The sequence below is a fragment of the Burkholderia sp. THE68 genome, from assembly GCF_009938265.1.
Lineage (GTDB): Bacteria > Pseudomonadota > Gammaproteobacteria > Burkholderiales > Burkholderiaceae > Caballeronia.
On record NZ_AP022319.1, the window covers coordinates 1,204,234 to 1,432,021 of the forward strand.

209 protein-coding genes and 1 pseudogene (2 of these 210 running past the window's edge) are annotated in these 227,788 nt (G+C 63.2%); 110 read left to right on the forward strand and 100 right to left on the reverse strand.

What is annotated here, in order from left to right:
* A protein-coding gene (locus BTHE68_RS33945; protein WP_162070630.1) for an aldose 1-epimerase crosses the window boundary here: on the forward strand, positions 1 to 425 show its 3' portion. Its footprint begins 508 nt before the window's first position; 425 of the gene's 933 nt are visible here — the last part of the coding sequence; its start codon lies off the left edge, out of view; the stop codon is at positions 423 to 425.
* Between the two features lie 51 nt (positions 426 to 476).
* Here the strand turns inward: BTHE68_RS33945 and BTHE68_RS33950 are convergent, their stop codons facing one another.
* Together BTHE68_RS33950 and BTHE68_RS33955 are read right to left on the reverse strand one after the other, a co-directional pair.
* Positions 477 to 788, reverse strand: coding sequence for a hypothetical protein (locus BTHE68_RS33950; RefSeq protein WP_232078205.1), 312 nt, complete (start codon positions 786 to 788; stop codon positions 477 to 479).
* A gap of 257 nt (positions 789 to 1,045) precedes the next feature.
* Positions 1,046 to 1,348, reverse strand: coding sequence for a hypothetical protein (locus tag BTHE68_RS33955; RefSeq protein WP_225936432.1), 303 nt, complete (start codon positions 1,346 to 1,348; stop codon positions 1,046 to 1,048).
* Between the two features lie 189 nt (positions 1,349 to 1,537).
* Here BTHE68_RS33955 and BTHE68_RS33960 point away from each other — a divergent pair, with 189 nt between their 5' ends.
* Together BTHE68_RS33960 and BTHE68_RS33965 are read left to right on the forward strand one after the other, a co-directional pair.
* Positions 1,538 to 2,749, forward strand: a complete 1,212-nt coding sequence (locus tag BTHE68_RS33960) for a putative DNA modification/repair radical SAM protein (RefSeq protein ID WP_162070631.1) — start codon at positions 1,538 to 1,540, stop codon at positions 2,747 to 2,749.
* Positions 2,749 to 4,164, forward strand: a complete 1,416-nt coding sequence (locus BTHE68_RS33965) for a UdgX family uracil-DNA binding protein (protein ID WP_162070632.1) — start codon at positions 2,749 to 2,751, stop codon at positions 4,162 to 4,164. The genes BTHE68_RS33960 and BTHE68_RS33965 overlap by 1 nt, the downstream gene beginning before the upstream one ends.
* A 2-nt stretch (positions 4,165 to 4,166) precedes the next feature.
* Here BTHE68_RS33965 and BTHE68_RS33970 read toward each other — a convergent pair whose 3' ends face one another.
* Positions 4,167 to 4,955, reverse strand: a complete 789-nt coding sequence (locus BTHE68_RS33970; protein WP_162070633.1) for an SDR family NAD(P)-dependent oxidoreductase — start codon at positions 4,953 to 4,955, stop codon at positions 4,167 to 4,169.
* 323 nt (positions 4,956 to 5,278) lie between these two features.
* On the opposite strand from BTHE68_RS33970, the gene BTHE68_RS33975 reads away from it, so the two are divergent.
* The 4 genes from BTHE68_RS33975 (at position 5,279) to BTHE68_RS33990 (ending at position 11,657) form a co-directional block, all read left to right on the forward strand.
* The gene (locus tag BTHE68_RS33975; RefSeq protein ID WP_162070634.1) at positions 5,279 to 6,088 is read left to right on the forward strand and encodes a DUF4410 domain-containing protein; all 810 of its coding nucleotides are present in this window, start codon (positions 5,279 to 5,281) and stop codon (positions 6,086 to 6,088) included.
* A 77-nt stretch (positions 6,089 to 6,165) separates the two neighbouring features.
* Entirely contained in the window at positions 6,166 to 7,437 is a 1,272-nt protein-coding gene (cls, locus tag BTHE68_RS33980) for a cardiolipin synthase (protein ID WP_162070635.1), read from the forward strand.
* A gap of 107 nt (positions 7,438 to 7,544) precedes the next feature.
* Positions 7,545 to 9,614, forward strand: a complete 2,070-nt coding sequence (locus tag BTHE68_RS33985) for a putative bifunctional diguanylate cyclase/phosphodiesterase (protein ID WP_162070636.1) — start codon at positions 7,545 to 7,547, stop codon at positions 9,612 to 9,614.
* 102 nt (positions 9,615 to 9,716) lie between these two features.
* Positions 9,717 to 11,657 (forward strand): tetratricopeptide repeat protein, encoded by a 1,941-nt coding sequence (locus BTHE68_RS33990; RefSeq protein ID WP_162070637.1) that lies wholly within the window; start codon positions 9,717 to 9,719, stop codon positions 11,655 to 11,657.
* 48 nt (positions 11,658 to 11,705) lie between these two features.
* On the opposite strand, the gene BTHE68_RS33995 is transcribed toward BTHE68_RS33990, so the two are convergent.
* A complete protein-coding gene (locus BTHE68_RS33995; RefSeq protein ID WP_162070638.1) occupies positions 11,706 to 13,247 on the reverse strand; it encodes a DHA2 family efflux MFS transporter permease subunit in 1,542 nt (513 codons plus the stop codon).
* A 119-nt stretch (positions 13,248 to 13,366) separates the two neighbouring features.
* On the opposite strand from BTHE68_RS33995, the gene BTHE68_RS34000 reads away from it, so the two are divergent.
* Together BTHE68_RS34000 and BTHE68_RS34005 are read left to right on the forward strand one after the other, a co-directional pair.
* A complete protein-coding gene (locus BTHE68_RS34000) occupies positions 13,367 to 13,810 on the forward strand; it encodes a MarR family winged helix-turn-helix transcriptional regulator (protein ID WP_162070639.1) in 444 nt (147 codons plus the stop codon).
* Positions 13,811 to 13,941: 131 nt separating this feature from the next.
* Positions 13,942 to 14,226: a DUF4148 domain-containing protein gene (locus BTHE68_RS34005; protein WP_162070640.1), complete on the forward strand. Its 285-nt coding sequence runs from the start codon at positions 13,942 to 13,944 to the stop codon at positions 14,224 to 14,226.
* Positions 14,227 to 14,521: 295 nt separating this feature from the next.
* Here the strand turns inward: BTHE68_RS34005 and BTHE68_RS34010 are convergent, their stop codons facing one another.
* From BTHE68_RS34010 to BTHE68_RS34040, 7 genes are all read right to left on the reverse strand, one after another.
* Positions 14,522 to 15,394, reverse strand: coding sequence for an EAL domain-containing protein (locus BTHE68_RS34010; protein WP_162070641.1), 873 nt, complete (start codon positions 15,392 to 15,394; stop codon positions 14,522 to 14,524).
* Between the two features lie 303 nt (positions 15,395 to 15,697).
* Positions 15,698 to 16,666, reverse strand: a complete 969-nt coding sequence (locus BTHE68_RS34015) for a Csu type fimbrial protein (RefSeq protein WP_162070642.1) — start codon at positions 16,664 to 16,666, stop codon at positions 15,698 to 15,700.
* Entirely contained in the window at positions 16,663 to 19,101 is a 2,439-nt protein-coding gene (locus BTHE68_RS34020) for a fimbria/pilus outer membrane usher protein (RefSeq protein ID WP_162070643.1), read from the reverse strand. Before BTHE68_RS34020 ends, BTHE68_RS34015 begins: the two co-directional genes overlap by 4 nt.
* A 52-nt stretch (positions 19,102 to 19,153) precedes the next feature.
* Entirely contained in the window at positions 19,154 to 19,861 is a 708-nt protein-coding gene (locus tag BTHE68_RS34025; RefSeq protein ID WP_232078207.1) for a fimbrial biogenesis chaperone, read from the reverse strand.
* A gap of 77 nt (positions 19,862 to 19,938) precedes the next feature.
* Positions 19,939 to 20,448, reverse strand: coding sequence for a Csu type fimbrial protein (locus tag BTHE68_RS34030; protein ID WP_225936429.1), 510 nt, complete (start codon positions 20,446 to 20,448; stop codon positions 19,939 to 19,941).
* A 167-nt stretch (positions 20,449 to 20,615) separates the two neighbouring features.
* A complete protein-coding gene (locus BTHE68_RS34035) occupies positions 20,616 to 20,894 on the reverse strand; it encodes a hypothetical protein (RefSeq protein ID WP_162070645.1) in 279 nt (92 codons plus the stop codon).
* Between the two features lie 87 nt (positions 20,895 to 20,981).
* On the reverse strand, positions 20,982 to 22,103 hold the full coding sequence (locus BTHE68_RS34040) for an ABC transporter ATP-binding protein (protein ID WP_162070646.1): 1,122 nt from the start codon (positions 22,101 to 22,103) through the stop codon (positions 20,982 to 20,984).
* Between the two features lie 178 nt (positions 22,104 to 22,281).
* Here BTHE68_RS34040 and BTHE68_RS34045 point away from each other — a divergent pair, with 178 nt between their 5' ends.
* Genes BTHE68_RS34045 through BTHE68_RS34075 form a run of 7 tightly spaced genes read left to right on the forward strand, consistent with a single transcriptional unit; the run spans position 22,282 to position 29,436 of the window.
* A complete protein-coding gene (locus BTHE68_RS34045; protein WP_162070647.1) occupies positions 22,282 to 23,652 on the forward strand; it encodes an ABC transporter substrate-binding protein in 1,371 nt (456 codons plus the stop codon).
* Between the two features lie 24 nt (positions 23,653 to 23,676).
* Complete coding sequence (locus BTHE68_RS34050; RefSeq protein WP_232078208.1) at positions 23,677 to 24,606, forward strand: carbohydrate ABC transporter permease; 930 nt, start codon at positions 23,677 to 23,679, stop codon at positions 24,604 to 24,606.
* A gap of 11 nt (positions 24,607 to 24,617) precedes the next feature.
* Complete coding sequence (locus BTHE68_RS34055; RefSeq protein WP_174258157.1) at positions 24,618 to 25,469, forward strand: carbohydrate ABC transporter permease; 852 nt, start codon at positions 24,618 to 24,620, stop codon at positions 25,467 to 25,469.
* Positions 25,470 to 25,501: 32 nt separating this feature from the next.
* A complete protein-coding gene (locus BTHE68_RS34060; RefSeq protein ID WP_162070648.1) occupies positions 25,502 to 26,482 on the forward strand; it encodes a sugar-binding transcriptional regulator in 981 nt (326 codons plus the stop codon).
* A 22-nt stretch (positions 26,483 to 26,504) separates the two neighbouring features.
* The gene (locus BTHE68_RS34065; RefSeq protein WP_162070979.1) at positions 26,505 to 27,251 is read left to right on the forward strand and encodes an SDR family oxidoreductase; all 747 of its coding nucleotides are present in this window, start codon (positions 26,505 to 26,507) and stop codon (positions 27,249 to 27,251) included.
* Positions 27,252 to 27,287: 36 nt separating this feature from the next.
* On the forward strand, positions 27,288 to 28,325 hold the full coding sequence (locus tag BTHE68_RS34070) for an NAD(P)-dependent alcohol dehydrogenase (RefSeq protein WP_162070649.1): 1,038 nt from the start codon (positions 27,288 to 27,290) through the stop codon (positions 28,323 to 28,325).
* A 37-nt stretch (positions 28,326 to 28,362) separates the two neighbouring features.
* Complete coding sequence (locus BTHE68_RS34075) at positions 28,363 to 29,436, forward strand: alcohol dehydrogenase catalytic domain-containing protein (protein ID WP_162070650.1); 1,074 nt, start codon at positions 28,363 to 28,365, stop codon at positions 29,434 to 29,436.
* A gap of 18 nt (positions 29,437 to 29,454) precedes the next feature.
* Here BTHE68_RS34075 and BTHE68_RS34080 read toward each other — a convergent pair whose 3' ends face one another.
* The 4 genes from BTHE68_RS34080 to BTHE68_RS34095 are packed head-to-tail and all read right to left on the reverse strand — an operon-like array spanning position 29,455 to position 33,367.
* Positions 29,455 to 29,820, reverse strand: coding sequence for a VOC family protein (locus tag BTHE68_RS34080; protein WP_162070651.1), 366 nt, complete (start codon positions 29,818 to 29,820; stop codon positions 29,455 to 29,457).
* Between the two features lie 52 nt (positions 29,821 to 29,872).
* On the reverse strand, positions 29,873 to 30,952 hold the full coding sequence (locus BTHE68_RS34085; protein WP_162070652.1) for an ABC transporter substrate-binding protein: 1,080 nt from the start codon (positions 30,950 to 30,952) through the stop codon (positions 29,873 to 29,875).
* A 23-nt stretch (positions 30,953 to 30,975) separates the two neighbouring features.
* The gene (locus BTHE68_RS34090; protein ID WP_162070653.1) at positions 30,976 to 32,001 is read right to left on the reverse strand and encodes an aldo/keto reductase; all 1,026 of its coding nucleotides are present in this window, start codon (positions 31,999 to 32,001) and stop codon (positions 30,976 to 30,978) included.
* A gap of 22 nt (positions 32,002 to 32,023) precedes the next feature.
* Positions 32,024 to 33,367, reverse strand: a complete 1,344-nt coding sequence (locus BTHE68_RS34095) for a Rieske 2Fe-2S domain-containing protein (RefSeq protein WP_162070654.1) — start codon at positions 33,365 to 33,367, stop codon at positions 32,024 to 32,026.
* A 134-nt stretch (positions 33,368 to 33,501) separates the two neighbouring features.
* Between BTHE68_RS34095 and BTHE68_RS34100 the strand changes: the two genes are divergently transcribed.
* Positions 33,502 to 34,299, forward strand: a complete 798-nt coding sequence (locus tag BTHE68_RS34100) for an IclR family transcriptional regulator (RefSeq protein WP_162070655.1) — start codon at positions 33,502 to 33,504, stop codon at positions 34,297 to 34,299.
* Between the two features lie 42 nt (positions 34,300 to 34,341).
* Positions 34,342 to 35,307, forward strand: coding sequence for a PDR/VanB family oxidoreductase (locus BTHE68_RS34105; RefSeq protein ID WP_162070656.1), 966 nt, complete (start codon positions 34,342 to 34,344; stop codon positions 35,305 to 35,307).
* Between the two features lie 620 nt (positions 35,308 to 35,927).
* Here BTHE68_RS34105 and BTHE68_RS34110 read toward each other — a convergent pair.
* From BTHE68_RS34110 to BTHE68_RS34125, 4 genes are all read right to left on the reverse strand, one after another.
* Positions 35,928 to 37,211 carry an MFS transporter gene (locus BTHE68_RS34110; protein ID WP_162070657.1) on the reverse strand — a complete coding sequence of 428 codons (1,284 nt, stop codon included), beginning with the start codon at positions 37,209 to 37,211 and terminating at the stop codon, positions 35,928 to 35,930.
* A gap of 46 nt (positions 37,212 to 37,257) precedes the next feature.
* Positions 37,258 to 37,641 (reverse strand): hypothetical protein, encoded by a 384-nt coding sequence (locus tag BTHE68_RS34115; RefSeq protein ID WP_232078210.1) that lies wholly within the window; start codon positions 37,639 to 37,641, stop codon positions 37,258 to 37,260.
* Between the two features lie 107 nt (positions 37,642 to 37,748).
* Positions 37,749 to 38,885 (reverse strand): zinc-dependent alcohol dehydrogenase, encoded by a 1,137-nt coding sequence (locus BTHE68_RS34120; protein WP_162070659.1) that lies wholly within the window; start codon positions 38,883 to 38,885, stop codon positions 37,749 to 37,751.
* 5 nt (positions 38,886 to 38,890) lie between these two features.
* Positions 38,891 to 40,177: an aromatic ring-hydroxylating dioxygenase subunit alpha gene (locus BTHE68_RS34125; RefSeq protein ID WP_162070660.1), complete on the reverse strand. Its 1,287-nt coding sequence runs from the start codon at positions 40,175 to 40,177 to the stop codon at positions 38,891 to 38,893.
* Between the two features lie 147 nt (positions 40,178 to 40,324).
* On the opposite strand from BTHE68_RS34125, the gene BTHE68_RS34130 reads away from it, so the two are divergent.
* Positions 40,325 to 40,651 carry a non-heme iron oxygenase ferredoxin subunit gene (locus BTHE68_RS34130; RefSeq protein WP_162070661.1) on the forward strand — a complete coding sequence of 109 codons (327 nt, stop codon included), beginning with the start codon at positions 40,325 to 40,327 and terminating at the stop codon, positions 40,649 to 40,651.
* A gap of 21 nt (positions 40,652 to 40,672) precedes the next feature.
* Here BTHE68_RS34130 and BTHE68_RS34135 read toward each other — a convergent pair whose 3' ends face one another.
* From BTHE68_RS34135 to BTHE68_RS34160, 6 genes are all read right to left on the reverse strand, one after another.
* Positions 40,673 to 41,590, reverse strand: coding sequence for a CobW family GTP-binding protein (locus BTHE68_RS34135; RefSeq protein ID WP_162070662.1), 918 nt, complete (start codon positions 41,588 to 41,590; stop codon positions 40,673 to 40,675).
* 13 nt (positions 41,591 to 41,603) lie between these two features.
* Positions 41,604 to 42,314: a class II aldolase/adducin family protein gene (locus BTHE68_RS34140; protein WP_162070663.1), complete on the reverse strand. Its 711-nt coding sequence runs from the start codon at positions 42,312 to 42,314 to the stop codon at positions 41,604 to 41,606.
* 25 nt (positions 42,315 to 42,339) lie between these two features.
* Positions 42,340 to 43,173, reverse strand: coding sequence for an ABC transporter permease (locus BTHE68_RS34145; protein ID WP_162070664.1), 834 nt, complete (start codon positions 43,171 to 43,173; stop codon positions 42,340 to 42,342).
* Complete coding sequence (locus BTHE68_RS34150; protein WP_162070665.1) at positions 43,170 to 43,994, reverse strand: ABC transporter ATP-binding protein; 825 nt, start codon at positions 43,992 to 43,994, stop codon at positions 43,170 to 43,172. The genes BTHE68_RS34145 and BTHE68_RS34150 overlap by 4 nt, the downstream gene beginning before the upstream one ends.
* Positions 43,995 to 44,003: 9 nt before the next feature.
* Positions 44,004 to 45,044 carry an ABC transporter substrate-binding protein gene (locus BTHE68_RS34155; RefSeq protein WP_162070666.1) on the reverse strand — a complete coding sequence of 347 codons (1,041 nt, stop codon included), beginning with the start codon at positions 45,042 to 45,044 and terminating at the stop codon, positions 44,004 to 44,006.
* Positions 45,045 to 45,141: 97 nt separating this feature from the next.
* Positions 45,142 to 46,278, reverse strand: coding sequence for a porin (locus BTHE68_RS34160; RefSeq protein ID WP_162070667.1), 1,137 nt, complete (start codon positions 46,276 to 46,278; stop codon positions 45,142 to 45,144).
* A 438-nt stretch (positions 46,279 to 46,716) separates the two neighbouring features.
* Here BTHE68_RS34160 and BTHE68_RS34165 point away from each other — a divergent pair, with 438 nt between their 5' ends.
* The 3 genes from BTHE68_RS34165 to BTHE68_RS34175 are packed head-to-tail and all read left to right on the forward strand — an operon-like array spanning position 46,717 to position 49,619.
* Positions 46,717 to 47,532, forward strand: a complete 816-nt coding sequence (locus BTHE68_RS34165) for an IclR family transcriptional regulator (RefSeq protein ID WP_162070668.1) — start codon at positions 46,717 to 46,719, stop codon at positions 47,530 to 47,532.
* 26 nt (positions 47,533 to 47,558) lie between these two features.
* Entirely contained in the window at positions 47,559 to 48,599 is a 1,041-nt protein-coding gene (locus tag BTHE68_RS34170; RefSeq protein ID WP_162070669.1) for a 2Fe-2S iron-sulfur cluster-binding protein, read from the forward strand.
* 27 nt (positions 48,600 to 48,626) lie between these two features.
* The gene (locus BTHE68_RS34175; protein ID WP_162070670.1) at positions 48,627 to 49,619 is read left to right on the forward strand and encodes an ABC transporter substrate-binding protein; all 993 of its coding nucleotides are present in this window, start codon (positions 48,627 to 48,629) and stop codon (positions 49,617 to 49,619) included.
* 46 nt (positions 49,620 to 49,665) lie between these two features.
* On the opposite strand, the gene BTHE68_RS34180 is transcribed toward BTHE68_RS34175, so the two are convergent.
* The 4 genes from BTHE68_RS34180 to BTHE68_RS34195 form a co-directional block, all read right to left on the reverse strand.
* Positions 49,666 to 50,790 carry a VIT1/CCC1 transporter family protein gene (locus tag BTHE68_RS34180; protein ID WP_162070671.1) on the reverse strand — a complete coding sequence of 375 codons (1,125 nt, stop codon included), beginning with the start codon at positions 50,788 to 50,790 and terminating at the stop codon, positions 49,666 to 49,668.
* Between the two features lie 129 nt (positions 50,791 to 50,919).
* A complete protein-coding gene (locus tag BTHE68_RS34185; RefSeq protein ID WP_232078211.1) occupies positions 50,920 to 51,894 on the reverse strand; it encodes a PDR/VanB family oxidoreductase in 975 nt (324 codons plus the stop codon).
* A 69-nt stretch (positions 51,895 to 51,963) separates the two neighbouring features.
* Positions 51,964 to 53,127 (reverse strand): Gfo/Idh/MocA family oxidoreductase, encoded by a 1,164-nt coding sequence (locus tag BTHE68_RS34190; RefSeq protein WP_162070673.1) that lies wholly within the window; start codon positions 53,125 to 53,127, stop codon positions 51,964 to 51,966.
* A complete protein-coding gene (locus BTHE68_RS34195; protein ID WP_162070674.1) occupies positions 53,124 to 53,678 on the reverse strand; it encodes a MarR family winged helix-turn-helix transcriptional regulator in 555 nt (184 codons plus the stop codon). The genes BTHE68_RS34190 and BTHE68_RS34195 overlap by 4 nt, the downstream gene beginning before the upstream one ends.
* 302 nt (positions 53,679 to 53,980) lie before the next feature.
* Between BTHE68_RS34195 and BTHE68_RS34200 the strand changes: the two genes are divergently transcribed.
* From BTHE68_RS34200 to BTHE68_RS34230, 7 genes are all read left to right on the forward strand, one after another.
* Positions 53,981 to 55,219: an aromatic ring-hydroxylating dioxygenase subunit alpha gene (locus BTHE68_RS34200; RefSeq protein ID WP_162070675.1), complete on the forward strand. Its 1,239-nt coding sequence runs from the start codon at positions 53,981 to 53,983 to the stop codon at positions 55,217 to 55,219.
* A 257-nt stretch (positions 55,220 to 55,476) separates the two neighbouring features.
* Complete coding sequence (locus BTHE68_RS34205; protein ID WP_162070676.1) at positions 55,477 to 57,684, forward strand: tripartite tricarboxylate transporter permease; 2,208 nt, start codon at positions 55,477 to 55,479, stop codon at positions 57,682 to 57,684.
* Positions 57,685 to 57,754: 70 nt separating this feature from the next.
* Entirely contained in the window at positions 57,755 to 58,819 is a 1,065-nt protein-coding gene (locus BTHE68_RS34210; protein ID WP_162070677.1) for a Bug family tripartite tricarboxylate transporter substrate binding protein, read from the forward strand.
* Positions 58,820 to 58,863: 44 nt separating this feature from the next.
* Positions 58,864 to 59,577 (forward strand): class II aldolase/adducin family protein, encoded by a 714-nt coding sequence (locus BTHE68_RS34215; protein WP_162070678.1) that lies wholly within the window; start codon positions 58,864 to 58,866, stop codon positions 59,575 to 59,577.
* A gap of 64 nt (positions 59,578 to 59,641) precedes the next feature.
* Positions 59,642 to 60,628 (forward strand): ABC transporter substrate-binding protein, encoded by a 987-nt coding sequence (locus BTHE68_RS34220; RefSeq protein WP_162070980.1) that lies wholly within the window; start codon positions 59,642 to 59,644, stop codon positions 60,626 to 60,628.
* Between the two features lie 6 nt (positions 60,629 to 60,634).
* Complete coding sequence (locus BTHE68_RS34225) at positions 60,635 to 61,246, forward strand: chromate transporter (RefSeq protein WP_162070679.1); 612 nt, start codon at positions 60,635 to 60,637, stop codon at positions 61,244 to 61,246.
* A gap of 4 nt (positions 61,247 to 61,250) precedes the next feature.
* The gene (locus BTHE68_RS34230; RefSeq protein WP_162070680.1) at positions 61,251 to 61,778 is read left to right on the forward strand and encodes a chromate transporter; all 528 of its coding nucleotides are present in this window, start codon (positions 61,251 to 61,253) and stop codon (positions 61,776 to 61,778) included.
* A 4-nt stretch (positions 61,779 to 61,782) separates the two neighbouring features.
* Here BTHE68_RS34230 and BTHE68_RS34235 read toward each other — a convergent pair whose 3' ends face one another.
* Positions 61,783 to 62,787: a zinc-dependent alcohol dehydrogenase family protein gene (locus tag BTHE68_RS34235; RefSeq protein WP_162070681.1), complete on the reverse strand. Its 1,005-nt coding sequence runs from the start codon at positions 62,785 to 62,787 to the stop codon at positions 61,783 to 61,785.
* Positions 62,788 to 62,888: 101 nt separating this feature from the next.
* Here BTHE68_RS34235 and BTHE68_RS34240 point away from each other — a divergent pair, with 101 nt between their 5' ends.
* The 4 genes from BTHE68_RS34240 (at position 62,889) to BTHE68_RS34255 (ending at position 67,938) form a co-directional block, all read left to right on the forward strand.
* Positions 62,889 to 63,764: a LysR family transcriptional regulator gene (locus BTHE68_RS34240; RefSeq protein WP_162070682.1), complete on the forward strand. Its 876-nt coding sequence runs from the start codon at positions 62,889 to 62,891 to the stop codon at positions 63,762 to 63,764.
* 203 nt (positions 63,765 to 63,967) lie between these two features.
* On the forward strand, positions 63,968 to 64,423 hold the full coding sequence (locus BTHE68_RS34245; RefSeq protein WP_162070683.1) for a (2Fe-2S)-binding protein: 456 nt from the start codon (positions 63,968 to 63,970) through the stop codon (positions 64,421 to 64,423).
* 1 nt (position 64,424) lies between these two features.
* Positions 64,425 to 66,659 carry a xanthine dehydrogenase family protein molybdopterin-binding subunit gene (locus BTHE68_RS34250; RefSeq protein WP_162070684.1) on the forward strand — a complete coding sequence of 745 codons (2,235 nt, stop codon included), beginning with the start codon at positions 64,425 to 64,427 and terminating at the stop codon, positions 66,657 to 66,659.
* Positions 66,660 to 66,669: 10 nt separating this feature from the next.
* On the forward strand, positions 66,670 to 67,938 hold the full coding sequence (locus tag BTHE68_RS34255) for a cytochrome c (protein WP_162070685.1): 1,269 nt from the start codon (positions 66,670 to 66,672) through the stop codon (positions 67,936 to 67,938).
* Positions 67,939 to 67,948: 10 nt separating this feature from the next.
* Here the strand turns inward: BTHE68_RS34255 and BTHE68_RS34260 are convergent, their stop codons facing one another.
* Positions 67,949 to 68,218 (reverse strand): DUF1488 family protein, encoded by a 270-nt coding sequence (locus BTHE68_RS34260; protein ID WP_162070686.1) that lies wholly within the window; start codon positions 68,216 to 68,218, stop codon positions 67,949 to 67,951.
* Positions 68,219 to 68,658: 440 nt separating this feature from the next.
* On the opposite strand from BTHE68_RS34260, the gene BTHE68_RS34265 reads away from it, so the two are divergent.
* Positions 68,659 to 69,081, forward strand: coding sequence for a DUF3331 domain-containing protein (locus BTHE68_RS34265; protein WP_162070687.1), 423 nt, complete (start codon positions 68,659 to 68,661; stop codon positions 69,079 to 69,081).
* A 383-nt stretch (positions 69,082 to 69,464) separates the two neighbouring features.
* Entirely contained in the window at positions 69,465 to 69,971 is a 507-nt protein-coding gene (locus BTHE68_RS34270; RefSeq protein WP_162070688.1) for an H-NS histone family protein, read from the forward strand.
* A gap of 19 nt (positions 69,972 to 69,990) precedes the next feature.
* Here the strand turns inward: BTHE68_RS34270 and BTHE68_RS34275 are convergent, their stop codons facing one another.
* From BTHE68_RS34275 to BTHE68_RS34290, 4 genes and pseudogenes are all read right to left on the reverse strand, one after another.
* The gene (locus tag BTHE68_RS34275) at positions 69,991 to 71,445 is read right to left on the reverse strand and encodes an amidase (protein ID WP_162070689.1); all 1,455 of its coding nucleotides are present in this window, start codon (positions 71,443 to 71,445) and stop codon (positions 69,991 to 69,993) included.
* Between the two features lie 24 nt (positions 71,446 to 71,469).
* Positions 71,470 to 72,429, reverse strand: a complete 960-nt coding sequence (locus tag BTHE68_RS34280; protein ID WP_162070690.1) for an LLM class oxidoreductase — start codon at positions 72,427 to 72,429, stop codon at positions 71,470 to 71,472.
* A 4-nt stretch (positions 72,430 to 72,433) separates the two neighbouring features.
* A pseudogene (gene mnmC2 / locus BTHE68_RS34285) lies at positions 72,434 to 73,144 on the reverse strand (tRNA (5-methylaminomethyl-2-thiouridine)(34)-methyltransferase MnmC2); the annotation flags it as partial.
* Positions 73,145 to 73,147: 3 nt separating this feature from the next.
* Complete coding sequence (locus BTHE68_RS34290; protein ID WP_162070692.1) at positions 73,148 to 73,855, reverse strand: YceH family protein; 708 nt, start codon at positions 73,853 to 73,855, stop codon at positions 73,148 to 73,150.
* 398 nt (positions 73,856 to 74,253) lie between these two features.
* On the opposite strand from BTHE68_RS34290, the gene BTHE68_RS34295 reads away from it, so the two are divergent.
* The gene (locus BTHE68_RS34295) at positions 74,254 to 75,726 is read left to right on the forward strand and encodes a circularly permuted type 2 ATP-grasp protein (RefSeq protein ID WP_061173388.1); all 1,473 of its coding nucleotides are present in this window, start codon (positions 74,254 to 74,256) and stop codon (positions 75,724 to 75,726) included.
* Between the two features lie 60 nt (positions 75,727 to 75,786).
* The gene (locus BTHE68_RS34300; protein WP_162070693.1) at positions 75,787 to 76,827 is read left to right on the forward strand and encodes an alpha-E domain-containing protein; all 1,041 of its coding nucleotides are present in this window, start codon (positions 75,787 to 75,789) and stop codon (positions 76,825 to 76,827) included.
* Between the two features lie 10 nt (positions 76,828 to 76,837).
* Here the strand turns inward: BTHE68_RS34300 and BTHE68_RS34305 are convergent, their stop codons facing one another.
* The gene (locus BTHE68_RS34305) at positions 76,838 to 77,908 is read right to left on the reverse strand and encodes a zinc-binding metallopeptidase family protein (RefSeq protein WP_162070694.1); all 1,071 of its coding nucleotides are present in this window, start codon (positions 77,906 to 77,908) and stop codon (positions 76,838 to 76,840) included.
* A 172-nt stretch (positions 77,909 to 78,080) separates the two neighbouring features.
* On the opposite strand from BTHE68_RS34305, the gene BTHE68_RS34310 reads away from it, so the two are divergent.
* The 4 genes from BTHE68_RS34310 (at position 78,081) to BTHE68_RS34325 (ending at position 86,161) form a co-directional block, all read left to right on the forward strand.
* Positions 78,081 to 81,518 (forward strand): transglutaminase family protein, encoded by a 3,438-nt coding sequence (locus BTHE68_RS34310; RefSeq protein WP_162070695.1) that lies wholly within the window; start codon positions 78,081 to 78,083, stop codon positions 81,516 to 81,518.
* Positions 81,519 to 81,554: 36 nt separating this feature from the next.
* Positions 81,555 to 84,164 carry a circularly permuted type 2 ATP-grasp protein gene (locus tag BTHE68_RS34315; protein WP_162070696.1) on the forward strand — a complete coding sequence of 870 codons (2,610 nt, stop codon included), beginning with the start codon at positions 81,555 to 81,557 and terminating at the stop codon, positions 84,162 to 84,164.
* On the forward strand, positions 84,161 to 85,057 hold the full coding sequence (locus BTHE68_RS34320; protein ID WP_162070697.1) for a transglutaminase family protein: 897 nt from the start codon (positions 84,161 to 84,163) through the stop codon (positions 85,055 to 85,057). Before BTHE68_RS34315 ends, BTHE68_RS34320 begins: the two co-directional genes overlap by 4 nt.
* A gap of 126 nt (positions 85,058 to 85,183) precedes the next feature.
* Positions 85,184 to 86,161, forward strand: coding sequence for an aldo/keto reductase (locus BTHE68_RS34325; RefSeq protein ID WP_162070698.1), 978 nt, complete (start codon positions 85,184 to 85,186; stop codon positions 86,159 to 86,161).
* Between the two features lie 39 nt (positions 86,162 to 86,200).
* Here BTHE68_RS34325 and BTHE68_RS34330 read toward each other — a convergent pair whose 3' ends face one another.
* The 3 genes from BTHE68_RS34330 to BTHE68_RS34340 form a co-directional block, all read right to left on the reverse strand.
* A complete protein-coding gene (locus BTHE68_RS34330) occupies positions 86,201 to 87,757 on the reverse strand; it encodes a phospholipase D family protein (protein ID WP_162070699.1) in 1,557 nt (518 codons plus the stop codon).
* A 13-nt stretch (positions 87,758 to 87,770) separates the two neighbouring features.
* Positions 87,771 to 89,111, reverse strand: coding sequence for a TAXI family TRAP transporter solute-binding subunit (locus BTHE68_RS34335; protein WP_502710617.1), 1,341 nt, complete (start codon positions 89,109 to 89,111; stop codon positions 87,771 to 87,773).
* A 150-nt stretch (positions 89,112 to 89,261) separates the two neighbouring features.
* The gene (locus tag BTHE68_RS34340; RefSeq protein WP_162070701.1) at positions 89,262 to 90,281 is read right to left on the reverse strand and encodes a hypothetical protein; all 1,020 of its coding nucleotides are present in this window, start codon (positions 90,279 to 90,281) and stop codon (positions 89,262 to 89,264) included.
* A gap of 247 nt (positions 90,282 to 90,528) precedes the next feature.
* Here BTHE68_RS34340 and BTHE68_RS34345 point away from each other — a divergent pair, with 247 nt between their 5' ends.
* Positions 90,529 to 91,482: a D-2-hydroxyacid dehydrogenase family protein gene (locus BTHE68_RS34345; RefSeq protein WP_162070702.1), complete on the forward strand. Its 954-nt coding sequence runs from the start codon at positions 90,529 to 90,531 to the stop codon at positions 91,480 to 91,482.
* Between the two features lie 9 nt (positions 91,483 to 91,491).
* On the opposite strand, the gene BTHE68_RS34350 is transcribed toward BTHE68_RS34345, so the two are convergent.
* Together BTHE68_RS34350 and BTHE68_RS34355 are read right to left on the reverse strand one after the other, a co-directional pair.
* On the reverse strand, positions 91,492 to 92,046 hold the full coding sequence (locus tag BTHE68_RS34350) for a TetR/AcrR family transcriptional regulator (RefSeq protein ID WP_162070703.1): 555 nt from the start codon (positions 92,044 to 92,046) through the stop codon (positions 91,492 to 91,494).
* 65 nt (positions 92,047 to 92,111) lie between these two features.
* The gene (locus BTHE68_RS34355; protein ID WP_162070704.1) at positions 92,112 to 92,537 is read right to left on the reverse strand and encodes a hypothetical protein; all 426 of its coding nucleotides are present in this window, start codon (positions 92,535 to 92,537) and stop codon (positions 92,112 to 92,114) included.
* A gap of 101 nt (positions 92,538 to 92,638) precedes the next feature.
* Here BTHE68_RS34355 and BTHE68_RS34360 point away from each other — a divergent pair, with 101 nt between their 5' ends.
* Positions 92,639 to 93,787, forward strand: a complete 1,149-nt coding sequence (locus BTHE68_RS34360) for a peptidyl-alpha-hydroxyglycine alpha-amidating lyase family protein (RefSeq protein WP_162070705.1) — start codon at positions 92,639 to 92,641, stop codon at positions 93,785 to 93,787.
* 7 nt (positions 93,788 to 93,794) lie between these two features.
* Here the strand turns inward: BTHE68_RS34360 and BTHE68_RS34365 are convergent, their stop codons facing one another.
* The gene (locus BTHE68_RS34365) at positions 93,795 to 95,768 is read right to left on the reverse strand and encodes an MFS transporter (RefSeq protein WP_162070706.1); all 1,974 of its coding nucleotides are present in this window, start codon (positions 95,766 to 95,768) and stop codon (positions 93,795 to 93,797) included.
* 166 nt (positions 95,769 to 95,934) lie between these two features.
* Positions 95,935 to 96,858, reverse strand: coding sequence for a DNA-3-methyladenine glycosylase family protein (locus BTHE68_RS34370; protein ID WP_162070707.1), 924 nt, complete (start codon positions 96,856 to 96,858; stop codon positions 95,935 to 95,937).
* 155 nt (positions 96,859 to 97,013) lie between these two features.
* Here BTHE68_RS34370 and BTHE68_RS36685 point away from each other — a divergent pair, with 155 nt between their 5' ends.
* Complete coding sequence (locus BTHE68_RS36685; RefSeq protein WP_174258142.1) at positions 97,014 to 97,181, forward strand: hypothetical protein; 168 nt, start codon at positions 97,014 to 97,016, stop codon at positions 97,179 to 97,181.
* 14 nt (positions 97,182 to 97,195) lie between these two features.
* Here BTHE68_RS36685 and BTHE68_RS34375 read toward each other — a convergent pair whose 3' ends face one another.
* Positions 97,196 to 97,519: a hypothetical protein gene (locus BTHE68_RS34375; protein ID WP_232078213.1), complete on the reverse strand. Its 324-nt coding sequence runs from the start codon at positions 97,517 to 97,519 to the stop codon at positions 97,196 to 97,198.
* A 115-nt stretch (positions 97,520 to 97,634) separates the two neighbouring features.
* The gene (locus tag BTHE68_RS34380; protein ID WP_162070708.1) at positions 97,635 to 98,399 is read right to left on the reverse strand and encodes a GntR family transcriptional regulator; all 765 of its coding nucleotides are present in this window, start codon (positions 98,397 to 98,399) and stop codon (positions 97,635 to 97,637) included.
* Positions 98,400 to 98,563: 164 nt separating this feature from the next.
* On the opposite strand from BTHE68_RS34380, the gene BTHE68_RS34385 reads away from it, so the two are divergent.
* The 7 genes from BTHE68_RS34385 to BTHE68_RS34415 all read left to right on the forward strand — a co-directional run bounded on the left by BTHE68_RS34385 (position 98,564) and on the right by BTHE68_RS34415 (position 108,472).
* Positions 98,564 to 99,784 carry a pyridoxal-phosphate-dependent aminotransferase family protein gene (locus BTHE68_RS34385; protein ID WP_162070709.1) on the forward strand — a complete coding sequence of 407 codons (1,221 nt, stop codon included), beginning with the start codon at positions 98,564 to 98,566 and terminating at the stop codon, positions 99,782 to 99,784.
* Positions 99,781 to 100,545 carry a fumarylacetoacetate hydrolase family protein gene (locus BTHE68_RS34390; protein ID WP_162070710.1) on the forward strand — a complete coding sequence of 255 codons (765 nt, stop codon included), beginning with the start codon at positions 99,781 to 99,783 and terminating at the stop codon, positions 100,543 to 100,545. Before BTHE68_RS34385 ends, BTHE68_RS34390 begins: the two co-directional genes overlap by 4 nt.
* 10 nt (positions 100,546 to 100,555) lie before the next feature.
* Positions 100,556 to 103,594 carry an FAD-binding and (Fe-S)-binding domain-containing protein gene (locus BTHE68_RS34395; protein WP_162070711.1) on the forward strand — a complete coding sequence of 1,013 codons (3,039 nt, stop codon included), beginning with the start codon at positions 100,556 to 100,558 and terminating at the stop codon, positions 103,592 to 103,594.
* 255 nt (positions 103,595 to 103,849) lie between these two features.
* Positions 103,850 to 105,139, forward strand: a complete 1,290-nt coding sequence (locus tag BTHE68_RS34400) for an MFS transporter (protein ID WP_162070712.1) — start codon at positions 103,850 to 103,852, stop codon at positions 105,137 to 105,139.
* 58 nt (positions 105,140 to 105,197) lie between these two features.
* On the forward strand, positions 105,198 to 106,007 hold the full coding sequence (locus BTHE68_RS34405; RefSeq protein WP_174258143.1) for an enoyl-CoA hydratase-related protein: 810 nt from the start codon (positions 105,198 to 105,200) through the stop codon (positions 106,005 to 106,007).
* 1 nt (position 106,008) lies between these two features.
* Positions 106,009 to 107,247 (forward strand): CaiB/BaiF CoA transferase family protein, encoded by a 1,239-nt coding sequence (locus tag BTHE68_RS34410; RefSeq protein ID WP_225936426.1) that lies wholly within the window; start codon positions 106,009 to 106,011, stop codon positions 107,245 to 107,247.
* Positions 107,248 to 107,323: 76 nt separating this feature from the next.
* Positions 107,324 to 108,472, forward strand: coding sequence for a DSD1 family PLP-dependent enzyme (locus BTHE68_RS34415; RefSeq protein ID WP_162070714.1), 1,149 nt, complete (start codon positions 107,324 to 107,326; stop codon positions 108,470 to 108,472).
* Here the strand turns inward: BTHE68_RS34415 and BTHE68_RS34420 are convergent.
* From BTHE68_RS34420 to BTHE68_RS34450, 7 genes are all read right to left on the reverse strand, one after another.
* Positions 108,469 to 109,518, reverse strand: a complete 1,050-nt coding sequence (locus tag BTHE68_RS34420; RefSeq protein WP_162070715.1) for an FUSC family protein — start codon at positions 109,516 to 109,518, stop codon at positions 108,469 to 108,471. The two genes, BTHE68_RS34415 and BTHE68_RS34420, sit on opposite strands and share 4 nt — an antisense overlap.
* Positions 109,519 to 109,734: 216 nt before the next feature.
* On the reverse strand, positions 109,735 to 109,920 hold the full coding sequence (locus BTHE68_RS34425; RefSeq protein ID WP_162070716.1) for a hypothetical protein: 186 nt from the start codon (positions 109,918 to 109,920) through the stop codon (positions 109,735 to 109,737).
* 125 nt (positions 109,921 to 110,045) lie between these two features.
* The gene (locus BTHE68_RS34430) at positions 110,046 to 111,263 is read right to left on the reverse strand and encodes a c-type cytochrome (RefSeq protein ID WP_162070717.1); all 1,218 of its coding nucleotides are present in this window, start codon (positions 111,261 to 111,263) and stop codon (positions 110,046 to 110,048) included.
* Between the two features lie 74 nt (positions 111,264 to 111,337).
* On the reverse strand, positions 111,338 to 113,077 hold the full coding sequence (locus tag BTHE68_RS34435; RefSeq protein ID WP_162070718.1) for a methanol/ethanol family PQQ-dependent dehydrogenase: 1,740 nt from the start codon (positions 113,075 to 113,077) through the stop codon (positions 111,338 to 111,340).
* Positions 113,078 to 113,318: 241 nt separating this feature from the next.
* Positions 113,319 to 113,588 (reverse strand): pyrroloquinoline quinone biosynthesis peptide chaperone PqqD, encoded by a 270-nt coding sequence (gene pqqD, locus BTHE68_RS34440; RefSeq protein WP_162070719.1) that lies wholly within the window; start codon positions 113,586 to 113,588, stop codon positions 113,319 to 113,321.
* 65 nt (positions 113,589 to 113,653) lie between these two features.
* Positions 113,654 to 113,728, reverse strand: coding sequence for a pyrroloquinoline quinone precursor peptide PqqA (gene pqqA / locus BTHE68_RS34445; protein WP_008347847.1), 75 nt, complete (start codon positions 113,726 to 113,728; stop codon positions 113,654 to 113,656).
* A 194-nt stretch (positions 113,729 to 113,922) separates the two neighbouring features.
* Positions 113,923 to 115,878 (reverse strand): sigma-54-dependent Fis family transcriptional regulator, encoded by a 1,956-nt coding sequence (locus BTHE68_RS34450; RefSeq protein ID WP_162070720.1) that lies wholly within the window; start codon positions 115,876 to 115,878, stop codon positions 113,923 to 113,925.
* A gap of 333 nt (positions 115,879 to 116,211) precedes the next feature.
* On the opposite strand from BTHE68_RS34450, the gene BTHE68_RS34455 reads away from it, so the two are divergent.
* Complete coding sequence (locus BTHE68_RS34455) at positions 116,212 to 116,406, forward strand: hypothetical protein (protein WP_162070721.1); 195 nt, start codon at positions 116,212 to 116,214, stop codon at positions 116,404 to 116,406.
* 119 nt (positions 116,407 to 116,525) lie between these two features.
* On the opposite strand, the gene BTHE68_RS34460 is transcribed toward BTHE68_RS34455, so the two are convergent.
* From BTHE68_RS34460 to BTHE68_RS34470, 3 genes are all read right to left on the reverse strand, one after another.
* Positions 116,526 to 117,170: a LysE family translocator gene (locus BTHE68_RS34460; RefSeq protein ID WP_162070722.1), complete on the reverse strand. Its 645-nt coding sequence runs from the start codon at positions 117,168 to 117,170 to the stop codon at positions 116,526 to 116,528.
* Positions 117,171 to 117,271: 101 nt separating this feature from the next.
* A complete protein-coding gene (locus tag BTHE68_RS34465) occupies positions 117,272 to 118,852 on the reverse strand; it encodes a sensor domain-containing diguanylate cyclase (protein WP_225936425.1) in 1,581 nt (526 codons plus the stop codon).
* Positions 118,853 to 118,997: 145 nt separating this feature from the next.
* Positions 118,998 to 119,834, reverse strand: a complete 837-nt coding sequence (locus BTHE68_RS34470) for a FadR/GntR family transcriptional regulator (RefSeq protein WP_162070984.1) — start codon at positions 119,832 to 119,834, stop codon at positions 118,998 to 119,000.
* Positions 119,835 to 120,048: 214 nt separating this feature from the next.
* Between BTHE68_RS34470 and BTHE68_RS34475 the strand changes: the two genes are divergently transcribed.
* From BTHE68_RS34475 to BTHE68_RS34505, 7 genes are all read left to right on the forward strand, one after another.
* Positions 120,049 to 121,257: an ABC transporter substrate-binding protein gene (locus BTHE68_RS34475; protein ID WP_162070723.1), complete on the forward strand. Its 1,209-nt coding sequence runs from the start codon at positions 120,049 to 120,051 to the stop codon at positions 121,255 to 121,257.
* An 84-nt stretch (positions 121,258 to 121,341) separates the two neighbouring features.
* Positions 121,342 to 122,202 carry a branched-chain amino acid ABC transporter permease gene (locus BTHE68_RS34480; protein WP_162070724.1) on the forward strand — a complete coding sequence of 287 codons (861 nt, stop codon included), beginning with the start codon at positions 121,342 to 121,344 and terminating at the stop codon, positions 122,200 to 122,202.
* Between the two features lie 29 nt (positions 122,203 to 122,231).
* The gene (locus BTHE68_RS34485) at positions 122,232 to 123,221 is read left to right on the forward strand and encodes a branched-chain amino acid ABC transporter permease (protein WP_502710625.1); all 990 of its coding nucleotides are present in this window, start codon (positions 122,232 to 122,234) and stop codon (positions 123,219 to 123,221) included.
* Positions 123,218 to 123,985 carry an ABC transporter ATP-binding protein gene (locus BTHE68_RS34490; RefSeq protein ID WP_162070726.1) on the forward strand — a complete coding sequence of 256 codons (768 nt, stop codon included), beginning with the start codon at positions 123,218 to 123,220 and terminating at the stop codon, positions 123,983 to 123,985. The genes BTHE68_RS34485 and BTHE68_RS34490 overlap by 4 nt, the downstream gene beginning before the upstream one ends.
* Positions 123,982 to 124,683 (forward strand): ABC transporter ATP-binding protein, encoded by a 702-nt coding sequence (locus BTHE68_RS34495; protein WP_162070727.1) that lies wholly within the window; start codon positions 123,982 to 123,984, stop codon positions 124,681 to 124,683. Before BTHE68_RS34490 ends, BTHE68_RS34495 begins: the two co-directional genes overlap by 4 nt.
* Positions 124,684 to 124,719: 36 nt before the next feature.
* Positions 124,720 to 125,967, forward strand: a complete 1,248-nt coding sequence (locus BTHE68_RS34500; protein ID WP_162070728.1) for a Zn-dependent hydrolase — start codon at positions 124,720 to 124,722, stop codon at positions 125,965 to 125,967.
* Positions 125,964 to 127,445, forward strand: coding sequence for a M81 family metallopeptidase (locus BTHE68_RS34505; protein ID WP_162070729.1), 1,482 nt, complete (start codon positions 125,964 to 125,966; stop codon positions 127,443 to 127,445). Before BTHE68_RS34500 ends, BTHE68_RS34505 begins: the two co-directional genes overlap by 4 nt.
* Positions 127,446 to 127,469: 24 nt before the next feature.
* Here BTHE68_RS34505 and BTHE68_RS34510 read toward each other — a convergent pair whose 3' ends face one another.
* Positions 127,470 to 128,291 carry a hypothetical protein gene (locus BTHE68_RS34510; protein WP_232078216.1) on the reverse strand — a complete coding sequence of 274 codons (822 nt, stop codon included), beginning with the start codon at positions 128,289 to 128,291 and terminating at the stop codon, positions 127,470 to 127,472.
* A 171-nt stretch (positions 128,292 to 128,462) separates the two neighbouring features.
* Here BTHE68_RS34510 and BTHE68_RS34515 point away from each other — a divergent pair, with 171 nt between their 5' ends.
* From BTHE68_RS34515 to BTHE68_RS34525, 3 genes are read left to right on the forward strand one after another with little or no spacing between them, the layout of a single operon-like run.
* Positions 128,463 to 128,921 (forward strand): Hcp family type VI secretion system effector, encoded by a 459-nt coding sequence (locus BTHE68_RS34515; protein WP_162070731.1) that lies wholly within the window; start codon positions 128,463 to 128,465, stop codon positions 128,919 to 128,921.
* Complete coding sequence (locus BTHE68_RS34520) at positions 128,921 to 129,367, forward strand: DUF3592 domain-containing protein (RefSeq protein WP_162070732.1); 447 nt, start codon at positions 128,921 to 128,923, stop codon at positions 129,365 to 129,367. Before BTHE68_RS34515 ends, BTHE68_RS34520 begins: the two co-directional genes overlap by 1 nt.
* Positions 129,345 to 129,908, forward strand: a complete 564-nt coding sequence (locus BTHE68_RS34525) for a hypothetical protein (protein ID WP_162070733.1) — start codon at positions 129,345 to 129,347, stop codon at positions 129,906 to 129,908. Before BTHE68_RS34520 ends, BTHE68_RS34525 begins: the two co-directional genes overlap by 23 nt.
* 93 nt (positions 129,909 to 130,001) lie before the next feature.
* On the opposite strand, the gene BTHE68_RS34530 is transcribed toward BTHE68_RS34525, so the two are convergent.
* Entirely contained in the window at positions 130,002 to 131,087 is a 1,086-nt protein-coding gene (locus BTHE68_RS34530) for a tartrate dehydrogenase (RefSeq protein WP_162070734.1), read from the reverse strand.
* Between the two features lie 273 nt (positions 131,088 to 131,360).
* On the opposite strand from BTHE68_RS34530, the gene BTHE68_RS34535 reads away from it, so the two are divergent.
* The 8 genes from BTHE68_RS34535 to BTHE68_RS34570 all read left to right on the forward strand — a co-directional run bounded on the left by BTHE68_RS34535 (position 131,361) and on the right by BTHE68_RS34570 (position 139,114).
* Entirely contained in the window at positions 131,361 to 132,515 is a 1,155-nt protein-coding gene (locus BTHE68_RS34535) for an efflux RND transporter periplasmic adaptor subunit (protein ID WP_353622671.1), read from the forward strand.
* Position 132,516: 1 nt separating this feature from the next.
* Positions 132,517 to 133,209: an ABC transporter ATP-binding protein gene (locus tag BTHE68_RS34540; RefSeq protein ID WP_162070736.1), complete on the forward strand. Its 693-nt coding sequence runs from the start codon at positions 132,517 to 132,519 to the stop codon at positions 133,207 to 133,209.
* A gap of 6 nt (positions 133,210 to 133,215) precedes the next feature.
* Positions 133,216 to 134,370, forward strand: coding sequence for an ABC transporter permease (locus BTHE68_RS34545; protein WP_162070737.1), 1,155 nt, complete (start codon positions 133,216 to 133,218; stop codon positions 134,368 to 134,370).
* A gap of 9 nt (positions 134,371 to 134,379) precedes the next feature.
* On the forward strand, positions 134,380 to 135,546 hold the full coding sequence (locus BTHE68_RS34550; RefSeq protein WP_162070738.1) for an ABC transporter permease: 1,167 nt from the start codon (positions 134,380 to 134,382) through the stop codon (positions 135,544 to 135,546).
* Positions 135,547 to 135,647: 101 nt separating this feature from the next.
* Entirely contained in the window at positions 135,648 to 136,040 is a 393-nt protein-coding gene (locus BTHE68_RS34555; protein ID WP_162070739.1) for a tautomerase family protein, read from the forward strand.
* A 28-nt stretch (positions 136,041 to 136,068) separates the two neighbouring features.
* Entirely contained in the window at positions 136,069 to 136,440 is a 372-nt protein-coding gene (locus BTHE68_RS34560) for a GFA family protein (protein WP_162070740.1), read from the forward strand.
* Positions 136,441 to 136,517: 77 nt separating this feature from the next.
* Positions 136,518 to 137,987 (forward strand): alkaline phosphatase family protein, encoded by a 1,470-nt coding sequence (locus BTHE68_RS34565; RefSeq protein ID WP_162070741.1) that lies wholly within the window; start codon positions 136,518 to 136,520, stop codon positions 137,985 to 137,987.
* Between the two features lie 143 nt (positions 137,988 to 138,130).
* On the forward strand, positions 138,131 to 139,114 hold the full coding sequence (locus BTHE68_RS34570; RefSeq protein WP_162070742.1) for a SphA family protein: 984 nt from the start codon (positions 138,131 to 138,133) through the stop codon (positions 139,112 to 139,114).
* Positions 139,115 to 139,116: 2 nt separating this feature from the next.
* Here the strand turns inward: BTHE68_RS34570 and BTHE68_RS34575 are convergent, their stop codons facing one another.
* The 4 genes from BTHE68_RS34575 to BTHE68_RS34590 all read right to left on the reverse strand — a co-directional run bounded on the left by BTHE68_RS34575 (position 139,117) and on the right by BTHE68_RS34590 (position 145,625).
* Entirely contained in the window at positions 139,117 to 141,732 is a 2,616-nt protein-coding gene (locus tag BTHE68_RS34575; protein ID WP_162070743.1) for a fused MFS/spermidine synthase, read from the reverse strand.
* An 81-nt stretch (positions 141,733 to 141,813) separates the two neighbouring features.
* Positions 141,814 to 143,481, reverse strand: a complete 1,668-nt coding sequence (locus BTHE68_RS34580) for an arylsulfatase (protein WP_232078220.1) — start codon at positions 143,479 to 143,481, stop codon at positions 141,814 to 141,816.
* Between the two features lie 19 nt (positions 143,482 to 143,500).
* Positions 143,501 to 144,577, reverse strand: a complete 1,077-nt coding sequence (locus tag BTHE68_RS34585) for an HAD family hydrolase (RefSeq protein WP_162070744.1) — start codon at positions 144,575 to 144,577, stop codon at positions 143,501 to 143,503.
* Positions 144,543 to 145,625 (reverse strand): formylglycine-generating enzyme family protein, encoded by a 1,083-nt coding sequence (locus tag BTHE68_RS34590; RefSeq protein ID WP_232078360.1) that lies wholly within the window; start codon positions 145,623 to 145,625, stop codon positions 144,543 to 144,545. Before BTHE68_RS34590 ends, BTHE68_RS34585 begins: the two co-directional genes overlap by 35 nt.
* Positions 145,626 to 145,990: 365 nt before the next feature.
* Here BTHE68_RS34590 and BTHE68_RS34595 point away from each other — a divergent pair, with 365 nt between their 5' ends.
* From BTHE68_RS34595 to BTHE68_RS34645, 11 genes are all read left to right on the forward strand, one after another.
* Complete coding sequence (locus tag BTHE68_RS34595) at positions 145,991 to 146,950, forward strand: AAA family ATPase (RefSeq protein ID WP_162070746.1); 960 nt, start codon at positions 145,991 to 145,993, stop codon at positions 146,948 to 146,950.
* Positions 146,951 to 146,968: 18 nt separating this feature from the next.
* Positions 146,969 to 147,931, forward strand: a complete 963-nt coding sequence (locus tag BTHE68_RS34600; protein ID WP_162070747.1) for a DUF58 domain-containing protein — start codon at positions 146,969 to 146,971, stop codon at positions 147,929 to 147,931.
* 8 nt (positions 147,932 to 147,939) lie between these two features.
* A complete protein-coding gene (locus tag BTHE68_RS34605) occupies positions 147,940 to 148,428 on the forward strand; it encodes a DUF4381 domain-containing protein (RefSeq protein ID WP_232078223.1) in 489 nt (162 codons plus the stop codon).
* Positions 148,415 to 149,434, forward strand: coding sequence for a vWA domain-containing protein (locus BTHE68_RS34610; RefSeq protein WP_162070749.1), 1,020 nt, complete (start codon positions 148,415 to 148,417; stop codon positions 149,432 to 149,434). The genes BTHE68_RS34605 and BTHE68_RS34610 overlap by 14 nt, the downstream gene beginning before the upstream one ends.
* Position 149,435: 1 nt before the next feature.
* Positions 149,436 to 151,016 carry a vWA domain-containing protein gene (locus tag BTHE68_RS34615; RefSeq protein WP_162070750.1) on the forward strand — a complete coding sequence of 527 codons (1,581 nt, stop codon included), beginning with the start codon at positions 149,436 to 149,438 and terminating at the stop codon, positions 151,014 to 151,016.
* A complete protein-coding gene (locus BTHE68_RS34620; protein WP_162070751.1) occupies positions 151,013 to 152,326 on the forward strand; it encodes a BatD family protein in 1,314 nt (437 codons plus the stop codon). Before BTHE68_RS34615 ends, BTHE68_RS34620 begins: the two co-directional genes overlap by 4 nt.
* Before the next feature lie 16 nt (positions 152,327 to 152,342).
* On the forward strand, positions 152,343 to 153,428 hold the full coding sequence (locus BTHE68_RS34625; RefSeq protein ID WP_162070752.1) for a linear amide C-N hydrolase: 1,086 nt from the start codon (positions 152,343 to 152,345) through the stop codon (positions 153,426 to 153,428).
* A 75-nt stretch (positions 153,429 to 153,503) separates the two neighbouring features.
* Complete coding sequence (locus tag BTHE68_RS34630; RefSeq protein ID WP_162070753.1) at positions 153,504 to 154,199, forward strand: DUF3348 domain-containing protein; 696 nt, start codon at positions 153,504 to 153,506, stop codon at positions 154,197 to 154,199.
* 10 nt (positions 154,200 to 154,209) lie between these two features.
* On the forward strand, positions 154,210 to 156,456 hold the full coding sequence (locus BTHE68_RS34635; protein WP_162070754.1) for a DUF802 domain-containing protein: 2,247 nt from the start codon (positions 154,210 to 154,212) through the stop codon (positions 156,454 to 156,456).
* On the forward strand, positions 156,453 to 157,100 hold the full coding sequence (locus BTHE68_RS34640) for an OmpA family protein (RefSeq protein WP_162070755.1): 648 nt from the start codon (positions 156,453 to 156,455) through the stop codon (positions 157,098 to 157,100). The genes BTHE68_RS34635 and BTHE68_RS34640 overlap by 4 nt, the downstream gene beginning before the upstream one ends.
* The gene (locus BTHE68_RS34645) at positions 157,093 to 157,668 is read left to right on the forward strand and encodes a DUF2894 domain-containing protein (RefSeq protein WP_232078226.1); all 576 of its coding nucleotides are present in this window, start codon (positions 157,093 to 157,095) and stop codon (positions 157,666 to 157,668) included. The genes BTHE68_RS34640 and BTHE68_RS34645 overlap by 8 nt, the downstream gene beginning before the upstream one ends.
* A 39-nt stretch (positions 157,669 to 157,707) precedes the next feature.
* Here BTHE68_RS34645 and BTHE68_RS34650 read toward each other — a convergent pair whose 3' ends face one another.
* The 8 genes from BTHE68_RS34650 to BTHE68_RS36690 form a co-directional block, all read right to left on the reverse strand.
* Positions 157,708 to 158,691 carry a transketolase family protein gene (locus tag BTHE68_RS34650; protein ID WP_162070756.1) on the reverse strand — a complete coding sequence of 328 codons (984 nt, stop codon included), beginning with the start codon at positions 158,689 to 158,691 and terminating at the stop codon, positions 157,708 to 157,710.
* Positions 158,688 to 159,530, reverse strand: coding sequence for a transketolase (locus BTHE68_RS34655; RefSeq protein WP_162070757.1), 843 nt, complete (start codon positions 159,528 to 159,530; stop codon positions 158,688 to 158,690). Before BTHE68_RS34655 ends, BTHE68_RS34650 begins: the two co-directional genes overlap by 4 nt.
* A gap of 27 nt (positions 159,531 to 159,557) precedes the next feature.
* Positions 159,558 to 160,886, reverse strand: a complete 1,329-nt coding sequence (locus BTHE68_RS34660; RefSeq protein ID WP_162070758.1) for an MFS transporter — start codon at positions 160,884 to 160,886, stop codon at positions 159,558 to 159,560.
* Between the two features lie 56 nt (positions 160,887 to 160,942).
* Positions 160,943 to 161,692 (reverse strand): SDR family NAD(P)-dependent oxidoreductase, encoded by a 750-nt coding sequence (locus BTHE68_RS34665; protein WP_162070759.1) that lies wholly within the window; start codon positions 161,690 to 161,692, stop codon positions 160,943 to 160,945.
* Between the two features lie 93 nt (positions 161,693 to 161,785).
* Complete coding sequence (locus BTHE68_RS34670) at positions 161,786 to 162,679, reverse strand: LysR substrate-binding domain-containing protein (RefSeq protein WP_162070760.1); 894 nt, start codon at positions 162,677 to 162,679, stop codon at positions 161,786 to 161,788.
* A gap of 6 nt (positions 162,680 to 162,685) precedes the next feature.
* Positions 162,686 to 163,273 (reverse strand): peroxidase-related enzyme, encoded by a 588-nt coding sequence (locus BTHE68_RS34675; RefSeq protein ID WP_162070761.1) that lies wholly within the window; start codon positions 163,271 to 163,273, stop codon positions 162,686 to 162,688.
* 48 nt (positions 163,274 to 163,321) lie between these two features.
* Positions 163,322 to 165,931, reverse strand: coding sequence for a PAS domain-containing hybrid sensor histidine kinase/response regulator (locus BTHE68_RS34680; RefSeq protein WP_162070762.1), 2,610 nt, complete (start codon positions 165,929 to 165,931; stop codon positions 163,322 to 163,324).
* Between the two features lie 139 nt (positions 165,932 to 166,070).
* Complete coding sequence (locus BTHE68_RS36690) at positions 166,071 to 166,247, reverse strand: hypothetical protein (protein WP_174258144.1); 177 nt, start codon at positions 166,245 to 166,247, stop codon at positions 166,071 to 166,073.
* A gap of 169 nt (positions 166,248 to 166,416) precedes the next feature.
* Here BTHE68_RS36690 and BTHE68_RS34685 point away from each other — a divergent pair, with 169 nt between their 5' ends.
* Complete coding sequence (locus BTHE68_RS34685; RefSeq protein WP_232078228.1) at positions 166,417 to 167,535, forward strand: aldose epimerase family protein; 1,119 nt, start codon at positions 166,417 to 166,419, stop codon at positions 167,533 to 167,535.
* 9 nt (positions 167,536 to 167,544) lie between these two features.
* On the opposite strand, the gene BTHE68_RS34690 is transcribed toward BTHE68_RS34685, so the two are convergent.
* Positions 167,545 to 168,921: a GntT/GntP/DsdX family permease gene (locus tag BTHE68_RS34690; protein ID WP_162070764.1), complete on the reverse strand. Its 1,377-nt coding sequence runs from the start codon at positions 168,919 to 168,921 to the stop codon at positions 167,545 to 167,547.
* A 257-nt stretch (positions 168,922 to 169,178) separates the two neighbouring features.
* Here BTHE68_RS34690 and BTHE68_RS34695 point away from each other — a divergent pair, with 257 nt between their 5' ends.
* From BTHE68_RS34695 to BTHE68_RS34715, 5 genes are all read left to right on the forward strand, one after another.
* Entirely contained in the window at positions 169,179 to 170,060 is an 882-nt protein-coding gene (locus BTHE68_RS34695) for an RNA polymerase sigma-70 factor (RefSeq protein ID WP_162070765.1), read from the forward strand.
* 154 nt (positions 170,061 to 170,214) lie between these two features.
* Positions 170,215 to 170,694, forward strand: a complete 480-nt coding sequence (locus BTHE68_RS34700; protein ID WP_162070766.1) for a carboxymuconolactone decarboxylase family protein — start codon at positions 170,215 to 170,217, stop codon at positions 170,692 to 170,694.
* A gap of 38 nt (positions 170,695 to 170,732) precedes the next feature.
* Complete coding sequence (locus BTHE68_RS34705) at positions 170,733 to 171,140, forward strand: cupin domain-containing protein (protein WP_162070767.1); 408 nt, start codon at positions 170,733 to 170,735, stop codon at positions 171,138 to 171,140.
* Between the two features lie 75 nt (positions 171,141 to 171,215).
* Positions 171,216 to 172,223 carry a LysR family transcriptional regulator gene (locus BTHE68_RS34710; protein ID WP_162070768.1) on the forward strand — a complete coding sequence of 336 codons (1,008 nt, stop codon included), beginning with the start codon at positions 171,216 to 171,218 and terminating at the stop codon, positions 172,221 to 172,223.
* A gap of 166 nt (positions 172,224 to 172,389) precedes the next feature.
* Entirely contained in the window at positions 172,390 to 172,908 is a 519-nt protein-coding gene (locus BTHE68_RS34715; protein WP_162070769.1) for an Ohr family peroxiredoxin, read from the forward strand.
* Between the two features lie 12 nt (positions 172,909 to 172,920).
* Here BTHE68_RS34715 and BTHE68_RS34720 read toward each other — a convergent pair whose 3' ends face one another.
* The 4 genes from BTHE68_RS34720 to BTHE68_RS34735 form a co-directional block, all read right to left on the reverse strand.
* Entirely contained in the window at positions 172,921 to 174,303 is a 1,383-nt protein-coding gene (locus BTHE68_RS34720; RefSeq protein ID WP_162070770.1) for an MFS transporter, read from the reverse strand.
* Between the two features lie 74 nt (positions 174,304 to 174,377).
* Complete coding sequence (locus tag BTHE68_RS34725) at positions 174,378 to 174,713, reverse strand: NIPSNAP family protein (protein WP_162070771.1); 336 nt, start codon at positions 174,711 to 174,713, stop codon at positions 174,378 to 174,380.
* Complete coding sequence (locus BTHE68_RS34730) at positions 174,710 to 176,455, reverse strand: FAD-dependent oxidoreductase (protein WP_162070772.1); 1,746 nt, start codon at positions 176,453 to 176,455, stop codon at positions 174,710 to 174,712. Before BTHE68_RS34730 ends, BTHE68_RS34725 begins: the two co-directional genes overlap by 4 nt.
* Before the next feature lie 23 nt (positions 176,456 to 176,478).
* Entirely contained in the window at positions 176,479 to 177,318 is an 840-nt protein-coding gene (locus BTHE68_RS34735) for an SDR family NAD(P)-dependent oxidoreductase (RefSeq protein WP_162070773.1), read from the reverse strand.
* A 136-nt stretch (positions 177,319 to 177,454) separates the two neighbouring features.
* Between BTHE68_RS34735 and BTHE68_RS34740 the strand changes: the two genes are divergently transcribed.
* Both BTHE68_RS34740 and treA read left to right on the forward strand, forming a co-directional pair.
* Complete coding sequence (locus BTHE68_RS34740) at positions 177,455 to 178,348, forward strand: helix-turn-helix domain-containing protein (RefSeq protein ID WP_162070774.1); 894 nt, start codon at positions 177,455 to 177,457, stop codon at positions 178,346 to 178,348.
* Positions 178,349 to 178,470: 122 nt separating this feature from the next.
* The gene (gene treA, locus BTHE68_RS34745; protein ID WP_162070775.1) at positions 178,471 to 180,120 is read left to right on the forward strand and encodes an alpha,alpha-trehalase TreA; all 1,650 of its coding nucleotides are present in this window, start codon (positions 178,471 to 178,473) and stop codon (positions 180,118 to 180,120) included.
* 62 nt (positions 180,121 to 180,182) lie between these two features.
* Here treA and BTHE68_RS34750 read toward each other — a convergent pair whose 3' ends face one another.
* Together BTHE68_RS34750 and BTHE68_RS34755 are read right to left on the reverse strand one after the other, a co-directional pair.
* Positions 180,183 to 180,419 (reverse strand): tautomerase family protein, encoded by a 237-nt coding sequence (locus BTHE68_RS34750; RefSeq protein WP_162070776.1) that lies wholly within the window; start codon positions 180,417 to 180,419, stop codon positions 180,183 to 180,185.
* A 69-nt stretch (positions 180,420 to 180,488) separates the two neighbouring features.
* Complete coding sequence (locus tag BTHE68_RS34755) at positions 180,489 to 181,199, reverse strand: SDR family NAD(P)-dependent oxidoreductase (protein ID WP_162070777.1); 711 nt, start codon at positions 181,197 to 181,199, stop codon at positions 180,489 to 180,491.
* A 170-nt stretch (positions 181,200 to 181,369) separates the two neighbouring features.
* Here BTHE68_RS34755 and BTHE68_RS34760 point away from each other — a divergent pair, with 170 nt between their 5' ends.
* Positions 181,370 to 182,092 (forward strand): haloacid dehalogenase type II, encoded by a 723-nt coding sequence (locus BTHE68_RS34760; RefSeq protein ID WP_162070778.1) that lies wholly within the window; start codon positions 181,370 to 181,372, stop codon positions 182,090 to 182,092.
* Between the two features lie 29 nt (positions 182,093 to 182,121).
* Here BTHE68_RS34760 and BTHE68_RS34765 read toward each other — a convergent pair whose 3' ends face one another.
* The gene (locus BTHE68_RS34765) at positions 182,122 to 182,415 is read right to left on the reverse strand and encodes a DUF1330 domain-containing protein (RefSeq protein WP_162070779.1); all 294 of its coding nucleotides are present in this window, start codon (positions 182,413 to 182,415) and stop codon (positions 182,122 to 182,124) included.
* Between the two features lie 260 nt (positions 182,416 to 182,675).
* Here BTHE68_RS34765 and BTHE68_RS34770 point away from each other — a divergent pair, with 260 nt between their 5' ends.
* Positions 182,676 to 182,975: a DUF4148 domain-containing protein gene (locus BTHE68_RS34770; protein WP_162070780.1), complete on the forward strand. Its 300-nt coding sequence runs from the start codon at positions 182,676 to 182,678 to the stop codon at positions 182,973 to 182,975.
* 6 nt (positions 182,976 to 182,981) lie between these two features.
* Here the strand turns inward: BTHE68_RS34770 and BTHE68_RS34775 are convergent, their stop codons facing one another.
* The 3 genes from BTHE68_RS34775 to BTHE68_RS34785 form a co-directional block, all read right to left on the reverse strand.
* The gene (locus BTHE68_RS34775) at positions 182,982 to 183,863 is read right to left on the reverse strand and encodes an isocitrate lyase/PEP mutase family protein (protein ID WP_162070781.1); all 882 of its coding nucleotides are present in this window, start codon (positions 183,861 to 183,863) and stop codon (positions 182,982 to 182,984) included.
* An 85-nt stretch (positions 183,864 to 183,948) separates the two neighbouring features.
* A complete protein-coding gene (locus BTHE68_RS34780; protein ID WP_162070782.1) occupies positions 183,949 to 184,818 on the reverse strand; it encodes an amidohydrolase family protein in 870 nt (289 codons plus the stop codon).
* A 6-nt stretch (positions 184,819 to 184,824) separates the two neighbouring features.
* Positions 184,825 to 186,084 (reverse strand): MFS transporter, encoded by a 1,260-nt coding sequence (locus tag BTHE68_RS34785; RefSeq protein ID WP_162070783.1) that lies wholly within the window; start codon positions 186,082 to 186,084, stop codon positions 184,825 to 184,827.
* Between the two features lie 130 nt (positions 186,085 to 186,214).
* On the opposite strand from BTHE68_RS34785, the gene BTHE68_RS34790 reads away from it, so the two are divergent.
* The 3 genes from BTHE68_RS34790 (at position 186,215) to BTHE68_RS34800 (ending at position 189,684) form a co-directional block, all read left to right on the forward strand.
* Complete coding sequence (locus tag BTHE68_RS34790) at positions 186,215 to 187,096, forward strand: LysR family transcriptional regulator (RefSeq protein ID WP_162070784.1); 882 nt, start codon at positions 186,215 to 186,217, stop codon at positions 187,094 to 187,096.
* A 42-nt stretch (positions 187,097 to 187,138) separates the two neighbouring features.
* Complete coding sequence (locus BTHE68_RS34795; RefSeq protein ID WP_162070785.1) at positions 187,139 to 188,317, forward strand: alpha/beta fold hydrolase; 1,179 nt, start codon at positions 187,139 to 187,141, stop codon at positions 188,315 to 188,317.
* Between the two features lie 170 nt (positions 188,318 to 188,487).
* Complete coding sequence (locus tag BTHE68_RS34800; protein WP_162070786.1) at positions 188,488 to 189,684, forward strand: acyltransferase family protein; 1,197 nt, start codon at positions 188,488 to 188,490, stop codon at positions 189,682 to 189,684.
* Here the strand turns inward: BTHE68_RS34800 and BTHE68_RS34805 are convergent.
* Both BTHE68_RS34805 and BTHE68_RS34810 read right to left on the reverse strand, forming a co-directional pair.
* Positions 189,663 to 191,027 (reverse strand): MATE family efflux transporter, encoded by a 1,365-nt coding sequence (locus tag BTHE68_RS34805; protein ID WP_162070787.1) that lies wholly within the window; start codon positions 191,025 to 191,027, stop codon positions 189,663 to 189,665. The two genes, BTHE68_RS34800 and BTHE68_RS34805, sit on opposite strands and share 22 nt — an antisense overlap.
* A 340-nt stretch (positions 191,028 to 191,367) precedes the next feature.
* A complete protein-coding gene (locus tag BTHE68_RS34810; protein ID WP_162070788.1) occupies positions 191,368 to 192,741 on the reverse strand; it encodes a sigma-54 dependent transcriptional regulator in 1,374 nt (457 codons plus the stop codon).
* Between the two features lie 410 nt (positions 192,742 to 193,151).
* Between BTHE68_RS34810 and BTHE68_RS34815 the strand changes: the two genes are divergently transcribed.
* Entirely contained in the window at positions 193,152 to 194,063 is a 912-nt protein-coding gene (locus BTHE68_RS34815; protein WP_162070789.1) for a response regulator, read from the forward strand.
* A gap of 14 nt (positions 194,064 to 194,077) precedes the next feature.
* Here the strand turns inward: BTHE68_RS34815 and BTHE68_RS34820 are convergent, their stop codons facing one another.
* Positions 194,078 to 198,022, reverse strand: coding sequence for a response regulator (locus BTHE68_RS34820; RefSeq protein ID WP_232078230.1), 3,945 nt, complete (start codon positions 198,020 to 198,022; stop codon positions 194,078 to 194,080).
* A 393-nt stretch (positions 198,023 to 198,415) separates the two neighbouring features.
* Between BTHE68_RS34820 and BTHE68_RS34825 the strand changes: the two genes are divergently transcribed.
* Positions 198,416 to 198,589, forward strand: a complete 174-nt coding sequence (locus tag BTHE68_RS34825; protein WP_162070790.1) for a DUF3563 family protein — start codon at positions 198,416 to 198,418, stop codon at positions 198,587 to 198,589.
* Positions 198,590 to 198,614: 25 nt separating this feature from the next.
* On the forward strand, positions 198,615 to 199,448 hold the full coding sequence (locus BTHE68_RS34830; protein ID WP_162070791.1) for an alpha/beta fold hydrolase: 834 nt from the start codon (positions 198,615 to 198,617) through the stop codon (positions 199,446 to 199,448).
* Here BTHE68_RS34830 and BTHE68_RS34835 read toward each other — a convergent pair.
* Positions 199,437 to 200,084 (reverse strand): VC0807 family protein, encoded by a 648-nt coding sequence (locus BTHE68_RS34835; protein WP_162070792.1) that lies wholly within the window; start codon positions 200,082 to 200,084, stop codon positions 199,437 to 199,439. The genes BTHE68_RS34830 and BTHE68_RS34835 overlap by 12 nt on opposite strands.
* A gap of 145 nt (positions 200,085 to 200,229) precedes the next feature.
* Positions 200,230 to 200,553, reverse strand: a complete 324-nt coding sequence (locus BTHE68_RS34840) for a hypothetical protein (protein ID WP_162070793.1) — start codon at positions 200,551 to 200,553, stop codon at positions 200,230 to 200,232.
* A 221-nt stretch (positions 200,554 to 200,774) separates the two neighbouring features.
* Here BTHE68_RS34840 and BTHE68_RS34845 point away from each other — a divergent pair, with 221 nt between their 5' ends.
* Together BTHE68_RS34845 and ppk2 are read left to right on the forward strand one after the other, a co-directional pair.
* Positions 200,775 to 200,996: an HP1242/YdcH family protein gene (locus BTHE68_RS34845; protein WP_162070794.1), complete on the forward strand. Its 222-nt coding sequence runs from the start codon at positions 200,775 to 200,777 to the stop codon at positions 200,994 to 200,996.
* Between the two features lie 51 nt (positions 200,997 to 201,047).
* The gene (ppk2, locus tag BTHE68_RS34850; protein ID WP_502710618.1) at positions 201,048 to 202,103 is read left to right on the forward strand and encodes a polyphosphate kinase 2; all 1,056 of its coding nucleotides are present in this window, start codon (positions 201,048 to 201,050) and stop codon (positions 202,101 to 202,103) included.
* Here ppk2 and BTHE68_RS34855 read toward each other — a convergent pair.
* Entirely contained in the window at positions 202,100 to 202,990 is an 891-nt protein-coding gene (locus tag BTHE68_RS34855) for a LysR substrate-binding domain-containing protein (RefSeq protein WP_162070795.1), read from the reverse strand. The two genes, ppk2 and BTHE68_RS34855, sit on opposite strands and share 4 nt — an antisense overlap.
* Positions 202,991 to 203,072: 82 nt before the next feature.
* Between BTHE68_RS34855 and BTHE68_RS34860 the strand changes: the two genes are divergently transcribed.
* Positions 203,073 to 203,840 carry a sulfite exporter TauE/SafE family protein gene (locus tag BTHE68_RS34860; RefSeq protein WP_162070796.1) on the forward strand — a complete coding sequence of 256 codons (768 nt, stop codon included), beginning with the start codon at positions 203,073 to 203,075 and terminating at the stop codon, positions 203,838 to 203,840.
* 299 nt (positions 203,841 to 204,139) lie between these two features.
* Here BTHE68_RS34860 and BTHE68_RS34865 read toward each other — a convergent pair whose 3' ends face one another.
* Together BTHE68_RS34865 and BTHE68_RS34870 are read right to left on the reverse strand one after the other, a co-directional pair.
* Positions 204,140 to 204,490 carry a hypothetical protein gene (locus BTHE68_RS34865; protein WP_225936419.1) on the reverse strand — a complete coding sequence of 117 codons (351 nt, stop codon included), beginning with the start codon at positions 204,488 to 204,490 and terminating at the stop codon, positions 204,140 to 204,142.
* Positions 204,491 to 204,852: 362 nt separating this feature from the next.
* Positions 204,853 to 205,056, reverse strand: coding sequence for a cold-shock protein (locus BTHE68_RS34870; protein ID WP_008347993.1), 204 nt, complete (start codon positions 205,054 to 205,056; stop codon positions 204,853 to 204,855).
* A gap of 247 nt (positions 205,057 to 205,303) precedes the next feature.
* On the opposite strand from BTHE68_RS34870, the gene BTHE68_RS34875 reads away from it, so the two are divergent.
* The gene (locus BTHE68_RS34875; RefSeq protein ID WP_162070798.1) at positions 205,304 to 206,092 is read left to right on the forward strand and encodes an aldolase; all 789 of its coding nucleotides are present in this window, start codon (positions 205,304 to 205,306) and stop codon (positions 206,090 to 206,092) included.
* On the opposite strand, the gene BTHE68_RS34880 is transcribed toward BTHE68_RS34875, so the two are convergent.
* From BTHE68_RS34880 to BTHE68_RS34900, 5 genes are all read right to left on the reverse strand, one after another.
* Positions 206,093 to 207,367 (reverse strand): ABC transporter permease, encoded by a 1,275-nt coding sequence (locus tag BTHE68_RS34880; protein ID WP_162070799.1) that lies wholly within the window; start codon positions 207,365 to 207,367, stop codon positions 206,093 to 206,095.
* A 23-nt stretch (positions 207,368 to 207,390) separates the two neighbouring features.
* Positions 207,391 to 208,908, reverse strand: coding sequence for a sugar ABC transporter ATP-binding protein (locus BTHE68_RS34885; protein ID WP_162070800.1), 1,518 nt, complete (start codon positions 208,906 to 208,908; stop codon positions 207,391 to 207,393).
* Between the two features lie 17 nt (positions 208,909 to 208,925).
* Positions 208,926 to 209,900, reverse strand: coding sequence for a substrate-binding domain-containing protein (locus tag BTHE68_RS34890; RefSeq protein ID WP_162070801.1), 975 nt, complete (start codon positions 209,898 to 209,900; stop codon positions 208,926 to 208,928).
* Positions 209,901 to 210,000: 100 nt separating this feature from the next.
* Positions 210,001 to 211,059: a LacI family DNA-binding transcriptional regulator gene (locus tag BTHE68_RS34895; RefSeq protein WP_162070802.1), complete on the reverse strand. Its 1,059-nt coding sequence runs from the start codon at positions 211,057 to 211,059 to the stop codon at positions 210,001 to 210,003.
* Positions 211,060 to 211,155: 96 nt separating this feature from the next.
* Positions 211,156 to 211,740, reverse strand: a complete 585-nt coding sequence (locus BTHE68_RS34900) for a DUF1349 domain-containing protein (protein WP_162070803.1) — start codon at positions 211,738 to 211,740, stop codon at positions 211,156 to 211,158.
* A 144-nt stretch (positions 211,741 to 211,884) separates the two neighbouring features.
* Here BTHE68_RS34900 and BTHE68_RS34905 point away from each other — a divergent pair, with 144 nt between their 5' ends.
* Entirely contained in the window at positions 211,885 to 213,255 is a 1,371-nt protein-coding gene (locus BTHE68_RS34905) for an HdeD family acid-resistance protein (RefSeq protein WP_162070804.1), read from the forward strand.
* A gap of 45 nt (positions 213,256 to 213,300) precedes the next feature.
* Here the strand turns inward: BTHE68_RS34905 and BTHE68_RS37090 are convergent, their stop codons facing one another.
* Positions 213,301 to 213,558, reverse strand: a complete 258-nt coding sequence (locus tag BTHE68_RS37090; RefSeq protein WP_162070805.1) for a hypothetical protein — start codon at positions 213,556 to 213,558, stop codon at positions 213,301 to 213,303.
* Positions 213,559 to 213,597: 39 nt separating this feature from the next.
* Entirely contained in the window at positions 213,598 to 214,437 is an 840-nt protein-coding gene (locus BTHE68_RS34915; RefSeq protein WP_162070806.1) for an NAD(P)H-binding protein, read from the reverse strand.
* A gap of 113 nt (positions 214,438 to 214,550) precedes the next feature.
* Here BTHE68_RS34915 and BTHE68_RS34920 point away from each other — a divergent pair, with 113 nt between their 5' ends.
* Positions 214,551 to 215,183, forward strand: a complete 633-nt coding sequence (locus BTHE68_RS34920; RefSeq protein ID WP_162070807.1) for a TetR/AcrR family transcriptional regulator — start codon at positions 214,551 to 214,553, stop codon at positions 215,181 to 215,183.
* Between the two features lie 13 nt (positions 215,184 to 215,196).
* Here the strand turns inward: BTHE68_RS34920 and BTHE68_RS34925 are convergent, their stop codons facing one another.
* From BTHE68_RS34925 to BTHE68_RS34935, 3 genes are all read right to left on the reverse strand, one after another.
* Positions 215,197 to 216,279: a glycosyltransferase family 2 protein gene (locus BTHE68_RS34925; protein ID WP_162070808.1), complete on the reverse strand. Its 1,083-nt coding sequence runs from the start codon at positions 216,277 to 216,279 to the stop codon at positions 215,197 to 215,199.
* A 353-nt stretch (positions 216,280 to 216,632) separates the two neighbouring features.
* Positions 216,633 to 216,905 carry a DUF4148 domain-containing protein gene (locus tag BTHE68_RS34930; protein ID WP_162070988.1) on the reverse strand — a complete coding sequence of 91 codons (273 nt, stop codon included), beginning with the start codon at positions 216,903 to 216,905 and terminating at the stop codon, positions 216,633 to 216,635.
* 79 nt (positions 216,906 to 216,984) lie between these two features.
* Positions 216,985 to 218,037: a LacI family DNA-binding transcriptional regulator gene (locus BTHE68_RS34935; RefSeq protein WP_162070809.1), complete on the reverse strand. Its 1,053-nt coding sequence runs from the start codon at positions 218,035 to 218,037 to the stop codon at positions 216,985 to 216,987.
* Positions 218,038 to 218,182: 145 nt separating this feature from the next.
* Here BTHE68_RS34935 and BTHE68_RS34940 point away from each other — a divergent pair, with 145 nt between their 5' ends.
* From BTHE68_RS34940 to BTHE68_RS34950, 3 genes are read left to right on the forward strand one after another with little or no spacing between them, the layout of a single operon-like run.
* Positions 218,183 to 219,262: a fatty acid desaturase family protein gene (locus BTHE68_RS34940; protein ID WP_162070810.1), complete on the forward strand. Its 1,080-nt coding sequence runs from the start codon at positions 218,183 to 218,185 to the stop codon at positions 219,260 to 219,262.
* A 24-nt stretch (positions 219,263 to 219,286) separates the two neighbouring features.
* The gene (locus BTHE68_RS34945) at positions 219,287 to 219,595 is read left to right on the forward strand and encodes a non-heme iron oxygenase ferredoxin subunit (protein ID WP_162070811.1); all 309 of its coding nucleotides are present in this window, start codon (positions 219,287 to 219,289) and stop codon (positions 219,593 to 219,595) included.
* Between the two features lie 20 nt (positions 219,596 to 219,615).
* Entirely contained in the window at positions 219,616 to 220,425 is an 810-nt protein-coding gene (locus BTHE68_RS34950) for an SDR family oxidoreductase (protein ID WP_162070812.1), read from the forward strand.
* Position 220,426: 1 nt separating this feature from the next.
* Here BTHE68_RS34950 and BTHE68_RS34955 read toward each other — a convergent pair whose 3' ends face one another.
* A complete protein-coding gene (locus tag BTHE68_RS34955; RefSeq protein WP_162070813.1) occupies positions 220,427 to 222,382 on the reverse strand; it encodes a methyl-accepting chemotaxis protein in 1,956 nt (651 codons plus the stop codon).
* A 419-nt stretch (positions 222,383 to 222,801) separates the two neighbouring features.
* Here BTHE68_RS34955 and BTHE68_RS34960 point away from each other — a divergent pair, with 419 nt between their 5' ends.
* A complete protein-coding gene (locus BTHE68_RS34960) occupies positions 222,802 to 224,091 on the forward strand; it encodes an MFS transporter (protein ID WP_162070814.1) in 1,290 nt (429 codons plus the stop codon).
* Positions 224,092 to 224,167: 76 nt separating this feature from the next.
* On the opposite strand, the gene BTHE68_RS34965 is transcribed toward BTHE68_RS34960, so the two are convergent.
* Positions 224,168 to 225,157: a LacI family DNA-binding transcriptional regulator gene (locus BTHE68_RS34965; RefSeq protein ID WP_162070815.1), complete on the reverse strand. Its 990-nt coding sequence runs from the start codon at positions 225,155 to 225,157 to the stop codon at positions 224,168 to 224,170.
* A gap of 199 nt (positions 225,158 to 225,356) precedes the next feature.
* On the opposite strand from BTHE68_RS34965, the gene BTHE68_RS34970 reads away from it, so the two are divergent.
* From BTHE68_RS34970 to BTHE68_RS34980, 3 genes are all read left to right on the forward strand, one after another.
* The gene (locus BTHE68_RS34970; RefSeq protein ID WP_162070816.1) at positions 225,357 to 226,187 is read left to right on the forward strand and encodes an NAD-dependent epimerase/dehydratase family protein; all 831 of its coding nucleotides are present in this window, start codon (positions 225,357 to 225,359) and stop codon (positions 226,185 to 226,187) included.
* Positions 226,184 to 227,092 carry an SMP-30/gluconolactonase/LRE family protein gene (locus BTHE68_RS34975; RefSeq protein WP_162070817.1) on the forward strand — a complete coding sequence of 303 codons (909 nt, stop codon included), beginning with the start codon at positions 226,184 to 226,186 and terminating at the stop codon, positions 227,090 to 227,092. Before BTHE68_RS34970 ends, BTHE68_RS34975 begins: the two co-directional genes overlap by 4 nt.
* A 209-nt stretch (positions 227,093 to 227,301) precedes the next feature.
* A protein-coding gene (locus tag BTHE68_RS34980; RefSeq protein ID WP_162070818.1) for an MFS transporter crosses the window boundary here: on the forward strand, positions 227,302 to 227,788 show its 5' portion. 863 nt of this gene lie beyond the right edge of the window; 487 of the gene's 1,350 nt are visible here — the first part of the coding sequence; the start codon lies at positions 227,302 to 227,304; its stop codon lies off the right edge, out of view.

Here is a 227,788-nt window from a genome sequence, read left to right on the forward strand (position 1 = left end):
ACCCCTACTATCCGCGCACGCGAAACACGCGCGTGCATGCGCGCGTCGCCGCGATGTGGCACAGCACGCCGGATCTGCTGCCGACGCACGCGGGTCCGCATCCGTGCATCGATGCGATGGCGTCCAGCGATGGCATGTCCGCCGATGCGTTCGATCTCGACAATAACTTCGCCGGCTGGTCGCGCACGGCGACGATCGCGTGGCCCGACGAAGGCCGCGCGATCACGTTGAGCGCCAACGCGCCGTTCGATCACATGGTGGTGTACGCGCCCTCTGCGCATCCCGGGCTGCTTTGCGTGGAGCCGGTGAGCAACGTGGCGGACTGGGTGAATCTGGATGTGGCGCGCGCGCTGAAGGGCGGCGAGGTGCTGGAGCCGGGCGAGTCGGTCAGCGCGACGTTCGCGTGGACGACCCGCATCGGGTAATGCGTCACGAACGGCGCTTGCGCACGCCCGCGACGCAAAGCCTTTGACCGATCATTGACCGAAGAAGATGTCGCAGCGCGGTGCGTCGCCGCAGCCGCCCTGACGGCGGCCGCTCGCGGATGCGCTCGCGCCTGCCGACATGCCGCCGTATGCCGATTCATCGGCTTGCGGCGCGGGCATCGCAGCAGTCTGCGACTGATCGGGCGTGGCCTGCGACATATACATCGGGCGCATCGTCTGTACGGTTTGCTGCGCGTCCGCGGGCATGCCCTGAGCGTGCGCCGCGCCGATGCTGCCGACCGTGGTCACGAGCGCGCACGCAGCCATCATCGCGAAGAATTGCGGTTTGGTTTTCGCCTTCATGTTCCAGCTCCTTGAAACGAATGCACAAGCAGCCGGGAACACGATTCTCGGACTCCTTGCAGCTTTGTCGATGGACGGGATCGAGCGCAGCGGCAAAACGGCCGAAACGAGTACTCGCCCGGCGCGATGGATAGCGCTCAGGCACTACAGTACGGTGATGAAGGAGCGGGAGAAATCCCTATCTGGCAGGGATACTTCGGAGGGGATCGAAAAGCGCGCGCGGGCTTTCGCAAAGCCCGCGCGCGCTGACAACGACGTCAATACGTCTTGGCCGCGCCGCCGCCCGACGTGCCCGAATCGGAACCGCCCGAGCTGCTCTTCTTGTTCTTGTGCATCTTGTTGCTTTGCGACGAGCCCATCGTATTCGCGCCCGATGCGCCCGATGTCGAGCCCGTCACGCCGTTGGCGTTCGGCGTACTCATGCCGGTGCCGCCTTGTCCGGCTCCGTTGCCGCCCGCTGAACCGCCGCCTGCTCCACCGCCTGCGCCCTGCGCGAACGCCGCGCCCGACAGACTCAGAATCATGGCCGAAACAAGCAGGCTTCTCTTTGCGTTCTTCATGGTGTCCTCCCGTTGATCGATAGTCTCGATGCGTGCCGCCTCGCGAAATGCTGGCCGCCGCCGTCTTTCTTGCGCAATCGCCATGCCGTGGGAGAGCGACCGGGCAGGCGCGAAGTGTGCGCAATAACAAAACGTTTGACTTAGCGACTCACCGTGAATACTGTATAAACATACAGTACAATCGTAAAGATGGATCTCTCCGAAAAGCTCGAAATCCTCGCCGACGCCGCCAAGTACGACGCGTCATGCGCGAGCGGCGGCTCGCCGAAACGCGAGTCGCGCGGCATCGACGGCCTTGGCGCCAGCACCGGTTCGGGCATCTGCCACAGCTTCACGCCCGACGGCCGGTGCGTCTCGCTGCTCAAGATTCTTTTGACGAACTTTTGTCTCTACGACTGCCGTTACTGCATCAACCGCCGCTCCAGCAACGTGCCGCGCGCCCGCTTCACGCCCGAGGAAGTCGTGAATCTCACGCTGGATTTTTATCGCCGCAATTACATCGACGGCCTGTTTCTCAGTTCCGGCGTGATTCGTTCGTCGAACTACACGATGGAACAGCTCGTTCTCGTCGCGAAATTGCTGCGCGAAAAGCACCAGTTTCGCGGCTATATCCATCTGAAGACGATTCCCGATGCCGATCCCGGTCTCATCGCGCAGGCTGGCCGCTACGCCGACCGTCTGAGCGTGAACATAGAATTGCCGACGGAAATCAGCCTCGAACGTCTCGCGCCGGAAAAAAGCGGCCGCACGATCAAGCTGGCGATGGGCAACATCCGGGTCGCGCGCGAGGAATCCGAAGCGGAACCGCGCGCGCCGAAATTCGCGCCGGCGGGGCAGAGCACGCAGATGATCGTCGGCGCCGATGAAACCGACGACCGCACCATCCTCGGCACCGCTGAAACGCTCTACGGCTCCTATCAACTGAAGCGCGTTTATTACTCGGCCTTCAGCCCGATTCCCGACAGCCCCTCGGGCGTGCCGTCGAAGGCGCCGCCGCTCTTGCGCGAACATCGCCTGTATCAGGCGGATTTTCTGATGCGCGGCTACGGTTTCGCCGCGTCGGAACTGCTCGGCGATGCCGGCAATCTGCCGCTCGACGTCGATCCGAAACTCGCCTGGGCGCTCGCGAATCGGGACCGCTTTCCGGTCGATCTGAACGTCGCGCCCGCGCGCACGATCGCGCGTGTGCCGGGCATCGGCATGCGCAACGCCAAGCGCATTGTCGAATTGCGGCGCGCGCGGCGCGTGCGTTATCAGGATCTCGTGCGGCTGCGCTGCAGCATGGACAAGGTGAAGCCGTTCGTCGTCGTGGCGGATTATCGGCCGCCGCTGTCCGAAGCGCCGTCGGACAATCTGCGGCGCGCGCTCGCGACGGAGCCGGTGCAGCTGTCGCTCCTCTGATGCACCTCATCGCCATCGACGACGATTTCGACGCCTGGCGCGCCGCCGCGCTCGACGCGCTCGCGCAAGGACTCGCGCCCGAATCGGTCGACTGGCGCACGTCGCAGGTCGAGCCCGCCTTGTTCGATGAAGCCGCGCCATCGGCGAAGGTGGCGGAAGCGCCGCAAATCCGCGTATCGCGGGAACTCGCATCGCTGCTGAAAGACGCCGCGCATTTTCGCGACGCGCGCCGCTGGGGCTTTCTCTATCGCGTGCTGTGGCGCTGGTCGCGGGGCGATCGCGCGGTTGCATCGGCCGCCGATGAAGACGGCGCGCGCCTCTACAAAATGGCCAAGGCGGTGCGACGCGCGCAGCACGACATGATCGCGTACGTGCGCTTTCGCCAGCGCGACGCCTCGCTCGGCGCGCCCGAGTATGTCGCCTGGTACGAGCCCGATCACGACGTGCTCGCCTGGGGCGCGGACCATTTCGCGGCGCGCATGGGACGCTCGACCTGGCTGATCGCGACGCCCGATGGCGCGGCGATGTTCGACGGCGCGCGCCTGAAACTGGAGCGCCGCCGCGCGCTCGCATCGGAACACGCGGTCGATACGCCCGACGCCGCCGAAGCGCTCTGGATGACCTATTACCGCAGCATCTTCAACCCGGCGCGGCTGAACGAATCCGCGCTCGAACAACACATGCCGGTGCGTTTCTGGAAGGGGCTGCCGGAAGGCGCGCTGATTCCGAAGCTCGTCAGCGATGCGCGCGGCGGGGCGCGGCGCGTCGCGCAGGCGAAGAGCGTCGGCGCGCTCGGCGGCAAGGCGGTGCAGGTGGAAGCGGAGGAGGCCCAGCCCGAACGCGACGCCCCCACGTCACTCGACACCTGCCGCCGCTGCGATCTGTGGCGCAACGCGACGCAGGCGGTGCGTGGCGCGGGTCCGGCGGATGCCCGCATCATGCTGCTCGGCGAACAGCCCGGCGATCAGGAGGATCTGAAGGGCGAGCCGTTCGTCGGCCCGGCGGGGCAATTGCTCGACGACGCCATGCGACAGGCCGGCGTGCCGCGCGAGCAGGTGTATCTGACCAACGCGGTGAAGCATTTCAAGTGGGAGCCGCGCGGCAAGCGGCGGCTGCACAAGACGCCGGCGCAGCAGGAAGTCGAAGCGTGCTCGTACTGGCTCGAACAGGAACTGCATGACGTCGGCGCGCGCGTGATCGTCACGCTCGGCGCGACCGCGCTCGCGGCGCTGTTCGGCCGTCGCGCGACGTTATCGGCGCATGTCGGGCGCGTCGTGCCGTATCGCGACAAGTTTGTCGTCGCGACGTATCACCCTTCGTACGCGCTGCGGCAGAACGACGAAGCCGCGCGGGATCGAACCGTCGCGGCGATCGTCGAGGCGCTCGGGCGAGCGCGCGAACTCATCGGCGGATAGCTTCAGAAGGCCGCGCGAATCACGCCGCCGTCCGCGCGCAACGCCGCGCCGTTGGTCGCCGAGGACAACTCCGAGCACACGAAAGCCACCATGCTGGCGATTTCCTCGGGCGTGATGAAGCGCTTGAGAATCGAGGTCGGGCGCGCTTCCTCGAAGAACTGCTGCTCGAACTCGTGAAAGCTTTTTCCGCCAGAGAGCTTCTCGACGAACTCGGTGACGCCCTCGGAACTCGTCGGACCCGGCAACACCGAATTGACCGTGACGCCCGTGCCCGTGCAGGTCTCCGCGAGGCCGCGCGCGAGCGAAATCTGCGCCGATTTCGTCATGCCGTAGTGAATCATCTCGACGGGAATCTGCACGCCGCTCTCGCTGCTGATGAACACCACACGGCCCCAGTTCTTCTCCTTCATCTTCGGCAGATAGGCGCGCGAGAGCCGCACGCCCGACATCACGTTGGCATTGAAAAAGCGCAGCCATTCGTCGTCGGGAATCTCTTCGAACGGCTTCGGATCGAAGATGCCCATGTTGTTCACGAGGATATCGACGTGCGGGAAGCGCTGCACGAGCGCGTCGACCTGCGCGGCATCGGAGACGTCGCCGGCAAAGCCTTCGGCCTGCGCGCCCGGCGCGAGTTCGCGCAGTTTCGCGAGCGCGGTATCGACCGACCCCTGCGAGCGGCCGTTGACGATCACGCGCGCGCCCTCGCGCGCCAGCGCCACCGCGATGGCGTGACCAATGCCCTTGGTCGAGCCGGACACCAGCGCGAGCTTGTTACCGATCTTCAGATCCATCTCTGCTCCTTGGCAAGTTTGCGGAGTGCGCCGACGACCTGCGCGACGCGTGCCGGACATGGTAACCACAAGCGGCGTGTTCTGCAGCCGGCCTGCCGCGCCGCGAAATCACCCGCTGAAGCCTTGTCCCACGGGCCTTCCGCGCCCGTGAAATCGCGCGACATAAATGCTCGATGGCCTGCCGCGCGGCCATCCTCCATAGTTGCGTCTGCGTGATCGGGAACCCAGCGAGACCCGAACAACAACGAGAACCGACAGCCGACTCACGCATCCACGAATTCGACCATTCACGATTCCCGGCGCGGCCGGTACGGAGATGCAACATGTCCAGCTCGATCAAATTCTCGTCGTTCAGTTCGATCATCAACAAGGCGCGCGGCGCGGCGCTCGCCGGACTCGTCGTCGGCACGGCGCTGCTGGCGGGCTGCGCGAGCAACCCCGCACAGGCCGCCAGCCAGTTCAACCAGTACGGCGGCCAGTCCGTGCAGACCGTCGCGGCCGCGCCCGCCCTGCGCCCGGACACGATCTACGTCTACGCTTTCGCCAGCGACGCCAGCGAAGTCAAGCTCGACAATCACGGCATGATCTCGAAGATCGGCGCGGCGATGTCCGGTGACTCGCAGGCGCAGAAGCAAGCGCAGGACGCCGTCGCGGCGCGCGAGGAAGTCGCGAACGAGATCGTCGCCAAACTTCAGTCGATGGGCCTCCCCGCCGTCCGCGCCGACGTGCCGCCGCCGGAAGACCGGAGCGTGCTGGTCGTCCAGGGCAACTTCGATACGATCGATGCGGGCAATCGCCGCCGCCGCATGCTGATCGGCCTCGGCGCGGGCGAAAGCAAGGTCGGCGCGACCGTGCAGCTCGTCTTCAAGCCCGCGCATGGCGCGCCGCAGCTGCTCGAACAGTTCGACGCCAAGGCCGACAGCGGCCATGCGCCGGGCGTCGCGGAAATGGCGGGCGTCGGCGCGGCGGCGGGGCATGTGGCGAGTTCGCTCGCGGTATCGGGCGGACTGCACGCGGTATCGGAGACGAAGCACGCGGGCGTGTCGTCAGACGAGAAGCGCCTCGGCGACTCCATCGCCAAGCAGATTGCGAAGCTCGGCCAGACGCAGGGCTGGATGCCGGCGAAAAGCTGAGCCAGCATGACGCCGCGCGGTCCGGAACGTGCTTACACTGGCGATTCCGGACGAATGTTCGCCCCGCGAGGCCGCGCATGCCAACGATTGCCCTGATTGTCCTGACCGTTGTCGTGACGCTCGTCGTCGTGCTGATCATCGCGAATCTGACGAGCGGCGAGAAGAAGATCGAGCACAAGATCGAACGGCTGTACCCAAGCGACGACCCGCAGTTCGTCCGCTCGATGGGTCTGCTGCTCGGGCCACCCGTGGTCGGCGGCAACCGCTTCGAAGTGCTTCTGAACGGCGACGAGATTTTTCCGTCGATGCTGGCGGGCATCCGCTCGGCGCGGGAGACGATCACCTTCGAAACGTTCATCTACTGGTCGGGCGCGATCGGCGAGGAGGTCGCCCAGGCACTGTCCGATCAGGCGCGCGCGGGCGTCGCGGTGCATGTGCTGCTCGACTGGGTCGGCACCTCGAAAATGGACAAGCGCTATTTGCGCATGCTGCGTGAGGCGGGCGCGGAAGTCGTCCAGTATCACAAGCCGCACTGGAGCGGGCTCGGGCGCATGAACGACCGCACGCACCGCAAGCTGCTCGTGATCGACGGGCGCATCGGCTTCACGGGCGGCGTCGGGATCGCCGAGGAATGGACCGGGCACGCGCAGGACGAGAAGCACTGGCGCGACACGCATTTTCGCGTCGAAGGCGCGGCGGTCGGGCAGATGCAGGCGGTCTTCATGGACAACTGGATCAAGGCGACCGGCAACGTGCTGCACGGCCCGCGCTATTTTCCGAAGATCGAACCCGCGGGCGACGGTCTCGCGCACATGTTCAGCAGCTCGCCCTCGGGCGGCAGCGACGATATGCAGTTGATGTACCTCATGGCGATCACCGCCGCGACGCATTCCATCCATTTGTCGAGCGCGTACTTCGTGCCCGACAAGCTGACGATCAACGCGATCGTCGAAGCGGCGAAGCGCGGCGTGGCCGTGCACATCATCACGCCGGGCAAGCGCATCGACACGCACACGGTGCGCGAGGCGTCGCGCGCGTGCTGGGGCGATCTGCTCGCGGCGGGCGTCGAAATCTACGAGTATCAGCCGACGATGTTCCACTGCAAGCTCATCGTCGTCGACGAATATCTCGTGTCGGTCGGTTCCACCAATTTCGACAGCCGCTCGTTCAAGCTGAACGACGAGGCCAACCTCAACATCTACGACCGGGATTTCGCGCGCCGCCAGACCGCGATTTTCGCCGACGACGTCGCCCACGCGAAACGCATCACGCTCGACGACTGGCGCCGTCGTCCGCTCACCGAAAAGCTGCTGGAACGCATCGTCGCGCTGCTCGATTCGCAACTTTGACGCGCGGGCGGCGCGCGTTGCGAGTATTTCTCATTTGGAGTCTAAAGATTGCCGGACCCCGGCCGATAAGACGCTCACGCAAATAAGTCTTCGGCTAACTGGCACTTATGCACGGCACCTACAACTTCTGGCTGGTTGCGGCATCGCTGGTTGTCGCGACGCTCGCTTCCTTTACCGCGCTCGATATTTCGGGGCGCATCACTATGCTCGCGCATTCGCGCACTCGGCACATCTGGCTGGCGGGGGGCGCGGCGTCGATGGGCATCGGCATCTGGTCGATGCATTTCATCGGCGTGCTCGCCTTCGAGCTGCCGATTCCACTCGGCTATGACTTCAAGATCACCGCCGGGTCGCTCGGTATCGCGGTGCTCGTATCGTTTTTCGCGCTCCATGTCATCACAAGCAAGCGGCTGACGGCACGCCGGCTCGTCGCGAGCAGCGTGCTGATGGGCGCGGGCATCGCCGCGATGCATTACACCGGCGACGCCGCGATGCGGATGCGGCCCGCGATCCAGTACGATCCGCGCCTGTTCGCCGCGTCGATCGCGATTGCCGTGGTCGCGTCGGGCGCGGCGCTGTGGATCGCGCATACGCTGTCGGACGCGAAGCAGATGAACGTGCTCGCGAAGCGCCTGGTGTCGGCGCTGGTGATGGGCATTGCGATCACCGGCATGCATTACACCGGCAACGCGGCGGCGAACTTTCTGCCGGGCTCGATCTGCGGCGCGGCGAACGACGTCGACGCGAACTGGCTTGCCACGACCGTCGTGCTGTTCACGCTGGCGATCCTGATCATCACGCTCGTGCTGTCGCGCTTCGACGCGCGCACGGCGTTGCTGGCCGGTTCCGTCTCGCGGCTGAACGGCCAGATCGTGCGGATGGCGACCTTCGACACGCTCACGGATCTGCCGAACCGCCGCACGATGAACGAGCGCATCGAGCGCGCGATCAGAAGCGCGAGGCACAGCGACAGCCGCTTTGCGATCCTCTTCATGGACCTCGACGGCTTCAAGACGATCAACGATTCGCTCGGCCATACGGTCGGCGACGAAGTACTGAAGGCGTTTGCGCGACGCCTGCAGGAATGCGTGCGCGGCGGCGATACGGTGGCGCGTCTGGGCGGCGACGAGTTCGTCGTGATGCTGGAAAACATGCATGCGCCGACCGATGCGCAGACGCTGGCCGAGCGCATCCTCGAAGCGATGAAAAGGGGTTTGCTCGTGGCCAATCATCCGTTGCAGGTGATGCCGAGCATCGGCATCGCGCTGTATCCGCAGGATGGCGACAGCGTCGAGTCGCTGCTCAAGCACGCCGACGTCGCGATGTACGAGGCGAAGCGCGGCGGGCGCAGCACGTATCGCTTCTTCGAGGCGAGCATGAACGAGGCGGCGGTGCGGACCTTGCAGATTCAACAGGCGCTGCACGAGGCGTTGAACGGTGGCCATTTCTATCTGCTGTTCCAGCCGAAGTTTCGCGGAAAGAGCGGCGAGCTGGCGGGCGCGGAGGCGTTGATCCGGCTGGACCATCCGGACATCGGCACGCTGACGCCGCTCGAATTCATTCCGATCGCGGAGCGTTCCGGGCAGATCGTGCCGATCGGCTACTGGGTCGTGCGCGAGACGTGCCAGCATCTTTCGCGCTGGCGTGCGGAGGGGCGGCCGCCGGTGAAGGTGGCGATCAATCTGTCGCCGCGGCAGATGAACGAGGCGGATCTGGTCGCGAACATCCTCAAGATCATGCATGAGGAAAGCGTGCCGAGCGAGCAGATCATGTTCGAGATCACCGAGACGGTGGCGATGCAGGACGCGCCGCGCACCATCGAGATGATTCGTGCGTTTCAGGAAAATGGCTTCGAGATCGCAATCGACGATTTCGGCACGGGCTATTCGAGTCTGGCGTATTTGCAGCGCTTTCGCGCGAAGCAGTTGAAGATCGACAGATTCTTCACGAACGGGCTCGATGAAAACGGGCAGGAAGGGCGGGCGATCGTGTCGGCGATCATCGCGCTCGCGCATTCGCTCGATATGGATGTGGTCGCGGAAGGCGTGGAGACGGGTTCGCAACTCGACAGGCTGCAGGACATGATGTGCGATGAGATGCAGGGGTTCTTGCTGGCGATGCCTTTGTCGGCGGATGCGTTCGGGGTGATGCTGGAGCGGGGGGAGGTCACAGTCTGAAGCGGGCGTGCGCCGGATCCGTTGCGTGGAACGGAACACTTTTCGACAAGTCTCCGGCACTCGGCATCGATAATCGGACTTCCTCGAACTAGTGTTTTCTCTATGTCTCTCTTTGACAGTACGCTCGAAGCGCATCGCGCGGGCCGCACGCAGGAAGCCGAATCTGGCTATCGCGCCGTGCTCGCGGAGAACCCGCGCCATGCCGACTCGTTGCATTTGCTTGGATTGATTTGCCGTGAGAGCGGCGCCCTCGATAAAGCCGAGGACCTGATCCGTCAGGCTGTTGCGCTGGACGAGCAGGCACTGTATGCCGCAAGTCTCGGCAGCGTCCTGCGGGAGCAGGGTCGCAAGCAGCAGGCCGAATCCATCTTCCTGCGCGCGATCGAACTCGATGCGCTCGACCCGGCCGCGCATTACAACCTGGCCATTGTGCTGCTCGATCTCGGGCGCGCCGGCGAAGCCGAAACGGCGCTTCGTCACGTCCTTACGCTCGACGCGCGCTTTCCCGGCGTGCATCGCAACCTTGGGCGAGCGATGCACATGCTCGAGCGCTACGAAGATGCACACGCGTTCTACCGGCATGCGATCGAACTCGATCCGGCCGATATCCGCGCTCATTCAGCTCGCGCCGCGGCGCTGACACTCGCCGGCCGGCTGGACGAAGCAAACGCGGCTTGCGATGAAGCCGTGAGGCTCGATCCTGCGTACGGCGAGGCGCACTTGAATCGCGGCGCCGTGCTGCTCGGACAGGATCGCCTGGAAGAGGCCGAAGCGGCGTTGCGTACGGCGCTGAGCCTGGATGCCCATCGAGCGCCCGCGCACTACAACCTCGGTACGACGTTGATGGAAGCAGGCCGGCTCGCGGAAGCGGAAGCATCGCTGCGGCGGGCGCTGGATCTCGATCCGGCCTTCGTAGACGCCTGGCACAACCTCGGCCGTGTGTTGCACCGCCTGAAGCGTATGGACGAGGCTGAATCGGCTTATCGAAGCGGACTGAGGCTGCGGCCATCCGATCCCGATCTCGAAGCGAATCTGGCGCTCGTGTTGCTCGCCAAGGGTCAGTTGGCCGAAGGCTGGATGCTTTACGAGTCGCGCTTTTCCATGCGTCGTGCGGATACGCACCAGCGAGAGCCGGGCCTCGCCTATCCGCAGTGGAAAGGTGAAACGTTGCAGGGCAAATCGATCGTCATATTGTCGGAGCAGGGTCTGGGGGACACGCTACAGTTCTGCCGATATCTGCCGCTCCTGAAAGCGAAGGGTGTCAAGCGGCTGACCGTGGTCTGCGAGCCGGCGCTCGCTCGGCTAGTCGAAGGCATCGAGGAAGTCGACGCGTGCATCCGCAGCAGCGATTTGCACGGCCTGCCGAAGCAGGATTTCTGGTGCTTCATGATGAGCCTGCCGCTGCGGTTCCACACGACGCTCGAGACGGTACCTGCGCTGGTTCCTTATCTGCATGCACCCGCCAGTCTCGTCGAAACCTGGAAGATGCGCCTGCCCAGCGCGAGGCCGAGAATCGGCCTCGTCTGGGCGGGCGAAAGCCGGTCTGGCGTGAAGCTCGCCGCTGCGGTCGACAGGCGCCGCTCGATTCACGCGCGCCAGCTCGTGCCGCTTCTGCAGGTTCCCGGCGCGACATTCGTCAGCCTGCAACTGGGCGCGACGACGCGGCCGCAAATCAGCGAGATCCCGGAAACGCTGCGTCCCTTCGATCCGATGAGCGATGTGACCGATTTCGCCGATACCGCCGCGATCATCGAGAATCTCGATCTCGTGATTGCGGTCGATACGTCCACTGCGCACCTGGCCGGCGCGCTGAACAGGCCGGTGTGGGTGCTGTCGCGCTTCGACCAGTGCTGGCGGTGGCTTACCGGACGCGACGACACGCCTTGGTATCCGTCGATGCGTCTCTTCCGTCAGACGCAGGCGGGCGACTGGGACCGTGTGATCGGGCGCATCGCGGACGAACTCAAAGCGTTCGTCGCCCCTGCTGCGAAACCGAAGCACAAAGAAACTGTCGGGCGTCCCGCCCGCAAGAAGCGCAAGTAGCCGGCACACGCACCGGCGCGGCTATCGTGTCTATCGCGATGGCCGCGCTCAATCCATCGCCGCATGCGGGACGGCTTCATCCGCAGCCGCCTTGCGTGCGGGCCGGATCAGCAGCAACAGCGGCACCACCAGCAGGGTCGCCACGAACATCAGCTTGAAGTCGTTGAGATACGCGATCATCGACGCCTGCTGCGTGATGGTCTGATTCAGCATCGCCATGTCCTGCATCGAGCCGCTCGACAGCACCGACTGCATCGCCGGATTGAACGGCGTCACCTGCGCGGCGAGGTCCGCGTGCGCGACCTGCGTGTTGCGGGTCATCAGCGTCTGCACGACCGAAATGCCGATACTGCTGCCGATATTGCGCATGAGGCTGTAGGTGGCGGTGCCGTCGGCGCGCAGTTCGGGCGTGAGCGTCGAGAACGTCAGCGCCGACAGCGGCACGAACACGAGCCCCAGTCCGAAGCCCTGAATCACGCCCGGCCACACGATATCCGAGGCCGACAGCACGATCGTGTACTGCATCATCTGCCAGAGCGCGAGCGCCGAAATCAGGAACCCCGACAGCAACAGCAAGCGCGCATCGATGTGCTTCAGGAGCCGTCCGGCAATGAGCATCGCGATCATCGTGCCCGCGCCGCTCGGCGCCGTGACGAGACCCGTCGTCGCGACCGGATAGTTCATCAGGTTCTGCAGCATCGGCGGCAGGAGCGCGCGCGTCGCGTACATCACCGCGCCGATCACGAAGATGAAGCAGGTGCCCGTCGCGAAGTTGCGATCCTTCAGCAACTGGTATTTGAAGAACGAACGCTGGCCCGCCGTCGCCGTGTGCGCGATGAAAAACACGAAGGCGAGCGCCGCGAGCAAAGCCTCGATGCGGATCTCCATCGAGCCGAACCAGTCGAGCTGTTCACCGCGATCGAGCATCGCCTGGAACGCGCCGATCGCAAGGCCGAGCGTCGCGAAGCCGAAGGCGTCGAATTTCACGGCGCGCCGGGCGGCCTGCGCGGGCAGAAAGGTCGATACGCCGAACAGCGCGAACGCGCCGATCGGCACGTTGATAAAAAATACCCAGCGCCAGTTGTAGCTGTCGGTGAGCCAGCCGCCGAGCGTCGGACCGAGAATCGGCCCGACCATCACGCCCATGCCCCAGACGGCCATCGCCTGGCCCTGTTTCTCGCGCGGGTTGATGTCGAGCAAAATAGATTGCGACAGCGGCACGAGCGACGCCCCGAAAACGCCCTGCAACAGCCGCGAACCGACGATCTGCGCGAGCGTCTCCGACAGCCCGCACAACGCCGACGCCACCGTGAAGCCCGCAATCGATATGCACAGCAGCCGCTTCACGCTCAACCGGTCCGAAAGCCAGCCGGTGAGGGGCGTCGCGATCGCCGCCGCGACGATATACGAGGTCAGCACCCACGTGATCTCGTCCTGCGACGCCGACAGGCTGCCCTGCATATGCGGCAGCGCCACGTTCGCGATGGTGCTGTCGAGCGTCTGGATCAGCGTCGCGAGCATGATCGCGACGGTCAGCATGCCGCGGTTCAGAGGTGCCGCGGCGCTTTCCGTGGAGACTTCGGAGGACATGGACTGAGCCGCGGGGCGGCGGCTTTGTAAGTAAGGTTATGATAAGCAGGCTTATTATACGGCGCATTTCTGCCGATGAACGTGTGCACGCGTCGAAAGCTCTTACCTATAATCGCGCGATGGAAACCCAACTCGACAAACGCTTCGGCTTTCTGGTCGCGGACGTGGATCGCCTGTGCGGCAACCGGTTCGACGTACTGGCGAAGTCATCGCTCAATCTCACGCGCGCGCAGTGCCGCGTGCTCGCGTATCTCTCGCATTACGGCGAGGTGAACCAGGCGCGGCTCGCGGGGCTGCTCGAAGTCGCACCGATTTCCGCCGGACGGCTGCTCGACCGGATGGAGGAGGGCGGCTGGATCGAGCGCCGCCCGAACCCCGACGACCGCCGCGAACGGCAGGTGAGCATGACCGCGAAGGCGGAAAAGGCGCTTGACCGCGCGCGGCGCGTCGGCGATGAAATCACGTCGGAGGCGCTCGCCGGATTCAGCCGCCAGGAAAGCGAACAGTTGATCGCGCTCTTGCAGCGCGTGCGCGGGAATCTGAGCCGCATCGTCGACCGGTGAACGGGCGGGAAATCGCTCGCGGCCGGTTTTGGCGCGCCATGCTGATGTGCCGCGCGAGGATCGCGGATTGCTGACGCGATCCTCGCAGGCGTCGTTGTCAACTGTCGTCATCCATCTGGAGAAGATCGATCATGAACAAACGCATACCGTTGGCCGCCATCGCCATGTCCGTCGCCGCGCTCGTCGCGATGCCCGTCGCGCAGGCGCAGGACACGGCGGCATCCACGCCGAAGCAGGTCAAGAAAGCCGAACGCAAGGCGGCGCGCGCGAAGAAGAACGCCGAATTGAAAGAACTGGAGAAGAACGGCTATAACCCGGCCGGCGAGCAGACCAACTATCCGCAGAATCTGCAGAACGCGCAGGCGAAGATCAACGCGCAGAAGGCGGGCAAGCCCGCGCCCGCTTCGGCGCCGTAACGGGCGCCGAGCGCGTCGCGCGCTCAATCGAGCTGATACGACAACGTCGCGTTGATCCGCGGACTGCGCGACGTACGCTCGACCGGCGGATCGCCCAGCGCTTTCGCGACCGGCAGATCGATGCTGTAGTGCTGCGCATCGGACCCACGAAAGCCGATTCTCTTCGACGACGTTTTTCGCGCAGCCGTCGCGCAATTTGCTCGACGATGCGTCCTTTCCGGTGCCGTCCGGGGCGCTCTGGAAATCCTGGCTTTACGAGGGCTGCCAGAAGCACTTCACTCCTTGAATCAAGCAATCAAGCCGCATCGGCAAGCCTGATATCCCTCCGCGCCGGCCTGCGCCGCGCCGCCGCACTTGCGAGCCGCGCACCGGGCACGTTGTCGATGCCGAACACCGGCCGCGCCAGAAAGAATCCCTGCGCGAGCACATGCGGCCATTGCGCGATCCATTGCGCCTGCGCGGCCGTCTCCACGCCTTCGACGACGATCGCCACCTTCAACCGCGTCAGAAGCGCAAGCACCGACGAAAACACGATGCGCGCGTTCGGACAACGGGGCGCTTCGGACAGCAGTTCCTTCGCGATCTTCACCGTCCCGAAATCGATCGGCCCGAGCGCGGCGAGACACGAGTAACCCGTGCCGAAATCGTCCATCGCGACACTCACGCCCTTGTTCCTCAACCGTCGCACCACCTTCGGCATCGACGGCATGCGCGTCAGATCCTCGCTCTCCAGCAATTCGAGCTGGATGCAATCCGGCGCGACGCCATGCGTGCGACAGATCGATTCCAGTCGCTCGGCGAAGCCCGGCAACGCCGCAACCGATGGCGGCACGTTCACCGCCACCGCGTAATGTACGCCGCCGCGCGCGCGCCATGCCGCGATCTCGGACGCCACCGCGTCCAGCACGAACCACGTCAGTTCGCGCATGATCTCGGCATCCTTGAACGCCTCGCTGAATGCGCCTGGCAGCAATACGCCGTACTCCGGATGACGCCAGCGAATCAGCGCTTCCATTTGGGTCAGCTCGCCGCTGTCGACTCGGTAGATTCCCTGATAGGCGATGCAGAACTCTCCGGCCTTCAGGCCCTGGAGCACGCGATGCCTGAATGCATGAGCTGAGTTCGGCGCGGCGTTCGCGACAGGCGAGCCGTGTGTCGTTCTTTTCATGCTGTAACCATCCCCTCCAGTTGGTCGTGCATGCGGTCGCACGAGTCGTGCCAGACGCAATATGGGTGCGCAACGAAGCATGCGTTAAGGCCAGAAGCCCGCAGCGCCAACGTTTGCGCCCCGTCGCACTTTGTCACGATTGCGCCATAACGCACCGCGACACGCCGGCAGTTACGTAACGAAACCGTGACGCGTTACGGTTATGTGGGGTGGCGCACATAAGGCAGGAGTGCGTTGTTATGCCGTTTGCAGTATGTGCATGTCGATTCTGGAACATTTGTAATCCCGACTAGTGTCGATACTTCAATACGTGATCGTCGCGACGATCGTATCCATATAGTTACCCGCGCTCGGCGTCGCTTGCGGCAGGACGCGCGCGTAGACAGTGATTGCCTGGCTCGCGCCGGTGCCGGTGCCGGCCACGGTGGCGGTGCCGCCGGTGCCATCGCCCCAGGGGGTCGTGAACGCGGCGTTCTGGTAAAGCTGATAGCGCACCTGCTCGCTGCCGCCGGCCTTCGTCATGCGCCGGTCCGCGACGCTCGCGCCGCTGCCGCTGCCCGCCGAAAGCGCAATGGAGTACGGATCATCGCTGGTGCATGCGACGCTCAGCGTGCCGCTCGCCGATAGCGCGCTGTTCAGCACGCCTGCCGTGCCGAAGTTGATATTGGTCGCGGCGAGCGTGCAATCGTTGATCACGGTCGCCGATACCGTGAACGAAAGCGGATTCGAATTCGCGGTGAGCGTCGAGCATGAGGGCGCAGATAACAAGTACTGCTGATACGTCATTTCGGCCTGCGTCGCACCGGAAAACGTCGACGTATAGACGCCCGCGACAAGCGATGTCTGTCCCGCAGGCATGCGCGCATAGAACGGAATCGTGCGGCTGCCCGACGCGATGCCGAGCGCGAGCGTGAGCGGAATGTCGACCGCGACGGCGCCATAGCTCGCCGAATGGCGCGAGCCCCACACGGTGCTGCCGGTCGTATCGGCGTAGAGGTTGTATTGCAGCGTGTTCGCGCCGTTCGCGGCGAGACGCGGCGCATACGACGCGCCGGCTGTGCCCGTACCGATGTTGATGCACGCGCGCACCGGCAAATTCAGCACGAAACCGGTGCACGTCACCGTGACGGACCCCGATACGCTCGCGCTCGAGGAAGTCGCGGGCGCGATCGAGCCGAAGTTGATGCTCGATATCGACACCGTGCAGACCTGCGCGCGAACGGGCGCGATCGACAGCAGCATCAGTGCGATGAAAAGCGCGAGGCGTGTCATCGCGATACGTCTCCGCAGGTGAACGGCCCGAGCGTCGGCAGGCCGTGGCCTTGCGCCTCGTAAGGCACGCTCGCTTCGCAGTGCTTGCCGGCCACGGACGCATCGAGCATGTTCGAGCGAGCGAGATCGTCGATGAAGGCGAGGCCGTCGTACCCCACCACATAGTGCTTGCCCGTTTCGCGATGCGTAAGCTCCGTGCCCGCCGGCAAGGGCTTGCCGCCCGCATCGACGAGTTGCAGTTGCGCGCCCGTGAAGCCGCGCAGCGGAAAACGCGCAAGCACGCCGGCGCGCGCCTGCGGCGCGAGATTGAGCTGCGTCGTGCCGACGGCGGTATCGGCGGGCAGGTCCAGCGGATCGATCGCGAGATGGTTCGCCTGATACGCGACGAGATCCGGCACGAGCAGATGCCCCGCGCCATTGGTCTTGCCGATCTCGCGGTTCTCGTGCAGCACGGGCACGTTCGCGACGCCATCGGTGGAGACGAGCGCGAAGGCATCGTCGATGCGGCGGCCCGCGAGCACGTCGCCCGCCATCAGCACGAGCGAGCCCGACGCGTCGAGCTCGCCGTACACGCGCGAGTCCACGTTTGCGACGGTCGCGAGCAGATCGCCGTAGCGACCGCGATACGCGCCTTGCGCAAGCGACTGCTGGATGCCGTTCTGGCGCGCGGTCTGCACTTGCCAGCCGAAGCCGCCGCCGTAGTCGGCGGTCTTCGTGACGGCGGCGCCGAAGAGCGGCTTGCCGTGATCGGCGCCCGCATCGACGCTCGCATTGAGCGCGCCGCCGAGCGCAAAACTCAGTGCGACGAACACGCCGGTGTTATGCGTGTCGCCGAAGTCGTGATACACGCTCGCGGAAAGCGACGTGCCGTGCGGCAGCGTCGTCGTGTAAGCGAGCGAGCCGATGCGCGAATCGCCGTAATACGGATCGTCGAGCCCGACGAAGCTCGCGCTCGCGGTGCTGGTCGAACCGAACACGCGCAGCGGCGCGGCAAGCGTCGCGCGATAGGTCGAGCGCGGCACGGGCGTGCCTTCGGCGGAGGCGAGGTCGCTGTAATGCGCGCTCGCCTTTTGGGCTTGCAGATCGATGGAAAGCTCCAGCGTGCGCCATTGCCATCCCGCCGAGACCTGCATGCCGCCGCCGCCTTTGGCCGGCTGCACGACGATGGGCGTCGCTTCGTTCGCGAAGCCGTCGAAGAAGCCGGGCGGATACGCATAGACCTGCGCGGTGTTCGCGCCGCCGTTGCCCGCGCTGCCCGCGAGCGAGACGTTGAACACGCCCGCCTGCCCGATACCGAACAACATGCCGATGCCCGCGTTGTACACGCCGCGTGTCGCTTCGCCGTGGGCTTCGAAGGTGAACGTATCGGTGACGCCGCGCCGCAGCGACGCGGAAATCGACGGATCGCCCGCATAGTCGAACGAGCGCAATGCATACGCACGCCGCACGAAACCGGCTTCGACGGAAAAATCGGTGAGGCCGCGCGCGAGCAGGCGCGCATCGATGTAGAGCGGCACGGTGGTCATCACGCTGCGCCCGAGCACGTCGCGGCTCACGATGACGGCTTCGCCCGCGCCGTTGATGGCCGGCACGGCGTTGATGACGAACGGCCCCGACGGTGCATTGCCGCTGAACTGACGCACGTTGTTCACATAGAGATCGACGGCGCTCGGCACCGCCGCCGAACCGGCGAGCGCGGGCACCGGATACGTGATCAGATCGGGGCGCAGGCCGAAATCGCGCGACACCTGCGCGCCGCCCATGCGTACCGGCCGCGTCCACGTGAGCGACGACGAGATCGTGTCGCCCAGACGCGTCGTCACGAGCGATGCGGTGTCCGAATGCGTCCACGACGTATCGAGCCGCACGTAGCGGCGTCGATCCGCATACCAGTACGCGGTGCCGGTGTTGTCGAGCACGCCGCCGGGATAGAAGAAGCGTTGCTCGCTGTAGAGGCCGTATTGCGTCGGCGAGTTGGTCTGCACGCTCGCTTCGTAGTTGATGACGAGGCCCGTGCCCGTCGCGGTCGTCGGCGGGCGCGCGGGCGTGTTGGCGAGCGAGGCGGGCAGGCGGCGCGCGTCGCTCGCGTCGAAATCGATGCGCTGCCGCTCCGGCCGATACGTATAGCGCAGGCCCGGCACGAAACCGAGCGCGATGCGGCCTTGCGCGTCAGGCTGCAGATCGTCGGTTCTGAGGCCGATGTCGCGCAGTTCGTCGGCGCTCGCGTAGATCATCGTGTCGGTCACGAAGAATTGCGCGATCTTCTGCGTCGACGTGCCGTTGATCGCGACTTCGAGATACAACGCGCCCTGAGCGTTCGATACGGCATTGCCCGCGACCGGCAGCGCGGCTTTCGATACGGCGGCGAGCATCGCGGACATGTCATCGGCTCGCGTCTGCGCGCACATCGACGCGAGCACGCAGAGCGGCGCCATCCAGCGTGTGCGGGAACGTCGACGACGACGAACGTGGCATCGCATCCACGGCTCAGCGATCAGTCGGCGGCCCGCCGACGCTCACGCGCACCGTCACCGGCTCGCCGTTGACGAGCGCATGCACCGTCGCCGAGGTGACGTTCGCGGGCGCGTTGGGCACGGGCCAGCGGCGTGTCGCGCGCGGCAGCGCATAGCCGAGCAGGCCCGCGGACACGGGTGTCGACTGGCCGTTCCCCCAGTCGAGGCGCACGCGGCTCAGTTGCACGTGGAGATCGGTGCGGTTCGACGCGCGCAGCATCAGCGGGGCGCCGTCCTGCGCATCGTTTCGTTCGAGCGTCAGGGCGAGCGGCGGCGCGCGCTCATCGGATGCGCCCACGAACACCGGCACCGAATAGCGCAATTGCATGCGTACGCCCGTCGCCGACGCGCCTTGCCCGTTGGGAATCTCGTCGATCAGCAGGCGGTAGGTCTCCTCGCGCTCGAGCGGCGCGTTGCTCACCCGCAGGATGCGGATCGTCTGATCGCCGTTGGGCGCGATGCGTACGATCGGCGGACTCGCGACGATCGCCGCCGTGCGTTCCAGATGGTCTTCGTCGAGCGACTGCGTCCACGCGAACACGCGCACCTGCGCATTGAGCGGCACGGCGCCGTCGTTGTGCAGCGTGAGCGCGGCGGCGGGTTTGTCGGCGGACAGATCGAGCCGGATCGGCGACACCTGCAACGCCGCCGCCGACGCGACATGCGTCATCGACAGCCCCATGACCGACGCGAAAACGCAAGCGACAGCGCGCCTCCCGAGCCGTCGCGCGGCCCGTTCAAACTGCGGATCGCGCATGCCTAGAAAGTAATGGTCGCGGTGACAGTCGACGTATACGTGCCGGCGGCGGGCGTGTTCTGCGGCGCGACGCGGCCATAGACCGTCAAAGTCTGCGCGGCGCCCGTGCCGGTGCCCGATTGCGTATCCGTGCCGACCGTCTGCCCCCAGACGAGCGTGCGCGCGGCATCCCGATAGAGCTGGTAGCCGACCGTCGGCGCGGGCGTGCCGGTGCCCGAAAGCAGGCGGTTCGGAATGGTCGAGCCGGTGACCGAGCCCGCGTCCAGGCCGACGTTATATGCGGCGCCATTGGAGCAGGTGACCGAAAGCGTCGTGGTCTGGTCGATGTTCGCCGCGATGACGCCCGAATTGCCGAAGTTCAGCGGATTGGCCGCGATCTGGCAATCGTTCTGCAGCGTGAGGGACACCGTGAAAGTGGTGGTGCGGGTGGCCGCGCCGACGCCAGATGGAATGAGCGGCCCGGTGGCCAGCGCGAGTGATACGAATGAAACCGCGATCGACTGACGACGCATTCTTCACCTCGTTATTTTTTTAGGTGTCCGTGCTCGCCAACGTTTGCTTCATCTCCGTCGCTGCGCTGGCGTCTCGGTGGACGCTTTCATTTTTGTTTATTCCTCAGACATAAGACGTGAGAGATTGTAACGATGGGAGGTAATTTCGACCGCATCGAAACGGTCGTTCAGAACGCGATTTCGACGATCGACGGATTTCCTTTGCGCCTTACATCGGCTACCTGAAAGCTCGCGAAGTATTCGCCGGTCAGAATGCGGTACTGTCCGCCCGCCGAGCACGCGACCGCTGGCTGATGCGCGTTGGTGTCGAGCGTGCAGACATCGAAGATGGTGAGCGTGACGGGCAACTCGACGCTGCCGATGGCGGCGCGCGTCGACGATGACGAGCCGATGACGAGCGCGAGCACGATGGCCCACGCCGCGAGCGAGCGAATGGGGAATGCCATGGGGTTCACGGAATGCGGACGAAAGTCTGCGGCGCGCGGATGCGCTGCTTATCCTCGTTTACGGCAGTTTTCCCGTGAACTTGATCGTCAGGCGGTCGCCGTCTGCGCGACCGGCCGCATGCGTTCCAGCGCGCTGCCGTCTTCGCGGAACAGATGAACGTGCCGGATGCTGAAGCCCGCGTTCAGCCGCTGTCCTTCCACCGCTGTCGATTCGCCCGAACCCTTCACCTGAATCACGAGTTCGTTCGGCAAACGCAAATGCAGCAGCGTCTCGCCGCCGAGATGCTCGATCACCATGACTTCGCCGGTGAGACCGCTGTCGATATCGCCGCCGCTCGCTTCGATGAAATGCTCGGGCCGGATGCCGAGCGTGAGCGTCTCGCCCGCCTTCACCGACGATCCCGCGAACGGCAGCGTGAGCGTCTCGCCGCCGGGCAGCTCGATGGTGACGCCCGCCGCATCGACGCGCATCACCCGCACGTCCATGAAGTTCATCTTCGGCGAGCCGATGAAGCCCGCGACGAAACGGTTATGCGGCGTGCGATACAGCTCCAGCGGCGAACCGATCTGCTCGACGCGCCCGTGATTCAGCACGACGATGCGATCGGCCATGGTCATGGCTTCGGTCTGATCGTGCGTGACGTAGATCATCGTCGCGTTGAGTTGCTTGTGCAGCTTGATGAGTTCGAGGCGCATCTGCACGCGCAAGGCGGCATCGAGATTGGAGAGCGGTTCGTCGAAGAGAAAGACTTTCGGCTCGCGCACGATCGAGCGGCCGATGGCGACGCGCTGACGCTGTCCGCCCGACAGCGCGCGCGGACGCCGTTCGAGCAACTGACCGATCTGCAGAATCTCCGCCGCGCGATGCACGCGCTCCTTGATCTGCGCTTCGGGCAGCTTGAGCATGCGCAGCCCGAACGCGATGTTCTCGTACACCGACATGTGCGGATAGAGCGCATACGACTGAAACACCATCGCGACGCCGCGTTGCGATGGTTCGAGATCGGTGACGTCCTCGCCGCCGATCAGGACCTGGCCTGAATCGCTGCGTTCGAGTCCGGCGATGGTGCGCAGCAAGGTGGATTTTCCGCACCCCGAAGGACCGACGAAAACCATGAACTCGCGATCGGTCACTTCGATGTCGATGCCCTTCAACACCTCCACGCCCGCAAAGGTCTTGCGGATCTGCTGCAAATGAACTGCGCTCATACGTGTCTCCTGTGTGCTGCTGCGGCAGCGCAGCATCGGGATGCATCGTCGAATTTGTTCTTGACAACCTGTTCGCGCCAAAATATACAATTGTAAAACCGAAATTACAAGTGAAACGAAGGACGAGGCAGACGAATCCGCAAGCCGTACCCGCTCGATAAAAACCAAGGAGACAGGCATGAAGAAGCGCTTCATCCCGGCCACGCAACTCGGCCCGATCAAACACGTCGCCGCGGTCGCGCTATTGGCGGCGAGCGCGGCGTTCGCCGCCTCGAATGCGCAGGCCTGGACTCTGAAGGAAGCGGCGCAGCCATATTCGGGCACCACGATCAAGGCCATCTTTCTGGATCGGCCGGGCTACAAGGCGGCGCAGCAACTGATCCCGCAGTTCGAGAAAGAGACGGGCATCAAGGTGCGCTGGGACGTGATCCCGTACGAGAACACGCGCGAGAAGGAAGTGCTCAACTTCGTCGGCGGCGGCGATCAGGACATCGTGCTCGTCGACGTGGTGTGGATCGGTGAATTCGCGAGCAACAAATGGCTCGTGCCGATCAAGAAGTTCACCGACGACCCCAAGCTCGCGGACCCGAACCTTAACCTCAAGGGCTTCTTCCCGATCCTGCTCGATTCGTTCGGCACATGGGACAAGGTCGCCTACGGCCTGCCGTTCGATAACTATTCGGGCCTCATGTTCTACAACAAGTGCATGCTGAAGGACGCAGGCTTCGACGAGCCGCCGAAGACCTGGGACGAACTCCTCACCACCTACGCGCCGAAGCTCACGAAGGGCGACAAGTTCGCGTTCGCGCTGCAATCGCGGCGCGGCGAAACGCAATCGGCGGATAGCTTCATGCGCGTGCTGTGGCCGAACGGCGGCTCGCTGCTCGACGCGAAGTTCAAGTCGAACCTGATGTCGCCGCAATCGCAGGCGGGCCTGGAATATCGGCAGAAGCTGATGAAGTACATGCCGCCGGGCATCGTCGATTTCGATCATGCGGAAGCGGTGAATGCGCTCGCGCAAGGTCAGGTCGCGATGATCACCGAATGGTCCGCGTTTTATCCGACGCTTACCGATCCCAGCAAGTCGAAGCTCGGTAACTGTCTCGCGATCACCACCGAGCCCAAAGGCCCTGCTGGTCTGAAGCCCGCGCTCGGCGGCTTCTCGCTCGCGGTGAACGCGAAGTCGAATGCGAAGAAGCAGGCGGCGTCGTGGCTCTTTATTCAATGGATCACGTCCGAAGCCATGGCGAAGCCTTACCTCGAAGCGGGCGGCGTGCCGGCGCGCATGGCTATCTATCAGGACAAGGCCGTGCAGGACAAGTATCCGTTCGTCAAGCCGATGGTCGAATCGTGGCAAGGCGGCGTGCCGGATTATCGTCCGCGCTTCCCCGAATGGCCGGCGGTGTCGGAAGTCATCGGAGAATGGGGCAGCAAGATGATGCTCGGTCAGGTGACGGTGAAGGAGGGCGCGCAGACCATCGGTCAGAAGACCGAGGACATCCTGAAGAAAGCGGGCTATTACGACGGCAAGAAGCCCTTGCTGAAGTAAGTTCAAGGAACCGGAGGCGATCGAATGGCATCACCCGCACTGCACGCGCGAGGACCGCGCAAGCCCGCGCGTTACTTCGGCATCCTGCCGCGTTCGCCCGCCTTCTGGTTCCTGATTCCCGCGATCGCCGCGCTCGCGATCATCGGCGTCTATCCACTGCTGCTCGCGCTCTACAACTCGTTTCATCAGTACAAGCTCGCGGATCTCGCCTCGGGCACGCCATGGGTCGGCGTCGACAACTACATCGCGACGCTGACCGATCCGACCTTCTGGGAAGCACTCGGGCGCACCGCGCTGTTCCTGTGCCTCACGTTGCCGATCGAAGTCGCGCTCGGCCTGTTCGCCGCGCTTCTGCTGCATCGCACGGACTTGCGCTGGATGCGCGCGGTCGCACGTGTGAGCCTCGTGATCCCAATGGCCACGACGTATGCGGTGGTGGGCCTCATCGGGCGTCTGCTCTTCAACCGGCAGTTCGGTGTGGCGAACTATCTGACGGGCTTGCTCGGCATTCCGCCGCAAGACTGGCTCGCGGACCCGACGCTCGCGTTCGTCTCCGTGATGATCATGGATGTCTGGCAGTGGACGCCGTTCTGCGCGCTGATCCTGCTGGCCGGACTCTCGATGGTGCCTAAGGAAGCGGAAGAGGCCGCGCGCCTCGAAACGCCCAAGTGGAGCATGATCCTCTGGCATCTCCAGCGGCCTTACCTGCTGCCGGGCCTGACTGCCATTCTCATTCTCCGTTCCGCCGACATGCTCAAGATGTTCGACGCCGTCTTCACGATGACGCGCGGCGGGCCCGGTGCCGCGACGGAGTTCATCAGCGTCTATATCCAGCGCGTGGGCTTTCGTCTCTTCGATCAGGGCCTGGCATCCGCGCAGGCGATCATCCTGCTCATCCTGACGATCGTGTTGTCACGTCTTTATATCCGTTTCGTGTATCGGGAGGCCGCGTGAGTTCACCGACTTTGCAGACCACGCAACGCGCGAAGCGTGCGCGCGCGGCAAGAAAGCGCGCCACCGTATGGCATTTTCTCGGCCTCGTCGTTGTGTTCATGTCGTCCGTGTTTCCGTTCTACTGGATGGTCACGACGAGCCTGAAAAGCCAGGCCGACGCGCTCGCGTATCCGCCGAAATGGCTGTTCTCGCCGACGTTCCATCACTACTCGGCGGCGCTGTTCGAGCATGACGTCGCTGGCAGTCTCCTGAACTCGCTGATCATCGCGAGCAGCACGACGGTGCTCGCGATCCTGCTCGGCGCGCCCGCGGCGTACGCGCTCGCGCGCTATGAATTCCGCGGCAAGGAAGACCTGTGGTTCTGGTTCATCTCGAACCGCATGGTGAGCCCGGTCGTGCTCGCGGTGCCGTTCTTCCTGATCGCGACGAAGCTCGATCTCGTCGATACCCATATCGTGCTGATCCTGCTCTATCTGACGTTCTCGCTGCCGATCGTCGTATGGATCTGCACGGACCAGTTCCGCAACATTCCCGTGGAACTCGACGAAGCCGCGCGGCTCGATGGCGCATCGCCCTGGCGCGTGTTCTGGCGCATCAACCTGCCGCTCGCGATGCCGGGCATCGTGGTGTCGGCGATCTTCGCGTTCATCTTCTCGTGGAACGATCTGCTCTATGCGCTCGTGCTGACGCGCAGCGACGCGATCACATCACCCGTCGCCGCGACGAGCTACATGAGCGGCTATGAGTTGCCGTGGGGCGAAATCATGGCGACGGGCACGCTGATCGTGCTGCCGATGGTGATCTTCGCATTGCTCGTCTCGGGCCGACTGGTGCAAGGCCTGACGATGGGCGCGGTGAAATAGAATCGCGTCCTTTCAATGAACAACGAAACGACATGAGCAAGAGCGCACCGCCCATCGCCATCGCCGAAGTGGACGATTCCATCGACTCGGAAGAAGAGTTGCAGGCGCGCGTCGCGTGGCACTACTACGTCGGCAATCTGACGCAGCAGGAGATCGCGCAGCGCATCGGCAGCAACCGGGTGCGCGTGAACCGGCTGCTTGCGGCGAGCCGCGAATCCGGCCTCGTGCAGATCACGATCAACAGCAAGATCGCGCCGTGCGTCGCACTGGAGGAGGCGCTCGCGAAGCGCTTCGGCCTCGAATGCGCGGTGGTCGTGCCGAGCGGTGCGAACAACGAAGCGAACAACGCGGCGCTCGGCATCGGCGCGGCCGCGTACTTCGCCAAGCAGATCGTTGCAGGGCAAACCATCGGCCTGGGCTGGGGCCGCACGATCCGCGCCGTGCTGCGCGCGATGCCGCAGCGCACTTATGGCGCGGTGTCGGCGGTGTCGTTGCAGGGCGGCCTGTCGCATTGCCCGAGCATCAACACGTTCGATATCGTGTCGGACTTCGCGAACATCTGCCGCGCCGATGGTTATCTCTTCGCCGCGCCGATCTACGTGAGCAGTCAGAAAGCGCGCGACGTGATCCTCCAGGAAGACACCGTGCGCGAGACCTATGAACTCGCGCGCAATGCCGACCTCGCATTGCTCACCTGCGGCGATCTGACGGAATCGCTCGTGGTGACCTACGGCATCGACAACCCCGAGCAGTTGCGCACGCTGCAAAAGGCGGGCGCCGTCGGCGACATGCTCGGTCATTTCATGGATGAGGACGGCGAGCTGATCGACCATCCGCTGAACCGCCGCACCGTGGCGATCACGCTGGACGATCTGCGCAAGATCAAGCGCGTGATTCTCGTGAGCGGCGGCAAGAAGAAGTTTCATGTGACGCGCGCGGCGTTGCGCGGGCGCTATCCGTCCGTGCTCGTGACCGATGAAGACACCGCGCGACGTCTCTGCGAGGAGCCTTGAAAAGGCCTTGAAAGATGACACCATGACGACCATCGACAGAAACCGCGAGTTCGCGGGCAAGACCGTGCTCGTCACGGGCGCGGGCAAGGGCATTGGCCATGCGACGGTTCATCTGCTGATCGAACGCGGCGCGCGCGTGATCGCGCTGAGCCGCAGCGCCGCCGATCTCGACGCGTTGAAGAACGAGACGGGTTGCGAAATCATCGCCGTCGATCTCGCCGACGCCAACGCGGCGCGCGAGGCCGCGCGCGCCGTGCAGCCCGTCGATCTGCTCGTGAACAACGCGGGCATTGCCGTGCTGGAGCCGTTTCTCAACACGACCATCGAAGCCTTCGATCTGACCATGAACGTGAATCTGCGCGCCACGATGATCGTCGCGCAGGAGTGCGCGAAAAGCATGATCGCGCGCGGCGCGGGTGGATCGATCGTCAACGTATCGAGCCTGTCGGCGAATGTGGGCTTTGCGCTGCACGCGGCGTATTGCGCATCGAAAGGCGGACTCGACGCGCTGACGCGCGTGATGGCCAACGAACTCGGCCCGCACGGCATTCGCGTGAACGCCGTGCTCCCGACCGTCACGATGACGCCGATGGGCGAACGCGCCTGGAGCGATCCCGCCAAATCCGCACCGATGCTGGCGCGCATTCCGATGAACCGTTTTGTTCAGCCGGTGGAAGTGGCGCGCACGATCGCCTATCTACTCAGCGACGATTCGAGCATGGTGAGCGGAGTGAGCCTGCTGGTCGACGGCGGATTCCAGTCCTGCTGATACTGATAGCGCATATTTTCTGTCAAAGGAACGACGATGGAAGCACTGGTTCTAGAGGAAGCAAAACGCATCAGCCTGCGTCCGTTCAGCCTGCCGCAGGTCGTGGGCCCGCGCGACGTGCGTATCAGGATTCATACGGTCGGCATTTGCGGCAGCGACATTCACTACTATCAGCACGGCCGCATCGGGCCCTTCGTCGTGAACGAGCCGATGGTGCTGGGGCACGAGGCATCGGGCACGGTCGTCGAAGTCGGCGAGGACGTGAAGCATCTGAAGGCGGGCGATCGCGTGTGCATGGAGCCGGGCGTGCCGGACATGGAGTCGCGCGCGTCGCGCGAGGGTCTCTATAACCTCGATCCCAAAGTGCGCTTCTGGGCGACGCCGCCGGTGCATGGCTGCCTCGCGCCTTTTGTCGTGCATCCGGCCGCGTTCACGTACAAGCTGCCGGACAACGTGAGCTTTGCGGAAGGCGCGATCGTCGAGCCATTGTCGATCGGCTTGCAGGCCGCCAAGAAAGCGGCGATCAAGCCGGGCGATGTGGCCGTGGTGCTCGGCGCGGGGACGATCGGCATGATGTGCGCGCTCGCCGCGCTCGCGGGCGGATGCAGCCGTGCCATCGTGTGCGATCTCGTGCCGGAGAAGCTCGATCTGATCGGCGGCGTGCGGGGCGTCACGGCGGTGAACATCCGTGAGCAGCGCGCGCTCGATGTGGTGCATGAACTCACGGACGGCTGGGGCGCGGACATCGTGTTCGAGGCGAGCGGCAACGAGAAGGCGTTCGAAGGCATCGTCGATCTGTTGTGTCCGGGCGGCTGCCTCGTGCTCGTCGGCATGCCGCAGCGGGCGATTCCGCTCGATGTCGTCGCGGTGCAGATCAAGGAAGCGCGCATCGAATCGGTATTTCGCTATGCAAACATTTTTCCGCGCGCGATTCAGTTGATCGCCTCTGGCAGGCTCGACGTAAAACCGTTCATCTCGCGGACCTTCCCGTTTGCGGAAGGCATCAGGGCGTTCGAGGAAGCGGCGAGCGGCGTGCCGACCGACGTGAAGGTGCAGATCGTCCTGGAAGCATGAGTTCGCCATTCATCATATAACGACACGGAGATACGTCATGGCCGATTCAGAGATGACGGCGATCGTATGCCGCGCACCGAAAGACTATCGGGTGGAGCGCGTGCAGCGTCCGAGCGCCGCGAGAAACGAACTCGTGATTCGCATCGCCGCATGCGGCATCTGCGCGAGCGACTGCAAATGCTGGTCGGGCGCGAAGATGTTCTGGGGCGGTCCCAACCCGTGGGTGAAGGCGCCGGTCATTCCGGGACATGAGTTCTTCGGTTATGTCGAAGAACTGGGCGAAGGCGCGCAAGAGCACTTCGGCGTGCGGAAGGGCGATCGCGTGATCGCCGAGCAGATCGTGCCCTGCGCGAAATGCCGCTATTGCAAGTCCGGCGAATACTGGATGTGCGAAGTGCACAATATCTTCGGCTTTCAGCGCGAAGTGGCCGATGGCGGCATGGCCGAGTACATGCGCTTTCCGCCGACGGCGATCGTCCACAAGATTCCCGATGGCATCTCGCTCGAAGACGCGGCGATCATCGAGCCGCTCGCCTGCGCGATCCATACGGTGAATCGCGGCGATATCCAGTTGAATGACGTCGTCGTGATCGCGGGGGCCGGGCCGCTCGGCCTGATGATGACGCAGGTCGCGCATCTGAAGACGCCGAAGAAACTCGTCGTGATCGATCTCGTCGAAGAGCGGCTCGCGCTGGCGCACGAATACGGTGCGGACATCACGATCAACCCGAAGACCGACGACGCGCTGGAGACGATCCGCTCGATCACTGACCGCTACGGCTGCGACGTGTATATCGAAACGACCGGCGTGCCGGCGGGCGTGTCACAAGGGCTGGAACTGATTCGCAAGCTCGGACGCTTCGTCGAGTTCTCGGTGTTCGGCGCCGATACGACTGTCGACTGGTCGATCATCGGCGACCGCAAGGAACTCGACGTGCGCGGCGCGCATCTCGGGCCGTATTGTTATCCGATCGCGATCGATTTGCTCGCGCGCGGCCTCGTCACATCGAAGGGCATCGTCACGCACGGCTTCACGCTGGAAGAGTGGGACGAGGCTATCGCGGTCGCGAATTCGCTCGACTCGATCAAGGTGCTGCTCAAGCCGAAATGATTGCGTTCGAAATCCGCGTCAGAAGGGCACTTCGCCCACGTGCCACAGCACGCCCGAAGGATCGAACACGAAGCCGACCTTCATTCCCCAGCTTTGTATCGCGGGCGCGCGAGCGGGGTTGACGGGAAAGCGCTCGCCCAGCGCCTCGGGATTCGTCTCGAGCCACCAGGCGTCGACATCGCGTACGAGCATTTGCAGCATGCAGTTTTCCGCGAATTCCTTCACATAGAAGTTCTGCAGGATGAAGCTGACGCTGCCGGACTTCAGCATCGCGATGTTGTCGTCCTGATGCGTGATGCGAAAGCCCAGTGCTTCGTAGAAGCGTTTGGACAGATCGAAATCCTTGGCAGGAACGAAAGGGCGCAGGGCGAGGAGTTGGTTCATCGTAAAGAATCAGCGTGACGGAAGCCACAGTGTACCGTCCCGCCGATTCATTTCACGAGCCCGATGCGTGCAGGAAGATCTGATTGAACGTCCTGTTCCATTGGCCTCGTTCCTGCATCGTCATGGCCGGATCGACGAGCGCGACGTTGACGCCCTGCATCGGCGAAGCGACATTGCGATTCGTCGGCACATAGTCGCGCGACACGAGAATGCGCTGCGCATCGACCGATAACAGATAGTCATAGAGCAGCAGCGCGGCGGCCGGATGCGGCGCGTGCGTCAAGAGCGCGACGCCGTTCGCGCGGGCCGCCGCCGGCTGCAACACGAACCAGTCGATCGGCGCGCCACGGCGCTTCGCCTGCGCGGGCATGTAGTTGTAGACCTCCAGCGCGAGCGGCACTTCGCCCGCCACCACGAGATTGTTCAGCAACGAATTACCCGTGCGGGCCGCGACGCCGTTCGTATCGACCAGCGTGCGGAAGAACTCGATGCCCTTGTCGCGGCCCATCTGCGTCGCGACTGTCGCGAACCAGTCGGCGCTTTTCGCTTCGATGCCGAGCTTGCCCTTCCAGTGCGAAGCGAGCAGATCGTCGTAGGTCTTCGGCAGATCGGCGGGTTTGATGAGCCGCATGTTGTACGCCTGCACCCAGACCGAGAGCATCGTCGATGCCCATTGCCGATGCTCGGGCACGACATGCGGCGCAAGTTCCGCGAGCACGGGCGATGAAACCGGCGCGAGCAGTTTCTCGCGCCGCAGCGCATCGAGATACGACGAACCGGTGTGCACCGCATCGACGATATAACGATGCCCCTGCGATTCCGCGACGATGCGTTGCACCACTTGCTCGTCGCCCGCGCGCCAGACATTGACCTTGATGCCATAGCGCGATTCGAAAGGATCGATGAGCGGCGCGACATCGGGCTGCGCGATCGACGTATAGAAGTTCAGTTCGCCTTCTTCCTTCGCGGCAGCGAGAATCTTTTCGGCGCGATCCGGACCTTCGTATGACGCCAGCGCGAGATTCGGCTGCGGCTGCGATTCTTTCGCGCAGGCCGCGAGCGGAAGTCCGGCCGCGCCGAGCGCGAAGGTGGCGCCGGCAAGCCGCATCACGTCTCTTCTCGTCATTGTCATGGGGACGCGTACCTCCTTCTTCGTCATGATGACGCCGTTTCCGCGAAATTGCTTTGCCATACGCGTTCGAGCCGGGCGTTGAGCGCGTCGGGAAACGGGCCCATGCCGGAAACCGCGCATAGCTCTTTGAGTTGCTCCATCGAGGAGAATCCGCCGAGCGCGGTCGTCACGCCGGGATGCGCGAGCACGAAACGAAAGGCGGCCTGCGCGAGCGATATGCCCGATTCGCGCGCGAGGAAACTCACGCGCGCGGCGCGCTCGCGCATCGTCCCGGCATCGGCGGCGTTGCCGGACACATCGCGCGCGAGCGGATGATGTCCCTCGCCCGCGATGCTCTGATCGGACAGAAAGCCGCGTGCGAGCACGCTGTAGATCGCGGCGCCCGCGCCGGCCCGGTACGCATCGTCGAGTACGGCGCCGCCGTCCTTGTCGACGGCAAGGTTGGCGGGCAGCACCATGCCCGCGCTCGGATTGAGCAGCGTGTAGGGCACGTTGAGCAGGCTGAACATGCCGGTTGCGAGCAGCTCGCGCACGTAAGGCGCATCGTTGCCGCGACAGACGAAGCCGGCATATCGCACCTTGCCCGCATCGATGACACGCCTCACACCTTCGAGCACGCCGCGTGGCGCGAAGAAATGCTGCACGCCCAGCGTGTGATAGTCGCGGCCAACTGGCGCGCGCATTCCGCACACGGGCGCGTTGTGAACCTGCAGCACGTCGAGATGATCGACGCCCAGTTCTTCCAGACTCGATTCGACAGAGCGCACGACATGTTCGGCGATATCGTCGAGATTCTCCGCGCGTATCTCGACCTTCGAGTTGAGCAGCGGCCGCGCGCGAAGCGTGCGCAGCACGCGGCCCAGATTTGCTTCAGCGCCGATGTAATCGGGCGCGACATCGAAGTAATTGATGCCCGCTTCGAGCGCCGCCTCGACGATGCGCAACTGCTCCTCGAAACTGCCGCGTACCATGAGGCCTGCATTGCCGCCGCAGCCGAAACCGATCTCGGACACCTTCAGATCCGTGCGCCCGATGCTTCTGTATTTCATCGCAAGCCTCTCTCGCGCTCGATCAGGTCGTGCTCGCGCTGGCTTCGCGCGCGGCGATTTCCGCTTCCTCGATGCGGCGATGCAGATCCTTCACGTCTTCGATGATCGGGCCGTAGCGATCCGCATCGTCATTGAAGAAGCCGCGATGATAGAGCTTGCGAAAGTTATGCTTGAGCAGCGGCTTGCTGTAGTCCGGCGCCTCGCCCGAGCCATAGATGATCTCCGGCGATTCGTCGCGCCAGAAGTTGATCGGTTCGAGCCCTTCCTCGACGCGTCGAATCTGCTCGTCGAGCTGCCTGCGCAACAGCACGATGGGAATGTCGGTGCGGCCGAGCAGTTCCTTCGAGCGATCGGTGATTGCGCCTTGTGCGTCCCATACGAGCGCGTCCTGCGCCAGTACGTAATCGAGGATCGGCTTGCCGTTCTCGTCGTGACGCGGCGGCTCGTACCACGGCACGCTGTCCTGCTTCGGCGCGTCGACACCCGGCGGCGCGGCATAGACCTGATAACAGATGTGATACGTGTGCTCGTCGTCGATCGGCACGCGAATCTGATACTCGCTGCGCGGCGCGCCGGTCTTGCCCGTCTGCGTGAAGAACGGAAAGATCACGGTCGAATGTTCGCGCGTGTAGTCTTCGTCCGCGCCCAGCTCCTTCGAATAGCGCACGCCTTTCGAAATGCCATGCTGGCTCGGATTCGCATACAGTTCCTTGATGCCGATGCCGGTCTTCAGCCGCGTATGCAAGGTATGCTCGGCACGCGCGGAGGCTTCTTCGTAACGTCCCTGCTTTTCCAGCACGTACTGGAACATATGACCGTGCGCCCAGGCGCTGTGCGTCGGATCGCCAGTGTTCTCGTGGCATTGCAGCCAGTTGCAGTCGATCTTCATGATGGCGATCTGGCGGATCGCGTTCGGCCATACGAAGAGGTCCCAGCGCGGCAGCGCGGGCGCGGGAAGCGGCCCGAGATATGCGAACACGAGTCCGCCCAGTTCCTGCACCGGATAGGCTTTCAGCTTCTGCTTGATCTCACCGCGCGGCGTGGCTTCCATCGGCCGCTCGACGCACTTGCCGTCTTCGTTGAAGAGCCAGCCGTGATACGGGCAGCGCAGACCGCAGTTATCGGGAATACCGAACTTCAAATCGACGTTGCGATGCAGACAACGATCGCCGATCAAACCGAGCGTGCCGCTTTTGTCCTTGTAGAGCACGAGATCTTCACCGAGCACGCGCACCTTGTGCACCGGGTTTTCGTCGTCGAGTTGCGAATATGGCGCGATCGGAATCCAGTAGCGCCGCATCAGTTCGCCGCCCGGCGTGCCCGGGCCGACGCGCGTGAGTCTTTCGTTCATCGCTGCACTCAGCATGTTCCGTCTCCGTGTTCAGGTGAATGCAGATTAGGGTTCGCCGTGCGTTCTGACAAGCGGCACAAATTCTGTTGGACAGAACCTCTTCCGCGGGCTATAAATTTCGTCATGAACGAATGTGAGGAGACGATGCGATGAACCTCGATCACCCGGCGCAGGCGGCGCATGCCGACGCGTCATTCGATGAAGCGAACGAGATCGACGACAAGCGTCCGCGCGTCGAAGCGGTCGAGCGTTCGCTTGCGATTCTTCAATGCTTTCGCCTGCCGGGCGAGGCGCTGTCGCTTGCGTTGCTCGCGCAGCGCTCGGGCTTTTACAAGAGCACGATCCTGCGGCTGTGCGCGTCGCTCGTGCACATGCGCTTCCTCGATCGCGACGCGAGCGGTCATTTCACCCTGGGTCCGGAATTGCGCCGTCTCGGCGCGTTGAGCCAGGCCGACGTGAGTCTCGAAGATCTGGTGCGTCCCGCGCTGCAGAAGCTGTCGACTTTCACGCGCGAGACTGCGTCGTTCTATGTGCGCGACGGTGACGAGCGCATCTGTCTCTATCGCGTGAATTCGTCGCGTTCGGCGCGGCATCATCTGGACGAGGGTTCGCGTCATCCGTTGAAAGGCGGTGCGGCGGGCCGTGTGTTGTGGGCGTTCGATCCGCAATCGCGCGGCGAGGAAGCGAGCATGCCGGTGCGCGCGCGCGGCTGGGTCGTATCGAAGGGAGACCGCGATCCCGATCTCGCCGCGGTCGCGGTGCCGCTTCTGAACGAGCGCGGCGAACTGCTCGGCGCGCTGACGGTATCGGGCCTGCTCACGCGCTTCACGACCGATCAGGTGAAGGTGTTCCGCAAGATGCTGCTCGATACTGCCGCTGCGCTCAAGCCGCGCTTGCCGATGAAGAGCGTGCTCGCCAGCGTCGCGCATCGCGCCGGACAGGATTGATCTCGCGGCGCGACGACGCCGCACGTATGGAGGAGTGGTTTCATGTCTTTGCAGATGAACGCAGCCGATGCGCCGATGAACATGCGCGTGACGGCCATCCGTTACGCCGCCGACGATATCAACGTCTACGAAATCCGCCGTCCCGACAACGCGGCATTGCCGCGCGCGGAGCCGGGCGCGCATATCGACGTGCATATGCCGAGCGGGCTCATGCGGCAGTATTCGCTCGTGACCGCGGATGGCGATGAGCGCGCGTACCTCATCGGTATCAAGCGCGATCGCGCGAGCCGAGGCGGGTCGCGATTCATGCACGAGCAATTGCGCGTCGGGCAGATGCTCGATATCGGCGGGCCGCGCAATAACTTTCCTCTGTGCGAGACGGCTTCGCATACCGTGTTGATCGCGGGGGGGATCGGCATTACGCCGATCTGGTGCATGGCGCAGCGTCTGATGCGATTGAACCGGTCGTTCGAGTTGCATTACGCGTGTCGTGAGCGGTCTGAAGCGGCATTTCTCGATACCTTGACTGCGTTGCCGCAAGCGCGGTTGCATTTCGATTCTGAGCAGGAAGGTCGCGTGCTTGATATGCCGGGTATCGTTGCTCGTGCGCCCGAAGGCTCGCATTTCTATTGCTGTGGGCCGCAGCCGATGCTGAAGGGCTATGAAGACGCTACCGCTTCGATCGATCAGGAACGCGTGCATGTCGAATACTTCGCGCCACGGGCGGTTGCTGCTTGTGATGGCGGGTTTGTCGTGCAGTTGCATCGCACGGGGCAGCAGTTCGAGGTGCCTGCTGGCAAGACAATTCTGCAGGTTTTGCGCGAAAGCGGGGTTGCGGCGCCTTATTCCTGCGAAGAAGGGATTTGTGGGGCATGTCAGGTGGATGTGGTGGAAGGGACGCCGGATCATCGGGATAGTGTGCTCACTGAGCGTGAGCAGGCTTCTTCGCGGACTATGTTGATTTGTTGCTCTGGGTCGAAGAGTGGGAGGCTTGTGATTGATTTTTGATTTTTTTTTGTCGCCGGATCCCGTTAGCTTGTCGGTCTATTGGCGTTGCCCCTGTGCGGGGCGGCAGTCACTTTCTTTGCTGCTGCAAAGAAAGTAACCAAAGAAAGCAGCTCGAGCCGCCCGCGGTCACACGCAATTTGGGTAGTCTTCTCCTCGCTCGTGGCGTCTGTAGCGAGTGCCCTCGTAGGCCACCTCGGGCTTGGACCGCGCACGGTCTGCCGAGCGAGGACTTTTAAGGCGCTGGTTCAGCACGAAAGAGTTCCGGCACAGCGCTACGCGCTGCCGTTCGGTGTGCAAGGGAAAACCGACGAGAAAAGAGAAACGCAGAAGCACACGCAAACCCGATGGACCGGTCGGCCGCGCAGCGGGCCGGAGCCATTTGGTGCTGAACCAGTCTGTTCCGTGGTGCGATGTGACAGACCGTGCGCGGTCCAAGCCGGATGTGGCCTATGAGGGCACTCGCTACTGAGCCCACCGCATCTGTCAAGCATGGCCAAACTGCGTGTGACCGCGGGCCGTGCCCTAGCTGCTTTCTTTGGTTACTTTCTTTGCAGCAGCAAAGAAAGTGACCCCCGCCCCGGGGAGGGGCAGTGCCAATACACCGACAACAATTCAGGATTTCACGAAATTTCAGCAGAAGACTTATCGATCCCGATACCCGAAGAAGCAGTATCCAAACCCTTCCGAGGATCCCCTTGCTCAGGATAAACATAAGGCCCTAACCTGATAATAGAAATCACCGACAAGGCAACGAGCCCCGAAAACACCCACAACGCCAGATGATAAGACCGCGTGAGGTCATAACAGAGGCCGGAAAGAAAAATCATGATCCCCGCTCCCCATCCCCAGCAAGCCCACATACCCCCACACACGCGCCCGAAGAGGCGCAAATCGAAGTAACGGCTCACGATGAACGTGATGATGTCCGCCTCGGCCCCAATGCTGACACCGATCATCGCCGATGCCACCATCGCCGCATTCCCCGTCGCGCCTGCCGCGAGAATAAGCACCCCGCACAGCGTCAGACCAAACGACATCGCCGCGACATGAGGCGCGTGGACGCGGTCCATCAGATAGCCCGCGAACAAGCGCCCAACCGCCGACGCCAGTCCCGCAACAGAAAGCATCGTCCCTGCGGCGCGTACCGTTTCGCCGCGATCGGTCATCATCGGCACGAGTTGCGATAGCAAGGCAAGCAACACGCCCGACATGCAGAAGATCGCGATGCCCAGCAAGCGAAACGTGCGGTCATGACGAAAGATAGTCCAGAGCGAAGGCAGATCGGCACACGCTTCCCGCGCGCGGCGCGCGATCGCTTCGTCGACGCCGGGCGGCATCTTCACGAGAAAGTAGAGCGCGGGAATCGATAACACCGCCATCAACGCGGCCACGCCGAGATAACCCGTGCGCCAGCCGAAATGACGCAGCAGATAGCCCGCATATTGCGGCATCAGCATCGCGCCGATAGCCGTGCCACCAACCGTCAATCCAAGCGCCAGTCCACGCCGATGATCGAAGCGCGCACACACGACCTTCGCGTACGGCAACGCATTGCTGCCCGGCGCGAAGAAGCCGACCGTCACGAACACCAGACAGAAAAGCGCGAGCGAAACCGGTATCACGCCGACGAGCGCAATCGATCCTGCGAACAGCAGCAGAAACAGCATCGTCGGGCGCCGCACGCCGAAGCGGTCGATGAGCGAGCCGAGCACGATCGTGCCCGGCCCCATCGCGAACTCGAAGATGGTGAGGCCAAGCGAGACCTGCGCGCGGCTCCAGCCGTTCTCGGCGGCGATCGCCTTGATGAAGGTGCCGAACATGAACGCCGATATCACGCCCGCGCCGACAGACAGGCAGATCGCGCCACCGAGGACGGTCCACCATCGATTGATGTCTTGCTTCACAGCCTTGTCTCCTGCATGTCCACGCGTGCGTGAACGAATGCGTTGTTCATGCGCCGAGCGCGGCGAGCAGATCGTCCAGATAGCCCGCGCTTACCGGCAGGATCAGCATCGTGCAATGAGGACGCAACAGATCGGCCGTGTCGGCGCGTGCGAGTTCATCGCGAGAAGGGCCGACCACGCCCGACACTGTCACGCCGCGATTGCGATACGCCTTCGCCGCCACCGCGCCCGCTTGCGCATCGTCGCCTTCGCGGCCCGCGATCACCACGAGGTCCGGCGCGCCGAGCCACGCATTGAACGCGGACGTGTTCGCATCGACGCTGCGCAGGATGCTCGCGGCATCGGCGCCTTCGGTCTGCAATAACGCGGCAAGCCCGCTGGCGCGCACGAACTGCACATCGGCTCGCGCGCGCTCGGCGCATCTTCTCACTTCCGCATCGTCATCCGTAAGAGCAATGACCCTGATGCGACGCGGCGCGGAATTCGGAGCGCGTACTCTGAAGCGCGCTTCCGAGGGCGCGTGATGATCGGATGTCGTCACTTCCATGGATCGATCGTCATGTGAATCGCGCCTTCCACGCCTTCGCCCTGCAAGGTACGCAATGCGAGATCGGTGTCGTCGAGGCCGAAGGTGTGCGTGCTCATGCGCGTGACATCGTGACGATTCGCGGCGATGAGTTGCAGCGCGAGTTCGACCGACTGATAGCTATGCCCGCGCATGCCCTTCACCGTGAGAAAGCGCGCAATGATCATGTCGCTGTTGAACTCGGGAATCGGCACGCGCTTCTGGCCGCCGAGCACGACCGTGCCACGCTTGCGCGCAAGCTGGATCGCAGACGTGACCGTCGACGGACCACCCGATGCGCAATCGATGACGAGGTCCGCCATCGCGCCGCCGGTCAGCTCGGCGACGCGTTCGAGCACGTCTTCCTGATCGACTTCTATCGTGTGATCCGCGCCGAGACGCTTCGCGAGTTCGAGCCGCTCGCGATCTGTTTTCGTCGATAGTCCCGTCACGATGATCTTTGCCGCGCCGGCTTCACGCGCCGCGACGACGCACGACAAACCTTGCTGTCCCGGCCCCTGGATCACGACCGCCTGACCCGGTCCCGCGCCGCCTTGCAGATAAGCCCACTCGATGCCGTTGCCAAGCGGAAGCGCAAGCGCGGCATGCTTCGGCGCGACGCTCGAAGGCACGCGATGAAACACCGTATTCAACTGAAGGTATTGATACTGGCTGAAGCCGCCCCAGAAACCCGGCGCGGTGCGCAGACCCGTTGCGCCGTAGCGCAGGCCATTGAGACGCCAGTCGGTTGCATCGCAAAGCCGGAACTCGTTGGAGAGACAGTACTCGCAATGGCCGCACGGAACGTACTCTTCCAGCGCGACGTAATCGCCTTCCTTCAGGCCCCAGCGGGCGCGCGCGAGTTCGCCCGCTTCCTCGATATGCCCGACCGTCTCGTGCCCGAGAATGAGCGGTCCGCGACTTTGCGGCAATTGCCGATAGTACGGGCCGTCGCTGCCGCACACGCCCGTGATCGCGACACGCAGCAGTCCCGTCGATGCCGTGACAGCAGGCCGCTCGAACGTCTGGATCTGCGTGCGTGATGGCTCGACTGCAACTGCTGCCTTGAACGTACGCGAGGGTTCGCTATGTCGATGTGCTTCGTTCATGCTCGTCAGATGGTGGTGTGAGCCTTGCCCGCTTCGGCGTGAAGCGCATCGTGCGCGCCTTCCTTGAACGGCTTGTCGCGATGCAGGACGATCGCGACCGAGCGCACTTTCTGCGCTTCCGGATCGCGTCCGGGCGGCTCGACGCCTTTCTCGGCGAGCGCACGCGCTGCCTTCATCAAACGGTGACGCACCATGATGATGCCGTTGTCCGTCGATACGAGATTCTCGCGCGTGCGGTCCTGAATCGGTCCCATGCTTTCCTGCAGCGACGCGTCCTGCATCGCAATGCCTTCCACGCCGCTATACGTGATGCCCGCCTTTTGCGCGGCACGATCCATCAGATAGTTATTGGTCTTGTTCTGCAGCGGAATATACGTGCCCGGGATGTAGCGCACGTGAATGCCCTTGCCGTCTTTCATCGCCTGCACTTCGTTCTCGGTGAGATCGCGCGTCGGATGGTAGTCGAAGCTCCAGGCCCAGCAGTTTTCATCGTCGATCGGCACCCAGAAGTGACCGTGCACCGGATGATCGCCACGCGGCGGAACCATCGTGAAGCAGGGCATGACCCACGGCGTGATGCGCCAGTAGTACTGGTCGTCCTCGGCATTGCGGCGTGCGCCGATGAAAAGACCGCCGTCCGATTCCACCACTTCGAACACCGGGCTCAGATCGGAAAGGTTGTACTGATTGCCGCGTGAACCCTTGAACAGCGGGTCCGTGTTGAGGCTCCCGCTGTGCAGGAACGAGACGTGGCTCGAATCGACGCCGCCTTCGAGCGCCTGCAGCCAGTTGCATTCCTGCAGACGCTTGCTCGTGAACGACTGGCTCGCCGGCACGGTCGAGAACTCGAACGCGGGCAGCGGCGGCTGTTCGTCCTGCGGACCCATGTAGACCCAGATCACGCCGCCTTGCTCGACGAGCGGATACGACTTCAGCTTGATCTTGTTGCAGTAGCCGCTCGCAGCGGGCTCCGACGGCACGTCGATGCATTGGCCGGTCACGTCGTATTTCCAGCCGTGATACGGGCAGCGAATGCCGCCTTGCTCGTTGCGGCCGAACCAGAGCGAAACGCCGCGATGCGCGCAGAACTCGTCGATGAGACCGAGCTTGCCTTCCGAATCGCGGAACGCGAGCATGCGCTCGGAAAGAAGCTGCAGACGCACCGGCTCGCCGCCCGGCTCCGCGAGTTCCTCGGAAAGCAGCGCGGGCAGCCAGAAGCGCCGGAACAGTTCGCCCATCGGAGTGGCGGGGCCGGTCTGCGTGACCAGATCGTTTTGCTCTTTTCTCAACATGATGCCTGCCTCAAGGTTTGCGTCCGTCTCTGGACGCGTTCTTTCGAAGTCGTTCTCGCGTGTTCCATATAAAGGAACGCTGTTCATCAAACAGGAACAAAGTTATCATTTGACCCATTCCATGTCAAACGGAGAAGGAGAGAACCGATGCATCAAGCTTGCGCATTTGCCCGTCTTTGCAAGGCCGGCGACGTGGCCGAGGGTCAGGCCATCAAGATCGAGAAGAACGGCCTCACGCTGGCCGTGTTCAACGTCCAGGGCGAGTACTTCGTGACCAACGACACCTGCACGCACGGTCCCGGATCGTTGTCCGAGGGGTACATCGACGGCGACGTGGTGGAGTGCGATTTCCATAACGGCTCGTTCAACATCAGGACGGGCGAAGTCGTCGCGCCGCCCTGCATGATTCCGCTCAAGACATACAAGACGCATGTCGAGGATGGCGAGGTGACCATCGAGATCGAAGGCGAATGAAACCTGCGCCGGCGCGCGTGCCTAGCGGGATGCGTTCGGCCTGACGATCAAGGTCAGGCCGCTTCTTACCGCGCTTGCCGGGCCTTCCGTGATGCGCGCGCGTGGATCGCCGCGCGCGAACTGCACAACCGCGATGGACTCGCGTCCCTTCAGCCGCACCAGGCCCTTCAATCTGAGCAACGACTCGCCATATCGATCGATGAGCGACTGAACGTGCGCGTTCAACGCATCGATATCGGCTGCTTCGTCGATGGCGATGAAGTGCGTCGTCGCATCGTGCGAGCGCGGACGAGAGAACGGGCGCGTGAACGCGCGCTCGATGCGCTGCGCAGGGCGAGCGAGCAGCGCGAGCGCATCCTGCAAGCCGAAGCTGGCATGCGCCGAATGCCCGACGCGTTCGATGGACAACTGCGTGTCCACTGCAACGAGCGTTTGCGCGTCGACGAGATCGGTCTTCGTGACGATCACCGCATCCGCGCTATCGAGCTGCGCGCGCGCCTCGGGAAAGCTCGCGAGCGTATCGAGCGCATTCGGCGCGGCGATCGTCGTGAACGTGCCCGCGATGCGATAGCGCTCCTTCACGAACGCATTGAGACTGAGCGATGCGACGAGCGGCCCGGGATCGGCGAGTCCGGTCGTTTCGATGACCACCATCTCGAAGCGCGCCACGCTGCGATGCAGCCGCGCCCAGAACAGTTGTTCCAGCGCTTCGTTGAGCGCGGGCAGGCCGCTGCAACAGACGCAGGCATCGGCGAGCAGCATCGACGCATCGCCGGAGAACCCGAGCGTCGCGTGATCGATGCCGACCTCGCCGATTTCATTGACGATGAGCGCGGCGTTCGAGAAAGGCGCTTCCTTCAGCCAGCGCGCGAGCAGCGTGGATTTGCCGCTGCCGAGAAAACCGGTCACGACATAGACCGGTATGCGTTCGCGATGCATATGGAACGAAAAGCTAGCCGCGTTCGCCGAGTTTGCCCGCGTGATAGTCCCAGACCTTCTGCAGCAGATTCGGCTTCCACAGATTGCGCCGGATCACCTCGATCTGCGCCTGATCCAACACGGCCGGTTCGCCAAGCTGACTCGCAAGATATTGTCGATGCGCGTTCTCTTCCAGATAGAACGCGAGCACGAACGCTTCCAGAATGCTCGCCGCCGCGATCACCGAACCATGCGACTTCAGCATGGCGACGCGATGCGGCCCGAGCGCTTCGGCCAGTTCTTCGCCGAGTTCCTTGCGATTGATCGATGCGGTCTTCGGAAAGCGTTGGATCTCGCCGAGCACGGCCGCCTGCATGATGACGGGCTGGACCGGCTTGCCCGTCATGCTGAAGAGCGTCGACCATAACGGATGTGCATGAATCACCGAGCCCGCGTCGGGCCGCCTGCGATAGATCTCCGAATGGATGTGAAACTCCATCGGCGGGGCGGCGTCGCCTTCGATCAGGTTGCCGTCGAAATCGATGATGACGATATCCGCCGCACTGAGCGCGCTGCGCACCGACGCGCCCGAGTTGATCAGCATGCGCTCCTGGCCCGGCACGCGCCAGCTTGCGTGTCCGTTGAAATCGATGACTTCGGCGCGTTCCAGCATGAGGATCGCGTCGGCCAGCATGCGCTTCTGGCCGGTATGGTTCTGCATTTGAATCGATACGGTCGAATTCATGACGTGACGTAATGATGAGGCGCGTTCAACGCGAGGACTTCCACGGAATCAGCTTGCGCTCCAGCTCGGTCAGCACGACCGAGATGAGATAGCCGAGCGCGGCGATCACGAGCAAGCCGACGTACATCTGTTCTACGGACAGCAGCTCCCACGCATTCCAGATCATGTAGCCGAGGCCGCTCTTCGAACCGATCATTTCCGCGATGGCGATCAGCATCAGACCGAGACCGATGCCGAGCTTGATGCCGCTCATGATGTGCGGCACGGCGCCCGGCAGTGCGATGGTGCGAAACACTTGCCAGCGGCTCGCGCGGAAGTTGCGGCCCACGTCGAGATAGATCTTGTTGATTTCGAGCACGCCCGTAGCGGTATTGATGAGCACGGGGAAGAACACGCCGATCGCGACCATCACGATCTTCGATGCTTCGCCGAGTCCGCAGATCAGCAGCAGCAGCGGAAAGATCGCGCTTTTCGGCACCGGATAGGTTGCTGCGATGAGCGGGTCGAACACGGCGCGCAGCGGCCGCGACAGACCGATCGCCACACCGAGGATCAGCGCCGGAATGCCGCCCGCGAGCGTGCCCCAGAAGAGACGTTGCAGCGTGGCCCAGGTGTTGTCCCACAGCGAGCCGTCGTTGACGAGCGCGATGAAAGTGCCGAACACTTTCGATGGCGCGGGAAAGAAGCGTTCGTCGATCACGCCCGTTTCCGCGAGGATCTGCCAGATGATCAGCAGCACGACCGGCGATGCGATGCTGATCATGCGGTCGCGGCTATTGCCCGAGAACAAGCGCTTGAGACGGGAAGAGGATGACGTGTATTGCATCGCCGGTGCGGTCAGTTTTTGCGCGGTTTTCATGCGTGAATCTCGCCAAGGTCGCGTGAACGGGCGCGCTGCACTTCCTCGCGCAGTTGCCCCCAGATGGAATAGACGAACTCGCCGTACTCGGGCCGCGAACGCAGTTCGAGCACCGAGCGCGGACGTTCGAACGGCACATCGACGATCTGTTTCGCCGTGCCCGGCTGCGCCGTCATGATCATCACGCGATCGCCGAGCGTCACCGCTTCATCGACGCTGTGCGTGATGAAGAGCACGGTCTTGCGCGTCTCTTCCCAGATGCGCAGCAGTTCTTCCTGCAACAGCACCTTGTTCTGTTCGTCGAGTGCGGAGAAGGGTTCGTCCATCAGCAGAATGTCGGGATCGTTCGCGAACGCGCGCGCGATCGAAACGCGCTGACGCATGCCGCCCGACAGTTGGTGCGGATAAGCCTTCGCGAAGCGCGTGAGACCAGTGCGGCTCAGGTAATGCCCGACCACTTCGCGGATCTGCGCCTTGGGTACGCCGCGCAACGTGAGACCGTAGGCGGCGTTGTCCCATACCGTCATCCACGGGAACAGGGAGTCGCCCTGGAACACCATCGAATTGCTCGGGCGATTCTCGGCGGGCGCGCTGATCTCGACGGTGCCGCTCGTCGGTTCGTCGAGATTCGCGAGCATGCGCAGCAGCGTGGACTTGCCGCAGCCGCTCGGGCCGACGATCATGAAGAAGCAGCCCGTCGGAATATCGAGCGACATGTTGTCGAGCGCGGTCACCGTGCCGCCGCCCGATTGAAACGTCTTGGTCAGATTGCGCAGACGGATCTTGACTGGCGCGTCATCGGAAAGAGAGGGGATGGACATGCCGGTTCCTTACTTGAGCGGTTTGTATGGGCCGAGTTCTTTCACGGCGGTCTCCGCAATCGACGTGTCGAGCACTTGCGTGACCGTCACGTTGCCCTTCACGACGCCTTCGCTCTTGAAGAACGCGAGATCGTTCTCCAGGCTCGCGACGTTGAGCTTGCCGTCCGGATTCGTGCCCTGCGGCACGATCGTGCGATAGGTGTTGGGGTCCTTGATCGGCGTGTATTCGTTGAGGATCGAGATCACTTCCGCTGCATTCGGTCCCGCGATCTTGCCGTTCAATAGTGCGTTGTTATAGTCGCGGACCGCGCGGATATACGCGCGCATGAAGGCCTTCGCCGCCTGCGGATGATCCTTGATGAAGACGGTCGAATAGAGCACGACCGCGAGCTGATGATTCGGATAGATTTGATCGTCTCCGACCACGCGCACGGCGGCGCCGCGCCTGACGGCTTCGGTGGCGGAGGGTTCGGTCGTCAGCGCGGCGTCGACGGCCTTGTTCTGCAGCGCCATCACGTGCTGCGGAAAGGAAAGATAGATGCGCTCGACATCGCTCGTCCTGAGGCCGGCTTTCTTGAGCGCTTCGTTCATCGTCGAGGTGGATGCGCTGCCCGTCGCGCTGCCCGCGACTTTCATGCCCTTCAGATCGGCGAGCGACTTGTAGCGGCCATTCGCGACGAGATCGGCGCGCACCAGCAGCGGCTGATAGCCGTATCCTGGCGGCGTCGACCCTTTATCGGCCACGATCTTGATGCCGATGCCGCGCACCACCGCGTTGTACAGCCCCGCGGAAGGCGAGCCGCCCGCGACATCGAGCTGGCCCGCACCGAGCGGCGCGACCATCTTCGCGCCGGAGTCGAACGGAATGAACTTCGCGTCGAGGCCTTCCTGGCGGAAGTAACCTTTCTTCTCGGCGATGAAGAACGCCACGTCGCTGCTCGCGTTGGCGATGCCCACGCGTACCGTCGTCAGATCGGCGGCAAGCGCGGCCCCCGATCCCGACACGACGCACGCAACGAGCGCCGCGCCCCATACTCTGACTCCTTTCACTACGTATCTCCTTCTGTTGTTCCTTTATATGGAACAACGTGTCGTTGTATGGAACAACATTAACATCGACGAAATCGCGCTGTCAATGCAAACGCGTTCAGAAGCGGTGACGCAGCGAGAGCTTGACCGCCACCTGGTTCGGCGTCGTCGACTGGCCCAGCGAGCCGATCGCAGCGACGGCGGGCTTGCCCGTCGAATCGATGCCCGATGCGTGCTGCCAGACGCCGACCAGATTCAGGTCGGTGCGTTTGGAGATGAAATAGTCGGGCCCGACATCCACTTGTTCGTATTTCGCCGATTCGGCCTTCGTGTAGTCGAAGGAAGCGGCGAGTTGAAGCGACGGAATCACGTACCAGCGCGCATTGATTTCGTAGCTGTTGAAGGTGGCCTTGCCGGTGTTAGGCGTGGTCGGCGTGCGCAGGATGTCGTTGAAGCGCGTGTTGGTGTACACGAAGCCGATCTTGCCCGAACCGAAGCTGTAGGAAATGCCCGCGCCGAAAATCTCGACCGAATTCGCCGATGCATAGCCGCTATATACAGGGCTCTTGCCCGGCGACGTGTAGCCGGGCTGGCCGGGATTCACGGTGCCGTCATACGCGGAGACCGACGGGTTGTTCACGTTGTCATAAGCGATCGCGGCCGAGATCGGTCCATTCACATACGAGGCCGCGAGCGTGTAGATGCGATTCGACGCGAAGTTACCCGCGACGCCGCCCGGCGCGAAGATCCCCGACAGGCGCAGGCCGTACATATTCGGCGACATGTACTTCACCGCGTTGTTGACGCGGAAGTTCGAGTTCAGGTTATCGAAGTCGCCCGGGTGCGTGCCGACCCAAGCCCACAGCGAGGTCGCCGCGATCTCGCCGATCCATTCGGTCATCGGATCGTACTGGCGGCCGAGCGTGACCGTGCCGTACGGGCTCGACAGGCCGACGAACGCTTGCCGGCCGAATTCGCGGCCGCCCTGCAGCAGCTTTCCGTTGGAGGTATCGAAACCGTTTTCGAGCGTGAAAATCGCCTTCATGCCGCCGCCGAGATCTTCGGAACCGCGCATGCCCCAGCGGCTGCCGTTGGTCTGTCCCGTCACCGTCTCGATGTTCGAGTGGCCCGACTGGTTGTTGATATAGACCAGACCGGCGTCGAGCAGGCCGTACAACGTGACCGAACTCTGCGCATGCGCCACGCCGGCGCCGGCCAGCATGGGAAGTGCGATAAACAACGCTGACTTTTTCATGGGGTCTCCGTCCCTTGTTTCATAGTGATGCCGGTTTCGTGCGAACCGGGATGCTGTGTTGCGAAATCTTTTGAAGTTGATTGCACATTGATACGGATGCCTAACTGTAAGTGCGTCATGAGCACTTTCGGGAGCTATTTCTTTTAACGAATGTTCGGTTACCTCTGTTGGCCGCCCGGCCGAGGAAATCCGCAGATCTTCATTTCGTTCCGCTATACAGAACGACGGTCTGTTAAAATGGGACGAATTGAGTTTCGCTTTGTTTAGGTCCCTAAGTCAAGCGGAACGAAAGGCAGTCAGGGTTATTCCGCATCGGTATCGCTCGATCTGTCGGTCTTCGCATCGCGATACAGGCGATTGAACGGATGTACTCGCTGATTCTTGCGTTCCTGTATGCGGAACGCTATTCCATTTACGTATTTCGTGGGGTATATTTCGATGAAATCAGAAGCAGGGCAGGGCGAAGTAAAGGCGCAGGAGAATGAGGAGGGACCGCAGCGGCTGTCGTCCGTGACCGCGGCGCTCCAGTTGTTGAAGGTGTTCTCGGAGCACGAGCCGGAGTTGGGCATCAGCGTGCTCGCGAAACGCATGGGCATCGCGAAGAGCACGGCGCACCGGCTCGCGAGCGCATTGCTGTCCGAGGGCATGCTGGAGCAGAACGCGGATAACGGGCGCTATCGCCTGGGCATTCAGTTGTTCACGCTGGGCGCGCTCGTGCGGCGGCGCTTCGATGTCGCGAAGCAGGCGGTGCCGTTTCTGCACGTGCTACGCGAGCACACCGACGAAACCGTGCATCTCGCGGTGCTGGACGACACGAGCATCGTGTACCTGTTCAATCTCGAGAGCGATCAGGCGATCCGCATGCGTTCGTATATCGGCGTGCGCAAGCCCGCGTTCTGCACCGCCGAAGGTCATGTGCTGCTCGCGGCGCGCACGCCGGACGTCGTATCGCGTGTGCTGAAAGAAGGGCTCGTTGCGCGCACGCCGAAGACCAACACCGACCCGCAGGTGTTCCTGAAGACGCTGGACGCGGCGCGCCGCGACGGCTATTCGATCGACGACGAAGAGTCGGAGGTCGGCATGCGCGGCATTGCGGCGCCCGTGCGCGATATCTCGGGCAATGTGGTGGCCGCGGTCGGTATAGGCGGGCCGGCGCAACGGCTCACGAAAAAGGCGCTGCGCGCAGCGGTGCCGCATTTGCTTACGGCGGCCGAAGGCATTTCCGCAACCCTCGGATTCCACAGGCCGCTATGAAATAACTCTTGAAATAAGGTGGATTCATGCATTCGGACGGCCACGCACATCGCATCACGCTCGCAGCAACCGATCAATCCTTCGAATGCGAGGCCGGCGATGTGATGCTGCGTTCGGCCCTGCGTGCGGGCATCGGGTTTCCATACGAATGCAACGTCGGCGCATGCGGCAACTGCAAGTTCGAACTGATCGAAGGGGAAGTAGATGTCGTGTGGCCCGACGCGCCGAGCTGGACCGCGAAGGATCGCGAGCGCAGGCGTTATCTCGGCTGCCAGAGCGCGCCGCGCGGCGATTGCACCATCAAGATGCGTCCGTCCGCGCACTACGCGCCGAAACATGTGCCGCGCTCCGTGAGCGGCACGCTCACGGAGCGCCGCGCGATCACGCATGACATCGAGGAATTCCGCTTCACGCTGTCCGGCGACATGCCATTCGAGCCGGGCCAGTATGCGTTGCTGACGCTGCCCGGCGTCACCGGCCAGCGGGCGTATTCGATGAGCAATATCGCCGATGGCATCGCTGAGCCGCGCGAACTGCATTTCCAGGTTCGCCGCGTGCCGAACGGACAGGGCACAAGCGTGCTGTTCGATGCGCTCGATATCGGCACGCGCGTCGATATCGACGGGCCTTATGGCATGGCTTATCTGCGTCGCGACGTGAAGCGCGACATTCTCTGCATCGCGGGCGGATCGGGTCTCGCGCCGATGATCTCGATCGCGCGCGGTGTCGCGGCCGATCCCGCGCTCGACGAGATCAAACTGCATTTCCTCTACGGCGGGCGCACGCCGCGCGACGTGTGCGGCCGCGACATGCTCGAAGCGTTGCCGGGATGGGCCGAGCGCCTGCATTTCCAGGCCGCCGTGTCCGATGTCGCGCCCGATAGCGAAACCGTGTGGGATGGCCACGTCGGCTTCGTGCACACGGTGGCGGAAACGCTCTTCGGCGAGAACCTGCGCGACATGGAGATCTACTTCGCCGGACCGCCCGCGATGGGCGCGGCGATCCAGCGCGCGCTCGTTGCATTGAAAGTGCCATTCGAGCAGGTGCACTTCGATCAGTTCTATTGAATCCCAACACGCTGCCAGGAGCAGACCTTGTCCAAGCTGAGACTCACTTTCGGATGCTGGAATTACGACCGCACGCGCGCATTGATGGACGGCAGCGTGCAGCCCGACGGCATCGATCTCAACTATCTGAACATGCCGGTGGAAGAAACGTTCTTCCGCATGCTGCGTCATCACGAATTCGATGCGTCGGAGATGTCGCTGTCGTCGTACACGATGTCGTGCTTTCGCGAGCCGCGTCCATTCATCGCGATTCCGGTGTTTCCGTCGCGCTTCTTCCGTCATTCGTGCATCTACGTCAATGCCGATTCGGGCATCGAGAAGCCGCAGGATCTGATCGGCAAGCGCATCGGCAATCCGGAGTATCAGATGACCGCGCCCGTGTGGATTCGCGGCATTCTGTCGGACCATTACGGCGTGCCCGTGGATAGCGTCACGTATTACACCGGCGGCGAGGAAGAGCCGAATCGTCCGGAGAAGCTCAAGCTCGATCTGCCTTCTAACATTCGCGTCGAGCAGATCGGTGCGGACAAGACCTTGTCGCAGATGCTGCTCGATGGCGAAATCGATGCGCTCTATACCGCGCGCATGCCGTCGTCGTATGTGAGCGGCAAGGGGCGCGTGAAGCGTCTCTTCGAAAACTATATCGATGTGGAACGTCAGTACTTCCGCGACACGAAGATGTTCCCGATCATGCACACGGTCGTGCTGAGGCGCGAGGTTTACGAAGCGAATCGCTGGGCCGCGCAATCGCTCTATAAGGCACTGATCGAATCGCAACGTCGCACGTATGCGGACCTCAACGAGACCGCCGCGCTGAAGTCGATGTTGCCGTGGCTGAACGCGCATGTCGAAGCGACGCGCAAGGAAATGGGCGACGATTTCTGGCCTTACGGGCTCGACAGAAATCGCGAGAACCTGCGCACGTTCCTGCGTTATTCATACGAGCAGGGCTTGTCGAAGCGCTTGCTCGAACCTGAGGAAATCTTCGCGCCGGAGACCTTCGAGTCGTTCAAAATCTGACTACCGGAACGCGATGTGCCGCGCGTTCGGAAGCGCGGCGCTTCGCTCAGGAAAGCGATACGCCCAGCAGACTGCCGATGCCGTATGTGCAGCCCGCCGCGACCATCCCGATCAGCACTTGCCGCACGGAAGAAAACAGCGCGCCACGGCCATTGAAGAGCGACGTGAACATACCGATGCCCGCAAGCCCGAGGCCGCTCAACACGACGCACTGCACGATGCCCTGCGTACCGCTCGCCCATAGAAACGCCACAGCCGGAATGAACGCGCCGATGGCGAACGTGGTGAACGACGCGAGCGCGGCCGTCCACGGATTGCCGCCCAGTTCGCGAGGATCGAGACCGAGCTCTTCGCGCGTAAGGGTATCGAGCGCCTTGTCCTTGTCACGCATGATCTCGGCGGCGACGCTGCGCGCCTGTTCCGCGTCCATGCCCTTCGCCTGATAGATGAGCGCGAGTTCGTGACGCTCAGCATCGGGCATGTGCTCCAGCTCGTCGCGTTCCCTTGCGATCTGCGCGCGTGCAAGCTCACGCGCATTGGTGACGGAGAGCCACTCGCCGAGCGCCATTGACGCAGCGCCCGCTATCAGGCCGGCGAACCCTGTCAGAAGGATCGTGCCGCTTTCACTGCCCGCGCCCGCAACACCCATGATCAGACAGAAGTTGGAGACGAGACCATCGTTCGCGCCGAGCACGGCGGCGCGCAAATCGTTGCCCGACGCTACGCCGCGATGCCACGATTCGGCTGCCGCGATCGCACCGCCTTTGCTCAGGCCTTTGTTGCGATTCACCACATCCTGCACGATGTCCGCGTGATGACGCTCTTCGGCCGACATTTGCGCCGCATCGGGTTGTTCCGCGTATTTGTCGCGATCGGCCATTTCGCTGGCGGCTACGGAACGCAGCACGAAATCCGGGCCGAACGCTCGCGCGAGCACGCGCATGATCCGCGTCTTCGCACCGACGCGATGCGTTCGCACCGCTACGCCGTTCGCTCTTAGTTTCGCGGCCCAGATATCGGCGTGGCGGCGTTCCGCCGCGGCCAGTTCCGCATAGACGCGCCGCTTGTCGTCCTGCTTTTCAGCGTGCGCAAGGGTGTCGTAGAGGGCTGCGCTGTCGAGTTCGTCGGCGAGATTGGATGTGAAGCGCTTGAGTTCGGTCTGGGACGCCATGACGTCACCTTTATCGTTCGTCTCATTGAGTCAAGAGTAACGACGAAAGTCATGACATGCCGCTAATACCCCCAAAGCGTGCGATGAGTGAAAATGGAATCGCGTCTCATGGTCGTTTCGACGAAACAATCAGAGGTCGAGCACCAGTTCATCCGAACACGCACGCGAAACACAGATCATGATATCCGACGCCTGCTCGTCATCATCGAGGACGAAGTCGCGATGATCGGCCTCGCCTGACAACAGACGCGTTCTGCACGAGCCGCATGTGCCAGCTTCGCATGAGCTCGGTGTATCGATGCCATTCGCGCGCAGTGCGTCAAGGATCGTTTCGCCGGGCGCGACGTTCACGCAGCCGCCGCTGCGCGCGAGCCGCACGGTGAATGCCTTTTCTCCTGCGGCATTGTCATGCGCGCTCGTGCCGAAGTCCTCGAAATGCACGGCTGAAGAGGGCCAGTGCGAAGCGGCGTCGCGCACCGCCTGCATGAGTGGACGCGGGCCGCAGCAATAGATCTGCGTGTCGCCTTGACGTTCGGCGACGAGCGGCGCGATCGCCAACGACTGCGTGCGGTCGCCGAAGTCGTGATGCACGCGCACACGTGCTGCGAATTCTCCGGCCAGCAGTTCGTCGAGGAATGCGGTCGATTCCGGCGAGCGCGTGCAATAGATCACATCGAAATGCGCGCCGCGCGCCGATAGCTCGGCCATCATCGCGCGCATCGGCGTGATGCCGATGCCGCCTGCGATCAGCAGATAGCGCGACGCATCGCGCGATAGCGGAAAGTAGTTGAATGGCGACGACACATCGAGCGAGACGCCGGCGTGCACGTCCCGCGCCATGCTCAGCGAGCCGCCGCCGCCCGCCGCATCGCGCTTCACCGCGATCACGTAACGATCGCGCTCGGCGGGATCGTTGCAAAGCGAATAGCGTCGCGCAATGCCTGCGGGGGTCTGCACCAGCAAGTGCGCGCCAGCGGTGAAGGGCGGCAGCGTGCCGCCGTCTTCGGGCCGCAACTCGAACAGAAATATATCCTCCGCGATTTCGCGCTTGCACGTGACGGTGAGCGTGAGCGTTCCGTCGATGGACTCGATTCGGTCAGGCATGCTAATCGTATTCATGATTCTCGCGCGGCCTCGTTCGCCGCCTCACAGTTGGATCAGGTCATCACGCGATCAGGCGAGCGCGACCTGATGCTCCAGAAATACTTCCTCGCCACGCTCCGACGATGCAATCGCCGCCGCGCAGACTTCGAGATTCGCGAGCCCCCAGCGACCATCGTGGATGGCGCGCTTGCGTCCGCTGATCGCATCGTGGAACTCGCGCATGACGAGTTCGCGCGGTGAGACATCGGTGGGCAAATCGATTTCGCGTTTTCCGTCGCTCGTATAAACGAACAGGCCCTTGGCCGACTGGCGCATCTCGCCGCGTTCACAACTGACAAGCGTGAGTCCGAAGAACGGCTGATTCGGCGCACTCGCGGGAATCGCGTTACGTGCGCGTTCGGCCTTGGCGCGCAATTCGTCTTCGATATTCGCGGGTCTGGCGATCGCGCGCGATTGCGCCGGAAAACCCCATTCGCCGATGTGGAAGCACAACTCCGCGCTCGCGAAACGTCCATAGCCGTTGTAGACCGCGGTGGCGGCGGCGCCGTCGGCGAATTCGATGAACACCGTGTGCGCGCCGGTCGCGCGACGCTCCGGGTCCCAGTCGAAAGTCTTCGCACGCACGCTGCGCGCGGCGCCGCCGGCGAGCAGACGGATGATGTCGAACTGATGCGAGCCCTGTCGCAAGGTCACGCCGCCACCTTGCGACACATCGAGCTCATCGGGGCGGCGCGGCCTATAGATCCAGTCCGTGAAGCACCACGTATGCACCATGCACACGCGGCCAAGCTCGCCCGACGCGATGAGTTCGCGCATCGCGTGAATCGGCTGATCGTAGCTGTGCGAGTGCCCGGCGAGCAGCACGATGCCGGCCGTATCGGCGGCGGCGACCATTACGCGTGCGTCGTCGAGATTCGCGGCCATCGGCTTTTCGACGAGCACATGCTTGCCCGCGCGCGCCGCACGCTCGACATGCGCGCGATGCAGCGTCGTGGGCGATGCGACATAAACCGCATCGAGCGCGCCGTGTTCGATGAGCGCGTCGATGCTTTCGTAAGCGGCGACGCCGAATTCCCGTTCGCCTCGTTTGCGCACCGACTCCGACGGATCGGCGAAGCCTGCGAACACGAAGCCCGCATGCTTCACGATGGCCGGCACGAACGCGCGTCCCGCCGTGCCGAAGCCGACGATGCCGATGCGTACCCGCTTCGCCGCGTCGCTCGTGTTCGTCACAGTGAGTCCTCGCTCGAATCGCCGTTGGCGGGATCGCGGCCGTTCTTCGGAGCCGCGACTTCGTCGGCGGCCAGGTTCTCGATCATCGCGAGCAGGGTTCGCCGCGTCGCTGCGATGTCTTCCGGCGCGATGCCCGCGAGTGCGATGCGGTTCACATCGATCGCGTAGGGCACGAGCACGCTGCGCAGCGCGACGCCCTTCGGTGTGAGAAAGACCCGGACCTGCTTGCGGTTGTCGGGCAGCTTCTGACGCGTGAGATAGCCGAGCGTTTCCATCGTCTTCAATGCGGAAAAGGTGGTCGGTTCCGCGACGCCCGCCTGCTCGCTCAACTGCCGTTGCGTGAGACCGTCCGTTTGCCAGAGGATGCGCAGGAATGTCCAGTGACCATAGAGCACCGAATGCTCTTTGAGACGAGCCTGTAAGGAACGTGAAAAGCCACGCGCCGCGTCCTTCACGAGATGCGCCATGCGCTCTTCCGGCAACGCCTCGCGCCAATGCTTGAGCGTGCCCGGCTGCGGGTCGCGGGGAATCTTCTGCTCGTTCTTGTTCATCCTCTCACCTGTGTTCCGGCACGCTCACATGCCGCTTTTCATAAACTTAGATAACTAAGTTAAATTTGTCAACGATCCCGATGTTAGGGTGAATCCCGATCTCGTCGATGGATGGCCTCCTTGCAGAAAGTTGGCTCTTTATAGCGCACGCTTGCTGTAGACGGCTTTCAGAAGCGTGCGCGTCCCGACTCGGTATTTTCCATTATTTTTAAGTTAGGTACCTAAGCATAATATCGATTTCAAGGCCGGCGGCAGGACGGTGTCTCCGGCAAGCTTTTTCCAAAACATACGGGAATCGACTCATGCTTACGGCAGAACAAAACGAAACAATGACGCGCATCGGGCCGGGCACGCCGATAGGCAAGCTGTTGCGTCGCTATTGGCAGCCCTTCGCTGCGGCATCGGAACTCGACGACAAGTGGACGCGGCGTGTGCGTCTGCTCGGCGAGGATCTCGTGCTCTTTCGGGACCGGCAAGGAAGGCGCGGCCTGATCGCGGAGCAATGTCCGCACCGGCGCGCGTCGTTCGCGCATGGCATCCCGACGGAACAGGGCATCCGTTGTCCCTATCACGGCTGGGAGTTTAGCGCAGAGGGTAAGTGCCTCGATCAGCCCAACGAGCCTGACAACTGCGCGTTTCGCGACAAGGTCGCGACGGATGCGTATCCGGTGGAGGAACTCGGCGGCGTGCTGTTCGCGTACATGGGACCAGAACCGCGCCCGCTTCTGCCGCGCTTCGATGGCTTCGTCGCGCCCGGCGCGATCCGCATGATGGGCCGCGCGCTGCTGCCGGTGAACTGGCTGCAGATCATGGAGAACTCGGTCGATCCGATTCATACCGAGTGGCTGCATGGCCATCACTATGAGTTCCAGAAGGAGCAGGAAGGCGTCAAGGTCGCGATCAGCGCGAAGCACGAAAAGATCGCATTCAACGAGTTCGAGTTCGGCGTGACCAAGCATCGTCTGCTCGCGGGACATTCGGAGGATTCGGACGACTGGCGCATCGGCCATCCGATCGTGTTTCCGAACATGCTGGCCGTGGGCAACGGCGACGAGACTTCGCGCTACTACTCGTTCCAGATCCGTGTGCCGGTCGACGACGAGCACACGCTTCACCTCTGGTACAACGCCTACATTCCGCCGCAGGGCATGGACGTGCCGGCGCGACTCACCGAGCGCCTGCATACCTACGACGTGCCGTTCAGGAACGAAGACGGCGAGTTCATCGTCGATAACGTCGATGGTCAGGACATGATGGCGTGGATCACGCAGGGCGCGATCGCGGACCGCACGCGCGAGAACCTCGGCGCGTCCGATCAGGGCCTCGCGATCTACCGCCGCATGCTCCGACGCGAGATGAAAAAGGTCGAGGCGGGCGAAGACCCGATGGGCCTCGTGCGCGATCCCGTGCGCAATCAGTGCATCGACTTGCCCAACGAGCGCAAAAAGCACCACAACAGCGACGGCTTCGCGAGCTTCATGCTGCGCACGCATGCGAAGTATTCACCCATCGCACAGGATCTGGTGCGGATCTTCGAATAGACGCGCGGGACGCAGCGCGCGCGTCGGAGCTTGCATCTCGCATTCAAAAGACATAACGCAATCCTGAATGCGTAATGCAAAACGCGTAATGCAAAACGCGTAATGCAAAACGCGTAATGCAACAGGCGGTTCGACTATAAACGCCCGGCCACGCAGCCGGGCGATTACCGGAGACTTGAGATGCGGCTCACAAGCACTCGATCGCGTGGTCACGGCTTCTGTCGTGTCGCGCGGCAAGCTCACCGGGAGGCGCGCTGATGCTCGATGCCGCTCTCCATGCGCTGACCCTGATCCTCGATCCGCTGCGTCTCGGGATCATGCTGGGCGGCGTGCTGCTCGGACTCGCGCTCGGCGTCGTGCCGGGCCTCGGCGGCATCGTCGGGCTTGCGCTGCTCATTCCGTTCACCTATCACCTCGACGGCTACACGGCCTTCGCGCTCCTGCTCGGCATGGCCGCGGTGACGACGGTGTCCGACTTCATCCCCGCCGTGCTGTTCGGCGTGCCCGGCACCGTGGGCGCGGCGGCCACGGTCCTGGACGGCCATCCGCTCGCGAAACAGGGCCATGCGCGGCGGGCGTTCGGCGCGGGTTACGCGGCTTCGCTCGCGGGCGGCATCTTCGGCGCGCTGCTGCTCGCGCTCGCGATTCCGGTATTGCGCCTGATCGTGCTCTATATCGGCTCGGCCGAATTGCTCGCGATGTGCATCTTCGGTCTTTCGATGGTCGCGACGCTCTCGGGCAAGGCGCCGATGAAAGGTCTCGCCGTGGCCTCGTTCGGCCTGATGCTTTCGCTGATCGGCTCCGATCCGCAAACAGGCACGCTGCGCTGGACGTTTGGCACTTTGTATTTATGGGACCATCTGCCGATCGTGCCGGTCACGCTCGGCATCTTCGCGTTGCCCGAACTCGCCGACATGGCGATCGAGCGCACCGGCATCGTGCGCGAGCGTGCGCAACCCGGCGTGCGGGCGAGCACGCAGTGGGACGGCGTGAAGGACGCCGCGCGTCACTGGTGGCTCATCCTGCGCTGCAGCGGCCTCGGCGCGCTGCTTGGGGCGGTGCCGGGCATCGGCTCGGCGGTGATCGACTGGATGGCGTACGGCCACGCCATCCGCACCGAGAAGAACCCGGAGAACTTCGGCAAGGGCGATATCCGCGGCGTGATCGCATCGGAAAGCTCGAACAACGCGAAGGAGGGCGGCCACCTGATTCCGACCGTCGCGTTCGGCATGCCGGCGGGCGCATCGATGGCGCTGCTCCTGAGCGCATTCATCATGCACGGCTTCACGCCCGGCCCGGAGATGCTGACCAAGCATCTCGACGTGACGTACACGATCATCTGGACGCTGACGATCTCGCACATCATGGGCGCGGTGATCTGTCTTTCGAGCAGCAGCGTGTTCTCGCGTCTTGCGACGGTGCGCGTCGGCATACTGATTCCGCTCGTCGTCGCGATCGTCTATCTCGGTGCGTTCAATGCGAGCCAGAGTTGGGGCGACCTGTGCGCGCTCGTGCTGTTCGGCGCGGTGGGCTGGATCATGAAGCGGCTGAACTGGCCACGTCCGCCGCTGATTCTCGGGCTCGTGCTCGGCAGCATCTTCGAGCGTTATTACTTCATCTCGCACGAGATCTACGGCATGGGGCTGTTCGCGCGGCCGGTCGTCATCGTGATCCTGCTCGCCGCGTTGTGGGTCGTGCTCGGCCCGACGATCAAGGGCCTGCGCAAGACCTTGCGTGCGCGCTCGCAGTCATCTTCGCGCGACGCAGCGCCTTCGTTCAGGCTGCGTCTGCGCGGCTTCGACTGGCAGATCGTCTTCACGCTCGCGCTGACGGCGCTCGTGATCGTCGCGATGACGTTCGCCAGCGACTGGGCCTTCGCCGCGCGCCTGATGCCGATGACCAGCGCATGCGCCGCGCTCGTGTTCTGCGGCATCGTGCTGATCGAGCAGCTGTTCACACGCGAAGCGGCCACGGCCGAAGCGAAGGCATCTGCATCGTTCGATACGGCCGCACCGATGGGCGAACTCGCGCTGGCCGGCGCAGGAGCGCATTTCAGCGAACCGCGCGCAAGCGTGGATGCGCAAACCAACAACCTTGCCAAGGCCAATGCGAACGCGGCCGCGAGCGTGAGCATCGGAACACACGGCGATCCATCGTTGCACGATGGCCTCGCATCGGCGCTCGATACACGGACGCTCTACACACGCGGCGTGCGCTTCTTCGCATCGATCGCGGGTGCGCTCGCGGCGGCGGCGGTCATAGGCTTGCTGCCCGCATTGCTGATCTTCATGCTGCTCGTCGCGCGGTTCGAGTTCGGCGAACGCTGGCGCACGTCGGTCGTGCTTTCCGTTGCGATGACAGTCGCGTTATGGCTCGTATTCGGCCGCATTTTCTCGACGCCGTGGCCGCAATCGCTCATCGGCGACTGGCTTCCGGCGCTGCGTCAGCTCGGCGGTCTCGTCTGAGCGCGCAGCACGAACAAGCAAAAGACATCGGCGGCGAGGCCAGCCGGTCATCACTGGTGGAGACAGAATCATGAACGATCGACTCTCGCAGTCAAAGGCTCGGCATATGATTGCGCGCGCAACTACCTCAGTGCTCGCGGCAACGCTCCTCTGCGCGCCGCTCGCGACCCGCGCGGCGGCCGAACCGGTGGCGGACTTCTACAACGGCCGCAATGTCACGATGACGATCGGCTATTCCGTCGGCGGCGGCTACGATACCTATGCGCGCCTGCTCGGCAAATACATCGGCAATTTTCTGCCGGGCAAGCCGACGATCACGCCGCAAAGCATGCCCGGCGCGGGCAGCCTGAAAGCGGTGAATTATCTCTATGGCATCGCGCCGAAGGACGGCGCGACCTTCGGCACCTTCGGCCGCACGATGCCCGAAGAGCCGCTTCTGGGCGAAGCGAAGTTCGATGCGCGCAAGCTCACCTGGCTTGGCAGCATCACGAGCGATGTCAGCTTGTGCGTGACGTGGAATACCTCGCCGGTGAAGACCTTCAAGGATCTCGTCGACAAGGAAGCGCGCATGGGCGGGCAGGGCGCGGGCTCGGACCCCGACGTGATCGCATCGACGATCAAGAATCTCTTCAATTCGAAACTGAAGCTCGTCACCGGTTATCCGGGCAGCAACGAAACCGCGCTCGCGATGGAGCGTGGCGAGATCGACGGCGAATGCGGCGTGTCGTGGAGCACGATTCAGACGCGCCATCCCGACTGGATCTCGGGCAAGAAGATCAACATTCTCGTACAAGTCGCGCTGGAGAAGCATCCCGAGTTGCCCGACGTGCCGCTTTTGCTCGACCTCGCGCCGAACGATCAGACGCGTCAGGTCTTGAAGGTGATTGTCGCGAGCCAGGTGTTCGCGCGTCCGTTCGCGGCGCCGCCGGGCATTCCGCCGGAGCGCACGGCCGCATTGCGTCAGGCGTTCGAGCAGACGCTGAAAGACCCGCAGTTTCTCGCCGAAGCCAAGCGCATGGGCCTCGAAGTGCGGCCCGTATCGTGGCAGCGCATGGACCAGTTGCTCGACGAGCTTTACAAGACCCCGCCCGATGTACTTTCCAAAGCGAAAGCCGCGGTGGGCGGGCGCTACTAGCCATAGCGGAATCATCACCATCATCACGAACGCAGGACGACACCATGACTCTGGACGAAGCGAAGCAAAAACTGATCGACGCAGGGCGCATTCTCGAAGCGGAAGGACAGGGCGATCTCACGCGCGGGCATATTTCGGTGCGCGTGCCGGGCGACCCCACCCATTTCCTGATGAAGCCGCATAGCCACGGCTTCGACGAGATCACCGAGGACAACATCGTCGTCTGCAATCTCGAAGGCGAGAAGGTGAGCGGCGGCGGGCGTCGTCATAGCGAGGTCTTCATCCACTCGGAAATCTTCAGGTTGCGCCCCGATGTGACGAGCGTGATTCACGCGCACCCGACTCATGCGGTCGCGCTCTCGGCCACGGGCCAGCCACTCGAAATGATCAGCCAGCCGAGCGTGCATTTCGCGGACGGCCTGCCGTACTACACCGACACGATGAATCTCATCCGCACCCAGGACATGGGCGCGGGCGTCGCGCGCGCGCTCGGGCCGAACAAGGCCGTGCTGATGCGCAATCACGGCGTCGCGGTGGCGGGGCGCTCGATCGAGGAATCGGTGGTGCTGTCGCTGCTTCTGGATAACGCATGCCGTATTCAATTGCTGACCAAGGCGGCAGGCGGCGTCGGCGAAACCTTCTCGCCGGAAGACGTGGAACGCCTGCACGACGCCGTGACGCGCGCCGAGCAGTTCGCCGTCAACTTCGAGTTCCTGCGCCGCAAGGTCAATCGCAACCTGGTGCACTCGCTGGTTTAACGCACTTTGAATGCAATCGACAAACCGGCCTTATGAATACAAAACGCAGGAGAATCACACGATGATCGGAAAACTCAGACTCTCCGTCGCGATGGGCGACTACGACAGAACGCGCCCGTTGCTCGACGGTCAGGTGCAGATCGACGGCGCTGAACCCGCATTCATGACGCTCTCGCCCGAAGAGATGTTCTTTCGCGCGTTCCGCCATGAAGAGTTCGATATCAGCGAACTGTCATTCTCCAGTTACGTAGTGAAGACCGCGGATGGTTCGTGTCCTTACGTCGCCATTCCCGTGTTTCTTTCGCGGGCCTTTCGCCACACGTCCATCTATGTGCGTACCGATCGCATCCAGCGGCCCGAGGACCTGAAGGGCAAGCGCATCGGCCTGCCTGAATATCAACTGACCGCGAACGTATGGGCGCGCGCGGTGCTGGAAGATGACTTCGGCGTGAAGCCGAGCGATGTGAAGTGGGTGCGCGGCGGCATCGACGAGCCGGGGCGCCCCGAGAAGATCAAGCTCGATCTGCCGTCCGATATCCGTCTCGAAGCCGCGTCCGAAAGCGACACGATTTCGGCGATGCTCGATCGCGGCGATATCGATGGCTTCATGGCGCCGCGTCCGCCCGGTTGCGCGGCGACGAACCCGAACGTCGGCTGGCTGTTCCGCGATCCGACCGCGGCGGCGAAGGACTATTACCGTCGCACGCGCGTGTTCCCGATCATGCATGTGGTGGGCATACGCAAGACGCTGGTCGAGCAGCATCCGTGGTTGCCGGCCGCCGTGCTCAAGGCATTTACCGAAGCGAAGCGCGTGGCGCTCGCGCGGCTATCGGATACATCGGCGACGAAGGTCACGCTGCCTTTCGTCGAAGAGCAGTTGAAAGCCGCGCGCGAATTGATGGGCGACGATCACTGGTCCTATGGCATCGAGGCGAATCGCGATACGCTCGAAACCTTTTTGCGTCATCATCATTCGCAAGGGCTATCGAAACGCCGCCTGAGTATCGAGGATGTCTTTCATCCGGCCACGTTCGAAACCGCCAGGATCTAGGCACGCATGACTGCCCATACGATCAGTGAGATCCCGCCCGCCGCCACGGTCGCGAGCGAACTGGACACGTTCGCTGCGCCGCCCGTGCCCACTTCGTTCGCGCTATTCAAGGCGTTCTTCCTCATCGGTCTGACGGGATTCGGCGGCGTGTTGCCATGGGCGCGTCGCATGCTGGTGGAGCGTCTGGGCTGGCTCACGAATCGCGAATTCGCGGAGCTATTGCCGCTCGCACAATTGCTGCCGGGGCCGAACGTCGCGAACATCGCGACCGTGCTCGGGCGGCAATATCGCGGCGCGAAGGGCGCGGCGATCGCGGTGTTCGGCTTGTATCTCGCGCCGACCATCATCACGATCGGCGTGGGCTACGCTTACGCGCGATGGGGACATGCGACGATCACCGCGCATCTCTTCGCGGGACTCATGCCCGCGGCGACGGGACTCGTCATCGCAACCGTGCTGAAGCTCGTGACGAGTCTGCCGCGCGGTGCGGCGAGCATCGTGCTCGTGGCGGGCACGTTCATCGCCATCGCGATCATGAAGTTGCCGCTTCTCATCGTGCTTGCCGTGCTCGGGCCGCTCGGCACGATCGCGATGTTGCGCCGCGCACGCAAGGAGTGAGTCGATGTGGAGCACACTCGCCGATCTCTTCGTGCACGGCGCGATCTGGTCGCTGCTCGCCGTGGGCGGCATGAACGCGACACTCGCCGATATCCAGCGCTATGCCGTCGATACGCGCCATTGGCTCACGGGCGAGCAGTTCGTCACGTTCTTTTCGATCACGCAGGCGGCGCCGGGCCCGAACGGCATGGCTGTCGCGTTGATCGGCTTTCAGGCGGCGGGACTCGCGGGCGCGCTGGTATCGACCATCGCCAAGATCCTGCCTTCTTCACTGATGGCGTACTTCGTGAGCGCGTGGGTCGAGCGGCGGCAGGACTCACGCATCGTCACTGCGATTCGTAGTGGACTCGCGCCCGTGACCGTGGGCCTGCTCGTTTCCGCTGCGTACGTGTTCGCGCGCGAAACGGATGTGAACGTGTCGCGCACGCTATGCACGGTGGTGTGCGCAGCGGTCGCTTATCGCAGCAAGCTCAATCCGATCTATCTCGTCGCGGCAAGCGCCTTGCTCGGGCTCGCGGGCGTATTCGGGTGAACGACTAGCCGGCCAGCGCCGCATCGACATCGACGATGATCTTGCCGCGCGCCGTGCCATCCAGCAATGCTTCATAAGCGCGCTCGGCGTCGTGCAATGCGAAGCGTCTTGCGTCGATGCGTGGCGCAAGCTTGCCCGCTTCTGCGAGGCGCGCCGCTTCGCGCAGCATGTCGCCGTGATGCGCGCGATGTTGTCCCGTCAACAGCGGATGCAACGTGAACACGCCGGAATAGCTCGCCTCGCGAAACGACAGCGGCGCGAGGGCGTGCGTGCCCCATCCCAACGCGCTGACCACGTGGCCGAAGTGCTTTACCGCTGCAAACGATGCATCGAGTGAAGCGCCGCCGACAGTATCGACAACGAGATCGAAGCCCGCGCCGCTGGTATGAGCGGCGACATATTGCTCGACGCTCATCGCGCGATAGTCGATCGGTGTCGCGCCGAGGCTCTGAATGTATTGCTGATCGCGCGCGCTTGCGGTGGCGAATACCTGTGCGCCAAGTGCGCGCGCGAGTTGCACCGACAGATGACCGACACCACCCGCGCCGCCTTGCACGAGCACGGTTTGTCCCGCTTGCAAACGTGCGCGATCGACGATGCCCGCATAAGACGTGATGAACGCGAGCGGCAACGCAGCGGCGCTGCGCATCGAAAGATTTGCGGGCTTATGCGCGAGAAGCGCGCCATCGACCGCCGCGTATTGCGCGAGCGAGCCCTGAATGCCGCCGACCCCGCCCGTCATGCCATAGACCTCATCGCCCGGCCTGAACCCGTCCACGCCCGCGCCGACTGCTTCGACGACGCCGGCCATGTCGATGCCGAGCACGAGCGGCAGCGGATGTTTCGCATGCGCCGCTGCGCCCGCGCGAATCTTCGTGTCGAGCGGATTGAGCCCGCTTGCCGCGATACGCACGAGGACTTCGCCCGGCCCCGCTTCGGGACGTGCGAGCTCAACGAGTTCGAGCGGACCGTTATGACGATCGAGAACGAGTGCTTGCATGGTGGACATCGACAGCTCCCGGAAAGATTGAAGGTTGTTTGCGATGCGCTCATACTCCGCCATGCACGCAAGCATGTAAATCGACATAACCGCACGGCGGCCAAACGAAAATGAATGGACCGGATCTCGAATGGAGCGACGTGCGCGTGTTTCTCGCGATCGCGCGAAGCGGCACACTGGGCGCGGCCGCGAGAATGATCGGACAGACCCAGCCGACGATGGGCCGACGTCTGCGCGCGCTCGAAGAAGCACTCGGTCATGTGCTTTTTCAGCGCACGAGCGACGGTTTCGTCCTGACCGACGAGGGCACGGCAGTTCTCTCGTATGCCGAACGCATGGAGGAAGAGGCGCTGGGCTTCAGGCGTGCGCTCGCGGGTCAGGATGCGAAGCTGACCGGTCTGCTGCGCGTGTCGTCCTCTGACTGGTTCGGCGTGCATGTGCTCACGCCGGTATTCGCGCGCTTTCTGGCGAAACATTCGGAAGTATCGATCGAGCTCGTCACCGATGCGCGCCGTTATAACCTTGCGCGTCGCGAAGCCGATCTCGTGTTTCGCATCACGCCGTTCGACGAACCGGATGTCGTGCAGCGCAAGCTCATGCATATCGATTACGCGCTTTATGGACGCGTCGATTGTGCGCGGCCTGCAGCAGGCAACGGCGAAGGGCTGACACTCATCAGCATGGATAGCGCATTCGATCAGTTGCCGGATGTGCTCTGGGTCAAACGCATGTTGCCCGCCGCAAGAATTATTTTCGGCAGCAACAATCGCGACGCGCAGGCGCAGATGTGCGCTCACGGCGCCGGCTTCGCAGTTCTGCCATGCCCCCTGGGCGATGCCGATGCGCGCCTCATGCGCTTCGATCTCGGCGAAGCACCGCCCGGGCGCGATGTATGGCTGGGCTATCACCGTGATCTCAAGCGTGTCGCGCGCTTGCGCGCCTTGCTGGATGAAACCATGGCAGCGCTAGGCGAAGAACACGATTGATTTTCGATGCAACTAACTGTCCTCCCCGCGCGCGCCATCGGATTGCACCAACGTGAAGCATAAGCAAGACTTTCGATAATCACGCCGTCATCCAAGCTCGATTTTTTGAGCGGCGCTACAATCCCGATGCCTCAAGGCTGACTGTTCCCCACACAGTCGCAACTTGCGATATCCGCGAAATCACATATAAGCCGGAGCCGCTCATGACCACGCTTTCCATCAACGGCCAGAACCACACGATCGATGCGCCGCCCGATATGCCATTGCTTTGGGTGTTGCGCGACATGGTAGGACTGACCGGCACGAAGTTCGGTTGCGGTATCGCGCAATGCGGCGCATGCACCGTTCATCTCGATGGCGCTGCCGTTCGTTCATGCGTCTTGCCGATTGCAGCCGTCGGCGATCGCAAGGTGACGACGATCGAAGGCATCGGCGAGACGCCTGCCGGCAAGAAAGTGCAGGCAGCATGGCGTCAACTCGATGTCGTGCAGTGCGGTTACTGTCAGTCCGGACAGGTCATGTCGGCAGCGGCATTGCTCTCTACCGTCCCCGAACCCAACGATTCCGATATCGATGCCGCGATGGCGGGCAACATCTGCCGCTGCGGTACCTATCACCGCATTCGCGCCGCCATCAAGCAGGCCGCGAAGGAGGCGTGACATGTCCCAGGGACTGATTGAAGCGGGACGTCATGCGGCTCGCGCCGGATTTTCGCGTCGCGCGTTTTTGAAGTTCGGCGTGACCGCGGGCGTCGCCGCGAGCGGTGGACTGCTCATCGGCTTCAGCTTGCCCGCCGCGAGCCAGGATCAAGGCAAAGGCAAGTCCGTGATCGGCGGCGATGGGGTGGAGACGCCGCAGGACGGCGTGTTCGCGCCGAATGCCTTCGTGCAGATCGACAAGAGCGGCAAGATCGTGCTCATCATGCCGAAGGTCGAAATGGGGCAGGGCGTCTATACGGCGTTGCCGATGCTGATCGCGGAAGAACTCGACGTGCCGCTCGAAAGCGTCACGATCGATCATGCGCCGCCCGACGAAAAGCTCTTTACGGACCCGCTATTGGGCGGTCAGTTGACGGGCGGCTCGACTTCCATTCGCTATGCATGGGAACCGATGCGTAAGGCCGGCGCGGCCGCTCGCATGATGCTCGTCGCGGCGGCTGCGCAACAGTGGCAATGCGATGCCTCGTCGTGTCAGGCGCAAGGCGGCAAGGTGATGCATGCATCGGATAATCGCAGCGCGAGCTATGGCGATCTCGCCGAAGCAGCCGCGAAATTGCCCGTGCCGCAGGATATCAAGCTCAAGGACGCGAAGAACTTCAGGATCGTCGGCACGCCGGTGAAGCGTCTCGATTCGCCGGAAAAGATCGATGGCACCGCCATGTTCGGCCTGGACGTGCGCTTGCCCGACATGGTGTACGCGGCGATCGTGAATTGCCCGGTATTCGGCGGCACGCTCGCATCCTTCGACGATACCAATGCGAAAAAGATTCCCGGTGTGCGTCAGGTCGTCAAATTCGACAATGGCGTCGCGGTGATCGGCGATCATACGTGGGCCGCAAAACGAGGCGCGGCCGCGTTGAAGATTCAATGGAACGAAGGCGCGAGCGCGAACGTATCGACGAAGCAGATCGTATCCGACATGGCGAACGCATCGCAACGCACGGGCGCGGTCGCGCGCAAGGAAGGCGATGTGAACAACGCGTTCTCCGGTGCGAAGACGCGCGTCGATGCCGTGTATATCCAGCCGTTTCTCGCGCACGCCACGATGGAGCCGATCAACTGCACGGTGCACGTGCGCTCCGACGGCTGCGATATCTGGCTCGGCACGCAAGTGCCCACGCGTATCCGCGATGCAGGCATGAAGGCGACCGGCTTGCCCGCGGAAAAGATCGTCGTGCATAACCATCTGCTCGGCGGCGGCTTCGGCAGGCGGCTCGAATTCGACATGGCCACGCAAGCGCTGAAGATCGGCAAGGCGCTCGGCGTGCCGGTCAAGGTGACATGGTCGCGCGAAGAAGATATCCAGCACGACATGTATCGCCCATGCTATTACGACAAGCTATCCGCGGGGCTCGATGCGAACGGCAAGCCGGTTGCATGGACGCATCGCATCGTCGGATCGTCGGTGCTTGCGCGCTTTGCGCCGCCTGCCGTCAAGGATGGCGTCGATCCCGACGCGGTGGAAGTGGCCTCCGATCTTCCCTACGATCTGCCCAATCAGCTCGTCGATTACGTGCGTCTTGAGCCGCATGACGTGCCGACCGCGTTCTGGCGCGGCGTGGGGCCGACGCGCGGGACCTTCGTCGTGGAAAGCTTTATCGACGAACTGGCGGCGCAGGCGAAAGCCGATCCCGTCAAATACAGACGCGATCTGCTCGGCAAGTCTCCGCGCGCACGCAATGTGCTCGACGTCGCCACACAGGCGGCGAGCTGGGGACAGCAAACCGTGCCGCAAGGACAGGGACGCGGCGTGTCGGTGATGCACGCATTCGGCAGCTTCTTTTCGATCGTCGCGGATGTCGCCGTCGACAAGGATGGCGCGGTCAAGGTGAACCGCATCGTATGCGCCGTGGATTGCGGCATGGTCGTGAATCCCAACACGGTCGAAGCGCAAGTGCAGGGTGGCATCATCTTCGGCATCACGGCCGCGCTCTATAGCGAAATCACCATCAAGGACGGACGCGTCGAGCAAAGCAATTTCACCGACTATCGAATGCTGCGCATTCACGAAACGCCGCCGGTGGAAGTGCATATCGTCAAGAGCACCGAGGCGCCCGGCGGGATCGGCGAACCGGGCACGGCGGCGCTTGCGCCGGCCATCACCAATGCGATCTTTGCCGCGACGGGCAAGCGAATCAGGCAGTTACCCGTCGGCGATCAATTGCGTAGCGCTTGAGGAGGCCGTCATGAAAAATGCATTCAAGCCTCTCCTTGCGGCGCTGTTCGCTTTCATGTCGTCGGCACAGGCAGCCGACGATGCGCTCGTCGCGCGCGGCGCGTATCTCGCCAAAGCCGGCGATTGCATCGCATGTCATTCGGCGCCACGCGGCAAACCGCTCGCGGGCGGTTTGCCGATGATGACGCCGTTGGGCGCGATCTATACGACCAATATCACGCCGGACCCCGATACCGGCATCGGCCGCTATACGGAAGAAGAATTTGCGCGCGCAATGCGTGAAGGCGTGGCGAAAGACGGCCACAATCTTTATCCGGCCATGCCTTATCCGTCGTATGCCAAGGTCAACGACGAAGACATGCATGCGCTCTACGCGTATTTCATGCAAGGCGTGACGCCGGTCAAACAGGCCAATCGCGAACCTGATATCAAATGGCCGCTCAATATGCGCTGGCCGCTGAAGCTCTGGAACGTGGTCTTTCTCGACAAGGGCGTGTATCAGAACAAGACTGGAAAAGATGTCGCCTGGAATCGCGGCGCTTATCTGATTCAGGGGCTCGGTCATTGCGGCTCGTGCCACACGCCGCGTGGCATCGCGTTTCAGGAAAAAGGACTGGACGAAAGCAGCAGCGCGTTTCTGACGGGCGGCCTGCTCGACAACTGGTTCGCATCGAATCTGACGGGCGAGCACAATACCGGGCTCGGGCGCTGGTCCGAACAGGACGTCGCGACCTTTCTCAAGACGGGCGCGAATACGCATGCGTCGGCATTCGGCTCGATGACGAGCGTCATCAACAACAGCACGCAGGAACTGACGGACGCCGATATCGCGGCGATGGCGCGTTACCTCAAATCACTCGCCGCAGCGGGCGGACACGGCGGCGCGCCGTATTCCTACGATCCGAAGGCGACCAAGGTGTCACTGACGCGCCCGGCCGCAACCGACTCGGGCGCACGTGTCTACACGGCGTACTGCATGCACTGCCACGGCGTGGACGGCCGCGGCTTCGCGCCGATGCTCGCGCCGCTCGCGGGCAATCCGAACGTGCTCGAGAAAGATGCGTCGTCGCTGATCAACGTCACGCTGAACGGCACCGAAGATCTCGTGCTGCATGGCGTGCCCGCGCCTTATCCGATGCCGCGCTATGCACCGGTGCTGAACGATCAGCAGATCGCCGACGTGCTGACGTTCGTTCGTGGCGCGTGGAACAACAACACGCCGGCTGTGCAGGTGGAGGACGTTTCGAAGATGCGCAAGGCAACACAGGCCGCACGCTGAACGACAACACTCAGGAAGCGAAATCGATGACATCCAGATGAATCGAGCTGGATGGATGCGCAAGAAACTTTCGATGCACGCGCGCGCTGATGCGTTCATAGCCGTCGCTCAAGGCTTTGAGCAGGCGTTCATCGCTCGCGCCTGACGGCGCCCAGAAGCATTGCTCCAGCGCCTTGCGGGTGATATTGCATTGAATCGCCTGCTCGCGAGAGAAAGCGACGAAGCTGACGGAGGCGCGGTCCGCGGAAATGGTGGCGTGGATCGAGAGCTTGCTTGTCATGATTCGACAGAAGAAATACAGTTCGCTGGTTTTATTGTGTCAGAAATTGGCGAGTTCGCGCATCTTCGAATGAGCGTGAAACGTGCGCAAACGGCCAAAGCCGGGCGGTTGCACCCGTCGCGCGAAATGTCATACCTTTAAATCGAACGTTCGTCCTGACTAGCGCGGCGTTAAGCGATCGCTGACTACTTCAATCCCAAACTTTCGAATCTGCAGAGGTTGCACCACTGCCAACCGCCCGAGTGGGCGCGCCTGTTAAAGCTTGTCCAAGAAAAATCAAAAGAAAAGCATGCTCAGGTGTACTACTCTAGGAACGATCATCCGAAGCGGCGCGGCAGACCGGTCAGGAATCGGGTCATGCAGCGCATTCCCCGGAACTCCACCGGCAACGCCCACCCGGCTTCTGTTGCGGCGTGCGTTGCCGCCCGCAGGAGCGGAACATGAAGCATCCATCGTTGATGGATCCCTGGAGCCGTACCCTGGCAATGCTCGATAGCCGTTCGGGCCGCCCCTCGTCGGAAGCGAACGACGGACTTGCGCTGATGACCCGCTCGCTCGTGCGCAACGTACAAGGCAAGAGCGCCTGCGTCGGACCGACTGATGGGCATTGCGTCAATATCCGCGTACTGGAGCGGCTCAGCGACTCGACGCTCGCGCTATCGTGGCACGACCCGACGTCATTCAACTATTCGGAACAGGTCTGGGCGCTTTGCACTGCGCGCAAGCGTGGAACATGCGCGTTGAGCGGGCAGGCGATCCGACGCGGACAGCCGGTGTATCGGCCGCGACGTGTCGGCAGTTCGGTGCCGCTCAATAGCGGGGCGATGATTCTCGCGCTGGCACTGACGCCTTCCGAAGATTAACCGGATCTCGTTTCCGACCGATCGATCGTGGACTTACATGACGCGTGCGCAATGCACGCGTCGATGCGTTTGCTCGCCCGCTGAAAAGGTCACCCTGCGCGGTAGCGCGAATCGTCTGATGAGCGGGCAATAGAGCAGATGACAGACATGATGTCCTGGAATAACGCGCCATTAACAAACTTATGGTATGCGCTGTCAAGAAAATCAAAGCTGCAGGACTTATTCTTTTTAACAAGAGTACTTAGCATTGACATTATCCATATAAGATCTGCGTGTGGCGCGAACCTGGCGCGGATGCTGACTCATTAGACAAACGCTTTCGCGGCCCGCATGCGGGGTGCTTTGCGCCATGCGGATTTTTGCAGAATGATATGGGAGGACGAATGGCCACATTGGCGCAGCTGGAAAGCCAGATTCAGAAATTGCAGCGCCGCGCGGACGAATTGCGGGAGAGAAAGTCGGCAGAGGTGATTGCCAAGATACGGGCAATGATGGAGGAATTCGGCCTGACCATAGCCGATCTCGCAAAAGCCGGAATAGGAGCGGGGAAGAAACGCGGCCGTCCGGCCGGATCGAAGAATGGGTCGGGCTCGAAGAAAGGGGCAATCAAGTCCAGGCTACCGCCGAAATATCGTGACCCGGTATCGGGCGCCACGTGGAGCGGCCATGCGCGTCCGCCGGCATGGATCAAGAGCGCGCCTGATCGAAGCGTGTATCTGATCGATGGCGCGGCGAGTCAGATCGAAATAAAGGAAGGTCCTCGGAGGGGACGTGTAGCGTCGGCGTCGCGCGCTGCGGGCGGGAAGAGGGCGAACGGGATCGCGAGTGAGACTGGCCTGACGGCGACAAAGAAGCCAGCCCGTAAAAGCGCGCAGGGCGTGGCGGCCTGAACCCTATGTGCCTTGGTCTTCAGCCGAGCAACGGACTGCGCACGCGTGAGAAACCGCTTACGCGATCATAAGCGAGGCCAATCTGCAGCACGCCCAGATCGCCCTGCGTCGGGCCGATGATCTGCAGTCCCGCCGGCAAACCATTCGCGCCAAAGCCAGCCGGGGCGCTCAATGCGGGCAGCGAGGCCATCGTCGCGGGAACGACTGTTTCCATCCAGCGGTGATAGGTATCCATCGCACGCCCGGCGATTGCATGAGGCCAGTCGAGTTCCGCATCGAATGGAAAGACCTGAGCCGAAGGCATGACCAGATAGTCGAAGCGCTCGAATAACGCATTGATCGCCTGATACCATGCCGCGCGATCGCGAACCGCCCGCGAGACATCTTCGCCCGATAACTTCAATCCTCGTTCTATTTCCCATATCGCTTCGGGCTTGAGTAGCTTGCGTCTCGCAGCATCGCGATAGAGCGGCGCATTGGTGCCGGAGAACGTGAGGCTGCGCAAATCGATCCACGCATCCCACAGGCGTTCGAGGTCGAAGTCCACTTCGGCCGGCGCGACCGTGCAGCCCACTGTTTCGAAGTGGCGCAGCGCCGAGGCATATGTGTCCATCAAACCCGCTTCAATCGGCAGGCGTCCATTCAGATCGCCGAGCCAGCCGATACGCGTGCCGCGCAGATCGCGCTCGAGCGCGCTGGCGAAATCGGCGGGGCTATCGCTTCTGCGCGATAGCGGCGCGCGCGCATCGAAGCCCGCCTGCACGGACAATAGCAAGCCGAGATCAGGAAGGTTTCGCGCGATCGGACCGGCTACGCTGAACTGCTGAAAGAACACGTCGTCGCTGGGGGCATAGGGCACGCAGCCCGGCGTGGTGCGAAAACCGAAGACATTGTTGAATGCAGCGGGCGTGCGCAACGAACCCATCATGTCCGAGCCATCCGCGCACGGCAGCATGCGCAGCGCGACCGATACCGCCGCGCCGCCGCTGCTGCCGCCTGCCGAGCGCGACTGATCGAACGCATTGCGCGTGGTGCCATAGACCGGGTTATACGTGTGCCCGCCCAGACCGAACTCGGGCGAATTGGTGCGGCCGATGAATATCGCGCCCGCACGGCGCATGCGTTCGAAGACGATTGCATCGACCTGAGTGACTTCGCCCGCATAGATGGGCGAGCCTTTCGTCGTGACCATGCCGGCGACGGGCAGGATATCCTTGGGCGCTTGCGGAAAGCCGTGCAAGGGGCCGAGGCTTTCACCGCCGGATAACTGTGCATCGCGTTCAGCGGCGAGAGAAAGCAGTGCATCACGGTTCTGCATCGCGACGATCGCATTGACCGCCGGATTGATGGCATCGATGTGCGCGAGATACGCGTTCATCACTTCGACGCACGATACATCGCGCGCGTGAATGGCGCGCGAAAGCGCGACGGCGTCGAGTGAAACGATATCGTTGCTGGGCGAGGAGGCGGTCATGGTCTCGTGAATGAACGAACAGATTCAGCGATGAAACTCGGGAAACACATGGGCGGCGACTTCTTCGATGATATCGCGCGCAGGCCGGCGCTCCGACGTGATGTTGAGCGTGACATGATGCGTGCCGCTTTCGCGCATATCACGCAGAACCGCGATGAGCGCATGACGCCCGGTGCGATAACCAAGCGCGATATCGGTTGCAGGTTCGTCGGCATCCTTGCTGAGATCGAGCCGCATGGCGACGCCGAAGGCGCGAAACGCGCCGGATGCAGCGCGTTCGACCGCCGCGCGCCACATGCTGTAGCGGCCGCGTTGCGCCTGCGGCTCGCGATGGTAAGTCATCCAGCCGAGCGAATGTCGTGCGATCCAGTCGACGCTCTGGCCACCCGAACCCACGGCGAGCATGGGAATGGATGCATGCTGGCGCGGCAACAGATAGAACGCTGGCGCGCCTTCAGGCGCGCTATCGGGAATCACACGCGAGGGCAATGTAACGGCCGCCGCGAGCGTGTCCCAGTGCTCACGATAGATATCACGCCGCGCATCGGGATCGCGCCCGAACGCGGCATATTCAGGCGGGCGGTCGCCTGAACCGAGACCGAGAATGAAGCGTCCCTGAGACAGCGTAGCGACGGAGATCGCGCCCTTCGCGACATGAAGCGGATGTCTGAGCGTCGACACAATCGCGCCGCTGATGAGCGCGATGCGTTCCGTATTCGATGCAAGCGCGCCGAGCAGCACCCAGGGATCGAGATGTCCGACCGGATCGGGATAGTCGATGCTGTTGAGCGGCACATCGCGGACCCAGAGCGCGCGAAAGCCGAGTCGATCGGCGAGTCGCGCAATCGCGATTTGCTCGTTGAAATCGACGACGCTCTGGTTGTCGCCCGTAATCGGCAATGTTATGCCGATGGATAGTTTGCCTTCTGCAAACACGGTATCCGCGATGGAAGGCGAAGCCGGAGTGTTATCGCTTGCAGTCATGACGTTTGCCGATGAGCATGGCGCGTTTGCCGCCGAATCCCCGGACCTTGCGGTATTCGAATCCGCTTTCCCTGAGCGCGCGTTTGACATTGCCCGCGCTGGTATAAGTGGCGAACGTCGCATCGTCTCTGGCGATGCGTGCGAGCGACGCGAAGATGCCCGGCGTCCACATGTCCGGGTTCCGGGCTGGCGCGAAGCCATCGAGATAGATCGCGTCCGCTGCGATGCCTTCTTCGGCGAGGTGAGACAGGCGGTCTGTCGCATCACCGAGAACGAGCGTCAGTGTGAGCGCGCCGGCATCGAATGCGAGCCTGTGCGAGCCCGGCTCGAGCGGTGGCCATGCTGACGCGAGCGCATCGGCGAGCGGTGCGATAGCGTCGTCGTCGAGAATCGCTGCATGCGCTGCGCGTAAATCGTGCGCGCTGAACGGATGTTTTTCTATCGACACGAATTCGAGTGTCTGCGCGCGATGCGCGTCGTCTCGCCACGCCGCCCATGTCGCAAGGAAATTGACGCCCATGCCGAAGCCGGTTTCGAGCACGGTGAAGCGCGGGCGTGAACGCCAGCGCTCGGGCAGGCCGTTGCCGTTCAGAAAGACGTGGCGCGCCTGCGCCAGCGCGCCCGCCGTGCTGTGATAGATATCGTCGTGTCGCGGCGAGTACGGCGTTCCATCATCGCGAAACACGAGCGGTGCCGAGATGAGCGGCTCATCCATGATTCAGGCATCGGACGACGATTCATCGAGCGTCATGCCCAGTTCGCTCGCCATGCGCCGAACCATCGCGCGCAATTGCGTGACTTCGTGGGCGAGACGCTTCTGCTCGGATTTCAATGCTTCGAATTCGGAAAGCGAAAAGGATTCGCCGCCTTGTGTCTCGCGAAGCGGGAGATCGCTTACGCTCACTTCTCCGCAAAGCAGATGGGCCCAGCGGCTTTCACGCTCGCCGGGTGTGCGCGACAGTTTCACGACGCGCGGCGGATCGTTGTCGGCGAGTTCGTCGAGAAAGCTTTCGACCGACGATATGTCCGCGAACGAATGCAGCCTCGCGCTGTTCGCGCGCAATTCCGCCGCCGTCTGCGGACCGCGCAGAAACAGCGTCGCGAGCAATGCAACCGACTGGCTCGGCACGCCGAGCACGCGATTCACGTTATGCTCGAAGCGCGGCACGCGGCTGCTGCTTCCTTCGATGATCAGGCTCAGGCGCTTCAGGCCATCGATCGTTGTCAGCACTTCGTCCTCGCTGACGCTCATCACGGGCGAGCGCGCCGTCTTCTGATTGCAGCCGGAAGTAAGGGAATTCAGCGAAAGAGGATACGTGTCCGGCACGGTATGCTGTTTCTCGACGAGGACGCCGAGCACGCGGGCTTCCAGCGGTGTGAGTTCGCGTAGCGGGGGACGAGGCGAGGTTGCGGACGGCGTGTTCATAGGCGTAAGAAACGTGCTGTAAGGCGTCTATCATACCGGCGGCGCGAGGGTTGCCGGTATTTCGCGCACCGTCATGCAGCATCTGCCGGAGAAAAGCGCGCGCTGTTTTGGTGCATCGGTATGACAATGCGCGGTCAGGACACAGGGTCATCAAGGAGGCGAACCGTTTAGAACATTGGCATTGAAGTTGCTTTTGGTCGTTTGGCACTGGGCTGCCCGCGCAATCGATGCTCCACTCGAAATGGTGGAAGAGCATCGCGCTTCGAGGTTGCCTAACGACGTTTCGGAATGATCGGATACGTCGCGTCTTTCGGGCTATTCAAGCGTCTTGCGAGTGCAACCAGAAACAGAGCGAAGGGGAATCGCCACCCTATGCACTTCATATTGGAAGACCGGCTATGACGCAAGCATTCTTCAACGAGATGTTCGAGCGCAGTGATCTTGAGGCGCACGGCGTGCCGGCGGCGGCATTTCGCGGCGTCGGCGATCCGCGCACGCATTACCGCGATTTCATGGTCTGGCTCGCCGCGCAAAGCGAGCAGCAGATCGACATCAAGCGTGCGCAGGCGGACCTCAACTTCAGACGCGTCGGCATAACATTCGCGGTGTACGGTACCAGCGATCTCCCGGGCATCATCCCGGAGCGCACGATTCCCTTCGACGTCATTCCACGCATCTTTCCGGCCGACGAATGGCGCGCATTGGAACGCGGTCTGCGGCAACGCGTGAACGCGCTCAATCGCTTCATCCACGATATCTATCACGAGCAGGACATCATTCGCGCGGGCATCATTCCCGAGGCGCAGATTCTCGGCAACGCGCAATATCGTCCGCAAATGCGCGGCGTGAGCGTCGCGCGCGATATCTACGCGCATATCGCGGGCATCGATATCGTGCGCGCCGGACAGGGCGAGTTCTATGTGCTGGAGGATAACTTGCGCGTGCCATCGGGCGTTTCGTACATGCTCGAAAACCGCAAGATGATGATGCGCCTCTTTCCCGACCTGTTCGCGCGCAATCGCGTCGCGCCGGTCGCGCATTATCCTGACTTGCTCCTCGACACCTTGCGCGCGGCCGCGCCTGCTTCGGTGGAAAACCCCACCATCGTCGTCATGACGCCGGGCATGTATAACTCGGCCTATTTCGAGCACGCGTTTCTCGCGCAGCAGATGGGCGTCGAGCTCGTCGAAGGACAGGACTGCTTCGTCGAGAACGATTATCTATATATGCGTACGACGCAGGGGCCGCAGCGTGTCGATGTGATCTATCGCCGCATCGACGACGATTTTCTCGATCCGGACGTGTTCCGCGCGGACTCGGCGCTCGGCGTGCCCGGTTTGATCGGCGCGTATCGCGCGGGCAATGTCTCGCTGTGCAATGCAGTGGGCACGGGCATCGCCGACGATAAATCGATCTATCCCTACGTGCCGGACATGGTGCGTTTCTATCTCGGCGAAGAGCCGATTCTCAACAACGTGCCGACGTGGATGTGCCGCAAGCCCGACGATCTCGCCTATGTGCTCGATCATCTGCCCGAACTCGTCGTGAAGGAAACGCATGGCGCGGGCGGTTACGGCATGCTGGTCGGTCCGGCGTCGACCGCCGCGCAGATCGCTGAGTTTCGCGCCGTGCTCGAAGCGCATCCGGAGAAATACATCGCGCAACCAACGCTTGCGCTGTCCACGTGTCCGACCTATGTGGAAGCGGGCATAGCGCCGCGTCATATCGATCTGCGCCCGTTCGTGCTGTCCGGCACCGAAGTACGCATGGTGCCGGGCGGTCTGACGCGCGTCGCGTTGCGGGAGGGTTCGCTCGTCGTGAATTCGTCGCAAGGCGGCGGCACGAAAGATACGTGGGTGTTGGAACGCTGAGGAACATTCCTGAAGAAAGCGCCGAGCCACCGAAGACAACGATAAACAAACGGGAACACCATGCTGAGCCGTACCGCGGATCATCTCTTCTGGATGGCGCGCTATACCGAGCGCGCCGAAAACACCGCCCGGATGCTCGATGCGAACTATCAGCTTTCGCTGCTGCCGCAATCCGATGAATACGCGGAACTCGGCTGGCGCGCGATGCTGTCGATATCGGAATTGAGCGGCATCTATTCCGCCGCGCATCACGGTATGAAAAGCCGTGAGGTGATCGACTTCATGGCGCGCGATATGACCAATCCGTCGTCGATCGCCAGTTGTCTGCGCGCCGCGCGCGAAAATGCGCGGGCCGTGCGAAGCTCGACCAACAGCGAGCTATGGGAATCGCTCAATACGACCTGGCTCGACTGTCAGCGCATGCTGGCCGACGGCATACTCGAACGCGAGCCCTATACGTTCTTCGAATGGGTGAAGTTCCGCTCGCATCTGTCGCGCGGCGTTCAGCTCGGCACGCTCGTCAAGGATGACGCGTTCTACTTCATGCGTCTCGGGACTTTCATCGAACGCGCGGACAATACGGCGCGCATTCTTGATGTGAAGTTCGAAATGATGGAGCAGCGCGCCGATACCTCCGCACAACCGTTCGATTATCACCATTGGGTTGCGGTGCTGGGCTCGGTATCGGGTCTCGAAGTGTATCGCCGCGTATATCGGGATGTGATTACGCCCGAACGTGTCGCGGGCCTGCTGATCCTGTACGGCGAATGGCCGCGTTCGCTTGCGGCGAGCATCGCCGAAGTGGAGCAACTGATCGGACAAGTCAAGAAAGGGCGCGACACCGAAGCGGCGAAACTTGCGGCGCAAATGAGTTCGGAATTGCAGAACGGACGTATCGGGGAAATCCTGCGCGGCGGATTGCACGCCTATCTCGTGAATTTCCTCGCGCGCGTGAACGACCTGGCGAGTAGCGTGAGCCGCGAGTTTCTGCTGCCGATCGAGCCGGAAGAACCGGCGGCGCCGGAGCAGCCGCCGACTCAATCGCAGACGCAGACGCAGACTCAAACTCAAACTCAAACTCAAACGCAAGGCAAGGACTGAAAGCGTGCCGTTAACGCTTGGCCGCTGCCGCGACGACGCGATGCACGAAGCGAAGCTTGTCGATGACCGCCGGCGCGAGCGTGAAGGGATAACCGTCCGGCATGCCGAGGCTGCGATTCAAGCTGTTCAACACATAGGTGAGCGGAAACCAGCGTTTCATCAGGTTATCGAAAGTGGTTTCCTCGACCGGAGTCTGGTCGGTGAGCGTGGGTTCGTGCGGGCTGTCGGGCACGAGCACGAGGCCGCACGATACGGCGGTATCGAGCGTATCGACGATATGCAGGTAATGCGCCCAGGTTTCCGCCCAGTCTTCCCAAGGATGCATCGTGGCATAGCTGCTGATGAAGTTGTTCTCCCACTGCGCGGGCGGACCTTCCTGGTAGTGACGATCGAGCGCGGCGGCGTAGTCGGCCTGTTCGTCGCCGAATGCGGTGCGAAACGGGGCGATGCGTGCCGTATCGGCGATCAGGCGGTCGAAGAAGTAGTGCCCGGATTCATGGCGGAAATGGCCGAGCAGCGTGCGATACGGCTCGTGCAGCGCGGAACGTGTCTTCTCGCGATGCGCGTCGTCGGCTTCGGCAATGTTGAGCGTGATGATGCCGTTGTTATGACCCGTCATCACACCGTGGCCCTGCGCATCGCCTTCGAGAAACTGAAATTCGAGGCCGCGTTCGGGGTCGTCCTGACGCGACTGTATCGGCAGGCCCAGTTCCGCGAACGTATAGAGGAGGCGCCGCTTGGCGGCTTCGATGCGATACCAGTAGAGGCGGTTCTCCGGATTCGAGAGGTTGGGAATGGTGCTCGTCAGTTCGCACGAGCAACAGAGCGTCTCGGGCGTATCCGGTTCGGGCGCGGGAACGACCCAGTTGCAGACGTTTTCGACGGCGTAGTTGTGGCACGGCCGATAGACCAGATTCTCCGCGAGCGGATGAAGGCTGCGCCAGCGGCCGTCATCGGTCTCTTCGAACGCGCTGATCTGATTGATCTCGGGCACGTAGCCGAGGCGTGCGCCGCAGTTCTCGCAATGCGTGTTTTCGAAGAACACCAGCTGGTTGCAACGGTTGCAGTGAAAGGTCTTCATCGTGTGGCCGGCAGAAGGGATATGGCGCGACGGTCATGCACGCGCGGTTGGGGGTGCAGTCGCAAACATCGTGCCGTGAACTGACGGTATTTTCATGGCAGGCGTGAATTACGTAGCAGCGCGTTGCAGCGCGTGTCGCGCGCACGGCGTCATTTGAACAAAGGAGTCTGGTGTGTCCATTCGTGTCGCGTTGAACCATGTCACGCATTATCGCTATGACCGGCTCGTCGGTCTTTCGCCGCAAGTCGTACGCTTGCGGCCCGCGCCGCATTGCCGCACGCCGATCGTGTCGTATTCGATGCGCGTCGAACCCGAGGATCACTTCATCAACTGGCAGCAGGACGCGTTCGCGAACTATCAGGCGCGCCTCGTGTTTCCCGAGAAAACGCGCGAACTCAAGGTGACGATCGATCTCGTCGCCGAGATGGCCGTGTATAACCCGTTCGATTTTTTTCTCGAACCTTCCGCCGAGAAATTTCCATTTGCGTATGCGCCCGAGTTGCTGCACGACCTCGCGCCATACATGGTCAAGCGCGAACCGACACCGCGTTTTGCTGCATTCGTCGAAAGTATCGACAGGACGCCGCTTGCCACGATGGATTTCCTCGTCGGACTCAATCAGCGGCTGGCGCAAGAGATCCGCTATCTGATTCGCATGGAGCCGGGCGTGCAAACGCCGGAAGAGACGCTCGAAAGCGCGGCGGGATCGTGCCGCGACTCGGGCTGGCTGCTCGTCGAAACGTTGCGCCATCTCGGTCTCGCCGCGCGCTTCGTGTCCGGCTATCTGCTGCAACTCGCGCCGGATACCAAATCGCTCGATGGTCCGAGCGGCACCGAGGTGGACTTTACCGATCTGCACGCATGGTGCGAGGTGTTTCTGCCGGGCGCGGGCTGGATCGGCTTCGATCCGACGTCGGGCCTGCTCGCTGGCGAGGGACACATTCCCGTCGCATGCACGCCTGAGCCGGACAGCGCGGCGCCGGTCTCCGGCGCGGTCGACAAGTGCGAAGTCGAATTCGAGCACACGATGTCGATCCAGCGCGTGCTCGAAACACCGCGCGTCACGAAGCCCTACAGCGAGGAAGACTGGAGCGCGGTGCTGCGCATGGGCGAGCAGGTGGATGCGCAACTGGTCGCAGCGGACGTGCGCCTCACGATGGGCGGCGAGCCGACCTATGTGGCGGTGCGCGATCGCGACGCGCCCGAATGGAACACCGACGCCCTCGGGCCGACCAAGCGCGCATACGCCGTATCGCTGATGGACAAGCTGCGCGCGCAATACGGCACGGGCGGCTTTCTGCATATCGGGCAGGGCAAGTGGTATCCGGGCGAGCAGTTGCCGCGCTGGGCGCTGTCGCTTTTGTGGCGCGCGGACGGCGAGCCGTGCTGGCACGATCCGGCGCTTTTCGCGGACGAGCGCCAGCCCGCGTCGTATACCGCCGATGACGCCGCGCGCTTCATCAGCCATCTCGCGGGCAAGCTGTCTCTGGATTCAAAATACATTCAACCGGGATACGAGGACACCTGGTACTACCTGTGGCGCGAGCGCCGCTTGCCGGTAAACGTCGATCCGTTCGATTCGCGTCTCAGTGACGAACTGGAACGCGCCCGTCTGCGCCGCGTGTTCGATGCGGGCCTGTCGTCCGTGACCGGCTACGCGCTGCCGATCGCGCGCGAAGAAGGCCACGGCCCGGACTCCGGCCGCTGGGTGAGCGGGCCGTGGTTCTTCCGCGACGAGCGCATGTACCTGGTTCCGGGCGATTCGCCGATGGGCTACCGGGTGCCGCTCGATTCGCTGCCGTGGGTGTCGGAGGGCGATTACCCCTGGCAGCACGCGCACGATCCGTTCGCGCCGTCCACGCCGTTGCGCACCGCGACTGAATTACGCATGCAATACGCGGATCTGGATGTTGAATCACGCATGCAAAATGCCGATACGGGCGGAACGCAGCGCGGCGCCACGGGAACGGCGGCAGCGCGGGAGCGCAGACCCGAGCGTGGCGAGTCGGCCGGCTGGATCGCGCGTATCGCGCTATGCGTGGAAGCGCGCGACCCCGCGCGCGCAGCCGGTCCCGAAGCGGAAGCCGACGCCCGCGAGAAACACGGCACCGGCAACAAGCTCATCCACGTGTTCATGCCGCCGCTCACCGAACTCGATGACTATCTCGATCTGCTGAGCGCCGTCGAAGCGACCGCCGCGGATCTGCAGATTCCGGTGATCGTCGAAGGCTATCCGCCGCCGCGCGACCCGCGTCTCAAGGTGCTGCAAGTCACGCCCGACCCCGGCGTGATCGAAGTGAACATTCATCCGGCGGCGAACTGGAACGATCTCGTCGAGCACACGGAGTTTCTCTATGGCGCGGCCCACGAGTCCTATCTGAGCCCGGAGAAGTTCATGCTCGATGGCCGTCACACCGGCACGGGCGGCGGCAATCATTTCGTGCTCGGCGGCGCGACGCCCGCGGACAGCCCGTTCCTGCGACGGCCCGATCTGCTCGCGAGCCTGATCGCTTACTGGCATAACCATCCGTCGTTGTCGATGCTGTTCTCGGGACTCTTCATCGGTCCGACGAGCCAGGCCCCGCGTGTCGACGAGGCGCGCAATGATCAGATCTACGAGCTGGAGATCGCGTTTGGCGAATTGCAGCGTCAACTCGATCTGCTGGGCGGGCGCGGCAATGCGACCGTGCCGCCGTGGCTCATCGACCGCATTCTGCGCAACATCCTGATCGATGTGACCGGCAACACGCATCGCGCGGAATTCTGTATCGACAAGCTGTACTCGCCCGATGGCCCCACAGGCCGCCTGGGTCTGCTCGAACTGCGCGGCTTCGAAATGCCGCCGCATGCGCGCATGAGTCTCGTGCAACAGTTGCTGCTGCGCGCGCTCGTCGCGCGATTCTGGGAGACGCCCTATACCGCGCGCCTCACGCGCTGGGGCACGGAACTGCATGACCGCTTCATGCTAGGCACCTTCGTGCAGATGGATTTCGACGACGTGCTCGCCGAGTTGCGCGAGGCAGGCTTCGCGTTCGAACGAAGCTGGTTCGCACCGCACTTCGAATTCCGCTTTCCGCTCGTCGGCGCTTACGATACGAACGGCATCGCGCTCACCGTGCGCCACGCGCTGGAGCCGTGGCATGTGATGGGCGAAGAGGGCGCGATCGGCGGCACGGTGCGTTTCGTCGATTCGTCCGTCGAACGGCTCGAAGTGCGCGCGCTCGGACTGAACGGCAATCGTCATGTGGTGACGGTGAACGGCCGGGCCTTGCCGTTGCAGCCGACCGGGCGCGTGAGCGAATACGTCGCGGGCGTGCGCTTTCGCGCGTGGTCGCAGGCGGCGTCGCTGCATCCGACCATCGACGCTCATGCGCCGCTCACGTTCGATATCGTCGATACATGGACGGGGCGTGCGATCGGCGGATGCCAGTATCACGTCGCGCATCCGGGCGGGCGCAACTATCAGACCTTCCCGGTCAACGCCTATGAAGCGGAAAGCCGTCGACGCTCGCGCTTCTTCGCGACGGGTCACACACCCGGCGCGATGGAGGTCGAAGGCCGCGAACGCAGCATCGAATTTCCGTTCACGCTCGACCTGCGCTATCGTTGAAGACAATCATCATTCGAATAAAGAGCAGAGACGACATTGGCTTATCAATCGAGCTTGCCCTTCGATATCACCGCCGCACGCGTCGATGCACTTGCGCTGCTGCGCACGCTGCCGGCGCGCGAAGGGCATTGGGACGAACTGCGCGATGCGTCCGGCCAGTTGCGCGAGCCGTGGCGCCAGTTCTTCGAATTGCTCGGCGAGCAAGGCATCGCGCGGCTCGATGATGGTGTCGCCGCCGTCGCGCAGCAGGTGCGCGACAACGACATCACCTACAACGTGTACGCCGATAACGGCAAGCCGCGCGCATGGTCGCTCGATCTCTTGCCGCTCATCATCGACGAGCAAGAGTGGGCGGTGATCGAACGCGGCGTCGCGCAGCGCGCGCGCCTGATGGAAGCGATCGTCGCCGATGTCTATGGCCCGCAGACCTTGCTGCATCGCGGGCTCTTGCCGGGCGCGCTCGTGTTCGGCCATCCGGGCTACCTGCGCGCGGTGAAGGGTTTCATGCCGCCTTTCGGCCGCTTTCTGCAGATCGTCGCGGTGGATCTCGCGCGCGCGCCGTCGGGCGCGTGGACGGTCATTGCGCATCGCACCGAGGTGCCTTCGGGGCTGGGCTATGCGCTGGAAAACCGCCTGATCGTCGCGAGCCTGTTCGCCGATCCATTCCGCGCGATGCGTGTGAGCCGGCTCGCCGCGACCTATTCGCAACTCATCGCGACCATTGCGCAAGCGGCGCGAGCGACGATGCGCGATGACGAGGGCGGCCGCGGCGATGCATCGAACGATGCGCCGCATATCGCGTTGCTGAGTCCCGGTCCATTCAGCGAGACCTGGTTCGAGCATGTGTTTCTCGCGCGCTATCTCGGCGTCACGCTCGTCGAAGGCAAGGATCTCACGGTGCGCCACGACAAGCTCTATCTCAAGACGCTGGCCGGCTTGTCGCGCGTGCATGCGGTATTGCGGCGTCTCGACGATGCGTTCTGCGATCCCGTCGAGTTGCGCGCGGATTCGACCATCGGCGTGCCGGGCTTATTGCAGGTGATGCGCGCGGGCAACGTGATGGTCTCCAACGTGCCGGGCGCGGGCTTCACCGAAACGCCCGCGCTCAATGCGTTCCTGCCGGGTATCGCGCAAGCGCTGCTCGATGAACCCCTCGAATTGCCGACCGTGCCGACATGGTGGTGCGGCGAGGAAGCGGCGCGGCGCGAGCTTTTCGACAATGTCGACAGCGCGCTGATTGCACCGACGTGGCCCGGCGCGCAGGCCGATCAGGCGCCGGGCATCGACGCGGGCGTGCAGCAGATCGCAGCGTGGCGCGAGCGCATCGAGCGCGCGCCGGATGTCTTCACGGTGCAGGAGAATCTGCCGTTTGCCACGGCGCCGCGTTTTCATGACGGCGCGCTCGGCTCGCGTCCGTGCGTGCTGCGCGCCTACGCCATCGCCAACATCGACGGAAGCTGGAGCGTGATGCCCGGCGGTTTCACGCGGCTCGCGGCCGACAAGCGCGCGACCGTGTCGATGCAGTTCGGCGGCAGTAGCGTCGATACCTGGGTGATGTCGAGCCAGCCCGGCGGCGCGGTCTCGCTGCGTCCCACGCCGATCAAACCGGGCGACCTGCGCAAGCATCGCACCGTGTCGAGCCGTGCGGCGGAAAACCTCTTCTGGGCAGGGCGATACGGCGAGCGCGCGGAAAACAACGTGCGGCTGTGCCGGCTCCTGCTCGGGATGCTCGACGGCAGCGACGCCGAAGAACTCTTCCCGACATTGGTCGAACTTGCCTCGCAATGCGAACTGATTCCATCGGTCGATACGCTCGCACGCAGCACGCCGCAGGCGTTCGAGCGCGCGCTCGTCGCGGGACTGCCGGAATCGAGCAGGGCGACGAGCATCGGCGGCAATCTCGCGGATCAGGTGCGCGCGTGCGGTGAAATACGCGACCGGCTTTCGACGGATCACTGGCGCACGATTCTCGCGTCGCGCAACGACTTTCGCGACGCGCTCGCCGCTACCGGCGTCGAAGTCGGGACGGGCATCGGCCGCGATTACGATCGACTGATGCTCACGAGCGCGCTCGAACATCTCGCGACGCAGCTTTGCGCGATCAGCGGCGCGCAGGGCGACCGCATGACGCGCGACGAAGCGTGGCGGCTTCTGTTCATCGGGCGGCACATCGAACGCGTCGCGACGATGGCCGCGTTTCTGCGCGTGGTCGCCGAGCGCGGCACGCTCGCATCGCCCGCGGGCTTCGATCTGCTTCTGCAGCTTTTCGACAGCACGCTCACGTATCGATCGCTTTATCCGGGCAGGCTGGAAGTGCCGGCGCTGATCGATCTGATCGTCGTGGATCAAACCAATCCACGCGGGCTCTATGGCGTGTACGCGCGCCTGCGCACGAAGCTCGACGAGATCGCCGCGGCAGCGGGCGGCACGCGTCGCGCGCAGGCGATGCGTTTCTCGGATCTGCTGGTTCACGCCGATGCGTTGCCGGACCTGACCGCCCTGTGCGACACACGCGAGGATGGCCGTCATGATGCGCTGATCGTGCTCTGCGACCGGCTCATCGCATCGGTGGGCGCGGCGTCGAACGAAGTGAGCGCGCGCTATTTCAGCCACGCGAACACGCCCGCCGCGCAGGTGTCGTCATGAGTCTCGGTCTGAACGATACGGTGCTCGCGGTCACGCATCGCACGACATATCGCTATTCCACGCCGGTCGAGATCGCGCAGCATCTCGCTACGATTCGTCCGCTGCATTGTCCGTGGCAGCAGGTCATCTCGCATACGGAGCGTATCGAGCCGGTGCCGTCGTATGTGCATAGCCGGGTCGATGCATTCGGTAATGACGTGCTGTACTTCTCGCTCGATGCGCCGCACGAGCGCCTCTCGATGACGAGCGAAACCACCGTGCGCCTGACGCCGCGCTGGAGCGCGCTCGACGCGGACACCACGCCGCCGTGGGAGGAAGTCGCGCAACGGCTGCGCTATCGCGCGGGTGGCCCGTTCTATCCGGAGAGCGAGTTTTGTTATGCGTCGCCCAATATTTCGGTCGATCATGAACTGCGCGAGTACGCGCGGATGAGCTTCGGCGCGGACACGCCGCTCGTTGCGGGCGCGATCGATCTGATGCACCGCATTCACGAGGACTTCGAGTATCGGCCGTCGGCCACTACGGTCGATACGCCCGCATCCCGCGCGTTCGAATTGCGTCATGGCGTGTGTCAGGACTTCTCGCAGGTGATGATCGGTTGCCTGCGGGCGCTGGGTCTGCCGGCGCGCTATGTGAGCGGCTATCTGCGCAACGATCCGCCGCCGGGACATGCGCGGCTCATCGGGGCGGATGCGTCGCATGCGTGGGTATCGGTGCATTGTCCGCAGAGCGGATGGATCGATCTCGATCCGACCAATGATGTGCTTGCGGATCTGGATCATGTCACGCTCGCGACGGGGCGCGATTACAGCGATGTTTCGCTGTTGCGCGGGATGATTCTCGGCGGCGGGGCGCATCATGTGGATGTCGCGGTGAATGTGCTGGCGCTTTGAATGCCCCGCTTGCGAGGCGAAAGACAGCATTCGAAAAAGCGCGCAGCGCGATGCTGAGTTAATGTCTCAGCTTTCGCCGTTCATGCGCTCGCGCATGTCCTTTCGTTTTGCAAGGAGACTCACACGATGGATTACGTGAAACTGGGCTCGACCGGCCTCGACGTGTCGCGCCTCTGTCTTGGCTGCATGACCTTCGGCGTGCCCGATCGCGGCACGCATCCGTGGACGCTCGATGAAGAAAAGAGCCGCCCGCTCATCAAGCAGGCGCTCGAAGCCGGAATCAATTTCTTCGATACGGCCAATACCTATTCCGACGGCACATCGGAGGAAATCGTCGGACGCGCGTTGCGCGACTTCACGAAGCGGGACGATATCGTGATTGCGACGAAAGTCTTCAATCGCATGCGTCCCGGTCCGAATGGCGCGGGGCTTTCGCGCAAGGCGATCTTCAACGAGATCGATAACAGCCTGAAGCGTCTGGGCACCGATTACGTCGATCTGTATCAGATTCACCGCTGGGACTACGAGACACCGATCGAGGAAACGCTCGAAGCGCTTCACGATGTCGTGAAGGCGGGCAAGGCGCGGTATATCGGCGCGTCGTCGATGTATGCGTGGCAGTTCAGCAAGGCGCTCTATACATCGCGCGCGCATGGATGGACCGAATTCAGGACGATGCAGAATCATTTGAATCTGCTGTATCGCGAGGAAGAACGGGAGATGATGCCGCTTTGCAAGGACCAGGGCGTCGGTATGCTGCCGTGGAGTCCGCTTGCGCGCGGACGTCTCACGCGTGACTGGGAAGCGACGAGCGCGCGGCAGGAGTCGGATAAGTTCGGCAGCACGTTATATCGCACCGACGATGCGGATCGTGCAGTCGTCGAAGCCGTGGCGGCGGTGGCGAACGCGCGCGGCGTGCCGCGTGCGCAGGTGGCGCTGGCATGGGTCGCGCAGAAGGCGCCTGTGACCGCACCGATCATCGGCGCATCGAAGCCGAATCATCTGAGCGATGCGGTTGCGGCGTTGTCGTTGAATCTCACGGCGCAAGAGGTTGCGCAGCTCGAAGCGCCGTATGTGCCGCATGCGGTCGCCGGCTTCAAATGAAGCAGTATTGAGCGCGAGGAGCAGGCGAAAGCGCGCGGATCACAATTGCGATTCGATCGGCAGAATCCCAAGCATCCAGATTCCCGCGCGCTTCCACGCGGACACACCCGGCTCACTATCCAGCTCGGTCGTGTTGCCGTTGGCATCGGTATCGACCCACACCATGCGCGTGCCACCGCTGGCGTCCTCACGTAGCTCGACACGCCACGCGATGCGATCGATATTCGCGCCGATACCATCCGCCACTTCCACAGCCGCAGCCGCACTCTCGCAATACACGCCGATCTCCGTATTCAACTGCACGGAGCGCGGGTCCAGATTCATCGAGCCGATGAAGATGCGCTTGCGGTCGAACACATAAGTCTTCGCATGCAGCGACGCCTTCGATGATCCGAACGTCGACTTCTTCGTGCTCTTGTCGTCATTGGCCGATGCGACCGGCTTCAGTTCATACAGCCGCACACCCGCTTCGAGCATGTCCTTGCGATAACGCTGATAACCCGCATGCACGGCGGCGACATCGGTAGCCGCGAGCGAATTCGTCAGCACGGTCACGCGCACGCCGCGCGATGTCATCGAGCGCAGCCATTGCACGCCTTCCTTGCGTGGCACGAAGTAGGGCGACACGATCAGCATCTCCTTGTCGGGATCGAGATCCAACGCCTTGATCTGCGACATCAGATGGCCTTCCGTGTCATCCGGCGCGCGCGTGATCTTCGCGGGATCGTCGTAAAGCAGGATCGCCTTGCCCCACGAGAATTCGGTGTCGTGCTGCTGGATCACATTGGCGAGACGTTCGCGCACTTGCGCGACATAAGGCGAATGCTGCTCCGACAATAAATACGCATCGAGCTTCTCGCGATAACCCGCGAGCGAGCCGGGATCGGCCTGACGCCGCATCAGGTTCTCAATCGGATAGGCCGCGTCCGAGTTCCAGTACATATCGAACGCACTCGATACTTCTCGCACGACAGGGCCATGCACGAGCACATCGAGATCGCCGAAGGCAACCGTGCTCGACGCGCCGAAGTACTCATCGCCGATATTGCGCCCGCCGAGAATCGCGGCCTGATTGTCCGCGATGAGCGCCTTGTTGTGCATGCGCCGATTCACGCGAAAGAATTCGGCCGCGGAACCGAGCTTCTTGAACGTGCGGTTCGCCACGGGATTGAACAGCCGCACCTGCACGTTCGGATGCGATGCGAGCGCGAGCAGGAACTGGTCATCGGCATTGGTGCCGAGATCGTCGAGCAGAAGACGCACGCGCACGCCGCGATCGGCGGCGCGCATGACCGATGCGGCCATTTCGCGACCCGTCAGATCGTCGTGCCAGATGTAGTACTGGAGATCGAGCGTGCGCTGCGCGTTTTCACTGAGTATCACCCGGGCGATGAGCGCGTCCATGCCGTTGGACAGCAGGTGAAACGCGTTGTCGCCGGGATGCGCGGCTTCGCTTGCGACGAACGCAGTGCCGAGGCGCGTGTTCGCCGTATCGGTCAGGGCGTGAGTTTCCATGCGTCCGGTTTGCGGTGGAAGGCTGGCGCACGCCGTCATCATCAGCGTCAGCGCAACGGCGAACCATGTACGGAATTTCATGGAATATCCCCGGCTAGATCATGCTCTTTTCGCGCCGCGACCCTTCGCTCAGACGCGCCCGCACGAAGCTGACATGCTCGCGCAACACGTACAGCGCATCGGCATGGGCAAGCGGCAGTCTGAGCGTGTCGAGCGATTCCTCGATGTAATCGAGTTCGACCAATAACGCGCGCCGCTCGTCGTCGGTGTTGACGCGCATCGCGCTGCGCTCCACCGCGATCAGCGCGCCGTAATAGCGATAGATGCGCGAGCGCACGCGCCATCGATAGAGTGCGGGCACGAGCCGCAGCGCCGGAAAGATCAGCACCGCGATGGGCAGCAACAGCACCAGCGCGCGATCCGCGATATTCGCGACCCAGAACGGCAGCGCGCGATACAGGAAGCTCTTGCCCGAACGGTAATAGCGGCTCGCGTCCTCGCTGATCGGAAATTCATGCGCGGCGGCGCTCGGGAATTGCCCCGCGCGCTGCAGCAAGCCGGCCGTGCCGTGCACTTCCTGCGCGGCCTCGATCAGCAGATCGGATAGCGCCGGATGCAGACTCTGCCGCGCGACCAGTTCCACGGTCGGGCTGATCAGATGCACGGTCTCCGGCGGAATGCGCCGGCCCAGATCGAGCACGCCGGGCGGAAGTTCGATCTCGTCGAGATAGGGGAAAAGACGCGTATAGGCGCGCGCTTCCTTGAAATCCATCACCGAGATGCCGGGCACGCGCAAAAGCCGCAACATCAGGCCGCGCGTGGCGGAATCGCCGGAGAGGAACACCGCATCGGCTTCGTTGCTGACAAGTTGGGTGGCGGCTTGCAAGCCATCGGTCGGCAGAAGCTGCGTGTCCCCGCCCGCATGGATGCCGTTCGCGTCCAGCAGCTTGAGCGACAGCATGCGCGTGCCGCTGCCTTCGCGCCCTATGGCAATGCGCTTGCCTTCGAGTTGCGACAGCAACGTGAGCCCCTTGCCGCGATAGAACACGACGAGCGGCACATACGACACGCTGCCGAGCGACATCAGCTTCGAGGCCTCATCGCGCGTCGCGATGCCGCCCTGCACGAGCGCGAGATCGACATGCTGTTTCGGATCGAGCAGACGTTCGAGATTCTGCACGGAGCCGTCCGACGGCAGCACCTTCAGCGTGATGCCATTGCGCGCGAGGATCTTCGCGTATTCCTGCGAGATGACGTAGAACGAGCTGTCGGGCTGACCCGTGCTCATCGTGATGGTCTTGGGCGGCGCGGGATCGACGAGCCAGTAGACGAGTGCGACGATGATCGCAATGACCAGCACGACAGGACCGGCCGTCCACGTGATGTCGTGCAGGACGCCTTTCGCATGATCGCGAGGCAGATGCGGGCGCTTCATCCGATGCCTCGTCATGGGCGGAAGGAAAAGACATGCAGCATGTCGTGTCTGTGTCGGAAGCGGCGTTGACTCGCAGTGTAGCGCGGGACGCGCATAAAACGACAAGGCCGGCGCGCATGCGGCCGGCCTTCGTGTCGTGGTGTCGCTTGTTTATGCCCAGTGTGCGGGGACCCAGACGGCGCCGACGAAGTGGCCGGGAATCCAGATCGCGCGACGCGGCACGATGTACACGGTCTTGACCGGCGGCGGGGGCGGCGCGACATAAACCGTCTTCACCGGCGGAGCGACATAGACCGTCTTCACAGCCGGCGCGACATACACCGTCTTCGCGGGCGGCGGCGGGGGCGGCGTGACCACTACAGTCGTCGTCGGCGGCGGGGGCGGCGGCACGACCACCGGCGCGGCGACGATCGTCGTTCCGGTGACGACCGGCGTGGTCGCGACCACCGTCGTGCCCGATGTGACCATGCCGCCGCCGACGACCGTCGTGCTGTGCGAGCCGTTCGTGACCGTCGCCGAACCCGACGTGGTGACGACGCCCGGCGCGACGCTCGTTGCGCTGCCCGCATGTGTGACCGTACCGCCGTTCGCGGTGTTGACGGTGCCGGAGCGGTTGCAGGTGTAGCCCGCGCAGTTCGTCGATGCCGAGTGCGTCGACGTGTTGCCGTTCGGCCCCGTCACCGCGCCCGACGATGTGTATTGGCCCGGCGCCGTGCGCGTCACGGTATCGCTGCCGGTCGCGGTCTTGCCGTTCGGGCCGGTCGCGCTGCCGGTGTGCGAGCAGCTGCCGCCGGCGCAGCTCGTGTCGCCTGCGTGTTGCACCGAGCGTCCGTTGGGGCCGTAGGCGGTGCCCGAGTTGGAGAACTGGCCGGGCGAGGTGCGCGTCACGGTGCCCGAGTTGGTGGCGACGCGGCCCCACGGATTCTCGACGCCGCCCGCATGCGAGCAACTGCCGCCGCCGCAGGAACCGGCGTGCGCGCCCTGATATTCGCCGCGGCCGGTGTAGGCCGTGCCGCCGTGCGCCCAGCCAGCGAAAGCGGAGCTGCTGCACAGCGTGAGGGCGGCGGCTGCCGCGATGACGAGCAGATGGCGCGCGCGGCGTTTGGCCGGCGCCGCGTCGGAGGCGGGGGCAACGCGGACGTTTGAAGCGAAAGTCGATCTGTTTTTCACGGGATGTCCTTCTCGGTTCCTTAGGCCACGTTGCGTTTCGAGTGGCGACGGAAGTGACTATAGAGAAACGGTCGCGCGAAGTCCCGCGGTAACTTGTTTCAACCTATGTCATGGCTGACCGCTCTATGCAGCAAGGCTCTGCGGCATTTTGCCGAGCCTGTCGAAAGCCGTGCGCGACATGAATTCGCGCATTGCGTCACACTGGCTGCTGCCGTCCAACTCATTCGTCACAACAATCGAAACTGACATGGCTACATCCAATCCGATCAAGGTCGCCGTCCTCGACGACTATCAGAACGTCGCGCTTTCCATGGCCGACTGGTCGCCGCTCGACGCACGCGCCGATATCACCGTGTTCAACGATCACATCGCCGAGCGCGGTGCGCTGCTGGAACGCCTGCGCCCGTTCGACGTCGTCTGCGCGATGCGCGAGCGCACCCCGTTCTCGCGGGACATCATCGAGCATCTGCCGAATCTGAAGCTGATCGCGTCGACGGGCGCGGCCAATGCATCGATCGATCTGAAGGCCGCGGCCGAGCGCGGCGTCGAGGTGCGGCACACCGGCTACCAGTCCACGCCGACGATCGAATTCACATGGGCGCTGATTCTCGCGATGACGCGCAACATCGCCGCCGAAAACCGCTCGCTCAAGGAAGGCGGCTGGCAGACCGCGCTCGGCACGGAGCTAGCGGGCAAGACGCTCGGCCTGCTCGGTCTCGGACGCGTGGGATCGGCGGTCGGCGTGATCGGCCGCGCGTTTCGCATGAACGTGATCGCGTGGAGTCAGAACCTCACGCGCGAGCGCGCGGAGGAAAAAGGCGTGCAGCTCGTGGACAAGGACACGCTCTTCACGACCTCCGACGTGCTCTCGGTTCACCTGCGGCTGAGCGAGCGCACGCATCATCTCGTCGGCGCGAAGGAATTCGCGCAGATGAAGCCGACGAGCCGTCTCGTGAACACGTCGCGCGGGCCGATCGTCGATCGTGATGCGTTGGTCGCTGCGTTGCAATCGCACAGGCTCGCGGGCGCGGCCCTCGACGTCTACGATGAAGAGCCGCTCGCCGCGAACGACCCGCTGCGCGCGCTGCCGAACGTGCTCGCGACGCCGCATATCGGTTACGTATCGGAAGAACTGTATCGCACGTTTTATGGCGATACGGTGCGCAATATCGTCGAATGGCTCGACGCGCGCAACGCGTGATCGCAGCGCTCACGACGCTTGCGATTCGGCGGGCGGCAGCAGCGAGAACAGGATTTCGATGGACGTGCTCGCGCGCCGCTTGCCGTCCGTGCGCCCGACCGCGAGATCGATGACCGCGAGCCCGACGACGAGCGCATGCACCATCGACACATGCTCCTTCGTGACGGCGAGGCCCATTGCTTCGAGCATGCGCGTGATGCGAACCGCGATGCCCTCGGCCAGTTCGCGAAAGAGACTGCGGATGGTCGGTTCTTCGTCGGCGGCTTGCGCAAGCGCCATCAATACGCGCGTGTTTTCGTGGCGCATCGCGACATTGGCGATCGATGCCGCGGTGACCTTGGGCGACGCTTCACCCGCGAAGGCATCGACGGCGGCGAGCTGACCGTCGATCGCGGCGCGCGCGACGGCTTCGATCAAGGCAAGACGCGTCGGGAAGTAATAGGTGAGGTGACTCTGACGCACGCCCGCGCGCGCAGCGACGCGCGGTTGCGTGAAGCCCGAATAACCTTCCTCGCGCAACGTGGCGAGGGCGGCTTCGAGTATGGTTTGTCGACGATCCTGCACGGGGGCGGGGTCCGTGTTTTGGTTGATTTACCAAACCTTAACGTGATCGATGCACGACGTCAACCTCATGAATTGTTATTCGAAGGCGGCTGCGGATTGTGCGCGGGGTTTGTGTCGAACGTGCGGATATCGGTGATTGCATCGCTCGCGAGAGCGCGGAGACCGGCTTCGAGCGCATCGGCAAGTGGCTTGTCATAGACTTCGTCGCCATTCACATAGAGCGTGAATGCTTGCAGATGTTTCGCTTTTTTCGCGGGATTTTCGATGGTTTCGCGTGTCCATCGATACAGCGGATAGTGCTCGATGCCATCGCGCTCCGCGTGCGCCACGTAGTCGGCGAAGGCGTCGTACTGGCATTGCAGTTGGGCGTCGTGCTGGATCAGCAGCGCGTTGATGGATGCGAGCTTTTCGTTTGCCGGGTCTCGACGCGCCAGGTCGGCGTACTCGGGCGCGAGCCGGATTCGAACCTGGTATTGCAGCGCTTCAGTCATGATGTCCTTTCAGTATTGAAAGCGATGAGAACACGCGCATGTGAATGATGCGATTCATGCACTACACTTTTCCTCGCGTCTCGAACGAGAGGAGGGTTACAGTGAGTCTTCGACACTCGATGTACTGTCCATGTTGCGACACGACGCCGGGCGCTGCAAGCCGTCGTCGCTTTCTGGCGCTCGCGGGCCAGGGCGCCGCCGCGCTCGCGCTGTTTCCGCATCTCGCGTACGCCGATAACGACGTACCGTCCATTCCCTACGATTCCGTTCCCGATCCGGTGCAACTGCCGCGCGACGTGTACTTCGGCGAATGCTCCGGCGTCGCGCTCAATTCGGCGGGACATGTCTTCGTGCTCTCGCGCGGCAATAGTACCGGTCCGGCCTATGGCGCGGCCGCGGCCCAGTTGCTCGAATTCGACCGCAATGGACGCTTCGTGCGCGAGATCGGGCATAACCTGTATGCGTGGTCGTTCGCGCATACGGTCAAGGTGGATCGGCAGGACAACGTCTGGGTCACCGACAAGGGCTCGGACATGATCATCAAGTTCACGCCCGAAGGGCGCGTCGCGATGGTGTTCGGCCGCAAGCAGGAAGCATCCGACGAAGAGACCGCGCCGCTCAAGCATCCGAATCCGCCGTTGCCTTCGGAGCCGGGGCGTTTCCGTCAGGTGACCGATGTCGCATGGGATGCGGCCGGCAATACCTACATCAGCGACGGATACATCAACTCGCGGGTCGCGAAGGTGGACAAGGACGGCAACTGGCTCAAGTCATGGGGCGATCGCGGCAAGGGTCCGGGGCAGTTCCATACGCCTCACAGCATTGCCGTCGATGCTAACGGCATGGTGTATGTCGCCGATCGCAGCAACCGGCGCATTCAGGTCTTCGACGGCGAGGGAAACTTCCAGCGGCAATTCACGATCGACGTGCCCGTGCCATCTGATGCGCGTCCGGCCATCGGCAATATGCCCGATGAAGCCACGATCGCAGCGGGTACCTTCGCACCCGGTTCGCCCTGGGCCATCTGCATTTCACCGGGACCGAATCAGGTGTTGTATTCCGCCGATGCGTTTCCCGGGCGCATCTACAAGTTATCGCTCGATGGAAAACTGCTCGGCGTCCTCGGACGCTCGGGCAAGCAGTTGAAGCAATTCGGATGGATTCATGAGATGGCGTGTCCGGCGGAAAATACGTTGTTCGTTGCGGAGTTGCTCAACTGGCGCGTGCAGAAGCTCGTGCTGCATGGCTGATTGCGCATCACTTGCTTGCGGCCTTCGTCCGCATCGACATGATGGGCCTGGGCTGCGCATCGCATCGATTTTCGCGCCACGCGCGCAGCGTATCGAGCGCGACGGAATTGCGCACATAGCGATGCCACACGAACGCGAGATCGAAGATCAGAATCGCGAGCCACCATGCGTAGAGAAAGAACGCGCCACCGAGCACGACAGGCCATATCGGCTTGCCTGCCAGATCGCCCCATAACCTCACGCCGACGATCAACGTCATCATTACGGTGCCGAGCGCGACGAGCACGCGGCGGCCCACACGCGGTTTGCGTGGCGCGAGCCAGCCGCTGATCGCGCACACGAGTCCGGCCAGCACGAAGACCGCCTTGCCGACGACGGGATCGGCGTCATCGCGATGCAGCAGATCCGCGAACGGGCTCGCGAGAAATGCGGCCACGCCGCTGAGCAACACGAACCAGAAGACTGACGCGCCCGCGACGAAGGCGAGCAGCGCCACCACGCGCCAGCGCAGCCACGCACCCGTGCGCTTCGCGCCGCGCGCCTTGACGAGACGCGGAATACGCGCCGCGACCGTCGTGCCCATCAGCAGGCATGCGAGTGCGAACACCGAGCGCGTGAGATAGATGAACTCGGGCGCGCTGCTGGTTCCGCCCGCGCCGGAATCGGACGAGGCCGTGACGGCCTTGTAGATGAAGAACACGGCGAGAAGATGCAGCGCGAAGCTCAGCAAGTAGGGAATCGCCGTGCTGACGATGCCGCGAAAACGCCTGTTTTGCGGGGCTTTTGTGGTACTTCTATCGAGCACGACATTCTCGATGAAGTGACCGAAGACATCGCTATCGGTCCAGTAGTCCGTGTGCGCCTTGCCCGGCAGCCAGTAGCGCGAGAAGCCGATGTCATGCGCCGGCTCGAATTCGAACGCCTTGCAACCGTGATGATCGAGATAGGCGCGCGCCGTATCGAGCGCGAAGCCGACCGGGTCACCGAAGTCATAGTAGTTGCGCCACTTGATGCGCGAGGGCAGCGTGATGGAACCGCCGGGGCGTTCGACCTGCGCGACGGCATCGCCCTGCATTTCGCTTTTCAGCGTCATGCCTTCCCACAGTTTCGGCCATAACAGAATGTGCTTGTCGATGGGCGAGCCGATGGTCATGAAGCCGCGCAGGCTTTGCACCCACTCGGTGCTGATGATCTGCTTGCCGTCCTTCGGATCGCTCACGGTGGGCGTGGCGAGCGCCTGAAGAATGCCGAGAAAGCTGATCACCGTCCCTTCGCTGTGCGCGACGATATACACCTCGGGCGGACACTGGCAACGCTCGGTCACGAGCGCGACGAGCCGCTCCATCACGCGATGAAAGCGGAACACGATGGTATCGCGATGCTGCCGGAAATCCGCGACGAGCTGAACATCGCCGACATAATCGCGCAGCATGGGCGCGAGATCGAACTTGAAGATGCCGGCCTTCTCCGTGACCGCGAGCAGGCTCTGCATGACGGCCACAGTCTCGACGACTTCCTCGACGACGCCCGATGCGAGCGAGAAATCGGCGGGTTCGAGCTTGCGCTCGTCGACGTTGAGCATGTAGGCGGCCTGCGCGCGGCTCACGATCGAGAGTCCCCATGCCTTGCTTTCTTCGAGCGTGTCGTCCTGCTTGACGACTTCGCGCGGAATATCCGCCCAATACACTTCGGCGAAACCAAGCGCGGAATAGAAGTCGCGTTGCTCAGGGGTGTAGGGGCCGCCAGGTGGCAGATCGAGCTGGCGTACATCGACTTCGCCGACGCCCGCAATGTCGAAATAGCCGAGCGGCATGACGGGCAGCGGCGGGTCGTAGCGCGCGCCGAACTGGCTCGCTACCGAACGCACCGTGTCGCTATGCAACTGATTGCCGATGCCGTGTATCGCAACGACGATCTTCTGCACGCGCGGCGCGATCGGGACATGGTTCGAGTCCTGCGCGTCGAGGGATGATGCGTTCATGAGCGTCTCCCGATGGCGTTTCGTCAGCGCTTCTTCGTGTGTCGACGGCGTTCGGCCGCTCGATGCAGATTAGTCTATTTTTAAGACAACAGAACTAAATGATCGCGGCGGTGTTTGCGACGGATGGTGCCGCTGGCATTTTGCATGCATGATGTTGCACGCCAGTTCACCCCCCGCGCGCAAGCCCCGTTTCCATCGCCACCCCATTCCAGAGATGCATCGCCGCATACGCACGCCAGGGACGCCAGCGTTCCGTGCGTGCGCGCTGCTGGGCGGGTTTCGCAAGCGACGGATCGCGGCGCGCGATCGCCTGCATGAGAACGAGATCGGCATCGGGCCATGCGTCCGGGTCGCGCAGGGCGCGCATCGCGACGTAGCCGACGGTCCACGGCCCGATGCCCGGCATGGCGAGCATCTCGCGTTTCAGCAATTCGGCATCCGCGCCGGGTTCATCGAGCGGCAGCGCGCCCGTGGCGACTGCATGGGCGAAGCGCTGCACCGTCTCGATACGCTTGGTCGGCATGCCGATCTTCTCCAGATCGGCGGCGGCAAGCTCGGCAGGCGTCGGAAAGCGCCACGCCGTGCCTTCATGCGGATGGCCCTCTATCCTCTTGCCGGCGCGCTGCACGATGCGGTTCATGATCGTCGACGCGCCTTTCACGCTCACCTGCTGACCGACGATCGTCCGCACCACGAGCTCGAAGCCGGACCACGCGCCCGGCACGCGCAGGCCCGGCGCGGCTTCGACGAGCGGTGCGAGAACCGGGTCGCCGGCGAGACAGCGGGCGATCTCGCGCGGCTCGGCGTGCAGATCGAACATGCGCGCGAGCGGCGCGGCGAGTTCGTCCGCATGACGCGACGCCGCGCCTTCGACCGTCACCACGAGCCGATGCTTGCGCTCATGCGGCCGGACTTCGACGGTGCCGTCGTCGCCATGCCATTCGATCGCGCGCCGATACACGCCGTCCTCGACCGACTCCACGCCCGCCGACGCCCGCCCGCCGATGAATTTCAGCATGCGTGTCCAGTCGAAAGGCCGCTTGAAGGGCAGTTCGAGCGTGGCGGTCGATGTGTCGAATGTCGAATGCATTTTGAATGCCGTTTTGTGCGATGGTCGAATGCATGCCGATCTTACCCCGGCACGCGTGTACGGCCTGCGCATGCTCACTCTTCGCTAACTCTCGGCGACGACAATCCATTCCATCGAACGCAACGTTTCAATCAACATCGCCAAGGGAGCCGACCATGAACGCCATCTCGATCAGCATCGTCGCCATCGTCATCACCGCAGCGCTGGCGGCCGTCGCGCCGGTCACGCACTACGCGCAGCATGAAATAGCCGTCCTGAGCGCGCATGGCGCGAGCACGCGCGGCCAGGTTCAACCCGGCGCGGGTAGCGGACTGACGGCTTGACCGATGCGTCTCCTTCAGGGCCGCCGCGCAAGTTCCATCGAACTCGCGTTCAGCAACTGCCTGAATTCCGGATCGCGGGAAAGGATGTCGCGCGCGCTCGTGACGAGTTGAGGGCGTCGCTCCCATTGGTCGGAGCGCACGATGCAGCGTGCGAGCACTTCGGTATAAACAGGACGAAGCCCGTCGCGGTCATGCATCGCGGTCAACCGGGCGATGCGGGCTTTTTCGTCGCGCGTGAGTCCGCGCGTGAGGCAATCGACGGTTTGCCGGTCCATTCCAGCCTGCGCCGCGTCGAAATCCGCTGAGTGGTAGAGCGAAAAGCCCGTGATGACGAGCACCGCGCCGAGCGCGATGCATACCCCTTGAATCCTGGTTAACGTATTCCCCGGTGGAAGGCTCTGACGGCCGTAGGTCCGTAGCCTACCGTAGGCTCCGGGAAATCACCCGACCGTTCTATTCGTCAGCGTCCAGTTCCCGAGATGACTTGTTCGCCGCACGCTTTTTCGGCGCGGCGGCCTTCACCGTCGACAGCGTGCGCTCGGCGAGCACCGCATCGCGCTTGGAGAGCAGATGCTTGCGCAGAATTTCGCCCATGCGCTTGCCATCGCGCGTCTCCAGCGCCTCGATCATCTCTTCGTGATCGCGAATGGCGCTGTCCCATTTCGGCGTCTGGAAGTTCGAGCGAAAGCGCAGCGCCATCAGGCGCCGGTTGATCGACACGTAGGTCTGACGCAAGGCCGTGTTGCGCGCAGCTTCGTTGATCCGGTCGTGAATGGCCTGGTTGCGGCTGTAGTAGCCGGAGAGGTCGTTCTGCGCGCGACACGCGAGCATCGCGTAATGCAGCGCCTTGATCTCGGCGATCTCGAGCGGCGTGATGCGCTCGCACGCCAGCTCCCCCGAAAAAGCTTCGAGTCCGCTCATCAATTCGAACATCTCGCGAATCTCGAACTCGCTCATCTGCGATACCGACGCGCCGCGGTTCGGCGATATCTCGATCAAACCCTCGGCGGCCAGCACTTTCAGCGCTTCACGCAAAGGCGTGCGGGAGATGCCGAGCGTCTCGCACAGCTTGCGCTCGTTGAGCTTGACGCCGGGCGCGAGCAATCCCTCGACGATGAAGCCGCGCAAGTGATCGACGACGGTGTCGTGCAGGCGCAGCCGCTCCACCTTCGGTAGTGACGACGAAACGTGCGTTTCTGGTAGATCGGGATTTTGCATTCAATACCTCTGATTCCATTTGCGGCAATTTTAACCCAGCGATAGCGGAAAAAACCGCCAGCGGGTTATCCCTAGGCCGTTCGGCCTATGAATTCCTTTACGTGCCCGACCTGCTGCGTTATTGTATTTTGCATGCAAAATTACATTTTAGAGGACGCAGACTTATGCTGAAGCTCGATTCCCATCCTGCCGGCCGTCACTTTCTGCAGATTCCGGGGCCGAGCCCGGTGCCCGATCGCATCCTGCGCGCGATGAGCTATCCCACCATCGACCATCGCGGTCCGGAGTTCGGCGCGTTGGGTCTGAAGGTGCTCGACGGCATCAAGCGGATCTTCAAGACGAGCCAGCCTGTGGTGATCTATCCCGCATCGGGCACGGGCGCATGGGAGGCGGCGCTCGTCAACACGCTGAGTCCGGGCGATACGGTGCTGATGTACGAGACCGGCCACTTCGCGACGCTGTGGAAGAAGATGGCCGAGAACCTGGGGCTGAAACCCGAGTTTCTGGGTCTGCCCGGCATCGAAGGATGGCGGCGCGGCGTGCAGGCCGACGCGATCGAGAAACGCCTGCGCGACGATACACAGCACACGATCAAGGCCGTTTGCGTCGTGCACAACGAAACGTCGACGGGCGTGACCTCGGACATCGCCGCCGTGCGCCGCGCCATCGACGCGGCGAAGCATCCCGCGCTGCTGATGGTGGACACGATCTCGGGCCTCGCATCCGCCGACTATCGCCATGATGAATGGGGCGTGGACGTGACCGTGTCCGGCTCGCAAAAGGGGTTGATGCTGCCGCCGGGAATCAGCTTCAACGCGGTATCGGAGAAGGCGCGCGAAGCCTCGAAGCGCGCCACGCTGCCGCGCGCGTTCTGGGACTGGACCGACATCATCGAGATGAACAGGCAGGGTTACTGGCCTTACACGCCGAACACGAACCTGCTTTACGGCCTGTCCGAAGCGCTCGACATGATTCTCGGCGAAGGACTCGACAACGTGTTCGCGCGCCATCAACGGCTCGCGGCGGCGTGTCGCGCGGCGGTCACCGCGTGGGGGCTCGAGATTCAATGTGCCGATCCCGCCGTGTACTCGCCGGTGCTCACGGGCGTGATGACACCCGAAGGCGTCGATGCCGACGCGGTGCGCAAGCTCATCTACGAACATTTCGACATGTCGCTCGGCACGGGGCTCGGCAAGGTGAAGGGCCGCATGTTCCGCATCGGCCACCTCGGCGATTGCAACGATCTCACGCTGATGGCCGCGCTCTCGGGCTGCGAGATGGGTCTGAAGCTCGCGGGCATCGAACTGAAGGGCAGTGGCGTGACGGCGGCGATGGACTATCTGACGAGCCACGTCGCAAAGCCCGCGCTGAAGGCGGCCGCATGAGCGCCGCGTTCGACGCCGACGCGCTCGCACGGCTTTTCGTGGAGGCACGCGCGCATCACGCGAAGCTCGACGCGTTGCCGGAGGGCACGCGCCCGGCGGACGCCGACCAGGCCTATGCCGCGCAGGAAGCGACGCTGCGTGCGCTGCGCGCGGACATCGGGGGATGGAAAGTCGGCGCGAAATCGCATGACGGTCCGATTCAGGGCGCGCCGCTCCCCGCCGATGGCGTGCATCGCTCGGGCGCACGTCTCTCGATGCATGCGTTCGGCAAGGCCGGCCTCGAACTCGAAGTGGCGTTCATTCTCGGCCGGCGCTTCGAACCGCACAGCGGCTCGTATCGCGATGATGAAGTGATCGACGCGATCGAGTCCGTGCACGCCGCGATCGAAGTGGTGGCGAGCCGTTTCGCCGCATGGCCCGACGTCGAAAAGCCCTGGCAGCTTGCCGATCTGCAGAACCACGGCGCGCTGATCGTGGGCGAGGGCGTTCCATACGACGCGGCGTTTCCGTTCATCGCGCCCACGATGACATTCGACTTCGAAGGCGCACCGCTCTTTCAGGGTGAACCGGCGAACCCGGCGGGCGACCCGCGCCGTCTGCTCGCGTGGACGGTGAATCACGCCGTGTCGCGCGGGCTTGCCGTCGAGCGCGGGACCGTGCTCACGGCGGGCTCTTACACCGGCCTCGCATTTCCGGCGGCGACCGGCACGGCGGTCGGTGTCATCGAAGGACTGCCTGCCGTCGAATTGCATTTCGCATAACGCACTCAAAATGCTTAATTCCCCCACAGACCGGCTGGTGAAGCCGATACATCTGATGCCCGCATCGGCGCGCGCGCGCCTCGCGTCGACGCCGACGCCGCTGCAGGCGCGCCTGCAACGCGAGCTGAAGGGCGATGTGCTGTTCGATCGTGCATCGCGCGGGCGCTACGCCACCGATGCGTCGATCTATCAGATCATGCCGCTCGGCGTCGTCGTGCCGAGGGATCAGGACGACTTGCGCCTCGCGCTACAGATCGCCCGCGACACTCACGCAAGCGTGCTGGCGCGCGGCGCGGGCACGAGTCAATGCGGGCAGACGATCGGCGAGGCGCTCGTCATCGATACGACGAAGTGGCTCAACAACATCGTTCACTTCGACAAGGAAGCGCGCACGGTCAAGGTGGAGCCGGGCGTCGTGCTCGATCATCTGAATGCGTGGCTCAAGTCCCATGGTCTGTGGTTTCCGGTGGATGTGTCGACGAGCGCGCAATGCACGATCGGCGGCATGGCGGGCAACAACTCGTGCGGCTCGCGCTCGATGGAATACGGGATCATGGTGCATAACGTCGACGCGATCGACGCGATCCTCGCCGATGGTCACGAAGCGCGGTTCGGCAGGCTCTCGACCATGACGACCGATGTGCGTACGCGCGATCTCGTCGACGGCGTGCGCAGCATCGCGATGCGTGAGCAACAGGAACTGCGCGAGCGCATTCCGAAGGTGCTGCGGCGCGTGGCCGGCTATAACCTCGATCTGTTCGACTGCCAGAGCCCGCTTGCCTTCAGCGACAGCGGCGAACCGAATCTCGCGAATCTGCTGGTCGGATCGGAGGGCACGCTCGCCTTCAGCCGCCAGTTGACGTTGAAGCTCGCACCGCTGCCCGTGCACAAGACGCTCGGCGTCGTGAACTTCCCGAGCTTCCACGATGCGATGGACATGACGCAGCATATCGTCAAGCTCGGACCCGTCGCGGTGGAACTGGTCGATCGCACGATGATCGATCTCTCGATGTCGAATCCGGCCTTCCGGTCCGTGATCGAAAAAGCCCTGGTGGGCGAGCCGGAAGCGATCCTGCTCGTCGAGTTCGCGGGCGCGGATCGCGACACGCAAGTTGCAAGACTCGCGCAACTGGTCGAACTGATGAGCGATCTCGGCCTGCCGGGCTCGGTCGTGCAGATGCCCGATGCGGGACCGCAAAAGGCGCTGTGGGAAGTGCGCAAGGCGGGCCTCAACATCATGATGAGCATGAAGGGCGACGGCAAGCCGGTGTCCTTCATCGAGGATTGCGCGGTGCCGCTCGAGCATCTCGCCGATTACACGAGCCGCCTGACCGAGGTCTTCAGGAAGCACGGAACCGAAGGCACCTGGTACGCACACGCGAGCGTCGGCACGCTGCATGTGCGGCCGATTCTCGACATGCGCCGCGACGGCGCCGTGAAGATGCGCGCGATCGCCGAAGAAGCCGCGGCGATGGTGCGCGAATACAAGGGCGCATTCTCGGGCGAACACGGCGATGGTTTGTGCCGCGGCGAATGGGTCGCGTGGCAATACGGCCCGCGCATCAACGCGGCGTTTCGCGATATCAAGCAGCTCTTCGATCCGGAGAATCGGCTGAGCCCGGACCGCATCGTCGCACCGCCGAAGATGGACGACGCGAGCAATTTCCGCTTTCCGCCTTCATATCGCGAGCGCGCATCGACGCCAAGTCTCGACTGGTCCGCATGGAACGTCACGCGCGATCCGCTGACGGGTGAAGAGGGCATCCCGGGTTCAGGCGGCGATCTGTCGGGCGGTCTCGCGAAAGCGGTCGAAATGTGCAACAACAATGGCCATTGCCGCAAGTTCGATGCAGGCACGATGTGCCCGAGCTATCGCATTACGAAGGACGAGCAACACGTCACGCGTGGCCGGGCGAACACGTTGCGGCTCGCGTTGTCGGGTCAACTGGGCGATGACGGCCTCGCAAGCCAGGATGTGAAGGACGTGCTCGACCTGTGCGTATCGTGCAAGGGCTGCAAGCGCGATTGCCCGACAGGTGTCGACATGGCGCGCATCAAGATCGAAGCGCGCGCCGCGTGGACACAGCGTCATGGCGTGCGTCTGCGCGAGCGGCTGATTGCGTTCCTGCCGCGCTATGCGCCGTATGCGAGCCGCATGCCCGCGTTATCCAACGCATTCGAGGCGAACATGCCGGGCGTCGCGCGCTGGGTGAAGGCGAAGCTCGGTCTCGCATCGCAAAGAGCGTTTCCCCGCTTCACGAAGCCCTTTCTCGCCGATGCGGCGGACAAACCAGTTGCATCCGCAACCAATGAAGTCCTGCTCTTCGTCGATACCTTCAACAACTACATGGAGCCGGAGAACGCGCGCGCTGCGCAACGCGTGCTCGAAGCGGCGGGCTACACGGTTCATCACAACGTGAAGCGGGGCGAGAGGCCGCTGTGTTGCGGGCGCACGTTTCTTTCAGCCGGTCTCGTCGATGAAGCGAAGGCCGAAGCGCGCCGCGCGCTCGATGCGCTCATGCCGTATGTCGAGCGCGGCGTGGCGATCGTCGGACTCGAGCCATCGTGCCTGCTTTCCTTGCGCGACGAGTTTCTCGGATACGGCTATGGCGATGCCGCACGCAAGCTCGCGCAAGCGTCGTTTCTCTTCGAGGAATTTCTCGTGCGCGAAGAGGCGGCAGGCAGGCTGCGTCTGAAGCTCAAGGCGCTCGATCGGCCGAAGGCGATGCTGCACGGACATTGCCATCAGAAAGCGTTCGATGCCGTGCGCCCCGTCGAAACTGTGCTCGGCTGGATTCCGGCGCTCGATGTCAAGACGATCGAATCGTCGTGCTGCGGCATGGCGGGCAGCTTCGGATATGAAGCAGAGCACTACGAAGCATCGCAGGCGATGGCGGAGCTGTCACTGCTGCCCGCCGTGCGTGGCGCGGGCGACGCGCTGATCGTCGCGGACGGCACCAGCTGCCGTCATCAGATCGCGGATGGCGCGCAGCGCGAGGCGCTGCACGTCGCACGCGTGCTCGCAATGGCGCTCGATGCGGCGGATTGACGGCGGCGACACCACATTTTCATTCACTGAAACATAAACAGCGGACAGTGACGAGCCGCGACCAGGAGACAAGCTCATGACATCACCGCGCAAACCACGCATTCGCAAGCTGCGCCGCAGAATGCAATAAGCCGACGCAGAGCGAGCCACAATCCTCATCCGACGTACCCACGGGAAGTTCCGCATGCCGTGACATCCGGCGCCACTCGATTATTCGAGGGCGTGCGTACACGCACGCGGTTACACAAGGAGACGATGATGTTCCGTCGAGCCACGACGCGCGTTTTGTTACTGCTATGCGCGATGTATTTCATCACCTATATCGACCGGGTCAATGTCAGCACCGCGGCGAGCCAGTTCGGCGCTGAGCTGGGCCTGTCGCACACGCAAGTCGGTTTCGTGTTTTCCGCGTTCGCGTATCCGTATCTGGTGTTTCAGATCATCGGTGGATGGGTGGGCGACCGTTTCGGGCCGCGCCGCACGCTCACGCTGTGCGCGATCATCTGGGCGGGCGCGACCGTGCTGACGGGCCTGGCGGGCGGTTTTTTCTCGCTGATCGTGGCGCGCGTGCTGCTCGGTCTCGGCGAAGGCGCGACCTTCCCGACCGCGACGCGCGCGATGTCCAACTGGATGCCCGCCGACCAGCGCGGTTTTGCACAAGGCATTACGCATGCAGCTTCGCGCATCGGCAATGCGGTGGCGCCGCCGCTCATCGTCTGGCTGATGGTCGCGACGAGCTGGCGCGGCGCGTTCATCATCACCGGGATCATCAGTTTTGTGTGGGCCGTGGCGTGGGTCTTCTACTTCCGCGACAATCCGCGCGATCATCCGCGCATCACCGAAACCGAGTGCGCGACGCTCGCGAACTACTCGGGGGTGAAGCAACGCACGCCGGTGCCGTGGCGCAAGCTGCTCGGCCGCATGGCGCCCGTCACCGCCGTGTACTTCTGCTATGGATGGGTGTTATGGCTCTTCCTCGGCTGGATTCCGCAATACTTCCTGCACAGCTATCACATGCAACTCGGCAAGTCGGCGCTCTTCGCGTCGGGTGTGTTCTTCGCGGGCGTGCTCGGCGACTGGTTCGGCGGCTCGCTGACCGACCGCATCCTGAGAAAGAGCGGCAACGTGCGCCTCGCGCGCAATGTGATGGTCGGCGTGTGCATGTTCCTGACGCTGCTGTCGCTCGCGCCGATCATGCTTGTCTCCGATATTTCGATCACGCTCGCGGCAGTGTGTCTTTCGGCCGGCTTCTTCTTCAATGAGATGACGATCGGCCCGATGTGGTCCGTGCCGATGGATATCGCGCCGAAGCACTCGGGCACCGCGTCCGGCATCATGAATTCCGGATCCGCGCTGGCGGCCATCATCAGCCCGGTGGTGGGCGGCTGGCTGATCGACCGCACCGGAAACTGGAACCTGCCGTTCACCGTGTCGATGATCCTGATGGGCGCGGGCATCATCCTCTCCTTCACGATGCGCCCGGACCGCGCGCTCGAAGTGGAGGACGAAAACAAGGACGCAGCGGAGGCGCGCAAGTTCGTGTGATTCGAGTGGCGCAGCGGTTCGATGCATTTTGCATGCATTGAACCGCATTGAATAACGCATGCAGCATTCAATTCAAGGAGGCGATGTGGCGGAACCATCCATCCTGACCGAGCGCGACGGCGATATCGTGACAGTCGTGATCGACCGGCCCGAAAAGCTCAACGCGATGACGAAGCATCTGTGGCGCGCGCTCGGCGAGACCATCGAGACGCTTTCCCGCGATGACACCCTGCGTTGCATCGTGTTGCGCGGCGCGGGCGAGAAGGCGTTCTCGCCTGGCAACGACATTGGGGAGTTCCGGACCGATCGCGCGAACGTCGAGCAGGCGAGGGCTTACGGCGCAATCATGCATCGCACTTTGAATGCATTGCGCGAGTGCCGGCATCCGATCGTCGCGATGATTCATGGCATCTGCGTCGGCGGTGGGCTGGAGATAGCGGCGATGTGCGATTTGCGCATCTGCGGCGAGTCGAGCCGCTTCGGCGTGCCCATCAAGAACCTCGGACTCGTGATGGCGCACGCGGAAATGGAAGGCCTCGTGCGTCTCGCGGGTCCGGCGGCAGCGCTCGAGATCCTGCTCGAAGGGCGCATCTTCGATGCAAAGGAAGCGCTGGCGAAAGGGCTCGTCACGCGCGTGGTCGCGGACGCGGAAGTCACCGCGCACGCATATGAAACCGCAAGACGCATCGCGGACGGCGCGCCGCTCGTCGCGCGCTGGCACAAGCAGTTCGTGCGCCGCGTGATGGACCCCGCGCCGCTCACCGACGATGAACGCGACGAAGGCTTCGCCTGCTTCGGCACCGAGGATTTCCGCACCGGCTATCAGGCCTTCCTCGACAAGCTCAAGCCGCAATTCAAGGGACGTTGACATGGCAGACACGAAACCAGCGGCCGCGCCCGGCGCGGGACCGCTTGCAGGCATGCGCGTGATCGAGCTTGCGCACATCATGTCGGGGCCGATCTGCGGGATGATGCTCGCGGACATGGGCGCCGACGTCATCAAGGTCGAGAAGATCCCGGGCGGCGACGATTGCAGACGGTTCGCGCCGATCCTCCCGAGCGGCGAATCGGCATCGTTCATGATCGTGAACCGCAACAAGCGCGGCATCGCCCTCAATCTGAAGACAGCAGGTGGCAAGGAAGTGCTCGCAAGGATGCTCGCGAGCGCGGACGTGGTGACGGAGAACTATCGACGCGGCACGATGGAAAAGCTCGGCATGGGCTACGACACGCTCAAGGCGATGAATCCCGGCCTCATCTATTGCGCGATATCGGGCTATGGCCGTAGCGGGCCGATGGCCGACAAGGGCGGCTTCGATCTCATCGCACAAGGCCTGAGCGGTTTGATGAGCATGACCGGCGAGCCGGGGCAGGCGCCCATCAAGGCAGGTTCGCCCGTCACCGATATCAACGCGGGCATTCTGGCCGCGCTCGGCATCAGCGCGGCGTATGCGCGAAAGCAGGCGACCGGCCTCGGACAGATGGTCGATACGTCGCTCTTCGAAGCTGGTCTGCAGCAGATGTACTGGGCGTTCGCCAACTACTTCGCGGACGGCACGGTGTTGCCCAAGGCCGGCTCGGCGAATCCGACCAGTGCCCCGTACCAGGCGTTCCGCACGCGCGACGGCTGGGTCAACATCGGCGCGGCGAATCAGAGCAACTACGAGCGTCTGGTCGGCGTGTTGAACATCCCCGGACTCGCCGAAGACGAACGTTTCCAGACCAATGCAGGCCGTCTGAAACATCGCGAGGCGCTTGTCGAAATTCTGGGCGCGCGTCTCGTCGAGCGCACCACCGATGCATGGCTCGCAAGTTTCGACGAGATCGGCCTGCCGAGCGGCGCGGTGCTCGGCGTGCCGGAAGCGTCGTCGCACGAGCAGGCCGTCGCGCGCGGGATGATCGTGGAGACGGACCATCCGCTCGCGGGCCCGATGCGCGGCATCGGCTTGCCGATTCACTTCTCCGAGGGGCGCACGCAGGCCTCGCGGCCCGCGCCGCTGCTCGGACAGCACACCGGCGAAGTGCTCGGTGAATACGGGTTCGACGACGCGCGCATTCGGGCGCTCAAGGACGAAGGCGCGATTCTCGAAACGGAAGTTCCGGCATGATGTCGACAAATGTGCAAACGGTTTTATGCATTCATCATGCAGAATGCCTGATTCAACTCCATCGCCACGATCCGCCATGACGCTCATCCCTCCTTGTGCCGCCCGCGTGGGCGACATGCTTGCAACCGTCGCCACGCCATCCCTGACGATCGATCTCGACGCCTTCGACGCGAATCTCGCCGCGATGTCCGCGTTCGCGGCACGGCATGGCGTTGCATTGCGTCCGCATGCGAAGGCGCACAAGTCCAGCGAGATCGCAAAGCGCCAGGTCGAAGCGGGCGCGGTCGGCGTGTGCTGCCAGAAGCTGTCGGAGGCGTATCCGTTCGCGCGCGCGGGCATCGGCAGCATTCATGTGAGCAACGAGTTCGTCGGCGCGGACAAGCTTGCGATGGCTGTCGAACTCGCATCGCATGTGCGGCTTTCGGTGTGCGTGGATGCGTTGCCGCAAGTGCGCGCGCTCGGCGATGCGGCGGCGCGTGCGGGCGTGACGATCGACGTGCTGCCCGAAATCGATGCCGGCCAGCATCGCTGCGGCGTGACGAGCGAGGACGCGCTGCTCGCGCTCGTCGACGGCATTGCGGAACAACGCGCCTTGCGCTTCACGGGCATTCAGGCGTATCACGGCGGCATACAGCACGTCGCGGACTGGAGCGCACGCAAGAGCGAAGCGAATCGCGCAGCGGACACCGCGGCACGCTATGTGCGCGCGCTCGATACCCGCGGCGTGCGTTGCGGCGTCGTAACGGGCGGCGGCACGGGCACGGTCGAGTTCGATGCCGCGAGCGGCGTCTTCACCGAACTGCAACCGGGCTCATACCTCTTCATGGATGGCGATTACGGCGGCATCGGCTGGAGCGGTGAATTGCGCTGGCGTCACAGTCTTTTCGTGCTATCGACGATCATGAGCGCGACGCGGCCCGGCATGGCGGTGTGCGACGTCGGCCTGAAAGGGCTGGCGGTGGATTCGGGCTTGCCGCGCCGCGTGCACTGGCTCGACGCGAGCGCTGCGCCCGCGTTGAGCTACGTCGCCGCGAACGACGAGCACGGCATGTTGCAGGCGCAACATGATGTCGACGCCGATTTCGCGGGCCTCGTCGGCGAGCGGCTTCGGTTGCCGCCGGGACACTGCGATCCGACCGTGAATCTCTACGACGAATACGTGTGCTATCGCGGCGAGCGCGTGACGGACATCTGGCCGATCGATGCGCGCGGCCTCTCGCGTTAGGCCGATGATTCCTTCGGCGGATAGATCGTCGCGATCAGCGCATCGAGATCCGCGACGATCAGCCCGACAACGAACTGCGCCACTTCCTGCGCGCCATGCGCCGACTCCTGCGCTGCAAGCATGTCCTTGAGCTCACTGACGGCCGCGCGTACGCGTTCGAGCCGCGCTTCTTCCTGATGATTCGACGCGAGCACGCTCGCGAGTGTCTCGAACAAAGCCTGTAGCTTGCGGCCGGTATCGCCGAGGCGGGCCGCGCATAGCTCGCGATCGAGGCGCGATACGGCCTTTGCAAGAAAAGCCGCATCGCCATGCAGGCGTCGCAGGAAGGGCGCGGCCTTGTCGATGGCGTCGGAGCGCCGGTTCTGCACCAGCACGATGATGTGCTCGCGTTCGGCTTCCTTCAACGCATCGTCGAGTGCTTTCTGAGCGTCCGTGCTGTGGGTTTCGAGGCGCATCGCGCGGGCTTCGTCCGGTGCGCCGGACAGATACAGGCCGATCAGCTGACCGAGACTCTTCAAGGTATACGCGACGCTGCGATGCGCGGCTTCGAGCGCGCGATTCGGCCAGAGCGCCGACACGACGAACGACGATGCTGCGCCGATCAATATCTCCAGCACGCGATGCATCGGCCGCTCGAAGGGCGATCCCGGGCCTGCCGGAATCAGCACGACGATCACGAGGGTCACGCATGCGAGCCTGAACGCGGGGCGCTTGGCGCTCAACGCGGCGAGCGGCACGAGCGCGACCGAAAAGACGGCGAGCGGCGGCGCGCCACGCTCCATCGCGACGATGCCGAGCACGCCCGCCACCGCGCCGATGAATGCGCCGATGATCTGATCGCGCGCGGTATCGACGGCTTGCGTGAGGCTCGGCTGCGTGACGATCACGAGCGTCGTGATGAGCGCCCAGTAACCTTCAGGCAGCGTGGCGAGCCGCGCGGCGGCATAGCTGATCGCGCAACTCATGAGGGTGCGCAGAAGCCGTCTTGCTTCGGGCGCGCCGAAGAACGTGCGTAGTTTGCGTCGGGTGCGGGTGATCGCGGTCATGCGGTCCGGGTCGGTGATGAAACGGATCAGACGATGAAGACGCGCATGCGCGCGCCCGGTGCTGCATTATGCCAATGCAGCACCGCGCGCGAGTCGAAAGAGGATGTTCAGGGAAAACAGGAACGAGGCGGAACGTATGTTCTTTTCTTGCTGAACATGCGTGCCGCCCCGGTATCGCGACGAACCGAAGGCTCGACGAAACGTCAGGGTGTGTCGTCAGGTGAGCATCGGCACCGCTTCGATCAGCGCAAGCCCGAGTAGCGCCCCGATGGCTGCGCTGATGAGCTTCGGATGCCAGCGATCCAGATGCAGCGCCGTGAGCAGCGCGCCGATCAGGATGACGCCGAGTAAAGCGAAAACCACGACAAGATAGCCGATTTCGAAATCATTGTTGATCAGCACGACGCTGGCCTCCCGCCGGCTCGAGCCGGCCGAATTGCACATTGCATCACGCTGCGGCCGATGTCGATCCGCCCGCGCGACATTTTGATTATATGTCACGTCGTGATGTAATCAAGTCGACGATTTCAATGGGCGGGTCCCGCGTTGAGCGGCAGCTTCGACGCGCGCGCGCTGTCGGCGGTCATCTTCGATCCACCCGGCTTGTAGCCATTCGACATCAGCAGGAACGCCATGATGTCAGCATAGTCCTGATCCTTCATCTTGCCGGGACGATCCGCGGGCATGTTGGTCGCCATGTAGTTGAAGATGCCGCCTACCGTGAGATGCGAGTTCGATGCCGGTGCGAACGACGGTCCCTGCAACGCGGGCGCGGTCATGCCCTGGAGTTGCGCGCCGTGACACTTCGCGCACGAACTCGAATAGAGGGTCTTGCCGTGCGTCGTTTGCGCCTGCTCGAAGGTGGGCGGCTCGACGGCGCCTTCGTTCGCGACCTTGATGAAGCGTCCCGCGCGCGCTGTGCTGGCATCCGCGAGCATGATGCCGCCATGCTGGAACGATGCCGTCGACGGCGTGTCGAGATAGCGCGCAGCCGAAGCGGTCTGCGCGGGCAAGCTCCATTGCTTCGTCAGCGCCTGCAAGCGGCCGTCGTTGGTCATTGCCTTGAGCGCATCGTCGATGCGTCCACGCAACGGGGCGCTTCTATCGCTGAATGCGAACGCCAGATGCCAGTCCGCATACGGTGAGTCCGCGTTCGCAACGGTGAAGCGGCGCTCCGGATGCGCGATGCGATAAGCAACGACCGCGGGATACCAGACGATCGCACGTTGCGCGCGACCGTTGGCCACCGCTTCGACCGTCGATGCCGATGTGTTCTCGAGATCGAGCGTCACGTCCGGCTGTTGCACGGCGATCAGTTGCGCGGGGCTTGCATAGGTCGCGGCGACCGTGCGCTTCGCGGCGTCCTTCAGTTCCGCGCCGGGAGCTTCGATGCTCACATAGCCAGCACGCAGATAGGCGCGCGAAAACTGCATCTTGCCGCCGGATGCGTCGGCGACGGCGGAGCGCGGGAAGCCGGCGATCACATCGCATGCGCGTGCGAGCGTCTTGTCGAGTTCCTTGAGCGACACGCCATCGTCGTCGCCTTCGCCTATTCCGTTGGAGACGAACGTCGCGGGGATGTTGGCGCGTGCGAAGACCGCTTGCGCGACACTGCGATCCAGCGCAGCCGACGGACTGCCGGGAAACGTGCAGATCTTCACGGCGGCATCGGATGCCGACGGCGTGAGGGCGATGCATGCGGCCAGCATGCCCACGGCACGCATGGAGTTGAGGGATTGATTCATGTCGAAGCGTCCGATGAGGTCGATGAACACCGCGAGCGCACGACGATGCGCGCTCGCGGTTCGATCAGGAAGGGTCAGGTGCGATCGAGCGCGAACACATAGAGCGTGCCGCCGCGCGGGACCTTGTCGGCGGCCTTCGCCATCGGGCCGCCCCAGATCGGATTCGCACCGCCGTAGCCCGCGAGGATCGCGACGTATTCCTTGCCGTCGATCTCGTACACCGAAGGCTGCGCGATGATGCCGCTCGCGAGCTTGGGGCTTTGCCACAGGACCTTGCCGGTCTTTTCGTCGAACGCATAGAGATGGCCGTCGAGCGAGCCGCTGAATGCGAGACCGCCCGCCGTCGTCGCGACGCCGCCGTTCCACGGCAGCTTGCTCCAGTGGCTCCAGACTTTCTTGCCGGTATCGACATCGATAGCCTGCAACTCGCCGTAGCCCTTGCTGCCGGGCTCGGGCTTGATCTCGAAGCCTTCGCCGAGATAGGGCAGACCTTCCATGTAAGTCACCGACTTGCCCGACAAGGACATGCACGCATGCAAGGCGGGCACGATCGCGAGATGCGTTTGCGGATCGTATGAAACGGACCACCAGTTTTTGCCGCCGAGAAAGCTTGGACATGTTTCGATGGTCGTGCCCGTCTTCGGATACTTCGATGCATCCTGAATCGGCTTGCCATCGTCCGTGTAACCCGTGACCGATGTCGCGGTGACGAAGGGCCGCGCGTAGATCAGCTTGCCGTTGCTGCGATCGATTGCATGAAAGAAGCCGTTGCGGTCCGCGTGAATGATGGCGTCGTAGTCCTTGCCCTGATACTTGATGTTCGCGAGCACGGGCGTGTTCACGCCGTCATAGTCCCACGTGTCATGCGTCGTGTATTGATAGTGCCACTTGAGGTCGCCGGTTTTCGGATCGAGCGCGAGCAGCGAATCGGAATAGAGGTTGTCGCCGGGACGAAGATCCGCGAGCCACGGTCCCGGATTGCCCACGCCCCAATAGAGCGTCTTGCTCGCGGCGTCATAGGTGCCGGTGAGCCATGCGGGCGCGCCGCCGTGTTCCTGCATGCCATCGGGCCAGGTGTTGCCGCCGGGCTCCTTCGCGCCGGGCACGGTAAAGCGCTTCCACAGCACCTTGCCATCGTTCGGATCGAGTGCCGCGATGAAGCCGCGCGCGCCATACTCGCCACCCGCACTGCCCACGACGAGCGCGCCATCCAGCGCGAGCGGCGCCAGCGAGAACGCATAGCCGGTGCCCGGATCGAACATCGCCTTCTTCCATACGAGCGCGCCCGTTTGCGCATCGAGCGCGGCCACTTCGCCGTTCAGCATCGCGACGTAGACGTTCTTGCCGTACAGGGCGACACCGCGATTGATCACATCGCAACATGCGGTCTTGAACGATCTTGCATCGAGATTCGGCTCGTATCTCCAGAGCTGTTTGCCGGTTGCGGCATCGAAGGCATAAACGTTGTCCTTGGGCGTCGTCACGAAGAGAAAGCGTCCGTTGACGATGGGCGTCGCTTCGAAGCCCTGCTGCAAGTCCTTGGGAAACTTGTAGCTCCATGCCTGCTTCAAGCCCTTCACATTCGTCGTGTCGATCTGCTTGAGCGGCGAGTGTCCATGACCGTTATACGTGCGGTAGTAGGTCAGCCAGCCCGGATCATCCTGAGCGCTCGTGAGACGTTCATAGCTGACTTCCGGATACTGCGCAGGCGTGCTGCCCGCCGCGATGGCATGCTGCTGGGCGAGCGTGAATGTGGCAGCGACGCCTGCAGCAAGGGCCGCGATGCGCATTGCCGGACTGAAGCGGATCTTCATCGTTGTCTCCTGGGTATTATCGGTGCGACGTCTTCTTTGAATCTCGATAGCCATCCGAAACGGTTGCGACGTCATCAAGGCAAGTCATGTGCCATTGACGATGCATGCGCGTGCGGGCCTTGCTGCATGTGGTTCTCTTGGACGAAGTCATGCAGAGGCCCGCCGTGTGGCGTTGATGTTCGTGTGTTGCATCGTGGAGCAGTGAGACGTCCGGCGTGTTGCCCGATGTGACAGTGCGGGTTCAGTCGAGCCAGCCGAGGCGGCGGGCTTCATCGATGAAGCGATACACATCCGCGGCGAGTCCCGACGTGCCGAAGCGCGTTTCGATTTCGCCGATGATGTCGTCGAGTTCGCGCGTGCCATCGCAGCGCGCGAGTATTTCGCCCGCACTGCGGTTGAGTTCGACGCTTCCGCGCGGATGCACGATCTCGCATGTGCTCATGTCCGCATGCCAGTGCAGCTTCAGTGGCGCACGCAAGCGTGGCCGCGCGGGCGCAGTCGTGGTGTTCATGAGGAGCGGAAAGAGAAGGGGACGTGCCCGGGTTCGATCGACCCGGGCGCGCTTTTATCGCAGCATCAGCGTGTCGCGATATACATCGTGATTTCGAAGCCGAAGCGCAGGTCGGTGAAGGCCGGTGTCGTCCATTGCATGTTCATCTCCTGGATGATGTTCGAGTGAGATCGCGAACCGTTTCGCAACCGGACTCGAAAATGCAAGCTCCGTGCCTTCGATGAGTTGACCGTGCATGTGCACGCTGTTGGCTTTCAGTCCGGTTTCGATGATTCGTTAGTATCGTGACCGCGTTGTGCTTCTTCGGGACACGGGTGTAGCGAAGTGGAACACCTCATTGCTCCATCGTTGAACAGGCGGGCATCTTGCGATAAATCGTGTTGCGCGAAACCCCCAGCGCGCGTGCAGCGGCCGATACATTGCCACGATGCCGCGCGAGCGCCGCAGCGATCACGGATGCCGTGACTTCCTGGAGACGCCCTGACGCAAGCGCCGATGGAACGCATGCTTCAGACGGGCCTTGCGCGCCGACGCGGGTCTCCTCGAAGAAATCTTCCGGAAGATGTTCCCGGCGGATGCAGCCGTCGTCATCCACCATCGCGGCCGCCGTGCGCAGCAGGTTGCACAGTTGCCTGAAGTTGCCGGGCCACGCGTAGCGCTCGAAGAGCGCCATGACTTCATCGTCGATCGACAGGGGCATGCCGCACGCTTCATCGGCGCTCACGGCGTGCAGCATCTTCGTGATCACGGTCGCGAGGTCGGTACGTTCGCGCAGCGGCGGCAGTTTCACGACGAGTCCGTTCAGGCGGTAATAGAGGTCCTCGCGAAAGCGGTTCTGTTCGATCATCTCGCGCAGATTGCGGTGCGTCGCGCAGATGATGGCGACATCGACCGGTATCGATTTGCTCGAACCGAGCGGATCGACGACGCGTTCCTGCAGCACGCGCAGCAGGCGCACTTGCAACGGATACGGCATGTCGCCGATTTCGTCGAGAAAGAGCGTGCCGCCGTTCGCCTGCAAGAGCTTGCCGGCCGCGCCCTTGCGTCGCGCGCCCGTGAACGCGCCTTCCTCATAGCCGAAGAGTTCCGACTCGATCAGGTTTTCCGGAATCGATGCGCAGTTCACCGCGACGAACGGCCCCGCGCGGCGCGGCGAATCGCTGTGAATGGCCTGGGCGAGCAGTTCCTTGCCCGTGCCGGTTTCGCCCGTGATGAGGATCGGAATGTCCTTGCCGATGACCTTGCGCACTTTGCCGATGACGGCGGACACCCTGGTATCGCCGGTGTCGAGCGAGGCGAGCTTCGATGAGGCATCGAGCGCAGTCGATGCGCGCGGCGCGGGTCTGGCCGCGACGTGCGTGGCAGCCATCTCGGCGAGCGGTGCGCGGTTCAAGCGCACGCGTGCGCACACGCGTGTGCCGTTGTTGAGGTCGAGGGGCAGATGCGGCGCGCGGCTCGCATGCGAACGATCGATCAGTTGCGCGCTCGTGAGCCCGAACAGCGACGACAGCGTATGCGCGCGCAGCGAGGAAAGCGGCAAGCCGAACTGAAACTGCGCGCTGCGGTTGGCCGAGAGAAAGCGTCCGTCGCACGTGAAGGCCATGATGCCTTCCATCAGCGTGCCGAGAAACTCGGGGCGGCTGTGAAACGCGATCTGCAGCATGCCCTGAAACGTGCTGGAAAAAAGGTGGTTCTCGATCATCTGCACCGACATGCGCGCAAGCGCCATGGTGTGCCGATGATAGCTGCGATGATCGCCGGTGACGTCGAGCACGCCGATGAGATCGCCGTATGGATCGAGGATCGGCACGCTGGAGCAGGTGAGAAAGCGATTGGCGGCGAGATAGTGCTGGGCGCCGTGCACGACGGTCGGACAACGTTCCGCGATTGCCGTGCCGATCGCATTGGTCCCTTGCCGTTCCTCCGCCCAGTTCGCGCCGGCGCGCAGCGCGACCTTCTCGGCGCGCGCGAGAAAATCGTCGTCGCCCGTCGAATGGAGAATCAGACCTTGAGCGTCAGTCAGCACGATCATGCTTTGCGTGTTGACGATTTGTTCGCGCAGCGTTTCCATCACCGGCGTCGCGTGCGCGCACAGCACGCGGTTCTGATCGAGCTTGAGCAGCAGATCGCCTTCGGTAAGAACGTCGTAGTCGGGCCGTGTCGACGCGTTCAGTCCGAAGGTTTCGGAACGCTCGTGCGCCTTGCGGATCGACGGAATGAGCCAGCCGCTCTCTCGTTCTTCGTGAGGTTCTTCGTGATTAGCCGCGATCTCGCGGATATCGTCTTGCATCCTCTCCTCCATGTGCAAGTGCCGGTCGTATCGCCGGATGTGTGAGCGCGGATAAAAAGCAAGTCCTGCGCCAAAGAGCGGCGCGATCGTGCGTGTCAGTCAATCGAAAGGATGCCGGTGTCGTCGCGGCGCCGACAGCATCGCGCGTGCTGTGTTGGCGCGCGTGCGACTTGCCATTTCGAAAGAGCGCGTGCGTTTGCATCGACGGACCGCTGCATAAGGCTCGCAGCCGACGTAGCGATCATTGGCATGCACGATGCAAAGAACCATGGCGAGCGCACCATACGCTCGATTCAAGCAAACGCTTGCTCACGCATCACAAGGAGAAACCCCATGGCGAACCTGAAGCTCGACGATCTGGAACATGCCGAGGATCTGTCCTCTTCCGAGATGTCCCGCATCTTTGGAGGCGACAAGAAGGAGCCGGCCGGCAGGCCGATTCATATCGACGCCAATAGCGGCGTGCTGACGTTCAAGGACGGCTCGCAATGGACGATGGACCTCGACGGCAAGCTGCATCCGCTGTGACGCGTGGCTTCGGAAGCCGCCTGTGAGAGGAGACCGGGACGTGCGTTAGGGCGTGCGTCCCGGTTTTTTGCATTCGGAATGCCTGATGGCGTTTTGACTTTTGTGTTCTGAATGCCGAACTACAAACCAGTTCTGCCCGCCGTAAGCACGAGGCGCAAGCCGAGCGCCGCGATGACGCTCGACGCAATGCGATCGATCCACTTCTTCGCGCGCAGATACATGTCGCGCGGCCGCTGGCTGGAAAATCCCAGCGCGACGACGGTGTACCAGCCCGTCTCGATCGCGAAGACCATGGGCGGCAGCACGAAATAGCACCACAGCGGAGGATGCTGCGGCAGGAGCGCCGCGAAGATACTGCCGTACCAGATGGCGGTCTTCGGATTGCTCAGTTGCGTGGTGAGTCCGAGCCAGAAGGATTTGCGTGCGCTTCTCATCAGCGCGGGCGCATCGTCGCGAGTCGGCATATGCATCGGCTGCGCGGCGCCGCGCCAGATCTTCCACGCAATGTGGATCAGATAGAGGCCGCCCGCGACCTTCAGCGCGATGTAGAGCCACTCCACGGCGACCAGCAGGGTATAGAGTCCCGCGAGCGCGATGCCGCCGAAGAAGATGCCGCCCACACCCATGCCGAGCGCGGTCGCGAGACCATCGGCGCGCGATATGCCTATTGCGTTGCGCGCCACCAGCACGAAGCTCGGTCCGGGGATCATCGCGCCGAGCAGCAGCGAGAACAGAATCGCGAGTACGGCGTTCGATGCGGTCATCGGATGGTCCTCCTCTGTTTGCACGATTGCATGTGGAATGCGGCATGCAAAACGCACGATTGCATTCAGCATGCATGATACGCCTGACGTCCCGCACTGCTTCAGGCGCCGTCGCTCGCGACGCTGTCTTCATGGATCGCGCGGTTGCGTCCGGCGCGTTTCGCGAGGTAAAGCGCTGAGTCGGCGCTGTTGAGCAGCTTGAGCGCGTCGTCGGCATGGCGCGGCGAGGCCGTGGCGCAGCCGATGCTGATGGTCAGCACCCCCTTGGGCACGGCGCTGTTCGGAATCGCCAGTTCCTCCACTTTCACGCGCAGGCGTTCCGCGAACGTGAACGCGCCGCTCGAGGCCGCGCCTGGCAACACGATCACGAACTCCTCGCCGCCGTAGCGCGCAACGATATCGCCGGGCCGCTTCGCGGAATTCTGTATGCAATCGGCCACCGCGATGAGCGCATCGTCGCCCATCGCGTGACCGTAGGTGTCGTTGTAGAGCTTGAAGTAATCGACGTCGACGAACAGCGCGGAGAGCGGTTGATCGGCACGCCGCGCACGCCGCCATTCCTCGTCGAGCCGGCGGTCGAGCGCGCGGCGATTGGAGAGTCCGGTCAGCGCGTCCGTGCCCGCGAGCCGCTGCAGTTTCTCGTGCGCGATCGCACGCGAACGCAACGAGATGGCCAGCAGCCAGGAGATGACGATGAAGCCGCCGCCGAACATCAGCGTCAGGCCACCGATGACGACGCTGCGTTCACGCCACGCGCTGAGCACATCATCCTCCGCAGGCGCGACCGCCGCGATCAGATGCGTGCCCGGCACGTGCTGGAAGGTATAGAGCCGCCGTACACCGTCGATCGTCGAGCGGGAGATATAGGAGCCGGAGGGCGCGTCCTTCATCGCGGAGAAAGTGGGCGATTTCGCGACGTATCCCGTTTCATCTGACGGCAATGCGGGCTTGCGCGCGATCATCACGCCGTCCTCCTGCACGATGAACGCCGACCCCGACCGGCCGACGTTCACGCGCGACAACAGGTTCCTGAAGTAGGCGACGTTCAGCGCGATGACCGCGACCCCCGCGAACGATCCGTCCGGCGCGTTGATGCGGCGGCTCATCGCGAGCGAGGCCACGCCCTTGCGCAGTCGCGACGCATAGGGTCCGGAAATGAAGAGGCCCGCGTCGGCGTGTTCGGCATGATCCTTGAAGTAGTCGCGATCGTTGAAAAGCAGATCGGCATGCTGCGAAGGATCGCGTTCGATCACGATGCGTCCTTCGCGATCCATGACGAACGCGCCGCCGACATAGGTCATTCCGGTGGCGCCATCGAACAGAACGAGCTTGCGCAGATCGGGAGGAAGCGCCATCACGGCGGGGTTTTGCGCGCCGCTCACGATGGTGCGCAGCGACAGGTCGATCGCTTCGGCGTTGCGGGCGATATCCGCGCTCAGGGTCGCGACGAGATTGGCCGACGCCTGATGCGCGTTCTGCAGCGCCTGCGCGCGTCCCTGCCAGAGCGCGGCGAACGACAGCACGGCCATGGAAATGGCGATGGCGGTGCCGATCAGTCCGGCGAGCACCGGAAAGCGCGAGAACGCTTCGGCGAAGCGCATCGCGGCAGAGTTGTTGCGTCGCATCAGCCGGCGACTCATCACGCGTCCGGTCTTGCGAACGGCCTTCAAACTGGCGGGCATTCAGGTTCTCCGCATGACGCCATCCCCGCATGACCGGGCACGCCATCGCTGTGCGACGCCACCTCGCATTGCGTCGAAAACTCCGTGATTCATGGGTCGATTGTAGTCGGTCGCACCGCTTCGTTTCAGCACGGGCGTCCGCGAATCAGCTACCGCGTACGCCCATGCGCTTGCGGATTTCCGAGTCGAGAATGAGCCGCCCGCGCAGCTTGCCCTTCATGCGCTTCACGTAACGCGGCGCTTCGGTCATGTGAATCACCATCAGCTCACGGACCTTGTCCGCGTTGCGTGCGCGCGCGGCTTCCGTGATCGCCTTGTGGATCTTCACGTTCGCGCGGCCGAAGCGCTCGTGCTCGGCCTGCGGCGTATCGTTCCTGAACTCGATGAGCTGCCTGATCATCTCGTTGATGAGTTCGCACGTGAAGCGCAGAAACGGATTGGGATTGGCGGCGGCGAGAATGTCGTGAAAGTTCACGTCTTCCTGACGTTGCCTGACGATGTCGCGATCCGCATGCGCCGCGGCGGGCTCGTCGCAACACGCGATGTTCGTTTCCAGCGCCGCGAAATCCTCGTCGGTGAGATGAGGCACCGCGCCCGCCGCCAATTCTGGCTCGAGCAATTGACGCACGGTATAGATATCGTCGATGGTCACGTCCTTGAAGAACAGATAGTTCTGCAAGAGCTGCAACGTGCGATCGAGCGGCACTTCGACGATCGTGCCGCCGCCCGACGGACCCGTCGTCACCTTGATGAGCCCTTGCACTTCGAGCGACTTGAGCGCCTCGCGTATCGTGCTCTTGCTCACGGAGAAGAGCTGCTGCAACTCGACTTCGCGCGGCAGCTTGTCGCCGGGCTTGAGGTTCTTTTCCGTGATCAGCCGCTTGATCTCTTCCGCGACGAGGTCGGCGCGCTTGGGCTGCTTGATCGACTGTTGCGCGATCTCGATTGCAGCGCCCGCGCGTTTTGCACGCTCCATCACCATGTCGATGCTCCCTGTCGTTGTCTGCTTTATACGCGTACGCATGGCGGCTACGCAGACTGGAATTTTGCCTTATTGACACGCGAATTTATTGTTCCTAGCATCAGGTTCATCCTATTTATCATGATAAATAGGATGAACCCCGCCGAGGCTCGAACGTACCACGAAAATAATACGGGGCGGCTGCGCGGGTCATCTTCTTCAAGGAGCGTCAATTTTGAATCGCCGAAACATGTTGAAACTGGCCGCGCTGTCGGCCATTCCAGGATCGATCGAAGCGCTCGTGGCAAGAAGCGCCTTCGCGCAGGGCTCGCCGATCCAGTTCGCCTGCCCGGTGCCGATGTCCGGCCCGTTCGCGGCCAACGGCAAGTACGCCGACCTCGGCATGAAGCTCGCGATCGATCAATACGGCAAGGTGCTCGGCCAGCCGCTCGCCTATACGACGCTCGATACCGAGGGAAAACCCGCAACGGCTGTGCGCCGCGTGCAGGAAATCGCGCAGCAGAAGAACGCGCGTTATTTCGCGGGCGGCATTCTTTCTTCTGAAGCGCTCGCAATGGGCAAGGAAGCCCAGAAAGCCGACGGCATCTTCATCACGACAGCGGGCGCGGATGAACTCACCGGCAAGGATTGCAACAGCGCGACCTTCCGCTGGTCGGTGCCGACTTTCGGCGCGATCGAGCAGACGGTGCGTCCGTTGATCCAGTCGATGCCCAACGCGAAGCGCTGGTACACCATCACGCCGCAATACGTGTTCGGTGACGGTCTCCTGTCCGCGGCGAAAAACATCTTCAAGGAGAAGGGCATCGAGCACGTGGGCAACAGTTATCACTCGCTCAATGAAAAGGAGTTCAGCGGTTATCTGACCAATGCGGTCGCCGCAAAGCCGGACGTCCTTCTGATCCTGAACTTCGGTTCGCAATCGTCGGACACGTTGCGACAGGCCGTGAGCTTCGGCATGAAGAACAACTGCACCATCCTGATGGCATGGGCGTCGGGGCTGGAGCAATTCGAAGCGCTCGGCCCTGACATTTGCGAAGGCGTGTACTTCGGCGCGCAGTACTGGCATGCGATCGACACGCCGCTCAATCACGATCTCGTCAAGCGCGTCAACGCGACTTACAAGTCGAACCCGAACTACAGTCTCGCGGGCTCGTATATCTGCACGAAGATTCTGCTCGACGGCATCGTCAAGGCGGGCACCGCCGATCCGAAGAAAGTCGTCGCGGCGCTCGAAGGCATGAAGTACGCGGGGCTGACCGGTCCCGAAGAGATTCGCGCGGGCGATCATCAGGTGCTGAAGAACTACTACCTGTTGAAGGGCAAGCCCAAGAGCAAGATGAAGGACAAGGACGACTACGCCGACATCGTCAGTTCGGGCCAATCGTTCCTGCCGCTCGACAAGACGCAATGCAAGCTGGCTTGATGTCTTGATGTTCTGATGCGCGCTGTTTTCATGCGAATGCAGGCAAGGCTTGCATTCGCGCCGCCACTCTTCTGATGCAAGGCCATGAACGTTTATCTGTTGCAGGTCGTGAACGGCATCGGCGTGGGCATGCTGTATTTCTTGCTCGCGGTCGGGTTGTCGATCGTGTTCGGGCTGCTGCGCTTCGTGAACTTCGCGCACGGCGCTTTCTATCTGCTTGGCGCGTACTTCTGCTATCAGGCGATGCAGTGGTCCATGAACTTCTGGGCCGCGCTCGTCGTCGTGCCCGCCGTGGTGGGTGCGTGCGCGTGGATCGTCGAGAAAGCCGTGCTGCGGCACGTCTACGCGCAGCAGCACGAGTTCCATATTCTCGCGACGGTCGGGCTCGCGCTCGTGATACAGGAGTGCGCGATCATCGCGTGGGGACCGCTCGGAGATAACGTTCCGGTCCCCGACATCCTGAACGGCGTCGTGATGTGGGGCAGCTTCATCTACCCGAAATACCGGCTCTTCGTGATTGCCTTCACGGCCGTGCTGGCGGGCATTCTGTGGTGGGTGCTCGAAGGCACGCGTCTGGGCAGCGCGGTGCGCGCGGGCAGCGAATCGAGCGAGATGGTGTCGCTGCTCGGCATCAACGTGACGCGTATCTTCAGTCTCGTCTTCGCGCTGGGCGCGGGCACGGCGGCGCTCGCGGGCGTGCTCGCTGCGCCGATACGCGGTGTCGATCCCTTCATGGGCATCGAAGCGCTCGGCGTCGCGTTCGTGGTGGTGGTGGTGGGCGGGATGGGTAACTTTCTCGGCGCACTCGTCGGCGGGTTGCTGGTGGGCATCGTGCAAAGCGTGATGAGCACGCTATGGCCCGAAGGCGCGCGTCTCATGATTTACGTCGCAATGGCTGCGGTGTTGCTGCTGCGTCCGAATGGATTGCTCGGGAGGACCGCGTGAACGCCAAACTCGATTCGAAAACACTGGACGTGAGCGTGCCACGACGCTCGCTCAGGCATTCGCTGCATCGCTATCGCTTCCTGTTGCTCGCGGCCGTCGTCGTGTGCATTCTGCCGATGACGATGCGTTCCGGATCGCTCGCAACCGAAGTGCTCGTCTATGCGCTCGCCGCGCTGGGCTGCAATCTGTTGCTCGGTCATACCGGCTTGCTGTCCTTCGGGCAAGGCATTTTCTTCGGCCTCGGAAGTTATAGCGCGGGCCTGATACTCACGAAGTCAGGGCTTCAGGTGCCTGCCGCGTTGCTCGGTGCAATCGTGGTGGGCGCGGTGGCCGCGGCGCTCGTCGGATGGTTCTCCATTCGTCAGCGCGGCGCGTACTTCGTGATGCTCACGCTGGCCTTCGGGCAGATGTTCTACTTTCTCGCCTACACGACGCCCGATCTCACCGGCGGCGACAACGGCCTGCTCGATATCCCGCGTCCCGCGCTGTCGATCTTCGGGCAACCGCTCGTGTCGATTGCATCGCCGTGGCAATACTACGCGTTCGTCGCCGTGCTGTTTCTGATCGCGTTCTGGCTGATGCTGCGCGTATCGCACTCGGTCTTCGGCCGCACGCTGCTCGCGATCCGCGACAACGAAGCGCGCGCGGCCGCCGTGGGCTATGACGTCAGACGCTTCAAGCTTGCCGCCTTCATCGTATCGGGCGCGGTGACGGGACTGGCCGGCGGGCTGCACGCGATGATGACCGGCATCGCACCGCTGTCGAACATCGACTATCACACGAGCGAGATGATTCTCGTGATGACGGTCATCGGCGGCACGGGCAATCTCTTTTCCTCCGTGCTCGGCGCGGCGTTCTACGTGCTGTTCGCCGACTGGCTGTCGACGCTGTGGCCGCGCTGGCTGCTGTTGCTCGGGCTCGTCTTGATTGCCGTGAGCCTCTTCATGCAGCGCGGTCTGTGGGGACTGGGAGAACGCATCTGGCGCGCGCTCAGGCGCGATCGGGGAGAGCCGGCATGAGCGCATCGATACTGGAAGCGAAGGGCGTCGCGAAACGCTATGGCAAGTTCGCGGCGCTAACGGATGTGAACCTGCGCATCGCGAAGAACACGGTGCATTCCGTGATCGGACCGAACGGCGCGGGAAAGACCACGCTGTTTCACGTGCTGACGGGCACGGTGCCGATCACGGCGGGCAATATCGTGTTCGATGGTCACGATGTGACGCATGAGCCTGATCATCGTCGAGTGAAGCGCGGCATCGCGCGCTCGTTTCAGGTGACGAGCCTGTTCGCGAACCTCTCCGTGCGCGAGAATCTGCGTCTCGCCGCGCAAGGTGTCGATTCGAAGCGCGCGCTCGATGCGTGGAGCCCGCCGCATGGCGTGCTCGAACATCGCGATACGGTCGATGGAATTCTCGAACGTCTCGCGCTGCAACGCTTTGCATCGACGCAAGCGAGCGCGTTGTCGCATGGTCAGCAGCGGCGTCTCGAAGTGGGCATGGCGCTCGCCGCGCGGCCCAAGGCCATCTTTCTCGACGAACCGACATCGGGCATGGGCATCGACGATCTCGACAGCATGAAACATCTGATCCGCAGCCTGCGCGACGATTACACGGTCGTGCTGATCGAGCACAACATGGATATCGTGATGGACATCTCCGACACGATCACCGTCATGCAGCAAGGCCGCGTGCTGGTCGAAGGCAAGCCCGCCGATATTCGCGGCGACGAGCGCGTGCGCAGCGCCTATCTCGGCAACATGATCACCGGAGGCCGCGCATGATGCTCGCCGTCCACGATATTCACGGCTATTACGGCAAGAGCCATATTCTCCAGGGCGTGTCGCTCGAAATTGGCGAAGGCGAAACCGTCACGCTGCTCGGGCGCAACGGCGCGGGGAAATCGACCACGCTCAAAAGCATCGCGGGCGTCGTGACGCCGCAACGCGGCAGCGTGAAGTTCAAGGGCGCGGAGCTTGCGAAGCTTCCGCCTCACAAGATCGCTGCGCGCGGCGTGTGTTTCGTGCCCGAGCATCGCGGCATCTTCAAGCTGCTTTCGGTCGAAGAGAACTTGCGGCTCGGCGCGCGCAAGGATTCGCCGTGGCAACTCGCGGACATCTATCGCATCTTTCCGCGTTTGAAAGAGCGGCGCACGAACGGCGGCGGTCAGCTTTCCGGCGGCGAACAACAGATGCTCGCGATCGGCCGCGCCCTGATGAATCATCCGCGCCTTCTGATGCTCGATGAGCCGGTGGAAGGACTCGCGCCGGTGATCGTCGAGGAGATCGTCGCGCAGTTGAAGCTGATCCGCAAAGCGGGCGTGGCGATTCTGCTCGTCGAACAGAATCTCGAAGTGTGCACGCAGCTTGCGGATCGCCATTACATCATCGAGCAGGGACGCATCGTGTATGAAGGCGCGAATGATGCGTTCATCGCCGATGAGTCGATCAAGGATCGTTATCTCGGTGTCGGCGTCGTCTGAACATCGATCAGCAACACTCAAGCTCAGGAACCTCGAATGCAAGCTCATGATATGCCGGCGCAGGCCGGATTGCGCGTCGATGGTGCGCGTCTCTGGAACAGCCTGATGGAACTCGCGCGCATCGGCGCGACGGAGAAGGGCGGCGTGTGCCGTCTCGCGCTCACGGAGCTCGACAGGCAGGGCCGCGATCTTTTCGTCGCGTGGGCGAAGGACATCGGCTGCACGGTACGCATCGATGCGATCGGTAATATCTTTGCGCGTCGCGCCGGCACGCGCGACGATCTGCCGCCTGTCGTGACCGGCAGTCACATCGACACGCAACCGACCGGCGGCAAGTTCGACGGCAACTATGGCGTACTGGCGGGGCTCGAAGTATTGCGCACGCTGAACGACAACAACGTGCGTACCGCTGCGCCGCTCGAAGTCGCGGTCTGGACCAATGAGGAAGGCTCGCGCTTCGTACCGGTGATGATGGGCTCTGGCGTGTTCGCGGGCGCGTTTACGCTCGATCACGCGCTCGAGCAGGCGGATCGCGAGGGCGTGTCCGTGCGTGATGCGCTCGCGGCGATCGGCTATGCGGGCGAGCGCGTCGCCGCACACGACGTGGGCGCGTATTTCGAGGCGCACATCGAACAGGGACCGGTGCTCGAAGCGAACGACAAGGTGATCGGCGTCGTGCAGGGCGCGCTCGGCCAGCGCTGGTACGACGTGACCATCGATGGCATGGAAGCGCACGCGGGCCCGACACCGATGGAACTGCGGCGCGACGCACTGCTCGTCGCCGCTGACCTGATCCGCACGGTCAATCGCATCGCGCTCGATCACGCGCCGCATGGACGCGGCACGGTAGGCTGGATGAACGTGCATCCGAACTCGCGCAACGTGATTCCGGGGCGCGTGAAGCTGACCGTCGACTTGCGCGCCGCCGACGATGCGACGCTGCTCGAGATGGACCGCGCGTTGCGCGAGGCATGCGCCCAGGCGGGCTTGCCGGTCACGGTAGACGAAGTTGTCTACTTTGCGCCGCAACCCTTCGAGCCATCGCTGGTCGCTTCGGTACGCGAGAGTGCCGGCGCACTCGGCTTCACATCGATGGATGTCGTGAGCGGCGCGGGACACGACGCGGTGTATCTTGCGCGTGTGGCGCCGGCCGCGATGATCTTCGTGCCTTGCAAGGATGGCATCAGTCACAACGAAATCGAGGATGCGCGCGCCGATCATCTGGAAGCGGGCTGTAACGTGCTGCTGCAAGTGATGTTGCGCGCGGCGGGAGAAGCGGCATGAAGTTTCTCATCGCGAGGATGAATCACGAAACCAACACCTTCTCGCCGGTTGCGACGCCGCTCGAAGCGTTCGGACGCGACGGCCCCTGTTATGGCGAGGATGCGTATCGCGAGAACGCCGGCATGCGTACCGCGATGTCCGCGTTCATCGATGCGGCGAAGCGCGAACACGCGGAGATCGTCACGCCGATATCGGCATCGGCGAATCCGAGCGGGCGCGTGGCTGCGGCCGCTTACGACGCGATCTGTCAGTCGATCGTCGACGCTGCGCAAGGCTGCGATGCGGTATTGCTCGATCTGCATGGCGCGATGGTCGCGGAGAATTCCCCCGACGGTGAAGGCGATCTGCTCGAACGCGTACGACGCGCGCTGCCGCATGCGCCGATCGCCGTATCGCTCGATCTGCATGCGAACGTCACGCAGAAGATCATCGACAACGCGGATGTGATAACGAGCTTCAAGACATATCCGCACGTCGATATGTACGAGAGCGGCGAGCATGCCGCGCGGCTGCTGCTCGATCTCATTCGTGGCGATGCGAAGCCCGTGATCGCATGGGCGCAGCCGCCGTTGCTCACGCATACGCTCAGAAGTTCGACTGCCGAGGGCGCAATGAAGCGCGCCGTCGATGCCGCTCGCGCTGCTGAGGGCGAGGATGGCGTGCTGGCCGTGTCGGTGCTGTCGGGCTTCTCGCTTGCCGATATCGCCTCGCCTTGCATCAGCGTCGTCGTGGTCGCGAATGGCGAACGCGCGAAGGCGCAGGAGGTCGCGGACCGCATCGCGCGGCAGATCTGGGCCGAGCGTGACGAGTTCGTATACCGCAGCGCGCCGCTCGCTCAGTCGATCAGAGAAGGCGCGGCGCTCGCGCGCGAAACCGACAAGCCCGTGTTGCTCCTCGATCACGGCGACAACTGCATGTCGGGCGGAACGTGCGATACCACTGATGCGTTCGAAGAGGCGTTGAGGCAAGGACTCGACGGCATCGTCGTCGGGCCTTTATGCGATCCCGAAGCGGTGGCGACGCTCTTCGAAGCAGGCGAGGGCGCGACGGTCACGGTCGGCATCGGCAACAAGCTCGCGAGCGTGGCCTCGCGCGGCAAGCCGCCGCTCGACGTGACGGGCGTCGTGCGCGCGCTGACCGATGGCGAGTACATCATCAGCGGGCCGACCTACACGGGACAGCGCGCGTACATGGGGCGCGCGGCCGTGCTCGAAACGGCGGCGGCGCGCATCCTCGTGACGGAACGCACGCACGAGCCGTGGGATCTGGGCGTGTTCGAGAGCGTAGGTATCGATCCGCGTGGCGCGCGTTTCCTGATCCTCAAGTCGCGCATGTATTGCCGTCCCGTGTTCGTGCCGATCGCGGGCGGCCTCGTCGAGTGCGACAGCCGCGGCGTCACGAGTTCCGACTACGGACTCTTTTCGTTCGATTACCTCGGGCGGCCTGTGTATCCGCTGGATTCGAACATCGAGTATTGATCGAACGATGACGCGGCGTGCCTGCTATTTCACGAGGCGCAGCCGCTTCGTGACGATCGTGCCTTCCTTGCGATCGATCAGCCACGCGGCATCGACACGTCCATTGAGCGTCGATGTTCTGCGTGTGATGTCGGTGGGTTCCTCGTCGGTGGGCGCGCTGTGTTCGATGTCGTCCATCAGATAGGGCGGCGCAAGCGTGCAGATCAGCACGATGGCGAAGTCGCCGCTGCCGTGTTCGTGATCGAAATGCGGCAATAGCACGCGGCCTTGAATCGTGGTCTTGTTACCGCCTTCAGGCTTCAACTGAATGACGTCGACGGTCTGAAGAAATCCCTTCGCCTTCGCCTCGGGGGCGACGACGAGCTTGCGGCCGCTTTGTCCTTTCACCGTCTGCCTGAGCAGAATCGCATCGGGACTTTCAGGTGCCGCCAGCGATACGTTCACGGTAAGCACTTTCTTCTTCGACAGATAGCGCACGCCGTATGAAACCGGAATGACGAAGGTGAACGTGCGGTCGGTCTGCGCGCGGGGTTGGCTCGCACCAAACGGCGCGGACGCGGTTTGCTCGGATTTGCGCAATGGATGCGCGAGGAATGAGCGCACACGGCTCGTGATCGACGAGGGCTGGCTCGGCGCGGGATGACCGGCGAGCGCATCGCGGACGTGTTCGGGATCGTCACCGGTGAAGTTCGGCGGAAGGGCGTCGACGGACATGATCGCAGGCGTCGATGCACCGCTCGCTGCATGGCTCGCGGACGCCGCAGCCGCGAATGCGGGCACCGACCCGCATAACAACATGAAGGTCAGACATAGGGCGGCGCTGCTTCGATGTTGAGATGAATACACCTGCCACTCCTGGCGCATGAAGCCGGGTCACGATGAAGTGGCTATCTTAAAGCGAAGCGCGTGGATCGGCATCTTGTATGCGTGATTATGAATTGGGAAATCTCGTATGGTAGGGGCAGCGTCGAAGCAGTGACTATTCTCCGACGCTCCCTAACAACGAACGAGAAAGAAATGTCCGATATCCTAGTGACGATCGCCGGCATCAAAGGCGATTCGCTTGACGCCTTCCATCCCGGAGCCATCGAAGCGCATGCATGGCACTGGAAAGTCCAGCAATCGCCTGGCGCCCTATGTACCCCGGACGGAAGAGGGCAAAGGGGCGCGGTAAGTGATCTGGTATTCACCCATGCGGTCGATAGAGCCAGTCCGAACCTGGCTGCCTATTGCTGGAAGGGACAATACATTTCCGAAATAAAGCTCATATGCCGTAAGGCGGGCGGAGTGCCTCACGAATATCTTCTTTATACGATGCAGGGTGCCATGATTACCAAATGCCAGCCAATCGGAGGGATTGGAGGGACGATAGAAGAGGTATCGATTCGGTTTGTCCGCATGAAAATTGAATTTGTCGAGCAGAATGCGCTCGGCGGCAAGGGTGGGACCATAACCACTGTTATAGACTTGAGTTGATGATCGACTCTCCCGAAATGCGTGAGACACGACGCAAACCCAAAAGACGCATCAATTGGTTTTCTATTTTTATTGGTTCCGTGGTTCTCTCATTTGCTGTTGAGTCGGAGTGGTACAACCTCAATTTCTACGCGCGTTCTACCGTGACACTCGGTGAGGTAATGGAACTTAATGCTGGCAGATTTCATCCTCGAGTTGAGTTCATGACTGACAAGGGGGAGCGCGTGTCCTTTGCTGGCAGTAGTGAATACCCGGTGCAGGTCGGCGATCGCCTCGAAGTTCGCTACTTACGAAGCGATCCGCATATCGGCCCAGTGGTGAATCAAATGCCTAATCTGTTCGACTTTCTACCCGCTGTGATCGGCATTGCTTTTATGATTGCTGGCCTATTGGGTGTATCCCTCTTTCGCTTCAAGCCGCAATATGACATATCCGAGACAAAGTAAATGGGAATACAACACGGGTGCAAGTTTGGCAGTTTCGATCGGCTCGTTTGTCACTGCCGGTGGCGTACTGGTTTTTGATGATCCATCGGGCGCGCACCACAAATTTCGATTCGGAAGCCTTGGCATGGGGCTCGGAATGCGATTGCCTAAATCTCTACGGCTGCCCGATGTTCCCTTGCCACGTAGTCAAGGCGCAAGTCCTTCAGGGGCGACAACGGATTTTTGGGCGCAGGGCAGCGTGTTTATGAATCGTTCGTTTCATGGGGGCGATTTGGGAACAGATGATTTTGCTGGTGGTGCGCTCATCGCCGAGTTTGGTGGAGGCGTACTCATCGCGAAATCATTCACGTATATGCTCGTTGGCATCCCGCCTGCCGTGCTTTCATCGGCTGCCTTTCACCCGGCATTCGTCCGGCTCGCTACATACTCTGCAAAAGCTCTGGTCCGAATCAAGGGAATTAGCGAAGGCCTTATCGATGGATTCAACGGTACGTCTTCCATTGGCCTTCTGAGTTATGAAGGCATCTATTCGAAAGAGTAATAGCGCGCCACCATCAACACGAGGTGCCCGCAATGTGCAAGCCGACGCGGACCATCCTTCCGGCCGCGCGCCGCGGCCGGAATCCCAATCCCATCAAGCCGCAGCGGCCTCCACGCGCTCGACGAACGCGCACACCGCCGCCGTCACTTGCGCGGTCGTCGCCTTGCCGCCGAGATCGCCGGTATGCAACGACGGATCAGCGGTCACCGCCTCCACCGCGGCCATCACGCGCTTCGCGGCCTCGAATTCACCGAGGTGTTCGAGCAGCATCACGAGCGACCAGAACGTGCCGATCGGATTGGCGAGACCCTTGCCCATGATGTCGAACGCCGAACCGTGAATCGGTTCGAACATCGACGGATAGCGGCGTTCCGGATCGATATTGCCCGTCGGCGCGATGCCGAGGCTGCCCGCGAGCGCGGCTGCCAGATCGCTCAGGATGTCCGCATGCAGGTTGGTCGCGACGATGGTGTCGAGCGTCGCCGGGCGATTGACCATGCGCGCGGTGGCGGCATCGACGAGTTCCTTGTCCCACTTCACGTCCGGAAATTCCTTCGAGATCTCCAGCGCGATCTCGTCCCACATGACCATCGCGTGACGCTGGGCGTTGCTCTTCGTGATGACGGTCAGCAGCTTGCGGGGACGCGACTGCGCGAGTTTGAATGCAAAACGCATAATACGTTCGACACCGGCGCGCGTGAGGATCGACACATCGGTCGCGGCTTCGATCGGATGACCCTGGTGCACCCGGCCGCCGACGCCCGAATATTCGCCTTCCGAGTTTTCGCGCACGATCACCCAGTTCAGGTCTTCGCGTTCGCAGCGCTTGAGCGGCCCGTCGATGCCCGGCAGGATGCGCGTCGGGCGCACGTTGGCGTACTGGTCGAGGCCCTGGCAGATCTTCAGGCGCAGGCCCCACAGCGTGATGTGATCGGGCACGTCCGGATCGCCGGCGGAGCCGAAGAGGATCGCGTCTTTATCGCGGATCGCGTCCAGACCATTGTCGGGCATCATCACGCCGTGCTGGCGGTAGTAATCCGCACCCCAGTCGAAATTCTCGAATTCGAATGCAAAATTTTGCGTGCTGCGTGCCAGCGCTTCGAGGACTTGCTGGCCCGCGGGCACGACTTCCTTGCCGATGCCGTCGCCGGGAATGGTAGCGATGCGATACGTCTTCATGTCTCGTCTCCGTCTTCGATGTGTCGGGCGCTCTTCAGCGTGAGGCCACTTTACCCAACTTCCGGCGTTGAAACCGGCGTCGAACTCAAAGCATCTTTAACTTATTTTCACAAGTGGGCGACGGGTGGAGATCGTCGCGCGCAAGGATCGCGGCGCTATACTGACCTTCCATTCACTCAACCCCGATCCGCGAAGCCTCCCGCCGCGCACGTCCACAAATTGGCTGAACACGACCTAGAAAAACTCAAAATCGACCGGGGACCGTCCGCCGCCATGCCGCGACGCGGGCGCAACTGGCTTCGTTACGTCATCATCGCCGCGATTCTGCTCGCGCTCGCTGCCGTGGCGCTTCGTCTCACCGGCCCGCAAGCGGTGGAGACCGCCACCGTCACTTCCGTCTATCCTTCGCAGAGTTATACGCTGCTCAACGCCACCGGTTATGTCGTGCCGCAGCGCAAGGCGGCGGTCGCGTCGAAGGGGCAGGGCCGCGTCGAATGGCTCGGCGTGCTCGAAGGCACGGTGGTGAAGGAAGGCCAGATCATCGCGCGGCTGGAGAGTAATGACGTCGCCGCGTCGCTTGCGCAGGCGCAGGCGCAGGTGAAGGTCGCGCGGGCCAACCTGGAACTGCAGCGCGCCGAGATGAAAAACGCCGAAGTCGATCTGCGGCGTTTCAAGATTCTCGCCCCGCAGGGCGCGATTCCCGCGACGCAGTACGACGCCGCGCTCGCCCGCTTCGACAAGGCCCAGGCGTCGATCAACAGCGATCAGGCCGCGATAGTCGCCGCGCTCGCCAATGCGCAGGCCGCGCAAGTGGCCGTCGATCAGACGGTGATCCGCGCGCCCTTCGACGGCGTCGTGCTGGAAAAACACGCGAACGTCGGCGACAACATCACGCCGTTCTCGTCGGCGTCGGACAGCAAGGGCGCGGTCGTCACCATCGCGGATATGAAGACGCTCGAAGTCGAAGCCGATGTCGCCGAATCGAACATTTCGCGCATCGCCGTCGAGCAGCCGTGCGAAATCCAGCTCGACGCGCTGCCCGACGTGCGTTTCGCGGGCCGCGTGTCGCGCATCGTGCCGACGGTCGATCGCTCCAAGGCCACCGTGCTCGTGAAGATACGCTTCGTCGAGCGCGACGCGCGCGTGCTGCCCGAGATGTCCGCGAAGGTCGCGTTCCTCTCGAAGCCCGTGCCGCCCGAGGAGAAGCAGGCGGTCGTCGCGGTGCAGCCCACCGCCGTCGTGACGCGTGATGGCAAGAAGGTGGTCTACGTGATCGAGCACGACACCGCGCGCCAAGTGCCGGTGACGACGGGCGAGCGCATCGGCGATCTTCTGGCCGTGCAGGGCGTGAAACCCGGCGACGTACTCGTGCTGTCGCCCGGCGACAAGATCAAGGACGGCGCCAAGGTCACCTTGGCGAAGAAATAGCGTGAGCGCGCCGACTCTGGTGGAGATCAGCCACGTTGCGAAGTCGTATCGACGTGGCGCGCAGACGGTGCCGGTGCTGACCGACATCACGCTGTCCATCGCGCGAGGGAATTTCGTCGCGCTGATGGGCCCGTCCGGTTCCGGCAAGAGCACGTTGCTCAATCTGATCGCGGGCATCGACCGGCCCGACAGCGGCGAGTTGCGTGTAGGCGGCCTCGATATCACGCGCCTGCCCGAAGCCGCGCTCGCGGACTGGCGCGCGGCGAACGTCGGCTTCATCTTCCAGTTCTATAACCTGATGCCGGTGCTGTCCGCGTTCGAGAACGTCGAATTGCCGCTGATGCTCACGCGCCTTTCACGCCACGAACGGCGCGAGCGCGTCGCGATGGTGCTCGACATGGTCAACATGGCCGACCGCATGAGCCATTATCCGTCGGAGCTGTCGGGCGGGCAGCAGCAGCGCGTCGCGATCGCGCGGGCGCTGATCACCGATCCGACGCTGATCGTCGCCGACGAACCGACCGGCGATCTCGACCGCAACTCCGCCGCCGATGTTCTCGCGATGCTGCAACGTCTGAACGACAAGCTCGGCAAGACCATCATCATGGTGACGCACGATGCGCACGCGGCCGGTGCGGCGAAGGCGCTGGTGCATCTGGAGAAGGGAGAGTTGATCGATGGCACCAGGCCGTAAGCCGCCATGTTCGTGCTCAAGCTGATCCTGCGCAACGCGCTGCGTCACAAGCTGCGCACCACGCTGACGGTGCTCGGCCTCACCATCGCTGTGCTCGCCTATGGCCTGCTGCATACGGTCGTGGATGCGTGGTACGCGGGCGCATCGGCGGCATCGAACGCGCGGCTCGTCACGCGCAACGCGATCTCGCTCGTGTTTCCGCTGCCGCTCGCGTACGAGAATCGCATCCGCGGCGTCGACGGCGTGACGCTCGTCGCGCGCTCGAACTGGTTCGGCGGCATCTATCGCGATCCGAAGAACTTCTTCGCGCAGTTCGCCGTGTCGGACAACTATCTCGATCTGTATCCCGAGTTCATCGTCTCCGAGCAGGCGCGCGCGGACTACCGGCGCGATCGCAAGGGCGCGCTCATCGGCAGGCAGCTCGCGGACCAATACGGCTTCAAGGTCGGTGACGTCATTCCGCTCAAGGGCACGATCTATCCGGGAACGTGGGACTTCGTCGTGCGCGGCATCATGGAAGGGCGCGACGAATCGACCATCACGCGGCAACTCATCTTTCACTACGACTATCTGAACGAGACGATCCGCAAGACGACCAAACGCACCGTCGATCAGGTCGGCGTGTACGTGGTCGGCATCAAGGATCCGGACGAGGCCGCGGCCGTGTCGCGCAACATCGACAACGTCTTCAAGAACTCGCTCGCCGAAACGCTCACCGAAACGGAGCAGGCGTTTCAACTCGGCTTCGTCGCGATGTCGAATCAGATCATCGCGGCGATACGCGTCGTGTCCTATGTAGTGATCCTGATCATCATGGCCGTGATGGCCAACGCGATGGCCATGAGCGCACGCGAGCGCACCACCGAATACGCGACGCTCAAAGCGCTCGGCTTCGGTCCGGGTTTCCTCTCGATGCTCGTATTCGGCGAATCGATGGCGATCTGCGCGATCGGCGGCGGCATCGGCATTCTGGCCACGCCGCCGATGGCCGAAGTATTCAAGCACGCAACGGGCGGCGTGTTCCCGGTCTTCATGGTGTCGCACGAGACCATGCTCCTGCAGGCTGCGTGCGCCTTCGTCGTCGCGATGGCGGCGGCGATCGTCCCGGCGGTGCAGGCGAGCCGCGTGCGTATCGTCGAAGGCCTGCGGGCGATCGGCTGAGGACGCGCAATGGCCATCCCCGTTTCCTACGTCGCACGCAATCTCTGGGCGCGCCGTCTCACGACGATGCTGACCGCAGGCGGCCTCGCGCTCGTCGTGTTCGTGTTCGCGACCGTGCTGATGCTCGATGCGGGCCTCAAGAAGACGCTCGTTTCCACGGGCGAACGCGACAACGTGGTCGTGATCCGCAAGGGCGCGGAAACGGAGATTCAGAGCGCGATCGACCGCAATCAGGCGAACGTGATGGAGATGCATCCTTCGGTCGCGATGAACGGCGACGGCGCACCGCTCGCATCGAAGGAAACCGTGGTGCTGATCTCGCTCACCAAGCTCGGCACGAACACGCCCGCAAACGTGGTGATTCGCGGTGTCTCGCCGATGGGCGTCGAACTGCGTCCGCAGGTGAAGCTCACGGCGGGGCGCATGTTCAGGCGCGGATCGTCGGAAATCATCGTGGGCAGCAGCATCGCGAAGGGTTTCGGCGGCACGCGCATCGGCGATCATCTGCGGTTCGCGCAGCGCGACTGGACGGTGGTTGGTCATTTCGATGCGGGCGGCAGCGGCTTCGATTCGGAAATATGGGGCGACGTCGATCAATTGATGCAGTCGTTCCGTCGCACGAGCTATTCGTCGATGGTCGTGCGGCTCGCGCGCAGCGACGCGTTCGAGCGCTTCAAAGCCGATATCGACGTGGACCCTCGTCTCGCCGACGAAGCCAAGCGCGAGCAGGTCTTCTACGGCGATCAGTCGAAAGCGCTGTCCACCTTCATCAATATTCTCGGCATTACGTTGTCGAGCATCTTCTCGATTGCGGCGATGATCGGCGCGATGATCACGATGTACGCGTCGGTGGCGAATCGCGTTGCTGAAATCGGGACGTTGCGGGCGCTCGGCTTCAAGCGCTTCGACGTGCTCGGCGCGTTCCTGCTCGAGGCGTTGTTGCTCGGGCTCGTCGGCGGGGTGGCGGGGCTGTGTTGCGCCGCGCTCATGCAGTTCGCTTCGTTTTCGACGACCAATTTTCAGACGTTTGCGGATCTGTCGTTCCGGTTCATTCTGACGCCTTCGGTGGTGGCGCAGACGCTTGGGTTCTCGCTCGTGATGGGATTGATCGGCGGGTTCCTGCCGGCGTTGCGGGCTTCCAGAATGAATATCGTCGAGGCGTTGCGGGCGCGATGATTCGATTTCGTCGAACGGTTGATGCTGAACTATTCAATTTTCGAGATCGATAGCGCGGCGTAGAGTGGGATGCATCGATCCCGCTTCGAAGGAGCATCAAAATGCCACTCGTCAGAATCTCGCTAGTAGAAGGCAAGCCACGCGACCACATCCAGGCGATTTCAAACAGCGTCCACGAGGCACTCGTCGAAGCCTTCAAGGTCCCCGCCGACGATCGCTTCCAGTTGATCCAGCAGCACGACCGCGAAGATTTCATTTACGATCCGGGCTATCTGGGCGTGGAACGAAGCGACGATCTCGTGTTCATCCACATCACCGCGAGCGACTGGCGTGACCTTGCAACCAAGAAGGCGTTCTACAAAACGCTGGCCGCGAAGCTCGCGGCATCGCCCGGCCTGCGGCCTGAAGACGTGCTGATCGTGCTCGCGCCGAATCGCCGCGAAGACTGGTCGTTCGGACGCGGACTCGCGCAGTATGTGGAGGACGCAGCCTGAACCCGACACCAAAAGACACACACCGACGATGAACCCGACAATCCTGAAAGGCGCATGCCATTGCGGCGCGGTCACCTTCGAAGCCGATACGCCGCCCGAGCCTGCCGTGCGCTGCAATTGCAGCCTGTGCAGGCGGCGCGGCGCGGTGATGTCGCCGCCGTTCACCAGGGACCGGCTGCGCATTCTTTCAGGTGAGCATGAACTCGCGTTGTACGAGTTCAACACGCAGGTCGCGAAGCATTTCTTCTGCAAACGCTGTGGAATTTACACATTCCATCAGACGCGATCGAATCCGGACATGTGGCGCGTGAACCTCGGCTGCATCGACGGCGTCGACGCGTATTCGCTCGACGCGCCCGTCGCGGACGGCGCGAGCCACTCCGTCGTCGGAAAGCCATAGCGGCGCACCTCGTGAGTGAGGGTGCCGGGAACGACATGTGCTAAACCCCGGCACCCTCACTCACATGGTGCGCCGGAATGGCTCAGAAACCCCCACACGGACCCGACGCGGTACGCCGCCGCCTGCTTGCCGCGCTCGCCAGCTCGGCCATGCTGTCTGCGTGCGGCGGCGGTGGCAGCGACGACGACTCCGGCACTGTCACGCCGACGAGCACCATCGGCGACATTCCCCCCGATCGCGCGAATTTGCCGCGTCCTGCGTTACCCGCGCCGGCGACCTCGGGCATCGATCACATCGTGCTCGTCACGATGGAGAACCGCTCCTTCGATCACATGCTCGGCTGGGTGCCCGGCGTGGAAGGGGTGCAGGCGGGCAGGCAGTTCACCGACGCATTCGGTGCAACGCAAACGACATTCGCGCTGTCCGCCAATCCGGCCTTCGGCTTTCAGAGTTGCCAGTTCGCGGACCCCGAACACGAATACGACGCCGGCCGCACGCATCTCGCGAACGGCGCGATGAACGGCTTTCTGCTCACGCCCGACACCAACAAGACGCGCGGCGATCTGCTGCCGATCGGTTACTTCACGGGCAGCGACCTCGATTTCTATCGCCAGGCGGTGACGCAATACACCGTCTGCGATTACTACATGAGCGGCATTCTCTCCGATACGTTTCCGAACCGCGTCTATCTGCATAGTGGCGAGACGGACCGCCTGAAAGACACGCTCGACACATCGTCGTTATCGACGATCTGGGATCGTCTCGACGCGAAGAACGTGTCGTCAAAGTACTACTTCCACGACGTTCCGTTTACGGCGCTCTATGGCACGCGCTATGTCGGGCGCTCGAAACTTTTCGCCGAGTTCCTGTCCGATGCGGCGGCAGGCAATCTGCCGTCGTTCTGCATGGTCGATCCGAGTTTTGGCGGCGAGGCGAACGGCACCTCCAATGACGACCATCCGCATGCCGACGTGCGCAATGGTCAGGCGCTGCTCGGCCAAATCTACGAAGCGCTGCGCACCAGCCCGAACTGGAGCACGACGCTCATGATCATCGTCTACGACGAGTGGGGCGGCTTCTTCGAGCACGTCGCGCCGCCGGTCAAGTCGCTGTCGGCGGCGGAACAGCAGCTCGGCAACGATGGCCGCCTCGGCTTTCGCGTGCCCTGCGTGCTGCTCGGGCCGCGCGTGCGCGCGAACAACGTGGCGCGCTATCCGTTCGATCCGAGCTCGATTCATCAACTGATCGCGTGGCGCTTCGGGCTCGATCCGCTGGGCGTGCGCGCGAGCGATCCGACGACGTTCAACATGGCCTACGCGCTCGACCTGAGCGACGCGCCGCGCACCGATGCGCCAGCGCTCACGGTGGCGCAAGGACCGTTCGGCCTCGCATGCTCCAACACGCCCGCGACCGGATCGGGAATCGGCACTGTCGACAATTCGCGGACGGCGAAAGCAGCGGAGGGCGCATCGCAGACGCCGACGCCGGGCGGTCGTTTTGCAGATTTGCGCACCAAGGCGATGGCGCTCGGATTTCCCTCCGAATGACGCTATGCGACGGCATTCTGCATAACGCATGCAACAAACAAGTGACGACGTCCATCATCGACCGGCCTGCGGCGTGCCGCGTGCGTCTTTACAGAGGCGCTGAATTCCCTTATTGCTGGAGGCAAGCTCGGGGGAGGTGAAGTATGAGACGTCAGTTGAGCCCACGACAGCGCAGGCGGCATGGACGCCTGCGAACGCTGGTCGTGGCAGCGGCGGCGCTGTTCGGTGCGGGCAGCGCGTCGGCGACGGAAGGCGCGCTCGGGCGGCCCGTAGCGGGAACGAGCGTGCTGTCCGGCGTGGGCATCGTGCCGAGCGATCCGGTGTGGATCGCGAACTTGCAGACGGTCTACCTCGATGGCTCGATCAGCAGCAACCGGCAAGTGCCGATCGCGGGCCAGCGCTCGCTCGGTCTGGAAGGAGAACTGTCGCTCACGCTCGCGAGCCTGCTGAAGGTGTGGGGCAGTTACGGCGGCTGGGCGTTCGCGTCGGGCATCACGCTGCCTTACGTGTGGGAGAAGGTGTCGGGCACCTTCGCCGTCGGCCAGCTCAACCGCACGACGAGCGATCGCGCGTCGAATCTCTACGACATGCTCTTCACGCCGATCGAGGCCGGCTACCATTTCTCGGAGACCGATCACATCGCGCTGTCCTTCAACATCTGGGCGCCGACCGGCAACTATGAAGCGGGCGCGCTGGCGAATCCGAGTCTCAACAACTGGACCTTCGTGCCGCAGATCGCCTACACGAAGCTCGTGCCTAAATACGGCCTCGAATTCGATGCGGTGATGGGCTTGCAGTTCTACACGAAGAACACCGCGACGAACTATCAGAACGCGCCGCTGTTCACGCTCGATGTGATGGGCCTGAAGAAGTTCGCGAACGGCTTCGGCATGGGCATCGTGATGGGCACGGTGCAGCAATTGGGCCACGACACCGGCCCGACCGCGGATCGGCTCGACGGCTTCGTCGGGCACGATTTCACGGTCGGCCCGATCGTCACGTACGACACCAAGCTCGGCGGCAAGGCGCCGCTGTCCGCGAGCCTGCGCTGGGTGCCTTCGGTCACGAGCACCAACCGTCTCAAGAGCACGAAGACCTTCATGGCGACGGCTACGCTCGTGTTCTGATTTCAGTTGGCGCTTCTGGTGCCGCCCATCACCCAGCGGTAGTAAGGATTCGCGCGATCGGCCCGCAGCACCGCGCCGATGTCCCGCGTCCATGCATCGCGATCGCCGCGATACGCATCCAGCCCCGCGCGATAGAACGCGTGCAGCGTGCGGCGTTCGGCGGCGAGCGTGTCGGCGAACGCGGGGTCCGCGTGGGTCAATGGCGGCTCGCTTTGCAGCGCGAGCATGTGCGCGAGCGTCGCCGCAAAATCGCCGCGACGCACCCACGGCGCGTATTCGATGCGCGGGTCGTCGTCGGTGACGGGCGGCGCGTCTTCCGCGTAGTAGGCGAGCGCGGAGCGATCCGCCACCCACGTCGCGGCGAACGCTTCCGGCGAAGCGATGCCGACTTCGCGCAACGCGCGCGCGACCTCCGGTTGCGCGAAGCGCGCACGGATACGTGGCACGTCGAGCGGCATCGGCTGCATCGAACCGACCAGCATCATTTCGTGAAACTCCGTCGTCCAGAGCGCCGCGTGCGGAAACACGCGCAGGAAGCTCTGGATCAGCGAGCGCGTCTGATCCTCGTTTTGCGTCGAAAGCGGCAGCCATTGGGCGACGATGCCGCCTTCGTTCAGACGCGCGGCCGCGAGCCGGTAGAAGTCCGTCGAATACAGATTGACGACGCCAGCGGCCGATGGCGGCGGCGGCTCCAGTGTGACGAGATCGTAGCGCTCGGTGCGCGATAGCAGCTCGCGACGGCCATCGGCGACACGCAGATCGATGCGCGGATCGGCGCTCACGCCATAATTTCCGTCGAAGCGCGACGACGCGCGCACGACCGCGGGCAACAGTTCCGCGATCACGCGTTTATCGAGCGTCGGCCACGTGAGCAGCGCGCCGCCGGTAATGCCCGTGCCGAGGCCGATCACGAGCGCCGAGCGTGGCGTGCCTGAATGAATCATCAACGGCGCGAGCGCCTGAAGGCGCATGTAGCGGCGCGAGGTCATCGCATCGCCCGAGTTCGAGACGCCCTGAATGTAGAGCCGGCGAAAGCGCTGCGCGCCGTTGCTCTCGCCGTTGCCCTGTTCGAGCACGGCGACCGTGCCGCCCGCGCCTTCCTCGTAGTACGCGAGCGCGCCGCCGCGCGCCTGCGCGAGCAACGCGCCGAGCCGGTCGGCCGGCGTGACGACCGCGACGATCACGGACAACGCCGCAATCGCCACGCACGCGACGAGACCCACGCGCCGCGCGCCGCCGCCGCTCAACGCCGCCGACAGACCGATCAGACCCGCCGCCACCGCGAGCACGCCGAGCGAGCGAATCAGCCCGAGCGACGGCACGAGCGCGAAGCCCGCGAACAGCACGCCCGCGATGCCGCCTGCCGTGTTCAGCGCGAGCACGCGCCCCACATCCGCGCCGATGCCGGACTTTGCCTGCTCCGCGTCGCCGTTCGCGGCCATGCGCAGCGCGAAGGGGAAGGCGGCGCCGAGCAGCAGCGTCGGCACGAGCACGATGGCGCAGGCGGCGACCGCGAAGCTCGCGCACATCGACGTGAGCAGATTGCCGGTCGCGGCGAGCGCGAGTTCCGCCGCATGATGTTGCGCGGCCGCGAGCCAGCCGCCCGCGCCCGCGACGCCTGCGAGCGCCGCGAGACCCGCCGCGCCGATCAGAACGCCGAACGCGCTCCACGGATCGCGCACGCGGTTCACGACACGCGCGGCGATGGCGCTGCCGAGCGCGAGCCCGACGAGATACGTCGCGAGCACGATGGAAAACGCGAAGCTGCGCGTGCTGATGAATTGCGCGATCGCTTGCGACCACACGACTTCATAACCGAGCGCGATGCCGCCCGCGACCGCATACAGCGCAACCGCGATGCGCGCCTGCGCGGCATCGGACGAGCCTGGCGCACGCGGCGCGGCGGTGGCGATGTCGGCTGCGAAAGCCGGCCGCGCATGACGCGAGACCGCCACCGCGCCCAACGCCGCGACGGCGTTCAACACGGCGGCGGCGAGCGCGCTGCCTTGCACGCCGAGCCACGGAATCAGCACGAAGGCGGGCAGCAGCGCGCCGGTGATCGCGCCGGCAGTGTTGGCGGCGTAGAGCCGCCCGCCCGCACCGCCGATGTCCTGCCGCGATGTCGCGAGCGCGCGCGTGAGCACGGGCACCGTGCCGCCCATCGCGATGGCGGGCAGGCCGACGAGCGCAAACGGCAGCGCCCACGCAAGCGGCCCGGCGCTGGCCTGCAGCATCGCGAACGATGCGGCGCCGTGCGCGAGCGCCTGCGTCGCGCCGATGCCGAGCACCAGCGCCGCGATCTCCAGCGCCGCGTACAGCAGGAAGGGTTGCGCGATGCGATCGGCAAGCCTGCCGAAGCACCATCCGCCGATCGCGAGTCCCGCGAAGAATGCGCTGATCGCGATCGTGACCGCCTGCACCTCGATGCCCACGACGAGCGTGAGCTGCTTCACCCACAACACCTGATAGATGAGCGCGGCCATGCCCGAGGCGAACAGCAGCAACGCAGGCACGGCGCTACTTCGCGCGACCGGCGTGTCTTGCGCGTGCGCGCGATGCGTCTTGCGCGCCGCTCTGCGACGGGTCGATTTCGGATGGTCGGCGCTGAGATGGCTCATCGTGGAAATCGGCTCCCTGTTGCGAGAAAACCCGCTGCGTCTTGCGATGCAGCGGGCGTTTTCATCGAACGATTGCGCGGCTTACTTGCCGGTGGTCTCGATACTCTTGGTCAGCGCTTCGGTCATCTGGTCGATGCTGAAGCTCGATGGACGCTGGCTCGGCGGATATTGCTTGAAGGTCGCGAGGAACGGCGCCACCTTGCTCACCGCATATTGCGACATATAGACGTTCTTGGTGCTCCAGTCGTAGTACTGATCGGAGACGATATCGGCACGCTCGTACGGATCCATGCGCAGATTGAACATCTTCGGCACGCGCAGGCAGGTGAACGGGTTCGCCCAGACCATGAAGCCGCCCGGTTCGCGCTGTTCGCAGAACACGAACTTCCAGTCGTTGAAGCGCATCGCGACCAGCATGCCGTCATCGTTGAAATAGTAGAACTCGTGACGTGGCGCGTCCTTCGACTGTCCTGTCAGATAGGGCAGGAAGTTGTAGCCGTCGAGATGCACCTTGAAGGTCTTGCCGCCGATCGCCGCGCCTTTGAGCAGCCGATCGGAGATGTTGTTGTCGCCGGCGGCCGCGAGCAGGGTCGGGAACCAGTCGAGGCCGGACATCATCTGCCGCGAAACGGAATTGGGCTTGATATGGCCCGGCCAGCGGATCATCGCGGGCACGCGGAACGCTCCCTCCCAGTTGGTGTCCTTCTCGCTTCTGAACGGCGTGGTCGCGGCGTCGGGCCACGAGAACTGGTTCGGCCCGTTGTCGGTCGTGTAGACGACGATCGTGTTGTCCGTCAGCTTGAGATCGTCGAGGGCCTTGAGCAGTTTGCCGACATCGCCGTCGTGCTCGATCATGCCATCCGCGTACTCGTTGCCCGGCATGCCGCTTTGTCCCTGCATCGAAGGCCGCACGTGCGTGAAGAGGTGCATGCGCGTGGTGTTCATCCACACGAAGAACGGCTTGTCGGCCTTCGCCTGCTTCTGCATGAAGTCGATCGCGGCCTGCGTGGTTTCATCGTCGATCGTTTCCATGCGTTTGGTGTTGAGCGGGCCCGTGTCCTGAATCTTGCCGTCCGCGAACGAATGGATCACGCCGCGCGGCGCATTGGCTTTCACCCAGGCCTTGTCATCCTTCGGATAGTAAGGGCGCTCCGGCTCTTCCTCGGCGTTCAGGTGATACAGGTTGCCGAAGAATTCGTCGAAGCCGTGTTTGGTGGGAAGATATTCGTCGCGATCGCCGAGGTGGTTCTTGCCGAACTGGCCGGTCGCGTAACCGAGCGGCTTGAGCGCTTCGGCAATCGTGATGTTCTGCGCCTGCAAACCGACTTTCGCGCCCGGAATGCCAACCTTCGAAAGCCCCGTGCGCAGCGTCACCTCGCCGGTGATGAAGGTCGAGCGGCCCGCCGTGCAGCTGTTTTCCGCGTAGTAATCGGTGAACAGCATGCCTTCGTTGGCAATGCGGTCGATGTTCGGCGTCTCGTAACCCACCACGCCTTTGCTGTACGCGCTGATGTTGGTCTGCCCGATGTCGTCGCCGAAGATCACCAGGATGTTCGGCTTCTTCGAACTCTGGTTGTTCTGATTGTTCTGTGCGGCCGGCGCGGCCTGCTTCGCAGGCGCCGCGGGCTTCGGGTTGTTCTGCGTCTGCGCGCTCGAGACGATCGGCGGGACGATCAGCACGCAGATCGCCGCGATTGCGGCGAGTGCCCCCGTGATATAGCGCATGCGTCGAAGATTCGGCTTTGTCATTATCGCTCCAGAGGTACCGTTACTGCCCCGCGCCCGGCGGATAGATCACGTTCCAGTCATCCTTCATGCTCACCACGATCCAGCCTTTCGCGCGCGCTTCGTCCCACGCGCGATCGAGCTTGCCGATCTTCGATTGCCGGTCGTAGGCGAACTCGCGCGCCGCGTCGTCGTGATGCACGATGAGCGCGAGATGCGGTCCCGCCTGCGCCGCCGTGTACTGCAGCATCTCCAGGTCGCCGTCCGAGTTGCCGAACGCGAGTAGCGGCCGACGCCCGATGTTGCGATAGATGCCGACGGGTTTGCCCGGACCGTCATCGACGAAATCGAGCTTCGGCTCGCGCACGAGCACGGGCTTGCCGTCGCGCGTTTCGAACTTCACGACCTGGCTGGAACCGATCACCTGTTCCGGCGGAATGCCATAGACGCGCTCCGCGAACACGCGCATGAATTCGATCGTTCCGCCCGACACGATGAAGGTCTTGAAGCCGTTCGTGCGCAGGTAGGCAAGCAGCTCCAGTTGCGGTTGATAGACCAGCTCGGTGTAGGGCCGCTGAAGCTTCGGATGCTTCGCCGTTGCGAGCCATGCGCGGATCGCGTGATCGTATTCGTCGACGGTCATGCCGCTGTTCGCAACCGCGACGAGCTTGATCAATTCCTTCTGCTGTGTCGCGAGCGCCGCCTGATCGTGCGCGGCGAGCGCTTGATACGCCGGATTGTTGCGCCATTCGGGATGCTTCGGCGCGGCGGCCTTCACTTCATCGAGCAGGAACACGAACTGGAAATAGAGCGGCTGCTCGCTCCATAACGTGCCATCGTTGTCGAACACCGCGATGCGCTCGGCGGGCGGCACGTAGGTGGGCGAGCCTTCGCGCGTGACTTCGTCGACGAACTTGATGATGGCTTCGCGCGCCGGACCTTCGCGCCAAGACGGCAGCACCGCGAGCGCGGCGGGACGGGTCTGCGCGCCTTGCGCGCTCGCAACGCCCGCGGTGTCGCCGGGACTCGCGCATCCCGCGATGACGCACGCGGCGAGCAGCGACGTCGCGAACGCGAGAAGGCGCTCAGCGCGCTGCCGTATCGATCGGTGCGTGGCCATGAGTGCGATCCCACACGTCCTTGTCCATCACGAGCCGGAATCCGAGATGCGACATGCTGTTATAAGGGTCCGTGCCGCGTCGCGCGCTCGGGCGGTAGCTCAGGCAATAGGCTTCGTTGCACAGAAACGAGCCGCCGCGCGTGACGCGCTTGGGCGCCTGCACCGGCACGCCGGGATCGGCGGGGTCCCACGAATCGGACGGGCCTTTGGGTTCGTCGACGACGCCGCCCACCGACGCCTCGCGACGAAACTGATCCGCGCGATACCAGTCGGCGGTCCATTGCCATGCGTTGCCGGTCATGTCGGACAGGCCGTAGCCGTTGGCCGGAAAGCTGCCGACCGGACTCGTGCCCGCCGCGCCGCCGGCCTTCGCGTTGACCACGGGGAAGGGCTGCGGCTGCTGGCCTTGCCACACGTTCGCCATCTGCTTGCCGTCGGGCGTGAACTGGTTGCCCCACGCATAGGTGGCCTGATCGAAACCGCCACGCGCGGCGAACTCCCATTCGGCTTCGGTGGGCAGACGCTTGCCGGCCCACTTCGCATAGGCCTCGGCATCCTCATACGACACCTGCACGACGGGATGATCGTCCTTGCCGTCGATGTTGCTCGCCGGCCCGGTCGGATGCCGCCAGTCCGCGCCGGGCACGAAGCGCCACCAGCGCGAGAAGTCCTGCAAGGGCACCTGTTGCGGCGTGCCGACGAACACCATCGCGCCAGGGACGAGCGCGCTGTCGGGCGGGCGCGGCGTGCCGGGCGGCAGTTGCACCTTCAGCGTCTCCCAGTCGGGCTTCTTCTCGGCCGTGGTGACGTAACCCGTCGCATCGACGAATTTGCGGAACTCCGCATTCGTCACGTGATGCTCATCCATCCAGAAGCCGCGAATGCGCGCCTTGTGCGCGGGACGCTCATTCGCCTGCGCGAGCTTGCTGTCGCTGCCCATCAGGAATTCGCCGCCTGGCACCCACGCCATGCCTTTCGGCCCCTGCACGCCGTCGCCCAGCACGATGCGGACTTGCGGCTTTGCGTGTTCCGTCATCGCCCAGCTCATGGCATAGCCGACGAGCGCGGGGCACAGGAGCAGCAGCACGGTCGAGAGCGCGATGCGACGCGCACGCGCTCCGCGCGGGACGCTGCCCTGCTTGCTCTTCGTGGATAGCTCCGCCATATGCGTTGCTCCGCTTGCGCTGCGACGATTGCCCGGACGCGATTCGGTCTCACCAATATACGAAGGCATGGGCGAATTCAATCTTTTTTTCGCGAGAAAAACTGCATTGCGGTGCGCGTGAAATTGCAGAAAACGAAGCAATGCGATGCTTTGACGAAAGCGCGCGGCTCCAGTAACTTGTGCCTCACGCGCGCAGGCAGCCTTGCGCGCCGCCAACGAGATGGATGCACCATGGGGAAAAGCCAGTCATGCGCGATACCATCCGGCGTTTCGAAGCGAGCATCGGGCAGGCGGTCGTGGGGCAGGAAGCCGTCGTGCGGCAGATTCTGATCGCACTGCTCGCCGATGGCCACGTACTGCTCGAAAGCCTGCCGGGGCTCGCGAAGACGCGCACCGTGAAGGCCATCGCCGCGCGCCTCGCCGCGACCATGAAGCGCATCCAGTTCACGCCCGATCTGCTGCCGTCCGATATCACCGGCGGCGAAACGCTGCTGCAATCCGGCACCGAGCGCACGCTCACGTTTCAGCCCGGACCGATCTTCGGCAATCTGATACTCGCCGATGAAATCAATCGTGCGCCCGCCAAAGTGCAATCGGCCTTGCTCGAAGCAATGGAAGAGCGGCAGATTTCGGTCGCGGGCAAGACGCATGCGATGCCCGATCTCTTTCTCGTGATGGCGACGCAGAATCCCATCGAACAGGAAGGGACGTATCCATTGCCCGAAGCGCAGATGGACCGCTTTCTGTTGAAGGTACTGATCACCTATCCGTCGCCGCAAAGCGAGTGCGAGATGCTGCGTCTCTTGCGGCGCGAGACCGAAGGCGAACAGACGCACTTCGACACGCTCTCGCAGCAGGACATCTTCGCGGCGCGCGAGGCGGCGCGGCGCGTGAGTGTGGCTGCCGCCATCGACGAATACATCGTGTCGCTCGTGAATGCGACGCGCCATGGCGCGGCCATGGATGCCGATCTCGCCAGATGGATCGAAGTGGGCGCGAGCCCGCGCGGCGCGATCGGGCTGGATCGCGCGAGCCGCGTGCACGCGTGGCTCGACGAGCGCGCGTTCGTCACGCCCGATGATGTGCGCGCGGTGATTCATCCGGTGCTGCGTCATCGCCTGCTGCTGTCCTACGACGCCAGCGCGGACGACATCAGTGCGGACAAGGTGATCGACCGACTCGTGGAAAAGGTGGCCGTGCCGGCTTGATCGCAAAGGAACGTTTCGATGACGGCAAGCGCAGGGGATTCGATCGGAAGCGTGTATGTCGATGCCGCGCATCTCGCGCGGCTCGAATTCCGTGCGCGCGGCCTGAGCTTTGTTGCGCCCGCGCCGGTGTCGAGCATTCTGTCGGGCCGTCACGCATCGCGCATGCGCGGGCGCGGCCTCAACTTCGAGGAACTGCGCGGCTATCTGCCCGGCGACGATATCCGTCATCTCGACTGGCGCGTGAGCCTGCGCACCGGCAAGCCGCACGTGCGCGTGTACACGGAGGAGCGCGATCGTCCCTTGCTCGTGATGGTCGATCAGCGCATGAGCATGTTCTTCGGATCGAGCCGCGCGTTCAAATCGGTCGTCGCGGCCGAAGCCGCCGCGCTCGCCGTATGGATGGGTTTCGCGGCGGGCGATCGCGTCGGCGGCGTCGTGTTCGGCGACGATAAAGTCGTGCGCGTGCGGCCCTTGCGCAGCCGCACGCGCATCGACATGCTGTTCGGCGCGATGGCCCGCATGAACCGCGCGCTCGCCGCCGACAGTCCCGCGCGCACGAACTACGCGCAACTGAACGCCGCGCTCGAAGGCGTGCTGCAGATCGCGGGGCATGATTTTCTCGTGTGCATCGTGAGCGACTTCGCGGGCGCCGACGAACGCACGCGTCAGTTGTTGCGGCAACTCGCGGCGCACAACGACGTGATCGCCGCGCTCGTCTTCGATCCGATGTGGCAGCGCATGCCGGAGCATCGCGCGCTCGTCGTGAGCGAGGGGCGCTTGCAGGTGGAATTGCGCATCGAGAAGGAACGCGTGCGTGAGCCGCTCTCGAGTCTCTTCAAGGGACGCGCCGCCGGGATCGCCGACTTGCTGCGCGCAAGCGGCGTCCCGTTGATGGCGATATCGACGGCCGAGCCTGTCGTGGATCAGGTGCGCAGACTGTTCGGCGAACGGCCGCGTCGGTCGCTGGCAGGCGGACTATGAAGCAGGCTATGAACGACACGCTGCAATCCTTGCGTGAGTTGCCCTTGCCCGCGCCGGTTTCGTATGCGCCGCAGACCATCGGCTGGGTGTTCGTCGCGTTGATGTTGATTGCGTTGGCGCTGGTCGTCATATGGCTCGCGTGGCGGCGTCACGAGAAGTCGCGTTATAGACGCGAGGCGTTGATTGAACTCGCGCGCATCGAAGCGAAGCTGGACGACGCGGCCACGCGCGCATCGGCGCTCGCCGAGATCGCGCCGCTCATCAAGCGCACGGCGCTCGCGGCCGCGCCGCGCGAGCACGTCGCCGCGTTGAGCGGCAGCGCATGGCTCGCGTATCTGAAGACAACGCACGCCTCGTTCGACGACCAGAACGGCGCGCTGCTCTACACGGCAAGCTATGCGCCGCGCGAGCAACTCGCCGTCATCACGCTGCAACAGGCGCGAGGTCTCGTCGAGGCCGCGCGCGACTGGATCGGCCATCATCATGTGGAAGTTTGAGTTTCCGTGGATGTTCGTGCTTCTGCCGCTACCGGTGCTGGTGTGGTGGCTCGTGCCCGCGTACCGCACGACGGCGTCCGCGGTGCGCGTGCCGTTTTTTCAGGAAATGGCCGAAGCCGCCGGAGAAAAGCCCGCGCCGGGCGGCGTGCGCCTGCGCCGCAACGGCCTGCAACGCGTGCTGATGCCGCTGCTCTGGGCGCTGCTGTTGATCGCGGCGGCGCGGCCCGTGTTCGTCGAAGCGCCCGTGACGCGTGACATGCCCGCGCGCGATCTGCTGCTTGCGATCGACTTGTCGCAGTCGATGAGTGAACGCGATTTCATCGACACCGCCAGCGGCGCGCGCATGGATCGCCTGAGCGCGGTGAAGCGCGTGGTCGCGGATTTCATCGCGAAGCGCAAGGGCGATCGCATCGGGCTCGTCGTGTTCGGCGATGCCGCGTATCCGCAGGCGCCGCTCACGCTCGATCACGACAGCGTGCTGATCCTGCTCGACGCGATGCACATCGGCATGGCGGGGCCGCGCACGGCGATCGGCGATGCGATCGGGCTGTCCGTGAAGCTGATGGAGAACACGCCCGCGCAGGAGAAAGTGCTCGTGCTGCTCACCGACGGCAACGACACCGCGAGCGCGATTCCGCCCGAACAGGCGGCGCGCATCGCGAAGCGGCACGGTATCGTCGTGCATACGATCGGCATCGGCGATACGGATACGCAGGGCGAGGACAAGGTCGATCTCGACGCGCTCGCGCGCATCGCGAAGACGACGGGCGGCAGTGCGTTTCGTGCGCTCGGCCGCGAGCAGGATCTGGCCGCGGTCTATACCGCGATCGACAAGCTGACGCCCGAGAAGATCAAGCGCGAGGTGTATCGCCCGCAGCGCGAGTTCTATTGGGTGCCGCTTGCGCTGGCCGTGTCGATACTCACGCTGTATCACGTGCTCGCGTATCTCATCGCGCTGCTGCGCGCCCCGCGCCGTGCGCTGCCGATGGAAGAGGCGGAGGCCTGAGATGGCCATCGATCTCACGGCGTTTCATTTTCTGCGGCCGCTGTGGCTTCTGCTGCTGATTCCCGCCGTGCTGCTTCCTTTTGTCTGGCTGCGGCGCAACGACATGCGCGCGCGCTGGCGCAATATCATCGCGCCGCATTTGCTGGAGCATCTGATCGTCGGCGAGAAGCGGCGGGTTCGCGTGCAGCCGGTTCATGCGCTTTCCGCGTTGATCGCGCTCGGTGCGATCGCTGTTGCGGGACCGACGTGGGAGCAGGAACGTCCGCCGTTCGATCAGGACAAGGCGCCGCTCGTCGTCGTGCTGGAACTCGCGCGTTCGATGGATGCGGCCGATATCGCACCGACGCGTATCGAGCGCGCGAAGCAAAAAGTGCTCGATCTTGCCGCCGCGAGAAAGGGCGCGCGCACGGGGCTGGTGGTGTTCGCATCGAGCGCGCATCTCGTCGTGCCGCCGACGGAAGACCCGGCCATGCTCGAACTCTACGTGCCCGCACTCGCACCCGAACTCATGCCGCGCGACGGCAGGAACGCGGCGGCGGGACTCGCGATCGCGGAGCATGTGCTCGCGAAAGATCAAGCAGCGGGTACGATCGTCTTCATCAGCGACGGTTTCGACGAAGGCCGCAGCGATGAATTTCTGCGTCTCGCGAAGGCATCGAAGCATCAGTTGCTATGGCTCGCGGTGGGCACGGAGCATGGCGGTCCGATACGCAAATCGAACGGCGAACTGGCAATGGATGACGCGGGCCATCCGATCACCGGCACGTTCGATGCGGCGGCGATCCGCAAGATCACGCAGGCCGCATCCATTCCGCTCGCGAGTGTGCGCCCGGATGACGACGATATCGAATGGGTTCAGCGTCGCGCGCAAGTCTATCTGGAAGCGGCGCAGGAATCGAAGATCGTGCCGCGCTGGAAGGAGTCGGGTTACTGGCTGATCCTGCCGATCCTCGTCATCGCGCTGTATGGGTTCAGGCGCGGCTGGACGGTCAAGTGGCTGCCTCTCGTACTGGTTTCGCTTGCCACTATCGGCGCGACAAACGATGCGCGTGCGGCGTCGTTCGACTGGTTGGATCTCTTCGCGACGCACGATCAGCAAGGCCGCTGGAGCTTTGAACATGGCGACTACGCGCGCGCGGCGCTTCGCTTCGACGATCCGATGTGGAAGGGCCGCGCGCAATACCTCGCAGGCGATTACGCCGATGCGCTCGAAACGTTCTCGCGCATGAATACGGCGGAGGGGTACTTTTATATCGGCAATACGCTCGCGCATCTGAAGGATTATCAGGGCGCGCTCAAGGCCTACGATAACGCGCTCGCGCGCCGCGCCGGTTTCGCCGAGGCGCGCGCGAACCGCGAACTCGTGCAGAAACTCATCGAGGACGAGAAGGACGAAGGCGACGAATCGACGACCGTGAAGCCCGACCAGATCGACGAGCAAAAGAAGAAGGGCAAGGAAGGCAAGCAAGTGCTCGTTCAGGGACAGCGGCCATCGGAAGAGACGTGGATGCGCAATCTGAATACGTCGCCGGCGGCGTTTCTGCATCGGCGCTTCGCGCAGGAAGCCGGAGGCGAACCATGATGCGCCGCTTCGTCTCGACGCTATGCCTGTGGCTCGTATGCACATGCGCCGCCGCCGACGAAGCGCCACGCACGATGCTGCGCGCGCATCTCGAACCGTCCGGTCCGGTGGTCGCGGGCAGCGCGGTCAGGCTCGTCGTCGATGCGCTCACGACGACCTGGTTCACCGCCGCGCCCGACTGGCCGATGTTCGACGTCCACGATGCGTTCGTCACGCTGCCGGATGAAGATGCGCAGAACTTCAACGAGACGATCGACGGCGTGCGCTGGTTCGGCGTGAGCCGCGCGTATCGCATCGTGCCGCGCACGGCGGGCGCGTTCGCTGTGCCCGCGATCGGCATCACCTTGCATCCGGGCGGCATGGACGCGCCCGTCACGTTAGAGACGCCGCCGCTGAATATCACCGCGACGCTGCCGCCAGGCGCCGAAGGCATGACGACATTCTTTCCCGCGCCCGGTCTCACCGCGAAGCAACGCATCGAACCCGATGGCGGCACGCTCGAAGTGGGCGGCACGATCACGCGCATCGTCACGCAACGCGCCGACGCGACCGAGTCGATGCTGATCGCGCCAATTCAGTTCGGCGATGTCGAAGGCTTGCGCCGCTATGAGAAGCCGCCGCAAACACGCAATATCTCCGAGGATCGGACCGGGCTCGTCGCGGGCGAGCGGACCGATACCGTCACGTATGTCGTGAACAGGCGCGGACGTTACACGTTGCCGCCGATCGACATCGAATGGTGGAACACGGCGACGCATCGTCGCGAAGCGATTCATCTGCCTGCGGTAAGCTTCACGGCGCGCGCGGCGCACGAGAAGCCGCTATGGGCCATTCCCGCCGATGCGCTCGCCGGCGCCGCGCGCCACACGGTGATCTTCCTGAACGCGCGCGACCTCGTCGTTGCGTGCGTGGTGCTCGTTTGCATCTTCGTGGCCGTGTGGTGCTATCCGCGCGTTCGCGCATGGCTCGGACGCTTCTCGCGCTGGTGGATCGCGCAACGCAAGCAGCGTGCGGAAGGCGAGTTCGCCGCATGGCGCGCGTTGCGGCAGGCCGTCGAAGCCGGCGCGATGCGGCGCGTGATTCCGGCGCTGTATCGATGGATGGATGCGAGCCCGCGCTTCACGCATCCCGCGCGGCTCCGTGAACTCGCGGAGCCTGAACTGAAACAGCTCGCGCAGGCGGTCGAATCGCATTATGAAAGCGCGCGCCCTGCTGAAAGCGGCGTGCGCGTGAAGTTGCACCGGTTGAAACCATGGAAGCGTGTACGCCGAACGAGAGGTCCGGCGCTGCCGCCGCTCAATGAAGGATGAGAGAGGAAACAAGGCCATGACCCGTCTGACTCAAAAGATCGCGTGCCTCGTTGCGCTCGCGTTGCTCTCCACGTCGCTTGCGCTCGCCTGCACGCGCGCGCTGTACGTCGGCGATAAAGGCCTCGTGATAACGGGCCGCTCGATGGACTGGTCCGAGGACATGCGCTCGAATCTCTGGGTGATGCCGGCGGGTATCGAACGCGATGGCAACGCAGGGCCGCGTTCGATCAAATGGAAATCGAAATATGGCAGCGTGGTGGTGTCGGGCTATGAGATCGGCACCGTCGACGGCATGAACGAGCGCGGACTGGTGGCCAACGCGCTGTATCTCGCCGAGACCGACTACGGCAAGCCCGACCCGAAGCGCGATCCGATGTCGATCAGCCTGTGGGCGCAATACGCGCTCGATAACTTCGCGACGGTCGGGCAGGCCGTCTATGTCATGTCACGCGAGCCGTTCCAGATCATCGCGCCGCCGCTGCCCAACGGCAAGCCGCTCACGATCCATCTTTCGCTTTCCGACGCGCGCGGCGATTCGGCCATCTTCGAATACATCAACGGCAAGCTCATCATCCATCAGGGCAAGAAGTACAAGGTGATGACGAACTCGCCGATCTACGAAGAGCAGCTTGCCATTGATACTTACTGGAAGAGCGTCGGCGGCATGGGCTTCCTGCCGGGCACGAATCGCGCGGCGGACCGTTTCGTGCGCGCGTCCTTTCTGCTCGATGCGATTCCGAAGCAGGCCGATCCGAACTACATGGCCGGCGTGCCGCAGAACTCGTATGCGTTTCAGGCGGTGGCGAGCGTGATGAGCGTGATGCGTTCGGTGAGCGTGCCGCTCGGCATCAGCACGCCGGAGCAGCCGAATCTGTCATCGACGATATGGCGGTCCGTGTCGGATCAGCAGAACCTGATCTACTACTTCGATTCGGCAACGCGGCCCGATACGTTCTGGGTGTCGCTGAAGAAGCTCAACCTCAATCCCGGCGCGCCGGTCATGAAGCTCACGATCGATGCGGGACAGGTCTTTTCGGGGGAGACCGCGGGCAGCTTCGTCGCGACCCAGCCGTTCGCGTTCATGCCGGCGAAGGCGCCCTGAACGCGAAACGGGGCATCGATTTCGCCCGCGCAGGTAAAATAGCGTCCTTTTGCCCCCGGTGATCCTGTGCAAGGCATGAAGCGCACGGCATTCAGCGGCCCGGCGCTCGTTCGGCTGCTGGCACATTTTGCCGATCTCGATGTTCACGAACCCGCGGAATCGCTCTCGGACCGTCTGAGCCAATGGCTCGGCTGGACCGATGCGATCGCGCTGTCGACCGCGCTCGCGACCGATCCGCCCGCCGCGTTCACCACGCATGGCTCGCGATCCGTTCCGCGCGACATCGACGAGGACTGCGCGCGCGTGCGGACGTCGCTCGCCGGCGCGCTCGCGCGCGAGGAAGCGGCCGCGCGCCGCAGGCATCGGACCCCGGTTCAGGCGTCGCAGGAAGACTTGCCGGTCGACTATGCGAACGTTCGTCAGCGCTATCTGTCGCTACAGCAGGCGATGGACACCGACATTGCCGCGCTGCGCACGCGCCTGAGGTCGATGCTCGCGGCCAGATCGCCGGAGATGGCGCGCCTCGCCGTCGTCGATGCCGTCATGGAACAGGCATTGAGCGCGCGCGAGCGCAGCCTGCTCGCCAACGTGCCCGCATTGCTCGGCAAGCATTTCGAGCGCCTGAAGCGCGCCCATGCCGCGGATGAAACGTCCGCGCCGGGCGCATGGCTCGAGCTGTTTCGCAAGGATCTGCAAAGCGTATTGCTCGCCGAACTGGATGTTCGTTTTCAACCGATCGAAGGCTTGCTCGCGGCTCTTCGCATCCGCTAACTGGCTCGCTATGCCCCGAAATCTCTTGAACATTGCTGTCTTTTCGATCGGCCTCGCCGCGGTGTGCGGAATCGGCATCGCGTATATCGTCTCGAATCCGCTCGCGTTCGCCGTGACGGTCGTGATCGCCGGTTGCTATCTCGCGGGCGCGGCCGAGTTGCGGCGCTATCAGCAGATCACCGCGTCGCTCGAACAGGCCGTCGCGCAACTCGTGAGCGCGCCGCGCAGCTTCGCGGTGTGGCTCGACACGCTGCATCCGAGCCTGCGCAACGCCGTGCGACTGCGCGTGGAAGGCGAGCGCGCGGCATTGCCCGGTCCCGTGCTCGCGCCGTATCTCGTCGGTTTGCTGGTGTTGCTCGGCATGCTCGGCACGCTGCTCGGCATGGTCGCGACCTTGCGCGGCACCGGTACGGCCTTGCAAAGCGCCTCCGATCTCACGGCGATTCGCGCGTCGCTCGCCGCGCCGGTGACGGGCCTCGGCTTCGCGTTCGGCACGTCGATCGCGGGTGTCGCGACCTCCGCGATGCTCGGCCTGCTCTCGGCGCTGTGCCGCCGCGAGCGGCTGCACGTCACGCAGACGCTCGACACGAAGATCGCGACGACCCTGCGCGTGTTCACGCAAGCGCATCAACGCGACGAGACGTTCAGGCTGATGCAGCTTCAGACCGAGATGATGCCGAAGCTCGTCGATCGACTGCAGTCGATGACGCTCGCGATCGAGCAGCAGAGCGCAGCCGCGAGCGAGCGTCAGATCGCGAGTCAGGATGCGTTTCATGCGAAGGCGGAGACGTCGTATCGGCGGCTGGCGACGTCGGTCGAGCTTTCATTGAAGCAGAGCGTCGCCGATAGCGCGCGCGCCGCGACCGCCGCGCTGCAGCCCGTCATGCAGGCGACCATGGACGGCATCGCGCGCGAAGTCACCGCCTTGCACGGCAACGTCGAACAGGCCGTCGCGCGTCAACTGGAAGGCTTGTCGAGCGGTTTCGAGGCATCGTCGGCGAAGGTCGCGGAGATCTGGCATCAGTCGCTTTCGCAGCACGCGCAATCGAATGCGGCGTTCGTCGGTGAAATGGGCGTTTCGCTGGATCGCCTCGCGCTCGCCTTCGATCAGCGCGCGACCACGCTTGTCGATTGCGTGTCCGCGCAAATGGATCGTGTGTCGGGCGGACTGGAATCGTCGGCGGCCAAGCACGCGCAATCGAGCGATGCACTCGTCGCGCGCATGGATGCGTCGATGGAGCGCTTCGCGCAGACCTTCGATGCACGTTCATCCGGTCTGATCGACGATGTATCCACGCGGCTGGAGACGGTGACGAGCAATCTGTCGCAGACATGGAACGATGCGCTCGCGCAGCACACGCGCGCCAGCGAGCAGACCGCCGCGCAGAATCAGAGCGCGTTGACGAACGCGACGGCGAGCTTCGAACAGCACGCGGCGTTGCTTGTGCAATCGGTCGGTCGATCGCACGCGGACTTGCGCGCCGAACTCGCCGAAAGCGGCGAAGCGCGGCTCGCCGCATGGAGCGGCACGCTCGATACGATGGCCGCTGCGTTGCGCGAGCAATGGCAGGACACGAGCGCAGTCGCCGCGAACCGGCAGAAGGAAATCTGCGACGCGCTCGCGCTCACCGCGCGCGACATGTCCGCGCAATCGCAGGCGCATGCGGGCGCGACCATCGCGGAAATCGAGCGTCTCGTGCAGGCTGCGTCGGAAGCGCCGAAGGCCGCCGCCGAGGTCGTCGCGGAGATGCGTCAGAAGCTCTCCGATTCGATGGTCCGCGATACCGCGATGCTCGACGAGCGCAGCCGTCTGCTCGCCACCGTCGAAACGCTGCTCGATGCCGTGAATCACGCGTCGAACGAGCAACGCGCCGCGATCGATGCATTGGTCGAGACATCCGCAAGCCTGCTCGAACGCGTCGGCACGCAGTTCACCGGCACGGTCGAAACCGAAGCCGGCAAGCTCGGCGCGATGGCCGCGCAGGTGACGACGAGCGCCGTCGAAATGGCGAGTCTCGCCGATGCGTTCGGCGCGGCGGTTCAATCGTTCGGTGAATCGAACAGCACGCTCGTAACGCATCTCGAACGCATCGAAGGCGCGCTCGGCAAGTCGCTCGCGCGCAGTGACGAACAGCTCGCGTATTACGTCGCGCAGGCGAAGGAAGTGATCGACCTGAGCATGTTGTCGCAGAAGCAGATCGTCGAGGACTTGCAGCATATCGCGGGGCAACGCGTGGCCGGAGCGCGCGCGGCATGAACGAGGAAATCGACGGCGGCGCGGAAAACGCCGCGCCGATCTGGGCCGCGTTCGCCGATCTCATGTCGGTGCTGCTCGGTGCGTTCGTGCTGATACTCGTCGGCGTGATCGGCGTGCAGTTGCAGCTCGAGAACAAGCTCGATGAAGAAGTGAGGCATCGGCAGGAAGAAACGCAGCGGCGCAAGACGTTGGAGCAGGCGCTTGCGGGGCCGCTCGCGTCGGGACGCGTGACGCTCGTGAACGGACGCATCGGCATCAGCGGCAATGTGCTGTTCGCGCTCAACTCCGATCAGTTGCAGCCGCAGGGCCGCGACGTGCTCAAGAGCCTGGCCGGGCCGCTTTCCACGTATCTGCGCGCGCATGAGGAAATCCTCATGGTGAGCGGGTTCGCCGACGATCAGCAGGTGCACGAAGGCAACCGTCGTTTCGCGGATAACTGGGAGCTTTCGGCCAAGCGTGCGTTGACGGTGATGCGCGCGCTGATCGATGCGGGCGTGCCATCGGAGTCGGTGTTCGCGGCGGCGTTCGGTTCGCAGCAGCCTGTCGGTTCCAACGCCGATGAAGAAGGGCGCGCGAAGAACCGGCGCGTGGAAATTTCCGCTGTGCCGCGGCCATCGAATGGCGTGGTGAAGACGCGTGAATAACGTGGCTTCGGCGCGCGCGATGATCGACGCCTGGCGCGCGCGCGGCGACGATCGCGCGAATCCCGTGCGCTTTCATCTCATCGATGCGCTGGAGCGGCGTGCGTGTGACTATGACGGCGAGGCGCGCCGCATGCTCGATGAGCGGCTCACGCAGTTGCTGGATGCGTATCGGCGCGATGTCGAGGGTTTCGCAGCGACGCGTGCGGAAGACAAGGATGCGGAAAAGCCCGGACCGCTTGCGATGCTCGTCGATGACTTCGCGAATGCATCGTCGATATCGCACGCGGAATTGCTCGATTACTTTCGCGCGGTGTGGTCGAAGGTCAGCGCGGAGAAGCAATTGCGCGATTCGTTCGCGCAAGTGCCGAAGAATGCGGGACCGCTCAATTCGAGCAGTCTCGTGCATCGGTCACTGTCGTTCATGCGCGAGACATCGCCCGAGTATCTCCAGCATTTTCTCGCGTATATCGATGCGCTTTCGTGGATGGAAGCGATGAGCGGTCCGGTCGCGAGCGTTGCGAAGGAAGCGGCGGGTCTGAAGAAGGGCGGGCGCAGGAAGAAGGGATGAGGCGCCGCGCGATTGATCGAATCGCGCGGCGCGCTGGCATTACGCAATCCAGCCCTTGATCGTATCCGCCATCACATTCGTGGATATGCCGTAACGATCATGCAACGTAGGCAACGCGCCAGCATCGAGGAACGCATCAGGCAGCGCGATCTGACGATACGTAGGCGTCACGCCCGCAGTCAGCAGCGCGGTCGCCACCGCCTCGCCCAGTCCGCCGATCACCGTATGGTTTTCAGCCACCACCACGAGCCGCCCCGAACGCTTCGCCTCGCGGATGATCGTCTCGGTATCGAGCGGCTTGATGGTCGGCACATGCAGCACCGCTACATCCACGCTATCGGACTGCAGCGCCTTGGCCGTTTCGAGCGCGCGCATGGTCATGATGCCCGACGAGATGATGAGCACGTCGCGGCCATCGCGCACGAGCTTTGCACGGCCGAGTTCGAACGAATAGTCGTATTCGTCGAGGACGGCGGGCACATTGCCGCGTAACAGTCGCGCATAGACCGGACCCTTGTGCGCGGCGATCGCGGGCACCATCTGCTCGATATCGAGCGCATCGCACGGATCGATCACGGTCATGTTCGGCATTGCACGCATCAGCGCGAGATCTTCCGCTGCCTGATGGCTCGGGCCATATCCAGTCGTCAAACCCGGCAGCGCAGCGACGATCTTCACATCGAGATTGTCTTCCGCGATGGTCTGATGGATGAAGTCATATGCACGGCGCGTTGCGAACACCGCGTAAGTGGTGACGAACGGCTGCGCACCTTCATGCGCGAAACCCGAGGCCGCGCCCATCAGCAATTGCTCGGCCATGCCCATCTGGTAATAACGCTCGGGAAATTCCTTCGCGAGGATATGCAGATCGGTGTATTTGCCGAGATCGGCCGTCATGCCGATGACGTTTGTCTTCGTGCGCGCCAGTTCCACGAGCGCATGACCGAAGGGCGCGGAGCGCGTGATCTGTCCTTCGCTTGCAATCGACGCGATCATCGCGGACGTTTTCAGACGGGTGCTCATGCTTGTCTCCCTGCTTCGAGTGCTTGGAGCGCCAGTTGCCATTCATGGGCATCGACGCGGATGAAATGGTTTTTCTCGCGCTGTTCGAGGAAGGGCACGCCACAGCCCATCTTCGTATCGCACACGATGATGCGCGGCTTCGCCTCCTTCAGCGTGCGCGCGTTGTCGAAGGCCGCCTTCACGGCGTCGATATCATTGCCGTCCACGCGCTGCACATACCAGCCGAAGGCTTCGAGCTTGTCGACGAGCGGCTCGAACGCCATGATCTGCGTCGACGGGCCATCGGCTTGCTGGTTGTTCACATCGACCATCGCGATGAGGTTGTCGAGCTTCCAGTGCGCCGCCGACATCAAGCCTTCCCAGACCGAGCCTTCGTCGAGTTCGCCATCGGAAAAGAGCGTGTAGACGAACGACTTCGAACCCTTGCGCTTCAGACCGAGACCACGGCCCACCGCGATCGTCAGGCCTTGCCCGAGCGAGCCGCCGGACATCTCCATGCCGGGCGTGTAGCTGGCCATGCCGGACATCGGCAGGCGGCTGTCGTCGCTGCCGTAGGTTTCGAGCTCCTCTTGCGGCAGGATGCCCGCTTCGAACAGCGCGGCGTAGAGCGCGATCGCATAGTGACCGTTGGACAGCAGGAAGCGGTCGCGGTCTTCCCATTCGGGGTCTTCGGGGCGATAGTTCATTGCGCCGAAGTACGCGACGGCCAGTACATCGGCGATATCGAGCGCCTGACCGATATAACCCTGGCCTTGCACTTCGCCCATCAGCAGGGCATTGCGGCGGATACGATAGGCACGCTCGGCGAGCGTTACCTCTTCGAGGACGGGAGTGCTCATGTGTTGTCTCCTTGATTGAATGTGAAATCAGCGATTGACGGTCTTGGCGGGCACGAAGAACACGAGCACCGCGCCGATGACGACCGCCACCGAGATGAAGATCAGGCCCGCGGTCGATTTGCCCGTGAAGTCATTGAGCCAGCCGACGATCGCCGGCGAGAAGAAGCCCGCGAGATTGGCGAAGCAGTTCACCGCCGCGATGCCCGCCGCCGCCGACATGCCGCCGAGCACCGCCGTGGGCAGCGACCAGAATTGCGACGACGACGCGAGAATCCCTGCCGCCGCGATGCTCACGCAGACGATCGACGCGCCCACGCTGCCGAGCATCGGCAAGGTGGCGAAACCGGCGGCGGACACGAGCATCGGAATGGCGAGATGCAGGCGGCGTTCGCGGCGCTTGTCGGCGCTCGCGCCGATCAGCGGCAGTGCGACGATGGCGCAGAGATACGGAATCGCGGTGAGAATGCCGACCCACAGCGGGTCCGCGACACCAGTCCTGCGGATGATGGTGGGCAGCCAGAACGTCAGGCCATACTGACCGAGCACGACGCAGAAGTAGATCGCAGCCATGAGCCACAGACGACGATCGCCGATGAACGCGCGGATCGACACATGCTTCACGGTGTTCGCGTTGTCCTTCTCGACATTGCGCTTGAGCAAGGCCTTCTCTTCATCCGTGAGCCACTTCGCGCCGGCGATGCCGTTGTCGAGATAGAACAGGATCGCGACGCCGAGGAACAGCGACGGCAAGGCTTCGAGCATGAACAGCCACTTCCATCCGGCGAGCCCTTGCACGCCCTGGAACGCATGCAGGATGTAACCGGACAGCGGCCCGCCGACGATGCCCGCGAGCGGAATCGCCATGAAGAAGAGCGAGAGCGCTTTCGCGCGGCGCGCGGCGGGGAACCAGTACGTGAGATAGAGAATCACGCCGGGCGCGAAGCCCGCTTCCGCGACGCCGAGCAGAAAGCGCAGCACATAGAACATCGTCGGCGACTTCACGAACACGAAACACGCGGAGATCACCGCCCACGTCAGCATGATGCGCGCGAGCCAGTTGCGCGCGCCCACTTTATGCAGGATCACGTTACTGGGCACTTCGAACAGGAAGTAGCCGAGAAAGAAGATGCCCGCGCCGATGCCGTAGATGGTTTCGCTGAAACGCAGATCGTTGAGCATCTGCAGCTTGGCGAAGCCGACGTTGACACGGTCGAGATACGCGCCGAGATAGCACAGCATCAGAAAGGGGATGAGGCGGCGTCCGACCTTGGCGTAGGTCTTTGCTTCGAAGCTGGTTGCGTCATGGGACGACGCGAACTCAGCCGTTGCCGTCGATGCGGCCAGTTTGGATTTCATAGGTGTCTCCAGCCATGTTTGGCGCCCCGGTTTTCCAGGTGCGCTGTTGCGTGTGATCAATGAATCAACATGCCGCCATTTACATCGAGCGTTACGCCGGTGAGATACGAAGAGAGACCGCTCGCAAGAAACAGGCAAGCGTTGGCGATATCCGCGGCATCGCCGAGACGTCCCAGCGGAATGCCCTTGATGACGTCCGCGCGCATCTCCGGCGTGAGCTTGTCGCCGGTGATATCGGTCTGGATCAGGCCCGGCGTGATCGAATTGACGCGGATGCCGTCGCCGCCGAACTCGCGCGCCATCGCCTTGCCGAGTCCGAGCACGCCGGCCTTCGCCGCGCTGTAATGCGGCCCGCCGAAGATGCCGCCGCCACGTTGCGCCGACACCGACGACATGCAGACGATGCTCCCGCTCTTTTGTTTTTTCATCTGCGGGATGACGGCTTGCGACATGTACAACGTGCCGCGCAGATTCACATCGATGACGGCATCGAAATTGGCCGCGCCGATTTCCAGCGTCTTGATGGGCTGCGTGATGCCCGCGTTGTTGATGAGCACGTCGATGCGCCCGTACTTTTCGATGGCCGCGCTGGCGGCGGCGACGCACGCGGCCTTGTCGGTGACGTCGCAGGCGAGGCCGAGATGGCCTTCACCGAGATCGTTCGCGGCGGCTTGTGCGTCCGCTTCCTTCAGGTCCAGCACGACGATGTGCGCGCCCTGCGCCGCGAGCGCCCTGGCCGTCGCCTTGCCGATACCGCGCGCCGACGCCGCGCCCGTGACGATCACTACCTGATTCTCGAGCAACATCGTTGTCTCCGTTGGTTGTCTGGTGTAGACGCAGTGTCTTCGTTCTTCACCTGACGATCAACGCAGTTCAGCTCAACTATTGCTGAGAAATTTTCAGGTATGGGAGCGCGGCTCGATTTGCTGATCCATCCACGCGAGAAACTTGGCGACGCGCGGCAATCCGGCATTCTGGCTCGGGTAAACCAGATGATGTGCGCCGACTTCGACTGCGTATTCCTTGCCGAAGACGGGCACGAGCGAGCCGCGCTCCAGATGCACCGATGCGAGCATCGTGCTTTCGAGCGCGATGCCGTGACCGAGCGCAGCCGCTTCGAGCGACATATAAGAGCGATCGAACGAGAAATCGAATGCCTTGCGTTTCGCCGCGACGCCGAACTTGCCGAACCATTGCCGCCATTGCACGAGCGGCGATTCGGAAAATATCAGCCGGCGTTCCAGCAGATCGTCGGGCGAGGAAACGGGAAAGCGCTCCAGATAAGCGCGTGATGCGAGCGGCGCGATGGTTTCGTGGCGCAAGGTTTTGATTTCGACATCGGTCCAGTGCGCGTAGCCGTGCCGCACGTCGATATCGTAATAGCCCGAGGTGAAGGACACGTCTTCATACGAGCAGGCGAGATTCATTTGGATGTCGCCGTTCGCTTCCTGAAATGCGGCGAGGCGCGGCAAGAGCCACATGAGCCCGAAGCTCGGGCTCGAATGAATCCGCAAAATCTCGACGGATGTCTCGCTCGATGCGCGCTCGGTCGCGCGATTCAGTTCGGCGAGCGCGCCGGTGACGTCGGAGAGATATTGCGTGCCGGTTGGCGTGAGCACGAGGCCGCGGCCGAGCCGCGTGAATAACGGACGCCCGACGATGCTCTCCAGATTCGCCAGTTGATGACTGACCGCCGAGGGCGTGAGGCCGAGTTCGTCGGCGGCGCGGTTCACGCTCTTGGTCCGCGCGACGCTTTCGAACGCGATGATGGATTTCAGCGGAGGAAGGCGCATGGGTTATTACTTCCGCTCTTTCGGCACACGCCCCATAAAAAAGAACTCATCGTTGGGCCGCATCGAGATCACGTTCGCCATGCGGTTCGACAAGCCAAAGAACGCCGTGATCGCCGCGATATCCCACGCGTCTTCATCGCTGAAACCGTGCGCGTGGAGCGTGGCGAAGTCCGTCTCGTCCACCGTGCCCGACGCGCGGCACACCTTCAGCGCGAAATCCAGCATGGCCTTCTGACGCGGCGTGATATCCGCCTTGCGATGGTTGACCGCCACCTGATCCGCAACCAGCGGGTTCTTCTCGTAGATCCGCAGGATCGCGCCATGCGCGACGACGCAATAGAGGCAATCGTTCACCGCGCTCGTCGCGACGACGATCATCTCGCGTTCGCCCTTGCTGAGGCCGCCGTCCTTGAGCATCAGCGCATCGTGATAGGCGAAGAACGCTCGGAACTCATCGGGCCGATGCGCAAGCGTGAGAAACACGTTCGGCAAGAAGCCGGCCTTCTCCTGCACTTCGAGAATGCGCGCGCGGATATCGTCGGGCCAGTCTTGCGGGTCGGGAACGGGATAGCGGCTGATCGGCTGTTGCGTCATGACGTCCTCGAAGGCGTTGATCGAACGGCCATTGTAGAGCGAGCCGCTTCAGCGCGTGATCGTCAAGGATGACAAAAGCTTCAGCAGACTGTCCACGTTGACCGGCTTGACGAAGTGATAATCGAAGCCCGCCGACTGCGCGCGCAGCCGGTCTTCGGCCTGACCGTAACCCGTGATCGCAATCAGCAACGGGGTCGTGTCGCCCTTGCGGCGCAGGCGGCGCGCGAGTTCGTAGCCGTCGATATCGGGCAGGCCGATATCGAGCAGCGCCACATCGGGTTGCAAGAGCGGCGCGGCCTCCAGCGCTTCCGCCGACGAATACGCGACGCGCGCGGCATGTCCCTCCGACTCGCACAGCATCGCGAGTGAATCGGCGGCGTCGCGGTTATCGTCGACGACGAGAATGCGCAACGCCGCGCGCGCTTCGCGCAGACTCGTCTCCGAGAGCGCGAGCGCCGAATGCCGCTCGTGATGATGCAGGCGCGGCAGCCGTATGGTGACGGTCGTGCCGAGACCCGGCCCGGGACTTTGCACGGTGATCGTGCCTTTATGCATCTCGACGAGCTTCTTCACGAGCGACAGACCGATGCCCAGCCCGCCGTTGGAACGGTCGAGCGTGCGCTCGCCTTGCGCGAAGAGTTCGAACACCTTCGGCAGCAGGTCCGGCGAGATGCCCGTGCCCGTATCGGCGATGACGATCGATACCCATTCGTCATCCGCCTGCACGCTCACGGTGATGCGGCCTTGCTCGGGCGTGTACTTGCTCGCATTGTTCAGCACGTTCACTAGAATCTGCGAGAGCCGCGTCGGGTCGCCGCAGACCCAGGTGGTCGCGTCGGAGACATCGACCTGAATATTCTGCGCGCGCGACTCGACCATGCCCGCGATCGCTTCCACCGCGTGATACACCGCGGTGCCGACGAGAATCGGTTCGAGCTGCAACGCGATGCGTCCCTGCGTGATGCGCGACACTTCGAGCAGGTCGTCGACGATGCGCGTCATGTGCTCCACCTGCCTGCGCATCAGATCGATGAGTTCATTGAGCCGCGCGTCGCCATCGCGGTCCTTTTGCAATAGCGCGATGGCCGTGCGCAAGGGCGCGAGCGGATTGCGCAACTCATGCGCGAGCATCGCGAGGAATTCATCCTTGCGGCGTCCCGCTTCACGCAGCATGAGTTCCATGTGCTTGCGCTCGGTGATGTCGATCACACTGCCGATGATGCGCAGCGGCTCGCCGTCCTTGCTGCGCTGGAGCAGGGCGCTGCCCTGCATCCATTGCTCGCCGTGCGGATTGCGCACGCGGAATTCGAAGTGCCCTTCGGGGTTATCGCCCTGCGCGAGGCTGCGTATGTAACGGTCGAGCGTCGCGCTGTCATCGGGATGCACGCGTGCGAGCGCCGCTTCATAACCGAGTGTTTCGGTAACCTGACGTTCTCCGCCGGTTTCGAGCACCAGCGTCCAGGTTGCCAGTTCCAGCGATGCGATGCGGATGTTCGCGGCCTGCATCGCCACGGTCAGGCGCAGGCTGCGTGCTTCGATCGCGGCCTGCGCCTCGTAGCGCGGCGTGACGTCGGTCGTCGTGCCGAACCATTCCTGCAGATTGCCCTTGTCGTCGTAGAGCGGCGCGGCATGCGCCTGCACCATGCGATATACGCCGTCGCGCCGGTACATGCGAAAGGTGAGCGTGCGCGCCGTGCCTTCGCGCAGCGCTTCGAGCCATGCCTGATGGGTGCGCTCGCGGTCATCGGGATGGATATAGTCGAGCCACCCCCAGCCGGACAGTATCTCGGGCGACGTGCCCGTGAACTGCTCCCATTCGCCGCCCGAAGGACGAATCTCGCCGTTCGCGTCGGCGGACCAGACGAGCGCGCCGGTCGTCTCGACGAGTGCGCGATAGCGTCGTTCCGACAGGCTCAGGCGCTCTTCATCGGCGCGCTGCGTGCTGATGTCGAAGCTCACGCCATAGACGCGCGTGAGCACGCCCTGACGATCGAACTCGGGATGTCCGCGCATGCGCAGCCAGCGTCGGTTTCCCTGTTCGCCTTCGAGCACGAAGTCGAATTCGAACGGGCCGCCGTCGCGCAATGCTTCGGTGAGCTTGCGCTGAAACGGCTCGCGATGCTCCGGCGCGACACGGTCCCACACTTCCGAAAGCAAGACCGCTTCGGTGCCGGGGGGAAAGGAATAGAGCGCGGCGAGCTGCGCCGTCATCCGCACGACGCGCGTCTTCATGTCCCATTCCCACGCGCCCATACGCGCGCCCGCGAACGCGGCCTGCAGGCGCCGCTCGCTCGCCTCGTACATCGCCCATGCGTGGCGGCACTCGTGAATGTCGATCGCGACGCCGACCGTATCGGAAATCAGGCCTTCCTCGTCGCGGCGCGCCTGCAGATGCAGCGTATGCCAGCGGAACGCGCCGTCCGCGCGCAGCAGGCGCACGTCGACGTTGCGCAGCAGCGTGCCGTCGCGCATTTGACGCAGTGCATCGAGAACGGGCGGGATGTCGTCGGGGTGGACAAAAGCTTTCCACGAACGCCCGACGAGTTCGGGAAAGGCGATGCCGAGATAACGGCACGCCCATGGATTCGCATACTGGATCACCCCATCGCGCGCCGCGCGCCACACGAACGATGGCAGAAAATGAGCGGGATCGTGCATGAGCGGTCTTGCTTCGTTATTCCGGCGAGACGCGTCGCCGGGCGCGGCATCGAGGCAGCGATAGCTAAGGAATACCATACAACAAAAGCGATCCGGTCCGGTCGCGCGGTGACCGGACGATCACGATTCATCTAATGAATCAGCCCGCTTCGCCGACCTCCTTCGGATCGGGCAATTTGCCTTGCTTGTCGCGCTGCGGCGGCGCGGGCTCGTCCTTCATCGCGCGCTTTTGTTCATCGGACAGGCGGCGGTCGGCCACATTCGGGTCTTCGGTCGTTTGTTTCGGCGGGGTGGGACGATCTGTTTGCTCGTTCATGAGAGGCTCCTTGTCAACGTCAATGGATGGACGCGAAATCGGCCGCACGCGACGTGCCCGCTCATGAGTCAGGCATAGGCGATGCTGAACTTCCCGTTTTGCGATGTCGGACGATCTTCCTCTCACACCACTTATGCGCGACTCGAAAAAGGCCCTCCTGGTCATATCCATGCTGGCGTGCGCGGCGTTCATACCGCTGCGCGTCGCGGCAGCGTCGATCGCTTCCGCGCCTTATGGCGCGACGCAGCAAGGTCAGGCGGTCGTGCAATACACGCTTTCGAATGCGCGCGGCGTGACGATGAACTGCATCACCTATGGCGGCATCGTCACACGGCTCGATGTGCCCGACCGGCGCGGACGTCGCGCGGATATCGTGCTCGGTTTCGGCTCGCTCGGCGACTATGAAAAGTACAACGGCAAGATTCATTTCGGCGGATTGATCGGGCGCTATGCGAATCGCATTGCGGATGGACGGTTCGAGCTCGACGGACGCACCTGGAAGCTGCCCGTCAACGAGCCGCCGAACACGCTGCATGGCGGACCGCACGGCTTCGACGAAAAGGTCTGGACCGTGGTGAGAACGTTCCAGGGCGCGCAGGGCGCGGGCGTGCAGCTTCGCTACGTGAGTCCCGATGGCGAGAACGGCTTTCCCGGCACGCTCACGGTCGATGTCACCTACACGCTCACCGATGAGAACGAACTGCGCATCGACTATCGCGCGAAGACGGACAAGCCGACTGTCGTGAATCTCACGAATCACAGCTACTTCAACCTCGCGGGCGAGAACAGCGGCGGCGTCGAGAGTCAGCTCATCATGATCGCGGGATCGAGCTATACGCCGACGCGGCCCGATTCGATTCCGACGGGAGAAATCGCGAACGTCGAGAACACGCCGCTCGATCTGCGCGCGCTCACGCCGATCGGTGCGCGGCTGCGTTCCTCGCATCAGCAGATGCGCTTTGCGCGCGGCTACGATCACAACTGGAAGCTCAACAAGAACGGCCAGCGCATCGATGAAGCGATCTTCGCGGCGCGCGCCTACGATCCGTCGAGCGGCCGCGTGCTCGATGTCTACACGACGCAACCGGGCCTGCAGTTCTACACGGGCAACGGTCTGGACGGCAGCGCGATCGGCACGTCGGGCACGGCGTATCGCCAGACGGATGGCTTCGCGCTGGAAACCCAGCACTTTCCGGACTCGCCGAATCGTCCGGCGTTCCCGTCGACCGAGCTCAAGCCCGGCGACGAGTATCACGAAGTCACGGTCTGGAAGCTCGGGGTGCGTTGAGGTCGCGGTTCAGGTCAGCACGCTCCAGAGCAAGAGCGTCAACACGAGTCCAACCACGGAGACGATCGTCTGGAGTACGGACCATACGGCAACCGTGTGCTTCAGCTTGAGACCGAAATATTCGCGCACCATCCAGAAGCCCGCGTCGTTGACGTGACAGAAGAACACCGAGCCCGCGCCGATCGCCAGCGCGATCAGCGAACTGTGCGTCGCCGTGAGTCCGCCCACGACCGGCGCGACGATGCCCGCGGTCGTCGTCGTGGCGACGGTCGCGGAGCCTGTCGCCTGCCGCAATGCGACCGCGATCAGCCACGCGAGCAGGATCAGCGGCAAATGCGTGCCGACCGCAATCTTCCCGATGGTCACGCTGATGCCCGCGTTCACGAGCATCTGCTTCAGGCCGCCGCCCGCGCCGATGGTGAGCAGGAGCGCCGCGATCGGCGGCAGGCTCTTGCGCAGGATGCCGCCGACGCGCTCGCGCGCCATGCCGCGCGACCAGCCGAGCATCACGATCGCGAAGAGCACTGTCAAGGCGAGTGCGATGAGCGGCTCACCGACGAAATCGAGCGTGTCGTACAACAGCGTGTCTTTCGCCAGCGCGAGCTTCGCGACAGTGCGGCCGAGCATCATCACGACGGGCAGCAGGATCGTGACAAGCGATATCGCGAAGCTCGGCGTCGCTGCGCCGTCGCCATGCGCGGTGAAGAGCTGGCCCATTTCCTCTGGCTCGTCGATATGCAGGCGCTTCGACAGCCAGATGCCATACAGCGGCCCCGCGAGAATCACCGCGGGCAGCGCGACGATCAGACCGAGACCGAGCGTCAGGCCGAGATCGGCGTGCAGCGCGCTCACCGCGATCAGCGGTCCCGGATGCGGCGGCAGGAGCGCGTGCAGCGTCGTCATGCCGGCGAGCGCGGGAATCGCGATACGCAGGATCGGCTGCTTCGCGCGGCGCGCCATCACGAAGATGATCGGGACCATCATCACGAGGCCGACTTCGAAGAAGAGCGGCAAGCCGACGATGATCGCGACGAACGCCATCATCCACGGCAGGCGGCGTGGCGTCGAATGATCGAGCAGCGTGGTGACGAGTCGATCGGCTGCGCCGGATTCGGCCATCAGCGCGCCGAGCATGGCGCCGAGCGCGATGATGATGCCGACGTCGCCGAGCAGCGCGCCCGCGCCCTTGCTGAACGCCTGCGCGATCGCCTCGAGCGGTTGATGCGCGGCGAAGCCCGCCGCGAACGTGCCCACCAGAATGGACAGAAACGGCGCGAGCTTGAGCACGCTGATGGAAACGATGATGATCGCGAGGCCGAGCGCGCAGGCGATCAGAAGCTGAGTGTCGTGGGCGGACCAGGGGGCGAGCGTTGTTGTTGGATTCACAGTGACCTTGGGCTGACGCGCATCGTTCGACATGCCGATGCAATTACGATGAGCTTTCGCATCCCGCGCATGTGCGGGACGCGAAGCCCCGTCGTAATAGCACTTTTCGAAACGATGGTCAAAATTGGCCGCGTAATTCTCAGATCTTTACTGCGTCACCGGATCATCCACTCGTACGCGCGCGCGCGTAATATACGATCACCTTCAACGTAGCTTTCAAATCGATGGTTTCCGCCTACGAACGAGGATTCGCTTTCATGGATGACGCCACACGCGAATTCGACCGCCTGCGTCCGCGCTTGCAGGGCATCGCGTATCGCATGCTCGGCTCGGTCGCGGAAGCCGAGGACATCGTGCAGGACGTGTGGCTGCGCTGGCATGCTGCGGCGCGCGAAGCCATCGAGAACGCGGAGGCGTGGCTCGTCGCCGTCACGACCCGTCATTCGATCGACCGTCTGCGCGCCGCGAAACTGCAGCGCGAGCACTACGCGGGCATCTGGCTGCCCGAGCCGCAGATCACCGAGCCGCCCGCGACGCCGGAAGAAGTCACCGAGCGCGCGGACGATGTATCCGTCGCGTTTCTGCTGCTGCTCGAACGCCTGACGCCCGAGGCGCGCGCGGCCTTCCTGCTGCGCGAGGTCTTCGACGCGGATTATCCCGAGATCGCGGGGATCATCGGCAAGACGGAGGCCGCGTGCCGTCAACTCGTGAGCCGTGCGAAAGCGCAGTTGCGCGAGGAACGTCCGCGCCGTTCGGTGCCGCGCGAGCTGCATCGGCGCGTGTTGCACGCCTTCGCGCATGCGATCGAACACGGCGATTTCGCCGCGATCCACGCGATGCTCGCGGACGACGCCACGCTCGTCGGCGATGGCGGCGGACGCGTGCAGAGCTTTCCGAAGCCGCTCGTCGGCGGGAAGCGCATCGCGCAGCTTTTCTATGCGGCGCACCTGCGCCATGGGACAGGCGTGCGGCTCGAACTCGTCATGCTCAACGAGCAATGGGCGCTGCTGCGCTTCATCGACGGCAAGCTCGAATCCGCGCAGACGTACGACATCGAAGACGAACGCATCGTGCGCATACAGGTTCAACGCAATCCCGACAAGCTGGAACGCATCGCGGCCCTTCGCGGCGGCGCGTGATGCACTGCAGTTGCGATTGATGCACGCGAGGCAACAGCGTGCGTACGTTCGCGCGTCTACCGGGCGAAGCCGCGCGAATTTACGATGACATCCATGCCGAACGCGAACCAGCGCGAACATCGGCAGGCATTTTCAACCAGGCATGGAGCCCATCATGACGCAGCGAATCAACTACGTTCAACAATCGCCCGAGCTGTTCAAGAAGTTCTATGAATTCAGCCAGGCGTTGAAGGAGTGCTCGATCGAGCAGACGACCCGCGATCTCGTGACGCTGCGCGCATCGCAGATGAACGGTTGCGGCTTCTGCGTCGACATGCACGTGAAGGAAGCGAAGATTCACGGCGAGCGCGAGCTGCGCACGCACCATGTCGCGATCTGGCGTGAATCGACGCTGTTCTCGCCGCGCGAACGTGCCGCGCTGGCCTGGACCGAAGTGCTGACCCGCTTGCCAGAGCACGGCGTGCCCGACGAACTCTATGGACGGGTGCGCGAGCAGTTCTCGGAGAAGGAACTCTCCGACCTGACCTACGCCATCATGGCGATCAACGGATGGAACCGCGCGAATGTCGCGTTCCAGACGGTGCCGGGCTCGTCCGACAAGGCCTTCGGCCTCGACAAGGCGAATCTGTCGTAACGCGTACGCGCCGTCATTCGATCATGGGAGAACCGATCATGCATAGCATCAAACGCGTGGGGCTGGCGCTCGTCGTCGGATGCGCGGCGTTCGTCGCGAACACCGCGCAGGCAGCGCCCGAGGCGATCGTCAAGGAACTGATGACCAGGCCGCTGCCCGAATATCCGGGCAAGGAAGAGCTGATGATCAGCGTGGAATATCCGCCGGGCGCGGTCGATCCGGTGCATCGTCACGATGCACACGCGTTCCTGTACGTGCTCGAAGGCACGATCATCATGCAGGTCAAGGGCGGCAAGGCCGTGACGCTCAAGCCCGGCGACACGTTTTATGAAGGCCCTGACGATATCCACACGGTGGGCCGCAACGCCAGCAATACGAAGCGCGCGAAGTTCATCGTGCTGCTTCTGAAGGACAAGGGCAGCCCGGTTCTGACGCCGGTGAAATAAAAATCCGGCATGGCGTGTCACAAAGCGCGGCGCGCGAACGTCTAGTGAGACAGAGCCACTACGTTTCTGACCGCCATGCCACTGGATCTTGCGTTCCATTCCGACGATTCGCTCGCGTACAGCTTCGTGACGAGCTACGCGGGCGTCGTTTCATTTCTGGCCGTCGCCAACGAAGGCAGTTTCGCGAAAGCGAGCGATCGCCTGGGAATCGGCCGTTCCGCCGTCAGCCGCAACGTGCAGAAGCTCGAAGCACAGCTCGACGCGCGTCTCTTTCTTCGCACCACGCGCCGCACGTCACTCACGCGCGAGGGCGAACTCTTCTACAAGAATTGCCAGCCGGGCGTGGAGCGCATCGTGCAGGCGCTCGAAGACATGCGAGAGTTGCGCAACGGGCCGCCGCGCGGGCACTTGCGCATCGCCTCGGCGCCGGGCTTCGGCCGCAAGGTCGTGGCGCCGCTGTTATCCGGCTTCAATGCGCGTTATCCCGACGTCGCGCTGGAATTGCTGCTCAGCGATCGTCCGTGCGATTTCACCGCCGAGCGCGTCGATGTCGCGTTTCGCGACGGCCAGATGGAAGACAGCGAAGTCGTCGCGAAGCAGTTGATTCCGATGCAGAGAGTCGTGTGCGCGTCGCCGCAGTATGTGTGCGCGTATGGATTGCCGCGCCATGTCGATGATCTGGAGAAGCATCGCTGCATCAACTTCCGCACCTCGACGGGACGCATCGCCGACTGGGAGTTCAAGGTCGACGGTCTCGCACACAAGCGCTCGCCCGCCGCGCGGCAGACCTTCAACGACATCGACCTGATGCTTCAAGCGGTGCTCGACGGGCAGGGCATCGCGCAACTGCCCGCGTATCTCGTGTGCGATCCGCTCAAGGCCGGGCGCCTCGTCATGTGTCTCGCGCAGCACGCGCCCGACGACGGCGGCCACTATCTTTGCTATCTGAGCCGCAAGCAACTGCCCGCGCGCGTGCGTGTATTCGTCGATTACATGACGGAGCACACGCGCGCACTCGATCTGCATTGCCTGACGACGACCATCACGAACGCGCGTGCGTTGCCGCTCGTGCCCGCCGATTGATGCACTGATGGCAACACGGCGCTTCCTGTGGCGGCGCTACCGGATGCAAGCGCGCACGTCTACGATGCATCGCGTACGACACGTGTTTCGGGCAGTTTAGAGAGGGAAACCATGAAGATCGTAGTGGTCGGCGGCAAGGTGTCATCGCTTGCATAAGAGACCGTTCATGGCGCCGATCGATCCGCCGCCCGTCAGTCTGCTCGACAAGTATCAAGGGCAGGACGTGCAACCGCTCTACAAGACGACCGTCACCGTCACGGGCGGCGACGCGGACCATGGCCGCGCCTCGGGCGTGGCCCGCTCCGACGACGGCAATCTCGAGCTGAATCTGCGCATGCCGGAGGCGCTCGGCGGACCAGGCGGCGGCACCAACCCGGAGCAGTTGTTCGCGGCAGGTTATGCCGCGTGCTTTCATGGCGCGCTCGCGTTGCTGGCGGCGCGCGCGGGCATCGCGGTGGAAGGCGCCAGTGTGGCCGTCACGGTGGAATTCAGCCGCGATCCGATGGATGGCCTCTTCGTGCTCACCGCGCACACGCGCGTTCAAATGCCTGGCGTCGAGCGCACGGTGGCGGAAGAACTCGTGCGCAACACCGAACGTTTCTGCCCTTACACGAAGATGACGCGCAAGGGCATCGTCAATATAGTCGCGCTTGCAAATGACCACGATGCCGCCGATGCGCCGTGACGCGACCGTGTGTCATTCGATCGGCACGCGCGCAGTCTGATCGAGATGATTCGGCTCGGGCGATGCATCGCGCCGGCTCAACGCGCCGAGCGCGAACGCGGCGATGAAGGCGGGAATCGCTAGCAGCGTGAAGACCGCGCCGAACTGCAGGCCCATGCTCATGAGCAGGCCGCCCGTCATCGCGCCGGCGACCGCGCCCATGCGCCCGATGCCGAGCATCCATGCGACCCCCGTGGCGCGGCTGCGCGTCGGATAGAACGACGCTGCGAGCGCCGACATCGACGTGACCGCGCTCGTCACGGCAGTGCCCGTCAGGAAGATCAGCACCGCGAGCCAGAACTGATCGGCCACGCCGCGCCCGATGGTCAGCACGAGGGCAGCCGCCAGCACGTATGCGCAGGCGTTCACGCGTCGCGGATTGGCACGGTCCATCACCCAGCCGAGACACAGGTTGCCGAGAATGCCGCCGAGCGGAAAGAGCGACGTGGTGAGCGCGGCGCGTTCGGCCGAAAAGCCCGCATCCTTGAAGAGCGTGGGCAGCCAGTTCGTCAGCAGATAGAAGATCATCAGGCCCATGAAGTACGCGATCCACAGCATCGACGTGCCATAGCGATAAGGCCGCGAAACGATGAGCCCGAGCGATGACTTGTCGGTGCCGCCCGTGCGGGTATCGGCAGCGGTGAACGTGACGGACGAACCTTCGGCAAGACGCGGATCGTCCGAGATGCGTCGCAGAATCTGCGCGATCTTTTGCGCGGGGCGCTGTCGCAAGACCATGAATTGCGCCGATTCGGGAAGCAGCAGGAGCAGCAACGCCGTGAGCACGATGGGGCCGATGCCGCCCGCGACGAGCACGCTCTGCCAGCCGAAATGCGGAATCAGCCAGGCCGCGCACAGGCCGCCCAGCGAGAGACCCACGGAGAAGCCGCAGAACATGGTGTTGACGGCGACCGCGCGACTGCGTGCGGGCGCGTACTCGGACATCAGCGTGACCGCGTTGGGCATCGCGGCGCCGAGACCCAGGCCGGTCAGAAAGCGCCACGCGGTCAACGTTTCGACCGAACTTGCCTGCGCCGATGCCAGACTCCACACGCCGAAGAAGAATACCGACAGCGTGAGCACCGCCTTGCGCCCGATACGATCGGCGACCGGACCCGCCGCGAGCGCGCCGATGCCGAGTCCGACGAGCGCCGCGCTCATCACCGGGCCCAATGCGGCGCGCGTGATGCCCCAGTCGCCGATCAGCGACGGTGCAATGAAACCGACTGCGGCTGTGTCGAAGCCATCGGCCGCGACGACGAGAAAGCACAGGATCAGGATGACCCATTGATACGGCGAGAAGCGCTCGCCGTCGATGAAGCTTTGGACCTCGATGGTCCCGACTCTCTTTTCCATGCTGTATGTCTCCATTCATTCATGTATAAGCAATCGCAGGAATGCGGCCTTCGTCGTGCCGCTATGCCGCGCTGTTAGCGCATGGCGGGCGAAAGACTTTTAAATTCGACGCGCCTGATGATGCGGCTCTCCTGCGCGACGATCAGATGCGCCGATGCCTGCAGATAGGCGGGCCATTCCGGATCGTTGTCGCGCGCGGTGCGTCGCTGGTCGTAGTCCGCGATGCTTTCGTAGCTCCACAGATGCACGACCTGATTCAATGCGCCGATGTCGCTCATATAGAAGCCCACGGGCGCGCCGAGATACTTGAGCTGGATCGGCATGGCGAGACGATCGAATACATCGATGAATTCGTTCATGCCGCGTGGCTTGATCGTGTAGATGCGATGATCGATGAAAGGCTTGCTCATGCTGCGCTCCTCAGTTCCTTGATCTTCGCGCGCGCATCGATGCGGCCCGCGAGATGCAATCCGGTGAGATAACCGAAGGTCATGATCGGGCCGAGCGTGATGCCCGCGCCGGGATAGTTGCCGCCCATGACGCTCGCGCGATCGTTGCCGACCGCATAAAGGCCGGGGATCGGCTCGTCGTCCTTCAGCACCTGGCCGTGCGGATTCGTTGCGATGCCGTCGAAGGTGCCGAGATCGCCCATCACGACCTTCAGCGCGTAGTAAGGACCTTCGCCGATGGGCGCAACGCACGGATTCGGCGCGTGCGCGGGATCGCCGAGATAGCGGTTGAACGAAGTCGTGCCGCGGCCGAATGCGGTGTCCTTGCCTTGCGTGGCATCGCGGTTATAGGCGCGCACGGTTGCTTCGAGCGCGGTGGCGTCGATGCCCGCGCGCTGCGCGAGTTCCGTCAGCGTGCGGCCCTTCACCAGATAACCGCTCTTCAGATGCGCGCCGAGCGGTATCGGCGCGGGCTTTGCAAAGCCAAGACCGTATTTGCGAATCGTCGCGTGATCGCAGATCAGCCACATCGCGGTTTCTTTTTCGTCGCGACAGGCTTCGATCATCGCTGCGCCGACATCGTGATAAGAGTTAGATTCGTTGGTGAAGCGCCTGCCGCCGCGCGTCACGCCGATCACGCCCGGCTTGTAGCGATCGAGCAGATGCGGAAACACGCCGAATTTGCCGTCTTTCAACGGTACGCGCGAGACGGGCATCCACGCGGCCGGCTGCGGATAGCGGATATCGACACGCGCGCCCACACGTTCGGCCATGCGTGCGCCGTCGCCGGTATTGCCAGCGGGAACGGGCGAGGCATGTTCGCCGCCGCGTCGCAGATGCGGATACGCCTTCGCAATGCGCGCGACATCATGCGAAAAGCCGCCGCACGCGAGCACGACGCCACGCCGCGCGGTGATGCGCGTTTCGCGGCCTTTGGAAACGACGATCGCGCCGGTCACGCGGCCTTTCTCCGTGACCAGTTCCTTCGCGCCGGTACGCGTATGAATCGGAATGCCGAGATCGAGCGCCGATTTGGCGAGACGCGCGGCCAGCGCGTTGCCGCTCGTGATCTGCACGCCGCGTCGATAGAGCGCGAGTTCGCGGAGATGACTCGCAAGCCGCCTGGCGACATACCAGGCGGACGCAAGCGATTTCGTCGCGTTGAAGAAGTGCTTGAGATCGGCGCTCGACGAATTGAACATCATGCCGATGAACGTGATCGTCGCAAGCGGCGGACGCAGGCGCGCGATGTCCTTGCCCAGCTCGCGCGCATCGAAGGGTTTCGCGACAACGGAGCGACCCACGTCGACGCCGCCCGGCGCATCGGGATGATAGTCGGGGTAGAGCGTCGGCAGGAACCTGACTGAAGTCTCGCGCTCGAAGAAGTCGATCATGCGCGGACCGTTGTCGAGGAACGCATCGACGGCGGCTTCGTCGTACATCGCGCCGGTTTCGCCGCGCATGTATCGAAGCGCCGCTTCGCGTGTATCGTGAATGCCCGCTTCCTTCGCGTGGCGATTGCCGGGAATCCACAGCACGCCGCCCGAAAAAGCCGTGGTGCCGCCGAAGTATTCCTCTTTCTCGACGACGATCACGTCGAGCCCTTGCTTCTTCGCTGTGATGGCCGTCGAGAGGCCGCCGGCGCCCGAGCCGATCACGAGCACATCGCAAGCGAGATCGGACGACCGCGTTACGGTAGTCATGATGATGTCCTTTGATTTGAGGTTCAGGCGGTACGCGGCGCTTCGAAGCCGGGGCGCGGCACGAGATCCATCAGCATGCATTCGAGGCCGCCGTCTACGGCAAGCTCCGCGCCGTTCACATAAGCCGCGCGACGACTCGCGAGAAACGCCACGACTTCCGCGATATCGCGTGGCTCGCCAATGCGTCGACTCGCGGTCATCGCGCTGCGGCGCGCTTCGACATCGCCCTGTTCGTAGAAAGCCTTCGACAGCGGCGTGCGGATCATGCCGGGGCATACCGCGTTGCTGCGCACGCCGCGCGCGCCCCATTCGGCGGCGATCTGCCGCGAGAGCATCGCGATGCCGGCCTTGCTGGGGCTATATGCGCCGCTCCATGTCTGCGGATGATGCGCCGCCACCGATGCGATATGCACGATGCTGCCCGCGCCGCGCGCCAGCATGCCGCGCCCGAATGACTGCGCACACAACATGTAGCCCGTGAGATTCACGGCGAGCATCGCGTTCCACGCTTCGAGGCCGATATCTTCGATGCCGCCCGCTCTCAACAGCCCGGCGTTGTTGACGAGCACATCGACATGGCCATACTTGCGTTCGACCTGTTCGCGCGCACGATTCACGCTCGCCGCATCGCCGATATCGCAGGTTATGGCGATCGCGTCGACACCGCTTGCACGCAACGCTTCGGCCGTTTCGTGACAGCCCGCTTCATCGCGATCGAGCAATGCAAGGCGCGCGCCCGCGTCGGCGAATGTGCTTGCTATGGCGCGGCCGATGCCGCCCGCCGCACCCGTCACCACACACACGCTCGATTCGAGGCCGAGCCAATGCGGCGCGGTGTGATCCCGCGCGACCTGATTAGTCATCCTTGTCTCCTGAGTCCGTTCAATACGAAGGCGTCGATAACCTTCGCCGTGAAAAAAGTATATTCACGGCTTTGCAGGAAAAATTGGACAAAGCCGGCAGACGACAGGACAATTTGTGCATCAGGAGATGCGCGACATGAGGAAAATCCCTAACTACAGTCTGTACGGTGAATCGGCGCGTCCGCCGTGGTATGACGCGTTCAACTTCGAATGGATCGTCGAGCGCAGCGCGCCGAACGACTGGCATATCGACGCGCATCGGCATGATGCGCTGCTGCAATTTCTGTACATTCGCGGCGGCGGAGGGGAAGTGCTGATCGAGAACCGCATGATCGAGATCGTGCCGCCGAGCGTGATCATGCTTCCCGCGCAGACGGTGCACGGCTTCAATTTCGCACCGGATGTGGATGGTCTCGTCGTCACCGTGGCGCAACGATCGATCGAGGCGCTCGCATCGATCGCGGCGCCGGGCCTCATTCCCGTGCTGCAGCGCGCGGGCGTATCTCGCGTGAACGCGCAGGCCGTGAAGGAAAGCGCATTCATGCCGATTCTCGAATTGCTGGAGAAGGAATTTCGTGCAACGGATCGCGGGCACATGGCGGCGGGCATGTCGCTGCTGATTGCACTTTTCGTGCATGTGGCGCGCCTGTGCGAAAGCGCGTCGGCGCCGAATGTGGCATCGACGGAACGGCGCGCGCAGCAGATCAAGCGCTTCAGGGCACTCGTGGCCGCGCATTTCCGCGAGCATCGTCCCGTCGAGTTCTATGCGCAGAAGCTCGGCATGACCGTCACGCAGCTCGGCCGCATTTGCCGAGAGGAAATATCAAGCTCGCCGCTTGCGTTGATCAACGAACATCTCGTGCGCGAGGCACAACGCGATCTCGTCTATTCCACGCTATCGGTCAAGCAGATCGCGCATGGACTGGGCTTTACCGATATCGCGTACTTCAGTCGTTATTTCCGCAAGCAGACCGGCGTCACGCCGACACAGTTTCAGGCAGAGGCGCACAAGGTGCTGGCCATTCAATAGCGGCATTCGAGGGTTGCCAGAGGCTTGCAGGCGTGCGATGCTTCGCCCTGCCGTGAACCACTCATAACAAACACGGCCCGAGCGAGACCAGTTCGATTCACTCATCCTTTCATGGAGGGAGCATGATCGCACTGTCATCGCATCGCGCGACGCGTGAGGCGTCGCGGCGCTTCACGTTCAGGGCGCGCGCAATGTTATGCGGCTGGCTCGTCATGAGCGCGGCAGCGAGCGTGGCGTATGCCGACGCCCAAACCGGTTATACGTTGCCGCCACCGCCGAGCGAGCTATACGGCGATCTGTTCGTCGCCGTGCAGACGCAGGGTATCTATCCTGATCAGAAGACTTTTGTCGATGCGGTGCCGAAGATCGACCCCGCGCAGATCGTGCAGGCCTACCATCAGCAAATGTCGGTGCCGGGCTTCTCGCTCAAGAACTTCGTTGCGCAATACTTCACGCCGCCTACGGACCAGAGCATCACGCCGCCGCCGAACCAGACGCTGCGCGAACATATCGACTGGCTGTGGCCCGAACTCACGCGTCTGACGACGACCGCGAACGTTCCGCCCAATAGCTCGCTGATCCCGATGCCCAAGCAGTATGTCGTGCCGGGCGGACGCTTTCGCGAAGGTTACTACTGGGACACCTATTTCACGATGCTCGGTCTTCAGGAAGCGGGCCGCGAAGATCTCGTCGACGACATGCTCGATAACTTCGCGTATCTGATCGATACGATCGGCCATATTCCCAATGGCAATCGCACCTATTACGTGAGCCGTTCGCAGCCGCCATTCTTCTCCTACATGGTCGAACTTGCCGCGAAGAAAGAGGGCGGCCGCGTCTATCAGAAGTATTTGCCGCAATTGCGCCGTGAATATGGCTACTGGATGCAAGGCGCAAACGGATTGCAGCCGGGCGATGCGGTGCGCAACGTCGTGATGCTGCCGGACAAGACCGTGCTCAATCGCTACTGGGACGAACGCGACACGCCGCGCGACGAGTCGTATTCGGAGGACGTCGCCACCGCCAAACAAGTCACGAATCGCCCGTCGAACGAGGTGTATCGCGATCTGCGCGCGGCGGCCGAAAGCGGCTGGGATTTCAGTTCGCGCTGGTTCGGCGACAACATGACGCTCGCGACGATCCGCACTACGTCCATCATTCCCGTCGATCTGAACAGCCTGATGTTCCACCTCGAAACGACGATTGCCATCGGTTGCGGCGAGGCGCGCGATTTCGGTTGTGTCGGCGAGTTCGTCGGACGCGCGGCGCGGCGTGCGATCGGCATCAACAAGTATCTCTGGAACAAGAACGGCTATTACGGCGATTACGACTGGAAGCTCGCGCAGCCGCGCAATAATCCATCGGCCGCGATGCTCTATCCGCTCTTTGCGAATGCGGCGTGGCCGGAGCGCGCGCACAAGACCGCGCAGACCGTCGAAGCGATGCTATTGAAGCCGGGCGGCCTTACGACGACGACCTACAACACGACGCAGCAGTGGGACGCACCGAACGGCTGGGCGCCGTTGCACTGGATAGCCGTGCAGGGCCTGCGGCGCTACGGGCGCAGCGATCTCGCGCAGCAGATCGGCACGCGTTTTCTGGGCGACGTGAACAACGTCTACAAGACCCAGCAGAAGCTCGTCGAGAAATACGTGGTGGAAGGCGAGGGAACCGGTGGCGGAGGCGGCGGCGAATATCCGCTGCAGGATGGCTTCGGATGGACGAATGGCGTGACGCTGAAGCTGCTCGATCTTTATCCGTCAGCGCAATGACACCTGGAGATAGCGGCATCGCCGTGTCTGTTCATGCGGCGATGCCGGCGTTCCGATGCGCGTCAACTTTCCTTTGCCTGCTTTTGCCGCCGATACTCGGACACCGGCAAGCCGCCCACGCCCCAGTTCTCGAGTTCGACTTCCTGAATCACGACGAAGGTGCTGTCGAGCGGCTTGTTCAACACGTCGAGCAATAGCTGGCTCACGCCCTTGATGAGCTGCACTTTTTCATCGGCGGTGACGGCGCTCGTGCCGGGCTTGTTGCCTTCGCGTGTCACTTGAATCGTAACGATCGGCATGGTGATCTCCTGGATTGAAAAACAGCGATGCGCCCGCGAGGGGCGCATTCGCAACCGCTAAGTAATCGATCAATGTCCCGCGCTTTGACCGCCATCGACGTGCAGGATTTCGCCCGTCACGAACGGCGCAGCGTCGAGATACAGCACGGCGTTCGCGATATCGCTCATTTCGCCCATGCGTCCCATCGGATGCAGCGCGCCGAGTGCTTCGTGGGTTTCGGCTGCATGCATAGGCGACTTGATGATGCCGGGCGATACCGCATTCGCGCGAATGCCGGACTTCGCGTATTCGATCGCAAGCGATTTCGTCGCGGCGTTCAGACCGCCCTTCGTCAGCGATGCCAGAACCGAAGGTACGCCGCTCACTGCATGATCGACCAGCGTAGTCGTGATGTTGACGATATGCCCGCTCTTGTTCTTCTCCATCTGCTCGATCGCGAGTTGCGTGATATGGAAGAAGCCGTTCACGTTCACATTCAGGACCGCCGCATAGTCTTCCTGCGTATATTGCGTGAAAGGCTTGGCGATGAAAATGCCCGCGTTGTTGACGAGCGTATCGATGCGGCCGAAGCGCGCGATAGCCGCCTCGACGACACGCTGCGCCGTGGCGCGATCGCCGATATCGCCCGCGACAGCGACGACATTCGGATCGTCCGCCTGCTGAATCGAACGGGCGGTGGCGACGACGCCATAACCTTGTGCGCGGAATGCCTTGACGATTTCAGCGCCAATGCCTTGCGATGCGCCGGTAACGATAGCGACTTTTTGTGCGTTGCTCATGATGAACCTCGAAAGATGATGTTGGGCCTGTTGCGGATCGGACCGCTTGCTCCGATGAGTCGTAATTTAGGCGTTTCGAGATTCGTTGCGTACACATGCGGTGGACAATCAGTTTTGCGCGCAAGGAACAAGTCTTCGATCAGACGAATTACTTGAAAGGGGAAATCGACGTGAGCTTGCCCAACGTAAAGGCTTTCGTATTCGATGTATTCGGCACGGTGGTGGACTGGCGCGGCGGCGTCGCGCGCGAGGCCGCGCCGTTTCTGCAGCGCTTCGGCGCGGCGGGCGCGCAGCCGGAAGCTTTCGCCGATGCATGGCGCAGCCGCTATGTGCCGGCGATGCGCAAGATCATCAGTGGCGAGCGCCCCTTCGTGCGACTCGATGTATTGCATCGCGAGAACCTGATCGATGCATTACCGGAGTTCGGCATCGACCCGAATGCGGTCCCGCCGGAAGTGCTCGATGAATTGAATCTCGCGTGGCATCGCCTCGATCCGTGGCCGGATTCGATACCGGGTCTGCAACGGCTGAAGGCGCGCCATATCATCGCGCCGCTTTCGAACGGCAATATCAGGCTGATGGTGGATATGGCGAAGCGCGCCGGCTTGCCCTGGGATGCAATTCTCGGCGCGGAGATCGCGCAGATCTACAAGCCGGATCCGCAGGCGTATCTGCGCACGGCTGACGTGCTGATGCTCGCGCCGGAAGAAGTGTGTCTCGTCGCCGCGCATAACGACGATCTCGCCGCGGCGCGAAAGTGCGGCTTGCGCACCGCGTTCGTCGCGCGTCCGTATGAGCGTGGTCCCGCTCAGACGGTCGATCTGAAAGCCGCGAGCGACTGGGACGTCAGCGCGCGCGACATGATCGAACTGGCCGATGCCGTGGGCGCGTGAGCGCCGCGAACATCGGCCGAACCGCAACCTCAGGCAACGCCTTCGACGACGCGGAAATCGCGCACGACCGCATCGCCCAGCACTTCGAGCGCGTGCTGGTAGGTCGCGCTGTTATAGGCGGCGACGGCTGCATCGAGCGAGTCGAATTCGATGACCACCGTGCGCTCGATGACGCCTTCACCTTGCGTCATCGACGCAACGCCGCGAACGAGGGGCCGGCCGCCGCCTTCTGCGATGGCCTGCGTTGCGATCTTCGCGTATTCCGCTGTCTGCTCGGGCTTGATGATCTGCTTGTACACGCTGACCCAATATCCTTTTGCCATCTTCTGCTTCTCCAGTGTTTGACGGGCGCCTTGCGCCATGAGGCGAACGCGACGCGCATCTGCGTTCAGTCCGGCGGCCAGCATAGCAAATTCTCGAACGCCAGGACCGGCGCGGTTCGCGAGCGATTGTGCGCGTTTCGAAGAAGAGTGCTTTCTTGCGCTAGGGGTTAACCCGAGAGGACGCGCGACATAGACTGCACTCACTGCTTCGAACGGCACAGTGTTCGTAGCCAGGCACCTCATAACACTGGAGTTTCATCATGAAGTCGATCATCCGTGCGGCAGTCGTCGCCACCGCTCTCGTCATTCCCGTTGCTTCGTTTGCGCAAAGCCAGATCACGCGTGCTCAAGTGCGTGCAGAACTTGCCGAATTGCAGAGCGTCGGTTACCACGTAGGCGATGGCGATCAGGCGCATTATCCCGAAGCGATTCAGGCAGCCGAAGCGAAGCTCGCCGCGCGCGATGGTGCAACCGCTTATGGCGGCAGCGCCAATGGAACGTCGCAAGCGGGCGGTGCGCGCGTGTCGCCATCCGACTGGAACGCGATGTACTCGCGCTAAGCCAGCCTAATCAGCCGCGTACTTGCGGTCGAGTTCGTCGAAAAGCGGCTTGTTCACGAGCCGTTGACGCTCGGCGAAGGGCGCAACGACAGCAGGATCTTCATCGAGCCGTCCTTGCGATTTCAACGCGCCGAGCGCCGTCTGCATGCCGCGCACGGCGCTTTGCAACGCGGCATTCGCATAGAGCACGAGGCTGAAACCGAGACGTTCAAGATCGGCCCGATCGGTCACCGGCGTCTTGCCGCCGATCACGATGTTGATGAGCTGTGGCGCATCGAGCAGCTTCGGCAGCGATGCGATCTGCTCGGGCGTCTCGATTGCCTCGACAAAGAGAATGTCCGCGCCCGCTTCGACGAAGGCGCGCGCACGTTCGATCGCCGCATCGAAGCCTTCCACCGCGCATGCATCGGTGCGCGCGATGATCTGAAAGTTCTCGTCCTCGCGCGCATCCACCGCCGCGCGAATCTTGCCGACCATTTCATTGGTCGAGACAACGGCCTTGCCCGCGAAATGGCCGCACTTCTTCGGCATCACCTGATCTTCGAGTTGAATCGCATCGGCGCCGGCGCGCTCCAGCGTGCGTACCGTATGACGCACGTTGAGCGCATTGCCGAAGCCCGTGTCCGCATCGACGACGAGCGGCAGGTCCACTGCATCGCGAATGCGCGACGTATGCTCCGCGACTTCCGCGAGGCCGATGAAACCGAGGTCCGGCATGCCGAGCGACATGTTCGTCACGCCCGCGCCGGTGATGTAGAGCGCTTCGAAACCGAGATCGGCGGCGACACGCGCGCTCATCGCGTTGAATGCGCCGGGCAGCAGCAGACCGCGCCGTGCGTTGACCCGTTCGCGAAACGCGGCGCGGCGGCGGGAAGAAGAAGTGGTCATGGCTTCGGTTCCGGAAAGAGAGTTCGGGTTCGGCGTCAGCGTATGCAATGCTAACGCGCGTCGCGCTTCGGCGCTCGCACAGCCATCAGGCGAAGCGAAACAGCGCGCGCGCCGCATCGCGCAACACGATGGTACGCAGCGATGCGTCCGGAATCCAGCGGGCGAGCGCATCGCGCGACGCGCCGTAGTCGATCAGCTCGCGATGCTGCGTATGCGGCCAGTCGCTGCCCCATACGAGCCGCGACGCGCCGAAAGAATCGAGCAATGCGGCCGTGAGCGTTTGCCCCAGCGCCGTGCCGTTTTCGTCGCACACGCTGCGATAGGCCGCCGACAGTTTGACCCACACACGCCCGCTTTTCGCGGTCGTCAGAAGATAGCGAAAGCCAGGATCGTTCGCGCCGAATGCAGGATCGGGCCGGCCAAAATGATCGATCACGATCGTGCAGCCTTGTTCGAGTAACGGCGTGATGAGCATCGGCAAATCCACTGCGTCGCGATGAATCTCGACGTGCCAGCCGAGCGCGTTGATTCGCGTGAAGAGCGCGCGCCAATGCGCGTCACGCAGATCGGGCAATGCGAGGCCGATGAGATTCAGCCGCATCCCGACGATACCGTGCGCGGCGAGTTGCTGCAAATCGGCGTCGCTGATCGAAGGATCGATGACGGCCACGCCGCGAAATCGTTGCGGATAGCGTTGCAGCACATCGACGAAAAACGAGTTGTCGGTGCCGAGAAAACTGGGCTGCACCAGCACCGCATGCGAGACGCCGTTCGCGCGCAGGTGCTCCGCATAGGCATCGAGCGTCGCATCGTAATCGGGTGCGTGACGGCGATGCGGCGCGAGCGGCAGACCGCGCACGAAGACATGCGCGTGACTGTCGATTGCTTCGATCGCGGCGGGGGCCGATTCGAGCCATTGCTCATCGGCGAGCGTGGAATGAAGTGAATGTGTCATGGGGCTTCAGGACGAGGCTTGAGCGGGCGCCGTTGCAATGCGGCGGCCTCGTGTTTCAGGCAGCAACAACGCCGCTACGACGACGAGTCCATACGCAATACCCGCGTCGATGCCGAGCGCCTGTCCGAGCGGCATCGAATTGCCCATGTGCCCGACGAGCACCGGAAACACGGCCGACACGACACGCCCGAAGTTGTAGCAGAAGCCGACGCCGGTGCCCCGCACGCCCTGCGGATAAAGCTCGTTGAAAAGCGCGCCGAGCGTCGCGGGAATGCCGGCGGAAAAGAGGCCGAGCGGGAAGCTCAGAATGAGCATCGCGAGATCGCCGATGGGCAGGAACACATAGATATTGACCGTGACCGCGCAGCAGATCGCGAAGAGGATCACGTTCTTGCGGCGGCCGATCTTGTCCTGCAGCCATGCGCTGACGAAGCATCCGACGATGAACGCGGTGATCACCACGGCCAGATAACCGCCCGTGCCGAGCACCGACAAATGACGTTCTGTTTTGAGGTAGGTGGGCAGCCACGTCGTGATCGCGTGATAACCGCCATGCGCGCCGAGTCCGATCAGGCCGCCGACTATCGTCGTGCGCAGCACCGAAGGATGAAAGATGCCGGCGAGGATTGCGAACGCGCCCTGACGTTGCGCGTGATCCGGCTCGCCGGACTTCGCTTCACGCGGCGGCTCTTCGATATTGCGGCGCATATAGACGACGAGCAGCGCGGGAATCAGACCGATGGCGAACAGTACGCGCCAGGCCCAGTCCGGAGAAACCCACGAATACACGATCATGTAGAGCAGCACCGCGCCCGCCCAGCCGAAGCCCCATGCGCTTTGCACGATACCCATGGCCTTGCCGCGATGTTTCGCGCGAATGGTCTCGCTGAGCAATACGGCGCCCGCGGTCCATTCACCGCCGAAGCCGAGTCCTTGCAGCGATTTGAGCACGAGCAACTGTTCGAAATTCTGCGCAAAGGCGCTGAGAAACGTGAAAAGCGAGAACCAGAGCACGGTTATTTGCAGTGCCTTGACGCGCCCGATGCGATCGGACAGCACGCCCGCAAAGAGCCCGCCCAGGGCGCCCGCGACGAGCGTCGCCCCGCCGATCAGCCCCGCTTGTCCCTTGCCGATGCCGCATGTCGCGATGAGCGTCGGAATCACCAGACTGAACAATTGCGTGTCGACGCCATCGAGCGCCCAGCCTGCGAAGCAGCCCCATAGCGTGCGTTTTTCCGCCGTGGAAACTTCACGGTACCAATTCATTTTTGCGTCTCCTGAGCGGGCTTTAAGCCGGCGCATGTTGTGTCATGTGTCACTGCATTCTAGAAATGAATAGCGGCCTCGCATACTATGGATATGTTCATCTTTCATATCGTTTTGATATGCTCGCGACATGGAGACGCGCAACCTCAAATACTTTCTGGCCGTGGTCGATGCAGGCAGCGTCACGCGCGCAGCCGACGTGCTCGATATCGCGCAGCCCGCGCTGAGCCAGGCGCTTTCACGCATGGAACGCGACCTGGGCGTGAAGCTTTTCGAGCGCACGCGCCGCGGGGCGCAATTAACAGCGGCGGGCGAGGCGATCGTCGAAGACATACGCCTGAGCGTGGCGCGCATCGATGCCGCATCGCATCGCGCGCGTGAGATCGGCGCGCAGCGCGGCGGGCGTCTGACGATCGGTTTCGCATCGGCGGCGCTCTTCAGTCTGCTGCCCCGTGCGATTGCGGCGCTGCGCGAGGAAGTGCCCAACGTCGAACTCATGCTCAGGGAAATGAGCAATGCGGAACAGGCGAGCGCGCTGGAGAAGGGCAGCATCGATATCGGTTTGCTGCATACGCCCGTCGCAGTGGGCGGGCGCATGCGCGAGAAGCTCATCGTCAGGGAGCGTCTGCTTGCAGTGCTGCCGCTATCGTTTTCTGTCGGCGATGACGGCAAGGTCGGCCTGAAGGATCTCTCGAATGCGGGGCTCGTGTGGTTTCCGGGCGATCAGCTGCCGGTGGTGCGCGCGGGCATCCTGAGTGCTTTTCGCAAGGCCGGATGCGAGGCGAATGTCGTGCAGGACGCGAATCGCTCGCTGACCGTGCTTGCGTGTGTCGCGGCAGGGTGCGGCGCATCGCTGCTGCCGCAATCGGTCACCGCGCTGCAATTCGCCGGCGTGCGCTTCTGCGATGTGCGCGACGGCGACAACCTTCCCCCCTTCGAACTCAGCGCCATATGGCCCATGCGTTCGCGTCCGACGCTCGCGGACCGCTTCGCGGCCTTGCTCGAAGCATGAACGCGTCGCAAGATGCATTCATGGCCCATTCAGGAGACTCGCATGAATGAACCATTGAGCGATCTGCCGTTGCCGGAGGGCATTCGCGCGCGCATGGTCGACAACGGCAATGGCCTTTCGATGCATGTGCTGGAAGCCGGCTACGATGCGCCGGAGCGGCCCTGCATCGTGCTTCTGCACGGTTTTCCTGAACTCGCCTATAGCTGGCGCAAGATCATGAAGCCGCTTGCCGATGCGGGCTTTTATGTCGTCGCGCCGGATCAGCGAGGTTATGGACGCACGACCGGCGGCGCTGTTTCGTTCGATGCCGACCTGAACGAATTCACCTTTCCGAATCTCGTGCGCGATGTGCTGGGTCTCGTATCGGCGCTGGGTTATCGAAGGGTGGCGTCGGTGATCGGCCATGACTTCGGCTCGCCCGTGGCGGCCTGGTGCGCATTGATTCGTCCCGACGTGTTCGCGTCCGTCGTGATGATGAGCGCGCCGTTCGCCGGGCCGCCGGCATTCGCGTTCAACACCGCAAAGGACGATGCGCGGCTTGCGCGCGTCGAAACGGCTTCATCGATCATGGACGAGGCGGTCAGGGCGCTCGCATCGCTCGATCCGCCGCGCAAGCATTATCAATGGTATTACTCGGGCGCACAGGCCAACGACGACATGTGGCACGCGCCGCAAGGGCTCGCGGCGTTCCTGCGCGCGTACTACTACGTGAAGAGCGCGGACTGGGCGGGCAATCAACCGCATCCGCTTGCATCGGTGAGCGCCGAACAACTCGCGATGCTGCCGACTTATTACGTGATGAACGCGGATGCCACGATGCCGCAGACCGTCGCCGGACACATGCCCGGCGCGGACGACATCGCTGCATGCGCGTGGCTCACCGACCGGGACTTGGACGTGTATGCGGGCGAATACGCGCGCACGGGCTTTCAGGGCGGGTTGAACTGGTATCGCTGCGGCACCGACGCGCGCTATGCGGCGGCATTGCGCATGTGGTCGGGACGCACGATCGACGTGCCGTCATGCTTCGTCGCGGGCGCGAGCGACTGGGGCTACTACCAGCGTCCGGGCGATTTCGAAGCGATGCGTGTTCTCGCCTGCACGGACTTTCGCGCAACGCATCTGATCGAAGGGGCGGGGCATTGGGTGCAACAGGAGCAGGCGAGTACGGTCGCGAGCCGCATCCTGCGGTTTTTGAGGCGGGATGCGCCCGCCGTCTAGACGATTGAACCCGTCCCGCCAACGCGAAAATTGTATCTGTACGTGTATGAAGTTTCTTCTTGTAAGACTTGCCGCTTATAGCCGATGCTGCGGAACTTCGTCGAAAACACCGTTGTCCACGGGCCTCGCAGCCTTTGAAGGTCGGCATCAACCGCGAGGAGAATATATCGATGGAGCAAGGACGTGTTGCCGCGCTCGACGCAGGCCGGGCGCTCGCGATCGTCGGGGTCGTAGCAGTTCACCTGTCATTTCAGTTTCCCAATCTGCCCGGTGCCGTGACGCTCGTCGCGCGCATGGGCCAATACGGCGTGCAGTTATTCTTCGTGATCAGCGCGATCACGATCTTCATGACGCTCGAAACGGATCACGCGCGCTGCGCGGATGCGCGTCATGTCACGCTGCGCTTTTATATCAAGCGCTTCTTTCGCATTGCGCCGCTGTACTACGCGGCGATCGCGATCTACGGTCTCATCAGCTATGGCGCGATGCGCTCGGGCGTCGAACGCGCATGGATCCTCGGCGCGCACGGTCCAATGGACATCCTGCTCAACATGGTGTTTCTGCACGCGCTGTCGCCGACGGCGATCAACAACGTCGTGCCCGGCGGATGGTCGATCGGCGTGGAAATGCTGTTCTATCTGATCGCGCCGCTGCTGTTTTTCCTGGCGATGAATCGTGTGCGTTTGTTGCTGGCCACGGTCCTGCTGCTCGGACTATCGCTTGGCGTGCTGTCGATGAGCGATTGCAACGGTACGCTCGATTGCAATGTCGCCAACAACACGTTCAGCTATTTCTGGCCGCCGGTGCAGGGCCCGTGTTTCATCATCGGCATGTGGGCGTGGTATGCGTTCCGCCCGCATCTGCTCGGCGCCGCCGATGTGACGAAGTCCAGGGTATGGCTCTTTCTTTCGCTGGCCGTGGGGTTCGCGCTGATGACGGGCGCGCTCGGTGTATGGCTTGACAAGGCGCACGCGCTCGCCCCGGTGTTCGCCGCGTGCAGCGCGGTGGCATTTCTCCTGTTCGTGTGCACGCGCCGCGCCCGCAATCATCGCGATGCAATGCGTCGGGCGCCGCGCATCACGTTCATCCGACGATGCGCCGCCGCGCTCGGCCGCGAAAGTTATGGCATTTATCTCTGGCACTTCATCTGCGTCTACGCGACGTTTCATTTCTTCGACCGCGCGTTCGGGGAGACGGATGGCGAAACGTCGCTTGCGTTGTTCGGCGCGACGCTGATCGCGGTGCTCGTCGTGTCTTATGGTCTCTCGCGTGTGTCCGACCGCTTGATACAGGGACGTGCGACGCGCCTGTCGAGACGCCTGCTCGCATCGATCGATCGACGTTTTCATCTGACGCGCGACGCCTGAACGCGAGGACGCGCATGGAGTTCGAAACGCCTGCCCCGGTTTCGATAGAGCACGATGCTCGCCGCAAGCGTAGCCAGTTCGGTTACAGCGACGGTCATCCAGAGACCGCGCGGCCCGAGCCATTCGGTCAGCAGCCACAGCATCATCAACAGCAATAGCCAACTGCGCAGCAAGGCGACGATCAACGAGGCGAGCGGTGCTTCGATCGCCGTCAGATAGCCGCTGATCGCGACGTTGATGGCGGCGGGCAAGAAGGCGAGCGCGCACCACGGCAAGGCATCGCGCAGCAGTGCCTGCGCTGCGGGACTGTCGGGCAGGAAGAGCGCGCCGAGCGGTTGCGCGAGCGTGAGAATCGCGAACGCGGCGGCGAGCGCGAAGCCCGCCGTAACCGATATGCCGATGGAAAACGCGCGCGACACCGCGTGCGCGTTGCCCGCGCCACGCTGAAAGCTCACGATAGGCTGCATGCTTTGCACGAGCGCGACCATCGTGACCGATGCGATCATCGTCATATATTCGACGACAGCGAATGCGACGAGTCCCGTATCGCCGAGCCAGCGCAATACCGCGTGATTGAACGCGAACAGCGTGACGCTCGGCGCGATCTCACCCAAAAATTCCGACACGCCGTTGTAGGCCATGCGCCATGCATGATCGAGGCGCGCGAAGGCACGGGCGACGGGACGAACGCGTTGCGCCTTGATGAAGTGATAAGCCAGCATCGGGATGCAGGCGAGCGCCTGACTGATGCCCGACGCGATCGCCGCGCCGCGCATGCCCCAGTCCATCTGGCCCACCATCCACCATGTCAATGCGACATCGGCGATGCCGCCCGCGATCAGGCAGACGAGACCGAACTTCGCCGCGCCTTCGATGCGCAAGAAGAGTTCGAGCGCATAGCATGCGGTCGGGAACAGCACGAACGGCGCATAGGCATGCAGGAAGTCTTTGGCGAGACGCGCGAGTTCGCCGCGTGCGCCGGTCCATTGCACGAACGTGTCGGCATGGAAATAGATGGCGAGCGCGAAGGCGACACCGCACAGACCGAGCAACCATAACGCCTGCGTAAAGGCTTCGGCGGCATCGCGTTCGCGCCGCTCGCCGAGCAGGCGCGAGACGAGCGTCGAACCGCCCACACCGATCATCACGCTGAACGCATAAGGCAGATAGAGCAGCGGGACGAGCAGATTCAACGCGGCCAGCGCATCGGCGCCGACGTGACGCGCGATGAATATGCCGCTGATGACCGAATGCATGCAGTAGACCCACGCGGCGAGCACGGTGGGTACGGCATAGTTCGAGAATTGACGAACGAGGGAAGTATTGTTATTGAGCGAAACCATGATTGATACGACTCGACGTTACTCGCTGCACGCCAGTGCCCGCACACGAGGGAGTCGACGTGCGAGTCAAAGTTATGGCATGGCGCAAAAGCGCGATATGGACGCGCCGAAAAGCATTCGGGCGGGCCGCATATGAATGAAACGTGACTGCGCAGCGCGTGGTCTGGCGTCGCGAGAATGCGCCAGCGGGCTACGAGAGGAAATGCATGACGAGGCTAACGGCGCATGATGCGCGCACGCCGCTTCAGGCTTTCACGATGCATCGATTGCGATGCGGTGGTTGGAGTGACTAACGCGAATAAAGGTTCCTTTTCGCGTTGTTAAGCGAATCATGAAACGCTTAAGCCCCTGACGCCTCCAGCGGCCGATCCGTCTTTGCGCGCAAGCCATACGCCGTCAACATGCGATACAGCGTGACGCGAGAGATGCCCAGTTCATCCGCAGCTTCACCGAGTCGTCCACGATGGCGCAGCAGCGCCACTTCGATCGCCTGCCGCTCGGCGGCCTCGCGTGCCTGCGCGAGCGTCATCGGTGCGGCTTCTGCGTACTCACCGAGTTCGAGATCGCTTGCGAGAATCTGCCTGCCTTCCGACATGACGATCGCGCGGCGCACACGATTGATCAGCTCGCGCACGTTGCCGGGCCAGCCATAGTTATGAAGTGCCGCAATCGCACAAGGCGAAAAGCCGCGCAGCCGCCGGCTCGCGTCCTTTCTGAAGCGCTCGAGCATGTGATTCGCGAGCAACTCGATATCCTTGCCGCGCACGCGCAGCGGCGGCTCGTCGATCTGCAATACACACAGACGATGGTACAAGTCCGCGCGGAAGCGTCCTTCGATCATCGCGGTTTGCATATCGACGTGCGTCGCCGAGATGATGCGCACATCGACATCGGTCGAACCTTGTCCGCCCAGCCGCTCGATCTTGCGTTCCTGCAGAAAGCGCAACAGGCTCGCCTGGCTTTCGAGCGGCAAATCGCCGATTTCATCGAGAAAGAGCGTGCCGCCATCGGCGGCTTCGACGCGGCCGATCTTGCGCTGATTCGCGCCGGTGAACGCGCCGCGCTCATATCCGAAGAGTTCCGATTGCAGCAGGTGCGCGGGAATCGCGCCGCAATTGATCGCGACGAATGGTTGATCGCGCCGCACCGAACGCTCGTGGATTGCGACCGCCGTGAGTTCCTTGCCGGTGCCGGATTCGCCGGAGATGAACACGGGCGCATCGGTCATGGCGACTTTGCGGATCGAACGATACAGCGCCTGCATCGCGTCGCAGGAGCCGACCATGCCGCCTTCCTTGAAGTCGTCCTTGCGGGGATCGTTGCAGGCCGTGTCGTGCAGAGAAACCATGCCGTAAGCATGCCCGACCGCATCGACGAGACGATCCGCTGAAGCAGGCACTGTCACATAGTCGAAACAGAAGTCGCGAATCAGGCGGCAAATCTCGGGGCTTTCGACATGTTCGGCATCGACCGCCGCAACCCAGCCGATCTGATAACTCGCGAGCAAGCCAGTCAGCGTGGCCGCTTCCTTCGCATAGCCACGACTCGTCAGATCGACGATGCCGGCGGCGGCGCGCTTGCCTTGCTTGCTGGATTTGAGCGGCTTCGCAGGATCGATGCGCTCGATGGACCATCCCCGAGCGTGCAAACGCTCGGCCAGATCCTCCGATACCGCGCGCCCAGCGAAATAGAGCGTTCTGGCTTCCCCGTACATGGCTTTTTCCCGACTTTTATAGGTATTGCCTCAGTATGCGCCCGGAAAGGTCAGCCGAAAAAGCCTCGCAAACGATAACCCGATTTTAAATGTTTACATTGATCGGCCGAATCGATTGAAAACGTCGGAGCATTTTTTGCGACACGGTCGTGCGAAATTTTCGCGTACGTCTGTGCTTTGGCGCACATTGCGTTACGCCATATGGCTTTCGAGGCCGAAGCGGGCGTCGGCATGAATTACTTATCTGCTTATGAATATGATTTGTTCAGCAAGTATCTGTGGAAATGAAATTGTGCGCCCGCTGAAATATCAGATAATTAATACCTGCAGATAATTTTTGAGTTTGCGACACCGTCATCGCGGGCGTAGAGTTCGTGCATGTTTCTTGTCTGATGAATACCCGTTCGAACATGGATAAAGCAGACCACTCCGCTTCAGCCTATCAACCGCGCCTGTTGCTCGTCGACGACGATCCGGCCATGATCCGCATCATCGGCGAAATGCTCGCCGAATTTCCCGACCAGCGTTTTGCCACCACCGGCGAAGCCGCGCTCGCCCTGGCGCGCGAAGCGACGCCCGATCTCATTCTGCTCGATGCGAACCTGCCCAACATGACGGGCTTCGATGTCTGCGAGATCCTCAAGAGCGATGCGAAGCTCGCGCGTGTGCCGGTGATATTCGTCACCAGTCACGACGCGCCCGCGCTCGAAGTCGATGCCTTTCGCATTGGCGCGGCCGATTACGTGATCAAACCGCTCGTCGCGCCGCGCCTGCAAGCGCGCGTGCGAGCGCAACTCAGTCTGAGACGCCGCGTGATGGAAGCGCAGGCGCGTCTGCACGAGGCGGGCGTGCAAGCGGCGCCCAAGCCTACGGGCGTGCGCGTGCTGGGCATCCTCGCGGACGACATGGTCGAAGCGCATCGTCACGCGCTTCAGTCGATCGGCGCGCTCGACGTGGTGACGGACTGCGAAGCCGCGCTGCGTCTCGCGCAGAACAAGGAACCGGACGCGATCGTGCTCGATGCGCGTTGCTGCGACAACCCTTGCGAAGCGGTGCATGCATTGCTCGCAAAGCTTCCTCACGTGCCCATCGTCGTGCTCGCGGATGCACGCGATGTCCAGACCGAGCAATGCACACTCGATGCGGGCGCGGCCGATGTCATCGCAAGGCCAGCTCGCTCCGCTGTGCTGCACGCGCGCGTGCTGGCCGCGTTGGACTCGGCGAAAAAGGCGCTGGACGAGTCGCGCGCATTGCTGGATTCATCGGCAGGCGCGCGCGTTCATCCGTTTCCGGTGTTCGCGCGTGATGCGCGCGGTGGCTGAGCGATAACTTCCGTTCAGGCCTGTTCGAGCATCTCGCGCGCCATTCTGGATGCGTGCGCGAAGTCGAGCGCACGCACGCGCGTGAGGAAATCCGCGAAGTCCTCGCGATAACCATTCGGTGCATGCGGCGACAGCTTCTCTGATAGCGCGATCGCCTGCAGATTCGATGCATCCAGCAGTTCGATTATCGCGGTCAGATGCGCGCGCCAGTCTTCATCTTCGAGCGGCGGCGCGCTCTGTTCCGATTCCGTGGGCGCCTGCGGCCGGCCGAATTCATCGACGAGCTGCGCGACGCTCGATGCAAGCAATCGCCGCATTTGCGGCAGGTTCACGCGCGTCGTGTCGAGCATGTGCGTCTCGTTTTCGAGCGTGGCGGCCAGCTTCGCGAGCGCTGCCGCGCCGATCGTGCCCGCGCTGCCTTTGATCGCATGCAGCATCGATGCGGCGCCTTGCGCGTCGCCCGTGGCGAGCGCGGTGGCGAGCCGTGTCAGTTGCGTGTCGGCCTGCGCGCCGAAGCCGTCAGCCGCATTCCGGATCAGATCGATATTGCCGCCGAAACGCGCGACGATCGAATCGCGTGGCTCGATGATCGACTCCGCGTGCGCATCCTGCGTGTGCGGTTCCGTCGGCGTGTGTCCGGCTTGCGCGCGCAACACCGTGACGAGCCGCTCCACGTCGATCGGCTTGCCGACATGATCGTTCATGCCCGCCTGCAAACAGGCCTCGCGATCCGCACTCGATGCGTTGGCCGTCATCGCGATGATGGGCAGCGCGGCGAAGCGGCCATCCGCACGAATGAGGCGCGTGGCTTCGAGGCCGTCGAGATCGGGCATCTGCACGTCCATCAGCACGGCATCGAAGCGCGTATCGTCGGCCACGATCCTGTCGACGCCTTCGCGACCGCTTTGCGCGAGCGACACGTGCGCGCCTTCCGCGAGCAACAGCCCTTCGGCGACTTGACGATTGAGCTCGTTGTCCTCGACCACGAGCAGCGCAAGTCCCTGGAGGCGCTGCGCTTTGACCGCAGGCGGCATCGTCTGAAGTTGCGCGGCTTCGATATCGCCGGGCAATGCGGCGCGAATCGCGGCGACGAGTTGCTTCGTCGTCACGGGCTTCGTCAGAAAGCCCGCGAAGGGCGCGGCGCCGTCGTCCTGCGCTTCTCTCAGGACTTCGCGGCCAAAGGCGGTGACGAGCAGCACGAGCGGCGGCGCAATCTTCACGTCCATCGCGCGGATCTGCTTCGCCGTGCTCAGGCCGTCGAGTCCGGGCATGCGCCAGTCGAGCAGGGCGATGTCGTAAGGCGCACCACGCCGCGCCGCCGCGCCGATACGCTCGACCGCATCGCTTCCGCTCGTCACGAGATCCGCCTGCCAGCCGAGCGAACGTACCGTGCGCGAGAGAATCTCGCCGGCGATCGCGTTGTCGTCGGCGATGAGAATGCGCGCGCCTCGATGAAGCGTCGCGCGTTCGTCATGCGATAGCACGCCGGACGCTTCCACGCCGAGCGTGATATCGAACCAGAAGCGGCTGCCTTCTCCCAGACGGCTTTCGACTTCGAGCTGGCCGCCCATCATCGCGACGAGCCGCTTGCTGATTACGAGCCCGAGGCCGGAACCGCCGTAACGTCGCGAAGTGGAGGCCTCGGCCTGCGTAAAGCCTTCGAAGATGCGTTCGAGTTGTTCCTCGCTGATGCCGATGCCGCTGTCGCTCACCGCGATGCGTACGCGCATCGACGCGCCTGTTGCATCGTGCGAGCTTTCGAGTCGATGGACGCTCACGACGATCTGCCCCGCCGACGTGAACTTGAGCGCGTTTCCCGCGAGGTTGATGAGCACCTGCTGAAGCCGGAAGCCATCGCCGACGAGCACGGAAGGCAAGCTCGGGTCGAGATCGAACAGCACTTCGACGTCTTTCGCGCCCTGATTGCCCGACAGCACGATGCCCAGTTCTTCCATCAGCTTTTCAGGCTCGAACGGATGGATATCGAGTTGCAGCTTGCCTGCTTCGATCTTCGAATAGTCGAGGATGTCGTTGAGCAGACTCAGCAGCGATTTCGCGGCAGTTTCGGCCTTGCTCACGTAGTCCTGCTGGCGGTTGTCGAGCGAGGTCAGTTGCACGAGATGCAGCATGCCGAGCACGGCGTTCATCGGTGTGCGGATTTCGTGACTCATGTTCGCGAGGAACGAGGATTTGGCCGCGCTCGCCGCGTCGGCCTGTTCCTTCGCGTCGCGCAGATGGAATTCCAGCTGATATTGATCGGTGACGTCGTAGTTCACGCCCGTCATCACGACGGGCACGCCGTCCGCGTTGCGCTGCGTGCGCAGGCCGCTCTGGATGCGCCGCGTCGTGCCGTCCGGAAGAACGATGCGAAACGGCGGCAGCGTCTCGGTTTCTCCCGCAGCGGCGGCGCGCACGTCGGCCATGATGCTGTCGTGGTCGTCGGGATGAACCCGCAAGCGCCAGTGCTCGAAGTGCAGACCGTTGTCGAGCAATTCCGGCGGGTACTGATAGATCTCGAACATGCGCGCGTTCCAGTGCAGCTTGCCCGTGGCGATATCCCACGACCAGATGCCCAGTTCGGCGATTTCAGCGGCCAGCAGCAACTGATCGCGCGCGTCGGCAAGCTCGCTGCGTTCCTTTCTCTGGCGCGAGATATCCGTAATTACCGATACAAAATGCAAAGCGCCATCCAGACGCATGGCGCCCGTCGAGACGTGCGCCGGAAACGAGGTGCCGTCCTTGCGCTGTCCCGCGAGTTCGCAATCAGCGGTCGCGACGCCTGTCGGCCCCTTGAATTGCATGATGTATTCGTTATACGCATCCAGATGATGGGGCGGCACCAGCATGCGGATGTTCTGTCCGATGACCTCCTTCGCCTTGTAGCCGAACACCCTTTCGCCCGCCGAGTTGAACGAGCGGATTGCGCCGCGCTCGTCCACGGTGATGATCGGGCTGATGGCGGTGTCGAGCACGGTCTGGGTGGTCGCGAGGCTGCGGACGAGTTCCTGCCTGATGCGGATACGCGCGTTGACCTGTCGCACGAGGGTCGAGCCGAACATCGCCAGCACGAGCGCGAGCACGATCGACACGCACGCGTGCCAGACCGTGTCCCGCCACCAGGGCGCGAGGATCTCATCGCGTGAAAGCGCCGCGGCCACGAACAACGGATAGTCCTGCAATTCCCGCAGGCTGTTGAGGCGCGTGACGTGATCTTGCGACGAGCGCGTCGTGAACACGCCCGAACCGTCGTGTTCGAGATGCGCGCGATACAGCGCGGTATCGATTACGTTCTTGCCCACGAAGCGATCCTCGAACGGGCGGCGCACGACCATCACGCCTGAATTCAGCACGAGCACGGCCGCGCCCGATTGCCCGAGGTCGAGGCTGTCATAGAAACGCGAGAAGAACTCGATGTCGATGGTCGCGAGCGCGACGCCCGCGAAGCTGCCGTCGGGCGCATCGATGCGGCGCGATACCGGCACGATCCATTTGCCCGTCGAGCGGCTCTTCACGGGCGGGCCGATATGAGAGTTCTGATCGGTGTGGGTGCGGTGATATTCGAAGTATTCGCGGTCGGAATTGTTGAAGCGCGAGTCGAGCCGGGGCTGTGAGTTGACGAGCCACGCGCCGTTCTTGTCGTAGATGAAGAGGCCGTTCAATTGCGGCAACTGCTGCACGCGCGTGACCAGAGAACGATGAATGCGCGCGAGCGCTTCGGGCGACGTGCCGTCCTCCTCGACGCGTTCCACCATGCCGATGAGCGTCGTGTCGGCTTCCTTGAAGGTGTCGTTCGCGTGCTGCGCCATCGCGCGCGCGAGGTTCGACGTCGCCGAAGTCATCTCGTCCATCTGCACGCGGCGCGCGGCGACGCTGCGCCACACGTCGGTGCCGATCAGAAGCACGCAGACGACGACGATGAACACCGTCATCCTTGAAGTGAGCGAATGGCGAATGAGCACGCCGTTGTCTCCGAGTGAAAGCAGCCGTATCTTATCGCGCGGCCATCAGACCCGTTTACGGCGCGGTTTCATGAAAGCTTGAGTCGGCGCCGAAGGAATATTCGCCGCGTTAGCGCGGTATCGAGAGCATGGATTCGCTTTCGGATCGTCCGATGATGTGTTTGTCGGTTGCCCGCTCTCGGAACTGAAAGCGTTGGTTCGCGCCCGACATTTTATCAGCCGGCGCGCGGCTGAATTCGCGTCGTGCCTTGTCGCACGGTGGTTTCGGGAAACTGGCACGGAGGCTGCATTCAAAGCCGACACCCGCCGCCTCAGCGACCTCGCTTCAGCACGTTGCACGTTCGCTCAGCCGGCATGTCATTGACCGACCCGTTAGTGCAAGTGGAGCGAATCATGTTGGGATACCTGATCAATTTTTCGAGAGATATCGTGCTGCCGTTTCTGGTCGGCCGGACCGAAGTGCTGCTGGATCGCGCGGAACATGGCCGGCGCGATGCCTATCTCGCATCGTCCGTCGATATCGGCGAACTCGAGCGTCGTATGCGTGCCGTCGACATCGACGAGTGATCTTCAACGAACCGGGAACGCATGGATGAAGATGTCGAACGACCAACACGCCGACGCGCCCGTCATCGCGCTGCATTGCTCCGGCGCGGGCGCGAATCAATGGCGCCAGCTCGGCGAAACGCTTGATGCACTCGGCTCCGCCAGAACGCGCTACACGCTCATCGCGCCGGAGCATTACGGCTGCGATAGCGTGGGCCCGTGGAGCGGCGAGCGCGCTTTCACGCTCGCGGACGAAGCGGCGCGCACGGTCGAGATCATCGATCGCCAGCGCGGCAAGGTGCATCTCGTCGGGCATTCGTACGGCGGCGGCGTCGCGTTGCGCGCCGCGCTGGAAAGGCCCCACGGCGTCGCGAGCATCACGCTCTATGAACCGTCGGCGTTTCATTTGCTGAAGGGCATGGGCGCGCGTGGCGCGGCGGAATTCGCGGAGATTCTCGCGATCGCGGCGCGCACGGCGGAAGGCGTCGTCACGGGCGATCTGCGTGGCGCGGCAAGCTCGTTCGTCGATTACTGGAGCGGACGGGGCGCGTGGTCGGCGTTGCGGCCTTCCATTCAGGCCATGCTCACACGCTGGGTGCCGAAAGCGCCGCTCGATTTTCGCGCGCTGATTCACGAGCCCACACCGGCGAGCGCGTATGCCGCCTTGCGCATTCCCACGCTCGTGATGCGCGGCGAGCATGCGCCCGCGCCGACGCGCCTTATCGCCGAGACGCTGCCTGATCTGATGCCGGCGGCGAAGCTGATCGTCGTGCCCGATGCGGGCCACATGGGGCCGCTCACGCACGCGCCGGCGGTGAACGCGGCGATCGCGCGTCATATCGCCCAGTGCGATGCGCCCGCCGATAACCTAGCCGAGTAGCCCGTCGCGTGACGGCGCGCTCTTGCCCTGACGTTCGATGAGCCGTGCGCGAAACCAGAACGTCCACGCGAGCAGCCCGCCGTAGATCGCGTAGCTCACGACCGGCGATACGACGAGGTAGCGCTCGACCGGCCAGGTCCACGCGAACCAGAAACGCAATAGCGTTTCGAGCGATAGTCCCACGCCCCACACGAACGTCATGAGCCGCAGCGACGCGCGCAGCATCGCGCTTTCGCTCCAGTACGCCTCGAAGCGCTCGGCGCCGTTTTCCTGTTCGCGCGTGACGGTGGCGCGCGCGAGATAGAAGATGAGCGGACGTTCGAAGAACAGCGAGACCAGGAACACGATGCCCGTCGCGCCCGCTGCCAGCGATTCGCGCACGAGCAGAATGCGCGGGCTGCCGCCCATCGCGAGCATCACGATCGACAGCGCGATGCCGAACAGCACGAGCGCGGAGAGCGCATCGACACGACGCGAGCGCGCGAACTCGACGATGCTCCACACGAGCGGCGGCGCGGCCGACGCATAGAGCGCGCCGACATCGCCCCAATACGGCAGCGCCACGCGATACGCCAGCCATGGCAGCAGCAGATTGGCGGCGAGTTCCAGCACGAGACCGGGCTTGATCTTTTTCATGGACTCGAAAGTGTGCGCCTGAGCGCCTGGGCCATGAGTCAAGTATAAAAGATCGGACGTGCGCGAATGTACGCGCGCGCGCGGTCGATTGGCGGGGATATAGAGCGCCGCCCGGCCCAGCGGGCGGCGGCGTGAAGGGATGGGCTTACTTTTTCGGGGCGGTGGCTGTGGCGGCCGCTCCGTTACGCGCTGCGTTCGCTGCGTTCGCGTTGTTCGCGGCGTTGGCGGTGTTCGGGTTATAGGCTGGATTTGCGTTGTAGCTCGGATTGGCCGTGTTCGCGTTCGGGGTGTTCGAATAGTTGTTCGCGGGCTTCGGCTGGAGCGTCTGATTGATGACGCCCATCTGTCCCATCTTCTTTGCGGCCTGACTGTCCGCACTGGCTGCCGTGGCGAAGCACATGCCGGCCACGCCGGCGATCAACGCAATATGCATGGCGCGACGGTGCGCGCGATTGCGGCTCTTCTTCATGACGGCCTCCTTGGCTCATGCTCGCCATGCGGATGCACAGCCAGCGCCTTCATTGTGTGCAAGGACGATGCCCGGAAACAGGAGGGTTTTGCCTAAGTGCATTCGATACGATTTGCGACGCTTTACCGCAGCCATATTTGATATTCGTCTAACAAATAAGCGAGTCCGGTAGGTAGTATGTACTTCGAAACACTCGAAACGAACCACCGGAGGATCACCGCATGTTTCCTGAATATCGCGATCTCATCTCGCGCCTGAAGAGCGAGGATGCCCATTTCTCGCGTCTCTTCGAGCGTCACAACGAACTCGATCATCAGATCAACAACATGGAGACGGGCGTCAGCCCTGCTGATTCCTTCGCCATCGAATCGCTGAAGAAGGAAAAGCTGTTGTTGAAGGACAAGATGTACGCTGTCTTGAGAAAGGCGCAGGAAGCCGCCTGAGAGACGTGAGAGGCAGAGACGCCGAAGCAACAACGAGAGGAAGGAATAAAGGTGATATCGCCAGACAAGCCTGAAGCGCTGCCGGCCTGCATCGAAGAGGAGGAAACGGGCTGCGCGGTCGAAGCGGCGCATGGCCTGCTGACGAACAGCGTCGATGACATACTCCAGCGGCTCGGATCACAGGAGCGCGAGGAGACGGAATCGCTCGTCGATACCGTGAGAACCCTGATCGGCGGTATGTCGCCAGATGAGATATCCACGTTACGCGCCCATCTTTTCGATGGCGACACCGTGCTGCGAACGGCCAACGGCTCGACCGATCCCGACGACGAACTGTCGCCGTCGTGGCGCGAAGGCGGCTATCCGTACCGGCATCTGATGTCGCGGCGTGCGTACGAGAAACAGAAGTATCGCCTGCAGGTCGAGTTGCTGAAGTTGCAGGCGTGGGTGCGCGACACGGGTCAGCGCGTCGTGATCCTGTTCGAAGGACGCGACGCGGCGGGCAAGGGCGGCGCCATCAAACGTTTCATGGAACATCTGAACCCGCGCGGCGCGCGCGTGGTCGCACTGGAAAAGCCGTCCGAGCGCGAGCGGGGGCAATGGTATTTTCAGCGCTACGTGGAGCATTTGCCGACGGCCGGCGAAATCGTCCTTTTCGACCGCTCGTGGTACAACCGCGCCGGCGTGGAGCGCGTGATGGGTTTCTGCACGCCGCGCGAGTATGACGAATTCGTGCAACAGGTGCCCGCGTTCGAGCGCCATCTTTCGCAAAGCGGCACGCACGTCATCAAGCTGTGGTTTTCCGTGAGCCGCGCCGAACAGCGGCGGCGTTTCAAGGAACGCGAGATCCATCCGCTCAAGCAGTGGAAGCTGAGCCCGGTCGATCTCGCATCGCTCGACAAGTGGGACGCCTACACGCAAGCCAAGGAAACGATGTTCGCGCACACCGATAGCGCCGACACGCCCTGGACCGTCGTGCGCTCCGATTGCAAGAAACGCGCGCGACTCAACGCCATGCGCTACGTGCTGCACAGGTTGCCGTACGCGAATCGCGATCTCAAGGCGATCGGCGCGGTCGATCCTTTCATCGTCGGGCGGCCGTTCTAGCTCGGACTAGTGCCTGTCATCAACGTCTGCGCGAGCAGGCGGGCGTGCGGAGTGAGGGCGTCGAAGTCGCGGGCGCACAGGTGCAGGCGGCGTGTCGTCCACGGTTCCGAGAGCGGCACGATCGAGAGCGCGGGGCGCTCCAGCATGCGCGCCGACGCCTCCGACAAGATCGCGAGACCGATGCCCGCCTCGACGAGCATGCCGATGTTGTCGATGCTGCGCATTCGGATGCGGTAGCTCATCTGTCTGCCGAGCCGCGACGCGCGTTCGGCCAGATGCATTTCGAGCGCGGCGTCCGATAACCCGACGAACGCCTCGCCGACGATTTCGGCGAACGCCACCGCGCGTTCCCTCGCCAGGCGATGCACGCCATTCGCCACGACCACCAGTTGATCCTGCGCGAGCAGATGGGTCTGAAGCAGCCCCAGGTCCGCCGTATCCGAAACGATGCCGAGTTCCGCGCGGCCTTCGGCGATCGCCTGCACGATCTCGACGCTCGGGCGCTCGTCGAGATCGATCGAAAGATCCGGATGGGTCGCGAGAAATTCCGTGAGCCGCGGCGGCAGGAAGGCGGCCAGCGCCGCCGTGTTCGACATCATCCGGATGCGGCCTTTGAGTCCGGTCGCGAACGAGCGCAACTCGCCGCGCATCTGCTCGACCTGGCCGAGGATCGCGCGCGCGTGGCGCACGAAGGCGTCGCCCGCGGCGGTCGCCTGCACGCCGCGCCGGTTGCGCTCCAGCAACGGCGCGCCGAGCGCGGCCTCCATGCCCGCGATGCGCTCGCTCGCCGAGGCCAGCGCGAGATGCATGGCCTGCGCGCCGGCCGTGATGCTGCCTCGCTCAACGACAGTCAGGAAAAGCCGCATGTCGGTCAGATCGAAACGCATGCCGCATCCTTCGGTTTCGCCGAAGCCTCGCATTGGAAATGCCAGATTGTAAGCGGCTGGCGGCATCGTTAGCATCTGTCGCATGCAACCCTTAATTCTCGTCATTGGCGCGGGTTTTCTTGCGGGCGCGATGAATGCGCTCGCGGGCGGCGGCTCGTTCGTGAGCCTGCCCGCGATGATCGCCGCCGGCTTGCCACCGGTTCAGGCGAACGCATCGAGTACCGTCGCACTGTTTCCGGGCGGCGTGGTGAGCGCGTGGGCGTATCGCGACGGGCTCGGCCCCGTCGGTTCGGTATCGATGCGCAAGATGCTCGTCATGACGCTCATCGGCGGTTTCGTCGGCGCGGCGCTCTTGCTGTCGACGTCGTCGAAGACCTTCTCCTTCGTGCTGCCGTGGCTCTTGCTGTGCGCGAGCCTGACGCTTGCGTTCGGCCGCAAGCTCGGCGAGGCGTTGCGGCGGCGCTGGCATATCGGCGCGGAGGCGGTGCTGTCGATCCAGTTCGCGCTCGGCGTATATGGCGGCTACTTCGGCGGGGCGGTCGGCATCATGATGATGGCGGTGTGGGGCCTGCTCGATTCGCGCGACCTGAAGAGCCTGAACGCGCCGCGCACGCTGCTCGTGAGCGCGGCCAACTCGGTCGCGGTGGTGACTTTCGCGGTGGCGCAGGCCGTGCGCTGGCCGGAGACGATCGCGATGCTGCTCGCGGCAATTGTGGGCGGCTATAGCGGCGCGCAACTCGGCCGGCGCGCGCCGCCGCACTGGATTCGCGCGGGCACGTTGCTCGTCAGCGCCGGCATCACCATCGCGTTCTTTGTGAAGACCTACGGGCCGATGTTGTCGAACCAGTGATCGACACCAGGGTCGCAGCAATGCGGCCGATTTCCGCCGAGTTGAATTTAAGCCAGGGGTTGGCCGTTTATAGGTGAACAGACCCAAGGGGACCATCATGTTTCCCGCTTTGCTCGAAACCATCGGTGCGCTGTCGCTGCTCGTGAGCATCGCGGCGAAGATCGTGTTGCTGCGCGATCCGCACGAAGACAGCGCGGACGATACGCTCAAAGCCGCGCCGGTCCGACGAGCCTGCGCGACGTGTTTCCGGCGCAAGCCGGTCGCTGGGACCTGTCGCTCGCGCTATGTGCGCCCGGTCGTCAGTGCGCGTTGCGTTCGAGCGGCGGCAGGCCGAGCGGCTTTTTCGCGGACTCGTAAGCACGGATGAAGCGCGGATCGTCATCGAGTTCGCGGGCCATCCACTTCGACAGATCTTCGCCGCAGGCCGGATCGGCGATATCGCGGAAACACGGCGAATTGGCGGGCATCATGGTCGCCGCCCAGTAAAAGCTGAAGAGCGCCTGCTTTTCCGCGGGCTCCATGGTGAGCGCTTGCGGGTCGGTTCCGGAAAACCAGCGGTCGAGCCGGGTCGAAAGGGTCGCTTCGGTTTCGTGGCTGTCGTATGAAAAGACGTAGCCGCCGCCTGCCTGGGCCGTATGAAAGTCGTTCATCACGACGTCGCTGACGAAGCGCGCCGCTTTTGCATTGGCCGCGAACGTTTGCGCGGAGGCATCCCATGCAAAAACGCAAAGGGCGACAAGCAATGCATTTGTTTTATGCCGAACGAGCGTGCGGCATTTTTTCCGATTGCTGGCCGAGTTCACACGAGTGAGAGGAAATAATTGCGCATCACCGCGAGTGTTTGCGGCGTTGAAAAAAGATACCGCGATTCTACTGAGTTATTCGATAGATCGGTAAGGAACAGTGAACGCTCGCAAATGGTGCATCTGAATAACGTTTTACTTTATTGTGCGCACCAAAGCAAAACGGCCCGTGAGGGCCGTTTCGTTGCCAGAGGCGAGTGCGCTGAAACTTACAGCGGCTGGATCGTCGAAGCTTGCTTGCCCTTCGGGCCTTGCTTGACTTCGAAGCTCACCTTCTGATTCTCCTGGAGCGACTTGAAACCCTTGGACTGGATTTCGGAGAAATGTGCAAACAGGTCCTCACCGCCGTCGTCCGGCGTGATGAAACCAAAACCCTTTGCATCGTTGAACCACTTCACAGTACCTGTTGCCATTTTTCCAAACCCTATTGAGACGGATTACGTTGTAGATGCGCTTCGAATCTCGAGCGGCATAGAGTTTTACCATGCCAGAACGCCGAGTTCAAATAAGCGTTTCTGCTAAGAGACGCGACATTTGCGCGTCATACTTCGTTTTTCGGGAGCCTGCGCCGCCGATTGCCTTTTTGTCCGGACAATACTCGCCCGCGCATTCGATTATCCTCGACCTTTCGGTCAAGCAAAAGACAAAAGGCACGAAATCATGGCACATACGCTTTCCAGCGTCGCGCAACGCGTGGCGTCCGACACCGTCCGGCTCGATGCGCCGGAGATCGCCGAGGCACGCCGGGAACTTGCCGCCTGCTTTCGGCTTGCGGCGCTACACGGCTTCGAGGAGGGCGTGTGCAATCACTTTTCGGCGGTGGTGCCGGGCCGCGACGATCTGTTCTTCGTGAACCCGTACGGCTATGCCTTCAGCGAGATCACGGCGTCGCGCCTTCTGGTCTGCGATTTCGAAGGCAATGTCATCGACGGCGAGGGTGAGCCGGAAGCGACCGCCTTCTATATTCACGCGCGTCTGCACAAGCTGATGCCGCGCGTGAAGGCGGCGTTCCATACGCATATGCCGAACGCGACTGCGCTGTGCCTGCTCGACGGGCCGCCGCTCTTGTGGCTCGGGCAGACGTCATTGAAATTTTATGGCCGCACCGCGGTCGACGAGGATTACAACGGCCTCGCGCTCGATGATGCCGAAGGCGATCGCATCGCCAGCGCGATGGGCGACGCCGATATCCTCTTCCTCAAGAATCACGGCGTGATGGTTGCGGGTGCGACGATCGCCGAGGCGTGGGACGATCTCTACTATCTCGAGCGCGCGGCTGAAGTGCAGTTGCGCGCGATGAGCGCGAACCGGCCGCTCAAGGTTGTGCCGCACGAGATTGCGCAGCGTACTTACGAGCAGATGCGTGAGGGGGATGCACAGAGCGCGAAGGCGCATCTTGCGAGCGGGATGCGGCAGTTGCGGGGGAGGGGGATTGATTTCGAGGGGTGACTACTTCCGCGCCCCAAACCGCCTGAACCACCCACGCTTCCCCATATCCGCCTGCTGCAGAAACACTGCGATCACGATGATCAATCCTTTGAGAACGAGCTGCGTATTGCTATCGATATCATTGAGCAGCAGGATATTACTCAGGAATCCAAATATCAACACACCCGCAACCGTCCCCGACACGCGCCCGACCCCACCCGAAAGGCTCGTGCCGCCGATCACGACAGCCGCGATCGCGTCCAGCTCCCAGCCCATGCCGGCATCCGCCTTGCCTTGCCGGTACTGCGCCGCATAAAGCACGCCGACCAGCGCCGAGAGCAAGCCCGAGATCGCATAAGCGGCCATCTTGTGACGCGCGACATCGAGTCCCGACACCACCGCGCATTTCTCGTTTCCACCGATCGCATAAAGATACTTGCCGAATACGGTGCGGTTCATCACGAACCCCACCACGATAGCAATCACCAGAAAGAAAAGCGCAGGCACCGGCACCACATTGAAAAGCAGCGCGCGCAGCGCTTCGATATCGCTCGTTGCATTGGTGCCGCTATAGATCGAATAGACGGCCGTATCCTGGCCCGCGATCAGACGCGAGGCGCCCAGCACGCCCACCATCGCGGCAAGCGTGACGATGAAAGGCTGCATGCGTCCGCGCGTGATGATCCAGCCGTTGAGCGCGCCCAGCGTGAAACCCGCGAGCGGCACGATCCACATCACGGCGAGCAGGGGCATGCGATGCCCGCCATGCAGCGCGATATACGCACAAGCCAGCGCCGCGACGATCAGCGCGATACCCGCCTGCATCGCAACGGGCGAACGATCCGCGACGCGCACGGTCTGCGCATCGCGCGCACGCATGATGCCGCGCGCGACGCCGAGCACGGCGAACACGATCGCGAACACGGCGATCGCATCGAGCACGAGCGATGCGTAGGTCGCGCGGTTCCAGCCATCGGTGGTGAGCAGCATCGCGGTGAGCACGCTGCCGAGTCCCATGATCGCGCCCACCGACAGATCGATGCCCGCCGTGATGATCACGAGCGTCATGCCGATTGAAATCACGCCGACGTTCGCGACTTGCCGGAACACGTCGGAGATATTCGCGCTCGACAGAAAGATGTTGCCGCCGTCGGCCGCGTGCGGCGACGTGAACGCGCCCACCACCAGCAGCACGATGAGCCCGAGGTAATACTTCAGATACGTGAGGAACGTGCTCAGGTGTCGCTGACGGGCGGTGGCCGCGGACTCGGCGAGTTGGTCCTGCGCTTGCAGCATGATATGCGTCTCCGTTTATCGCTTCAGGGCGAGGCCATCCTGATGAGCACGTCGCCCGAGAATTGCTCGCGCGTCAGTACGCCGCGCGCGTGTCCTTCGCACATCACGAGGATGCGATCGGCCAGAAGCACCAGCTCATCGATTTCCGAACTCGCGACGATCACCGTCACGCCTTCGCGCGCGGCCGCGAGTATCTGCCGATAGATCTCGGCCTTCGCGGCGACATCGACGCCGCGCGTGGGTTCATCGAGCAGAAGAATGCGCGGCTTCGTCATCAGCCATTTGCCGATGATGAGTTTCTGCTGATTACCGCCCGACAGGGTGCTCGCATCCTGCGCGAGCGTGCGATGCTTGACGTTCGATGCCCGCGCCTGCGATGCGGCCCATGCCTGCATGCGGCCGCGTCGATAGAATGGGAATCCCGGCGCGCGCGAGAGCGAAGGCAGAACGAGGTTCGCTTCCAGCGACTGATCGAGCACGAGCCCGTCTTTCTTGCGGTCTTCGGTCACGAAGGCAAGGCCGGCCGCGGCCGCGCGATCCGGCGAATCGATCGCATGCGTGTGACCCGCCACGCGTATCTCGCCTTCGCGCCGATACCGCGACACGCCGAACAACGCCTCGAGTATCTCCGTCTTGCCCGCGCCGAGCAGCCCCGAGATGCCGAACACTTCGCCTTGTTGCACCGCGAACGACACATCCGATACGACCGCGCGCGCCGGTCCCCATAACGTGAGGCCGCGCACGTCCACGGCGAGCGGGCGCGCCTGCGGCGCCTCGGCTTCGGTGCGCTCGGGCGGCGCGAAGTCCTTGCCGATCATCATCGAGACGAGCGCCGATGACGATTCGACCTGCCGCATCTGCAAGGTCGCGATGCGTCTTCCGTCGCGCAACACGGTCACGCGGTCCGCGACCGCGAATACTTCGCCGAGCCGGTGACTGATGAGCACGATACCCATGCCGCGCTCGCGCAGATCGCGTGTGAGCGTGAGCAGCGCCTGCGTTTCGGTGTCGGAGAGCGCGGACGTCGGTTCGTCCATGATGAGCACGCGCGCATCGGCGAGCAGCGCCTTCGCGATCTCGACCAGTTGCTTCTCGCCGACACGCAAGGTGCCGACGAGCGTATTCGGCGGCGCGCGAAAGCCAAGTTGCGCGAGCACTTTCGCGGCCGCGTCGTGCATTGCGCGGCGATCGGGAAAGCCCATGCGCGTGCGCAGTTCCTTGCCGAGAAAGATGTTGTCGACGGCGGACAGCGTATCGACGAGATTGAGCTCCTGATGAATGATCGCGACACCCGCGCGCGTCGCGTCGTTCACGCTCATCATGCGCGTCGTCTCGCCACGCACGCGGATGCTGCCGGCATCGGGCGCATAGAGGCCGCCCAGTATCTTCATCAAGCTCGACTTGCCCGCGCCGTTCTCGCCGACGAGCGCATGAATCTCGCCCGATGCGACATCGAAGTCGACGCCGGACAGCGCGGGGCTGCCGTTGAACGAAATCGACAGGCCCGCGGCTTCGATGAGCGGCGCGGTGACGGTTGCCATCGCTGTCTGTGTCTCGCTCAGTGGTTTGCGATGTACTGCTTCGCGTTGTCCGCGAAGATGCCCTGCGTCGGCAGCGTCACCTTCTTCTGCACCTTGTCGCCGTGCAACACCTTGAGCGACTGGCGGATGCCTTCCGCACCCGGCGTCGGATACATAAAGGTGCCCGCGAGCAGGCCTTGCTCGACCCACGTCGCGCCTTCCTGCGGCAGGCCGTCGATGCCGACGAACTTGATGCTCTTCTCGCGGCCTGCATCCTTCGCGGCGAGATAGGCGCCATAGGCCATCGGATCGTTATGCGCGTACACCACGTCGATCTTCGGCTGCACGCGCAACACGGTCTTCATGTAATCGTAGGCCTTGTCCTGCTTCCAGTCGCAATCCACGCGCTCGCCCACGCGCTTGATGCCTTTCTCCTTGCCGATGGCCTTATCCGCGCCGTCATGCCGGTCATGCGCGGGCTGCGCGCCGAAGCCGCCCCAGATTTCGACCAGACTGCCTTGCGCCTTGCCCGGCCCGCCCGTCAGCTTGACGATGAAGTTGCCCGCTTCCTGGCCGATCTGCACGTTGTCCCCGCCGATGAACTGCGTGAACTGATCGCCGTTCACTTCGCGATCGAGCACGAACACGGGAATGCCTGCCTTGAAGGCCTTTTCGACGACGCCCGTGAGGCCCGCCGACTCCTTGGGCGAGATGAAGATCGCGTCCATCTTCTGCGTGATGAAGTTCTCCATGTCGGCGTTCTGCTTGTCGGTGCGGTCTCCCGCGTCGGCGATGATCAACTCGACCTCGGGATGCTTCGCGGCCTCCGCCTTCATGTCCTTGTTGAACTGCACGCGCCACGGCTCGACGGTCGTGACCTGCGAGAACCCGAAGCGGTATTTCTTCTGCTGCGCGAACGCCGGCCCGGCGATGAGCGCGGAGAACGTGCCGACCGCGCCGGCCAGCGGTGCGGCGATGAGACTCGCGGTGATGATGCGTCGTTTGCTGTCCATTGCGTCTCTCCTGTTTTGGTTGCCAGCTTTGGGTTCGTTGTTCGTGACGGGTTGCTGCTCTCGCTGGTTCTGATCGGGTTCGATCGATGAAAATAAAACGTTATAGCGTGGCCCGCTTGCGGGTTTCCCTGCCCGTCGCCTTGAAGGGCGGCGCGGTGCTCTCGCGCACGCGCAAATCCGCTTTCATGCGCAGATGCACCGGCTCCGCTGATTCGCCTTGCAACTGTTTATGCAGCAGTTGCCAGATCGCGCGGCCCACGGCTTGCACCGGTTGATGTATCGAGCTGATGCGCGGATGCAGCACCGACATCCACGGCGCGTCGTCGAAAGAGAGCAGGGAGATGTGTTCGGGCAGCTGCAATTCCGCATCGCGTATCGCGCGCAAGGCGCCGAGCGTCGCGACGTTCGCGCCGGTGAAGAGCGCAGTCGGCCGCTCGCGCTCCGAGAGCAGTCCGAGCGTGGCCGCGTGGCTCTCCGTGTCCGTCATCCCGCATACGACGACGCGTGCATGGCGTGCGAGGCCCGCGCGTTTCATGGCGTCGAGATAGCCGTCCGCGCGCTCGCGGCTGTTGACGAGATCGAGCGCATTGACGATGAACGTGATGCGCTTGTGCCCCAGCGCGATGAGATGATCGGTGCCGTCGCGCGCGGCGCGCCGGCTGTCGGTGGTCACGGTATTGGCGGGAAAGCTGTCGTCGACGCGGTCGGCCATGACGAGCGGCACATCGCATTCGCGCAGTTCTTCTATCGCGTGATCGTAGCCGTGGCAGGGAATGATGATCATGCCCGCCACTTGCCGTGACAGCACGAAGCGGATGCGCTCGGCCTCGCGCTCGGGATTTTCCTGCGCATGCGCGAGCAGCAGGCGATAGCCGCTCGCGAGCGCATGATCTTCCACCACGCACAGCAATTCGATGAAGAACGAGTTCGTCAGATCGGGCACGACGAAGCCGATGGACGTCGAGCGGCTGCTGCGCAATTCGGCCGCGAGGCTGTTGCGCCGATAGCCGAGCCGGCGCGCGGCGTCCCACACCTGCTCGCGCCGCGCGGCGCTCACGCCCGGCGCGCCCGCCATGACCTTCGATGCGGTGCCGAGCGATACCCCTGCCGCAGTGGCGACATCCTTCAACGTGCGGGCCGGTTTTTTTCGTGAGTCCAAGGCGCGATATCGTCGAAATTCTGAAACGTTTCAGAATATTAGAAAGCGCCGACCAACCGGGCAAGTGAGTGTTTTTACCGACTCCGATGCGCCGCCTTACATCGAGATATCGTGCAGGTCCTTGACGATGGGCGGTCCGATCCTGAAGTCTGAGAAACGCACGGTGAGGCCGCCGCGCTCGGGCGTGCAGCACATCGGGCCGACCTGCCAGCGCGCGGTCGCACTGCTTGCGGCGAAGGGCGCAAGACGCATGAGGGTCCAGTGGCGTTCATCGGCGCTGCATTGCACTTTCAGGACGCCTTGCGCGACCGTCACGCGCAACCGGAAGCGGTTCGTGTTCGCGCGCGAGCCGAGCGACCAGTCGGAGAGATCGCTGGTCAGGACGGTGCTGAAGGTGAGCGCGCCGTCGTTGTATTCGGCGCCGGACTTGACCCAGCGTTCGGCGCTTTCGCGCACCATGAGGCCGGCCTGATCGTAGAGCGCGGAGAATTCGCCTTCGACCGCGACTTCGGCGGTAAAGTCGCCATCGACGTCTGCCGCGAAGACATGGCCGTTATCGCGTACGAAGCCGTAGTGCGTCTTGCGCCAGAAGTCCGTGTTCGGGTCGGTGGCGACGTGGAGCGTGTCGTTCTCGACGCGCCATTGCGCGGGCTCGTTGATCCATCGGCATTGCTCGAACATGGCGTCTCCGTCGCATGAGGATGGCAGCGTAAGTATGTCATGGCGCGTTCATCGCAGTGTCTGGAACGATCGTACGAAACGGTGTGCGCGTCAACTGCACTAACATGTACGGGCACTGAGCATTCTTTTTCCGGTGGGAGAACGATGGTCAAGTTAATGATGATCCTGCTGGGCGTGGATTATTTGCGCAATCGCTGGCGCGGCCTCATGGTGACGGGCTGGCTGCTGCTGCTGACCGGCATCGGCGTGTTCATCGATGCACTCGATGGCGCGCTCGGCTTCCCGATTGCCTCGGTGGGCTGGCTGCTGCTGATCGAGGGCGCGTTGACGCTGGCGGTCGCGTGGGCAGGCGTCGGCGGGCAGCGCAGGCTGCGCTATGCGAAGGGCATCGCGTTCGTGCTCACAGCGGCGCTGATCTTCGAGGGCAATCATCACGGCCACTTCATTCTGTCGATACTGATCGGCGTCGCGTTCATCTTCGATGGCCTTCTGCAGGCGACGTCCGCGCTCGTCGTGCGGTATCGTCGCTATCGTGTCGCATTCGGGTTCGCGATCTTCGAGATTCTGCTCGGCGTCTTCATGCTTCAGCCCTATCCGACGCACTACAAGGGCACGGTGCCGTATTGCGTCGGCGCGTTCTTCATCTTCGCGGGCTGGAACCTGATTCTCATCGCGACGCGGGTGCGCAAGCTCGCGAGCAACCCCGCGAGCTGGGGCGACGCCAGCGCCGAAGCCGCGAGCGCGGCACAACCGAAGGAGCCGCCGCGTCCCGCGCTGCAAGCCCGCGAATGGGACGGCCCGCCCGCCGACGATGAACCCGCGCTCACCGTGCACGTCTGGACGCCGGTAGGCTCGTCGAAGGCGCAGACGCAGTGGCATCCGGTCGTCGATCGTTATATTGCGGCCGTGGACCGTAACGGCGTGATCTCGACGGGCCATGCCGCGCTCGAATCGCCGGAAGGCATCTACTTGAGCCTTTATCCAGCTGTCGAGATAGACCGCTCGCCCGACGACTTCGCGCGCCTCTTGCGCGCTACGCGCGAGAACGATGTGCCCGGAATGTTTCAGCCGAGCTACGCGATCGAATCGAAGGCGTGGTGTCCATCGACAACGCGCGTGCGTATCCGCAATTACGATCCGGTTCGTCTGGATCGTTTCTGGCGCAATTATCGCGAGGACACGACCTATAACCTCACGCATCGCAATTGTTCGAGCAGCGTATCGCGCGCGCTCGATGCGGCGCTGGAAGGCGCGGCGGGGCGCTTGTATGGCGCGAGCGCGGGTTGGGGCGCGCTGGTTCGAATGATCGTCACGCCGGAACTCTGGGTTGCCGCGCAGGTACGCAAGCGCGCGGTGACGATGGCCTGGACGCCCGGTTTGACGCTCGACTATGCGCGAGCGCTCAGCATGGTCGCTGATCCGCGTCCTTATGGCTGGCTCAAGGTTGCGCGTATCGCGATTGCGAAGATGCGTGAATCGCGGCGGGCGTGGCGTGATGAGGGAACGCGGGTTTGATGGGACGGGTTAAAAGCATTCCTTAGCAAAACAACCCGACCCATTCTAAAGATCAAGGTCTTCGGCTTCCTTGCGCGCACGCCGTTCCTCGTTCGCCCGACGCGCGCGCAAACGCTGACGCGACAATTGTGCGATCACCTCGCCCGTCGACGCGCCTGGCGGGATTTCATTGCGAATGACCTTGGGCACCATGGGCAATCCCATGCGCTGCCTGCGCAGCGCGCGGGCGATGTTGGTGCGGCACTCCTGTCCGTGACAATCCCATTCGTCACGGATTCGCTCACAGTAGGGACATTGTTCCATCCTTACAGTTTATCGCGAAGAGCGTGGTTTTCGCACACCTCACACGTCCCAGACGCCGCTCGCCGCCGTGCGCCTCGCATAGTCCTCGAAACTGCGCGCTTCGCGATCCAGGGCGAGACGCACGCCATCGACAGGCTTTTCGTTGCGGCCGTCGAGCACGGTGGTGAACAGATAGAGAATCAGATCCGTTTCCTCCGTCGATACGCCCGCCTCGAGCAACCCCGCGCGAAACGCATCGGCCGGCGCCGGCACGAGACGCAGATTGCGCCGCGATGCCTGTCCGATGCATTCGAGCGCTTCGGCGAAAGAGATCGCGCGAGGCCCGGTCAGCTCGTAAAGCCTGTTCTCGTGACCCGGCTGCGTGAGCGCCGCGACGGCTACGTCGGCGATATCCTCGGCATCGACGAAAGGCTCTTTGATATCGCCGACAGGCAGCGCGAGCGTGCCCTCGCGAATCGGATCGAGCAGAAAGCTTTCGCTGAAGTTCTGCATGAACCAGCTGCAACGGAGAATGGTCCAGATTGCGCCCGAGCGTTGCAGGGCTGATTCAGCGGCCTGAGCTTCTTCCTCGCCGCGTCCCGAAAGCAGCACGATACGTTCGATGCCGCTTGCCCGGGCCGTGTCGAAGAACGCGCTGACCGTGTCGAGCGCGCCGGGTATCGCGAAGTCGGGCTGATACGTGACGTACGCGCGCTTCACGCCCGCGAGCGCGTCGCGCCAGGTCGCGCGATCGTTCCAGTCGAAGCGCGGCCGCGTGGAGCGCGCGCAGCCGCGCACGTCGAGTCCTTGCGCGCGAAGCCGCTCGGCCACGCGGCGTCCCGTCTTGCCGTTCGCGCCCAGCACGAGAATGGGCGCGGCGTCGAAGTTCGATCCAGTCATGACAGTCTCCTGTGATTAAAACATGAGAGTTGCTCACGTTTTAAACATGATAGATACTCACATTCAGCTGTCAAGGATTTTTGAGCACGCAGTCATGCGGCAAAGGAAAAGCCATGCAAGACAAGCCGCCGCGCGTCAAGGCGGAATCAGGCGCCCGCCGGCAACCCGCGCAACAACGCAGTCGCGAGCGTCTGGATCGCATCCTGGAGATCGCGCAGCGATTGATCGCGGAGAAGGGCAGCGAGCACGTGAAGATGAGCGAGATCGCCGAGCTTGCGGAGATTTCCATCGGCTCGTTGTATCAGTATTTTCCCGATAAGCGCGCCATCGTCCGCACGCTCGCCGAGCTATACGCGGCCGAAAGCCGGCGCTGCGTGCGCGAGGCGCTCGACGCGGTGCAGGACAAGGCGCAATTGCTGGGCGCGTTCGCGTCGCTGGTCGATCAGTACTATGAGATCGTGCTGGACAAGCCCGTGATGCGCGACATTTCTTCCGCGCTGCGATCGGACAAGGAGTTGATGAACATCGAGATTGCAGAGAGCAAAGCGTGCGGTGCACTGCTCGCGGCGGCGATCCGGCGCGTCAAGCCGCGCGCGGACAGCAAGCGCGTCAACGCGCTCGCTTTCCTGATCTGGCAAATGGGCGAAGAAACGATGCGTCTCGCCGTCGCGCACAAGCGCGGCGAGGGCGCGCTGCTGGTCGACGCTTATAAGCGGATGACCCTGCGAGCGATCGAGGATGTCTGAGCCAGGCGCGCGTTCATCCGCTCAACTGGTTGGACGGGCTCGGCCGCCGCTCGCGTTGATGATGATCGAGGCTGCGTCGCAACATCTTCTTGACGAGGCCCTTGAGGAAGTGAATCGAGCGGTCCGCGCGCACGTTCAGGTCGAATGGCGCGAGCTCGCCGACTTCACGTCCGCTACGCGCGGTGAGTGTCGCGCGCGTCGTGCGATGATCGACGGCCATTGCGTTGAGCGTCTCGGAGGCGTGCTTGAACGATGCCCGATCCACGCGCGCACAGACGTGACACGCGCGATGGAACAGCTTGTCGAATACCGTGAGCCAGAATTCGTCCATCTCGCCGCCGTCGCAGCGCGCGAGCGCTTCCTTGCCATTGGCGCGCAGATCCTCGACATCGCGTAACGAAGCGCATTGCGTGATGCTGCCGAAGCGTCGCCGATAGCCGATCAGCGGCGTGGGAATGCGATAGAGGCTGCTGGCGCGGAGATATGTCGACGGCACGAGGGCCGCATCTTCGTAGTGTCGTCCCACGGGGAACGGCGCTGCATCGAAGAGTCCGGTGCGGTACACGCGCGCCCACGCGAAGGTATGAAAGCGGTCGGCGAACTGCTTTAGCGTGGCCTGATTCATCGGTACGCCGCCGCCATCGGTGGCGTCGACCAGTGTGATGTCGTCGAGCTCGCGCCCGTCGTCGTCGATGATCTTCACGTTGTACTCGACCACATCCCACTTGCCCTCGGCGAGAACGGGAATGACCGCTTCGGTGAAGCCCTTCAGATAGATGTCGTCGCCGTCGAGGAAGCCGACATACGGCGTACGTACCGCCGCGAGTCCGGTGTTGCGCGCGGCGCTCAGGCCGCCGTTTTGCTGTTGAATCAGCTCGATATGCACGCCGCCATCGCGCTCGACCATCGCGCGCGCTGCGGCATAGGTTTCGTCGCGAGAACCGTCATCGACCACGATGATCTTCATCGCGTCGATATGAGGCTGCGACAGCAGGGATTCGAGCGCTTCCTCGATGTAGCCTTCGATGTTGTACGCCGCCACCACGATGGTCAGCAGCGGATTCGTGTCACGCAAAGAGTCGCTTTCAAACGGCATAGATGACGCTCCATCGGGATGATTGGGGCACTGTCCCTTCGCATGCTGAAGCGAAGAATGCAATCTGGTCTGATGGATGCGGCTGGTGCGGCGACCGTGCCGCGTTATTGTTGGAGCATGTCGCGTCATATGGCGGGCCCCGATGCCCCGCCTGACGTGCATGTCGAAAGAGCAAACGCTGATAGAGCCGCTTTCTCGGGGCAAGGTTCCCGAGTGCGTGCATGTTAGCCCAGCAAAAAAACGAATCGATGACACGCGAATTCGTGCTTGCGTTGCATGTTACAGGCAACAAGGGTGCATGCGGCATATTTTCAAACTAAGCAAATGCAATGCCATGCGCCGTCCGCGCGCGGTCAGTGACGCGTATAGAGGCCCTGGCCGAGCGCTTGCGCGGAAGGTTGCGTGACCCATCCGCTTTGTACGCTGCCTTCGCTGCTGGCGCCATAACCCTGGCTGTACCGGCCTTCGGGATAGCCCGTCTTGGATTGATGCAAGGTCCCGTCGTGTTCTGCCTGGGCGACTTGCGTTTCGACTTCTGCCCGCGTGACGGTGGGCGATGATTGTGCATAGGAAAGCATCGGCACCATGACGGCGCATGCGAGCAGGGCGGCTGTGAGTTTCTTCATGATCGTTCTCCTTTGAAAGAATGGAACCCGATAAGGAGACTAGGCCCGAAGAATTAGCCGATCATGAGTCGAAGCTCGCTCAGACGTTTTCCGGCGTATAGAGTTGCGCCGGCAGCGGATACTGGCTCGCCTGAGCGGCTTCGCCCGGCAACGCCTGCAGCGCGCGCAACATTGCCTGAATCGCCGTCTCCGCGATACGCTGGAGCGGCGTATCGATCACGAGATCGATGACGCCCTCGACGAGCGCTTCGTATCGATCCGGCATGAGATCGCTGCACACGGTCACGATGCGACGCCCCGCCGATTCCTCGCGCAGCGCGCGAATCACGCCGCCCACGCCGCCGCCGGGAATGTAGAGTCCCGCGAGATCCTCATGACGCGCGAGCATGGCGAGTGTCGCCTCGTAGGCAAGTTGCTTGTCTTCGAGATTGATCTGCGTGTCGAGCACGCGCAAACCGGGCGCATGCTCGCGCAAGTACGAGCGAAAGCTGATCTCACAGCTTTCCTGCCCGAGATAGCGTGGCGTACCGACGAAGACGCCCACCGTGCCTTCGTCGCGGCGCGTCAGGCGGCTTACAGCCCACGCCGCAGTACGCCCGCTCTTGCGCGGGTCCACGCCGATATAACCCGCCCGCAACGGCGCGCTTAGATCGGACAGCAACGTGACCGTGGGTTTGCCCTGCCCATGCAGCGTTTCGATCGCGGCCGTCACATGCGGATGATCGACCGCGACGACACCGAGCGCATCGGCCTGCTCACCGAGCGAAAGCAGCGTGCGTGCGATGGAAGCGGGATCGAGTTCATCCATGTATTCGATGACGGCCGTGCAATGCTCGGGCTCGTGACGCGCGGCCGCGTCTTTCAGAATGCGGGCAAAGGTCTGATAAAACGGATCGGCGCGTTTCTGCAAGCAGAAGCCCAACGTGTGCCGTGCGTGATGCTCTCCGCGTTGCGCGCGCAGCCGCTCGCGCATCAATCCCGCACCGTGATAGCCGATGCGCTCCGCCGCTTCGATCACGCGCAACGCGGTGCCTTCACGCACGCTGATGCGTCCGTTGAACACGCGATCGACCGTCGCCGGACTGACGCCGGCAGCTTCCGCCACTGACTGAAGAGTGGGACGCTTGCTCATATTTGATGTAAATGATGGCTTTTCGATTCACGCGATGATGCTTAAAGATAGCAAATGCGCGCGAAGATTGCGCCGCCAGTGTGACGCTCCTATCATCGACCCAGTAATGATGAATGATGTAATTTCAATCATTGGCTGAGGGGACATGATGGATTCGAAGCAATTCGACGGCGCTGGCGCGCGGGATCGTCATCGCGATTACGGATTGATCGGCGGTGCAAGCGAGCGCGCGCAAGCAGCGGGTCTCGTCAACGCCGACTGGTACAAGTGCGCCGTGCCGCGTCCCGTCATGAAAAGCCTGATGCAACGCGGCGACGCGCGCGCGATCCGCGATACGCTGCTCTGGTATGCGGCGATCATCGCGAGCGGCGTGCTTGCATGGTTCGCATGGCAGTCGCATTCGCTGTGGGCGATCCCCGCCTTCCTTCTCTATGGCGCGCTCTATTGCGGTCCGGCCGATTCACGCTGGCACGAGAGCGGTCACGGCACCGCCTTCAAAACATCGTGGATGAACAAGGCGCTCTATCAGGTGGCGTCGTTTCAGGTGTTCCGCCGCCCGACCATCTGGCGCTGGAGTCACGCGCGTCATCATACGGACACGCTCGTCGTCGGACGCGATCGAGAAATCGCCGTGCCTTTGCCCACGGACTGGCTGAGCCTCGCGCTGAATGTCTTCGCGTTGAAGCATGCCGCGGGCGAAGTGCCGAAGATCATCACTTCGGCGTTCGGGAATATCGGCGAAGAAGAAAAGACTTACGTGCCCGAGTCGGAATGGCCCAAGGTGGTTCGGGAGGCGCGCGCATGGCTTGCGATCTACGCCGTCGTGATCGCCGCGTGTTTCGTGTTCCATTCGATCTTGCCGCTGCTCTATATCGGCCTGCCGAGCCTGTACGGCGCATGGCTCTATCTTTTCTTCGGTCTGACGCAGCATGCGGGCATGCCCGAGAACGTGCTCGATCATCGCAAGAACTGCCGCACCGTGATGATGAATCCCGTGTTCCGGTTTCTTTATCTGAACATGAACTATCACGTCGAGCATCACATGTTTCCGATGGTCCCGTACTACGCGCTGCCGCGTCTTCACGAAACGGTGAAGCACGACATGCCGCCGCCCTATCCGAGCACGATCGCGGCCTATGCGGAAATCATTCCGGCGCTCGTGCGGCAGACGCGCGATCCGTCGTATCACGTCGAGCGGCCGATGCCCGCGGCGACGCAGGCCTGACAGCCACTCGAGGAGACGACTCGCATGACGCAATGGATCGACGCAGCCGCAATGGACGACATCGAAGACGAAGACGTGATGCGCTTCGATCACGATGGCCGCACGTTCGCCATCTACCGGGTCAACGATGCCGTGTACGCCAGCGATGGCCTTTGCACGCATGAGCACGTTCACCTGAGCGACGGCTTCGTGATGGACCATGTGATCGAATGCCCGAAGCATAACGGTCGCTTCGATATCCGCGATGGCAGTCCGCTGTGCGCGCCCGTATGCGAAAAGTTGCAGACGTATCCCGCGAAAGTGGAGGGCGGCCGCATTTTCATCGAAGTGTGACGGCATCACGGAGAGCACCCATGACTCAGCTCGAAGGCAAGGTCGCGGTCATCACCGGCGGCGCGCAAGGCCTCGGCGCGGCGGTGGCGGCGCTGTTCGCCGAGCGAGGCGCGCACGGCATCGTGATCTGCGCGCGCTCGCGGGACAAGGGCGAACAGAAGGCGCGTGAGCTCGCCGAAGCGAGCGGAGCGCAGGTGCGCTTCGTCGCGGCGGATCTGTCGCGCGTGGAGGATTGCCGTGCGGTGATTGCGGCGACGGATGAACAGTTCGGGCGCATCGACGTGCTCGTCAATGCAGCCGCGAGCACTGAACGCGGCACGATCCTCAACACCGATCCCGACCTCTTCGATCGCATGTTCGCGACCAATGTGCGCGCGCCATTCTTTCTGATGCAGGAAACGATCCGCATCATGAAGCGCGAAGCGACGGAAGGCGCGATCGTCAACATCTGCTCGATGTCGGCGATGGCGGGGCAGCCGTTCATCGCCGCCTATTGCGCGTCGAAGGGCGCGCTCGCCACACTCACGCAGAACACGGCCTATGCGCTGCTGCGCAATCGCATCCGCGTGAACGGTCTGAATCTGGGCTGGATGGCGAGCGAAGGCGAAGACCGCATCCAGCGCACGCATCATGGCGCGGACGACGACTGGCTCGAGCGCGCCGCTGCCGCGCAGCCATTCGGGCGATTGATCAACACGAACGAAGCGGCGCGCGCGGTCGCCTATCTCGCGAGCGCGGAATCCGGTCTGATGACGGGCTCGATGATCAACTTCGATCAATCGGTGTGGGGCGCGTATGACGACGCGCCGCATCCGCTGGAACCGCTTTGAATCAAACGCGGAACATGCTGACCGCGTGCGCGAGACGCTCGGCCTGATCGCGCAATTCCGTGGTGGAATGCTCCGCTTCACCGACGAGCGCGGCGTTCTGCTGCGTCGCTTCGCCAATGAGCATGACCGCGCTGTTGACCTGTTCGATGCCGCTCGCCTGCTCGCGTGACGCGACGCCGATTTCATCGACGATGGCATTCACGCGCGACACCCGCTCGACGATGCTGCCCATCGTGCTGCTCGCCTGCTCGGCGATCCTGTAGCCCTGCGAGACCTTCGCGGCGGATTCGGCGATCAGCACTTCGATCTCCTTCACGGCGCTGGCGCTGCGTTGCGCGAGCGCGCGCACTTCCGATGCGACGACCGCGAAGCCCTTGCCATGCTCGCCCGCGCGCGCCGCTTCGACTGCGGCGTTCAAGGCGAGAATGTTGGTCTGGAACGCGATGCCTTCGATGGTCGCGGTGATATCGGCGATGCGGCGCGCGGAGGCGTCGATCTCGCCCATCGTTTCCACCACGAGTCCGACAGCCTGGCCGCCCGCGCGCGCGGCGTCCGAAGCCGATGCGACGAGCGTGCCCGCCTGCGCGGTGTTCGCCGCGTTCTGCTGCACGGTCGACGTGATTTCTTCCATGCTCGCGGCGGTCTCCTCGACGCTCGCCGCTTGCGTGGCGATGCGCGTCGCGATGTCGCTGCTGCCTGATGCGATGCGCGCCGTGCCTTCGTTCATGTCGGCCGATGCGCTGCGCACTTGCGCGACGATGCCGGCGAGTCCGCGCGCGATACCGTCGATCGCACGCATCAGACGGCCGATGTCATCCTCGCGCGTGCTGTCGATACGCACGGTGAGATCGCCCGCCGCGATGCGTTCGGAGGCGCGCGTCACGTCGTCGATGGGACGGCCGACGAGCTTCGCGACCGCATAAAGCAGCACCCCGACGAGCAGCGCGACCACGACGAGCCCGAGCGCGAGAAAGCGATTGCGGCTCGCGTGCACGTCCGCCACCAATTCATCGCGATACGCGATGCCGCCGATCATCCATTGCCACTGCGGCACCGTCATGTAGACGATTTCCTTCGTGCCGCCGTGCACGCGCGCATCCGCGCCCGCGATATCCGCGCCGTCGAACGTGAGCGTGCCTTCGCGCGCTTCGAGCATCTGCCTGAAGGGCGCGACGCGGTCATCGGCGAGTTCGCCTTTCGAAGCGGGATGCACGAGCAGCTTGCCGCGATTCGCGCCGTTCGAGGCATCGACTGCGAAGTGGTAGCCGCTCGCGCCGATCACGAGCTTCGCGATGGTGTCCTGCAGCGCGGCGAATTCGGACGTGACGTCCACGCCGACGAAGAGCGCGCCGATCACGCGGCCCGATGCATCGGTGACCGGCTTGTACTCGGTGATGTACTGCTTGCCGAACAGCGCCGCAATGCCGATGTACGGCTTGCCGGCGAGCATCGGCGCATACGCCGGGCCTTTGCGGTCGAGCAGCGTGCCGATCGCGCGCGTGCCGTCCTGCTTCTTGAGCGAGGTCGTCACGCGCACGAAGTCGTCGCCGGTGCGGGCGAAGATGGTCGCGATCGCGCCGCTTTCGTCGAGGAAAGCGTCGGGAATCGCGAAGTCGTTGTTCAGCGGCTTGTCGCCCGCGAGAAAGACCGGCGTGGCCACGCCGCCGATGTCCACGGTGCGCGACTCGTCGAGCGTGAAATCGGTAGGCAGGCGGTGCGCGAAGATCGTCATGAAGCGCGTGACCTCGGCGCTCACGGCCTTGTCGTACAGGCCGATCATCGTCGCGATCGAGCGATTTTCGCTTTCGACGCGCGCGAGCGCGTGCGCGTCCACCTGTTCGCCGGCGCTTCTAGTGACCGCGATGGTGAAAAAGGCAACGACGACTGCCGTGAGCGCGCAGGCGAGCACGGCGAATTTGGTCCCGACGTTCATTCGGGCCAGAGCATTACGAAACATGGGGAGTGACTGGACGATAAGAGTTGTAGCGATCCTTATCGGCAAATGCTTGTCGGGTCTTTAATTTTTCGGCTACGCGGCGTTGGCATTTTGCATGCAAGAGGCGGAATGCAAAACGTCAAAGTGAATGCGAAAACCCCGCCACGAAAAAACGATTAACTTTCAAAAATGTAAGAGTCGACGCCCGGAAGCAGGCGCTGCAACGGCCACTCAAGGCCGTCACAGGCTGGATTAGGGCAAATCCTAGGATAGCCAGTAGGCAGCAAACCCACTATTCTTCGAAAAACGTTTTCCAAGACCGGGCCGGGTTGCGGCTTCTGCCTCAGGCAAAACCACGCAAAGCCACGCCCACGGCGCTCGTCGCCGTCCACGCAACAAAGAACGCGGCACGACGAGCGCCGCCGCGTCCGGAGACTTTCATGAACACTGTCGTTGCCGGCGTCGTGCGTACCGCGAGCCGCTATCGCTGGACCGTGTGCGCGCTGCTCTTTTTCGCCACGGTCATCAATTACATGGACCGGCAGATCCTCGGTCTGCTCGCGCCGATGCTGCAGCACGACATCGGCTGGACGCAGGTGCAGTACGGCCGCATCGTGATCGCGTTCTCGGCCTTCTACGCGGTCGGTCTGCTGTGCTTCGGGCGCATCGTCGACTGGCTCGGCACGCGCATCTCCTACGCGCTCGCCATGTTCATCTGGAGTATCGCGGCGATGCTGCACGCGGCCGTCGGCTCCGTGATGGGCTTCGCGATGGTCCGTGCGCTGCTCGGCATCGGCGAGGGCGGCAACTTCCCGGCGGCGATCAAGACGACCGCCGAGTGGTTCCCGCGCAGCGAGCGCGCCCTGGCAACCGGCATCTTCAACTCCGGCGCGAATATCGGCGCGGTGTTCGCGCCTGCGCTGATTCCGGCTATCGCGGTGGCGTTCGGCTGGCGCGCGGCGTTCGTGATCGTCGGCGCGATCGGTCTGGTGTGGCTCGTCGTGTGGTTCTTTATGTACCGCCAGCCGGACGGCAGCGCGCAAGAGGACGATCTCGCCAACGAAGGCGATGAAACCCGCGCCGCCGATGCCGCCAACGCAAAAGCAGGCGCTCCGGGCTTCAAGGTGCTGATCAAGAAGCGCGAAACGTGGGCGTTCATCGTCGGCAAGTTCCTGACGGACCCGGTGTGGTGGTTCTACCTGTTCTGGCTGCCGAAGTGGCTGAACGAATCGCGCGGCATGGACATGCAGCACATTGGCTTGCCGCTCGTCGTGATCTACGCGATCACCACTGTCGGCAGCATCGGCGGCGGCTGGATTTCCTCGACGCTGCTTAACAAGGGCTGGACCGTGAATGCGGCGCGCAAGACCGCGATGCTGATCTGCGCCTGCGCCGTGCTGCCGATCGCTTTCGTGTCGCAAGCGGAAAACCTGTGGGTCGCGGTGGCGATCGTCGGTCTGGCGGCGGCAGCGCACCAGGGCTGGTCGGCGAATCTCTTCACGACGGCATCGGACATGTTCCCGCGTCGTGCGGTGGGCGCGGTGGTCGGTATCGGCGGCATGGCCGGTTCGATCGGCGGCGTGCTGTTCTCGGAAGTGATCGGTCAGGTGCTGCAGCGCACGGGTCACTACTGGGTGCTGTTCGCGATCGGCGCATCGGCGTATCTGATCGCCTTCGCGATCATGCATCTGCTCACGCCGAAGATGACGCCGGCGAAGCTCGAAGCGTAATACGGTTCAACCGGTCATCGAAATCAGCATGCGCCGCGCCGCCAGCACTCGCAACCTGCAGGCGTCGCGGCGCGCGTCATGCGGCGGCAGCAGTGGATTCGCGCACGATGAGCCGAGGCTCGAACATGGAGTTGCCCGGATCGGGATGGCCCGCGAGGGCGTCGATGAGCTTCTGCATCGCCAGTTCGCCCATCTTCTCGCTCTGGATGTCGACGGTGGTCAGGCCCGGCGCGGCGTATGCGCCGTAAGGCACGTTGTCGATGCCGGTGACCGACACGTCCTGCGGCACGCGAATACCGAGCGATGCGGCTTCTTTCATGAAGCCGAGCGCGATCAGGTCGTTGTAGCAGATCACGGCCTGCGGGCGCTTCGGGCCGAGCATCACGCGCGAGCAGGCCTGTTCGCCCGCGAGCGAGGTCGGCGCGTGGGCTTCGTAGATGTCGAGTTCGAGGCCCGCTTCGGCGAGACACTCGCGCGCGCCGCGAATCCGTTCATCGTTGATGCGCGCATGCTCGAAGCCGAGATACGCGATGCGGCGATGCCCGAGATCGAGCAAGTGACGCGCGAGCATGTAAGTGGCGAGGCGGCTGTTGATGCCGACGCTCGGAATCGGCAGTTCGGCGTTGCGCAGGAGCACGACCGGCTTGTCGAGGTCGAGCATCCAGCGCGCGTCGTCGTCGGCGAGGCGCGAGCTGACGAGCAGGCCGTCCACGCGTTGCGCGAGTGCTTCGATGAGCGGACGTTCGCGCGCCTGGTTTTCGTCGATATCGACGAGCAGCAGCGTGTAGTCGTGCCGCAGCGCGATGCGGTTGGCGCCCTTCACGACGTGCGTGAAGTGGGGGTTGCTGATGTCGAGGATCGTGAGACCGATGGTGCGCGTCTTGCCTGTGATCATCGAGCGCGCAAGCGGGTTGGAGCGGTAGCCGAGCGAATCGATGGCTTCCTTCAGCTTGGCTTCGACGGGCGCGGAGAAACGCTGCGCGCCGTTGATGAACTTGGACACGGTTGCGACGGATACGCCTGCTGCTGCGGCGACGTCGCGAATGGTCGGGGAAATTTTCTTCATTAGGAGGGTAACGTTTTCGCGTGTTAACGGATTGTCGCAGAAAATCAGGAAACAATGACGTGGCATCCTGCATTTTGCATGCGGCCTTTTGCATGCCAAGCGGCAACCGACGGGCTGTCAGCGTGATCGACGCCATCTCGAAAACGTTTTCTTCCTTTTTGCTTTCAACGTATTCACCATGTATTCGATAGGAGTCTCGATGAACCAGCCAAACGCAGCGGACAAGCCGTTCAAGCGCCTGCTTCTGACCGGCGCGGCCGGCAATCTGGGCCGTCAGTTGCGCGGCCCGCTCGCGCAATGGGCCGATGTCGTGCGGCTCTCCGACATCGCCCCGCTCGACGATGCGGCGAGCCATGAAGAGGTGAGCGCCGTCGATCTCGCGGATCGCGAGAAGGTGATGCAGCTCGTCGAAGGTGTCGATGCGATCGTGCATCTGGGCGGCATCTCGATCGACGCGCCATTCGACGATCTGATCGAAGCGAATATTCGCGGCACGTACAACCTCTACGAAGCGGCGCGCCGTTACGGCGTGAAGCGCATCGTGTTCGCAAGCTCGAACCATGCAATCGGCTTTCATCCGGTCACCGAAGTGCTCGACGCCGATTCGCCGCATCGTCCGGACAGCCTGTATGGCGTGACGAAGTGCTTCGGCGAATCGCTGTCGCGCTATTACTTCGACCGCTTCGGCATCGAGACGGTGAACCTGCGCATCGGTTCGTCGTTCGAGGAGCCGAAGAATCCGCGCATGCTCGTCACGTACCTGAGTTTCCGCGATTTCATCGAACTGGTGCGCTGTTCGCTGTTCGCGAATCGCGTCGGTCATGCGGTCGTGTATGGCGTATCGGACAATCCCGTGAAGTGGTGGGACAACGCGAAGGCGGGCTTCCTCGGTTTCAATCCGCAAGACAGCTCGGCGAAGTTCGATGGACTGTTCCCGGTGTCCGGCCCGACGGCGGATCGCGACGACCCCGCGCAACGCTTTCAGGGCGGACCGTTCGTGCTCGGCGAGCCGATGGAGCGCAAGCGATGAGCGCAGCGATCCGCGCGGAGCGGCTCGACGCCGGCGGTCGCGCGACGGTGGGCGAATGTCCGGTATGGCGCGCGCAAGAGGGCGCGCTGTACTGGGTCGATATCCCGGCGCGCCGGATCGTCCGGCTCGAGATCGAAAGCGCGCGTCGTCAGGAATGGGCGTTCGCCGAACAGGTCGCGTGCTTTGCGTTCGATGCGGCGGGGCGTGTGGTCGCCGGCATGGAGAGCGGGATGTTCGGCGTGACGCTCTCCGCGGCGCACGAAGCGCGCGTCGTGAAGCTCGCCGCGCCTGCCTTTGCGGTATCGGGCATGCGCTTCAACGATGGCCGTTGCGACCGGCAAGGGCGCTTCTGGGCCGGCACGATGGTGCAGGACATGTCGCTTGCCAGTCCGGCTGGCGCGCTTTATCGCTTCGATGAGCAGGGCGTATTGTCGGCGCCGGTTGTCGATGGTCTGATCACCCAGAACGGCCTTGCGTGGTCGCCCGACGGCAGGACAATGTATCTGTCGGACTCGCATCCGCAACGGCGCCTGATCTGGGCATTCGACTTCGACCCCGAGACCGGCACACCGGGCGAGCGTCGCGTGTTCGCGGATCTGCATCACTATGCGGGCCGCCCCGATGGCGCGGCCGTCGATGCCGATGGCTGTTACTGGACCTGCGCCAACGACGCGAGACGTCTCTTGCGCTTCACGCCGCAAGGCAGGCTGGACCGGGAGATCGCATTGCCCGCGAGCAAGCCGTCGATGTGCGCGTTCGGCGGCGGCGACCTGAAGACGCTCTATGTCACGACGATTCGTCCGGCAACAAATGCCACTGAGGACGACGGCTACGTATTCGCTTTGAATCCGGGCGTGCAAGGCTTACCGGAACCGGATTACGCCGGTCTGTTACCGGTCGCATAAACTTCGACGATCCAGTCATTTCTACGCACAGTTTGGGATGAAACGCGCCGATGCACTGCATTGGCGCGTATCGATTTGTTCGACACGTCCCGCTTCGGAACCGATACCAAGGTCAAACACCAATGCTGTAGTTTCTCCGTAAAGAGTAGTCTCCGCAGGTACCTCGAGTACCAGCGATCGACTGATTCTCAAATCCGGAGGAGACATTGATGGACCTTGAAGCTCGCACCATGAAGCGCGTGATGGTTCGCCTCGTGCCGTTCCTGATCCTGTGTTACTTCATCGCGTATCTTGACCGCGTCAACGTCGGCTTTGCCGCCTTGCAGATGAACAAGGCGCTTGGCTTTACCGCCAGCATGTTCGGCTTCGGCGCCGGCATTTTCTTTATCGCGTATTTCTTTTTCGAGGTTCCGTCCAACCTGCTGCTCGAACGGTTCGGCGCGCGTCGCTGGATCGCGCGCATCATGTTCACGTGGGGCATTCTCGCGGCGGCGATGGCCTGGATTCCGCACATCGCGCAGTCCACGGGGCTGTCGAATGCCTATGTGTTCTATGGCTTGCGCATTCTGCTCGGCATCGCGGAGGCGGGCTTCTTCCCGGGCATCATCTTTCTGCTGACCTTGTGGTTCCCGGCCAAGTATCGGGGCCGCGTCGTCGGATACTTCATGGCGGCGATTCCCTTGTCGACCGTGATCG

Excerpts from the sequence above, each read along its gene's own strand:
- BTHE68_RS33950 (WP_232078205.1), bottom strand. The coding sequence starts at position 788 with ATGAAGGCGAAAACCAAACCGCAATTCTTCGCGATGATGGCTGCGTGC.
- BTHE68_RS33955 (WP_225936432.1), bottom strand. The coding sequence starts at position 1,348 with ATGAAGAACGCAAAGAGAAGCCTGCTTGTTTCGGCCATGATTCTGAGT.
- BTHE68_RS33960 (WP_162070631.1), top strand. The coding sequence starts at position 1,538 with ATGGATCTCTCCGAAAAGCTCGAAATCCTCGCCGACGCCGCCAAGTAC.
- BTHE68_RS33965 (WP_162070632.1), top strand. The coding sequence starts at position 2,749 with ATGCACCTCATCGCCATCGACGACGATTTCGACGCCTGGCGCGCCGCC.
- BTHE68_RS33970 (WP_162070633.1), bottom strand. The coding sequence starts at position 4,955 with ATGGATCTGAAGATCGGTAACAAGCTCGCGCTGGTGTCCGGCTCGACC.
- BTHE68_RS33975 (WP_162070634.1), top strand. The coding sequence starts at position 5,279 with ATGTCCAGCTCGATCAAATTCTCGTCGTTCAGTTCGATCATCAACAAG.
- cls (WP_162070635.1), top strand. The coding sequence starts at position 6,166 with ATGCCAACGATTGCCCTGATTGTCCTGACCGTTGTCGTGACGCTCGTC.
- BTHE68_RS33985 (WP_162070636.1), top strand. The coding sequence starts at position 7,545 with ATGCACGGCACCTACAACTTCTGGCTGGTTGCGGCATCGCTGGTTGTC.
- BTHE68_RS33990 (WP_162070637.1), top strand. The coding sequence starts at position 9,717 with ATGTCTCTCTTTGACAGTACGCTCGAAGCGCATCGCGCGGGCCGCACG.
- BTHE68_RS33995 (WP_162070638.1), bottom strand. The coding sequence starts at position 13,247 with ATGTCCTCCGAAGTCTCCACGGAAAGCGCCGCGGCACCTCTGAACCGC.
- BTHE68_RS34000 (WP_162070639.1), top strand. The coding sequence starts at position 13,367 with ATGGAAACCCAACTCGACAAACGCTTCGGCTTTCTGGTCGCGGACGTG.
- BTHE68_RS34005 (WP_162070640.1), top strand. The coding sequence starts at position 13,942 with ATGAACAAACGCATACCGTTGGCCGCCATCGCCATGTCCGTCGCCGCG.
- BTHE68_RS34010 (WP_162070641.1), bottom strand. The coding sequence starts at position 15,394 with ATGAAAAGAACGACACACGGCTCGCCTGTCGCGAACGCCGCGCCGAAC.
- BTHE68_RS34015 (WP_162070642.1), bottom strand. The coding sequence starts at position 16,666 with ATGACACGCCTCGCGCTTTTCATCGCACTGATGCTGCTGTCGATCGCG.
- BTHE68_RS34020 (WP_162070643.1), bottom strand. The coding sequence starts at position 19,101 with ATGGCGCCGCTCTGCGTGCTCGCGTCGATGTGCGCGCAGACGCGAGCC.
- BTHE68_RS34025 (WP_232078207.1), bottom strand. The coding sequence starts at position 19,861 with ATGGGGCTGTCGATGACGCATGTCGCGTCGGCGGCGGCGTTGCAGGTG.
- BTHE68_RS34030 (WP_225936429.1), bottom strand. The coding sequence starts at position 20,448 with ATGCGTCGTCAGTCGATCGCGGTTTCATTCGTATCACTCGCGCTGGCC.
- BTHE68_RS34035 (WP_162070645.1), bottom strand. The coding sequence starts at position 20,894 with ATGGCATTCCCCATTCGCTCGCTCGCGGCGTGGGCCATCGTGCTCGCG.
- BTHE68_RS34040 (WP_162070646.1), bottom strand. The coding sequence starts at position 22,103 with ATGAGCGCAGTTCATTTGCAGCAGATCCGCAAGACCTTTGCGGGCGTG.
- BTHE68_RS34045 (WP_162070647.1), top strand. The coding sequence starts at position 22,282 with ATGAAGAAGCGCTTCATCCCGGCCACGCAACTCGGCCCGATCAAACAC.
- BTHE68_RS34050 (WP_232078208.1), top strand. The coding sequence starts at position 23,677 with ATGGCATCACCCGCACTGCACGCGCGAGGACCGCGCAAGCCCGCGCGT.
- BTHE68_RS34060 (WP_162070648.1), top strand. The coding sequence starts at position 25,502 with ATGAGCAAGAGCGCACCGCCCATCGCCATCGCCGAAGTGGACGATTCC.
- BTHE68_RS34065 (WP_162070979.1), top strand. The coding sequence starts at position 26,505 with ATGACGACCATCGACAGAAACCGCGAGTTCGCGGGCAAGACCGTGCTC.
- BTHE68_RS34070 (WP_162070649.1), top strand. The coding sequence starts at position 27,288 with ATGGAAGCACTGGTTCTAGAGGAAGCAAAACGCATCAGCCTGCGTCCG.
- BTHE68_RS34075 (WP_162070650.1), top strand. The coding sequence starts at position 28,363 with ATGGCCGATTCAGAGATGACGGCGATCGTATGCCGCGCACCGAAAGAC.
- BTHE68_RS34080 (WP_162070651.1), bottom strand. The coding sequence starts at position 29,820 with ATGAACCAACTCCTCGCCCTGCGCCCTTTCGTTCCTGCCAAGGATTTC.
- BTHE68_RS34085 (WP_162070652.1), bottom strand. The coding sequence starts at position 30,952 with ATGACAATGACGAGAAGAGACGTGATGCGGCTTGCCGGCGCCACCTTC.
- BTHE68_RS34090 (WP_162070653.1), bottom strand. The coding sequence starts at position 32,001 with ATGAAATACAGAAGCATCGGGCGCACGGATCTGAAGGTGTCCGAGATC.
- BTHE68_RS34095 (WP_162070654.1), bottom strand. The coding sequence starts at position 33,367 with ATGCTGAGTGCAGCGATGAACGAAAGACTCACGCGCGTCGGCCCGGGC.
- BTHE68_RS34100 (WP_162070655.1), top strand. The coding sequence starts at position 33,502 with ATGAACCTCGATCACCCGGCGCAGGCGGCGCATGCCGACGCGTCATTC.
- BTHE68_RS34105 (WP_162070656.1), top strand. The coding sequence starts at position 34,342 with ATGTCTTTGCAGATGAACGCAGCCGATGCGCCGATGAACATGCGCGTG.
- BTHE68_RS34120 (WP_162070659.1), bottom strand. The coding sequence starts at position 38,885 with ATGAACGAAGCACATCGACATAGCGAACCCTCGCGTACGTTCAAGGCA.
- BTHE68_RS34125 (WP_162070660.1), bottom strand. The coding sequence starts at position 40,177 with ATGTTGAGAAAAGAGCAAAACGATCTGGTCACGCAGACCGGCCCCGCC.
- BTHE68_RS34130 (WP_162070661.1), top strand. The coding sequence starts at position 40,325 with ATGCATCAAGCTTGCGCATTTGCCCGTCTTTGCAAGGCCGGCGACGTG.
- BTHE68_RS34135 (WP_162070662.1), bottom strand. The coding sequence starts at position 41,590 with ATGCATCGCGAACGCATACCGGTCTATGTCGTGACCGGTTTTCTCGGC.
- BTHE68_RS34140 (WP_162070663.1), bottom strand. The coding sequence starts at position 42,314 with ATGAATTCGACCGTATCGATTCAAATGCAGAACCATACCGGCCAGAAG.
- BTHE68_RS34145 (WP_162070664.1), bottom strand. The coding sequence starts at position 43,173 with ATGAAAACCGCGCAAAAACTGACCGCACCGGCGATGCAATACACGTCA.
- BTHE68_RS34150 (WP_162070665.1), bottom strand. The coding sequence starts at position 43,994 with ATGTCCATCCCCTCTCTTTCCGATGACGCGCCAGTCAAGATCCGTCTG.
- BTHE68_RS34160 (WP_162070667.1), bottom strand. The coding sequence starts at position 46,278 with ATGAAAAAGTCAGCGTTGTTTATCGCACTTCCCATGCTGGCCGGCGCC.
- BTHE68_RS34165 (WP_162070668.1), top strand. The coding sequence starts at position 46,717 with ATGAAATCAGAAGCAGGGCAGGGCGAAGTAAAGGCGCAGGAGAATGAG.
- BTHE68_RS34170 (WP_162070669.1), top strand. The coding sequence starts at position 47,559 with ATGCATTCGGACGGCCACGCACATCGCATCACGCTCGCAGCAACCGAT.
- BTHE68_RS34180 (WP_162070671.1), bottom strand. The coding sequence starts at position 50,790 with ATGGCGTCCCAGACCGAACTCAAGCGCTTCACATCCAATCTCGCCGAC.
- BTHE68_RS34185 (WP_232078211.1), bottom strand. The coding sequence starts at position 51,894 with ATGCCTGACCGAATCGAGTCCATCGACGGAACGCTCACGCTCACCGTC.
- BTHE68_RS34195 (WP_162070674.1), bottom strand. The coding sequence starts at position 53,678 with ATGAACAAGAACGAGCAGAAGATTCCCCGCGACCCGCAGCCGGGCACG.
- BTHE68_RS34200 (WP_162070675.1), top strand. The coding sequence starts at position 53,981 with ATGCTTACGGCAGAACAAAACGAAACAATGACGCGCATCGGGCCGGGC.
- BTHE68_RS34205 (WP_162070676.1), top strand. The coding sequence starts at position 55,477 with ATGCTCGATGCCGCTCTCCATGCGCTGACCCTGATCCTCGATCCGCTG.
- BTHE68_RS34210 (WP_162070677.1), top strand. The coding sequence starts at position 57,755 with ATGAACGATCGACTCTCGCAGTCAAAGGCTCGGCATATGATTGCGCGC.
- BTHE68_RS34215 (WP_162070678.1), top strand. The coding sequence starts at position 58,864 with ATGACTCTGGACGAAGCGAAGCAAAAACTGATCGACGCAGGGCGCATT.
- BTHE68_RS34225 (WP_162070679.1), top strand. The coding sequence starts at position 60,635 with ATGACTGCCCATACGATCAGTGAGATCCCGCCCGCCGCCACGGTCGCG.
- BTHE68_RS34230 (WP_162070680.1), top strand. The coding sequence starts at position 61,251 with ATGTGGAGCACACTCGCCGATCTCTTCGTGCACGGCGCGATCTGGTCG.
- BTHE68_RS34235 (WP_162070681.1), bottom strand. The coding sequence starts at position 62,787 with ATGTCCACCATGCAAGCACTCGTTCTCGATCGTCATAACGGTCCGCTC.
- BTHE68_RS34240 (WP_162070682.1), top strand. The coding sequence starts at position 62,889 with ATGAATGGACCGGATCTCGAATGGAGCGACGTGCGCGTGTTTCTCGCG.
- BTHE68_RS34245 (WP_162070683.1), top strand. The coding sequence starts at position 63,968 with ATGACCACGCTTTCCATCAACGGCCAGAACCACACGATCGATGCGCCG.
- BTHE68_RS34250 (WP_162070684.1), top strand. The coding sequence starts at position 64,425 with ATGTCCCAGGGACTGATTGAAGCGGGACGTCATGCGGCTCGCGCCGGA.
- BTHE68_RS34255 (WP_162070685.1), top strand. The coding sequence starts at position 66,670 with ATGAAAAATGCATTCAAGCCTCTCCTTGCGGCGCTGTTCGCTTTCATG.
- BTHE68_RS34260 (WP_162070686.1), bottom strand. The coding sequence starts at position 68,218 with ATGACAAGCAAGCTCTCGATCCACGCCACCATTTCCGCGGACCGCGCC.
- BTHE68_RS34265 (WP_162070687.1), top strand. The coding sequence starts at position 68,659 with ATGAAGCATCCATCGTTGATGGATCCCTGGAGCCGTACCCTGGCAATG.
- BTHE68_RS34270 (WP_162070688.1), top strand. The coding sequence starts at position 69,465 with ATGGCCACATTGGCGCAGCTGGAAAGCCAGATTCAGAAATTGCAGCGC.
- BTHE68_RS34275 (WP_162070689.1), bottom strand. The coding sequence starts at position 71,445 with ATGACCGCCTCCTCGCCCAGCAACGATATCGTTTCACTCGACGCCGTC.
- BTHE68_RS34280 (WP_162070690.1), bottom strand. The coding sequence starts at position 72,429 with ATGACTGCAAGCGATAACACTCCGGCTTCGCCTTCCATCGCGGATACC.
- BTHE68_RS34290 (WP_162070692.1), bottom strand. The coding sequence starts at position 73,855 with ATGAACACGCCGTCCGCAACCTCGCCTCGTCCCCCGCTACGCGAACTC.
- BTHE68_RS34295 (WP_061173388.1), top strand. The coding sequence starts at position 74,254 with ATGACGCAAGCATTCTTCAACGAGATGTTCGAGCGCAGTGATCTTGAG.
- BTHE68_RS34300 (WP_162070693.1), top strand. The coding sequence starts at position 75,787 with ATGCTGAGCCGTACCGCGGATCATCTCTTCTGGATGGCGCGCTATACC.
- BTHE68_RS34305 (WP_162070694.1), bottom strand. The coding sequence starts at position 77,908 with ATGAAGACCTTTCACTGCAACCGTTGCAACCAGCTGGTGTTCTTCGAA.
- BTHE68_RS34320 (WP_162070697.1), top strand. The coding sequence starts at position 84,161 with ATGAGTCTCGGTCTGAACGATACGGTGCTCGCGGTCACGCATCGCACG.
- BTHE68_RS34325 (WP_162070698.1), top strand. The coding sequence starts at position 85,184 with ATGGATTACGTGAAACTGGGCTCGACCGGCCTCGACGTGTCGCGCCTC.
- BTHE68_RS34330 (WP_162070699.1), bottom strand. The coding sequence starts at position 87,757 with ATGAAATTCCGTACATGGTTCGCCGTTGCGCTGACGCTGATGATGACG.
- BTHE68_RS34335 (WP_502710617.1), bottom strand. The coding sequence starts at position 89,111 with ATGAAGCGCCCGCATCTGCCTCGCGATCATGCGAAAGGCGTCCTGCAC.
- BTHE68_RS34345 (WP_162070702.1), top strand. The coding sequence starts at position 90,529 with ATGGCTACATCCAATCCGATCAAGGTCGCCGTCCTCGACGACTATCAG.
- BTHE68_RS34355 (WP_162070704.1), bottom strand. The coding sequence starts at position 92,537 with ATGACTGAAGCGCTGCAATACCAGGTTCGAATCCGGCTCGCGCCCGAG.
- BTHE68_RS34365 (WP_162070706.1), bottom strand. The coding sequence starts at position 95,768 with ATGAACGCATCATCCCTCGACGCGCAGGACTCGAACCATGTCCCGATC.
- BTHE68_RS34370 (WP_162070707.1), bottom strand. The coding sequence starts at position 96,858 with ATGCATTCGACATTCGACACATCGACCGCCACGCTCGAACTGCCCTTC.
- BTHE68_RS36685 (WP_174258142.1), top strand. The coding sequence starts at position 97,014 with ATGAACGCCATCTCGATCAGCATCGTCGCCATCGTCATCACCGCAGCG.
- BTHE68_RS34380 (WP_162070708.1), bottom strand. The coding sequence starts at position 98,399 with ATGCAAAATCCCGATCTACCAGAAACGCACGTTTCGTCGTCACTACCG.
- BTHE68_RS34385 (WP_162070709.1), top strand. The coding sequence starts at position 98,564 with ATGCTGAAGCTCGATTCCCATCCTGCCGGCCGTCACTTTCTGCAGATT.
- BTHE68_RS34390 (WP_162070710.1), top strand. The coding sequence starts at position 99,781 with ATGAGCGCCGCGTTCGACGCCGACGCGCTCGCACGGCTTTTCGTGGAG.
- BTHE68_RS34395 (WP_162070711.1), top strand. The coding sequence starts at position 100,556 with ATGCTTAATTCCCCCACAGACCGGCTGGTGAAGCCGATACATCTGATG.
- BTHE68_RS34400 (WP_162070712.1), top strand. The coding sequence starts at position 103,850 with ATGATGTTCCGTCGAGCCACGACGCGCGTTTTGTTACTGCTATGCGCG.
- BTHE68_RS34405 (WP_174258143.1), top strand. The coding sequence starts at position 105,198 with ATGCAGCATTCAATTCAAGGAGGCGATGTGGCGGAACCATCCATCCTG.
- BTHE68_RS34410 (WP_225936426.1), top strand. The coding sequence starts at position 106,009 with ATGGCAGACACGAAACCAGCGGCCGCGCCCGGCGCGGGACCGCTTGCA.
- BTHE68_RS34415 (WP_162070714.1), top strand. The coding sequence starts at position 107,324 with ATGACGCTCATCCCTCCTTGTGCCGCCCGCGTGGGCGACATGCTTGCA.
- BTHE68_RS34420 (WP_162070715.1), bottom strand. The coding sequence starts at position 109,518 with ATGACCGCGATCACCCGCACCCGACGCAAACTACGCACGTTCTTCGGC.
- BTHE68_RS34430 (WP_162070717.1), bottom strand. The coding sequence starts at position 111,263 with ATGAATCAATCCCTCAACTCCATGCGTGCCGTGGGCATGCTGGCCGCA.
- BTHE68_RS34435 (WP_162070718.1), bottom strand. The coding sequence starts at position 113,077 with ATGAAGATCCGCTTCAGTCCGGCAATGCGCATCGCGGCCCTTGCTGCA.
- pqqD (WP_162070719.1), bottom strand. The coding sequence starts at position 113,588 with ATGAACACCACGACTGCGCCCGCGCGGCCACGCTTGCGTGCGCCACTG.
- BTHE68_RS34450 (WP_162070720.1), bottom strand. The coding sequence starts at position 115,878 with ATGCAAGACGATATCCGCGAGATCGCGGCTAATCACGAAGAACCTCAC.
- BTHE68_RS34455 (WP_162070721.1), top strand. The coding sequence starts at position 116,212 with ATGGCGAACCTGAAGCTCGACGATCTGGAACATGCCGAGGATCTGTCC.
- BTHE68_RS34460 (WP_162070722.1), bottom strand. The coding sequence starts at position 117,170 with ATGACCGCATCGAACGCCGTACTCGCGATTCTGTTCTCGCTGCTGCTC.
- BTHE68_RS34465 (WP_225936425.1), bottom strand. The coding sequence starts at position 118,852 with ATGCCCGCCAGTTTGAAGGCCGTTCGCAAGACCGGACGCGTGATGAGT.
- BTHE68_RS34470 (WP_162070984.1), bottom strand. The coding sequence starts at position 119,834 with ATGGTGATGGAGCGTGCAAAACGCGCGGGCGCTGCAATCGAGATCGCG.
- BTHE68_RS34480 (WP_162070724.1), top strand. The coding sequence starts at position 121,342 with ATGAACGTTTATCTGTTGCAGGTCGTGAACGGCATCGGCGTGGGCATG.
- BTHE68_RS34490 (WP_162070726.1), top strand. The coding sequence starts at position 123,218 with ATGAGCGCATCGATACTGGAAGCGAAGGGCGTCGCGAAACGCTATGGC.
- BTHE68_RS34495 (WP_162070727.1), top strand. The coding sequence starts at position 123,982 with ATGATGCTCGCCGTCCACGATATTCACGGCTATTACGGCAAGAGCCAT.
- BTHE68_RS34500 (WP_162070728.1), top strand. The coding sequence starts at position 124,720 with ATGCAAGCTCATGATATGCCGGCGCAGGCCGGATTGCGCGTCGATGGT.
- BTHE68_RS34505 (WP_162070729.1), top strand. The coding sequence starts at position 125,964 with ATGAAGTTTCTCATCGCGAGGATGAATCACGAAACCAACACCTTCTCG.
- BTHE68_RS34515 (WP_162070731.1), top strand. The coding sequence starts at position 128,463 with ATGTCCGATATCCTAGTGACGATCGCCGGCATCAAAGGCGATTCGCTT.
- BTHE68_RS34520 (WP_162070732.1), top strand. The coding sequence starts at position 128,921 with ATGATCGACTCTCCCGAAATGCGTGAGACACGACGCAAACCCAAAAGA.
- BTHE68_RS34525 (WP_162070733.1), top strand. The coding sequence starts at position 129,345 with ATGACATATCCGAGACAAAGTAAATGGGAATACAACACGGGTGCAAGT.
- BTHE68_RS34530 (WP_162070734.1), bottom strand. The coding sequence starts at position 131,087 with ATGAAGACGTATCGCATCGCTACCATTCCCGGCGACGGCATCGGCAAG.
- BTHE68_RS34535 (WP_353622671.1), top strand. The coding sequence starts at position 131,361 with ATGCCGCGACGCGGGCGCAACTGGCTTCGTTACGTCATCATCGCCGCG.
- BTHE68_RS34545 (WP_162070737.1), top strand. The coding sequence starts at position 133,216 with ATGTTCGTGCTCAAGCTGATCCTGCGCAACGCGCTGCGTCACAAGCTG.
- BTHE68_RS34550 (WP_162070738.1), top strand. The coding sequence starts at position 134,380 with ATGGCCATCCCCGTTTCCTACGTCGCACGCAATCTCTGGGCGCGCCGT.
- BTHE68_RS34555 (WP_162070739.1), top strand. The coding sequence starts at position 135,648 with ATGCCACTCGTCAGAATCTCGCTAGTAGAAGGCAAGCCACGCGACCAC.
- BTHE68_RS34560 (WP_162070740.1), top strand. The coding sequence starts at position 136,069 with ATGAACCCGACAATCCTGAAAGGCGCATGCCATTGCGGCGCGGTCACC.
- BTHE68_RS34565 (WP_162070741.1), top strand. The coding sequence starts at position 136,518 with ATGGCTCAGAAACCCCCACACGGACCCGACGCGGTACGCCGCCGCCTG.
- BTHE68_RS34570 (WP_162070742.1), top strand. The coding sequence starts at position 138,131 with ATGAGACGTCAGTTGAGCCCACGACAGCGCAGGCGGCATGGACGCCTG.
- BTHE68_RS34575 (WP_162070743.1), bottom strand. The coding sequence starts at position 141,732 with ATGAGCCATCTCAGCGCCGACCATCCGAAATCGACCCGTCGCAGAGCG.
- BTHE68_RS34580 (WP_232078220.1), bottom strand. The coding sequence starts at position 143,481 with ATGACAAAGCCGAATCTTCGACGCATGCGCTATATCACGGGGGCACTC.
- BTHE68_RS34585 (WP_162070744.1), bottom strand. The coding sequence starts at position 144,577 with ATGGCCACGCACCGATCGATACGGCAGCGCGCTGAGCGCCTTCTCGCG.
- BTHE68_RS34590 (WP_232078360.1), bottom strand. The coding sequence starts at position 145,625 with ATGAGCTGGGCGATGACGGAACACGCAAAGCCGCAAGTCCGCATCGTG.
- BTHE68_RS34595 (WP_162070746.1), top strand. The coding sequence starts at position 145,991 with ATGCGCGATACCATCCGGCGTTTCGAAGCGAGCATCGGGCAGGCGGTC.
- BTHE68_RS34600 (WP_162070747.1), top strand. The coding sequence starts at position 146,969 with ATGACGGCAAGCGCAGGGGATTCGATCGGAAGCGTGTATGTCGATGCC.
- BTHE68_RS34605 (WP_232078223.1), top strand. The coding sequence starts at position 147,940 with ATGAACGACACGCTGCAATCCTTGCGTGAGTTGCCCTTGCCCGCGCCG.
- BTHE68_RS34610 (WP_162070749.1), top strand. The coding sequence starts at position 148,415 with ATGTGGAAGTTTGAGTTTCCGTGGATGTTCGTGCTTCTGCCGCTACCG.
- BTHE68_RS34615 (WP_162070750.1), top strand. The coding sequence starts at position 149,436 with ATGGCCATCGATCTCACGGCGTTTCATTTTCTGCGGCCGCTGTGGCTT.
- BTHE68_RS34620 (WP_162070751.1), top strand. The coding sequence starts at position 151,013 with ATGATGCGCCGCTTCGTCTCGACGCTATGCCTGTGGCTCGTATGCACA.
- BTHE68_RS34625 (WP_162070752.1), top strand. The coding sequence starts at position 152,343 with ATGACCCGTCTGACTCAAAAGATCGCGTGCCTCGTTGCGCTCGCGTTG.
- BTHE68_RS34630 (WP_162070753.1), top strand. The coding sequence starts at position 153,504 with ATGAAGCGCACGGCATTCAGCGGCCCGGCGCTCGTTCGGCTGCTGGCA.
- BTHE68_RS34635 (WP_162070754.1), top strand. The coding sequence starts at position 154,210 with ATGCCCCGAAATCTCTTGAACATTGCTGTCTTTTCGATCGGCCTCGCC.
- BTHE68_RS34640 (WP_162070755.1), top strand. The coding sequence starts at position 156,453 with ATGAACGAGGAAATCGACGGCGGCGCGGAAAACGCCGCGCCGATCTGG.
- BTHE68_RS34650 (WP_162070756.1), bottom strand. The coding sequence starts at position 158,691 with ATGAGCACCCGTCTGAAAACGTCCGCGATGATCGCGTCGATTGCAAGC.
- BTHE68_RS34655 (WP_162070757.1), bottom strand. The coding sequence starts at position 159,530 with ATGAGCACTCCCGTCCTCGAAGAGGTAACGCTCGCCGAGCGTGCCTAT.
- BTHE68_RS34660 (WP_162070758.1), bottom strand. The coding sequence starts at position 160,886 with ATGAAATCCAAACTGGCCGCATCGACGGCAACGGCTGAGTTCGCGTCG.
- BTHE68_RS34665 (WP_162070759.1), bottom strand. The coding sequence starts at position 161,692 with ATGTTGCTCGAGAATCAGGTAGTGATCGTCACGGGCGCGGCGTCGGCG.
- BTHE68_RS34670 (WP_162070760.1), bottom strand. The coding sequence starts at position 162,679 with ATGCGCCTTCCTCCGCTGAAATCCATCATCGCGTTCGAAAGCGTCGCG.
- BTHE68_RS34675 (WP_162070761.1), bottom strand. The coding sequence starts at position 163,273 with ATGACGCAACAGCCGATCAGCCGCTATCCCGTTCCCGACCCGCAAGAC.
- BTHE68_RS34680 (WP_162070762.1), bottom strand. The coding sequence starts at position 165,931 with ATGCACGATCCCGCTCATTTTCTGCCATCGTTCGTGTGGCGCGCGGCG.
- BTHE68_RS36690 (WP_174258144.1), bottom strand. The coding sequence starts at position 166,247 with ATGAACGAGCAAACAGATCGTCCCACCCCGCCGAAACAAACGACCGAA.
- BTHE68_RS34685 (WP_232078228.1), top strand. The coding sequence starts at position 166,417 with ATGCTGGCGTGCGCGGCGTTCATACCGCTGCGCGTCGCGGCAGCGTCG.
- BTHE68_RS34695 (WP_162070765.1), top strand. The coding sequence starts at position 169,179 with ATGGATGACGCCACACGCGAATTCGACCGCCTGCGTCCGCGCTTGCAG.
- BTHE68_RS34700 (WP_162070766.1), top strand. The coding sequence starts at position 170,215 with ATGACGCAGCGAATCAACTACGTTCAACAATCGCCCGAGCTGTTCAAG.
- BTHE68_RS34705 (WP_162070767.1), top strand. The coding sequence starts at position 170,733 with ATGCATAGCATCAAACGCGTGGGGCTGGCGCTCGTCGTCGGATGCGCG.
- BTHE68_RS34710 (WP_162070768.1), top strand. The coding sequence starts at position 171,216 with ATGCCACTGGATCTTGCGTTCCATTCCGACGATTCGCTCGCGTACAGC.
- BTHE68_RS34715 (WP_162070769.1), top strand. The coding sequence starts at position 172,390 with ATGGCGCCGATCGATCCGCCGCCCGTCAGTCTGCTCGACAAGTATCAA.
- BTHE68_RS34720 (WP_162070770.1), bottom strand. The coding sequence starts at position 174,303 with ATGGAAAAGAGAGTCGGGACCATCGAGGTCCAAAGCTTCATCGACGGC.
- BTHE68_RS34725 (WP_162070771.1), bottom strand. The coding sequence starts at position 174,713 with ATGAGCAAGCCTTTCATCGATCATCGCATCTACACGATCAAGCCACGC.
- BTHE68_RS34730 (WP_162070772.1), bottom strand. The coding sequence starts at position 176,455 with ATGACTACCGTAACGCGGTCGTCCGATCTCGCTTGCGATGTGCTCGTG.
- BTHE68_RS34735 (WP_162070773.1), bottom strand. The coding sequence starts at position 177,318 with ATGACTAATCAGGTCGCGCGGGATCACACCGCGCCGCATTGGCTCGGC.
- BTHE68_RS34740 (WP_162070774.1), top strand. The coding sequence starts at position 177,455 with ATGAGGAAAATCCCTAACTACAGTCTGTACGGTGAATCGGCGCGTCCG.
- treA (WP_162070775.1), top strand. The coding sequence starts at position 178,471 with ATGATCGCACTGTCATCGCATCGCGCGACGCGTGAGGCGTCGCGGCGC.
- BTHE68_RS34750 (WP_162070776.1), bottom strand. The coding sequence starts at position 180,419 with ATGCCGATCGTTACGATTCAAGTGACACGCGAAGGCAACAAGCCCGGC.
- BTHE68_RS34755 (WP_162070777.1), bottom strand. The coding sequence starts at position 181,199 with ATGAGCAACGCACAAAAAGTCGCTATCGTTACCGGCGCATCGCAAGGC.
- BTHE68_RS34765 (WP_162070779.1), bottom strand. The coding sequence starts at position 182,415 with ATGGCAAAAGGATATTGGGTCAGCGTGTACAAGCAGATCATCAAGCCC.
- BTHE68_RS34770 (WP_162070780.1), top strand. The coding sequence starts at position 182,676 with ATGAAGTCGATCATCCGTGCGGCAGTCGTCGCCACCGCTCTCGTCATT.
- BTHE68_RS34775 (WP_162070781.1), bottom strand. The coding sequence starts at position 183,863 with ATGACCACTTCTTCTTCCCGCCGCCGCGCCGCGTTTCGCGAACGGGTC.
- BTHE68_RS34780 (WP_162070782.1), bottom strand. The coding sequence starts at position 184,818 with ATGACACATTCACTTCATTCCACGCTCGCCGATGAGCAATGGCTCGAA.
- BTHE68_RS34785 (WP_162070783.1), bottom strand. The coding sequence starts at position 186,084 with ATGAATTGGTACCGTGAAGTTTCCACGGCGGAAAAACGCACGCTATGG.
- BTHE68_RS34790 (WP_162070784.1), top strand. The coding sequence starts at position 186,215 with ATGGAGACGCGCAACCTCAAATACTTTCTGGCCGTGGTCGATGCAGGC.
- BTHE68_RS34795 (WP_162070785.1), top strand. The coding sequence starts at position 187,139 with ATGAATGAACCATTGAGCGATCTGCCGTTGCCGGAGGGCATTCGCGCG.
- BTHE68_RS34800 (WP_162070786.1), top strand. The coding sequence starts at position 188,488 with ATGGAGCAAGGACGTGTTGCCGCGCTCGACGCAGGCCGGGCGCTCGCG.
- BTHE68_RS34805 (WP_162070787.1), bottom strand. The coding sequence starts at position 191,027 with ATGGTTTCGCTCAATAACAATACTTCCCTCGTTCGTCAATTCTCGAAC.
- BTHE68_RS34810 (WP_162070788.1), bottom strand. The coding sequence starts at position 192,741 with ATGTACGGGGAAGCCAGAACGCTCTATTTCGCTGGGCGCGCGGTATCG.
- BTHE68_RS34815 (WP_162070789.1), top strand. The coding sequence starts at position 193,152 with ATGGATAAAGCAGACCACTCCGCTTCAGCCTATCAACCGCGCCTGTTG.
- BTHE68_RS34825 (WP_162070790.1), top strand. The coding sequence starts at position 198,416 with ATGTTGGGATACCTGATCAATTTTTCGAGAGATATCGTGCTGCCGTTT.
- BTHE68_RS34830 (WP_162070791.1), top strand. The coding sequence starts at position 198,615 with ATGAAGATGTCGAACGACCAACACGCCGACGCGCCCGTCATCGCGCTG.
- BTHE68_RS34835 (WP_162070792.1), bottom strand. The coding sequence starts at position 200,084 with ATGAAAAAGATCAAGCCCGGTCTCGTGCTGGAACTCGCCGCCAATCTG.
- BTHE68_RS34840 (WP_162070793.1), bottom strand. The coding sequence starts at position 200,553 with ATGAAGAAGAGCCGCAATCGCGCGCACCGTCGCGCCATGCATATTGCG.
- BTHE68_RS34845 (WP_162070794.1), top strand. The coding sequence starts at position 200,775 with ATGTTTCCTGAATATCGCGATCTCATCTCGCGCCTGAAGAGCGAGGAT.
- BTHE68_RS34855 (WP_162070795.1), bottom strand. The coding sequence starts at position 202,990 with ATGCGTTTCGATCTGACCGACATGCGGCTTTTCCTGACTGTCGTTGAG.
- BTHE68_RS34860 (WP_162070796.1), top strand. The coding sequence starts at position 203,073 with ATGCAACCCTTAATTCTCGTCATTGGCGCGGGTTTTCTTGCGGGCGCG.
- BTHE68_RS34865 (WP_225936419.1), bottom strand. The coding sequence starts at position 204,490 with ATGAACGACTTTCATACGGCCCAGGCAGGCGGCGGCTACGTCTTTTCA.
- BTHE68_RS34870 (WP_008347993.1), bottom strand. The coding sequence starts at position 205,056 with ATGGCAACAGGTACTGTGAAGTGGTTCAACGATGCAAAGGGTTTTGGT.
- BTHE68_RS34875 (WP_162070798.1), top strand. The coding sequence starts at position 205,304 with ATGGCACATACGCTTTCCAGCGTCGCGCAACGCGTGGCGTCCGACACC.
- BTHE68_RS34880 (WP_162070799.1), bottom strand. The coding sequence starts at position 207,367 with ATGCTGCAAGCGCAGGACCAACTCGCCGAGTCCGCGGCCACCGCCCGT.
- BTHE68_RS34885 (WP_162070800.1), bottom strand. The coding sequence starts at position 208,908 with ATGGCAACCGTCACCGCGCCGCTCATCGAAGCCGCGGGCCTGTCGATT.
- BTHE68_RS34890 (WP_162070801.1), bottom strand. The coding sequence starts at position 209,900 with ATGGACAGCAAACGACGCATCATCACCGCGAGTCTCATCGCCGCACCG.
- BTHE68_RS34900 (WP_162070803.1), bottom strand. The coding sequence starts at position 211,740 with ATGTTCGAGCAATGCCGATGGATCAACGAGCCCGCGCAATGGCGCGTC.
- BTHE68_RS34905 (WP_162070804.1), top strand. The coding sequence starts at position 211,885 with ATGGTCAAGTTAATGATGATCCTGCTGGGCGTGGATTATTTGCGCAAT.
- BTHE68_RS37090 (WP_162070805.1), bottom strand. The coding sequence starts at position 213,558 with ATGGAACAATGTCCCTACTGTGAGCGAATCCGTGACGAATGGGATTGT.
- BTHE68_RS34915 (WP_162070806.1), bottom strand. The coding sequence starts at position 214,437 with ATGACTGGATCGAACTTCGACGCCGCGCCCATTCTCGTGCTGGGCGCG.
- BTHE68_RS34920 (WP_162070807.1), top strand. The coding sequence starts at position 214,551 with ATGCAAGACAAGCCGCCGCGCGTCAAGGCGGAATCAGGCGCCCGCCGG.
- BTHE68_RS34925 (WP_162070808.1), bottom strand. The coding sequence starts at position 216,279 with ATGCCGTTTGAAAGCGACTCTTTGCGTGACACGAATCCGCTGCTGACC.
- BTHE68_RS34930 (WP_162070988.1), bottom strand. The coding sequence starts at position 216,905 with ATGAAGAAACTCACAGCCGCCCTGCTCGCATGCGCCGTCATGGTGCCG.
- BTHE68_RS34935 (WP_162070809.1), bottom strand. The coding sequence starts at position 218,037 with ATGAGCAAGCGTCCCACTCTTCAGTCAGTGGCGGAAGCTGCCGGCGTC.
- BTHE68_RS34940 (WP_162070810.1), top strand. The coding sequence starts at position 218,183 with ATGATGGATTCGAAGCAATTCGACGGCGCTGGCGCGCGGGATCGTCAT.
- BTHE68_RS34945 (WP_162070811.1), top strand. The coding sequence starts at position 219,287 with ATGACGCAATGGATCGACGCAGCCGCAATGGACGACATCGAAGACGAA.
- BTHE68_RS34950 (WP_162070812.1), top strand. The coding sequence starts at position 219,616 with ATGACTCAGCTCGAAGGCAAGGTCGCGGTCATCACCGGCGGCGCGCAA.
- BTHE68_RS34955 (WP_162070813.1), bottom strand. The coding sequence starts at position 222,382 with ATGTTTCGTAATGCTCTGGCCCGAATGAACGTCGGGACCAAATTCGCC.
- BTHE68_RS34960 (WP_162070814.1), top strand. The coding sequence starts at position 222,802 with ATGAACACTGTCGTTGCCGGCGTCGTGCGTACCGCGAGCCGCTATCGC.
- BTHE68_RS34965 (WP_162070815.1), bottom strand. The coding sequence starts at position 225,157 with ATGAAGAAAATTTCCCCGACCATTCGCGACGTCGCCGCAGCAGCAGGC.
- BTHE68_RS34970 (WP_162070816.1), top strand. The coding sequence starts at position 225,357 with ATGAACCAGCCAAACGCAGCGGACAAGCCGTTCAAGCGCCTGCTTCTG.
- BTHE68_RS34975 (WP_162070817.1), top strand. The coding sequence starts at position 226,184 with ATGAGCGCAGCGATCCGCGCGGAGCGGCTCGACGCCGGCGGTCGCGCG.